Raw genomic sequence first — 223647 nt, 5'->3', positions numbered from 1 at the left:
ACTCGCTCATCCCGAAGGCCGAGTGGAGCAGGTAGTAGCCGGCCAGCGGGGCGGCGACGTCGACGGCGAGCGGGCGGAGCGCGGCCGCGACCGGGTTCGGGGTCTTCGCGGTGGCGGTGGCGGTGGTGGTGAGGGTCTGGCTCATGGTGGGTTCCTCCCCGGACTGGTGCTCGGCTCGCGGGCTGCCGCCCTGCGTCGTGCCTCCAGTCTCCGGGGCGGACCCTGCGTCAGATCAGTGCCGTCCGTTGCGGAATCCGCATGACGGTTGTCATGGTGTCCGCCGTGACAGTGGCTCCGACCTGCGCCTTCACCGGTCGAAGAGCCACAGCTCCCGGCCCAGCGTGTCCAGGCAGCGCACCGTGGCGAACCGCTCGTCCCCGGCCGACAGGAACCCGTCCGCGACACCCCGCAGCACGGCCCGGGCGGTGGCGTCCGTCCTGGTCCACGCTCCGGTCAGGACGAGCGCCTTGTCGGCCAGCTCGGCGCGCTGGATCCGGGCCACCGACGCGTCCAGCAGCACGCCGTTCACCTGGTCCAGCTCGGCGGGGGAGAGGTAGGTCTCGCCGGTGCCGCCGCGGTCCCGCTCGATCCGGTGCAGCAGTTCGGGCAGGCCGTAGTGGCGCACGGCGGCGACCGAGTCGTCCAGGGCGACCTGCCAGCGCGGGCCGGGCAGCACCTCCCACCAGACGTCCTCGCCGACCGGCAGCACCTCGCCGATCCGGGCCCGCCAGGCTTCCAGGCCGTAGACGGCGCGCGGGTCCGGGCGCAGGCCGGGAAAGGCGGCGGCGGCCCAGTCCGGCTTGCGGACCAGCCCGAGGTCGAAGGTGAAGCGCATCCGGTCGGCGGCCGGGCGCTCGACGACGCCGAGCAGCGCCCAGTGGGTCTCGTCGGGGAGGCTGAACGTGCGGCGCCACCCGGAGAAGCCCAGCGCGCGCAGGGCGGGCGCGAGGTGTTCGCGCAGGCCCTGCGCATAGAGCCGGTCGGCAGGCGTCATCGCGGTCATTCCTGGTGGGTCGTGACCCGGCGGGGCCGTCGGCGGCCGGGTGGGCGTGCGGGCGCGGCCGGGCCGGGGTGGCGGGCCGTGGCGGTGCTGAGGCCGGCCTCACAACGGGGCACGGCGGGGTGGCGGGGGTCGGCAGGGGAGTGGCCGACACTGCAACCGATACCTACAACGTAGGTGTAAGGCGCCATTTATTGCCGCAGGCGAAGGTGTATAGCTAAAAGGACCTTTGACCTGAAGGTTTGCGGGCCTTGGTCCGGGGTGCTCGGCAGTGCCCGGACGGGTCGGGCGACGGTGCCGCGCTGCCCGTGGGTCGGCGTCCGGGCGGGTCGGGCTCCCGGGCCGGATGCCTCATGATGTGGCGGGTGCAGAGTGCAGAGCGCCCCGGAGCGGGCACCGACAGCGGCGTCGGCCGGGCCGGACCAGACCCGGCCGCCGACCCGCCTCCATCCGTCCCGATCGACCTGACGTCGGCCGTCCGGGCCGCGCAGGACGGCGACGAGGAGTCGTTCCGACTGCTCTTCCGAAGCATCCAGCCGGGCCTGCTGCGCTACCTGCGGGTGCTGGTCGGCGGGCGCCCGGAGGACGCCCAGGACGCCGAGGACATCGCCTCCGAGGCCTGGCTGCAGATCGCCCGCGACCTGCACACCTTCTCCGGCGACGGGGACGGCTTCCGCGGCTGGGCGGCCACCATCGCCCGCAACCGCGCGCTGGACCACCTCCGGGCCAGACGTCGGCGCCCGGTCGCGGACCTGCCGGTCGAGTACCTGGCCGAGCTGGCCGCCGGGGACGACACCGCGGGCGCGGCGCTGGCGGCCGTCGGTACGGGGGACGCGCTGGCGCTGATCTCCCGGCTGCCGAGGGACCAGGCCGAGGCGGTACTGCTGCGGGTGGTGATGGAGCTGGACGCGGAGAGCGCGGCCCGGGTCCTCGGCAAACGGGCCGGCACGGTCCGGATGGCCGCGCACCGGGGGCTGCGCCGACTCGCCAAGCTGCTGGAGCAAGGCGCGGGGTTCCCCGCCCGCCCCGCCGCGCGACCGACCGGGCAGCCGGCCGCGCGGCACGGGGTGGACGCGGGCGCACCGGCGGGGCCGCCGAACGGCGGGCAACACGGCCGGAAAGAAATTCCTCCGCAAGGTGTGACAGAACGCCGGGCCGCGACGCTGAAGGACATGAGATGAGCACCAACCGATCCCGCCGGATCGACCCTGACACGGCCGAGCAGCTGCTCGGCGGTGCCGTGGGCGGACCGTCGGCCGGGCAGGACGCCTCCCTCACCGGATCGGACGGCACTGGGCGTACGGGGGTTGCCCGCGTGCTCGCCGCAGCCGCCGCTCCGGCGACGGCGGGCGAACTGGCCGGTGAGGAGGCGGCCCTGTCCGCGTTCCGGGAGGCCCGTCTCGCGTCCGACCGAGCAGTGTCCGCCGTACCCGCACCCGTCCGGAGACGATCGATGGCAACCGCCGCGCTGGCCAGGGCCTTCAGTACGAAGGCCGTTGCCGTCGTGCTCGGGGCCACTGCGCTCGGCGGCGTCGCGGTCGCCGCCGGTACGGGCAACCTGCCGTCGGCGCTGGGCGGAGGACCGGAGGACCCGGGCCGCCGGACGCTCGTCGCGCCGAGCACACCCGGCAGCTCCCGTCCCGCCGCCGTACCCGCACCCGAGCCGGGTACGGCGGGCACCTCGGCGGGTGCGGGTCCGTCGCGGCCGGGCGCCGCGCCGTCCACCGGCGGGGCGCCCACGGCCGGGCCGTCCGCCGGTGCGCCGCAGCCCGAGCCGTCGGGTGCCGTTCCGGTGCCGCCCTCGGCGCAGACCCGCGGCCTGCCGGCCCCGGTGGTGGTGGTCGCGCTCTGCCGCGGGTTCGTCGAACGGGCGGGCAAGGGCGAGCGCCCGCGCCTGCTGGTCGTGGAGCCGCTGTTCGGGCCGCTGGTCGCGGAGGCCGGTGGTCCGGACCGGGTGGACGACTACTGCAGGGCGGTGCTCCAGCGCGCGAGCGACGACGAGCGCCAGAGCGCCACCCCGCAGCCGCGCGACACCGGCGGCTCCGGCCGCACCGGGGACGGCAAGACCGGTGGCACCGGCGACGGGAAGACCGGCGGTAGCGGCGGTGGCAAGGACCCCGGCACCCCGACCGCCCCGGTCGTCGTCCCGCCCCTGCCGAGCGCGCCGGCCCCCACCGGTACCCGCACCAAACCGGACCGCACCGAGCGGCCCGACGAGGCCTCCCCCAAGAGGTAGCCCCCCGAACTCCGGACGGGCGGCGGGCGAATCCCCCCGGGCCCGTCGCCCGTCCGGACCGAACCACCCGCAGTACCCCGCAGTACCCGTAGGACCAGCAGGACCCACCCGAAGACTCCGGGTGGCCGGTCGGCCCCCCCGTGCCCGCCGTCCACCCGGACCCGGCTCCCCGGGTCGGATCGGCGGCGCAACTCCCCGGACGCGCCGCCGCTCCGACCCGGGGCCGGAACCTCGCTGGCCGACCGCCCCGCAGTGGTCGGCCCGCACCCCGCGCGGCCCGCCCCGCGCGGACAGATCGACCTGGACCGACCGTGACCGTTCCCCGGTACGACCACGAGCCGGCGGCCGGGGATCCGCTGCCCGGTTCCCCGGCCGTCTCCCCCTTCGGGACGGCCCCCGGCCCTCCCGAGCCGTCTGGCCCCGCCACCCCGGCCGCTATCGTGCACAGGTGCACGTGCCGGTCCGGGGCCCCGGGCAGGGCAGGCGAGGGGAGCGGTTCCAGGTGATCGGACGGGCGCTGAACGGGCGTTACGAACTCGTCGAGATACTCGGCGTCGGCGGGATGGCCACGGTCTGGCGCGGGGTGGACCACGTGCTGGGCCGCCAGGTGGCCGTCAAGGTCCTCAACGGGGGCCTCGCCGACGACCCGCGCTTCGCCGAGCGGTTCAGCCGCGAGGCGCAGCACGCGGCCATGCTGGTCCACCCGAGGATCGTCATGGTCTTCGACTCCGGCGTGGACCAGGGCTCGCCGTACATCGTCATGGAGCTCGTCCAGGGCCGTTCGCTCGCCGCGCTGCTGGCGCAGCAGCCCGGCCTCCCGGTGGAGCGCGCCGTCGGCATCGCGGCAGCGGTCTGCGAGGCGCTGGAGGTCGCGCACGGCGCGGGGCTGGTGCACCGGGACATCAAGCCCGGCAACATCATGATCACGAACGACGGGGGCGTGAAGGTCGTCGACTTCGGCATCGCCCGGGCCGGCGCCTCCAGCAACCTCACCCAGGCGGCCTCGGTGCTCGGCACCGCGGCGTACCTGTCCCCCGAGCAGGCCACGGCCTCCGACCTGGACGGCCGCACCGACCTGTACGCGGTGGGCTGCGTGCTCACCGAGATGCTCACCGGAGTCCCGCCGTTCGTCGCGGAGACCCCGGTGGCGATCGCCTACAAGCACGTCGGCGAGCAGCCGGCGCCGCCGTCGGCCCGCAGAGCCGGCCTGCCGCCCGCCCTGGACGCCGCCGTCCTGCGCCTGCTCGCCAAGGACCCGGCCGACCGGCCCGCCCACGCGGCCGCGGCCCGGTACGAGCTCCTCGCCACCATCCCGGGGCTGGCCGTCTCCGACCCGACCAGCGAACTGCTCGCCGCCGCCTCGGCCGGCCAGGCCACCCGGCTCCTGCCCCCCGTTCCGCTGCCCGCCCAGCCCGCCCAGCCGGCCACCTCCCTGATGGCGCCCGTCCCGGCCCAGCCGCCGCTCGGCCCGCCGGTCCGGGAGAGCGGCCGCAAGCCGCTGCTCCTCGGCGCCCTCGGCCTGGTCGGCATCGCCGGGGCGGCGGTCCTCGCCCTCACCGCCTTCGACGAGCCCGCCACCACCCCGGCCGCCGCCAAGCCCGCCCAGAGCGCTCCGGCCGTCCCGGCCGCCTCGGCGCCGGCCCCGTCGACCGCGGCCCCCACCCCCTCGGCCTCCCCCACGGCCCTCCCCACCCCGACCCCCGCGCCCAGCGCATCCCCGGTCCGCACCCAGGCGGCCGCCACCCAGATCAACGCCCTGCGCCAGAACGTCGCCCAGGCCCAGATGCCCAAGGAGCGCGAGCGCCAGCTCGACCTCCTGCGCACCCTCGACGACGCCACCGCCCGACTCAACGAGGGCCGGCCGGCCGACGCCGCCCAGGAGCTGAAGAACGCCCAGCGGACCGTCCGCGACCTCTCCAAGAAGCACGCCATCGACGGTCCCACGTACCAGAGCTGGAACTCCCGCCTCGGCACCCTGATCAACTCCCTGCACGCCTCCGCCGACGACAACGACTAGCCCCCGTCCGGGCCGCTCAGGCTGCGCCCGCCGCCTGGGCGGACCGCACCATCGCGAGCAGGCCGCTGAGGTCCCGGTCGACGGTGAACTCCCGCAGGAGCGTGGTCCAGCGGCCGTCCTCCTGCCGCCAGACGAAGTTGTAGAGCGCCGGAACGCCCCCCTCCTCCCGCCGCATGATGATCGATCCGACACCGCCGTACGCCGTGGTGGCCACGAAGGTGACGTCGTCGATCGACTCGCCGACCGTCACCCCCTGCTCCTTCATGGCCCGGAACCGCGCCATGAACCGGGCCTTGGTCAGCGTCACGCTCCGCCCGGCCCCGTCGACCCTGAGGTTCTCGAACTCCTCGTCGTAGAGGGCGTCGAGCGCCTCGACGTCCATCGCGAGTCCGGCGTCCAGGTACTCCCGCATCCGCTCCACGAGCTGCTGGTCCATGGTCGGTCCTCCCCCTGCTGTCGGTGATCCGGTCCCCAAGGTCCCACCCGGCACCGGCAGCACGCCCACAGCCCGCTGTCAGCCCGCCGTCGCCGAGCCGCCCGGCGGGAATGAACGGGGCGTGCCCCGGGCTGGGGGTGATGGGCCGCGCACGCCCGCCGCCCGGCTGCCCGGGGTCAGACGGGGCGGGCGCACGCGTGAAGGGTGGAGCACATGCTGAGCATCGGGTCCGTCGTCCTGGGCGTCGCGGACGTCCGCCACGCGGCCGCGTTCTGGACGCAGGCGCTGGGGTACGTGCCGCGCGAGGCGGTCGAGGACCGCTGGGTGGTCCTGGCGCCCGCCGAGGGCCCCGGCGTCCAGCTGGCGCTCGGCCGCAGCGAGTCACCCGTCCAGGAGCACCCGCGGGTCCACCTCGACCTGTACGCGGCGGACGCCGCCGACCAGGCGGCCGAGGTGGAGCGGCTGGTCGCACTCGGCGCCCGGCACGTCGACTGGGACCGCTACCCGGAGGATCCGGACTTCGTCGTGCTCGCCGACCCGGACGGCAACCGCTTCTGCGTCATCGACACCAGCCGCGGCCTGAGCGGCTAGGCCGCACAGGACCTACCCGCTGTCGGGGCGTCGCCGCACCCGGCTCTCCACCCCGCTGCGGATCGCCTGGGCCAGGGTCCCCGCCGCGGTGGCCAGGAAGACGAAGTTGTAGACGATCTGCAGGATCACCACCAGCCGCGGCCCCTGTCCGGAGGCGGTGATGTCGCCGTACCCGACGGTGGCCATGGTGACGATCGTGAAGTAGAGCGCGTCGAGCCGGGTGCTCAGCCCGATGAACTCGCCGGGTTTGGCGGCGAGGACGAAGTAGGTGCCGGCGAAGACCGTCAGCGACAGGCAGATCAGGAAGACCAGCCAGACGCCGGGCCGGCGGCCGGTCCCCCGCAGGATGTCGAGGATCCGGGCCAGCAGCAGGCCGGTCAGGCCGGTGAGCACGGCGGCGAACACCAGCCAGCTGAACACCGGGCGGTGGGCGCCGAGGGTGCGTAGCGGCAGGGTGAAGTACCCGATCATCAGCAGGACGAAGGAGCCCAGCAGCAGGCACCAGGCCCGCACGTCGATGCGGTCCCGGGTGGGCGGTGGCAGCTGGTTCTCGGACATCCCGCCCAGCCTGTGGGAGCGGGCCGGGATCCGCCTGCCGGAGTGCTCCGTCCGGGCGTCCCGCGGATCGGGCCGGGCCGGGCAAAGCCAGGCGGGAACGGGCCCGGGACGCGACAGAGCCCCCGCCGTCGCCGGCGGGGGCTCTGTCGGAGGATCAGGCCGTGGTGGAGCGGGGGGTCTCGGTGGCCTTGGTGATGTTGGTCGGGGCGACGGCGGCCGGGCGGGCCTGCGCGTCGGCCGGCTGCTGCGGGGCGGCGGTGCTCTGCGCCGTCCCCGGGGCGGCGGCAGCGTCGGCGGCCGGTGCGTCGTCCTCGCGCAGAGCCTTGGTCTCCGCCTTGAGGATGCGCATCGACTTGCCGAGGCCGCGGGCCATCTCCGGCAGCTTCTTCGATCCGAACAGCAGGATAACGACCGCCAGCACCACCAAGAGGTGCCAGGGCTCAAGACCGTTCCGCAGCATCCTGGCCACCGGTCCCTTCTTGTCTAGAGTCACGGGAGGGCAAAGCGCCCGACCTGGCCAGTATGCCTGGCCCCGGCGGCGAACGTATACACCGGCCGGGAAACGCTGGTCAAAAAGCAGGTGTTGCTCAAGCGAGCCCTGAGTAGTGGTCTAGACCATTTATGCCGGGGGGTCGTCAGTTCGTATATCCGATGAGCAGCCCGCAGAAGACCGCGGCCACCAGGGTCACCCCCACCGCCAGCGCCAGCATGTACGGGGAGTGCGGCAATGGTGCACCCGCCCGCATCGCCGCCTCGATCCTGGTCCACCGCCGGTACGCGGCGGCGCCGAGAACCGCCCCGCCGAGCGCGCAGACCACGGCCAGTGCGATCCGCAGCGGCGCCGGAGCGATGTCGGGTGTGAGCTGGTCCACTGCGATCCCGCCCGCGAGCAGGCCGAGCGCCGTCCGGATCCAGGCCAGGAAGGTCCGCTCGTTGGCGAGCGAGAAGCGGTAGTCCGGCTCCTCGCCGCCCGTTTCGCCGCCCTCCTGCTGGTCGGGCTCCGGCATCCCCACCGTCCTCCACCTCGGGCTTTTCCGTACCGACCCTAGGCTCCCCGGCGCCACCCCGCAGCTCGGCACCGCCCCGCAGCTCGGCACCGCCGCGGAGCCGGTCCGTGCGGCCCCGCCGCGAAACCGGGTGCGGGCGCCGCCCGTCCTGGGGCACACTGCGCCGATGAAGCCCGACCGCCTCCAGCCGTCCCAGCGGCAGGCCCTGCACCACGTCACGGCGCGGTCCACCGGCACGCCCGTCGATCCGGGGCTGCGCATCACGCTCAACTTCCACCCCGACCGCGAGGCCGGCGGCCGCTCGATCCTGGCGGGGCTGGCACAGGACGGTGTCTACCGCTCCCAGTTCGTCACCGGTACCGGCAACGGCGGCCTGACCGCCCACCCGGGCGGGGACCGCTGGAACTGGGAGAGCCGGATCTTCGGCGGCGCGTACGACGGGGCGCCGGCGCCGGAGCGCCCGGTCTACGGCGCGCTGGACTTCCGCCGCCGGCCGCTGGGGGCCGCCCCGCGCTTCGGCTCCGCCCACTTCAGGCTGACCGGACCGGCCCTCGCCCGGGCCACCTTCTGCTACCCCGACAGCTTCCTCGAACCCTCGGACTTCGGCGTCGCCGACCGGATGGACCTGATCGGCCTCGCCGAGGCCGACATCGACCGCGAGGACGACCTGGACGTCTACATCGAGGCCCAGGTGCACGGCCCGGTCCGCCTCGACCGGGACGTCGAGGCCCTCGTGCTCGACCCCTGCTACCGCGGGACCCCCGTCGAGGCCGAGGCCCGCCGGCTGCCCTGCCCCGTCGAGTGGCACCCGGGCCTGCGCCTGCACACCGACGTGCTCCGCCGCCACCCGGAGTTCCGGGGACCGGAGTACGTCGCCCTCGGCCTGGCGATAGCCGAGGACGGGCTGCTGGACCCGCGCATCATCGGCGACGCCGTCCGCGCGGGCCGGCACGATCCGCAGGACCTCAAGAAGGTCTGGCACCACCTGGCCCGCTTCGGCTCCCCGCTGCCGACCGGCCGGTAGTCCTGCTTCGGCCGGGCCTGGGCAGACACAGCCGGACAGGGCCTAGGGCCTCTCTTATGGATCAGGTCGGATCAGCGCGCGGCGTTGGAGTGCGTGCATCGCAAGGCGGAGGAGGGCGTCCATGCGGAGCATCGGCAACCGACGACAACGCAGCGAGGTGCGTGCTCCGGCGTCGTGCGCCCGGCATGATCCATAAGAGAGGCCCTAGTCGCGGCGGGCGAGCAGGTAGCCGCGGAGGGTCTCGGCCTCGTGCGGGTGGTTGGCGCGCTCCAGCCGGGCCTGCACGGTGAACCCGGCGTCCGTCAGCTGCCCGGCGACGGCCTCCAGCTCCAGGAAGCGGAAGTCCACCTCGACCTCGTGCCCCCACCACTCGTCGAGGTGCCGCACCTCCGTGCCGAGGTGGAACGCGAGCAGCAGGCAGCCGCCGGGCCGCAGGACCCGCCGCATCTGCGCGAAGGCGGGCCCGAGTTCGGCGGGTTCGAGGTGGATCACCGAGTAGAGCGCGACCGCCGCACCGAACTCGCCGTCCGCCGCCGGGAGTTCCAGCAGGTCCCCCTGTCGGAACTCCACCCCGGGGTGCTCCCGCCGGGCGATCTCCACCATCGCCGGGGACAGGTCGATGCCCACCACCTGCGCCCCGCGCTCCGCCAGCCACCCCGCCACGTGCCCCGGCCCGCAGCCGAGGTCCGCGACCGGGGCGCCGCTCCTGACGGCCTCCTCGGCCAGCATCCCCAGCAGTGCCCGGTCCAGCGGCTTGTCCGCCAGCTCGTCCCCGATCCGCTGCCGGTACTCCTCCGCGACGGTGTCGTAGCTCGCCTGGACCCGCCCGTGACCATCCGTTGTCGACATGGCCCCAGCCTGGCACGGCCGTTGTCCGGGCGCCCGGGCGGGGCGGGCAGCGCGAGAGCCCCCGCCCGGGTGGGCGGGGGCTCTCGATGACTCGCGTGAGTGGATCGGGTGGCGGTGCGTCAGATCGCGGCCGGCGCGGCTTCGGTGTCGGCCGCGGACCCGGCGTCGGTGTCGGCGTCGGCGGGGACGGCCGGAGCCTGGGCGGGGAGGTGCTTCATCAGGTGGTAGGCGAGGGCCGCGGCGCCGAGGGCGAAGACCAGGCCGACGACGGCGGCGACGTGCAGGCCGTCGGTGAAGGCGGCGCGGGCGGTCTCCAGCAGTTCGGCGCCGATCCGGTCGGGCAGGTGGGCGGCGACGGTGACGGCTCCACCGAGGGTGTCCTGCGCGGCCCGGGCGGCCTCGCCGTCCACCCCGGCGGGCAGGGCGCCGTCCAGCTGCGAGCGGTAGACGGCGGCGCCGGCGGCGCCGAGCAGGGCGATGCCGAGGGAGCTGCCGAGCTCGACGGCGGTCTCGGAGGTGGCGGAGGCGGCGCCGGCCCGCTCGATCGGGGCGGCGGAGACCACCATCTCGGCGGTGAGGGTCATGGTGCCGACGGTGCCGGCGGCCAGGACGCCCGCCGCCGTGAGGATGAGGGCGAGCGGGGAGTGCGCGCCGACCGTGGTCATCATCACGAAGCCGCCGGCGCCGATCAGGAAGCCGCCGGACATCAGGACCGCGGGGCGGACCTTCCCGGTGAGGGCGGCGCTCAGGCCGACCGCCGCACCGACGCCGACGCTCGGGACCAGCGCCCAGAGCGAGGCCTCCAGCGGGCTCATGCCCTTGACCAGCTGCAGGTACTGCGAGGTGAAGAGGGTGAAGCCCATCATCGCGAACATGGCGATGGTGTTGACGGTGATCGCGCCGCTGAAGGTGCGGATCCGGAACAGGCCGAGGTCGAGCAGCGGGGCGGCGGCGGTGCGCTGGCGCCACACGAAGGCGGCGGCGAACAGCAGCCCTGCCGGGACGGCCAGGGCGGGCAGCAGGCTCCAGCCGTCCACCGACAGGGTCTTGATGCCGTAGACGAGCGGCAGGATCGCGGCCAGCGACAGCACCGCGCCGGCCAGGTCGAAGCGGCCGGCCTGCGGCGAGCGGTACTCGGGCAGCAGCACGGGGGCGGCGAGCAGGACCAGCGCCATCACCGGCACGGCGATCAGGAAGACCGAGCCCCACCAGAAGTGGTCCAACAGCAGGCCGCCGGCCACCGGGCCGAGGGTGGCGCCGGCGGTGAGGATGCCGCCCCAGGCGCCGAGCGCGACCTGGCGCTGCTTGGGGTCGTGGAACATGTTGCGGATCAGCGCGAGGGTCGAGGGCATCACGGTGGCCCCGGCGGTGCCGAGCAGGGCGCGGGCGGCGATCAGCTCGCCGGCGCTGTCCGCGCCGGCGGCGAGCAGCGAGGCGCCGATGAACCCGGCGGCGCCGATCATCAGCAGCCGGCGGCGGCCGATCCGGTCGCCCAGCGAGCCCATCGTGATCAGCAGCCCGGCGAGCAGGAACGAGTACATGTCCATGATCCACAGCTGCTCGGTGCCGCTCGGCGCCAGCGTGGTGGAGATGAACGGGACGGCGAAGAAGAGCACGCCCATGTCCATGGTCAGGACGAGGGTCGGGAGGAGGAGGACGGCCAGGCCGATCCATTCGCGACGGCCTGCGCGGCCGGTGGTTGCGGTCATGAGGAAGACGGTACGGACGTGTCAGACGTTTGTCTAGTACGAGCGTCTAAATCATCCGTGCGAGACGAAAGTCCTAGACGTGCGTGCAAGACATTCGTCCAGATCTTCCGTAGCATCGGAGCCATGGGAAACCGCGAAGACCTGATGGCCGGCGCCAAGCGCTGCCTCTACGAAAAGGGATACGGGCGCACCACCGCCCGCGACATCGCCGCCGCCTCCGGCGTCAGCCTGGCGGCCATCGGCTACCACTTCGGCTCCAAGGAGGCGCTGCTCAACGCGGCGCTGATCGAAGCCACGGGGGAGTGGGGCGAGACGCTGGCCGCGGTGGTGGCGGATGCGGCCTCGGCCTCGGGTGACCCGGAGGAGCGCTTCGTCGCCGTCTGGGACGGGGTGAAGGGCACCTTCGTCGAGCACCGGGGGCTCTGGGCGGCCCAGTTCGAGGCGATCGCGCAGATCGCGCACGCGCCCGAGCTGGAGAAGGCGTTCAGCGAGTCGCAGCGGATGGCGCGGCTCGGACTGGCCGCGCTGTTCCAGGGGCTCCCCGAGGTGCCGGACACCGAGGAGGAGGTCGCCCGCGGCATGTTCTACCAGGCGCTGGTGGCCGGGATGGCGGCCCAGTGGATGGCGGCGCCCGAGCAGGCGCCGACCGGGCGGGACTTCCTGCGCGGACTGCGCCTGGTCGGCGCAAGCGTGCTGAACCCGGCCTCCTAGCTGCTTCCCGTCGTGGGCCGGCCCCGGGGGTCAGACGGTCACGGCGGTCAGCAGCACGACCGAGTCGACGTGGGCCAGCAGCCCGTGCCGCTCCTGCGGGACCGGCTCCAGCCCTCCCGCCGACAGCTCCTGCAGCCGACCGGCGATGGTCAGCGAGACCCGGCCTCGCAGCACCAGGATGCTGGCGGCGCTCGGCGCGCTGTGCTCGTCCAGCGCGGTGCCGGCGGTCAGTGCGATCACCGTCTGCCGCAGCACGCCGTCGTGGAGCACCAGGTGGGCGCTGCGTCCGTGCGGGCTGGCGGCGGCCTTGGCGGCGTGTTCGTCGGCGAGCTGTTCGAGATCGACCATCGCGCGTCCTCCCGGGGCGGGGGATTCTTCCCCGGCCCAGCGTCGCGGACGGGCGGGTGTCCCGCACCTGGAGGTACTCGGCGTGCGGCGGTCGCCGAGTGCCCCCATGGTGGAGGCATGGCGACCAACAACAGTGTTCTCAGTGGGTTTCAGGTCAACCGCCCGCTGCTGGCCGGCGGCGCGGTGCTCACCGGAGTGGGTGCGGTGCTCGGACTGGCCGGCGCGGCCATGGTGTGCGCGGCACTGGCCTCGGCCGGCCGCGGCTGGGTGCAGCAGCTGGACACCCCGCCCTCCGCGATGGCCCAGCGCGCGCTGCGCGAGGCGAAGGTGGCCTCGTCGGCGGGCTGGGACGCCTGGCGCGCCGAGCGCAGCTCGGCCAACTAGGCCCTGTCCGGGTCCTGTCCGGGCCTGGTCGGACACGCCTCCGGGCCCGGAGGCGTGTCCGTCGCGGCGGGCCGCCGTGGGGGTGCGGCCCGCCGCGATGTCGGCATCCCGGGCCCGGCTGTCACCCGGTCGGGCTAGCCCAGGGCCTAGAGCCCGAGCGACTTGGCGATGATGCTGCGCATGACCTCGCTCGTCCCGCCGTAGATCCGGAACACCCGGTTGTCGGTGTAGAGCCGGGCGATCGGGTATTCCAGGATGTACCCGTAACCGCCGTGCAGCTGAAGGCACTTGTCGATCAGCGTTGAGGCCGACTCGGTGCAGAACAGCTTCGCCGCCGCCGCGTCCGCGACCGTCAGCTCGCCGTGCTGGTACAGCTCCAGCGCGCGGTCCACCATCGACTGCTGGGCCATCACCTGGGCCTCGCAGTCGGCCAGCGTGAACTTGGTGTTCTGGAACTCCGCCACCGCCTTGCCGAAGACCTTGCGGTCCTTGACGTACTGGACGGCGAACCGCACCGCCGCCGCGGAGGCCGCGTAGGCGCCGACCGCGATCGCCAGCCGCTCCTGCACCAGGTTGTGGGTCAGGTACGAGAAGGCCCTGCCCTCCTCGCCGAGCAGGTTCTCCACCGGCACCTTGACGTCGCTGAAGGCCAGCTCCGCGGTGTCCGAGGTGCGCAGGCCGATCTTCTGCAGCTTGCGGCCGACCGTGTAGCCCTCGGACGCGGTGTCCACGCAGAGGATGGACAGGCCCGCCCGGCGGTTCTCCGGGTCGTACGGCGCGGTGCGGCAGACCACCAGGACGAGGTCGGCCAGCACGCCGCCGGTGATGAAGGTCTTCGCGCCGTTGAGGACGTAGTGGGTCCCGTCCTCGGAGAGCCGGGCGGTGGTGGTGATGCCGGCCAGGTCGGAGCCGGCGCCCGGCTCGGTCATCGCGATGGCGGTCATGATGTCGCCGGAGACGAAGCCCGGCAGCCAGCGCCGCTTCTGCTCCTCGTCGGCGTACTCCAGCAGGTACGGCAGCACCAGGCCGGTGTGGACGCCGGAGGATCCGAAGCTGACGCCCGCCCGGGCGACCTCCTCGGCGATGACCGCCTGGTACTTGAAGCCGCTCTCACCCGCGCCGCCGTACTCCTCCGGCACCTCGATGCCGTAGACGCCCAGGTCGCCGAGCTTGCGGTAGAAGTCGCGCGGCGGGTGGCCCTCGGCCTCCCAGCTCTCGTAGACGGGGACGACCTCGCGTGCGACGAAGTCCCGGATGGTCTCCCGGAAGGCCTCGTGGTCCTCGGTGAACACGGTGCGGCGCACGACGGCGCTCCCTTCGGTGGTGCCAGGTGATCGCCCCACAAGTTAATCTCCGGTAGCTTCGCCTGTCCAGGGTCGCCACCCGGGTTTCGACGGTTGCCGTGCCCGGGTCTCCAAGCAGCTGCGGCCGTTGCCCGGCCGAGCCCCCGGGCCCCTCAAGTGAATGCTTGCTAGCCTACGGGCGGTAGTGCTCGACAGGGTGGAGGAGGAGCGTCATGGTGGTCCGGCGACCGCCCGCATCCTCCCGGCGGGCGCAGATCCTCGCCGTCGCCGCCGACCGGTTCCACCGCAGCGGCTACCACCAGGTCTCCATGACCGAGGTCGCCGCCGGGGTCGGCATCACCGCGCCGGCCCTCTACCGGCACTTCCGGGGCAAGCCCGAACTGCTCGACCGCGCCGTCCGGGTGGGGCTGGACGCGCTAGGGGAGGGGCTGCGCGCGGCCGGGGACACCGCCGGGGCCTGCGCGGCGCTGGCCGCCGTCGCGGTCGGGCACCGGCCGCTCGGGACCCTGGTGCAGCGGGACGCCCGGCTGCTGCCGCCCGCCCGACGGGCCGCGCTGCGCCGTGAACTGCGGGCGGACGTCGCGCTGCTGGCCGCCCTGCTGCGCGCCGAGCGGCCCGCGCTGGCCGCCGCGGACGCCGAACTGCTGGGCTGGTCGGCGCTCTCGGTCTGTTCGGGGCTGTCCTACCAGTCGGCGCCGCCGCCGCCGCGCCGGGCCGAGCGCCTGCTGCGCGAGCTGGTGGGGGCGGTGTTCGCGGTGCCGCTCGACACCGCCGTGCCCGACCCCGCCGTGCCCGATCCCGTGGCCGATCCCGACCCCGGTTCTGGTCCGGTTGCGCCGCCCGCGGTGGAGCCGAGGCCGCAGCCGCGCCGGGAGGAACTGCTGGCGGCGGCCGTCCGGCTGTTCCACGAGCGCGGCTTCGACAACGTCAGCACCGACCGGCTCGGCGCCGCGGTCGGCATCTCCGGGCCCAGTGTGTACCGGCACTTCGACAGCAAGGCGCAACTGCTGGCCGCCTCGCTGGTCCGCAGCCGGGAGCGGCTCTGGCACGAGGTCGGGGGCGCCATCACCACCGCGGACGGGCCGCAGCGGGCGCTGGCGGCGGGCCTGGCCGCGTACGTCGGCTTCGCCCGGCGAAACAGCGACTACCTGGGCGCGATGCTCAGCGAGACCGAGCGGCTGGCCCCGCCGGACCGCCGGGCCGCGGTCGACTTCCGCCGGGACTTCCTGCGGACCTGGGTCGGGCTGCTCTGTGCCGTCCGCCCGGAGTACGACGGCGTGGAGGCCCGGATCCGGGTGCACGCGCTGTTCGCCCTGGTCAACGACGGGGTGCGGAACCGGCCCGGCAGTGAGCGGCCGGACCTCGGCGACTGCCTGCAGCGCCTGGGCCGGGCCGTCCTGGGACTGGACGGATAGCCGCGGCCGGGTGCCCGCCCCGCGCTGGTGGGGCGGGCACCCGGCCCTGGAACGGTCGCGCCGTGGGGAGCGCGGGCGCGGCCTGGACCGCGTCAGGCGAGGCCTAGTAGAGGACGTGCGGGTAGTACACCTTGGCCGCGAGGTTGCCGTTGCCCTGCAGGGCCCCGACGTTGCCGGAGTTCCCGGCGACGGCCACGCCGTTGTTCTGGTTGGAGGCGCCGGAGCCGGTCGCGGTCTGCTGGGTGTTGACCACGTTGCCGGTGACGTTGCCGATGATGTTGTTGGAGCCGGTGTTGCTCACCACGCTGCTGTTGGAGTGGTGGTCGGCGCCGGCGCCGTTGTCGGCGTGCGCGGTGGCGGCACCGACGCCGACGAGGAGGAACGCCCCGAGGGCGGTGACGGCGGCGGCTGCGCGAATACGGGACACGCTGGTCTCCCTGGTGGTGAAGTGCGAAAAGTGGCGCCTCCGGAGTGGCCGCCCCGAAGCGCCGTTGCCTGACGTCGCACGCCCAGCATTCACCAGCACCGTGGGCGAACTCCACCGAATGGGTGGCAATTCGCCCGATGGTGTCATCAAGAAGGCATTTCCGGAGAACGGTCGCACCCCGGATCGGGTTTCGGCATAGTGCCCAAGTTCCCTCGTATGGCGGCCTGTTCGGTCCGCCGAGCGGACCCCTCGACAAGGCCCCGCTGTCAACGCGGTGTTGACCGGTCCTCTGTGGTCAGAAAGAAATGGTCGCCGGATAGTCGCACTGGCACACTGGGGACCCATGTCTGAAGGCCTCCCGCTCGACCCCGTGCCCGCCGAGGATCTGCGTACGACCGAGGTCGATCTCGGCGGACTGGTGAACGTCCTCGCCACCCACCTCTACTCCACCCCGCTGGTCGCCCTGCGCGAACTCGTCCAGAACGCCCACGACTCGCACACCCGGCGGCTGCTGGAGGATCCGGACGGCGACCACCGGCCGCTGATCCGGGTCCGCGGCGACGCCGGCCGGCGCACCGTCGCCATCGAGGACACCGGCGCCGGTCTGACCGAGCCGGAGATCCACTCCTACCTGGCCACCGTCGGCACCGGCTACACCCGGATGCTGCGCGAACTCACCGGCAACCAGGAGCTGATCGGCGCCTTCGGGCTCGGCTTCCTCTCCGCCTTCTCGGTCGCCGATGAGGTCGTCGTCACCACCACCTCGCACCGCGAGCCGGCCCTCGGCCACCGCTACCGCAGCCGCGGCGGCGAGCAGTACAGCGTCGAACCGGTGCCCGCCCGGCCCGTCCCCGGCACCGTGGTCGAGCTGTCGCTGAAGGCCGAACACGCCCACCTCGCCGACGAGCACGCGCTGCGCGAGGTGCTCGGCCGGTACTGCGTGCTGCTTCCGATCCCGGTCTACGTCGGCGACGACGACCAGCCCGTCAACGCCGTCCCGGTGCCCTGGCGCCAGCAGACCGCGGGGGACCTGCACGCCGCCCGGATGCGGTTCGCCTCCGCCTTCGGCCGGCGCTTCGAACCGCTCACCGCCTTCCCGGTCGAGCCGGTCGAGGGCGGCACCGACGCGATCGGCCTGCTCTGGGTCCAGGACGGCGGCACCTACGGCAGCAGCGACAACCGCGACCTCGCCGTCTACCTGCGCGGCATGCTGCTCTCCGAGGACGGCCGCGACCTGCTGCCCAGCTGGGCCGGGTTCATCGGCGGCGTGGTCGAGTCCAGCCGGCTCACCCCCACCGCCAGCCGCGAGGACCTCCAGCGCGACGAGCACTACCGGGCCCTCCAGCAGACCCTCACCGACGCCATCGTCGAGGGCCTCTACGAGACCGCCCGGCTGCACCCCGCCGCCTGGCGCCGCATCCTCGCCCGGCACGGCCAGGACCTGCTCGGCGCCGCGCTCTGCGACGACCGGCTCTTCACCCTGCTCGCCGACGACGTCCCCGTCCCCACCTCCCAGGGCGACCTGACCGCCGGCGCGCTGCGGGCGGCCGGCGGGGGAGCGGTGCACGTCGCGCTCGGCAGCGGCGGCGGCTTCGAGGAGATGCTCTACCGGGCCATGCAGGTGCCGATCGCCCGCGGCGACCGCTACGCAGTCCTCCCGTTCCTGCGCCGCTACGCCGGCCTGCGCGACTGCCGGATCGTCGAACTCGGCAGTGAGAGCGGCAACCGCGAGCTGTTCCGCGACCCGGAGCGCCCGCTGCCCGCGGAGGAGGCCGGGTGGCTGGCCGGCGCCCTCGCCGAACCGGGCGAGCAGCTCGTCCCGGCCCGGTTCGACCCGCCCGGCCTGCCACTGGTGCTGGTGCCGGACCGCGAGGCCGAGCTCAAGGCCCGGATCGAGGACGACCAGGCGGACGCCCGGATCCCGTCCGCCGCGCTGCGCCTGGCCCGGGCGTTCACCGCCCGCACCGACGGCGAGGTGAAGGCCCGGCTGTACCTCAACCTCGCCTGCCCCGCCGTCCAGGACCTGCTGACCGCCTACCGCGCCGGGCACACCGGCAGCGCCACCGCCGCCGGGCTGCTCCGCTCGCTCAAGGTGATCATGGCGGCGGCCTCGGCCGGTTCGGCCGGCGGAGACCTCACGGCGGCCCTGGCCGGCATCGGCACGGCGGTCTCGGCGCTGACCGCGGCCGTCCCCGAGGGCCTGCCCGGCGTCCCGGACAGCCCGGACGGCCTGGGCGGTCCCGGTGGTCCCGGTGGTCCCGAGGATCGCTCCGACGGGCGCACCGGGGGGTTCTGAACCGTGCCCCCGCAGGCCGGGTCGCCGGCCGGGTCGCCAGGCGGACCGTCAGAGGCCGTCATCACACTGTCCATCAGCACGACGCACAACCCGCAGGGGGAGACGGAACCGGTATGAGCACCGACATCTGGGCCTGGGTGCACGACACCCACCAGCAGCTGGCCGAGGCCGGCCACCGGCGGCTGGCCGACGCCATCTACGAACTCCCCGGCCACGCCAACGAGGGGCGCAACGACCAGCTCGACGCCGTCTTCCCGGAGGCCGTCGCCGCCGCCCGGGCGCTCGGCCTGCCCTGGGTCGAGGTCTACCTGCGGCACTGGCGGATGCAGAACCTGCTGAACAAGCGCCACCAGGGCGAGCAGGCCCTGCCCGAGGCGGTCGACCTGCTGGAGTTCGCGCACCGCGAGGAGACCGCGGGCTGCCCGCAGTCCGTCTGCGTGGTGCAGGACTTCGCGATCTGCCACGCCCGGGTCGACGGCCCCGGCTACGTGGCCGAGCGGATCGCCGTGCTCAGCGAGACGCTGGACCGGATCGAGCCCGCCCGGGCCTGCTTCGACTGCCTCTCCCGGGAGTACTCCGACGCCCTGGAGGACGACGGCCGCCCGGCCGAGGCGCTCAGCCACCTCGACACCGCCGCCGCCCGGATCCAGGCGGCCGGCGAGCGGCTCTCGCTGCACTTCCACCACGCCCGGGCCGGCACCCTCCACCTGCTCGACCGGCACGAGGAGGTGCTGGCCCTGCTCGACACCGCCGAGCAGGCCGAGCGCGTCCGGGGCCGCGAGATCGACGAGAGCGACCGGCGCTGGGGCGCCCTGCTGCGGGCCCGCGCGCTCGCCTCGCTGGGCCGCACCGAGGAGGCCCTCGCCCTGCTGCCCCCGCTGGAGCAGGCCGAGCGCCACGCGGACCTGCGGGCGGGGTGGACGAAGACGGTCGAGCTGCTGGTCGCCGCGGGCGCCTGGGAGAACGACGCCGAGCTCGGGGCGGCCCTGGCCGGCTGGGTCGGCTACCTCGACGCCACCGGCTCGCACCGCCCCTGCGTCGACCTGCTGCTGGCCGCCGGGCGGCTGGCGCTGGCCCGCGGCGCCCGGACGGTCGCGCTCACCCTGGCCGCCACCGGCGAGCGCAAGCTCGGCCGGCTGCGGCGCACCGAGGGCGTCGCCGAGCAGGTCGCCGAGCTGCGGAAGGCCGCCGAGGCGCTCGCGGTGCCCGCGCTGCCGGTGCCACCCGCCGAGCTGGCGGCCCACCTCGCCGAGACGGACGCGCCCTACGAGAGCGCCGCCGACCTGCTCTCCGCCGCCCTGGAGCAGTACCGGGGCGAGCCCGCCGGCGCCACCGGGCTGGCGCTCAGCCTGGCCGCGGTGCTGGGCGGCCTCGGCCACGCCCGGGCCGCCGCCGACCTGCTCTGGGAGCGGCTCGACACCGATCCGGCGAGCGAGGAGCTGACCGGCATGCTCGGCGCGATGCTGATCGAGGCGAAGGACGACGAGGGCGTCCGCCGCCTCGCCGACCGGCTCGCCCTGACCAGCCCGGCGGACGGGCACTGGGTGCGGGCGCGCTGGGCCGCCGCCGAGGGCCGCTGGGCCGAGGCGGTGGAGCAGTGCGAGGCGATCCTGGCCGCGCACCCGGACCGGATCAACACCCGCCGGCTGGCCGCCACCGCGGCGACCGAGCTGGGCGACCACGTGACCGTGCAGCGGCTGTACCAGGAGATCCTGGAGCACGCGCTGCCCGCCGAGGGCACCCCGGAGCACGAGCGGCACCGCACCGTCCGGGAGCCGGACCTCTGGCACCTGATCACCGCGGCCACCGTCAACCGGGACTGGGCCGTGGTCCGCTCCACCGGCGCGCTGATCGGCATCGAGTTCGACGAGCCCGAGGGCCCGGTGGACGAGGAGTGGCAGCTGGTCACCGTCCGGGCCACCCGGACCAACGGCGCCACCGCGGACCTGCCGGCCGTCCGGACCGGTCCGGCGACCGCCCGGATCCTGCCGGTGCTCGGCGACGACCTGACGCTCAACCACGGCGACGTGGTGGTCTTCGGCCCGGCCCTGCTGGAGGAGCCGCCGCCCGAGGACGCCCCGGAGGAGGAGAAGCGGCGCTGGCGTCCGGTGTTCGGGCTGCTGACCCTGCTCGACCCGGCCGGCTGCACCACCTACTGGATCGACGGCGGCTGGCCGGGAGACCAGGCCTGGGGCGAGCTGCGCGAGGAACTGCAGCAGGCCGGCTACGCGGTGTGGGCGTACAGCGGGGAGCAGTACAGCATCACCGACCCGGCGGAGGAGGACGGCATGCTGCCCGGCATCTACGCCGCCCTCGCCGTGCCGCCCACCGCGCAGGCCGCCGAGGCGGACGCGCTGCTGCACCGGCTCACCGCGGCCTGGCCGCACCCGCTCGCCTGGCTCGACCTGGCCAGGGCCGCGGGCGCGGACACCGCCCGGCACGAGGGGATCATCGAGCGCTACGGCCTCTGAGCTCTCCGTACCGTCCACGGCCCCGGCGGGCCGGCCTCCCAGGCCCCCGCCGGGGCCGTGGTGCGCTCGGCCCCGCCCCGGTCCGCGCCGCTGCCGCCCCGCCGCCGTCCGGGTTCCCTCCGCCGGGCCGGGGCCGCTCCAGCCTCCTGCTTTAGATCCTCTTGGTGAATGCTTTACTGTTTCATTGCCAAGAGTCGACCCCCTCAGGAGCGTCCACCCCGTGACCAGCCTCGCCCTCGGCCCGTCCTGGCTCGATCCGACCCACCTGATCTCCACCTTCGGGCCGCTCGGCATCCTGGCCATCGTCTTCGCCGAGTCCGGCCTGTTGATCGGCTTCTTCCTGCCGGGGGACTCGCTGCTCTTCACCACCGGTCTCCTGGTGGCCGACGGCAGCTACCTCCACCAGCCGCTCTGGCTGATCTGCGCACTGATCGTGGCCGCCGCCGTGGCCGGGGACCAGGTCGGCTACCTCTTCGGCCGCAAGGTCGGACCAGGCCTGTTCCGCCGCCCCGACTCCCGGCTGTTCAAGCAGGAGAACGTGGAGAAGGCGGCCGCCTTCTTCGACCGGCACGGTCCGAAGGCCATCGTGCTGGCCCGCTTCGTGCCGATCGTGCGGACCTTCACACCGATCGTCGCAGGGGTGAGCGGGATGAACTACCGGACCTTCGTCCTCTTCAACCTCATCGGCGGGGTGCTCTGGGGCGCCGGCGTCACAGTGCTCGGCTACTTCCTGGGCCAGATCCCCTTCGTCCGTGACAACATCGAGGCGATCCTGGTCGGCATCGTGCTGGTCTCGGTGATCCCGGTGGCCGTCGAACTCCTCCGGGCCCGCCGGGCGGGCGCCTCCACCGCGCGCCACCGCGCCGGGTAGGCACCCACGGGCGCGGCCGCCCGCCGCCGCGTACATGTGCGTCCGGCTGTTCGATCAGGCAAGGTGTAACCGGAGATCGAACGGCGGCCCGGGAAGCCCGGTGCCACCAAGGGGCGGCGAGGAGCGGAAGTGCCTAAGCGGGGCCGACCGGGCGGGGGCAAGCGGGCCAGGGGCGGCAGAGCGGCCCGGCAGACCCGCCGCACCGGGCCGCAGACACCTCCGGCGCAGCCGGTCCACCCCTCCGCCGCGCCGCCCACCGAGGGGCTGCTCGGGCACTCGGCCCCGTTCGCCGAGCCCGCCACCGTGATCCCGCTCGTCCCGCCGGTCCCGCCGACCAAGGGCCTGCTGGCCCCCGAGCCCCCCTCACCCGTCGAGCCCACCGCGCCCCCTGCGCCCCCCACGCCCGTCGACTCCGTGCCGGGGCATGTGCCGGGGCCCGGCCCCGAGGCGCCCGCGCGCCGCCCGCGCTCGGTCGCCGAGGACACCCTCACCCCCGAGGAGTGGCGCGCCGCCGGCTACACCCCGCCCACCGGGATCGCCGTCCCCACCCTCCAGGTCGGCGCCCCCGGCGAGGCACCCTGGCCGGACCGGATGCGCACCCTGCTGCGCACCCCGATGTCCGAGCGCCCGGCCTTCGAGCGGACCGCCCGCGAGCTGCACCCCTCCGCCTCCGCCGCCCGCAACGTCCCGCGCATCCTCGACCTGACGCTGCGAATCGGCGAGCTGCTGCTCGCCAGCGGGGAGGCCGCCGAGGACGTCGAGGCGGCCATGCTCGGCATCGCGCACGCCTACCGGCTGGACCGCTGCGAGCCGCAGGTCACCTTCACCCTGATCGGCATCTCCCACCAGCCCTCGCTGGTCGAGCCGCCGATCACCGCGGACCGCGTGGTGCGCCGCCGCACCTCGGACTACACCCGCCTCACCGCCGTCTACGAGCTGGTCGCCGACATCACCGCGGAGCAGGTCACCGTCAACGACGCGTACCGCCGCCTCGCCGCGATCCGCCGCAACCGGCACCCCTACCCGGCCTGGGTGCTCTCGCTGAACACCGGACTGCTGGCCGGCGCGGCGACCTTCCTGGTCGGCGGGCGGATGGACGACAAGGCCTGGCTGGTCTTCGCCAGCGCCTTCACCGCCGCCGTCCTGGGCGACCGGCTGGCCTCGTCGATCGCCCGCCGCGGACTGCCGGAGTTCTACCAGTTCGTGCTCGCCGCGATGCCCGCGGCGGCCTCCGGCATCATCCTGTCCTTCAACGACTGGGGGCTGCGCGGCTCCGTCGTGATCACCGGCGGACTGTTCGCCCTGCTCCCCGGGCGCGCCCTGGTGGCCGCCGTCCAGGACGGCCTGACCGGCTTCTACATCACCGCCGCCGCCCGGCTGCTCGAAGTGATCTACCTGGTCGCGGGCATCGTGATCGGCGTGATGCTGATCCTCTACCTCGGCGTCGGCTTCGAGGCCAGGCTCAGACCGGACGAGAGCCTGGTCGGCGTCAACTACCCGCCGGTCCAGATGGTCGCCGCGCTGGTCCTGACCCTCGCCTTCGCGATGCTGCTGCAGACCGACCGCCGCGCACTCGCGATGGTCACCCTGAACAGCGGCATCGGCTGGTCCAGCTACGGCGTGCTGGTCTACAACGCGGGCGTCTCCCCGATCGTGGCGACCGGCGTCGCGGCCGGCCTGGTCGGCCTCTTCGGGCAGCTGATGGCCCGTTACCGCTACGCCTCGGCGCTGCCCTACGTGACGGCGGCGATCGGGCCGCTGATGCCGGGTTCGGCGCTCTACCTGGGGATGCTCTCCTTCGCCCAGGGCCACGCCAGCGGCGGCCTGGTCCAGATCAGCCGCGCGGCGGCGATCGCCATGGCGCTGGCGATCGGCGTCAACCTCGGTGGCGAGGTCGCCCGGCTCTTCATGAAGCTCCCCGGCGGCGGCGGCGAACGGCCGCTGCTCGCCCCGGCCGTCCCCAGACGGGCGGCCAAGCGCACCCGGGGCTTCTGACCGGGCGTTGGAACAGGCACGGAGCCACGCGGACCGGTGGTTGGGCGGCTGTTGTCCCCCGGTCCATGTCGCGGCAGGCAGCACGCAGTACCAGGAACGAAGGTAAGACCCATGACCACACTGCTGGACGGCTACCGCGAGCACATCCTCGCCTCGCACAAACAACCGCTGTTCCTGCTGCTGGTCGGCTTCATCACCTCCTTCGTGTTCATCCGGTTCAGCGTGCGGATGATCAGGGCCAAGGTGCGCTGGTGGCCCGGCAACGTCACCCCCGGCGGGCTGCACATCCACCACATGGTGTTCGGCCTGGGCTTCCTGCTGGTGGGCGGCATCGGGGTGTTCGCGACCTACGGCGGGCACCCGTGGATCGACCTCTTCGGGCTGCTCTTCGGCATCGGCTGCGGCCTGGTGCTGGACGAGTTCGCGCTGATCCTGCACCTGGACGACGTCTACTGGGGCGAGCAGGGCCGCAAGTCGGTGGACGCGGTGATCTTCGGCATCCTGTTCACCGCGCTGCTGCTCGTCGGGTACGTGCCGCTCGGCGCGGAGCCCAGCCAGGACACCAGGTGGGGGCTGGTCTCGGTGATCTCGGCGAACGCGCTGGCCATGGTCGTCACCCTGCTCAAGGGCAAGCTGTGGACCGGACTGCTCGGGATCATGGTCCCCGGCATCTCCTGGATCGGCGCGATCCGGCTCGCCCGCCCGAACAGCCCCTGGGCGCGCTGGCGGTATGCGACCCGCCCGCGCCGCCGGGCCCGGGCGCTCCGGCGCGAGCGCCGACTGCACCGGCGTGCGGACATCGCCCGTACCTGGCTTTTCGACCTGATCGCCGGCGCCCCCGACAAGGTCTCGGCCAACCACCCCGCCGCCCACCGGGTCGCCGAGCGGATGGCCGCCCGGGCCAGCGCCCACCTCGACGCGCACGCCGCCCGGGCGCTGGCCCGGCGCTCGGCCAGGCTCGCCGACCGCCGCTCGGCGGCCGCCTCGCCCGGCGGCGCGCCGACCGCCGGCGGGTACGCCCGGACGCCGTCCGGCTACGCACCCGCCGGGCACGAGCCGGGCCGCCGGCACGGGGCGCAGGAGCGCCGCCGGACGGTCCGGGCCGGCCGCAGCCGCACCTACGCGGTGCGCCCGACGGGCCTGGAGCGCCGGCCGGACCGGCACCCCCGGTTGCGGCCGCATACGCCCAGGATCCACCGGTAGTTCGTATACCCTGGCGGCCTGACCGGAAGTGAGATGCAGTCGGATCATCCGATGGATCACTCGGTCGGCCGTGCGGGGTTGGTGTGTGAAAAGCGCCGGGCTTGAGAATATTGCGGCGAGTGACTGAATTGTCACGTGATGCGATGTTTCCACCGGATCGTCAGGCCTGGCCGCCCCCACGGCGGTACGGTGCCGGGCGCATGAGAAGGGTGTCCCGTGGCGCGCAGGATCCTGCCGACCCTCCTGTTGTCCCTCGCCTTGTCCCTCACCGCCCTGCCCGGGCTGCTCCCAGCCGCCGCCTCCCCGGTCCTGCCGGTGTCCCTGGTCCTGCCGGTGGCCCCGGTGTCCCCGGTGTCCCCGGTCCTTCCGGCCTCCCCGGCGGACGTCCCGGCTCCGGGTGCACCGGGCGCCGAGGACGAGGCCTATCCCTCGACCGAGGACATCGACCGTTCCCGGACCGAGGCCGACCGGCGGGCCGTCGCGGTCACCGCCATCGAGGCCGGGCTCGCCGCCGCCAGGGCGGAACTCGACCGGGAGGGCCGGGCCGCCGAGCAGGCCGTCGAGGCGTACAACGGCGCCCGGATCGCGCTCGACCGGGCCCGCGGCGAGGAGTCCGCCGCCGCCACCCGCGCCGCCGCGGCCGAGACCGAGCGGGCCGAGGCCGCCGAGGGAGCCGCCCAACTGGCCGCCGAAACGTACCGTCAGGGCACCACCGCCGAACTCTCCGCCATCAACGCCCTGCTCGGCGCGCACGGTCCGCGCGAGGCCGGCGACCAGGCCACCGTGGTCGGCGTCGCCAGCGACCGGACCCGCCAGATCCTGGACGCGGCCACCTCCACGGCTGCCGCCGCCACCCGGGCCTCCGCCGCCGCCCGGCAGGCCGCCGAGACCGCCGCGCGGGCCGCCGCCGAGGTCGGCGCCGCCAGGCAGCGCGCCGAGCAGCGGCTCGCCGCCCAGCAGACCCAGGTCGTCACCGTCGGCCGGCGCCGCGAACAACTGCTCGTCGACCTCGCCGCGGCCCGCAACACCACCGTCGAGTTGGAGCGCCGCCGCCAGGACGCCTTGGAGGCGATCGCGGCCAGAGAGGCGGAGGAGGCCGCCCGGGCCGCCGCGGAGAAGGCCGCCGCCGAGCGGGAGGCTGCGGAGAAGGCCGCTGCGGAGGCCGCTGAGAAGGCTGCCGCGGAGGCCGCGGCGAGTGCCGCCGCTGCCGCCGTGGCCGCGGAGAAGTCGGCCAAGGGCGCGGCTGAGCCGCCGCCCGCCGCCCGCCCGTGGTCGGCGGAGGGCGCCGCAGCGGCCGTCGCCTTCGCCCGCTCCAGGATCAGCCTGCCCTACGTCTGGGGCGGCGAGGGCCCTGGCGGCTACGACTGCTCCGGGCTGACCATGATGGCCTGGCGGCAGGCCGGCCGGCAGCTCAACCACTTCGCCGCCGACCAGTACGCCCAGAGCACCCCGATCGGCTACCGCCAGCTCCGCCCCGGCGACCTGGTCTTCTGGTCCGGCACCGGCCGGGCCGCCGACATCCACCACGTCGGCCTCTACATCGGCGAGGACCAGATGATCGAGGCCCCCCGCCCCGGTATGCCCGTCAAGCAGGCCAGCCTCTGGATCATGGGCACCCCGGACTTCTACGCCCGCCCGTAGCCCGGGGCCCGCCCGTAGCCCGGGGCCCGCCCGTAGCCCGGGGCCCGCCTGTAGCCCGGGGCGCGCCCGTGGTCCTGACCGGCGGCGGTGCCGGAATAAATGGGATGCCGTCCCCGGGGCCCGGTCGTACGGTGGGCCGATGGGCAATGATGTACACGGCGTGACCCGTGATCCGGGGAGCGGCCGACCGGAAGAGGGCGCCGGCGGCGTCGAGATCCGCGCGATCGCCGAGGACGAGATCGTCGCGTGGGACAGGGCGCTGGCCCTCGGGTTCCTCCGCTCCCACGTGGACAGCGCCGCCGACTACCGGCGGCTCCAGTGGCAGCCCGGCCGCCTGCTCGCCGCGCTGGACGGCGGCCGCCACGTCGCCACCTACCGCAGCTTCGACACCGAGCTGACCGTCCCCGGAGGGGCCACCGTCCAGGCGGACGCCGTCACCTCCGTCACCGTCAGCGCCACCCACCGGCGGCGCGGCCTGCTCAGCCGGATGATCACCCGGGACCTCGCGGCCGCCCGCGAGCGCGGCCTGCCGGTCGCCATCCTGATCGCCGCCGAGTACAACATCTACGGCCGGTTCGGCTTCGGCCCGGCCACCCGCGGCCACGGGTGGAACGTCGACCTGCAGCGTGCCCGCGGCCTGCGCGCCGGCCTGCCCACCGTGCCCGGCGGGCGGGTCGACTTCGCCACCATGGAGGAGATGCGCAAGCTGGGCCCCGAGCTGCACGACCGCTGGCGGCTCACCCAGCCCGGCGCGATCGCCCGGGACGAGCTCTGGTGGAAGCGCCAGACCGGCGAGATCCAGGTGCCCGGCTTCGAGTTCAAGGAGCCGTTCGCGGTCGTCCACCGGGACGCCGAGGGCAACGTCACCGGCTACGCGGCCTACAAGGTGGACGACACCTGGGACGGCAGCTACCCCAACTGCACCCTGACCGTCGTCGACTTCCTCGCCCTCGACCGGGCCACCGCCGCCGAACTGTGGCGCTTCGTCCTCTCCGTCGACTGGGTGCGCAAGGTCGTCATCGAGAACATCGGCCCGGACGACCCGCTGCCGCTGCTGCTGGCCGACCCGCGCGCCGCCACCCCGTACGTGGAGAACGCCGACTTCATGTGGCTGCGGGTCCTCGACGTCGAGGCGGCCTTCGCCGCCCGGACGTACGGCGCCCCCGGCCGGATCGTGCTCGACGTCGCGGACCGCCACGGCTACGCCGCCGGCCGCTGGGCCATCGAGGCCGCCGCCGACGGCACCGGCCGGGCCACCCGCACCGCGGACGACGCCGACCTCGCCCTGGACGTCACCGCCCTCGGCTCGCTCTACCTGGGCGGCGAGACCGCGCCCAGGCTGGCCGCCGCCGGTCTGGTCACCGAGCTCCGCCCGGGCGCCGCCGCGGCCGCCGACCTGCTGCTGCGCACCCCGCTGCTCGCCTGGAACCCGGACAGCTTCTGACCGGCGCCCTACGGCGCAGGTCCCCGACGGCACCCGCCGCCGCCCCGACCGGGACGGTGGCGGGTGCCGTCGCGCCACTTGACGGCAGTCCTCCTACTTGACGGCGGTCTTCCCGATGGTGGGCAGGATGAAGTCCTGGATGAGTCCCTTGGCGTCCCGGACGATCGGCCGGAACACCCGGTAGCGGGAGAGGTTGATGACCCGGGCGACCATCGGGGTCGAGCGGTGGATGTACTCGCGGGTGCGCTCGGTGTCCGGGGTGCGGTCGAAGACCCAGTAGAGGACGACGACCATCAGGTTGAGCCAGAGCAGGTCGGGCAGCAGCTCGGCCAGTTCGGCGTCCAGCTTGGGGGCGAGGTCGGAGCCGGTCAGCACCTCGCGGAACAGCTCGACCGCGGTGGCCCGGGCCGGGTGGGACTCATTGGAGAACGGGCTCAGCGAGCTGGTCGGGTCGGCCGCGGTACGGAAGAACTGGGCGGCGAACTCGTGGTACGGCGCCGCGCAGTCGACCCAGGAGGCCACCGCGATCTCCAGGCGCTCGGTGAAGTCCTTGGTGCCGGCCATCCGGCGCCGGGCGTCGGCGGCGTGCTCGTAGGTCATCCGGTCGTAGAACCCCTGGATGAGGAATTCCTTCGACGAGAAGTAGTAGTAGGCGTTGCCGACCGAGACGCCCGCCTCGGCGGCGATGGCGCGCATGGTCGTCTTCTCGTAGCCGCGTTCCTGGAACAGCCGCATGGCCGTCTCCAGGATCAGCGCGCGGGTCTGCTCGCTCTTGTCGGTCTTCGGCTGGGCGCGGCTGCCGCGCGGCTCGGCGGGCGGTGCCGCCGTCGGCGTACCGTCCGCCCCCTCCGGGCTGTCCGTGCCGCCGGTGCCGTTCGTTCCGTTCGTCGCTGCCAGATCGTCCACGGCCACGAGCCTAGCCGGATCGCTCAGCTCCAACCGGTGTCGGTGCGAACGGCACCGGATGCCCCCTCCGCATCCGGTGCCGCCGCTCCGCCCCTCATTCTTTCGAACGCGTTCAAAAGCATGGGGATGACTCTAGGGGCAGGACTTGAACATGTTCAAGTCCGGGGTGTGGGAGGCTCGTCACATGAACGCCACCATTCGTCGGGGTACCGCGCAGGACGCCGCGGCCGTCGCCGAGCTGCACGCCCGCAGCTGGCGCACGGCCTACACCGGGATCGTCCCCGAGGCGGCGCTCGGCGACGGGCTCACCGGCGAGCGGTACGAGGTCTGGGCGCTGCGGCTCTCCGTCGACTACGGCGAGCCGGCCAACACCCCCGAACTCCTGATCGCCGAGGAGGCCGGGAGCGCCGTGGGCTTCGCGTACGTCGTCCCGCAGCCGGACGGGCGGGTCCTGCTCGACAACCTGCACATCCGGCCGGGCCGTACCGGTGGCGGCATCGGCCGCGCACTGCTGGCCGCGGCTCGTGAGCACGTCGCACGGCAGCACCCCGGGGCCGACCTCTATCTGGAGGTGCTGTGCGGGAACACCCGCGCCGTGGCCTTCTACGAGCGCGAGGGCGGGCGCCGCACCGCCGAGCAGGAGGGCGTCTTCCCGGGCGGGTACGTGCTGCCCGAGTACGAGTACACCTGGTCGGCCGAGGCGCTTCGCGCGGTGGCGGGTCAGTCGGTGTCGTAGACCGTCGCCGGCACCCCCCGGTCCACCAGGCGCGCCGTCACCAGCGGCTCGACAGTGTGCCCGCGGCCTTCGGACGTCCCGACCGGTCCCGCCGATCCCGTTGCCGCCGCGGTGCCGGCCGCGGTGCGGTCGCGCGGTCCCCGCAGGTGGCGGCGGCCGGCGAGGGCGATCAGCAGGGCGAGCGCGGCTGCGCCGGCCGGCAGCCAGTAGCCGGTGCCCGGGGCGCCGTGCTCGGCGACCGTCCCGCCCAGGGCCGCGCCGGCCGAGATGCCGACCACGATGCCGGCACCGCGACGGCCATCCCCTCGTTCAGCTGCCGCTGCGGCAGCAGCTCCTGCACCAGCGTCATCCCGGTGACCATGGTCGGCGCGGTGCCCGACCCGGCCACGAACAGCACCGCCCCGAGCACGCCGAGACCGGCACCGCCCAGCCCCGCCGCCAGCGGCAGGAGCAGCAGCCCGGCCATCGCCGCGACCCCCAGCAGGAAGCGGGTACCCGCCGCCCGGCGCGGCCGCAGCAGCCCGAAGACCAGCCCCGCCACACAGGATCCGCCCGCCACCAAGCCCAGCAGCACGCCCGCCAGCGGCTTCCGGCCGAGCGCGTCGGCGTACGCGAGGGTGGTGACCTCCAGCGAGCCGAAGAGCGCGCCGGTGGCCAGGAAGGTCAGCAGCATGACCCGCAGCCCGGGCACCCGCAGCGGCGAGCCGTGCCGCTCCCTGGCGGTGGCCGCGGTGAGCGGCGGCTCGGTCCGCCGCTGGGCGGCGAACAGCAGCGCGCCCGCGGTGCCGAGCACGCCCGCAGTGATCAGCCCGGCCTCCGGCGCCACCGTGGTGCAGAGCAGCAGCGCCAGCACCGGCCCGGCCATGAAGCACAGCTCGTCCAGTGCCTGTTCGAGGGAGTTGGCCAGGTGCCGGGCCGCCGGGTCCGCCCGGTACAGGTGCGCCCAGCGGGACCGGGCCATACCGCCCAGGTTCGGCGCGCCCGCGCTCGCCGCCCAGCACGCGTACAGCGTCCAGTCCGGCGCGCCGAACCGGACGCAGAGCAGCAGCCCGGTGAGCGGAACGGCGTTGTACAGCACGGCCGGTACGGTCACCCGTGCCTGCCCGTACCGGTCCACCAGCCGTCCGATCAGTGGCAGTCCGATCGCCCCGGTGGCCAGCCCGGCCGCCGCGACGGTGCCCGCCAGCGCGTACGAGCCGCGCCGCTCGCTGATCAGCACCACCAGGGCGACGCCGGTCATCGACAGCGGGAGGCGGCCGAGCAGCCCGGCCAGGGTGAAGGCGGCGGTGCCGGGCAGGGCGAACAGCCGGCGGTACGAGACGGGCATGGGACTCCGAAGGAGAAGGGGGTGGATGTCCCCAGCGTCGCGGAGCCGCTCGTCGGCGGTCCAACACCTGTTTCGCCGCATTCACAACATCATGTTGTTAATCTGCCGCCATGTCCCGTGACCTGCACCCCCGTCTGCTGCGCGGCTTCGTCGCGACCGCCGAGACCCTCCACTTCGGCCGGGCCGCCGAGCGCCTGCACATCGCCCAGCAGGCGCTCAGCCGGGACATCCGCTCACTGGAGGGCCTGTTCGGCGACGCGCTGTTCACCAGGAGCACCCGCAGCGTCGAACTCACCCCGGCCGGGCTGCGGTTGCTGCCCAAGGCCCGCAGGCTGCTGGACCTGCACGACGAACTGGTCACGGACGCGGCGCACCGCCCGCTGCTGCTCGACCTGAACAGCGACGTCACCGGACCGGATCTGACCTCCGCCCGGATCCTCGAACAGGCCCGCGCCGCCTGGCCGCAGGGCGAGATCCTGGCCCGGTTCCACGGTGGCCTCGCGGCGGCGGCCGGCGAGCTGCTGGCCCACCGGCTGGACGTCTCGTTCGGCCGATTCGCCGGGCTGGCTGCCGGGCAGCGCGCCCAACTCCACCAGACCCCGGTGCGGTTGGAGCGGATCTCGGTGATGATGGCGGTCGGCCACCCGCTCGCCGACCGGCCGGTGCTGCGCCTCGCGGAGCTGGCCGACCACCCGGTGGACGTCTGCGCCGGCAACCCGGCCACCACCGAGTGGGCCGAGCTGGGCGGCAGACTGCTGCGCGAGCACGGGCTGACCCCGGCCGCGCCGTACGTGCCGCCGGTCGGGGTCGACGAGACGGCCCGCTACCTCACCCGGCACGGCGATCCGATGCTGACCACCACCGGCGGACCGCTGATCCCCGGTGTGGTGAACGTGCCGCTGGTCGACCCGGTGCCGCTCAGCCTGGTCAGCCTGGTGTGCCGCCCGCAGCTGCGCCACCCGGGGCTGACGGCGCTGGCCGAGGCGGCGGCGGGGCTCGGCGCGCGCGAGGGCTGGCTGCGCCGCCCGGCGGGCAGCTGGCTGCCGGACGCGGACGCGGCGCTGCTGACGGTCTGACGATTTTCCCGCGGATTCGGGGATTGCCGGGCCCCCGGCGGTTGTTGTGGCCGGGGACGACCTCGCCCCTGCCGCTCGGGGGTCGGCAGGGGCGAGGCGTTCTCGGTGCGGCGGCGGAGGCCGGGTCAGGCGGCCTTGACGGCGGAGATGTCGAAGCTGAGCTTGACCTTCTCGCCGATCAGGACGCCCCCGGTCTCCAGGGCGGCGTTGTACGTCAGGCCCCAGTCGGTGCGGTCCAGGACGGCCGAGCCCTCGAAGCCGACCCGCTCGGCGCCGTACGCGTCGGTGGCGCTGCCGGTGTAGTCCAGGTCCAGGACGACCTGGCGGGTGGTGCCCTTGATGGTGAGGTCGCCGGTCATCCGGTACGAGTCGCCGCGCAGCCGCTCGGCGGAGGTGGAGCGGAAGCGGATCTCGGGGTGGGCCTCGGCGGCGAAGAAGTCGCCGGTGCGCAGGTGCTCGTCGCGCTGGGCCTGGTTGGTGTCGATGCTCGCGACCTTGATGACCAGCTCGGCGCTGGAGTCGGTCGGCGTCGTCCCGTTCAGGTGCAGCTTGCCGTCGTACTCGGTGAAGCGGCCCTTGACGTTCGTCACCATCGCGTGGCGCACCGAGAAGCCGACCTCGCTGTGGGTGGTGTCGATGGTCCAGTCGCCGGTGAGGTGGCCCAGCTCCGGCCCGGCGGGGGCCTCGGCGACGGCGACGGCGGTGGTGGTCTTGGTGCGGTTGAAGATGCCCATGGCTCCTCCTCGGGTCGGAAGCCGTTTGTTTAGGCTTCAACTTGTTGGCTCCACCATAGACCCGTTTCGTTCAAAGTTCAACCATGCGTGCCGAGGGTCCGCCGAACGGCCCCGGGAAGCACCCGGGCGGCCCTCGTCGGCGGGGCTCCCGCCGAGGGCTCTCCGCTTCGGGCTTCCCGCTTCGGTTGGGGCGAGGGCGGGGCGATTTCCTGTCCGCGTCGGCCCCGCCGCGGCCGGATACCCTTCGAAGGTCCGTACCGCGTGACCACCGGAGGCCCGTCGATGTTCGTCCTGCACGCGCTCTGGCGGGCGGACGGGCGGCTGGCGCTCTGGGCCGAGGATGCCCGGGCCTACGAATCCGGGCACGAGCCGGCCGACCGGCCCGCCCCCCGGGCCCACGGCTACGCCCTCCCTGCCGGTGACCTGGCCACCCTGATGGGCGGTATCGGCCCCGGCCTGGGCTGGTTGGCCGGGCAGGCCCCCGAGCGGTGGTCCACCCTGCTGCTGCCCACCGCCGGCGGGCGGCCCGCGCCCTCTCCCGACCTGCCGGTCACGCCCCTGCGCGGGGCCGCCACCCTGCAGCCGTGGCGGGTGCCCGCGCTGCTGTTCGACGCGGGTGCGGCGGCCCAGCTGCTCGGTGAGGTGTTCGACCCGCACTGGGCCGTCACCGGCGCCGAACTCCCCGGCACCGGCCGGGTCGAGGTCACCTACGGCCCTTCGCTGCGCTGGCTCACGGGCGTGCACGACCTCGCCTGGCGGACGGTCGGCCGGGGCCGGGTGCTACCGGTGGCGGTGCTGGAGGGCGGCGCCCCGCACGCCCGCTGGCAACCGGACCCGGGCCCGGCCGAGCGCCGTGAGGCCGCTGCCCTGGCGGCGGGCTGCCCGCCGGTCGGCCGGGGCGAGTGGCCGGTCGGCGGCGCGTCCGGCCGCGATCCGGAGGAACTGCTGGCGGCGGCCCTGACCGCCCTGGTGGACGCCGAGGCGCGGGCCGCCCTCGCCGACGCGCCCCCGGCGCCGCTGCGCCCGTCCGCCAGTGCCCGCCCGGGCGCCGCCGAACGCTGGCTCGCCGCCCTGTCCGCACCGGACGGCCGACTCGCCCCCGCACCGGAACCCGCGCCCGACCCCGCCCCGGAGCCCGGCCGATCCGGCACCCCCGGCGACGGCGCGGACGACTTCGCCGAGCTGCAGCGCCGGCTCGCCGCCTGGTACGCCGCCGCCGAGCCCGCAGAGCCCCGACTGCGGCTCTGCTTCCGACTGTTGGAGCCACTCGGTCCCGACCCGGACGACCCCGAGGGGAGCCCCTCCGACGACCACTGGCAGGTCGAGCTCCTGCTCCAGGCCGTCGACGAGCCCTCCCTGCTGGTCCGGGCCGCCGACCTGCACGAGGGCGGCTCGTCGCTGGCCGCCCTCGCCCGGACGGCGGAGGACCCGGCCGGCGTCCTGCTGTCCGAGCTGGCCAGGGCCGCCCACCGCTGGCCCGCCCTGGACGGGCTGCGCCACCGGGCCCGCCCGGCGGCGCTGACCATCGACCGGGCCGGTGCACTCGACTTCCTGCGCACCGCCGCCCCCGTCCTGGCCGAGTCCGGCTTCGGGGTACTGCTGCCCGCCTGGTGGCGCCGCCGCCCCCGGCTCGGGCTCGCCCTGCAGGCCACCACGCCCCCCGCCCCCGGCTCGCTCGCCGTCGCCGCCCAGGTGGACCGGGACGCGGTGGTCGCCTTCCGCTGGCAGGCCGCCCTCGGCGACGACGCCGACCCGCTCACCGAACAGGAGCTCGCCGACCTCGCCGCCGCCAAACAGGGCCTGGTCCGGGTGCGCGGCAGGTGGATCGAGGCCGACCCCGCGCAGATCGCCGCCGCGCTGGCCTTTCTCGCCCACCGCCGCGACGGAGTGGTGTCCACCACGAGCCTGCTGCGCACCGCCCTCGACCCCGAGGCCACCGTGGCGGGTCTGCCGGTCACCGCGGTCCGGGCGACCGGTCCGCTCGGCGACCTGCTCGCCGGGCGTACCGCCGCGGCCCCCGCGACCGTGCTCCCGGCCGACTTCGGCGCCACCCTCCGCCCTTACCAGGAGCGCGGGTTGGCCTGGCTGCGCGGACTCGCCGGACTCCGCCTCGGCGCCGTCCTGGCCGACGACATGGGCCTCGGCAAGACCGTCCAGACCCTGGCCCTGCTCGCCGTGGAACGGGCCGAGGGGGCCGCCGGGCCGACCCTGCTGGTCTGCCCGATGTCCCTGGTCGGCAACTGGCAGCGGGAGGCCGAGCGGTTCGCCCCCGGCCTGCGGCTGTACGTCCACCACGGCTCCGGCCGCCTCGCCGAGGACGAACTGCGCGCCGCCGCCGAGGGGGCGGACCTGGTCGTCACCACCTACGGCCTGGTCCAGCGCGACCTCGCGGCGCTGCGCGCGGTCCGCTGGCGCCGCGTGGTCGCGGACGAGGCGCAGCACATCAAGAACCTCGGCACCGCGCAGTCCCGGGCGATCCGCGCGCTGCCGGTCACCGTGCACCGGATCGCCCTGACCGGCACCCCGGTGGAGAACCGGCTGGCCGAGCTGCACGCCGTCCTGGACTTCGCCAACCCCGGCCTCTTCGGCTCGGCCGAGCGCTTCAAGGAGCGCTATGCGATCCCGGTCGAACTGCACCGCAACCCGGACCTCACGGCCGAACTCCAGCGTCGCACCGGCCCGTTCGTGCTGCGACGGCTCAAGTCCGATCCGGCGGTGGCGGTCGAGCTGCCCGCCAAGCAGGAGATGACCGTCTGGTGCAACCTCACCGCCGAACAGGCCGGCCTCTACCAGGCCGTGGTGGCCGACCTGTTGCAGCGGGTGCAGGGCATCAAGGGCGTGCAGCGGCGCGGCACCGTGCTGGCGGCCATCGGCAAGCTCAAGCAGGCCTGCAACCACCCGGCCCAACTGCTGCACGACGGTTCGGCGTTGGGTGATCGATCGGGCAAGGTGGCCCGACTGGAGGAGATCCTCGCGCAGGCCCTCGCCGACGGCGACCGCACGCTGGTCTTCACCCAGTACGCGGAGTTCGGCGCGATGCTCCAGCCGCACCTGGCCCGCCGGCTCGGGGAGGAGGTGCTCCACCTGCACGGCAGGGTGTCCCGGGCGCGCCGCCAGGAGCTCGTGGACCGCTTCCAGTCCCCGGACGGGCCACGGGTGTTCCTGCTCTCGCTGCGCGCGGGCGGTACCGGCCTCAACCTCACCGCCGCCAACCAGGTGGTGCACCTCGACCGCTGGTGGAACCCCGCGGTGGAGGAGCAGGCCACCGACCGGGCGTTCCGGATCGGGCAGCGCCGGGACGTCCAGGTCCGCCGGCTGGTCTGCGTCGGCACGATCGAGGAGCGGATCGACGAACTGCTGGCGGGCAAGCGCGCGTTGGCCGAGGCGGTGGTGGGGGAGGGGGAGCAGTGGCTGACCAGGCTCTCCGCCGAGGCGCTGCACGAACTGGTCGCCCTCTCCCGGGACGCGGTGGCCGAGGAGGAGGAGCTTTGACCGGGCAGCCGGAGCAGCCGGAGCAGCCGGCGTCGGACGACACCGCGGCCGAGACGGTGACGGTCGCCGACTACTGGCGCGGCGCTTTCACCCTGGGGGCCGCCGGGCCGGACGACCCGGAGGAGCCTTCGCTGCGACGCCTCGGCCCGTCCGGGATCACCGTGCGCGGCAGCGACCTCGCCGACCTGCTGGCCCCGGCCTACGTGCACTTCCGGGCCTGAGGCCGCAGGGGCGCTCCGGGTGGGCCGGTCGCACCTTCGGCCGGGCTGTCCCCGGATCCCGGTGCGGTAGCGTCGCCCGGGTGACGGACACCCCCGAGGCCCAGGTCCAGGCCGCGCTCACCCTCATCGCCGGGACGGGCGATGCCCCCGGCCGGGCTTGACCCTCGACCTGGTCGAGACCCGAGAGTCCCCGGTATGGAGAGCGATCTGCGCAGCATCGGCGAACTGGCCCGCGACAGCGGCCTCGGCGTCAGCGCGCTGCGCTTCTACGACGGCGCCGACGTGCTCACCCCCGCCTGGGTCGACCCGCAGAGCGGCTACCGCTGGTACGGGCCCCGGCAACTCGCCGACGCCCGGCTGCTCTGCCGGCTTCGGCGGGTGGGCCTGCCGCTCGCCGACATCCGGGCCGTGCTCGGTGCGGCCCCGGGCTCCGGGGCCGCCCACCGCGTGGTCGACGCGCATCTGCGCCGACTGGAGGACGGCCTCGCCGACGCCCGCCGTGAGCTCTCCCTGATCCGAGCACTGATCGACCAGAGGGAGAACCCCGTGACCGCCACCCCCACCGAACACCGCTTCACCGTCGCCGCCGAGGAGCTGGCGGCCGCCCTGGACGCCGTCCGCTTCGCCGTCGGCCACGATCCCGGGATGCCGGTCCTGGCCGGTGTGCTGTTCGACCTGGACGGCGGGGTGCTGCGCCTGGTCGCCACCGACCGCTACCGGCTGGCAACGGCCGAACTGCCGGTCCGCGGTGCCGCGTTCGAGCCCGGTGCGGCGAGCGTGATCGTCCCGGCGGCGCTGGCCGACGGCATCCGCGCCCTGCTCGGCGCGGGCGCCGAGGAGGCGGAGCTGACCCTCGGCACCGGCCTGGTCCGGGCCGAGACCGGCGGCCATCGGATCGAGGGCGCCACCCTGGACCACGACTACCCCGACTACCGCCCGCTGGTCCGCGTCGACCCGGGCCGCCGGATCGGCCTGTCCGCCCCCGAGCTGCGCCGCGCCGTCGAGTCCGGGGCCACCCGCAGCCTGCCCTCCGGTCCGCACGGCGCCGCCTGCGAGGTCACCGTGCTCGCCGTCGACCACGGCGGCCGCCTCACCGTCGCCCCGGCCGACGAGGGCGCCCCGACCGACGACGGCCTCCGGGTGGCCGTCAACCGCGACTTCCTGCTGGACGCCCTCCGGGCCGGGGCCCCCGAGCAGCTCGTGCTCGAACTCGGCGGCCCCATCGCACCGCTCGCCATCCGCACCCCCGGCCGGGACGGCACCTTCTCCCTGCTGATGCCGATCCGGATCCCCCAACCCGCCTGACCCCCGAGCCCGAAGCCGCCGCAGGCCGTGGCCGTGCTACTCCTCCGGCCTGCGGCGGGCGAGGTGCACGGTCAGGTCGGCGTCCAGCTCGACCGTGCCGGGAAGCACCTCCCGGATCCGGCGGAACACCTGCTCCCGGTCTGCGGCCGACAGGATCAGGTAGGCCGAGACGGTCGACAGGTGGTCCATGTACTCCTGGGCGGTCATCGTGAGCGGCCGTTGGATCTCCGCCTGCCGCACGTCGGTGAACCACTCGGACTGCTGGAGTTCGGTGCCCGGCCACTGCATGGCCTGCTCCGGCGGCGTGCCGTCAGGGGACGGGATCTCGTCGCTGTCCAGGAAGGGCGGTCGGGCCTGCTGGACGGCCCGTGCCAGCTCCAGGTCGGCCAGCCGGACCGGGCCGGCGAACGAGGCGAACACGCCGCCGGGCGCCAGCAGCGCCGCCATCCGCGGCCAGCGGCCCACCGGCGGCCGGGTTCGTCCAGTGCAGAGCCGACGCCGCGTAGACCAGCCCGTACCGCTCGCCCAAGGGAAGCTCCTCGAATGCGGCCCGCTCCGTCCTGACGTCGGCCGGCACATGCCTGCGCAACTCGGCGAGCATCGCCTCGTCGGGCTCGGTCGCGGTGACCGCGACCCCGCGCCCGGCGAACAGACGCGTCGCCTTGCCGGTTCCGGCGCCGATCTCCAGAGCGGTCCGCACCGGCCGACCCGCATATTCCAGCACCAGATCGAGGAGCTCGACCGGATACCCCGGGCGGACCCGGCGCGTTTGCTGCTGCTAGCACCGTGCTTGCATTTGCAAGCAGCGTCGGGCAGGGTGGTGGCATGGCCTCACTGAATGTCGGTTCGCTGGGCGAGTACATCCGCGAGCAGCGGAGGAACGCGCAGTACTCGCTGCGGCAGCTGGCGGAGGCCGCCGGCGTGTCCAACCCCTACCTCAGCCAGATCGAGCGAGGGTTGCGCAAGCCGAGCGCGGAGATCCTGCAGCAGATCGCGAAGGCGCTGCGGATCTCGGCGGAGACGCTGTACGTCCAGGCCGGGATCCTGGAGGAGCGGCGGGGCGAGGGCCTGGAGCTACGGGCCTCGATCCTGGCCGATCCGCTGATCAACGAGCAGCAGAAGCAGGCGCTGCTCGCGGTCTACGACGCCTTCCTCAAGGAGAACGCCGCTCACCAGGACGCGGCGTCCGACGGCCCCCAAGCCGACGGCCCGCAAGCCGATGGCCCAGAAACCTAGACACCGGGAGGACCGGCCATGCCGATCACGGACGAGATCAAGAAGACCCTGAGCGACCCGACCCCGCTCTACGCCCTCGCAGGTGCGGGCGACCTCGCGTACGAGAAGCTGCGCGAGGTGCCGGGCAAGGTCGAGGCGCTGGCGGCGGACCGCAAGGGCACCCAGGAGAAGGCCACCGCCGCGCTCCAGGAGGCCCAGGCCCGGCTGGTCGAGGCTCAGGCGAAGGTGACGGACGGCGTCACGACGCTGCCGACCGACCTCAAGGTGCTGCAGGAGAAGGCCCAGACCTTCGCCCTCCAGCAGGTGGGCCGGGCCGTCGAGCTCGCGGTGAAGGCCAAGGAGGCCTACGACGAGCTGGCCGAGCGCGGCAAGGGCGTCGTGGACCGGGGCCGACCGGGCGAGCTCGCAGAGCCGCAGCACGCCGACGCGAAGACCGGCTCGAAGACCGACGCGCAGGCCGACGCCAAGGCCGAGAAGGAGCCGATCGAGGCGGAGCTGGTCGAGGAGGACGCGGCCGAGGACGCGCCCGCGCCCGCGCCGAAGAAGGCCGCCCGCACGAAGAAGACCGCCGAGTAGCAGGCCGAGGCCGGTTGCGGCCCGGCCCGCCGGGGCACATCCGGTGAGCCCGGTACGTTGACCCCGTGCCGCCCGCAGCGCCGTGCCAGGATGGGCGGACGGGGTGCCGGCACAGAGACGAAGAGGAGGCCGTGATGGGCGGACTGGTCCAGTTGCTGGACTTGGACTACCTGAATCCGTTCTGGTGGTTGGCCATCGCCATCCTGGGCTTCAAGCTGTTCGCGCTTCTCGACGCCGCCACCCGTCCGGAGGACGGCTACCGGGCGGCCGACAAGAAGACCAAGGCGTTCTGGCTGGTCCTGCTGGGTATCGCGTTCGGGCTGGACCTGCTGTTCGGGGCGAACTTCCTGACCAGCTTCCTGACCCTCGGCGGCCTGGTCGCGGCGATCGTCTACATGGTCGACGTGCGTCCGGCGATCCGGGAGCTGACCAACCGGGGCGGCGGACGGGACGACCGGCGCAACATGGGGCCGTACGGGCCCTGGTAGACCGCCGGCCGTAAGGCAGGCAGCGGACAGACACAGGCATCGAGCCCCGGCGCGCGTGACGAACCGCGCGCCGGGGCTCGATGCCTGTCCGGTCCAGGTCAGCCCAGGATCAGCTGGACGGGGTTGCGCTCCAGCAGCAGCACCGCGACATCATCCGTCAGCGCGCCGCCGTTGAGCTCCTCGACCTCGGCGATGGCGCTGTCGACCAGTCGGCCCCTGGTCAGCCCGGCGGACTGGTGGTCGCCGATCAGATCGGCCAGTCCGTCCTGCCCGAGGCGGCGGGAGCCGGCGCCGACCCGGCCTTCGATCAGGCCGTCGGTGTAGAGCAACAGCCGCCAGCCGGGCGACAGTTCGATTCGCTGCGTGGGCCAGACGGCCTGGCCGTCGTCGCAGGGCAGCAGGCCGAGCGCGGGCCCGGCGAGATCGGCGGGGAGCATCACGGGCTTGCGGTCCCGGCTCAGCAGCAGCGGCGCGGGGTGGCCGGCCAGATAGAGCCGGGCGTACTCGGGGGCGCCGAGCGAGGTGAGTTCGCCGGGGCCCGCGCCGGGCTCGATGACCAGCATGCAGAGCGTCGCGAAGATCTCGTCGCTGCGCCGCTCGTGCTCCAGGACGTGCTGGAGGGTGGTCAGCAGGGCCTCGCCGGTGAGGCCGGCGAAGACGAGGGTGCGCCACGCTATCCGGAGCGCCACCCCGAGGGCGGCCTCGTCGGGGCCGTGGCCGCAGACATCGCCGATCACCACGTGGACGGTGCCGTCGTCGGTGCGGACGGCGTCGTAGAAGTCGCCGCCGAGCAGGGCACGGCGGCGGCCGGGGCGGTAGCGCCGGGTGAAGGAGAGGCCGGCGCCGTCCAGCAGCGGGGTGGGCAGCAGATGGCGCTGGAGCCGGGCGTTCTCCTGGCCGCGCAGCTCGGCCTCGACCAGACGGCGCTGCGACTCGTCGGCCCGTCGGCGCTCGACCGCGTAGCGCAGCGCCCGGGCCAGCAGCGGGCCGTCCGTCTCGTTCTTGATCAGGAAGTCCTGGGCGCCGGCCGCCACGGCGGCGGCGCCCAGCTCGGCTCCGGCGGCGTCGGTGAGCACCACGACCGCGGTGCGCGGGGCCCGGCGGAGCAGCTCGTGCAGGCCCTCCAGGCCGTCGGAGGCGTCCGAGGGGTGCGGCAGGTCGGCGGGGGCGGCGAGGTCGAGCAGGACGCAGCTGAAGTCGGTGCCGCGCGGGCGGCCGCGCCGGTTCCACGACGGGGCGGTGCCCAGCAGCTCGGTGGCCTGTTCCAGCCCGCGGGCCCAGTGGACCTCGATGGAGGTGCCGCTGTCGGCCACCGCGGCCTTGATCAGCTGGACGTCGGAGGCGTCGTCCTCGATCACCAGCAGCTTGAGCGGTGCGGCGGAGGGGGCGGGGCCCCTGGCCGGAGCGGAGGCGGGGGAGGGGAGGGCGCTGCCGGCGTTCGCCCGGGGGTGAGGTATCTGGGGGGTGACGGTGACGCGTCCCGTCGACTGCTCGGCGGGACCGGGCCGCTTGCGGGCATGGCCGGAGAGGGTGCCGTCGAGGGCGCCCGGCAGGTCTGCGGCACCAGGCACCCGCCCGTCTCCCGTTGCGGGCATCGGTTGATCCTCCCTTTCCCCGAGTGCGTAACGGTCGGAGTCCGTCCGCAGTGCCCGCCTGGCACCGTGCGTCGGGGAATGTCTCGCGACCATAACGTGATCTCCGGGGATTTCTCTGGCTGGCCGGCGCCGTTGTGGCTATTGCCACGCCGGTGGCGGTGTGATGGACGGACTGGGACAGCGGCCGAGCCCCGTACCGGCAGGCGCGGGGGCGGGCAGGAAAGGGCTGGATGATGGTGACGCGGATCACTCTGGTCAAGGGTGACATCACGGAACAGCAGGTGGACGTGGTGGTGAACGCCGCCAATTCCTCCCTGCTGGGCGGCGGCGGGGTGGACGGTGCGATCCACCGCAAGGGCGGACCGCTGATTCTGGAGGACTGCCGCCGGCTGCGCGCCTCGCACTGGGGCAAGGGCCTGCCCGCCGGGCAGGCCGTGGCGACGACGGCCGGGCTGCTTCCGGCCCGCTGGGTGGTGCACACGGTGGGGCCGGTCTATCGGGCGGAGGACTACGACGGCAGGGCCGAACTGTTGGCCTCCTGCTACCGCGAGTCGCTGCGGGCGGCGGTGCGGCTCGGCGCGAGCACGGTGGCCTTCCCGGCGGTGTCCGCCGGGGTGTACGGGTGGCCGCTGGAGGATGCGGCCCGGATCGCGCTCGGCACCGTCGCCGACCTGGTGCGGGGTCGACGGCCGGGGGCGGAGGCGGAGCTGGAAGAGGTGCGGTTCGTGCTGTTCGGGGCGGAGGCGTACGGGGCGTTCGAGGTGGAGCTGCGCAGGTTGAACGAGGTCGAGCGGGGCGGTCTGGACGGTTGAGCGGCCGGTGCCCCGGGCGGCCGTGGTGGTGCCGCTCGGGTGTCCCCATGGTGGCGTGAGGGGGCGTCAACACGCCAGAGGTATTCGATAACTCGTTCGAGTGAATCCCCGGGCTCGCTCATCAGCTCCCGGGCCGGTCGGCCGCCCGTGGAGCGGCCCCGCGTCGGACCCGGCCTACGGTGCGAGCGCCGTCCAGGGCACCGTGACCTCGCCCTGCCGCCAGCGCCCGCGCGCGTCCACCAGCGGCCAGCTGCCCGCCAGCGCCGTGCACGCGGCCACCCAGCGCTGTCGGGCGCCGAACGCCCCGTACGGTGCGGCCGCCGCCCAGGCCCGGTCGAAGTCGCCGAGGAAGGCGTGCACCGGGCGGCCCGGCACGTTGTGGTGGATCAGCGCCTTCGGCAGCCGTTCGGCCAGGTCGGACGGCTGCCCCAGTCCGCCGAGCCGGGCCGCGAAGGTGACCGTCCGGGGCCCCTCCGGGCCGAGCGCGACCCAGACGTGCCGCCGACCGATCTCGTCGCAGGTCCCCTCGACCAGCAGCCCGTCCGGGGCCAGCCGGGCGCAGAGCCGCTCCCAGACCCCGGCCACCGCGGCCTCGTCGTACTGCCGCAGCACGTTGGCGGCCCGGATCAGCCCGGCCGGAGCGCCGCCGTCCAGCGGGACCTCGAAGCCGCCGCGGCGGAAGGTCAGCAGCGGCGGCTCGGCGTACGGCAGCGCCGCCGCGACCCGCTCCGGCTCGATCTCGATCCCCACCACCCGGACGTCCGGGCGCACGGCCCGCAGCCGCCCGGACAGCTCGACCGCCGTCCACGGCGCGGCGCCGTACCCCAGGTCGACGGCCACCGGCGGGCGGTCGGCGGAGCGCAGCGCGGGGCCCAGCGTGTGGGCGATCCAGCGGTCCATCCGACGGAGCCGGTTGGTGTTGGTGGTCCCGCGGGTGACCGTCCCCACCGGCCGCCCCGGGCGCCCTCGGGCAGGCGCGGCGGCGGCGTCGAAGGAGGCGGGCATGCCCAGAAGGGTACGCGGAACCCCGCCCGCCGCCCTCCGCCGGCCACCTCATGACGGGCACGCCGGGCGCCCGTACCCGGGGTGCGCCGGGAGCGCCCGCGCGGCTCCGCCCGCCCCGGCTCACCGCCCGGACCGGGCCCCGCCGCCCGCCCGCGCCATCTCGTCGGCCGGGACGGGAATGCCGATCGGTGACCAGGTGGTTGGCACACTGGTGGTGATGTGTGCCCGGACGGGGCAGCATGCCGCCGCGCCGCACCCCCGGCGAGGCGGTGCGGCATGGGCGGACGCGCACAGACCGAGCAGCAGACAGCAGGCTGCAGTGACCGGGCAGTACAGAGGAGGCTTCAGCCAGGTGATCCAGCACCCCGTCCGTCCGGTACGCCGTGCCCAGCCGAGCTCGCCGGCCCGCGGCCGGATCCAGTCGCTCGTCACGGGCCGCCAGCGCCGCCCGCGCCGGATAGCGATGCTCAGCGTCCACACCTCGCCGCTCCACCAGCCCGGTACCGGTGACGCGGGCGGCATGAACGTCTACATCGTGGAGCTCGCCAAGCGGCTCGCCGACCTCGACATCGAGGTCGAGGTGTTCACCCGGTCGATCTGCTCGGACGACGCCCCCACCGTCGAGCTCGCCCCCGGTGTCCTGGTCCGGCACGTCACCGCCGGCCCCTACGAGGGCCTGGTCAAGGAGGACCTGCCGGCCCAGCTCTGCGCCTTCACCCACGGGGTGCTGCGCACCGAGGCCGGCCACCGCCCCGGCCACTACGACCTGGTGCACTCGCACTACTGGCTCTCCGGCCAGGTCGGCTGGCTGGCCGCCCAGCGCTGGGGAGTGCCGCTGGTGCACACCATGCACACCATGGCGAAGGTCAAGAACGCCGCGCTGGCCGAGGGCGACACCCCCGAGCCGGCCGCCCGCGTCATCGGCGAGACCCAGGTGGTGGAGGCCGCCGACCGGCTGATCGCCAACACCACCGAGGAGGCCGCCGAGCTGGCGCTGCACTACGCGGCCCGCCCGGACCAGCTCGCCGTCGTCCACCCCGGCGTCAACCTGGACGTCTTCCGCCCCGGCGGCCCAGGCGCCCGGAGCGCCGCGCGGGCCCGCCTCGGCCTGCCGCAGGACGCCGCCGTGCTGCTCTTCGCCGGCCGGATACAGCCGCTGAAGGCCCCGGACGTACTGCTGCGCGCCGTCGCCGCACTGCTGGAGCGCCGACCGGAGCTGCGCGAGCGGCTGGTGGTGCCGGTGGTCGGCGGCCCGTCCGGCACCGGGCTGGCCCGGCCGGAGAGCCTGCACAAGCTCGCCGCCCAGCTGGGCATCGGGGACGTGGTCCGGTTCCACCCGCCGGTCGGCCAGGCCCTGCTCGCCGAGTGGTACCGGGCCGCGACGGCGCTGGTGATGCCCTCGTACAGCGAGTCCTTCGGGCTGGTCGCCCTGGAGGCGCAGGCCTGCGGCACCCCGGTGGTGGCGGCCGCGGTCGGCGGCCTTCCGGTGGCCGTCCGGGACGGCCACACCGGGGCGCTGGTGCACGGCCACGACCCGCTGGCCTGGGCGCACGCGCTGGAGCCGTACGTCACCGAGCCGGCCCTGGTGGCCCGGCAGGGCGAGGCGGCGGCCCGGCACGCGGCCGGTTTCGGCTGGGACACCGCGGCCGCGACCACCGCCGAGGTGTACGCCGGCAGCCTGGCCCGCCCGGCGGGGAGGCTCACCGGGTCCCGCCTGTGGCTGGCGTGAGCGTCCGCCGCCGGCGGTGACGCCCGTCCGGCGGGCCCGGTCGCTGCTGCGCCCTCCGGTACCGCCGAGTAACGTCACCCTCATGGCAATCCGCACCAAGGGCGAGGCCCTGACCCTCCTGCGCACCGCCCTGGACGACACCGGGGCGGCCTGGGAGCCGGCCGCCGCCGACCCGTACACGCTGGTCGTGACCCTCCAGGGCACCCGGAAGCTGAGTACCGCCTGCGCCCTGCGGGTCGGCGACCACACCCTCTCGGTGAACGCCTTCGTGATCCGCCGCCCGGACGAGAACCACGAGGGCGTCTACCGCTGGCTGCTGGAGCGCAACACCAGGCTGTACGGGGTCGCCTACGCGATCGACCCGCTCGGCGACGTCTACCTGGCGGGCCGGCTGCCGCTGGAGGCGCTCAGCGCGGACACCGTGGACCGGCTGCTCGGCACGGTGCTGGAGAACGCAGACGAGCCGTTCAACACGCTGCTGGAGCTGGGCTTCGCCTCGGCGATCCGGCGTGAGTGGGAGTGGCGGACCAAGCGCGGGGAGTCCACCCGCAACCTGGCCGCCTTCGCCCACCTCGCGGCCCCGGCCGGGGACCGGACCCCGGACAAGGCCTAACAGGCCGGGGCGGGCTTCACCCCGACGTCCGCCCCATCGATCGCTTCGGCGCCCGCCGCGGCCTTAGCCTCGGCGCCCGCCTCGGCCTGCGCCGGCCGGCCGGCCGCCACCGCGGAGGCCGTCGCCGCCCCGGGCCGCCGCCCCAGCACGGCGTAGCCCACCGCCGCGAGCGTGCCGCACGCCGCACAGGCGCCCCACATCACCCCGCTGCCCGCGTGCTCCAGCAGCACCCCGCCGACCGCCGGGCCGAGGAACGACGCCAGCGACCAGGACAGCGAGTAGACGCCCTGGTAGCGGCCGCGGGCATGGGTCGGCGACAGCTCCGCGACCAGGCCCATCATGGTCGGCGCGTTCAGGATCTCGCCGATCGTCCAGACCGCGACGGTGAACGCGTAGAACCACGCCGAGGAGCCGGCCAGCGCGGTCAGCCCGAACCCCCAGCCCATGAACAGCGCGCTGGCGACCAGCAGCGCCGTGCGGTTGCGCCCCTCCATCCAGCGGGTGAGCGGGATCTGCAGCAGCACGATCAGCAGGCCGTTGAGGCCGATCACCAGGCCGTACTGGGTGGCCGAGATCCCGGCCCGGCCCATGTCCACGGCCAGGGTGGTGCTGCCCTGCTGGGCGACCAGCGCGAGCAGCAGGGTGAGCCCGACCACCGCCATGAAACGGGTGTCCCGGAAGACCGTGCCGAGGCCGACGGTCGGCCGGTCGGCGGGGCCGGCCGGGGTGTCCGGCCGGGTCTCGGGGATCCGGACGAAGATCACGACCGCGCAGACCAGGGTGGAGAGCGCGTCCAGCAGGAACAGCGTCAGATAGCCGTGGGTGGCGATCAGCCCGGCGGCGGCCGCCGAGATGCCGAAGCCGATGTTGATCGCCCAGTAGTTCAGCGCGTAGGCGCGGACCCGGTCCTGGGCGGGCACGATGTCCGCGATGATCGCCGAGGTGGCTGGCCGGGTCGCGTTGTTGCACAGACCGACCAGGAAGGCGACCACGGCGATGGCCACCTGGCCGTCCGTGAACCCGAGCACCGCGGTGAACAGCGCGGTGCCGAGCTGGGCGGCGACCAGCGTGGGGCGGCGCCCGATCCGGTCGGTCAGGACCCCGGCACCGATCGACGCGATCGCCGCGCCGAGGCCGAACAGCGAGGCGACCAGGCCCGCGTACGAGGCCGAGTAACCGCGGTCGGTAGTGAGGTACAACGCCAGGAACGTCACCACGAACGCGCCCAGCTTGTTGATCAGGGTCGACGTCCAGAGCCACCAGAACTGCCGCGGCAGACCGCCCATCGACTCGCGCGCGGCTCTTTGGACACGGGCGAGGACGGGCAGGTGGGACGGCATGTCGGGCTCCCGGCGGCAGACTTCCGCTGAGCGGTACCGGTGGTCCCGGACAGCGGTCGTGGTAAGTGTCACAAGTGCTTTGCACACATTACACAGAGGGGGTGGTCCCGACCAGGGGGTTTTCCCCGCCTCCACTAAGCTGGGCGCCATGGCTGACACGACGTACCGACTCATCCTCCTCCGCCACGGCGAGAGCCAGTGGAACCAGAAGAACCTGTTCACCGGTTGGGTCGACGTCGACCTCAACGAGAAGGGCGAGAAGGAGGCCGCACGCGGCGGCGAGCTGCTCGCCGCCGAGGGCTTCTTCCCCGATGTGGTGCACACCTCGCTGCTGCGCCGCGCCATCCGCACCTCGCAGATCGCCCTGGACAAGGCCGACCGGCACTGGATCCCGGTCAGCCGCAGCTGGCGTCTGAACGAGCGCCACTACGGTGCCCTCCAGGGCAAGGACAAGGCCCAGACCCTGGCCGAGTTCGGCGAGGAGCAGTTCCAGCTGTGGCGCCGCTCCTACGACACCCCGCCGCCGGTGCTGGCCGACGACGCCGAGTACTCGCAGGCCGGTGACGCCCGCTACGCCGACATCCCGAGCGAGCTGCGTCCGGCCACCGAGTGCCTGAAGGACGTCGTCGAGCGGATGCTCCCGTACTGGTACGACGCCATCGTCCCGGACCTGGCCGCCGGCAAGACCGTCCTGGTCACCGCCCACGGCAACAGCCTGCGCGCGCTGGTCAAGCACCTGGACGGCATCTCCGACGAGGACATCGCCGGCCTCAACATCCCGACCGGCATCCCGCTGGTGTACGAGCTGGACGCCGACTTCAAGCCCGTCGCCAAGGGCGGCCGCTACCTGGACGCGGACGCCGCCGCGGCCGCCATCGAGGCGGTCAAGAACCAGGGCAAGAAGTAAGGCCCGACACTGCTCAGGCCCCGCTCCCCGGATATCGGGGGGTGGGGTCTTTGTCGTTCAACTCCGCTGCGGGGGTGGGTTGTTGGCTGCTGCAAAAGTGGTTCAGACCATTGACGGCCCCGGTGGCGGCTCCTACCGTGTGAGCACCGACCTGGCGCAGGCATGCCAGAGGTCGTCCCCAAGACCCCTGGTCCGCCGCACCCCCACGCGCGCGTGACTGCGCCCGGCGCACTCTCCATCCACCCCCACGGAGGAGCACCATGCGCAAACGTCATATCGTCGGGGCGGCGCTGGCCGCGCTCGCGGTACCGCTCACGCTGGCCCTGCCGGCCCAGTCGCACGGCTACATCACGACCCCGCCCAGCCGGGCCGCGCTCTGCGCGGCCGGCACCGTCACCGGCTGCGGTGAGATCCAGTGGGAGCCGCAGAGCGTCGAGGGCCCGAAGGGCTTCCCGACCAGGGGTCCGGCCGACGGCGCCATCTGCGCCGGAGGCAACTCACGGTTCGCCGAGCTGGACGCCCCGCGCGGCGGCAACTGGCCCACCACCGCGGTCACGGCGGGGCAGCAGCTCACCTTCACCTGGAAGTTCACCGCGCGGCACGCCACCACGAACTTCAAGTACTACCTCACCAAGGCCGGCTACAACGCGGCCCAGCCGGTGACCCGTGCGAGCCTGGAGCTCACGCCGTTCCTCACCGTCCCCTACAACGGGACGCAGATCCCGAGCACGGTCAGCCACAAGGCCGTGCTCCCCGGCGGCCGGACCGGTCACCAGGTCGTGGTCGCGGTCTGGGAGATCGCCGACACCGGCAACGCCTTCTACTCCTGCACCGACGTGAGGTTCTGACCGGGCCGGATCGGAGCCCGGCCCCGCAGCCGGACGGGGGCCGGGCTCCGGGGTGCACGACCGTCTCCCACGGCGGCCGTGCACCACGGAGCCTGCCTGCGGTAACCGGCCGCCGGCGTCAGTGGCCGCAGCAGCCGCCCGTGGCGCCGCCGCACTGGCAGGGCGCGCCGGACTGGCAGCCGCAGCCGCAGCCCGGGCCGCAGCCGCAACCGGCCGCGAGGACCGGCAGCAGCTTCGGAGCGGGCGGCTCTACGGTGTCGTGTGCCGGTGTCGGTCGGGTCGGGTTTGCCTTCATCGCGCTGGACCCTCCTTGTGACGGGCACACTTCGGTGCCTACGGCATCGAGTGAAACCGCCGAGCGGACGGAGCGTCAACGGGCGCGCAGTGGTGGGGCACCCGAGATGCCGTGCGCCCTCACCACCCCCCGCCCGAGGTTTACCCGCGGCCGGGGGCGAGGCCCCCGCCCCGACGAACCCCGACGAACCCCACCGGGCCGCCCGCCCGCTCCCTACGGGCCCGCCGCGGCGTTCACTCCGCGGCGGCGGCCGCCTCCGAGGAGGCCACGAACTCGTCCACGTGCTCACCGGTCACCAGGTACACCACGCGCTTGGCGACCGACACCGCGTGGTCGGCGAAGCGCTCGTAGTAGCGGCCGACCAGGGTGACGTCCACCGCGGTCTCGATGCCGTGGTGCCAGCGGTCGTCGATCAGGTGCGCGAACAGTTCGCGGTGCAGCGCGTCGATCGCGTCGTCGTCCTGCTCCAGCTCCAGCGCCTTGTCGACGTCCTTGGTGGCGATCACCAGACCGGCCTTGGCCACCAGCCGCTGGGCGAGCTGGCCGAGCTCCAGGACGGTCGCGTGCAGGTCGCTCGGCACCGCCGACTCGGGGTAGCGCAGCCGCGCCACCTTGGCCACGTGCCGGGCGAGGTCGCCGCAGCGCTCCAGGTCGGCGCTCATCCGCAGCGAGGTGACGACGATGCGCAGGTCGGTGGCGACCGGCTGCTGGCGGGCCAGCAGGTCGATGGCCCGGTTCTCCAGCTCGTGGTGCAGGTCGTTGACCTTCTGGTCGGCGGCGATCACGCTCTCCGCCAGCTCCAGGTCCGCGTCGAGGAGTGCCGTGGTGGCCCGCCCCAGGGCCGAACCGACCAGCCGGGCCATCTCGACCAGGCTGTCGCCGATCGAGTCGAGTTCCTCGTGGTACGCGTCGCGCATTGCTCTCTCCTCAGTAGCTGTGTCGGTGGCGGTGCCGACCGGTCATCCCGGACGACCGTCGGTACGGCGTTCGAGTGACCGCTGCTGGTGGCGCGAATGCTACGCGCGCACCGGGGCGACGGACGGCTGTTCGGCCCGCCACCCTCTCCCACACGGGCTGCGTGGCCAACTCTGGGCCGTCCGGGCGACCACGCACGACCCGAGCGGTGAATCGGCAGCTACGTGGAGGTGAATTCTCGGCAACGTGCGGCCGATCCCTTGATCCGACCCAGGGGGAGCGCCCGCACTGTGCGCTTAGGCTGGCGGTATGGACGTGAACGTGGCCGCCGCCGCTGCCTGCGCCATAGCCGGGCTCGGCGTCGGCCTCACGGCCTCCATCGCATTCCGCTGGAGCGAGCGCGAACAGGCCCGGGGCAGGTACAGCGGCACCAGCGGCAAGAACAGCGGTCGGCAGCAGACTCTGGGCGCCGGCCCCCAGGAACCCCCCCTCCCGCCGGGGGTCGACACCGTACTCTCCGTGCTGCGCTCCTGCGCGATCGTGCTCGGCGAGGGCGACGAGGTGGTCAAGGCCAGCTCCGCGGCGTACGCCATGGGCCTGGTCCGCGGCGGCGCCGTCGCCGTCGACCAGATGCTCTCGCTGGCCCGCGCCACCCGCCGGGACGGCGAGATCCGCCAGGTCGAACTGGAGGTGCCCCGCCCCGGCGCGGCCCGCGCCGCCGAACCGCTCGCGGTGTCCGTCCGGGTCGCCCCGCTGGGCTCCCGGCTGGTCCTGGTCCTGGTCGAGGACCAGACCGACCGCCGCCGGGTCGAGGCGGTCCGCCGCGACTTCGTCGCCAACGTCAGCCACGAGCTCAAGACCCCGGTCGGCGCGCTGTCGCTGCTCTCCGAGGCGGTCGCCGACGCGTCCGACGACCCGGAGGCCGTCCAGCGCTTCGCCGGCCGGATGCAGATCGAGGCGACCAGGCTGGCCAGCCTGGTCCAGGAGATCATCGACCTCTCCCGGGTCCAGGACGACCGGCTGATGGTCGACCCGGAGCCGGTCGCGGTGGACGAGCTGATCGCGGAGGCGATCGACCGCTGCCGCCAGCAGGCCGCCGCCAAGCAGATCCTGATCGCGGCCGGCGGCATCGCCGGCCTCTACCTGCACGGCAACCGCGGCCAGCTGGCCGCGGCGCTCGGCAACCTGGTCGAGAACGCCGTCAACTACAGCCCGCCGCGGACCAGGGTCGCGATCGCCACCCGCCGGATCTCCAGCGCGGCCGCGCTCGGCGAGGCCGACGGCGAGCTGATCGAGATCTCGGTGACCGACCAGGGCATCGGCATCTCCGAGAAGGACCGCGAGCGGGTCTTCGAACGGTTCTACCGGGTCGACCCCGCCCGCTCCCGGCAGACCGGCGGCACCGGCCTCGGCCTCTCCATCGTCAAGCACGTGGCCGCCTCGCACGGCGGTACCGTCTCGGTGTGGAGCGTCGAAGGCCAGGGCTCCACCTTCACCGTGCGCCTGCCCGCCGGCCAGGCGCCCGACGCCGAGGCCGGGACCGCCGTGTCCGCCGCGTCCGCCACCGCCCCCAAGACCCTCACGGACCGGACGGCCACCACGGGCCGCCCGGACCGCCCGCTCCCCACCGGGGAGCCCGCAGCACCCCTGTCAGACACAACCCAGCAGCTTGCCCCGGAGGCCTGATCGTGACCCGAGTACTGGTGGTCGAGGACGAGGAGTCGTTCAGCGACGCCCTCTCGTACATGCTCCGCAAGGAAGGCTTCGAGGTGGCCATCGCCGCCACCGGCCCCGACGCCCTGGAGCAGTTCGAACGCAACGGCGCCGACCTCGTCCTGCTCGACCTGATGCTGCCGGGCCTGCCGGGTACCGAGGTCTGCCGCCAGCTGCGGGTGCGCTCCAACGTCCCGGTGATCATGGTGACCGCCAAGGACAGCGAGATCGACAAGGTCGTCGGGCTGGAGATAGGCGCAGACGACTACGTCACCAAGCCGTACTCCACCCGCGAGCTGGTCGCCCGGATCCGCGCGGTGCTGCGCCGGCGCGGCGAGGCCGACGGTGTCGGCGACAACGGCGGCGGCCCGGGCGCCCTGGAGGCGGGCCCGGTCCGGATGGACGTGGACCGCCACGTGGTGACGGTGGACGGCGCCAAGGTCGACCTGCCGCTCAAGGAGTTCGACCTGCTGGAGATGCTGCTGCGCAACGCGGGCCGGGTGCTCACCCGGATGCAGCTGATCGACCGGGTCTGGGGCGCGGACTACGTCGGCGACACCAAGACCCTGGACGTCCACGTCAAGCGCCTGCGGGCGAAGATCGAGCCGGACCCGGGCGCCCCGCGCTACCTGGTCACGGTGCGTGGCCTGGGCTACAAGTTCGAGCCGTAAACCGCCGCGGCCGACCGCGGCACACGGCGAAGGCCCCCCTCCGGTATCCGCCGGAGGGGGGCCTCCCCCGTGTGGTGCCCGGCCCCGAGGGGCCGCGCGTCAGTGCGTGGCGGCGGCCGTCGAGGCGCTGCCGGACGGCGTGGCCGCACCGGTGGAGGCGGTGGCCGGGGCGGCCGAGCCGGAGGCGGCGGGCGAGGCCGGCGCGGACTTGGACGGCGCGGCCGCCGGGGAGGCGGTCGGGCCGTAGCCCTTGTAGATGCCCTTGTTCGGGCTGACCGCGGCCTCGGCCGCGACCTTGTCGCCGCTCTTGAAGGCGAACGTGGTCGGCACGAAGCCGCCCACGCTCAGGGTGGCCGAGGCGACCTTGGCGGACGGGTTGCCGTCGCCGCCCAGCAGCACCGCGCCACCGGCCGGCACGACGATGCCGGTCAGCGGGGCGCCCTTCTCGTCGGCGAAGGCGGCGGTCGCGCCGGCGCCCACCGTGATGGACGCCAGCTCGACCGGCTCGGTGCCGCTGTTGCTGATGTTCACCGTCACGTTGGCGGGGCCGGTGTGCTCGCCCGAGGACTCGTCGCCGGTGACGACGACGATGTTGTTCAGTCGGAGGTTCGTACCGAGCGTCGCCGAGGCGTTGTCCGGCTTGATCTCCAGGGTCTCCGGCGAGTTGCCGGTCGCGCAGGAGGACAGCGAAACGATGGCCAGGGCGGCGAGGGCGGCGATGCTGCCGCGTCGAAGGCTGCGGCTCACGGCGGCGGCTTCTCCTAAAGGTAAAGGTCACGTGTCGGGTGGTCAGGTCTCAGATTATCGACCTCGCTTATGCGCTCTTCACGGGGTGGGTCCCCGTGTCGCGCTCCCGGCCCCTGCCCGGCGCCCGTACGGCCGCAGTTCCACGTGTTCAGGTCAAGCTTTGACCCGGGCGCGCCGACCGGCGGCACGGTCGGGTAATGCCCGCGGAACCGCTGCGGCGGCGCGCCCGGAGTCGACCAAGATCGGATCACGATCGGGAAACGGCCCGATAAACGGTGAAAACTCAAGATCCAATCACGGTTTCGGGAGTGTTGCCGCAGGTTTCGGCGGGCGCCGGAACCGCCTCCGACCTGCGGGAAGCCTGCGTCGAACACTGGTCGCAGCACGTCATGGGGGTCCTTGTCAAGCCCCGAGACCGGCCCTGACCTGCGAAAACGCCCTTCGGGTGCGCCGAAAAGCGTGTTATTCTGGAAAGCCACGGAAGGGGTCCTGTCACATGACGTTCAAGGTTGGCGACACGGTGGTCTACCCCCATCACGGGGCCGCGCTGATCGAGGCCATCGAAATTCGCCAGATCAAAGGTGTGGACAAGACCTACCTGGTGCTCAAGGTGCAGCAGGGAGACCTGACGCTCCGCGTGCCCGCCGAGAACGCGGAGTTCGTCGGCGTGCGCGATGTAGTCGGCCAGGAGGGTCTGGACCGGGTCTTCGAGGTGCTTCGCGCACCGTACACCGAAGAGCCGACCAACTGGTCCCGTCGCTACAAGGCAAACCTCGAGAAGCTCGCCTCGGGTGACGTTATCAAGGTCGCCGAGGTTGTGCGCGATCTTTGGCGTCGCGAGCGCGAGCGCGGTCTGTCGGCCGGCGAGAAGCGCATGCTCGCCAAGGCCCGCCAGATCCTCGTCAGCGAGCTCGCGCTGGCTGAGAACACCAACGAGGACAAGGCGGAGACGCTGCTCGACGAGGTCCTCGCCTCGTAGTGCGGTCGGGCTCGCGCCCTGCCCCGCTCAAGCGCCCGTTACGCTCACAGCGCCCGATGTCCGCGCGCCGCTCACAGGATGAACCGTCCTGGAGTGGTGCAGTGGCACCTCGGGCGCTGAGGCGTGCCCGGAAGGCGGCCGCACCCCGCGCCGGTGAACCGTTCCCCCGTTCACATGTGAAAGACCGTTTCTGCGGGCGGAGGACCGTACTGCTTCGGAAGGGGTCCGCGCCCGTCGTGCACGCCAAGGCCATACCCACTTCGCCGAAGGAGTGAAACCTGAACGCCACAGCAGCAGTCGCAGCAGCAGTGGTGCCCGCCGCCGGACGCGGCGAGCGACTGGGGCCCGGGGCCCCCAAGGCCCTGCGGGAACTGGGCGGGGTGCCGCTCCTGGTACACGCCGTCCGGGCGCTGGCCCGCAGCCGGGCGGTCGGCCTGGTGGTGGTCGCAGCCCCGGCGGACGGCGTCGCCGAGGTGGTCGCCCTGCTGGACAGCCACGGCCTGGACGGCAAGGACATCCGGGTGGTGGCCGGCGGCGCGACCCGGCAGGAGTCGGTGCGCCTCGGGCTGGCCGCGATCCCGGCCGAGGTGGAGATCGTCCTGGTGCACGACGCGGCCCGTCCGCTCGTGCCGGTCGAGGTGGTGGACGCGGTCGCCGCCGCCGTCCGCGCCGGAGCCGAGGCGGTCGTCCCCGCCGTACCGCTGGCCGACACCGTCAAGCGGGTCGAGCCCAACCCGGGCGGGACCGAGCCGGTGCTCGACACGCCCGACCGGGCCACCCTGCGCGCGGTGCAGACCCCGCAGGGCTTCCAGCGCGCCACGCTGGCCGAGGTGCACGCCAAGGCGCTCACCGAGGAGGCCGGGGGCGGTCTGCCGCCGGTCACCGACGACGCCGGCCTGGTCGAGCGCTTCGGCGGCCGGGTGGTCGTGGTGCCCGGCCACGAGGAGGCGTTCAAGGTGACCCGTCCGCTGGACCTCGTGCTCGCCGAGGCCGTACTCGCCCGCCGGAGGGCCTCCGATGGCTTCTGATTCCGCTGGCTCCATGCCGGTCGCCGCGCAGGCCGCCGCGCCGCCGGTCCTGCCCCGGGTGGGCGTCGGCACCGATGTGCACGCCTTCGAGGCCGGCCGCCCGCTCTGGGTGGCCGGACTGGAGTGGCCCGGTGCCGAGTACGGCCTGGCCGGGCACTCGGACGCCGACGTGGCCGCGCACGCGGCCTGCGACGCGCTGTTCTCGGCCGCCGGGATCGGCGACCTGGGCGCGCACTTCGGCACCGACCGGCCCGAGTGGTCCGGCGCCTCCGGGGCGACGCTGCTCGGCGAGGCGGCCCGGCTGGTCCGGGCGGCGGGTTTCGAGATCGGCAACGTCTCGGTCCAGGTGATCGGTGTCCGGCCGAAGATCGGCAAGCGCCGGGACGAGGCGCAGGCCGCACTCTCGGCCGCGGTCGGCGCGCCGGTCTCCGTCTCCGGCACGACCACGGACGGCCTCGGGCTGACCGGCCGGGCCGAGGGCCTGGCGGCGATCGCGACCGCTCTGGTCTACGAGCGCCGCTGACACCGGGCTGCCGTTGACGCCGGGCCTCCGGAGGTCCTGTTGGTCTCCGGGGGCTTCAGGGGATCCAGGGGCCTCGGAGGCTTCGGGGCCTCGGTCCGGGTGGTCGATCGGGAATACCCGGGTGTTGACGGGTGTTCAGGACACCGTGCCGGGTTGGAAGTCGCTACCGTTCGGTGCGGGCCACTCGGCAGGCCCTTTCCCGACGCCGCTTGACGAGACGAGGTCCCCCGATGGCCGCACACCTCTCCGACCGGGCCAAGGCCCTGATCGACGGCAAGAGCTTCGCCGTGGTCTCCACGATCCAGCCCGACGGCAGCCCCCAGTCCTCGGTGGTCTGGGTGAAGCGGGACGGCGACGACATCCTGTTCTCCACCGTCGAGGGCCGCCGCAAGCACCTCAACCTGGTGAAGGACCCGCGGATCTCGCTGGTGATCAACCCGCCGGAGAGCCCCTACACCTATGTGGAGCTGCGCGGCGAGGTGACCTTCACCCGGGAGGGCGGCCGGGAGCTGATCGACGAGCTGGCGCGCAAGTACCGCGGCGACGACTCCTACGGCTTCGACGGCCCGGACGACGTGCGGGTCGTGGTCCGGCTCAGCCCGCGCAAGGCGGTCGGCAACCTCTGATCCCGGGCGGGGCGGCGGAGGCGTCCCGGAGGGGGTGCCTCCGCAAAGTCACGTACGCGAAACGGCGCTGCCGCGGTATTGACATTTCAGAATGTCGCGGGGCACCCCCTGCTGCCCACTACGCTTGACGCTGTGAGCATTCGCCTGTACGACACCAGCACCCGCCAGGTACGCGACTTCGTCCCGCTTGTACCGGGTTGTGTCTCGATCTACCTGTGTGGCGCTACCGTCCAGTCGGCGCCTCATATCGGGCACATCCGGTCCGGGCTCAACTTCGACGTGATGCAGCGGTGGTTCGCCTACCGCGGCTACCAGGTGACCTTCGCCCGGAACGTCACCGACATCGACGACAAGGTCATCGCCAAGGAACGCGAGCTGGGCACGCCCTGGTGGCAGATCGCCTACGCCAACGAGCGGGCCTTCAACGACGGCTACGCGGCGCTCGGCTGCCTTCCGCCGACCGTCGAGCCGCGTGCGACCGGGCACATCCCCGAGATGATCGAGATGATGCAGGCGCTCATCGCCAAGGGGCACGCGTACGCCGCGGACGGCAACGTCTACTTCGACGTGAAGTCCTACCCCGGCTACCTCCAACTCTCCAACCAGAAGCTGGAGAACCTGCGCCAGCCCGAGGGCGAGGGCGAGACCGGCAAGCGGGACCCGCGCGACTTCGCGATGTGGAAGTCCGCCAAGCCGGGCGAGCCGAGCTGGAACACCCCGTGGGGCTGCGGCCGTCCCGGCTGGCACCTGGAGTGCTCGGCGATGGCGCACAAGTACCTGGGCCGGGCCTTCGACATCCACGGCGGCGGGATCGACCTGATCTTCCCGCACCACGAGAACGAGATCGCCCAGTCCAAGGCGTACGGCGACGATTTCGCCAACTTCTGGGTGCACAACGCCTGGGTCACCATGAGCGGCGAGAAGATGAGCAAGTCGCTCGGCAACTCGGTGCTGGTCTCCCAGATGGTGGAGCGCTGGCGTCCGATCGTCCTGCGCTACTACCTCGCCGCCCCGCACTACCGCTCGATGATCGAGTACAGCGAGGAGTCGCTGCGCGAGGCCGAGGCCGGTTTCGGCCGGATCGAGGGCTTCATCCAGCGCGTGGTCGAGCGCTGCGGCGCGGTCGACGCCGCGCCCGAGGTGCCGCCGGCCTTCGCCGAGGCGATGGACGACGACCTGGGCGTACCGCAGGCGCTGGCCATCGTGCACACCGCCGTCCGCCAGGGCAACAGCGCCCTCACCGCGGACGACAAGGAGAACGCGGTGGCGCGTCTGGCCGAGGTCCGTGCGATGCTCGGAGTGCTGGGTCTTGACCCGCTCGACCCGCAGTGGGCCGGGGCGGAGCGCGGTGAGGACCTGCACGGCGTGGTCGATTCGCTGGTTCGCCTGGTCCTGGACCAGCGACAGGCGGCCCGGGTGCGCAAGGACTTCGCCACCGCGGATGCCATCCGCGACCAGCTCGGCCTGGCCGGGCTGGCGATCGAGGACACCCCGTCCGGCCCGCGCTGGACGATCAACAACCAGTAACCCCATCTGACGACTGGGGTGAGGGTGGGCCGTACCGGACCGGTGCGGCCCTCCCGCATGACGTAGCGCATGCCGTCGGCCGCCACCGGGTTCACCGGTGCGGCCGGGCATGCCGGACAGACAGGAAGTACAGCCATGGCCGGCAACAGTGCACGCAGGAACCGCCGCAACCCCGGATCGAAGAAGGGCGCGAGTGTCGGTACCGGCGGCCACAGCCGGAAGGCACTCCAGGGCAAGGGCCCGACCCCGCCCGGCGCGGAGCGCAAGGGACACCCCAAGCAGCGCCAGGCGAACGCCGCGCTGAAGCGTGAGCGGGACGCCAAGGCCCGGGCCGGCATGCGCCGGGCCGGCGGCGGCGGCCGGGGCGGCCGCGGCGGCGCCGGTGCAGCCGAGCTGGTCGTGGGGCGCAACTCGGTGGTCGAGGCGCTGCAGGGCGGCGTGCCGGCCACCGCGCTGTACGTCATGCAGTTCATCGACACCGACGACCGGGTCCGCGACGCCTTCCAGGCGGCCAACGACCGGGGCATCCCGCTGATGGAGGCCCCGCGCCCGCAGCTGGACCAGATGACCGGCGGCCTCAACCACCAGGGCCTGGTGCTCCAGGTCCCGCCGTACGAGTACGCGCACCCGGAGGACCTGCTGGACGGGGCCTCGGAGGCCGGCGAGGACGCGCTGATCATGGCGCTGGACGGCGTCACCGACTCGCGCAACCTCGGCGCCGTGGTCCGTTCGGCCGCCGCCTTCGGTGCGCACGGCGTGGTCATCCCCGAGCGTCGCGCGGCCGGCATGACCGCCGGTGCCTGGAAGACCTCCTCCGGTGCGGCGGCGCGGCTGCCCGTGGCCCGTGCCACCAACCTGACCCGGGCCCTGGAGGCCTACCAGAAGGCCGGTCTGCTGGTGGTCGGCCTGGCCGCCGACGGCGAGGCCGAGATCGGCGACCTGGAGGCGCTGACCGGCCCGATCGTGATCGTGGCCGGCAGCGAGGGCAAGGGCCTGTCCCGGCTGGTCGCGGAGACCTGCGACATCCGGGTCCGGATCCCGATGCCGGGTGCCACCGAGTCGCTGAACGCCGGTGTCGCGGCCGGCATCGTCCTGTACGAGGCCGCGCGGATGCGCAGCAAGGTCGGCTGAGACCGGTACGGACGGGTCGGTCAAGGCCGATCACAGTCGAGGGCCGGCGCGCGGGGGATCTTCTGAATTCCCCGCAATCCGGATGGGAAGCGATCGGGCTCGACCGGGCCCGATCGCTTTTCTCATGATCATTTCAAGGGGGCGCCGGGAATCCACCCGGGAGAGTGTCCTAACCGGGTGTCACCCGGTTAGACGGGTGTGGACACCAGAACACCTCGGCGCCCCCTGCTGGGCGGCGGCAGTACCGGGATAGACGCGGGCCCCGGCCTCAACACCGTCAAGGTGATGTCCGACCCCGCTCGACTCAGCAGCACCCAGGCGAGCTTCCGGCTCCGGCTCGCGGCACCGGTGGCGCCACTGATCGACGCTCCGGCCGGACTGCTGTCCCCCGGCGCCGCGTTCGGCGACCCGTACAACACCCAGGGCCTGATCCGCCGTCCGCTGGTCACCCCGCAGGTGATCGTGCCCGCCTCCACCGTGCCCGCGCTCGGCGGGGCGGGTGCGCAGCGCCGCAAGGGCCGGGTCACCGCCGTCACCTGGACCGGTCAGGCGCCCCCCGGGGACCTGGCGGCCACCCAGCTGCTGGAGGCCGTCCGGCTGACCACCGTGCCGACCCCGGCCGGGGTGGGCGCGCGGGTCGGTGCGGGCGGCGTCCCGGCGGACGGCGACACCCAGCTGATCGCGCCGTACGCGGGTGCGCGGACCGTCCCCCGCCAGCCGCGCGAGGGCACCGGCAGTGCGACCGAGGCCGGCATCGGCCCGGTCGGCGCACCGCAGGGCTGGACCCCGAGCGGTGAGCTGCCCGAGGTCTCCGCCGCGGCGGGCGACGCCAAGCAGCCGTGGTACCCCGGTCGCCGGGTCGACCTCGGCCTGGTGCTGCTGCCGCTGCGGGTGGTGCTCGGCTCGCTGTCCGTCTACGCCGGGTTCAGCAAGCTCTGCGACCCGGTGTACTTCGACGGTGGCGAGCGCGGTTCGATGATGCGCTGGCTCTCCTCGCTGCACCCGTGGAAGGTCGCCGATCCGCTGCTGGCCTTCGCCATGGCGCACCCGGTCGGCTCCGGCCTGGTGGTGTCGTTCACCGAGATCGTGGTCGGCGTGCTGACCATCCTCGGTCTCTGGCAGCGGCTCGCGGCCGGGGCGGCGATGCTGCTCTCCGCCGCGCTGCTGTTCACCGTCAGCTGGCGGTCGGTGCCGGTCTACGACACCCCCGACCTGATCTTCCTGGCGGCGTGGAGCCCGCTGCTGATCGCCGGTGCGCCGTTCGCCTCGCTGGACGGGCGGCTCAACCTGGAGGCCTGGCGGCGGCACGGCTCCGGCGCTCCGGCGGCGCAGCGCCGCCGGGTGCTGCGCCGGGGGGCGGTGGTCACCTCGGTGGTGGTCGGTCTGACCCTGCTGCTCGGCTCGATGCTGGGTGCGGCGGTCCGGACCGGCAGTCGGCCGCACCCCGCGCCGACCAGGCCCGCCACCGACTACGGCACCCCGATCTGGCCGTCCGGCGGCCCGTCCGCCCCGGCCGGGGGCCAGGGCCCGTCCACCACCTCGCCCTCGCCCTCGCCGACGGCCTCGCGTCCGGCCTCGCCCGCGGCCAGTGCTCCGGCCGGGTCGGCGTCCACCGGGTCGGCCTCGCCGAAGGCGGTGACGCCCACCCCGAGCGGCAAGGCCCGCTCGACCAAGCCGGAGGCCGGGGCGAGCCCGGCTCCGGCGGCTCCGACGGCGGCGGCTCCGGCCGGGTCGGCGCCCGCGCAGCGCAGCACTCCGGCGCCGGGCGGCAGTTCGGGGACGGCGCCCAAGCCGAGCCCGAGCAGCGCGTCCGGCTCCGGATCCGGCCTGCTGGGCGGGGTGCTGGGCAGCGGACCGCTGGCCGAGCTGGGCGGCGGCCGGGCCTCGCGGCCGGGGGCGGCGACGTCCACCTGACCGTGGTGACCGCTCGGCGGTCCTGCGGTTCCACCGCCCGGCAGGGCGGACGAGTTGGCCGGGTGCTCCGTGGGGGAGCACCCGGCCAATAGTTTCTGCTGTGCCTGGTTGCCGGGTGGTTGCCGTCTGGCGCGGCTGTCATAGCGCTTGGTTCGCCCGGCCGGTGGTGCCGACCGCGCGGCTACTGCGGGGTGCGGCCGACCCCTGCGGCGAGCTCCTTGGCCGCCTCGGTGAGGTCCTTCGCGGTGTCGATGGCCCGCCAGTAGACGCCCTGCGGCAGCTGGTAGCCCGCCAGGCGCTTGCCGCGGGCCAACTGCGGGAAGGTGGTGCGCTCGTGGTCGCCGACGTCCGGCAGCAGCTCGGCGAACTCCGGGCTGAACACGTAGAGGCCGGCGTTGATCAGGAACGGCGAGGGCGGAGCCTCGATGAAGTCCAGCACATTGCCGAACTGGTCGGTCTCCACGGCCCCCCAGGGGATCCGCGGCCGGGCCAGCGCGAGCGTCGCGACGGCGTCCCGCTCGTGGTGGAAGGCGGCCATGTCGCGCAGGCTGAAGCGGGTCCAGATGTCGCCGTTGGTGGCGTACCAGGGCTCCTCGGGGCGGGGCAGCGCCTTGGCGGCGTACTTCAGCCCGCCGCCGCGCCCGAGCGGCTCGGCCTCCACGACGGTCCGCACGCTCAGCGGCAGGTCGGCCTTGTCGAGCCACTCCTCCAGCACCTCGGCCAGGTGTCCGCAGGAGATGACCACGTCGGTGACGCCCTCGGAGGCGAGCCAGGCCAGCTGGTGCCCGAGGATCGGCACGCCCGTCCCCGGGATCTCGACCAGGGCCTTCGGACGGTCGTCCGTGTAGGGCCGCAGCCGGGTGCCCTGGCCGCCGGCCAGGATCACCGCCTGGGTGACGACGGTCGGTTGGGGCCTCGGGGACTGCGGGGGCGTGCTCTCAGCGGTCATGCCTGAACAATAGGCGGGGCGCCCCCGTGGCGGCTGTCAGCCGGCGGTACCGGAGGCGAAGGAGCCGTCGCAGACCGGCCGGGCGAAGGTCCGGGCCCGCTGGACGTCACCCTGGTACTTGCGCACCGCAGCCTTGCCCAGCTCGGTCGCCAGCGAGGAGCAGTACGGGGTCAGTGCGGGCTGTTCGAGCATCGAGCGCTCCAACAGGTCCAGCGCGCTGCCGGGGTTGTGCGCGCGCAGCTCGTCGAGCAGGGCGACGCGCAGCGACTCCTGCGGGGCGAGCCCGTCCGGGGCCTTGCCCGCACCGGCCCGGCCGATCCCGGCGCCGTCCCCGCTGGACGCCGCCACCACCTGCTGATCGAGCCCGGTGGGCGGGGCCCACGGGACCCTGGTCACGGCGAGGGTGCCGGTGGTCACCAGGACCACGGGCAGGGTGAGGGCGATGGTTTGGCCGATGCGGCGAACAAGCTGCTTCACGCTCAGGAGAGTAGCGCTGGGTGGGCCCCGGATCGCCCTCCGTTACACCATCGAGTGACACCGTGTCCGGGTTCGCCCCTTCAGCGTGTTGACGCGGCGGAGCCCCGCCGGACCCTTGCCGGGTCCGACGGGGCTCCGTGGCGCGCTGCGGGTACTCGCTCAGCTGCTGAGGCGGGCGCCGGTGCTGGTGGAGAACACGTGGGTCTCGTCGGCGATCGGCACGACGTGGACCGTCTCGCCGCGGGCCGGGATCTGGCGGCCGTGCACGCGGACGACCAGGTCCTTGTCCTCGCCGCCGATCTTGGTGGTGCCGTAGACGAAGCCGTCCGAGCCGAGCTCCTCGACCACGTTCACCGTCACGGCGACACCCTCGATGCCGCCCTCGGAGACGACCTGGAAGTGCTCCGGGCGGATGCCGACGGTCACGGTCTTGTCGGTGCCGGCGCCGGCCAGGTCCTCGCGGGAGATGTTGATCACCGAGCCGCCGAACTTCACCCCGCCGTCGACCAGCGGCACCTCGACCAGGTTCATCGCGGGCGAGCCGATGAAGCCGGCCACGAAGAGGTTGGCGGGCCGGTCGTACATGTTGCGGGGGGTGTCGACCTGCTGCAGCACGCCGCCCTTGAGCACCGCGACCCGGTCGCCCATGGTGAGCGCCTCGGTCTGGTCGTGGGTGACGTACACGGTGGTGATGCCGAGGCGGCGCTGCAGCCCGGCGATCTGGGTACGGGTCGAGACGCGGAGCTTGGCGTCCAGGTTCGACAGCGGCTCGTCCATCAGGAAGACCTGCGGCTCGCGGACGATCGCGCGGCCCATCGCGACACGCTGGCGCTGGCCGCCGGAGAGCGCCTTCGGCTTGCGGTCCAGGTAGTCGGTGAGGTCGAGGATCCGGCCGGCCTCCTCGACCTTGGCGCGGATCTCGGTCTTGTTGACGCCCGCGATCTTCAGCGCGAAGCCCATGTTCTCGGCGACGGTCATGTGCGGGTACAGCGCGTAGTTCTGGAACACCATCGCGATGTCGCGGTCCTTCGGCGGAAGGTGCGTCACGTCGCGGTCGCCGATGCGGATCGCACCGCCGTTGACGTCCTCCAGACCGGCCAGCATGCGGAGGCTGGTGGACTTGCCACAGCCGGAGGGGCCGACCAGGACGAGGAACTCGCCGTCCTCGATGTGCAGGTCCAGCCCGTCCACGGAGGGCTTGTCGGCGCCGGGGTAGACACGGGTCGCCTTGTCGTACGTCACAGAAGCCATGGCTGTGCTCTCCTTCACCGGCAGGAACGTGCCGGACGATCCGAGTAAAGGGTGGATTGTCGTTCGCCGGACCCGTCCAGTGGTCTCAACCACCACCCGGCCCGACTCCCGGCGACGCTACCTGCGCTTCCGCCGCTTGTCAGCCCCCGGTCCACCTGATTTCGGCATCGGTTCCATCACGCCTGCCCGCCCGCCGACCCACCGGATATGCCACCACCGCCCCACCCCGGCCCGGTAGACTGCCCCCGGTGCCGCCGTGATCCATCGCGGACGGTCACCATGCCTCCTTAGCTCAGTTGGCCAGAGCACCGCTCTTGTAAAGCGGGGGTCGTCGGTTCGAACCCGACAGGGGGCTCAGCGCGCCACCCCGGATGAGCTGCAGCTTTGGCCTTCTGGGAGCTTGATCACCGGCCTCGGACTCCTGGTCCGAGGCCGTTCGCGTGGGGCCGGACCGCCGAAGCCTGCCGCGTGGCGCCGACCCGTAGGTTCGGCGCCACGCGGCGTCAGGCGTCACGCGCCGCACGCGGGAGCCGGACAGGCAGCGTCACCAACCCGGGCGTTTCGACGCCGCCACCGCACCGACCCGGCCACTGCCCGCACTGACCAGTGGGCCGGTGGCGCGCTTGGCCTCGGAGTCGGCGGGCTACCGGCGGGTCTCTGCCTGCGCGCGGAACTGGCGGGCGTGGTCCGCGGCCTTGGCGAGGTCGTGCCCGGTCGCGCTGTTGCCCTCGGTGACGGTCACGTAGGTGTTTCCGTCCAGCCATGCACAGTTGGTCGCGCTGAACAGGTCGTTGCCGAAGGCGTCCGGCGCGTCGGTCTTGGTGAAGGTCACCTTGCACTTCATGACGCCACCCAGCGGTCCCGGGTCCGCGTCCTTGACCTCGCCGTGGGTCACCTTCATGCCCGGGGTTTCCGCCGAGCCGTCGTTTATGCCGGTCAGCGCCTCCGCGCGGTCCTTCTCGGAGAACGGGACGTCGTTCTCGACCGCGACGACGAACGCGTTGTTCTCCCCGAACTGGCCGCTCTTGTACGAGGTCACGATGACGCGCTTGTGCGGGTCGTCCCGCACCATGGCCTCGGCCTGCTGCCGCATCGCCGCGGCCTCGGGGGCGTTGTCGTCGCGCTTCATCCCGAGGAAGGTGTCGGGCAGGTGGAGGCGACCCATCGTCTGGCTCGCCGTGCCCGGCGCCTGATTCCCCGAACCCGCCCCGGCGGCTGCCCCTGTGTCGCCAGACGCCGGTGCTGCCGCACCTCCGGCCGGAGCCGCCGCAGTACCCGCCGGGGCCGTGCCGGGTTGCGTGCCGTCCTCCGACCTCGTCACGGCGAACGCCGTGCCGGCCAGGACGATCGCGCCGACGACCCCCAGCGCGATCCACGGACCGGTGCGGGAGGGCCGGGCCGGTGCCGGCTGGTTCCATCCGGTCGGCGGCGGCCCGTACGCGGGTGGAGGCGGACCGTAGGCGGGCGGGGACGGGGGTGGAGGCGGACCGTAGGCGGGCGGGGACGGGGGTGGTGGCGGGACGCTCCTGTCCGACGGCTGTGCGGGTATCCCGGACGGCTTCTCGTGCATCTGCGAACTCCTGGAGGTCGAGTGACGATGCGGTGGAGGATCAGTGGACCTGGAAGGAATATGCCCCAGCCGTGGCTGCCCGCGCACAGCCCGGACGATCACTGTTTCCGATCTGTAGCACGCGCCGCCCAGGCGTTCCTGGCGATCGGTCAGTGGTCGTCGTCGCGGTGGCCTGCTCGGGCGCTCCGGTCACCGCCTCGGCGACGGGTGCTTTCGGGGGCGGTGGGGCGGAGTTGGCGGAGGGTCCAGGGGGTGGTGGGGGTGAGGGGGCGGGTGAGGGTGGTGAAGAGTTCGGCGGCGCGACGGTAGGAGAGGCGGGCGCGGCCGGTGTGCGGGCAGCGGTCGGCGGCGGGGGTGGTGGCCGGGGCGCGGCGGTCGGTGAGGAAGAGCGGGCCGGTGGTGCGGCCGGCGAGGAGGAGGGGAAGCAGGCGGGCCGTCCCGGTCTGCCACGTGAGGGGGGTGGCCGGGGGGCGGGTGCGGCGGCCGGGGAGGTCGAGGTTGTCGGCGTCGAGGGCGAGAACGGCCTCGATGGGGGCGCCGCTCTCGTGGAGCAGGTGCCAGAGGGCCTGTTCGCGCAGGGGTGCGCGCAGGGCGAAGAGGGTGTGCAGCTCGTCGGGGCCGAGCGCGGGCGGGCCGGCCGCGGGGAGCGGCTGTGGGCGCAGGGCGGCGGCGGGGTCGGTGTCGATCCAGCCCTGGGCGCGCCACCAGGTGACGGCGGCGCGCAGGGTGGACAGCTCGCGGTTGAGGGTGCGCGGGTCGGTTCCGGCGGAGCGGTGGGCGACGGCCGCGTGGAGGCGGGCGGCGGAGTCCGGGTGGTCGAGCAGCGCGAGCGGGAGGACGGGCGGCTTCGCGCGGCGGCGTTCGGGGCCGGCCGGGGCGGGGCGGTCGGCGAGGGCCCAGGCCCAGGTGTCGAGGGCGATCCGGTAGATGCGGCGGGAGCCGGCGCCGAGCCCGGAGGCGGCCAGGTAGCGATCGACGGCGACCGCGTACTCGACGGGTGGGAGCTGGGGCATCAGACGCTCGCTTTCCGCAGTAAATGTGGCCGGGTGGTGGTGTCGAACGACAGGAGGCTAGCGCAGTAAAGAGCAGGTGGCAGCAGGTTTTTGGGGAGTTTTACTGCGACAGTAAGGGGGGTGGGGAAAATTGATGGCATCAGGCTCAAGTTTTCCACCGGAAAGCCTTGTGCGGCCTCCCGACCGGAAGCAGACTTGCCGCCCATGGCAGTGGATGTGCAGATCCGCCGCACGGGCCGGCTGGCCGTGTTGGGCGAACGTGACTTCAGGTGGTTCTTCATTGGCTACGCGACCTCGCTGATCGGGTCCTCGATGGCGCCGGTGGCACTGGCCTTCGCGGTGCTCGACGACGCGGGCGGTACGGGCCGGGGCGGCGGGACGGAGCTGGGCTGGGTGATGGCGGCCCGGATCCTGCCGATCGTCCTGGTGATGGTGCTCGGCGGGGTGGTCGCCGACCGGTTGGGCAGCCGACGGGTGATGCTGGCCGCGGACGTGCTGCGCTGCGCCGTGCAGGCGGTGTTCGCCGGGGTGCTGCTGGCGGGGCGTCCGTCGATCTGGACGATGGTCGTGCTGGTCGCCGTCTGGGGCCTCGGCGAGGGGATGTTCCTGCCCGCGCTGGGGGCGCTGGTGCCCGGTCTGCTGCGGTGCGAGGAGCGTCTTTCGGACGCCAACACGCTGCTGGGGCTGGCCCGTTCGGTGTCCACGGTGGCCGGTCCGGCGGTGGCGGGGGTGGTGACGGCGGTGCACGGTCCGGCCGCGGTGCTGATGGTCGACGCCGTCACCTACGGGATCGGGGCGTTCGCCCTGGCCCGGCTCCCGGCGTCCGCGCCCGTCGTGGCGGAGCGGTCCGCCTCCTTGTCGGCGGATCTGCGGGAGGGTTGGTCGGAGTTCCGCTCGCGGTCCTGGCTCTGGATCACCACGCTGCACATGGGGCTGTTCAACCTGCTGGTGTGGGCGCCGTTCCTGGTGCTCGGCCCGCTCACCGCGCAGCGCGGGCTGGGCGGCGCGGGCGGCTGGGGGCTGGTGATGGCGGTGTACGGGGCCGGGGCGGTGGCGGGCGGCCTGCTGATGCTGGGGCGCAGGCCGGGGCGGCCGCTCGCGGTGGCGACGGTGGCGACGTTCGGCTGGGCGCTGCCCTCGGCGGCGCTCGCGGTCGGCGCCTCGTTGGCCTGGACGGCCGCGGCGGCACTGCTCGCGGGCGTCGGTTCGGCGGTCTGCGGGACGCTGTACGCGACCACGATGCAGAGCTGGGTGCCGGCCGAAGTCCTGGCCCGGATCAGTGCGTTCGGCGGGCTGGGGGCGTTCGTCCTCGGACCGGTCGGTCTGGCGGCGGCCGGTCCGCTGTCCGACCGGATCGGCACGCCCGCCGTGCTGTTGTCCGGAGCGCTCTGGCAACTGGCCGCCGGTGCGGTGGTGTTGGCGGTACCGGCGGTGAGCGCACGGCGGTGGGACGCCGGCCGGAAGGCCTCGCCCGGGCCGCACCCGGCGCCGGGGCGGTGACGGCCGCCCGGGGGATCTGCGGCTGCCGGGGCGGCCGACCGGACCGCGTCACCCCGACCGACCGCGTCACCCCGACCGACCGCGTCACCGGCTGTACCGGACCGCGTCACCCCCTGTGCGCCGCCGCGCTCCGCGTGCGGTCGGTCCGGATCGGTCACCGGAGACGGGGCGTGCGCCGGCCGTCGCCCCTCCCGGCCCGCCGGGGGAGGCACGGCGACCGCGGCGGTCGTACGGTGGAGGGAGTGCGGGGGCGAACGAAGGAGGTTGGCCATGCCCGGTTCTTCCACCATCAGCCATCACGAGGCGACGGTCGCCCTCGACCACATGGATGCCAAGCGGCTCGCGACCGTACTGGACGAGCTCGCCTACCTGCTGGAGATCCCGGGGCCGAACCGGATCAACGACGCGCAGCTGGCCGCGCTGTGCGAGGGCCGGGCGCCCGACCGGGCGGAGCTCTCCCGCTGGTCGCGGGCGCTCGCCGGGGAGCTGAAGGGACGGCTCTGACGGACTCCACGAGGCCCCTCCCGCCGTCGGCCCCACCGGACGGGCCGCCGGGCGGGCAGGTGCCGCCGTACGATGGCGCGCGGGGCGGGTGGTCCTCGCGCGCCCCGCGGGTGCCGCCGTGGGCGGCGGCGGCCGGTCCGGTGGAGGGTGGGGGCCCGAGCGTGCCGCAGTCCCGGTCGTTGTCCTGGTTGACCGTGCCGACCCCGCTGCCCAGCGGGCCGATGCATGTCGCGGTGACGCCGCTGGGTGTGGCGTCGGCGGGGTACCTGGAGCACCTCGACGAGCTCCCGCGCTGCACGGACGAGTCGAAGATCGCCGCGGTGACCGGGCGGATGGCCGACTATCTCGCGGGCCGCAGCCGCGAGTTGGGGCTGCCGATCGACTGGAGCATGAGCAGTGGGCCGCATCGGGCGGTCCTGCAGACGCTGTGGCGCGACGTGCCGTACGGGCGGACCATCACCTACGGTGAACTGGCCTCCCGTAGCGGGGTGTTCGAGGATGTCGCGGAGCCCGGGCTGGCGGCCCGGACGGTCGGGCAGATGATGGCCGCCAACCCCGTCGCACTACTGGTGCCGTGCCACCGGGTGGTGGCGGCGGACGGGATCGGCGGCTTCGGCGGCGGCCGGGTGGGGATCGAGGTGAAGCGCTGGCTGCTCACCCTGGAGGGCGTGCTGGAGCCGACGTTGGACTGGAGCGGCCCGCTCTAGGGGCCGGTGCGTCCGCGGGTCGAACCGGCCTGGTCAGTAGGCCAGTTCGGCCGTGACGAGATCGAACGGCGTCTGGCGTGGCAGGACGGGCTGGATGCCGGAGACCAGGGTGTACTCGACGCCCGCCAAGTCCCCGGCCGGGCCGGTGTCGGGCCGCTCCCCGAGTGCCAACTGCACGGCGTTCCACGGGAGGTTGAGGCCGCACAGGCTCAACTGGTGCAGGCCGCCGGAGGGTCGGGTGTTGACGTCGATGACCACGGGCTCCCCGGCCAGGTGGCGGAACTGCACGTTGGAGAGGAACGCCATGCCGGTGGCCTCGACCAGCCGCCGGGCGGGCTCCAGGTAGCGCGGCTCGGTGGTGAAGCTGCGGCGGCGCCGGTGCTTGTTGCGGCCGACGGCGGCGAGCAGGGTGCCGTCCCGGTCGGCCAGGCAGTCCACCGAGACCTCGGGACCGTCCAGGTAGGGCATCACCATCAGGTCTGCCGGGTCCTCGGAGGCCCGCAGCGCGGCGGCGACCTGGTCGACCTGGACGCGACTGTCCCAGCCGGCCAGTCGGTGCAGTCCGAACGGCTCGCGGGTGAGCACCCGGAAGCCCTCACCTCCGGCGCCGGAGGAGGGCTTGAGGCAGGCGGTGAGCCCGGCGGCCTCGATCCGCTCGACGGCGGCGAGCAGCTCGTCGGCGGTCCGGACCTGCCACCAGGGCGGGGTGGGCAACCCGGCGTCGGCGATGGCGGCGTAGCCGTCCGCCTTGCTGTCGAAGGCCGCGATCGCGGTGGCGGGCGGGCAGGCGAGGGCGGTGCCGATCGCCTCGAACTCCTGGTGGTGCAGGGATATCGCGAGCTGGTTGAGCCGGGGCACGAAGACGTCGATGGCGTGGCGGGCGCAGTAGTCGAGGGCGAAGGCGACATAGGCGTCCGGCGTGAGGTCGCCGGGTTCCAGGGCGCCGTGGTCGGCGGCGGCGAGGACGGGCGAGTCGAGGTCGACGTGGGTGGCGTGGACCTCGACCGGGCGCGGGGCGGCGTGGAGAAGCTCGATGAAGAAGACGTTCTCCGCGTAGGTGCGGTTGAGCCAGACACGTACGGGGGCGCTCATGACGGCCTCCCAGGGCAGGGGTGAACGAGGGGGGAGGGCATCCGGTCCGGCCACACTCGTCAACTGGCCCCGTGGCCCTTTGAGGTGGCACCTTAGCGGTCCGTTTCCCCGGAGTGAACGGCGGGTGGTCGGCTGCGTGAACCGCGCCGGGGACCGGTCGGGCGGCGTCCCGGGGGACACCCGTCGACAGTCCGGAGAGCCGCCCGTCGGGTGTCGTCGACCGGCCGTCGGGGCGGTGCCGGACCGGTGCCGAGCGGGCCTTGGCAGACCGGAATGCCCGGTTCCGATCCGTTCGAATATCGGCCGAACGCATATCGATCAGGTGATCTACTCGTCCTATTTGTTCGGTTATTCCGACCACTCGAAAGAGTGATTGCGGTCACCCCCTGAATGGGCGCACCATGATTGTTGCAAGGCGACACCTCATCGGGTATGCGAAAGGCTCCCTATGTCGACCGAAACCAACGTCGGTATTCCTGCGCCGGGCGGGCTGCCACAGTCCGGCCAGCAGCAGAGTCTCGGCACTGCGGGCGCGCGGAATCTCGCGACGACCACCAAGTCCGCGCCGCAGATGCAGGGGATCAGCCCGCGCTGGCTGCTCAGGATGCTGCCCTGGGTCGAGGTGTCCGGCGGTACGTACCGGGTGAACCGTCGCCTGCGCTACTCGGTCGGCCGCGGCCGGGTGAGCTGTGTCAAGACGGGCCCCGAGGTGCGGATCGTGCCGCCCACGCTGCGCGAGGTGCCGGTACTACGCGGTTTCGAGGACGACGCGGTCCTGGAGCAGCTCGCGGGCCGGTTCGTCCAGCGGGACTTCGCCGTGGGTGACGTACTGGTCGACTCGGGGGCGCCGATCGACGAGGTCTTCATCGTCGCGCACGGCAAGATCGACCGGATCGGCACCGGCAGGTACGGCGAGGAGACGGTGGTCGGCTCCCTCGCCGACGGCGACCACCTGGGCGACGAGGCCCTCCAGCAGGAGGACGGCACCTGGCCCTACACCGTGAAGGCCGCCACCGCGGGCACCGTGATGGTCCTGGAGCGGTCGGCCTTCCAGGAGCTGGCGGACCGCTCCGAGGCGCTGCAGCTGCAGATCATGGAGTACCTGGCCGGGTTCCAGCAGCCGCAGAACAAGCACGGCGAGGCGGCGATCGGGCTGTCGGCCGGCCACCACGGCGAGTACGAGCTGCCCGGCGCCTTCGTGGACTACGAGCTCAAGCCGCGCGAGTACGAGTTGAGCGTCGCGCAGACGGTGCTCAAGGTGCACAGCCGGGTCGCCGACCTCTACAACCAGCCGATGAACCAGACCGAGCACCAGCTCCGGCTGACCATCGAGGCGCTGCGCGAGCGCCAGGAGTTCGAGCTGATCAACAACCCGGAGTTCGGCCTGCTCGGCAACGCCGCGTACGACCAGCGGATCCAGACCCACTCCGGCCCGCCCACCCCGGACGACATGGACGAGCTGCTCAGCCGGCGCCGCAGCACCAAGATGTTCCTCGCCCACCCGAAGGCCATCGCCGCCTTCGGCCGGGAGTGCAACAGCCGGGGCCTCTACCCGGGCACCGTCGAGGTCCAGGGCAGGCACGTCTCGGCCTGGCGCGGGGTGCCGATCTTCCCGTGCAACAAGATCCCGATCGTCGGCGGGCACACCAGCTCGATCCTCGCGCTGCGGGTCGGTGAGGACAATCAGGGCGTCATCGGTCTGCACCAGACCGGAATTCCCGATGAATACCAGCCGGGCCTCTCGGTTCGTTTCATGGGGATCAGCGAGAAGGCCATCATTTCCTACCTCGTCAGCGCCTACTATTCCGCGGCCATTCTGGTGCCCGATGCCGTCGGCGTCCTCGAAAGCGTCGACATCGCACATCGCACTTCCTGACCGATTCGGTCGGAAGGGCGCCGCCAGGCCGGAAGTCCCATGTCCGGCCGGGCGGCACCACCGAACACAAGGGGGAGGACCATGGGAATCTTCACGCTTGAGCGGGACCATCGGGAGGGGCACGAGGCGGAGGACGTGCTTGCCCGGGCGCGCAGTCTGGTCGACCCGGTACTGCGGGCCGCCGTGGATTCGCTGCCCGGTGCGATGCGCAAGGTCGCCGGCTACCACCTCGGCTGGTGGGAGGCCGACGGGACACCATCCGGCGCGCCGTCCGGCAAGGCGATCAGGCCGGCCCTGGTCCTGGCCGCGACCCAGGCGCTCGGGGGCGTGCCGGCCTCGGCCACCGCGGCGGCGGCCGCCGCCGAGCTGGTCCACAACTTCACCCTGCTCCACGACGACGTCATCGACCGCGACGAGACCCGCCGCCACCGGCCGACCGCCTGGCGGGTGTTCGGCACCACCGAGGCCATCCTGGCGGGGGATGCCATGCACTCGCTGGCGCTGCGCATCCTCGCCGAGGACGCCCACCCGGCCGCCAGGCCCGCGGTGCGCCGGCTCGCCGACTGCGTGGTCGAGCTGTGCGAGGGCCAGCAGATCGACTGCGCCTTCGAGCAGCGCAGTGACGTTTCGCTGACCGAGTGCCTGGCGATGGCGGAGGCCAAGACGGGCGCCCTGCTCGGGGCCGCCTGCGCGATGGGCGCCCAGTACGCGGGTGCGGGGGAGGAGACCGTGCAGGCGATGGACGGCTTCGGCCGTGAGATCGGTCTGGCCTTCCAACTGATCGACGACCTGATCGGGATCTGGGGTGATCCCGCCGTCACCGGCAAGCCGGTCGGAGCGGACTTGGTCGCGCGCAAGAAGTCCCTGCCCGTGGTGGCGGCGCTGAGTTCCGGTACGGCGGAGGGCGCCGGGCTGGCGGAGCTGTACGCACTCGACCGGCAGCTGACCCCGGAGGAGCTGGCGCGGTGCGCGGCCGCTGTCGAGGGTGCCGGCGGTCGGGGCTGGGCCCAGGGTGAGTCCTGCGAGCGGATGGCCGCCGCGATGGCGCAGCTGGCCACCGCGGTTCCCGAGCCGTCCGCGGCCGATGAACTCCTCGCCCTGGCCGAGCTGGTCACCCGCCGGACGCACTGAGCCCGGGGGCGGGGCGTCGCACCTGCCGCCCCGCCCCCGCCCCTACCCCGGTCCCGCTGCCTCGGTCTCACTGCCCCGGTCCCGCTGCCCCGACCGACGGGCTTGGCCCGACTGCCCGGCCCGACTACCCCAGCGCTTCGAGTAGACGCTGCTCCTTCGCCGGGACGATGCCCTGTCGATGTGCGGCGCCCTTGCGGCCCTTGAGGCCGTCGGCGTCGGTGTCCTCGGCCGGCCCGCGCTGCTGAAGCCAGGCCCAGGTGTCGCGCGCGGTCTCGGCGAACGGTCGGCAGCGCAGCCCGGCCGCCTGGGCCCGGGTGGTGTCGGCGAGCCAGACCCCCGCCATTTCCGGTACGTCGGGTGCCCAGAGCGGGAGTTCCGTCCACGGCTGCACACTGTCCGGGCCTTCGGCGAGCAGCGGGCCGTCCTCGACCCAGACGAGCTCGACGGGCGGGCCGGCGGGGTGGCCGCCTGCAGCGTCCGCTCCCTCCCCGACCACATCCCCGACGACCTCGGCGCAGGTCCGCAGGAACTCCCCGAAGGTGGTTCGCCCGGCCGGGGCGGTGGTGATGTAGCGCCCGGTGTCGCCCGCCGTCAGCAGGTCGAGGCCGAGCACGGCGAAGTCCCGGACGTCGATGACCTGCATCGTCCGGTTCTGGTCCCCCGGCGCCAGGACCTTTCCGCCGCGGGCCATCCGCTCCAGCCACCAGGGCAGGCGGCCCCCGTTCTCGTACGGGCCGATCAGCAGTCCGCTGTTGAGGATCAGCGTGCGCTCCGCGCCGAAGTGCTCCTGCACCGCGCGTTCGCACCCCGCCTTGAGCGCATTGCCGGCCGGCTGGTCGGGCGGGGTGTCGGCGGGGCAGGGGTGCAGCGGGGAGGTCTCGTCGACCACCTGGGCGGGCCAGTCGGCGAAGGCGTGCACCGAGGAGACGAAGGTGTAGTGGTCGGCGTGGTCGCGCAGCAGCCGGGCGGAGAGTGCGGCCTGGGCGGGCTGCTGGGCGGAGGTGTCGACGACGGCGTCCCAGTGCCGCCCCTCGATCAGCGCGGCCAGGTCCTCGGCGCGGTCGCGTTCGCCGCGGACGGCCCGTACCCCGGTCAGGTCGGTACCGGAGAGGCCGCGGTTGAAGGTGGTGACCTCGTTGCCGCGGGCGAGGGCTTCGGAAGCGAAGGCCCGTCCCAGAAAGGACGAACCCCCGAGCAGGAGGATCTTCATACCGGCAGCTTCTCCCGGCCGGGTCGTTCGCGGGCCCTCGTTCGCGGTGGGCGGACGCGGCCAAGCAGGCAGCCGCTGAACCCGCACGCCGCACCCGCACGCCGCACCCGCACGCAGGCCGCCGCCGGTCGGCCGCCGCGCCCCACCGCCGAACCCGAGCCCACCGAACCCGAGCCCACCGAACCCGAGCCCACCGAACCCGAACACCGCCCACCCGCCGCCGAGGTGCCGACCGACTGGGTGACACCTAGGATCCCGTTTGTACCTAGATGTCCAGAATCAGGCATGCTCCGGCGCAGGGGAGATCGACAGCATGGGCAACCCGGCACTCGTGGATCCGGCCACCGTCCGCGCCACCGCCGCAGAGGCGTGGATCTGGGGGTACCCCCTCCTGGAGAACTACCGGACCCTCTACCCGCAGGCGGTCGACGACGCGGACCCGCGCCACGTCGGCGGCTTCGGGGTGTTCCGGCACTATCCGCAGCCCTCCACCCCGGCCAACACCGATGTCGTCACCCCCAACAACGACACCCCGTACTCCTGGGCCTGGCTCGATCTGCGCGCCGAGCCCTGGGTGGTCTCGGTGCCCGCCGAGGACCGCTACTACGTGCTCCCGCTGCACGAACTCGACACCGCCTACGCCGGCTTCATCGGCGCCCGGACCACCGGCCAGGAGGCCGGCGACTACCTGGTGGCAGGCCCCGGCTGGCAGGGCACGGCACCGGACGGCATCAGCGGCGTGATCCGCACCGCCACCGAGCTGATCGGAATCGTCGGACGGACCTACCTCGGCGCGTCCTCTCCCGAGGCGGTCGAGGAGCTGAAGGAGATCCAGCAGCAGTACCGGCTGCGCCCACTGCACACGTACACGGACACCCCGGCCCCGCCGCCCGCGCCCAACCCGGTCTGGCCGGTCTGGCGGGAGGAGGTGCTGGGCGGCATCGAGTTCTTCAGCTTCCTCGACTTCCTGCTGGGCTTCTTCCCCGCCCTGCCGGCCGACGCCGACCTGCGCGGCCGACTGACCGACCTGGGCATCGACGGCCGCGGCGAGTTCGAGCCCGCCGCCCTGCCGATCGGGACCCGCGCCGAGATCGAGCGCGGCATCGCCGACGCCCGCGCGGAGCTCGACCGGGCCGCCGAGGAGCTCACCTCCTCGGCCGGCGCCTTCGGCACCCGCGAGCAGCTCGGCACGAGGTACCTGACCAGGGCCGTCGCCGCGATGAAGGGCCTGTACGGGCTGCCGACCGAGGAGGCCTGGTACGGCGTGTGGGAGACCGACAGCGAGGGAAACCACCCGCCGAACGGGAGCGACCACGACTTCGTGCTGCGGTTCGGCCCCGGCGAGACGCCGCCCGTCCGGTTCTTCTGGTCCGCGACCCTGTACTCCCTCCCGGACCGCATGCTGGTCGACAACACCCTGGACCGCTACTCGATCGGCGACCGCACCCCCGGGCTGGTCCACGACCCGGACGGCGGCCTCACCCTCCACATCCGGCACAAGCGCCCCGCCGACGCCGAGCACTCGGCCAACTGGCTGCCCGCCCCCGACGGCCCGTTCACGGTGGTCCTCCGGCTCTACGGCCCGGCCGAGTCCGCCCTCGACGGCCGCTGGGGACTCCCGCCGCTGACCGTGCGCACCCCCGCCGGCGACCCCGCGTGAGCCACCCCACCGGACCGGACAAGGACTCCCGAATGACCCAGCCCGAGTTGGAGGCCCTGGCCGCCGACGCCTACGTCTACGGCTACCCGCTGGTGTCCTCCCTCACCATGGTCGAGCGCTTCACCCAGGGCGGCCTGGGCGTCCTGCCCGCGGCTCCGTTCAACGGGTTCAGCCACGCGACCCGACTGGCGCAGCCGGAGGACACCTTCGTCTCCGTCAACAACGACACCGTGTACTCGATCGCCCAGCTCGACCTCTCCGAAGGCCCGCAGGTGCTGCACGTCCCGGACACCGCCGGGGCCTACTACGTGCTGCAGTTCGTCGGTGCCTGGACCGACAACTTCGCCTACCTCGGCCGCCGCGCCACCGGCACCGGCGAGCGGACCTGGCTGATCGTCCCGCCCGGCTGGCACGGCACCCCCAGTGGAGGCCAAGAGGACGTCATCGTCTCCCCGACCGCGGTCGCGACCATCGTCGGCCGCTTCGCCTGCACCGGCCCCGACGACCTGCCACGGGTCCGGGCCCTCCAGGACGGGCTGACGCTCGCCCCGCTGGAGCCGGGCGGACTGGCCGCCGGGCTGCCCGAGCCGGACCCCGAGGTGCCCGAGCGGCTGGCCTTCTTCGAACGGCTGCGGGTCTGGATGGCGGCCTTCCCGCCCGCCGGGCCCGACATCGAGTACCAGCAGCGGTTCGCCCCGCTCGGCCTGCTCGACGCCGGCCCCTCGCCGTACCGCGCCGCCGCCCCGGAGTGGACGCTCGCCCTGCTCAAGGGCCTGGCGGCGGGCCGCGAACGGGTCGAGGACGCTACCCGGCCGCCGGAGGACCACCCGGCCGGCGAGTGGCGCTCGGCGCTGCACCTGTTCGACTACAACGTCGACTTCCTCGGCCCGGGCACCATCGACGACCCCGAGTGGCGCATCCCCGACCGGCGCGCCGCCTATCTGAGCCGGGCCGCCGCCGCCCGCGCCGGGCTCTGGGGCAACCACGCCTACGAGTCGGTGTACGCGATGACGTACGACGACGCCGACGGCCGCCCGCTCAGCGGCGCCCACGCCTACACCCTGCGCTTCGACGAGCCGCCGCCGGCCGGCGCCTTCTGGTCCGTCACCATGTACTCCCTGCCGGACTACTACCTGGTGGCGAACCCCCTCGGGCGCTACTCGGTCGGCGACCGCACGCCCGGCCTGGTGCACGGCGAGGACGGCTCGCTGACGCTGCTGCTCCAGCACGAGCGGCCCGCGGACCCGGCCGCGGCGGCGAACTGGCTGCCGACCCCGGAGGGCGGGTTCCGGCCGATCATCCGGATCTACCAGCCGACGCCGGCCGCGCTGGACGGTACGTACCGGGTGCCACCGATCCGGCGGATCTGAAACCGGCCGCGCCGAGCCCGCGGATCCGCTCCCGCGGACCCGACCGGCCGTACCGGCCGTACCGGCCGTACCGGCCGTACCGGCCGTACCGGCCGTACCGGCCGTACCGGCCGTACCGGCCGTACCGGCCGTACCGGCCGTACCGCCAGACCGGCAGGACCGGATCCGCGCAGTCGACTCGTGCGGAACCGCGCGACGAGGAAGGGACACAGGCATGGGTGACGCCGTCGGCCAGATGCTGGCCTCGGCCGTGGGCATCGCGATCAGCCCGATGCCGCTGGTCGCGGTGATCCTGATGCTCGCCACTCCGAAGGGCAGGTCCAACGGCCTGGCGTTCACGGCCGGCTGGGTGGTGGCACTGACGGCGCTGGTCACGGTGGTGGTGCTGGTCGGCTCGGGCCTGGACACCGGGACCGCCGAACCGACCTGGGGGTGGTGGCTGAAGCTGGCCTTCGGCACGCTGTTCGTGCTGCTCGGCCTCAAGCAGTGGCGGGGCCGCCCGCGCGCGGGCCGGGTGCAGCCCCCGCCGAAGTGGATGCAGGCCCTCGACCGCTTCACCCCGGCCAGGGCGGCCGGACTCGCCGCCGCCCTGGTGGCGGTCAACCCGAAGAACCTGGTGCTCGCGGTCGGCGGCGCCGTCTCGATCGCGACCAGCGACGCCTCCGGTGGCGGCAAGGCGGTGGCCGCGGCGCTGATGGTGCTGATCGGCTCGCTCTGCACCCTGCTGCCGCTGTCGGTCTACCTGTTCGGCGGGGACCGGTCGGTCAGGGTGCTGGGGGAGTGGAAGGCGTGGATGGCCACGCACAACGCGGCGATCATGATGGTGGTCCTGGTCGTCCTCGGGGCGAAGTACATCGGCGACGCGGTCTCCGGGCTGACCTCCTGAGGCCCTGGCCCGATCGGCTCAGTGCGGGGTGGCGGCGGCCGTCGGCGCCGGGGAGGCCGGGCCCGGACCGGCGGTGGCGGAGGAGGTCGGGGCGGGCGGCGAGGACGGGGAGGACGGCGCAGGCGTGGACGGCGGGGTGGACGGCGACGGCGAGGTCGTCGGCCCCGGCCCGGACGGGGTAGCGGTGGCCGACGGGGTGGCGGTCGCCGACGGCGTCCCGGGGGAGGGGTGCCCCGTCGCGGGAGCGGTCGGGGACTGCGTGGCCGCCGGGGTGCCGGTCGGAGTGCTGGTCGGGCCCCCGGTCGGGGCGTCGGTCGGATCCGCCGTCGACTCCGGCTCGCCCGGGACGGGGGTACTGCCGCCGCGGTTGTGCGGTCCGCCCTCCAGGGTGACCACCGCCTGCGAGGGCGGCAGCGCGATCCGGGCCGTCCAGTGGGTGCCCGGGGCGAGGTCCTCGTCCACCGAGACGATCACGGTGATCCGCTGGCCCGGGGCGAGCGTCCCGGAGTCCCGGCTGAGCCGGAGCCAGGCCGCGTCCACCACGGCGTGCCAGCGGATCTCGGTGCCGCCGGAGTTGGTCAGGGTGAGCACCGTCCGGTTGCCGTACCCGCCCGCCTCGACGGTGAGCAGTCCGACGGGGGCGGGCTGCTGGACCGTGCCAGGCCCGGCGGGCGGGGCCGGGGTGGCGATCAGGGTCGGACTGCCGAGCGGGGTCGCACCGTGGCTCGGTACCGGGACAGCAGGGCCCAGGAATCCAGGAAGCAACGTTTCTGCAGGTGCCGAGCCGGCCCCTGCCAGCTCCAGACCGGGCACGGCCGGGGCGCCCCCGCGGGCCTGCGCGGCCGGACCTTGCTGGACCAGCGCGGACCCGGTCACCGCGCCCGGCGGCCGCTGACCGGCGGTCCGTCCGTCGTCCTCGACCCGGACCGAGGAGACCGAGGCCGCCGCCGAGGCGCCGCCGCCACCCCGGTGACCGGCCCAGAGCGCCACCACCGGCGCGGCCAGCACGGCCGCCAGCACCCCGGTGGTCACCACCCGGCGGCGCACCGCCAGGCTCCGGCCCGCGTCCGGCAGCCGGTGCCGGGGGAACCCGCCCTGGTCGAACCGCAGGCCCGGCTCGGTCACCGGTACCGGCCCCGCCGCCCGCCGCCCGGGCGCACCCGCCGTGCCCGCGCCCGGCAGGAAGACCACCCCGCCCTCCCGCTCCGGCGCGGCCGCCGCCGGGGCCGACAGCACCGGCAGCCCGGACATCCCCGAGACCCCCTCGGACACCTCCCCGGCCACCCGCTCCGCCGTCCCCCGGCAGGTCGGGCAGTCCACCACGTGCTGCACCAGCTCCCGGCGCAGCGCCGGGCCGAGCACCCAGTCCCGCCAGCTCTCCGCCCCGGCCCCGCCGAGCCGGTCCAGCTCGGGGCAGCTTCCGACGCCGAGCACCAGCAGCGCCGCCCTGGTCCGGCCGACCTCCGCCTCCGCCGAGGCCAGCAGCGCGCGGGCGGTGTCGAGCGGGACGCCGAGGACGGCCGCCACCTCGATCGGGCTCAGCCGGTGGCGGACCGACAGCTCCAGCGCCTCCCGCTGTTCGGGATCGGTGCCCGCGGCCTCGGGCCAGGCGAGCGAGGCCAGCTCGCGCCGCCGCCGGGTCGCCTCGGCGGCCGAGGGGCTCGGGCCGGCCGCCGGTCCGGGGCCGGCCTCCAGCCGGCGCAGGCAGCAGTACCGCGCCAGCGAGTACAGCCAGGGCCGCACCAGTCCGGGCTCGGCCAGCCGCACGCCGTGCCGCAGCGCCAGCTCGCGCACCTCCCGGAGGGCGGCGGCGGCCGCGTCGTGCTCGCACAGCACCGAGAGGCAGTAGGTGAACAGGGCGTCCACCTGCCGGTCGTAGGCCGCGAGCACGGCGCCGGTGGACCTGTCAGTACTCGTCGTCACCCGACCGACGGTAGAGAGGCGAGGGCCCGCGCCCGGGCGTTTCCCTCCTGTTGTACTTCTTTCGGGTAACAACATCGCCCATTCGTGGACCCGGCGCGAGCCTCCGAGCCCCGGACCGCGCCCCGTCCCACGCCCCCGCGCCCCGGCCTGAGCCCCCCGCCCGCGGCCCGTTGTCGGACCCAGCCGCTACGGTGGCCGCATGGCTGCCCGCACCAAGACCACCGCCAAGCCGCGCCCGGCGTACCGCTGCACCGAGTGCGGCAACCAGCTGCCCAAGTGGGTCGGCCGGTGCCCGGAGTGCAACGCCTGGGGCACGGTCGAGGAGTACGGCGCGGTACCGATCAGGACGACGGCGGCCGGACCGGTCAGCGCGCCCGCCCGGCCGATCGCCCAGGTCGACGGGCAGGTCGCCACCGCCCGCTCGACCGGTGTGCCCGAGCTGGACCGGGTGCTCGGCGGCGGCATCGTCCCCGGCGCCGTGGTGCTGCTGGCCGGCGAGCCCGGCGTCGGCAAGTCCACCCTGCTGCTGGACGTCGCGGCCAAGGCCGCCAGCGCGCAGCACCGCACGCTCTACGTCACCGGCGAGGAGTCGGCCGGCCAGGTCCGGCTGCGGGCGGACCGGATCAACGCGCTCTCCGACCACCTCTACCTCGCCGCCGAGTCCGATCTCGGCGCCGTCCTCGGACACATCGACGCGGTGAACCCGGGCCTGCTGATCCTGGACTCGGTGCAGACCATCGCCTCCGCCGAGCTGGACGGTGCGCCCGGCGGGCCGGCCCAGGTCCGCGAGGTGGCCGGTGCGCTGATCCGGGCCTCCAAGGACCGAGGCATGGCCACCCTGCTGGTCGGCCATGTCACCAAGGACGGCCAGATCGCCGGCCCCCGCCTGCTGGAGCACCTGGTGGACGTGGTGCTGAGCTTCGAGGGGGACCGCCACGCCCGGCTGCGCATCATCCGCGGGATCAAGAATCGGTACGGCGCCACCGACGAGGTCGGCTGCTTCGAGCTGCACGACGAGGGCATCGTGGGTCTGGCCGACCCGTCCGGGCTCTTCCTGACCAGGCGTGACAAGCCCGTTCCCGGCACCTGCCTGACCGTCACCCTGGAGGGCCGCCGCCCGCTGGTGGCGGAGGTGCAGGCGCTGATGGTGGATTCGCAGATCCCCTCCCCGCGCCGGACGACCTCCGGTCTGGAGTCGCCCCGGATCGCGATGATCCTGGCCGTGGTCGAGCGGCACGGCGGGGTCAAGCTCGGCAAGCAGGACATCTACACGGCGACGGTCGGCGGGGTGAAGCTGAGCGAGCCGTCGGCGGACCTCGCGATCGCCCTCGCCGTGGCCAGCTCCTCCTCGGACACCCCGCTCCCGAGCAACCTGGTGGCGATCGGCGAGGTCGGTCTGGCGGGCGAGGTGCGGCGGGTGACGGGTGTGCAGCGGCGCCTGGCCGAGGCGCACCGTCTGGGCTTCACGCACGCGCTGGTCCCGCCGGATCCGGGCAAGGTGCCGGCGGGCATGAAGGTGGTGGAGGTGGCCGACATCGGCGAGGCGCTGCGGGCCGTTCCCGGCCGCCGCCGCGCTGCCGCCAAGCCGCGGGGTGAGGCGTCGTCGGCGCCCCGCGAGGGGTCCGCCGCACCGCGCGAGACCCCGCCCGCCCCCCGCGGGGCCCGCCGCGAAGCCCCCGTCGCCGCCTACCCGGAGGAGCTCATGGAGGGGTGGGAACCGCTGGACTGAGACGAACCGCGCTGACCCAGGCTCTGTTATTGCCGCACCCAGTTAGACTTTCCCCTGTCTAATTGCCGATAAGGCAGTAATAAGCGACAGAGCAACAGACCGTAGGCCGGCGCACGGCGCGAGGCGCGCGGTACGGGGTCGACCGGAGGAGTCACGTGGCAGCCAGCGACCGGGCGGACAAGTCCTCCCGTGAGGAGGCCCTGCTACGGGCCTCCCTCAGCGCCATCGCGCCCGGCACGGGGCTGCGTGACGGCCTGGAGCGGGTGCTGCGGGCGAACACCGGCGGGTTGATCGTGCTCGGCTTCGACAAGACGGTCGAGTCGATCTGTACCGGCGGGTTCGTCCTGGACGTCGAGTTCACCGCCACGCGGCTGCGCGAGCTGTGCAAGCTCGACGGCGCGGTGGTGCTGGACAAGGACATCACCAAGATCGTCCGGGCCGGGGTGCACCTGATGCCGGACTCCACCATCCCCACCGACGAGACGGGTACCCGCCACCGCACCGCGGAGCGGGTCAACCGGCAGACCGGGTTCCCGGTGGTCGCGGTCTCGCACTCGATGCGGCTGATCGCGATGTACGTCAACGGCACCCGCCGGGTGCTGGAGGACTCCACGACCGTCCTCTCCCGGGCCAACCAGGCGCTGGCCACCCTGGAGCGGTACAAGCTCCGGCTGGACGAGGTGGCCGGCACGCTCTCCGCCCTGGAGATCGAGGACCTGGTGACGGTCCGGGATGTCACCGCCGTCGCCCAGCGGCTGGAGATGGTCCGGCTGATCGCCACCGAGATCGCCGGCTACGTGCTGGAGCTCGGGACGGACGGCCGGCTGCTCTCGCTCCAGCTGGACGAGCTGATCGCGGGCGTGGAGCCGGAGCGCGAGCTGGTCGCCCGCGACTACTTCCCGGAGCGGGCCGCGAAGAAGGGCCGGACGGTCACCGAGGTGCTGGCCGACCTGGAGGCGCTGACCCACGCCGAGCTGCTCGACCTGCAGACCGTCGCCAAGGCGCTCGGCTACTCGGGCTCGCCGGAGTCCCTGGACTCGGCGGTCTCGCCGCGCGGCTACCGGCTGCTGGCCAAGATCCCGCGGCTGCCGAACACGGTGATAGAGCGGCTGGTCGAGCACTTCGGCGGTCTGCAGAAGCTGCTCGCGGCCAGCATCGACGATCTGCAGACGGTCGAGGGCGTCGGCGAGACCCGCGCCCGCTCGGTGCGCGAGGGCCTGTCGCGACTTGCCGAATCGTCCATCCTGGAGCGCTACGTCTGATCAGGCCCCTGGGCCTGCCCGCCCCCGGGCCGGGTCTGGCACGGACCGGCCCCGGGGCTCAGGGCCAAAGCCCGGCGAGCAGCCCCTGAACACGGCGAAGCCCCGGCCCTCGGGCCGGGGCTTCCGTGCTGAACCAGGGGACTGAGTGCGGGTCAGCTCTCCAGGCGGATCGAGGAGCGCGCCGACACCTGACCACCGGACAGGCCGGTGAGGTCGGCGACCACCAGGTAGTTGCCGGCCGGTGCGGGCGCCGCGTCGGCGGTGGCGCACTGGGGCTTGCTGCGGCTGCGGTCCCAGGTGAAGGTCTCGGTCAGGCCGTTGTTCGCCGGGATCTGCACCCAGGTGGCGCCGCGGTCCGAGGGACAGTCGCCGGAGGACCAGATCCGCTCGCTGCTGCTGGCCGTCACCGTGATCGCGGAGGCCGTCCGGCCCAGGTCCACCCGGCAGTTGGTGCCGGAGGCGTTGTGGACGGTCAGCGCCAGGCGCGGCTTGTCCTTGGGCTGGTAGGAGTTCTGGGCGCTGGACAGCTCCAGCGTCACCGCGGAGGAGGCGCAGACCGGCAGCGCCATGACCTCGGCGGTGTTCACCGCGGGTGCGCCGGTACCGCCGGATGCTCCGCCTCCGGTGCCGCCCGCCGCTGCGCCGGCCCCGCCCGCCGCCGTGCCGCCCGCTGCCGTGCCGCCCGCCGCGGTTCCGCCCGCGCCGCCGGTGGCCGGAGCCGGGTTGGGTGCGCTGCCGCCCCCGCCCGTGCCGAGGCTGACATCGCCGCCACCGGAGCCGGACACCGCACCGCCGCCGGTGCTGCCACCGGGGCTCCCGCTGCCGCCCCCGCTGGTGCCGCCCCCGCCGGGGCGCAGGGTGTTGGCGGGGCCGCTCGGGGAGGCGCCGGGCGTGATCGCCTGGGCGGGGGTCTGGGACTGGGACGGCACGGCTTGCGCGGCCTTGCCCTGTCCACCGCCGTCGCCCTGATCGGACATCAGCCAGAGAATCAGGGCGACGACCGCGGCGAGGGCGGCGAGCATGACGACGCGCCGACGCCAGTAGATCGAAGCCGGAAGCGGTCCCACGGGTTGACGCAGAGAAGGCACGCCCAAACTCTACGAGACAGTGTGTGCCCTGTGACTCACCAACACCGCACTGTCGCCCCTTCCTTCACATGATCCGCCATTTGCGCCGTTCGGGGGAGTACGGGAGGACCTCTTTCGAGGGAATTCGGAATTCACGACTCCGCTTCGGTCGGGGCCGTGGGCGTGGGAGGATCGAAGGGCCATGGCTGCCATCACCGTCACCCCCGCCCCCGGTCCCGCCGCCCTCCCGCTGCCGGTACTGCACTCGACCGTCCTCGGCTGGTACGAGGCCAACGCGCGCGATCTGCCCTGGCGGACCCCGGAGGCCTCGCCCTGGGCGGTGATGGTGAGCGAGTTCATGCTCCAGCAGACCCCGGTGAAGCGGGTGCTGCCCGCCTACGAGGCGTGGCTGGAGCGCTGGCCGACCCCCGCCGACCTGGCGGCCGACGCCCCCGGCGAGGCCGTCCGGATGTGGGGCCGGCTGGGCTACCCGCGGCGGGCCCTGCGGTTGCACGCGGCCGCGGTGGCGATCACCGAGGAGCACGGCGGCCAGGTGCCGGACGACCACGCGACGCTGCTCGGGCTGCCCGGGGTGGGGGAGTACACGGCGGCGGCGGTGGCCTCGTTCGCCTTCCGCCAGCGGCACGTGGTGCTGGACACCAATGTGCGCCGGGTGTTCGCCCGCGCGGTGACGGGCGTGGAGTACCCGGCGCAGGCCACCACGGCGGCCGAGCGCCGGACGGCGACGGCGCTGCTGCCGGAGCCGGCGGAGACCGCGGCGACCTGGGCGGTCGGCGTGATGGAGCTCGGCGCGCTGGTCTGCACCGCGCGCAGCCCGGAGTGCGGCGGCTGCCCGCTGTTCACCCACTGCGCCTGGCAGCGGGCCGGCTGCCCGCCGTACGAGGGCCCGGCCCGGCGCGGCCAGACCTACGAGGGGACGGACCGCCAGGTGCGCGGCAAGCTGCTGGCGGTACTGCGCGACGCGTACGGCACGGTGGAGCAGGCCCGGCTGGACGCCGTCTGGCCGGACGCGGTGCAGCGGGCCAGGGCACTGGACGGACTGGTCGCCGACGGCCTGGTCGAGCCGGTCGAGCAGGGCGTCTACCGACTGCCGCAGTAACGCGAACCGCCGCAGCAACGCGAAATCCCCCCACCCCGGCCGGGGAGGGGGGACTTCCGGGCGTCAGATCGCGACGGCCTCGACGTTGGGCTCGGTGGCCTTGCCCTTGTCGTCCGCCGCCGGGGCGCCGGAACCCCGCAGCGGGACCTCGCGCATGAAGACCGCCGCGGCGATCGCGATCACGGCGACCGCCGCACCCCAGAGGAAGACGGTGTGCATCCCGTTGGCCACGGCGTGGTGGTACGCGTCCTGGACCGGAGCGGGCAGCGCCTTGAGCGCGGCCGGGCTCATCTGGCCCGGGTCGCCCTGCACGCCGCCGGTGGCGGCCTCGCCGAGCCGGTCCTTCATGGTCTCGGTGACGCGGCTGTTGAACAGCGCGCCGAACAGCGCCACACCGAAGGAGCCGCCGATGGTGCGGAACAGGGTGGCGGTGGAGCTGGCCACGCCCATGTCCTTGAGCTCGACGCTGTTCTGCGCGACCAGCATGGTGATCTGCATCAGGAAGCCCATGCCGGCGCCGAGCACCACCATGAAGCAGGCCGAGGTGAGCGTGCTGGTGTCGGTGGACAGCGTGGACAGCAGCAGTGAGCCGCCGGCCATCACGACCGTACCGATGATCGGGAAGATCCGGTACTTGCCGGTCTTGGTCACCGCCTGGCCGACGGCCAGCGAGACGACCAGCATGCCGAACATCATCGGCATCAGCAGCAGGCCGGAGTTGGTGGCCGAGGCGCCCTGGACGGTCTGCTGGTAGAGCGGCAGGAAGACGGTCGAGCCGAACATCACGAAGCCGACGACGAAGCCGATCAGCGAGACCAGGGTGAAGTTCAGGTTCTTGAACAGGTCGAGCGGGAGCATCGGCTCCTCGACCCGCTGCTCGACGTAGCAGAACGCGATCAGCGAGGCGGCGGCCAGCGCGGCCAGGCCGAGGATCTGCTTGGAGCCCCAGGCGTACTCCTGGCCGCCCCAGGTGGTGATCAGGGTCAGCGCGGTGATGCCGGTGGTGAGCAGCAGGGCGCCGAGGTAGTCGATCCGGGCGGTCGAGCGGACCTTCGGCAGCTTCAGGGTGACCATGACGACGGCGAGGGCGACCACGCCGAGCGGCAGGTTGATGTAGAAGGTCCAGTGCCAGTTGAGGTGATCGGTGATGAAGCCGCCGATCAGCGGGCCGCCGATGGTCGCGAGCGCCATCACCGCGGCGAACATGCCCTGGTACTTGCCGCGGTCGCGCGGCGGGATGAGCGCGCCCATGATCGACATCACGCCGACCATCAGGCCGCCGGCGCCCAGGCCCTGGAGGGCGCGGAAGCCGATCAGCTCGTTCATGTTCTGCGAGAGGCCGGAGAGCGCCGAGCCCGCCAGGAAGATCACGATGGCGGTGAGGAAGGTGCCCTTGCGGCCGTAGAGGTCGCCGAGCTTGCCCCAGATCGGGGTGGAGGCGGCGGTGGCCAGGGTGTACGCGGTGACGACCCAGGACAGGTGCTCGGCGCCGCCGAGGTCGCCGACGATCGTCGGCATCGCGGTGCCGATGATCAGGTTGTCGAGCATGGCCAGCAGCATGGTGACGACCAGGCCGGTCATCACCAGGCGGATCTCGCGCGGCGACCGGGGAGCCTCCTCCTCGGCCGTCTTCTGTTCCGGCGCCGGGGCGTCGGCCTGCGGTTGTGACATGGGGTGGTGTCTCCCGGACTGGATGTGGGACGACCGTCAGGCCTTCGGTGGCTTACTTACTTGTCGCCCGGCTAGTTTCTTGGACCGTGGGCACGGTAAGTTAGCCACTAGTCGGGCGTCAAGCCAGTTTTCCCGCCGACTCCCTGGGCAGGGAGAATGGGCCCACGGCGAGCGTCCGAGGGCGCCCACCGAGCGCAGCAGCAGTCACCGACGCAGTCATGAGGCAGGCCATGGGTACGACGCACAGCCCCCGTAGCGACACCCGGGCCCGGATTGTCGCGGTCGCGCTGGAGCTCTTCGCCGAGCAGGGGTACGAGCAGACCTCGCTGCGGGAGATCGCCGACCGGCTCGGTGTCACCAAGGCGGCGCTCTACTACCACTTCAAGACCAAGGACGACATCGTCCACGGCATCGTGCAGGGCATGGCCGCGCCGATCGACGAGACCATCGCCTGGGGCCGGGACCAGGAGTGGAGCCCGGAGCTGCGGGACGAGCTGATCCGGCGGTTCGCGGCGGGCATGTCCGAGCGGGCGCCGCTGCTGCGGTTCTTCCACGAGAACCAGCCCGCGCTGCGCGAGTCGCCGGCCGGGCTGGAGTTCAAGGACCGCATGCTCGCGATGATCCGGCTGGTGCACGGTCCCGACGCGGACTTCGAGGACCGGCTGCGGGCGACGATGGCGCTGTTCACCATCAACTCGGCACTGTTCATGCTCAAGCACGACGTCTCGGAGCCGAGCGACGCCGGGGAGCACTGCGCGGTCGACGCGCGGGTGGCCACCCTGGAGGAGGCCATGTCGGCCGCCCAGCGGGTGGCGCTGGAGATCGGCGGCCTGATCCGCCGGCCCCAGGCACACGTCTGACCGGCGGCCTGATCCGCCGGCCCCCGGCGCGCGCCCGACCGGCGGCGGAACGCGGGGAGGCGGACGGCCCGGCCGTCCGCCTCCGTCATCCCAGGGGGATCAGAACCCGGTGACGCCGTGCCCGGAGAGGTACGCGATCGGGTTGATCACGGCGCCGTAGTGGTTGCTGGAGCGGATCTCGAAGTGCAGGTGGGGACCGGTCGAGTTGCCGGTGTTCCCGGAGCGGCCGATCTGCTCGCCGGCCGACACCCGCTCGCCCGCGGAGACCGCGAGCGCCGACATGTGCGCGTACTGCGCGTAGCGCCCGTCCGCCAGTCGCAGGACGACCTCCTTGCCGTAGGCGCCGTCCCAGCCGGCCGACACCACGGTGGCGTTGCCGACCGCGAGGAGCGGGGTGCCCGGGGCGACCGCGAAGTCCACGCCGGTGTGGTACCCGGCCGCGTACTCGGGGTTGGCCACGCCGTACGGGTTGCTGGTCGGCGCACCCGGTACCGGCGCGGACCACTCCGGCGCGGGCGCCGGTGCCGGGGCCGGGGCGGGCTCGGGCGCGGGTGCCGGAGCGGGCTCGGGAGCCGGCTCGGCGGCCGGGGCCTGGTCCGAGGAGGGCGCGGGCGCCGGGGCCGGCTCGGGAGCCTGCAGGTTCGCCGCGACCGCCACGTACTCCTGCGCCGAGCCGTGCTCGTGCGGCAGCTGGTAGGTGCTCGGGCCGGCCACCTGGACCAGGCCGGCCGTGGGGGCCGCGCTCTGCGGGGCGGTGAACGCCGAGCTGCCGGGGGTGGTGGGGGCGACCGTCTGCGCCGAGGCGCTGCCCGGCGCGGCGACCAGCAGGGCGCCGGACAGTATGACCGCGGCCGCGCCGGCCGCGGTGGCGGTGCGGTGCCGGTCGGCCCAGACCCGGGTGCCGGGCAGGGTGTGCCGCGGCGCGGTGAGCGTGCGCAGCGGTGTGGCGTGGGTGCGGATGGCGTGGCCGAGTCGGGGCTGCCAGTCCGCCGCGTGGGTTGCCGCGCGGGCGGCGAGGCGGCGGAGGGCCGGCCCCATGGGCGGGACGGAGGACATCGGGAAGCTCAACCTCACGGACGTACGGGGCAGCACGGAGCCCGTTCGGGCGTGCTGAGTGGGGACCACTCAGGTGTAACCGTCACCGAGCGGAGTCCCAAACGGTGTGACGTACTACGGCGTGTAGTCAGCGTTGCGCCGGAGATTCAAGCTGACGGAGTAACGATCATGAGATCGGATTGTCCTGTTATGGGATCTGAGCTTCCGGAGCCCCTCCGGGCGGTCTACTACCGCCGGTCGTACCGGTGTCGACCCCTGTGACCAGAGCCACCCGCCGCCCGGGTTTGGCAGCCGTCCAGCCGCGTTCCCGGGCCCGCCCCGCCGGACGCCCGCCGCACCCCTGCTGCAGCTCCACCGCACTCCCGCCCCACTTCTGCTCGACTCCCGCCCGCCCGGGGTATTCACGGCGTCCGCGCCGCTGACCGGACGGCCGCGCTGCGGGACCATCGACGTATGTATGCCATCAGGAGCGAAGACACCGACGGCACCGCGGACAGCGGCGGCCGGAGCAGTCAGGACCGCCGCTTCGCCGCCCTGCGCGGCTGCGAGCGGCTGCTCTCGGGCACCCGGCCGCAGAGCCTGCGCGAACGGATCGCCGCACTCACGGAGGAGGGCGCGGACGCGTACGACCTGGACGGACGGCCGGACATGTACGGCGACGGAGTGGTCCGCACCCTGGAACACCGGGTCGCCGGGCTGCTCGGCACCGAGGACGCGGCCTTCTTCCCCACCGGCACGATGGCCCAGCAGGTCGCGCTGCGGATCCACGCCGAGGCGGCCGGCCTGCGCACCGTCGCGACGCACCCGCTCGGCCACACCGAGCTGTTCGAGCGGCAGGCCCTCACCGTCCTCGGCGGCCTGCGCAGCGTCTGGCCGACCACCGCGCCGCGCATCCCGACCGTGGCCGAGCTGCGTGCCTTCGACGAGCCGTACGCGGCCCTGCTCCTGGAGCTGCCGCTGCGCGAGGCCGGGTTCGTCCTGCCGCAGTGGGCGGAGCTGGCCGCCGTCGCCGCCGTGGTCCGGGAGGAGCACGGCGCCGCCCTGCACCTGGACGGCGCCCGGATCTGGGAGTCGACCTTCCACCTCGGCCGCCCGCTGCCGGAGATCACCGAGCTCGCCGACTCGGTCTACGTCTCCTTCTACAAGACCCTCGGCGGGATCAGCGGCGCCGCGCTGGCAGGCCCGGCGCCCTTCGTCCGCGCGGCCAAGGCATGGCGCCACCGCTACGGCGGCCAGCTCTTCCAGCAGTGGCCGGCCGCCCTCGCCGCCCTGGCCGGGCTGGACCGCGAACTGCCCCGGTTGGAGGCCAGGGTGGCGCACGCGAGAACCGTGGCGGCGGCCCTCGCCGAGGCCTTCGCGGCCGTGCCCGCCGCCCGGGTGTACCCCGACCCGCCGCACACCCACCAGTTCCAGCTCTGGTTGCCCTACCCGGCCGCCCGTCTGGAGGAGGCCGGGCTGCTGCTCGCCGAGCGGTCCGGTACGGCGCTGTTCGGCGGCTGGCGCGAGCCCCGGCTCCCCGGCCTGGCGATGACCGAGGTCACCGTCGCCGCCGAGGCCCTGGAGTGGACGGCCAAGGACATCGCCGAGGCGGTCGACGCCTTCCTTGCCCTGCTGTCCTGACCGCCTTCGGCCGGACAGGGGCTAAACGCCCCGGGCCGGAAAAGCATCCGGCCCGCCCCCGCGCAGTGCGGGGACGGGCCGGACGGGGTGTATCAGTGCTGCCTGGTCACAGGCTGATCGTCACTGCTCAGTTCGATCAGTTGTCGACCGGGCGAACGCGGATCCAGGTCTCGAGGTAGTTCGAGGACTCGTTCTCGACCTCGATGCTGGTGCCGGTCTTCGGGACGATGACGCTGCTGTACGGGTTGTCCTTCGACCAGTACGACTTGAGGTCGCTGAACTCGTCGACGCCCTTGGCCTTCGGGATGACCGTCGCGACGTCCGCCTTGTGCAGGGTCAGACCGTCGGTCTTGCGCGAGCCGAAGGTGGAGTCGTAGCCCTGGATGCGCGGACGCAGCAGGCTGCCGTCGGCCCACTTCAGCGGCGTCGGGTGCGAGTCGATCGGGAGGACCAGACCCGAACCCGGGTGGTTGGTGACGTTGTTGTCACTCTGGGAGGTGTCCCACAGCCAGATCAGCAGACCGGCCTGGTAGGGGTAGTGCTCCACCCAGCCCGGCTTGCTGGCGAAGCCGAAGTTGTACGGGCCGGTCTTCAGGGTCCGGTCGTACGAGATGTACTGGCGGTTCTCGGCGATGTAGTACTGGGCGTAGTCGTTCGAGAACGAGCCCGTGATCCGCGAGAAGCCCTTGGGGGTCCAGCCGTTGTCGCCGTTCTCGGCGCCGTCGGTGAAGACGGTGGAGCCGTTCGCGGTGATGGCGATGTCGTCCAGGGCCAGGCCCTTGAGGTGCAGACCGCCGTCGGTGGTGTAGTGGAAGCGGACCTTGACGGCCTTACCCGCGTAGGCGTCCAGCGGGAACGACAGGTCGCCCCACTTGTTGCCCGAGTTGCCGGTCAGGCCGGCCTTGTCGGCGGCGTTCTTCGGGATCGCGACCCCGTTGAAGGTGCCGTTCAGGGCGGTCCAGTTGGCGCCACCGTCGGTGGAGACCTCGGCGTAGCCGTAGTCGAAGTCCTGCTCGATGTCGTACCAGGCCTTGGCCGTCAGCGCACCGGAGGTCTTGCCGGTCAGGTCGACGTCACGGGTCAGCGAGACGTTCAGGTCGTCCGCGCTGCCGCTCCACCACTCGTTGGCACCCGCGAACGGGGTGTTGATCGTGGTGGTGACGGTCTTCTTCGGCAGGTCGACGACGAGCGCCTGCTTCAGCTTGGTGTTGAACTCGACCGGGCCGATGTGGTGGGTCGACTCGGTGCCGGCCTTGGCCTTGTCGTAGTTCAGCCAGCCGAGCTGCAGCTTGCTCCAGGCGTCGAGGTCGTTCGGCATGTCGCCGATCGAGTTCTTGCCCTCGCCGAGCCAGGAACCGGAGGACATCAGCGACCAGAAGCCGACCGAGTTGTCGATCCCGCTGCCCGAGGTGTCGTAGAGGTCCGGCAGACCGAGGTCGTGGCCGTACTCGTGGGCGAAGACACCGAGGCCGCCGTTCTCGGGCTGCATGGTGTAGTCGCCGATCCAGACACCGGTCGAGCCGACCGGGGTGCCGCCGAGCAGGTTGTTGGCGGGGCCGGTGGAGCCGGCCTGGGTGCCGTAGGCGTACGAGCGGTGGGCCCAGAGCGCGTCGGTGCCCTGCTTGCCGCCGCCCGCGGACTGGTCCTCGCCGGAGTGCACGATCTGGAAGTGGTCGATGTAACCGTCGGGCTCGTTGAAGTTGCCGTCGTGGTCGAAGTCGTACCGGTCCCACTGGTCGTACTGCGAGATGACGGCCTGGATCTGAGCGTCCGTCTGGCCCTTGGCCTTCTGGTCGGCGACCCAGGCGTTGATGCCATCGCGGATCAGGTCCTGCGCGTTGTTGCAGACGTGCTGGCCGCAGTAGTCCGAGCCGTAACGGGCCTCGTTCCACGGGACCTTCACCCAGTCGGTGACCTGACCGTCGACCGAGTAGCGGCCCGAGGACTGCTTCTCGTAGAAGGTCTTCAGCGAGTCCTGGGTCTTGCTGAAGTACATGTCCTGGTAGTGCTGCTGGTTGTAGTCAGCCTGCCAGAGCGTGGAGTTGTTGGTCGCAGCGTCGGGCTTCTCGATCTGGTTGTGCTGCGGACCGGGGGTGCCGCCGTACTTGATCTTGCCGTCCGGCGTCTTCGTGGTGTTGTCCACCTGGTCGCTGAAGTCGACCAGGATGGTGAAGATCTTGTCCGTGCGCTCACGGGCCAGCTCGACGTACTTGTCCTTGCCCAGCTTGATGCTGGAGCTGCCGCCGTGCTGCTCGATCGTCGCGGTGCCGGCGAGCAGCTGCTCGGTGGCGGCCTTCTGCTCGGCGTCGACCTTCTCGGTCAGCGGGCCCGGCAGGTTGTGATCGGTCTTGACCGACTGGACGGCGTCAGCCGGGTCGTTCGGCACGGGCGCCGAGCCGGCCGCGAGGGCCACGCTCGGGAACAGCCCCGCGCCGAGCGCGGCTATGACAGCCCCGGCCGTGGCGGCCGCAGCGGCTTTCCTGGTCATCTTCAACGTTGTGACGTCCTCCCCAAACCGGTCTGGCTCTTGGCCTCCCGGTAAACCAATGAAAGACAGGTGGACGTCATTTGATCCAAGCGTGGACCGAAAAGATAGACCTTGACCGTTACATGGCTACAGCGCTATGCTCCGCAACTTCCTATCAGCTGACGGTCCGTCAACAGTATTGGTAATAAAAGCGGGAGGCTGACTCGATCGCACCCGCACAGCCCCCCGATCAGGCCTCCGAGCTGCGGATTCGTGGGCTTGATCACAGCTTCTGTGACGCCGTGTAAAACGGTCTGGGCCCCCGGCGTGAACGCCGGGGGCCCAGACGGTGTGCTGTTATCTGTTAACTGTTTCTACTTCGTCAGGTCGGGACCCGAGGAAGCGACAGCCGCCGGAGTGTCCGCAACTGCAGACTTCTCCTCGCCGCGGAAGGTGAACTTCGCTTCCTTGCCCTCGCCCTCGACGCCGACGACCACGATGTGGCCGGCCCGCAGCTCGCCGAAGAGGATCTTCTCGGAGAGGTGGTCCTCGATCTCGCGCTGGATGGTGCGGCGCAGCGGACGGGCACCGAGCAGCGGGTCGTAGCCGCGCTTGGCGAGCAGCTTCTTCGCCTCGATGCTGAGCTCCAGACCCATGTCGCGGTCCCGCAGCCGGCCGTCCACCTTGTCGATCATGAGGTCGACGATCTGGATGATGTCTTCCTCGGACAGCTGGTGGAACACCACGATGTCGTCGACGCGGTTCAGGAACTCGGGGCGGAAGTGCTGCTTGAGCTCCTCGCCGACCTTCGCCTTCATCCGCTCGTACCCGGTGGTGGAGTCACCCGTGGCCGCGAAGCCCAGGTTGAACCCCTTGGAGATGTCCCGGGTGCCGAGGTTGGTCGTCATGATGATGACGGTGTTCTTGAAGTCGACCACGCGGCCCTGGGAGTCGGTCAGGCGACCGTCCTCCAGGATCTGCAGCAGCGAGTTGAAGATGTCCGGGTGGGCCTTCTCGACCTCGTCGAAGAGGACGACGGAGAACGGCTTGCGGCGGACCTTCTCGGTCAGCTGGCCGCCCTCCTCGTAGCCCACGTAGCCGGGAGGCGAACCGAAGAGCCGGGAGACGGTGTGCTTCTCCGAGAACTCCGACATGTCGAGCGAGATCAGCGCGTCCTCGTCGCCGAACAGGAACTCGGCGAGCGTCTTGGAGAGCTCGGTCTTACCGACACCGGACGGGCCGGCGAAGATGAACGAGCCGCCGGGGCGCTTCGGGTCCTTGAGACCCGCACGGGTGCGCCGGATGGCCTGGGAGAGCGCCTTGATGGCGTCCTTCTGGCCGATGACGCGCTTGTGCAGCTCGTCCTCCATGCGCAGCAGCCGGGAGGACTCCTCCTCGGTGAGCTTGAAGACCGGGATGCCGGTGGCGGTGGCCAGGACCTCGGCGATGAGCTCCTCGTCCACCTCCGCGACGACGTCCATGTCGCCGGCCTTCCACTCCTTCTCGCGCTTGGCCTTGGCCTGCAGGAGCTGCTTCTCGTCGTCGCGCAGGGACGCGGCCTTCTCGAAGTCCTGCGCGTCGATCGCGCTCTCCTTCTCGCGGCGGACGTCGGCGATCTTCTCGTCGAACTCGCGCAGGTCCGGCGGCGCGGTCATCCGGCGGATGCGCATTCGCGAGCCGGCCTCGTCGATCAGGTCGATGGCCTTGTCCGGCAGGAAGCGGTCCGAGATGTACCGGTCGGCCAGGGTGGCGGCGGCGACCAGGGCGGCATCCGTGATCGAGACCCGGTGGTGGGCCTCGTAGCGGTCGCGCAGGCCCTTGAGGATCTCGATGGTGTGCGGCAGCGACGGCTCGGCGACCTGGATCGGCTGGAAGCGGCGCTCCAGCGCGGCGTCCTTCTCCAGGTGCTTGCGGTACTCGTCCAGCGTGGTGGCACCGATGGTCTGCAGCTCGCCGCGGGCCAGCATCGGCTTGAGGATGCTGGCGGCGTCGATGGCGCCCTCGGCGGCGCCCGCGCCGACCAGGGTGTGCAGCTCGTCGATGAACAGGATGATGTCGCCGCGGGTGCGGATCTCCTTGAGCACCTTCTTCAGGCGCTCCTCGAAGTCACCGCGGTAGCGCGAGCCGGCCACCAGGGCGCCGAGGTCCAGCGTGTAGAGCTGCTTGTCCTTCAGCGTCTCCGGGACCTCGCCCTTGACGATCGCCTGGGCCAGGCCCTCGACCACGGCGGTCTTGCCGACGCCGGGCTCACCGATCAGCACGGGGTTGTTCTTGGTGCGGCGGGACAGCACCTGCATGACCCGCTCGATCTCCTTCTCGCGCCCGATCACCGGGTCGAGCTTGGCCTCGCGGGCGGCCTGGGTGAGGTTGCGGCCGAACTGGTCCAGGACCAGCGACGTCGACGGGGTGCCCTCGGCGGGCCCGCCGGCCGTGGCCGACTCCTTGCTGCCGGTCTGGTAGCCGGAGAGCAGCTGGATGACCTGCTGGCGCACCCGGTTCAGGTCGGCGCCCAGCTTCACCAGGACCTGGGCGGCGACGCCCTCGCCCTCGCGGATCAGGCCGAGCAGGATGTGCTCGGTGCCGATGTAGTTGTGGCCGAGCTGCAGGGCCTCCCGCAGCGACAGCTCCAGGACCTTCTTCGCCCGGGGGGTGAAGGGAATGTGACCGGACGGGGCCTGCTGGCCCTGGCCGATGATCTCCTCGACCTGCTGGCGAACGGCCTCTAGAGAAATCCCGAGGCTCTCCAGGGCCTTAGCGGCGACACCCTCACCCTCGTGGATCAGACCCAGGAGGATGTGCTCGGTGCCGATGTAGTTGTGGTTGAGCATCCGGGCTTCTTCCTGAGCCAGGACGACAACCCGCCGCGCGCGGTCGGTGAACCTCTCGAACATCGTTTATCGCTCCTCAGAGCGGTCGGGCAGTTCGGGGTCGGTCCCCGCCCTGTCCTTCCGCATGCTAGTCCCGCTCAGCGGCGCGGCCCACGGATTCACTCCCCGGTATCGGGAGCGAGATGCTGCGCGACCAGCCGACACCAATCCCAACCTGATGCTGGGAGACGGTGTTCCCACAGGTGGGCCCGATGCACCAGATACCGCTACGCCATCGGCGAACAACAGCCGCCTCGGCGGAGCGGGATGGCCTCCGGCCGGTCGTGCATACTGCCCCGGTCGGGGTCTGGGACCCCGTCCACCTGCATTCATACCCGGTTACGGGGAGCTTCTCGCGCAGTTTCCGCGGTGGCGGTGTTCGCCTGGCGAGAAGTCGGCCGGCGGTGACGGTGTCTCAGCGGCGGATGCCTCGGTCTGTAGGCCGTCCCGGTGGTACCGGCGTTACCGCTTCGCCACTACAGCGTTGCACAGCCCGTGAATGTTCCGCCGCCCGAGCCCGCGTCGTCGGAGCCCCCGTCGGGGCCCGGGATGCCCGTGTGTGCACCGCGGGGCGCGGAGGGGATCCCTCCGCGCCCCGCGCGTGTGCCACGGACGCCGCGGGCGGCCGCCGGGGCCCCGCACCCGCTCCGGCGGTCCGGCGCAGCCGGGCTCTGCAGTCTCTCCGGCGCAGCCGGGCCCTGCAGTCTCTCCGGCGCAGCCGGAATCAGGCCGCGTTGGCCTTCTCGTACGCCTCGCGCACGTTGCTCGGCACCCGGCCGCGGTCGTTGACCTCCAGGCCCTGCTCCTTGGCCCACGCGCGGATCTTGGCGGTGTCCGGGGCGCTTCCGGACGGACGCGGGGCGGTGCCCCGGCCCGGGCGTCGGGCGCCGACCAGCCGGCCGCTCTGCTTGCGGCCCTTGTCCACGTACGGCGCCAGCAGACCGCGGAGCTTGTCCGCGTTGGCGCTCTTCAGATCGATCTCGTAGGCAACGCCGTCGAGCGCGAACGTCACCGTCTCGTCCGCCGAACCGCCGTCGAGATCGTCTTCAAGAATGACCTGCACCCTCTGTGCCACGGGCTTCCCTTTCCGCTAAACGACCCATTGCCTAAGGAAAGGAAAGCGCCTTTCACCGGAAAACACAAACCCCTGCCCCGGTCGGGAGCGCCTCACAGGTGCAGCAGCATGCGCGAGTTGCCCAGCGTGTTGGGCTTCACCCGCTCCAGGTCCAGGAACTCCGCGACACCTTCATCGTACGAGCGGAGAAGTTCTTCATAGACATCCGTAGCGATCGCCGCCGGGTCTGTCGTACCATCATCGGTTTCCTGCAGCTCGCCGATCTCGACGAAACCGTGTTTCGCGAAGAAGGCGACCTCGAACGTCAAGCAGAAAATCCGACGGACGCCGAGCCAACGCGCGGTCTGCAGCAGCTTGTCCAGCAGTACGTGTCCGACGCCGTGTCCGCGGCAGGACGGATCGACCGCGAGCGTGCGGACCTCGGCCAGGTCTTCCCACATCACGTGCAGTGCGCCGCACGCCACCACCGCGCCGTTGTCGTCGCGTTCCGCGACCCAGAACTCCTGCACGGATTCGAACAGGGTGACGGTGGGCTTGTCGAGCAGAATGCCGTCGCGCGAGTAGGCGTCGATGAGCCCGCGTACCGCCCGCACGTCCGTGGTCCGCGCCCGGCGGATGGTGACCTCCATGGCGGGACGTTATCGTGTCGGACCCGGTGGGGTCTCCCCGGTATCGGGCCCGTTGCCCTCGGAATCAGGGTTGGCCGGATCGGACGGGAACAGAGCGGCGACCCGCAGTGCATCGCGCAGTGCCTCGCGCTGCTCGGGCGACATCAGGCCGAAGAAGTGCACCAGGGCGGCCGCGGGATTGTCACTGGTGGCCCACGCGTCGTTCATCAGTGCCGCCGTGTACGCCTCGCGGGACGAGACCGGTTCATATCGATAGGCCCGCCCGGCCCGGTCCCGACGCAACCAGCCCTTTCTGTGGAGCTTGTCCAGGACGGTCATCACCGTGGTGTACGCGATTTCGCGTTCCGACTGCAGATCCAGGAGAACCTCGCGAACCGTGACCGGTCGGTTCCACTGCCACACCCGGGTCATGATGGCGTTCTCAAGTTCGCCGAGTTGCCGGACCATAGTGCGGCCAGGATAGGGAGTGAATGGGGCAAATCTTGTGAAGTGCCGCCAAACCGGCGCGCCGCCACCCCCGGGAATCGGGAATGGCGGCGCGCGGTGGACGGGCGGCCGACGGGGTCAGTCGACCGCGTCCTCCTTGGCCTTCTGGGCCCCGCCCTGGCTGCGGATGATGGCCCGCACCAGGAATCCGAAGCCGATCGCCATGACCAGCGGCGGGACGATCGCGCTGACGTAGTCCATCAGGTCACTCCTCCTCGGTCTTCTCCGCCGCCGGTGCGGCGGACGCCTTGGGCTCGGGCTTCACCAGCGGGAAGAGCACCGTCTCGCGGATGTTCTTGCCGGTGAGCAGCATGATCAGGCGGTCCACCCCGAGGCCGAGCCCGCCGGTGGGCGGCATCGCGTACTCCAGGGCCCGCAGGAAGTCCTCGTCCACCTGCATCGCCTCGACGTCGCCGCCGGCCGCCAGCAGGGACTGCGCGGTCAGCCGGGCGCGCTGCTCGACCGGGTCGACCAGCTCGGAGTAGGCGGTGCCGATCTCGGTCCCGAAGATCACCAGGTCCCACTTCTCCGCCACGCCGGCGACCGAGCGGTGCTGGCGGGTGAGCGGGGAGACCTCGGTCGGGTAGTCCTTGATGAAGGTCGGCGCGATCGCGTTCTCCTCCAGCAGGCGCTCGACCATCTCCAGCACGATCTGACCGTGGCCCCAGTCCTTCTCGAACGGGATGCCGTGCTCGGTGGCGAGCCTGCGCAGCTCCTCCACGCCCGTCTCCGGGGTCACCTCGGTGCCCAGGTGCTCGGAGATGCCCGGGTAGACGCCGACCTCCGCCCACGGCTCGGCCAGGTCGATCTCGTGCTCCACGCCGTGCGGGTCCAGGCCCCGGATCACCGTGGTGCCCAGTGCGTCGCGGGCGGCGTTGATGATCGTCGCCCGGATCAGCTCGGCCTGGGTGTCGTAGTCGCCGTAGGCCTCGTACGACTCCAGCGAGGTGAACTCGGGGTTGTGGGTGGAGTCCGCGCCCTCGTTGCGGAAGTTGCGGTTGATCTCGAAGACCTTCTCCGCGCCGCCGACCACCAGCCGCTTGAGGTACAGCTCGGGGGCGATGCGCATGAACAGGTCGATGTCGTACGCGTTGATGTGCGTCTTGAACGGACGCGCGTTGGCGCCGCCGTGCACCGGCTGCAGCATCGGGGTCTCGACCTCGATGTAGCCGCGGTCCTCGTAGGTGCGGCGGATCGAGCGGACCACCTTGCTGCGCAGGTGCAGGATCTCGCGGGCCTCGGGGTTGACGATCAGGTCGACGTACCGCTGGCGGACCCGGGCCTCCGGGTCGGTCAGGCCCTTGTGCTTGTCCGGCAGCGGGCGCAGGCACTTGGCGGTCAGCGCCCAGCTGTCCACCATCACCGACAGCTCGCCGCGCCGGGAGGTGATCACCTCGCCCTCGACGCCGACCTGGTCGCCGAGGTCGATGTCGGCCTTCCAGGCAGCCAGCCGCTCCTCGCCGAGCTTGTCCAGCGACAGCATCACCTGGAGGTCGCCGCTGCCGTCGCGCAGGGTGGCGAAGCAGAGCTTGCCGCCGGTCCGGGAGAGGATCACCCGGCCGGTGATGCCGGCCCGCTCACCGGTGGCGGTGTCCGGCGCCAGGTCCGGGTGCTTGGCGCGCAGGTCCGCGATGGTGCTGGTGCGGGGGAAGCCGACCGGGTACGGGTCGACGCCGGCCGCCCGGAGCCGGTCCAGCTTCTCGCGCCGGACGCGCATCTGCTCGGGAAGGTCGTCGGTCGCGGTGATGGGGCTCTGATCGCTCACCCCACAAGGGTAGCCAGCCACACACCGTGCTCCGCCACGGGATATCCCCGCCGCACGGGCCGTATGGCGGAAGGGGGAGGACGCCAGGGCGTCCTCCCCCTTCCGGGCCGGTCGGGTCAGCGCGAGATCACGTAGAAGTACGCGCTTGTCCGGGAGGTCCGGGTGCCGTCGGCACTGACGGCCTCGACGTAGAGCGTGTGGGTGCCCCACTGGTACATCGGGAGGTTGAGCGTCGCGGTGCCGCCGGTGGCGGCGATGCTGGAGCCCAGGGAGGAGTTGTCGTCCAGGCCGTAGCGGAACGTCGCGGCCTGGAAACCGGGCTCGATCTCGTCGGTGGTGGCGGAGAGGGTGAACCGGGCGGTCTGTCCGGAGTAGAGCGTCCCGGGGTCGGAGATCGTCACCCGGAAGCCGGGGTCGTACCCGTAGCGGAAGCTGCACGGCCGGCTGGCCGCGGTGGTGTGGACGCCGTCGGTGCCGTAGGCGTACCAGCTGTAGGCGCTGCCGGTCTTGAGGTCCGCCAGGGGGACGCCGAAGGTGGACTTGGTGCCGGGGGCGGCCTGGGGGCCCGCGTAGCTCCTCGTGCCGTCCGGGCCGGTGATGACGTACTGCGTCCAGACCGGGCCGGTGGCGCCGGGCACCGGGCTGCCGACGGCGCTGAAGCCGGTCGAGTACATGCCCGGGTGGAGCCAGCGGCCGGGGCTGGGGACGTCGCAGGCGACCGGGTACTCCCAGTCCATCGACAGACCGGTCGGGCCGCCCTGGGGGGCGGTGAAGTAGCCGAAGAGGTCGACCACCACGTCGACCGAGCCGGCGTTGTTGTAGAAGTTCACGTTCCCGGAGGCGTCCACCGGGACGATCACCGTGTTGGCCACGGTCTGGTCCGCGGTGTAGTTGAGGTTCGAGCTGCTCGGGCGGGGGCTGCCGCCCGGGTAGACGTCGAGGTGGCCGGTGGCGGTCGGACCGGTCGCGGTCACGTTGAGCACGACGGCGCTCGGCCTGGCGTCGCCGAGCCCGGAGCCCTCGCCGACGTTCCAGCCGAGCACGCCGCCCGGGCCGACCTTCTGGCGGCCCGGGTCCCGGGTGTCCAGGACCCGGGTCGGACCGGTGGCGGTGAAGCCGGAGCCGCTCGGGGCGCCGGTGTAGAAGCCGAACACGTCCACGACCAGGTCGGCCGTGCCGATGTGGTTGTAGAGGTCGATGCTGCCGTCGGCGCCCAGCGGGACGGTGACGAGGTTGGGCACCGTCTGGTCGGCCTCGAAGTTGAGGTTCGACGTCGAGGGCCGGGCGGTGCCGTGCGGGTAGACCGTGACGAAGCTGGAGTCCGCGGTGTCGGTCGCGGTCACGTTGAGCACCACGGCGGTCGCCCCGGCGGCCGGGACGCGGTTCCTCCCGGCGAGCTTGAGGTTGACGGTGCCGTCGGTGCCGACGTGCTGGGCGCTGCCGCCGGGCCCGCTGCTCCGGGTGTCCAGGGCCCTGGACGGGGTGACCGGCTGGAAGGTGGACGCGGTCGCCGCCGCGTCGTCGGTGTAGTAGCCGAAGACGTCGGCCACCAGGTCGACCGAGCCGAGGTGGTTGTAGATGTCGATGTAGCCGTTGGTCACCGGCACGGTGACCAGGTTGGCGACGGTCTGGCCGGGGGTGAAGTTGAGGTTGGAGGTGCGGGGCCGCGGCCTACCGTCGGGGTGGACGGTGACGTAGCTCTCCTCGGTGGTGTCCGTCGCGGTGACGTTCAGGACCACCGCCGTGGCGCCGGGGGCGAGTTGGCCGACGGCGAAGCGCAGCGTGGCGTCGCCGCCGAGCGGGCTCCTGGTCGGGACGCCGATGGCGTTGCGGGTGTCCAGCAGCCGGGTGAGGTCGGTCTGGACGAACCGGCCGGGCTGGACGGCGGCCGGCGGGACCGGGTCGCCGGCGGCGGCCGGTGCGGCCGAGGCCGGTACGGCGGCCGTCGCCAGGGCGAGAGCGGTGCCCGCGACCGCGAGGCGCAGCAGTGCGCGCGGCGGTGACCAGGCCCGGGGCCGCGGCGGGTGGGGGGCGGACGAAGCCATCCTTGCTCCAGGGATCGTGGGTCGGCAGATCGGGGGGAGCGCACGATGGACGGCCGCCCGCGGTGCGGCCGCGCGGATCGCGGCCGGTGCGGTGTCCGGCGAAAAGGAATGAGGATGCCCCTGCAAAGCCCGCCCCCGCCGGAGGGGCGCTCCGGCACCCCACAGTCATACCAGCGCGGTGATCATTCCTGCTGCCCCCCGATGATCACCGTTCGGCAAAACCTCGGAGGGGCGGCGGGCCCGATGGCCCGCCGCCCCTCCGATGCTCCGACGCTCCGGGGTCAGCCGGTGCCGGTGGCGAGTTCCAGCTCCTCCGGGTCCGTGGTGGGCGGGGCCGGGTGGACGGCGGGCTTGGGGCGGCGGCCGAAGAGCTCGGCGGGGGTGGGCATCCGGTGCGGCCGGGGCTGGCCCTTGGGAGCGGCGGGCTTCTCGGCGGGGGAGTCGGTGCTGCTCATCGGGATCCGTCCTCCAACAGGGGTGGGGAGACTGCGCGGGGGTGCGGCAGGACTCGGTACGGCCATGAGGTGGCGCTGTCCGGTGGTGAGGGCGAGCCGTTCGCGGACGGCGGCCTCGGCCAGCGCGTGGCAGCGGCCGGCCAGCCGGGAGCGGCGGGCGCGTTCGCTCTGGCCGCACGGCTGGCGGGTCAGCCCGCGCAGCGCGGTGAGGTCCTCGGGGCCGGGCAGGTAGCCGTCGGTCACGGCCTCCTCCAGACGTTCCAGGTAGCCGCTCGCGCTGCCGGGCAGGGCCGCCCGGTAGCGGGCGAGGTCGGCGAGCAGGAAGGCGCGCAGCCGGCCGCCCTCCTGGACGGCCTCGTCGATCGCCTCGGTCAGACGCAGGGCGTCCTGGACGTCCTCCGCCCACAGTTCGGCGCCGACGCCGGCGAACGGCAGGCGGTCGGAGATCTGGAGGTGGACGGGTACGGCGGGGTGCAGGGCTTGGGCGAGGGCGCGGCGCAGCACGCGGACTTCGTCGGCGCTGAAGGCCATGCCGCCGCGCGATCCGTGTGGCGTAGGCATGGGTTGACACTACGTGAGGAATATCCGATTTGTCGGTAACGTCGCGCCGACGCCCCACGTTCGGCCGGACACGAACTCGCCCCGGAAGAGTTTTCGCCGCCGCTGTAACATCCCCGCCGCGACCCGGGTCATCCATATGTAAGGGAAATCAATCCGGGGGAGCCCAGGCAGAGATGGCGCGAAACAGTGAGGCCGGCCCGGGGGGACGCGGCGCGCGGGACGAGGCGTTCAAGGCCTTCGCGGTGGCCCGGACGGGACACCTGTACCGGACGGCGTGCCTGCTCACCGGCGGCGACACCCACCTCGCGGAGGACCTCGTCCAGGAGGCGCTCGGGCGGATCTACGCCCAGTGGCACCGCACCTCGTGGTTCACGCCGCGGGCCCGGATCGAGAACCCGGCCGGCTACGCGCACACGGTGCTGGTCCGGGTGTTCCTCTCGCACCGCGGCCGGCGCAGCTCCACCGAGCAGCCCGTGGACGAGGTCCCGGACGGCGCCGCCCGCGAGGGCGACGCCACGCTGCGGCTGACCCTGGTCGACGCACTCGGCCGGCTGTCGCCCCAGGACCGGGCGGTCCTGGTCCTGCGCTACTGGGAGGACCGCAGCGTCGGGGAGACCGCCGACATCCTGCGCAGCACCTCCGGGGCGGTCCGCACCCGGACGGTGCGCGCGCTCGGCCGGATCCGGTCGCTGCTCGGCGACAGCCTCGGCGAGCTCGCGGAGCGCTGACCGCGCCGCGCCGCCCGCCCTCGATCACCACCTTCACCCGCACTCCAGGCCCGACAGGGAGATCCGTCATGCCCGCAGACCCGACCCCGATCGACGAGCAGTACACGCAAGACTTCGCCCGGGAGCTCGCCCGGGCCGGCGAGACCTTCCACACCGAGCCCACCGCGCTGATCGACTCCGCCTGGGTGGTGGGCCGCCGGCTGCGCCGCCGCCGGCGGGCGTCGATGGCGGCCGGCGCCGCCGCCCTGGCGCTGATCGGGGTCGGCGGGGTGGCCCTGGGCTCCGGAGCCGGCTCCCCGTCCGTGGTCGGCGCGGCGTCGGAGGGCGGCACCGCAGCACCGAAGCTCTCCGGCGAGCAGGTCCTCGCCCTGCTGACCGAGCTGCTGCCGGCCGGGACGACGGAGGTCGGCGAGGCCCGCGGGACGGAGACCGACACCACCCAGATCCGGATGGTCCACGACGACGGCAACGGCGCGGGCCAGCTGCTGTTCTGGATCACCCCGACTGCGGTGGGCCCCGACCACACCTGCCCGAATCCGCCGATCGCCGGGGACGCCTGCACCGCGACGACCCTGCCGGACGGCTCCGACCTGGTGGTCTACCAAGCCGGGACCCGGGCGGGCGAGCCGGCCGGTTCCAAGACCTGGGCCGCGTCGCTGTACAGCGCGAACGGCTACACGCTGATGATCCAGGAGTGGAACCGCAAGCCGCTGGAGCGGGGCACCCCGATCACCCGTACCGACCCGCTGCTGAACACCGGGCAGCTCGCCGCGGTGGCCACCGACGCGCGCTGGCGGCAGGTCGCCGCATCCCTGGCGCCGGCCGGACCGAAGCCCAGCGCTCCCCCCGCCAGCCCCGGCGGACAGGCTCCGTCCGCGCCTTCGGAGGTGGTGGCCTCCGCGTTGGCCTCCCTGGCGGCCGGGCAGGGAGAGGCGACCTTCGCGGACGGCTACACGAAGGTGGTCGTCGGGCGTTCCCCGGGGCCGCTCCCCTCGCCGACCGCGGAGGCGGGCCGCTGATCCGCCCACCCGCCCACGTGCCGATGGCGCGTCCGCAGGACGGACGCGCCATCGGCACGTGGCGGGCGGGTGGTGCCGGGGCCTGCTCAGGCGGCCGCAGGCCGGTTGCGCTCGTACACCAGGCGCAGGCCGATCAGCGTCAGCCAGGGCTCGTGCACGTCGATGGTGGTGGCCTCGCCGAGGACGAGCGGGGCGAGACCGCCGGTCGCGATGACCTGGACGTCGTCCGGGTCCTTGGCGAGCTCGCGGGCCATCCGGTCGACCAGGCCGTCGACCTGGCCGGCGAAGCCGTAGAGGATGCCGGACTGCATGCCCTCCACGGTGTTCTTGCCGATCACGTTCCGCGGGCGGGCCAGCTCGATCTTGCGCAGCTGGGCGCCGCGCACCCCGAGCGCCTCCACCGAGATCTCGATCCCGGGCGCGATCGCCCCGCCGACGTAGTCGCCGCGGGCGTTGATCGCGTCGAAGGTGGTGGCGGTACCGAAGTCGACCACGATGCACGGGCCGCCGTAGAGGTGGCTGGCGGCCAGCGCGTTGACGATCCGGTCGGCGCCGACCTCCTTGGGGTGGTCCATGAGGACGTGCACGCCCGTCTTCACCCCCGGCTCCACGATCACCGCGGGGACGTCGCCGTAGTAGCGGCGGGCGACCTCGCGGAGCTCGTGGAGCACGGCGGGGACGGAGGAGCAGATCGCCAGGCCGTCCACCGCGGCCTCGGCGACCGCGGTGTGCGAGCCCATCAGGCCCTGCAGCAGCACCGCCAGTTCGTCGGCCGTGCGGCGCGGATCGGTGGAGATCCGCCAGTGCTCGGCCACTTCCTCGCCGTCGAACAGGCCGAGCGTGGTCTGGGTGTTTCCGACGTCGATGGTGAGGAGCATGGGGCGCTTTCTGCGTGAGGGGAGGTGAGGTCCGATCAGGCGCGCAGGTCGAGGCCGATGTCCAGGATCGGCGAGGAGTGCGTGAGCGCACCCACGGCCAGGTAGTCGACACCAGTCTGGGCGACCTCGGCCGCGGTGGCCAGGGTGAGTCCGCCGGAGGCCTCCAGCCGGGCCCGGCCGGCCACCAGCTCGACGGCCTGCTTCAGCTGCGGGACGGTGAAGTTGTCCAGCAGGATCAGGTCGGCCCCGGCCTCCAGCACCGGCGGGATCTGCTCCAGGGTGTCCACCTCGACCTCGACCGGCAGGTCGGGGTAGGCGGCCTTGACGGCCCGGAACGCCTCGGCGACGCCGCCGGCCGCGACCACGTGGTTGTCCTTGACCAGGGCCGCGTCGGAGAGCGCCATCCGGTGGTTGGCGCCGCCGCCGCAGCGCACCGCGAACTTCTGCAGCGCCCGCAGGCCCGGGGTGGTCTTGCGGGTGTCGCGGACCACCGCGCCGGTGCCCTCCAGGGCGTCCGCCCAGGCCCGGGTGGCGGTCGCGATGCCGGAGAGGTGGCAGAGCAGGTTCAGCGCGCTGCGCTCGGCGGTCAGCAGGTCGCGGGTGCGGCTGCGCACCGAGAGCAGCACCTGGCCGGCCTCGACCCGGTCGCCGTCCTCGACGTGCCGCTCGACCTCGAACTCCTCCTCGCAGACCAGCGAGACGACGGCCTCGGCGATCCGCAGGCCGGCCACCACACCCGCCTCGCGGGCGGTGAAGTCGGCGGTGGCGACGGCGTCGGCCGGCACGGTGGCCACCGAGGTGACGTCCTCGCCACCGGCCAGGTCCTCGGCCAGTGCCAGGGTGGCGATGTCCTCGACCTCGACCGGGTCCAGCCCGGCCGCCTCCAGCAGCTCGGCGAGCTGCGGGTCCAGGCCGGTCTCGTAGCCCTCGGCGTCCCCGCATGCGCAGCCGTCGCCGCAGCCGTCGGCCATCGGGAGTTCCTCGTGCGAGTGGGTCATGGTTCTACTGCTCCTCAGGAGTGCTGACAAGATCGCCGGACGCGGTGAGGGTGGTGATCAGGTGGCGCTGCCAACGGTCGTCGTCCCGCTCGGGGAAGTCCTCGCGCCAGTGGCCGCCGCGGGTCTCCTCGCGCTGGGAGGCGGCCTCGACCAGGGCGGTGGCGACCAGCAGCAGGTTGGCGGCCTCCCAGGTCTCCACCCGGGGGTCGGCCGGCTTCTCCTCGGCGATGTGCGCGTGGGCCTGCTCGGAGAGCAGCGCCAGCCCGGCGGCCGCGTCGGCCAGCGAGGCGGCCGAGCGCAGCACGCCCGCACCGCGGGACATCAGCCGCTGGATCTCGGCGCGGGCCTCGGGCGCGGGCAGCGGCACCGGGTACGCCGCGCGGGCGGCGACGTCCGCCGAGCGCTCGGGCAGGTCGTCCGCCCGATGGCGGGCGACCAGGTCGGCCGCGATCCGCTCGGCGAAGACCAGGCCCTCCAACAGGGAGTTGGACGCCAGCCGGTTGGCGCCGTGCACACCGGTGCAGGCCACCTCGCCGCAGGCGTACAGGCCGGGGACGGTGGTGCGGCCGGACAGGTCGGTCCGTACGCCGCCGGAGGCGTGGTGCGCGGCCGGGGCGATCGGGATCGGCTCGGTGACCGGGTCGATGCCGTGCGAGCGGCAGGAGGCGAGGATGGTGGGGAAGCGCTGCTCCCACATCTCGGCGCCGAAGTGCCGCCCGTCCAGGTACATGTGCTCGGCGCCCTTGAGCTGCATCTGCCGGGTGATCGCCTTGGCGACGATGTCGCGCGGGGCGAGCTCGGCCAGCTCGTGCCGCCCGACCATGAAGCGGGTGCCCTCGGCGTCCACCAGGTGGGCGCCCTCGCCGCGGACGGCCTCGGAGATCAGCGGCTGCTGGCCCGCGGCCTCCGGGCCGAGCCAGAGCACGGTCGGGTGGAACTGCACGAACTCCAGGTCGGCGGCCTCGGCGCCGGCCCGCAGCGCGAGCGCCACGCCGTCGCCGGTGGAGACCGCGGGGTTGGTGCCGGCGGAGAAGATCTGGCCCATCCCGCCGGTGGCGAGCACCACCGCGCGGGCCCGGATCGCGCCGACGCCGTCGCGCTGGCCCTCGCCCATCACGTGCAGGGTGAGGCCGGCGGTGTGTCCGTCGGCGTCGGTGAGCAGGTCGAGCACGAGGGCGTGCTCGATCAGCTCCAGGCCCGGGTCGGACCGGACGGCGGAGACCAGGGCGCGGGATATCTCGGCGCCGGTGGCGTCCCCGCCGGCGTGCGCGATCCGGCGGCGGTGGTGGCCGCCCTCGCGGGTGAGCAGGATCTCGCCGTCCTCGCCGCGGTCGAAGGCGGCGCCGGTCGCGATCAGGTGGCGGACGGCCTCCGGGCCCTCGGTCACCAGGGTCCGGACGGCCTCCTCGTCGCAGAGCCCGGCGCCGGCCACCAGGGTGTCGGCCAGGTGCTGCTCGGGGGTGTCGCCCTCGCCCAGGGCGGCGGCGATGCCGCCCTGGGCCCAGCGGGTGGAGCCGTCGTCGAGCATCGCCTTGGTGACCACCACGGCCCGCAGGCCGGCCTTGCGGACGTTGAGGGCGACGGTGAGGCCGGCCACCCCGGAGCCGACCACGACGACGTCGGTGGTGGCCGTCCAGCCGGGGGCGGGGGCGGTGAGGCGGTGCGTGGTGGGCATGGCGTTCAGTGGCTCCTTCAGCGCGCGGCGGTTGCGGCCGCGCCGTCCGGGCTACCGTACGCTTCGTCGCCGCGGATCAGTCCGGTGCCCTCCCCGGCCTCGGCGGGGTCGCCGCCCATGCCGGTGATCCGGTTCTCCGCGTCCACGAAGACCACCTTCGGGACGTAGCCCTTGGCCTCCGCGGTCTCCATCTGCCCGTAGGCGATGAGTATGACCAGATCGCCGGGGTGGACCAGGCGGGCGGCGGCGCCGTTGATGCCGATCACGCCGGTGCCGCGCGGGCCGGCGATGGTGTACGTCTCCAGCCGGGCGCCGTTGTTGATGTCGACGATGTGGACCAGCTCGCCGGGGAGCAGGTCGGCCGCGTCGAGCAGGTCCTCGTCCACCGTGACCGAGCCGACGTAGTGCAGGTCGGCCTGGGTCACGGTGGCCCGGTGGATCTTGGACTTGAGCATGGTGCGGAGCATGGGGTCACGCCTCCTGTGAGTGCATGCCTGAGGGTGCTTCGGTTACCGAACGGTTCAGTGTGGTGCTCGTCCGCGCGGTGGCGGATTCCGTGCGTGGTGCCCATCCGCCGCCTAGCGGCAGATGAGGCGGACGTTGTCGATCAGGCGGGTGGAGCCCACCGTCGCGGCGACGGCCAGCACGGCCTCGCCCTGGAAGTCGTCCGCGGCTTCGACGAAGTCGTGGGGATCGATCAGGGCGAGGTAGTCAAGGGTGACACCTTCGGCGGTGTCGAGGACGGCCGCGGCGGCCTCGCGGACGGCCTTGGGGCCCTGCGCGGCCGCGTCGCGGCCGGCGAACAGGGCCTTGGAGAGGGCGAGCGCGTGCGCGCGGTCCTCCTCCGAGAGGTAGCGGTTGCGCGAGGACAGCGCCAGCCCGTCCTCCTCGCGGATGGTCGGCACGCCGATGATCTCGACGTCGAAGTCCAGGTCGGCGGTCATCCGCTGGACGATCGCCAGCTGCTGGGCGTCCTTCTCGCCGAAGAAGGCGAAGTCCGGGTCGGTGATGTGCAGCAGCTTGGCGACGACGGTCAGCACCCCGTCGAAGTGGCCGGGCCGGGTGGCGCCCTCGAAGCGCTCGCCCATCGGGCCGGCGGCCAGGCGCACCTGCGGCTCGCCGTTGGGGTAGACCTCGTCCGCGGTCGGGGCGAAGACCACGTCGGCGCCGGCCTCCTCGGCCAGCTGGACGTCCTCGTCCAGGCTGCGCGGGTAGCGCTCCAGGTCCTCGCCCGCGCCGAACTGCAGCGGGTTGACGAAGACCGTGACGGCCACCCGGCCCTCGGGGCCGACCTGCTTGCGGGCGGCCCGGATCAGGGCGGCGTGGCCCGCGTGCAGCGCGCCCATGGTCATCACGACCGCGTTGTCCACCGGCTGCTCGTCCGGCCAGAAGGCGGACTCGAAGTCGGCGACGGTGTACGTCACAACGGCCCGGCGGACCTTGGGTGCCCGGTGCGCCTTGGCCGGCTGCTTGCCGCGTGCCATCAGTTGCTCTCCTCGTTCAGTACGTCCAGCAGCGCCGCCGCCGACGCTTCGTCGATGGTTCCGTTGGCGAGTGCCCGCTGCGCGGTGGCCCTGGCCATCGCCCGGTAGGCCGCGGGGATGTCCGGGGACACCGTACTGAGCTGCGCCAGGTGGCGCCGCACGGTGCCGGCGTCGCCCCGGGCGACCGGGCCGGTGAGGGCCGCGTCGCCGGAGCGCAGGCTGTTGTCCAGGGCGGCGCCGAGCAGCGGGCCGAGCAGTCGGCCGGGCTCGGCGACACCGGCGGTGCGCAGCAGCTCCAGCGCCTGCGCGACCAGGGTGACCAGGTGGTTGGCGCCGTGCGCGAGGGCCGTGTGGTAGAGCGGGCGGACGCCCTCCGGCACCCACTCGGGCTCCCCGCCCATCTCGACCACCAGGGCCTCGGCGACCGGGCGGAGCTCCTCGGGGGCGGTCACCCCGAACGGGCAGCCGGCCAGCCGGGCCAGGTCGACGGAGGTGCCGGTGAAGGTCATCGCGGGGTGCAGCGCGAGCGGCAGCGCCCCGGCCCGGGTGGCGGGCTCCAGGACGGCGACGCCGTGCGCGCCGGAGGTGTGCACGACCAGCTGGCCGGGGCGGACGGCGCCGGTCGCCGCGAGCCCGGCGACCAGATCGGCCAGGGCGTCGTCGGGGACGGTCAGCAGCACCAGGTCGGCGGCGGCGAGGACCTGCGGCGGGGTGACGATCCGCACCCCGGGCAGCAGCGCGTCGGCCCGGCGGCGGGAGGCGGTGGAGACCCCGGAGGCGGCGACCACGCGGTGTCCGGCGAGCTGCAGGGCGGCGCCGAGCGCGGGGCCCACCCGGCCGGTGCCGACCACGCCGACGGCCAGCCGGGCCGGGCGGTTGCCGGGGTCGGCCGGGTCGGCGAAGCCGTCGCCCAGCGGGGCGAACCCGTCGGACCCGGTGAAGTCGGCGCTGTCGGACGTGCTCACGGCTCGACCCTCGTCCTCACTCTCCGTTCCGGTCCTCTTCGGGTACCGGACGTACCGGCCCATTCTACGGGCCGGACGCCGGGGTGCATCCATCCGCCGGGTGGCCGGTCGAACCGCCGCCGGGCCCAAACCGGGGCCCGGGTTCGGGCCGTGGCGACGGCTCAGTCCGCGGCGCCGGCCCGGATCAGGCCCGCCTCGTAGGCGAGCACCACGGCCTGGACCCGGTCGCGCAGGCCGAGCTTGGCCAGGATCCGGCCGACGTGGGTCTTCACGGTGGCCTCGGACAGCACCAGCCGGGCGGCGATCTCGCCGTTCGACAGTCCCTGGGCGACCAGCAGGAACACCTCCCGCTCGCGCTCGGTGAGCGGGGCGAGGGTGTCCGGTCCGGCCGCGCTCGCCGGGGTGGGGAGCACCTCGGCGAAGCGGTCGATCATGCGGCGGGTGGTGGTCGGGGCGACCACCGCGTCCCCGCCGTGCACCGCGTGGATCGCGGCCACCAGCTCGGTCGGCGGCACGTCCTTGAGCAGGAAGCCGCTGGCGCCCGCCTTGAGCGCGGCGAAGGCGTACTCGTCCAGGTCGAAGGTGGTGAGGATGAGGACGTGCGGGGCGTCCGGCAGCGGGCTGCCGTCCTCGGCCAGGCAGATCCGGCGGGTGGTCTGCACACCGTCCAGGCGGGGCATCCGGACGTCCATCAGGATCACGTCCACCGACGTGTGCCTGAGCCGCTCCAGGGCCTGCGCGCCGTCACCGGCCTCGGCGGCGATCTCGATGTCGCCCTGTGACTGCAGGATCATCCGGAACCCGGTGCGCAGCAGCTCCTGGTCGTCGACGAGCATCACGCGGATGGTCAAGGTGGCTCCTATTTCGAGGGCTGCGCAGGGGTGCGGCGGCGCGGTTCAGTGGGCGGTCTTGAGCGGCAGGACTGCTCGGATCCGGAAGCCCCCGCCGGGCCGCGGGCCCACGTCGAGGCTGCCGCTGACCATGCCGACCCGCTCACGCATGCCGATCAGACCATGGCCCTGGCCGTCCGCGCCGCCGGAGGCCAGCTGCTCGTCGGTGGTGCCGCGGCCGTCGTCCTCGATCAGCACGGCCAGCTCGCGCTCGCCGAAGTCCACCGCGACCCGGGCGTGGACATCGGGGCCGCCGTGCTTGCGGACGTTGGTCAGCGCCTCCTGGACGATCCGGTAGACGGTCAGCTCGACACCGCGGGGCAGCTCGCGAGGGTCCCCGGAGGTGGCGAACTCGACCTGCAGACCGGCCGTGCGGACCTGCTCCAGCAGCTCGGGCAGCTCCTCGACGCCCGGCTGCGGCACGTACTCCTCGGCGGTGTCGGCGGTGCGCAGCACGCCCAGCAGGCGGCGCATCTCGACCAGGGCCTGGCGGCCGGTGGAGGCGATGGTGCTCAGCGCCTCCTTGGCCTGCTGGGGCGAGTTGTCCAGCACGTAGGCGGCGCCGTCGGCCTGGACGATCATGACCGAGACGTTGTGCGCGACCACGTCGTGCAGCTCGCGGGCGATCCGGGCGCGCTCGGCGGCGACCGCCACCTTGGCCTGGGCGTCGCGCTCGCGCTCCAGCCGGGCGGCGCGGTCCTCCAGCTCGACCAGGTACGCCCGGCGGACCCGGGTGAGCCTGCCCCACGCCCAGCAGAGGATGAACGGGGTGCTCATCAGCGCGGTGATCAGGACGGACTCGCCCAGCTGGTACGGGCGCTGCAGGATGTCGCCGTCCTCGTCGCGCAGCACCTTGGTGGGGTGGATCTGCCAGAAGGTCAGCGGTCCGGCCGCCAGCCCGGCGGTCAGGGCCAGCCGGGACGTCCAGCGGGAGCCGAAGGCGGCACCGGTGTAGGCGAAGACCAGGTACCCGATGCTGGAGGCGGCGGGCAGGACGCCCAGCACGATCTGGCCGACGCCGAGCGCGGTGGCGGCGGCCACCGTGGCGTCGGGGTAGCGGCGCCGAAACACCATCAGCAGCGGGATGATCAGGGCGACGGCGAACTGGACGCCCGCCCGCCAGCCCGTGTTGGCGCCGCCGCCGTCCGGGAGGACGCCGAGGAAGAGCACGATCGCCGCCCATGCGGAGTCGACCACCATGGGGTGTCGGCGGATCCAGGCATTGAGTCGTTGCACGCTGTTAAGCCTAGGCAGTCGCGAAGCGTGTCCAGGTCCGCCGGGAGGGCGATCCCTCCTACTCCCTAGGTCGGAGAAGCCCCGGCTTCGGTTGGGAGGGTCGACCGGTCTGCCGGTAGCGTCCGGCGGCATGAGCTGGATGCGGTGGCGGCCCGCCATGGAACAGGCCCTCTACGCCCCGGACGGCGGCTTCTACCGCAGGCCGGAGGGCCCGGCCGGGCACTTCCGCACCTCGGTGCACGCCTCCCCGCTGTTCGCCCGGGCGGTGGCCCGGCTGCTGGTGGAGGTGGACCGGGCCCTCGGCCGTCCGGAGGAGCTGGCCTTCGTGGACGTCGGTGCGGGCCGCGGCGAGCTGCTGTCCGGGGTCCTCGCCGAGCTGCCGGACGCGGTGCGGGCCAGACTCCGGCCGTACGGGGTGGAGATCGCCGCCCGCCCGCCGGGCCTGCCGTCCACAGCCCTGTGGGCGGACGCGCCCCCGCCGGGCGTCACCGGGCTGCTGTTCGCGAACGAGTGGCTCGACAACGTGCCGCTGGACTTCGCCGAGGTCGACGAGGACGGCGTGCTGCGCTACGCCGAGGTGGACCGCGCGACCGGCGCGGAGCGGCTCGGCGAGCCGGTGGCGGCGGCCGACGCCGCCTGGGCCGGGCGCTGGTGGCCGGCCCGGGAGCCGGGGGACCTCGTCGAGCTGGGCGCCCCGCGCGACGCCGCCTGGGCCGCGGCGGTCGGCACGCTGGAGCGCGGCCTGGCGGTGGCCGTGGACTACGGGCACACCCTCGCCACCCGCCCGCCGTTCACCACCCGGACCGGCTTCCGGGCCGGTCGTGAGGTCCCGCCGGTGCCGGACGGCTCCTGCGACATCACCGCGCACGTGGCGCTGGACGCGGTGGCCGCCCCCGCCCTCCACAGCCTGTGGACAACGCAGCGCGACGCCCTGCGGGCCCTCGGGGTGAGCGGGGCCCGCCCGGCACTGGCCCTGGCGTCCACCGATCCGGTGGCCTACCTGCGGGCGCTCGGCGGCGCGGGGGAGGGCGCCGAGCTGACCGATCCGGCCGGGCTGGGCGGCTTCGGCTGGCTGGCGCAGACCGTCCGCATGCCGGTACCGGAGAGCCTCGCCGGCCTGGAGGGATGGCAGACTCTCCAGTCATGAGGGAGACCACGGTCGGCATCGGGGCGGGAGCCGAGAACTTCACGGGCGAGGCGGGCACCACCGACATGGTGCTCAACATCGGCCCGCAGCACCCCGCGACCCACGGCGTGCTGCGCCTGAAGCTGGTGCTGGACGGCGAGCGGATCGTGTCCGCCGAGCCGGTGATCGGCTATATGCACCGCGGCGCGGAGAAGCTCTTCGAGGCCCGGGACTACCGGCAGATCATCATGCTGGCCAACCGGCACGACTGGCTCTCGGCCTTCGCCAACGAGCTCGGCGTGGTGCTGGGCGTCGAGCGGATGCTCGGCATGGAGGTCCCCGAGCGGGCGGTGTGGATCCGCACCCTGCTCGCCGAGCTGAACCGGGTGCTCAACCACCTGATGTTCCTCGGCTCCTACCCGCTGGAGCTGGGCGGGATCACCCCGATCTTCCACGCCTTCTCCGGTCGCGAGGACCTCCAGCACGTGCTGGAGGAGGCCTCGGGCGGCCGGATGCACTACATGTTCAACCGGGTCGGCGGCCTCAAGGAGGACCTGCCGGCCGGCTGGCTCGGCCGGGTCCGGGCGGCCGTCGGCGTCGTCCGCTCCCAGCTGCCGGTCTTCGAGGAGCTGGTGCTCGGCAACGAGATCTTCCGTGCCCGGACGGCCGGCGTCGGGGTGCTCAGCCGGGCGCACGCCGAGGCGTACGGGGTCAGCGGCCCGATCGCGCGCGCCAGCGGCCTGGACTTCGACCTGCGCCGCGACGAGCCGTACCTGGCGTACGGCTCCGAGGAGCTGCGGCAGGTGCTGACCGTGGTCACCCGCGAGGAGGGCGACTGCCTGGCCCGCTTCGAGTGCCTGCTGGAGCAGACGGTCAACTCGCTGGACCTCGCGGACGCCTGCCTGGACAAGCTGGCCACGCTCGCGCCCGGCCCGGTCAACCTGCGGCTGCCCAAGGTGCTCAAGGCGCCCGAGGGCAGCACCTACGCCTGGACCGAGAACCCGCTCGGGGTCAACGGCTACTACCTGGTCTCGCGCGGCGACAAGACGCCGTGGCGGCTCAAGCTCCGCTCGGCGTCCTTCAACAACATCCAGGCGCTCACCGAGCTGCTGCCCGGCACCCTGGTCGCCGACATGGTGGCGATCCTGGGCTCGATGTTCTTCGTCGTCGGGGACATCGACAAGTAGCGGCCGCTTCCCGGCCTGCTTCTACTTCCTGGGCTTCTTCACCGGGTCGGCCGGGTGCGGGGCGACCTTGCGGTCGCCCTTGGTGGCGATCCGCTGCTCGCACAGGCCGGCCAGCACCCCGTACCCGGCCGGACCCATCAGCTCGGTGAGCTCGGGGCGGTAGCTGATGTACACCGGGTCCGGGCCGTCGTGCGCCTCCGGGCTGCCGGTGCACCACCAGTGCAGGTCGTGGCCGCCGGGGCCCCAGCCGCGGCGGTCGTACTCGCCGATGGTGACCTGGAGGTAGCGGGTGTCGTCCGGGCGGTCGATCCAGTCGTAGGTGCGGCGCACCGGCAGCTGCCAGCAGACGTCCGGCTTGGTCTCCAGCGGCTCCCGGCCCTCCTTGAGGGCGAGGGTGTGCAGCGCGCAGCCGGCGCCGCCGGGGAAGCCGGGGCTGTTCAGGAAGAGGCAGGCGCCGTTGATCCGGCGGGTCTGGCGGTCGCCGTCCTCGTCGAACATGGTGATGCCGCCGTCGAGCCTGATCCGGCCCCTGTCGTCGGTGCCGTGCTCGAAGTTCTCCCAGATCTCGGGCGTCAGCCGGGCCGCGTGGCCGGACACGCGCTTCTCGTCGTCCTCGTCCGAGTAGTGCGCGCCGAGCGTGCAGCAGCCGTCCGACTCGCCGCGGCCCTCGCGGATGCCGTGGCAGCCCCGGCCGAAGATGCAGGTCCAGCGGGAGGTCAGCCAGGTGAGGTCGCAGCGGAACACCTGCTCCTCGTCGTCCGGGTCGGCGAACTCGACCCAGGCGCGGGGGAAGTCGAGTGCGACCTCGGGGACCCCGGGGCCCAGGGTGGGCATGGCGAGATCGACCGGGGTCGAGCCGGCCTTGGACTTCTTCTTGGACGTGTCTGCTGCCACCCGGCAAGGGTAGAGCCTCCACGGGGGTGCGAACCGCCCGCGGCCGGGGCATTTGCGGTGATTTCGCCGACCGGACGGCCCCGGCGGCCCGGGCGGTGGTGGTGAAGGCGGGGTGAAGAGGTCGCCTCTGGCCTGCGGGCCGCACCGGCCGCACCCCTAGGATGGCGGCCGGTCCGCTACGGGGAGGTACGGGGATGGCCAGCGGCAGCAGTACCGGCACGTCCGGGGGTGGGAAGCTCGTCATCAAGCCGTGGGAACTGCACGGCGAGGGGCGGGAGTTCGAGAAGATCTCGCAGGACTTCGGGAAGGCCGCGGCGGCTCTGGAACAGAGCCTCACCGCGCTCGGCAGCCCCTGGGGCCTCGACAGGCCGGGCAGCGGATTCGCCGCCGCCTACCAGGAGGCGCACGGCCCGCTGCTCGGCGGGCTGCGCGGGCTGGCCGGGCGACTCGGCCAGGTCGGGACCGGTCTGCACACCATGGCCGAGCGCACCGCCGACGCCGACGGCACGGCCGCGGCCGCCTTCGGCCCGGGCCCCGCCGCAGGACCGGCGGCAACCCCGCACGCGCCCGGGACCGTCCCCAAGGACAGGTCGGCCTGACGCCCGAACCGTCCGCGGCGCCGGCACGACGGCCGCGGACCGCAGAGATCCGCTGAAGTGCGTACGTCGAAGGGGGAGATGCACGTGTCCCGGAAGCTGCCCGATGAACTGGTACCCGTACTGGCCAGGACCGGCCACCAGTGGCCGCAGGCCGACGAGGACGGGCTGCGCAAGGCGGCCGGGCACTGGCGGGAGTTCGCCACGGAGTCCGAACGCCTCGCCAAGCGCGGCGGGGACTCCGCCAAGCGCGTCACCGGGGAGAACTCCGGCCTCGCGGTGGAGGCCTTCGGCGAGTACTGGCAGGCGTTCACCGGCGGCGGCAAGGGCCACCTCGACGACGCGCACTCCGCGGCCGGGCTGGTCGCCGGGGCCTTCGACACGGCCGCCCGGGCCGTCGACGGCTGCAAGGCCGACATCGTCGCCACCCTCAACGAGCTGGCCGCCGAGCTGAAGAAGGCCGAGGAGCAGGCGGCCCAGGCCAAGGAGGCCGCCGCCAAGATCGCCGCGGCCGCGCAGAACGGCGGCGGGGACGCGCCCGGCGGGGTGTTCGGCGGGCTGCGCCAGAGCGTCGGCGCGATCGCCTCCGGGGTGCGGAACACGGCCACCGAGAAGGTCGCCGAGACGATGGCGGCGGTCGCCGTCGAGACCGCCAAGCTGAAGATCGGCGGGCTGCTGGACGAGCTCGGCCGGGCCATGAAGGACGGCCTCACCGGCACGCTCAAGGAGCCGGCCGTGGTCGCGCTGCTGCGTCTGGGGACCGGCCCCGGCGGCTCCGCCGCGGTGCGTACGACCTCGGTGACCGGGCCGGGCGGCGTCTTCGACCCGGCGGCGGCCGGACTGCCCGCCGTGCTCGCCGAGCCCGGGGTGCTGGGCGCCGACGGCGCGGGCCTGGCGGTGGTGGTCGGCCAGGACGGCAAGCCGGTGGTCGGCGTGCCCGGCCTGACCGTCAAGCTCGACGCGGCGGGCAAGCCGGTGCTGGACGAGGAGGGCAACCCGGTCATCGTCCGGGCGGACGGCACCGCGGTCGCGGACGCCGACGGGCTGCTGGTGGTCCAGGGCGCGGACGGCAAGCCGGTGGTCGGGGTGGAGAACCTGGCCGTGCAGGTGGACGAGCACGGGCGGCCGGTGCTCGGCAAGGACGGCCGACCGGTGCTGACCGACCAGGACGGCCGGCAGGTGCTCGGTGTGCCGCTGGCCGACCCCGGGCAGACGCACGGCAAGCCGGGGCGCGAGACGGCGCTGGACGGTGCCCCGGGCGGGCCCGGCGGCGCCCAGGCCGGCCCGGGCGGTCCGGGCGGTCCGGGCTCGGTGCTGCCGGGCGCGAACGGGGTGGTGCTGACGGCGTCCGGTGCGGACGGCGTGGTCCTGGCGGCGGGCCCGGAGGCGTCCGTCCGCGTGGGCGGTGCGCACGGCGGTTCCAACGGTTCCAACGGCGGTTCCAACGGCGGCGGTGGCGACGACGGACCGGTGCAGGTCCGGACCGGGCCGGTCAGCGCGGGCGGCGGTGGCGGCGGCGACTGGTCCCCGCCGGTGCGGCCCGCCGCCCCGGCCCACCAGGGCGGCGGCTCGGCGCCCTCCGGCGGCGGGGGCGGCGACGCGCCCTCCGCGGGCCAGCCGTCGGCGCCCTCGCACGGCAACGGCAACGGCAACGGAGGCGGTGGTGGCGGCGTCGGCGCGCCCGTCACCGTGCGGACCGACTCGGTGCTCGCACCGCCCGCACCCCCCTCGTACAGCCCCGGCTCCGCCCCGGGCCCGGAGGCCCACCACGCGACGGCCGCGGGCTCGGGCGGCAGCACGTACAGCACCCCGTTCGGCGGACCGGTGAGCGCCGGGCCGGTCAGCCTCGGACCGGTGGGCGCCGGACCGGTCGGCCCCGGCCCGTACGCGGGCGGCGGCCCGGCACCGGGCTCCGGTGCGATCGGGCACGGCCCGGCGCCGTTCGGCGGCGGCACCGGCCCGGCCACCCCGTCCGGCGCCGCCGGCGCGGTCCACGGCACACCGGCGGGCCCCGCCGGCCCGGCCGGCCTGGTCGCCCTCCCGGGGGCGGCCGCCCCCGGCTCCGGCACGCCCGGCGCGAGCACGCCCGGTACGGCCGGCCCAGGCCAGCACGCCCCCGCCGAGGCCCGGCCGGGCGCCGCCGTGGGCGCGCCGCGGGCGGCCACCGGCACCCCGCACCCCGTCACCGCCCCCGGCCCGCTGCCCGTGCCGCCGCCCTCGGCCGCCCCGCCGGTCATCGGCCCCGGCGCCGGCCGCCCCGAGTTCCACTCCGGTGACACCCGCCGCCGCCCGGACGGCTCGCCGGCCGAGGGCCAGACCGGCCTCGGCTGGGCCGTCCTCCCCGTCGCCACCGCCCACGCGATGGCCCTCCAGCTGGCCATGCGCGCCCTGCGCAAGGACGGCGGCGCCGAGGACGCCCTGGCGGTCCGGCTGCGCACCATCGCCGACAGCCGCCCGTACGGGCTCCCGGGCGGGCTCGGCCCGGTCGACCCGGAGCACCAGCGCGAGGTGGAGCGCCGGGCACCCCGGGACGGCGACGGCGTGCCGGTACGCCACCCCGACCCGGCGGCCGGCGGCTGGGCCGAGGTGGTCAACGACGGCGGGTACGGCGAGCCGGGCCGCGCCAACAACAGCCTGGAGATCGCCCTCTCCGCCGTCGACACCTTCACCGGCCGACCCACCTGCGCGGCCCCGCGGATCCCCACCGAGGGCGACGCGGGCGAGCGCGGCGGCCGCGACCGCGCCGAGCGCGAGCTCGGCGCGCCCTTCCGCGACCTCGGCGACGGCGACCCGGCCTTCGGCCGGCTGGCCGGCGAGCTGCGCCGGGCCGGCCACGGCTCCCAGGCCGTCCTGCTCACCCTGGACGGCTTCGGCCGCCCGCACGCCTGGAACGCGGTCAACCACCAGGACACCGTGACGTACCTGGACCACCAGGTCGGCCGCCGCGGCGCGGCCCCGCTGCACGACGGCGGCCACGGCCTGTGGGCGATCGCCCTGGACCCGGAGGGCCGCCCGCTGGACCTCGCCGCCACCGGCGCCGCCCATGCGGTGGGCGCCGCCTCGTGACCGCCCGCCGCACCGCGCGGGCCGCCACCCGTCCGGGCGGACCGCCCGCCCCCCACCGCGCCGATGCAAGGAGCACCACCCCGTGACCACCCGCGCGCAGGCGATCGAGGCCGCGCATCGCTGGATCAACGGCGACCTGCCCAGGGCCTCGGCCGACGGGGCGACCGGCAGCCGTCCGGTGCACTCGCACGAGTTCGACCTCGGCTGGGTGGTCTGGGCCGAGCCCCCGCCGGTCCGGATCGACCCGCTGACCGGCGAGCGGCGGGCCCCCGAGGAGATCGGCGCGGCCTGCGCGGTGGTGGACCGGGCGACCGGCCGGTTCACCGTCTGGCCGTCCGTACCGGTGGACCAGGTGGTCACGCTCTACCGGGACTTCCTCGGCGCCGGGAGCCACGACCCGGCCCTGCCGCCGGTCACCGGCCGGGGCGCCAGGGCCGAGCTGAGCTACCTGGACCCCCAGGGCGAGCCCTGCTCGCTCGTCCTGCGCTCGGAGCCCGGACGGCCGCACCCCGCGCTGCGCGCCTGGTGGCGGCTGCGCGAGCAGGGCCTGCGGCCCGAGGACGTCCTCGCCGTCCACACCGACCTGCGGATGGGCGCCCTGCCCGGCGGCTACTGGGCGCACGCCCTGGCCGCCGAGCTGCCCGCCGCCCGGGTCGGCTCCGAGCTGCCGTACGGGCCGCGCTTCGACCACCGGGCGGCCGCCGTCCGAGCCCTGCCGCCCGAGCCCGGCGAGCCGCGCCGCAACCGGGTGCCGTTCCCGCGGGCCGTCCCGCCGCTGCCCGCCGAGCCGGACCGGCTGCTCGCCGCCCGGCTCGCCGAGCGGTTCGGCCCCGGCGGCGTCCAGCGCTTCGACCCGCAGGACGTCACCCGGGCCGACCTGCCGGAGGACACCGCCCGGTTCCTGCTGACGGTCGGTGTGCCGGTCGCCGTCGAGGGCTTCTTCGCGCTGCACCACCCCAGGCCGGACGCCATCGCGGACGGCACCCGGCCCGGCCCGGTGCTCCCCCCGATCGCCGCCCACCTGGCGGAGGCCGGTCGCGGCACCCGGGCGGCCGAGCGCGAACTCCGGGCGCTCGCGCCGCAGCTGCTGCTCGGCACCGACGGCTGGGCGCTGGTCACCCTGGACACCGCCTGCGGCGCCGTCCGCGCGGTCGACCCCGACTACGCCACCGCCCGGCACTGCAACGCCGGCCCGGCGGCCTTCGTCCGCTGCCTGGCGATGTTCGCCGAGCAGCTGCCCGGCCTGCGCGGACTGCACCCGCACGCCGCCGGGCCCGCCGTCGCCGCCCTGCAGTGGGGCCTCGCCGCGATCGACCCGACGGTCTTCGACGACCCCGAGAACTGGTGGGCCGTCATCGTCGAGCAGCTCTGGGACGGCCTGCTGTGAGGACGGTCGGCGGGCCCGGCAGCGGGCGTCCGGGTGAACCGCGGTGCGGCGCGGCCCGGATGCCCCGTACCGCGGGCGCAGGCTGAAGGGAACCGGCAGCGCTGTCGGGTTGTCAGATCGATTTGATGATCCTCCACCGATCCGTCGAGGATTCCCCTCACGCCCGCACCCGGCGTCCGAACCAGAGCTGGAGCCCGAGCCGTGACCGCCTCGACCCGCGCCGCCCACACCGCCGTCCTGGCCGCCCTCGCGGTCCTGGCCGCCGGCTGCGCCGGTGCACCCGGCCTGCGGGCCAGGACCGCCGCCGCCCCGCCGGACTGCGGCGCACCGGCGGTGATCGGCCACCGGGGCTCACCGCTCAGCGCCCCCGAGAACACCATGGCCTCCTTCGAGACCGCCCTCACCCAGGGCGCCGACTGGCTGGAGACCGACGTCCAGACCACCCGGGACGGCGTGCCGGTGCTGATGCACGACGCCACCGTGGACCGCACCACCAACGGCCGGGGCGCCGTCTCCGACCTGACGGCCGCCCAGATCGCCGACCTCAGGGTGACCGTCGGACCGGGCCCGGCCGAACCCGTCGCCACCCTCGACCAGCTGCTCCGGCGGCTGGCCGGCAGCAGCGTCACGCTGCTCATGGAGCTCAAGTGGCAGCGTGCCGAGGACGTGCAGCGGATCGCCCGGATCGCGGCCGGAAGCGGCGCCCGGGTCTTCCTCTACTCGTTCTCCGCCGAACACCTGCGGCAGGCCCGCGCCGTCGCGCCCGCCCTGCCGGTCGTCCTCATCCAGGGCGGCGCGATCACCGAGGACCCGGGCGACCTGCCCCTGCACGGCATCGCCCTGGACGCCACCCTCGCCACCGCCTCCCGGATCGCCGCCGAGCGCAAGGCCGGCCGCGAGGTCTACGTCTGGACCCTGGACGACGAGGACTCCTGGCAGCTGATGACCGAACGCGGGGCGGACGGCCTGATCACCGACACCCCCGGCCGGGCCCGGCACTGGGCCGACGCCAACTGCCGCGGCGCGGACCGGGTCGCGTCGCGCGGCAGCCGCCCGCACTGACCGGACGGCCGTACGCACCGACCGCGCACCCGTACCCGCACCGCACCCGGTTCGCACTGGTTCGTACCAACCGCCCGGACCAGCACGGATACCGCCGCCCCGGGCCTCCCGCGGGGCCGGATCGCGTAGCGTGGAGAGTTATGCGACTCGGTGTGCTCGACGTAGGTTCCAACACGGTCCACTTCCTTGTGGTGGACGCCCATCCCGGTGCCGCCCCGCTGCCCGCCTACTCCCACAAGGCCGAGCTGCGGCTCGCCGAACTCCTCGACGAGCAGGGGGCGATAAGCGCGGCCGGGGTGGACCGGCTGGTCGGCATGATCGCCTCGTCGATCCGGGTCGCCGAGGACAAGGGCGTCGTCGACATCCTGCCGTTCGCCACCTCCGCCGTCCGGGAGGCCGCCAACGGTGAGGAGGTGCTGCGCCGGGTCGCCGAGGAGACCGGCGTCGAGCTGCAGGTGCTCTCCGGTCAGGACGAGGCGCGGCTCACCTTCCTGGCCGTGCGCCGCTGGTTCGGCTGGTCCTCCGGGCGGCTGCTCAACCTCGACATCGGCGGCGGCTCGCTGGAGATCGCCTGCGGCCTGGACGAGCAGCCCGACGTCGCCTGCTCGCTGCCGCTCGGGGCCGGCCGGCTCACCGCCCGCTGGCTGCCCGGCGACATCGCCGACCCGGACGGACTGCGCGAGCTCAGACGCCACATCCGGGCCGAGATCGCCACCGTGGTCGGCGAGATCTCCCGGCTCGGCGCCCCCGACCACGCCGTCGCCACCTCCAAGACCTTCAAGCAGCTCGCCCGGATGACCGGCGCCGCCCCCGCCGACGCCGGCCCGTACACCGACCGCCGGCTCACCCGCAGCGGGCTCGCCGCCTGGGTGCCCCGGCTGTCCGCGATGACCGTCGCCGAGCGGGCGCAGATCCCCGGCGTCTCCGAGGGCCGGGCCAAGCAGCTGCTGGCCGGCGCCCTGGTCGCCGACGCGGCGATGGACCTGTTCGGCCTGGACGAGCTCGACGTCTGCCCCTGGGCGCTGCGGGAGGGCATCATCCTGCGCCGCCTGGACGCCATAAACAGCCCCGCCGACCGCAGCCCGGCCCTGACGCCCTGAGGGCGCCGCCGACACGCCCGGCCGGGCGCCGATCCGACGACATCCGCGCAGCCGGTCCCGGGGGGCCGGTCCCGTTCCGGGCGCGGTCCGCTTACGCTGTCTCCCGTGGCGCAACCAGCGGACGAGGACGGGACGCGGGAGGGCCGCGCGCCCGGGGACGGGCAGCCGCGGTCGGACGCCCCGCGCCGTCGGCGGCCCGCCGGCGGCGGCGAGGGCGACGAACCGGGCGCCCCCGGGCGGGCCCGCAAGCTCGGCAAGGCCGTGAAGGGCGCCAAGGCGGCGAAGACCGCGCAGCCGACTGAGACGGCGAAGACGGCCGAGACCGCCGAGACGGCGAAGAAGGCGGTGAAGAAGGCCGCCAAGAAGAGCGCCAAGAAGACCCCCGCGGCCAAGCCGCCCACCGCCAAGTCCGCCAGGACCCCTGCCGCCAAGACTCCTCGCGAGACCAGGACGGCCCGCGAGACCAGGGCCCCGCGCGAGACCAGGACCGCCCGCGCCGCCGGCGCCGCCAAGGCCGCCGTCCAGTCGGTGAAGTCCGTCAAGGCCGCCCGCCAGGCCGCCGCCCGCACCGCCCCCCTGCTGCGCACCACCGACCGCCTGGTGCTGCCCCCGCACCCCGCCCTGCACATCCCCGACACCAAGGTCGCCCTCTCCACCGCCTCGGTGTACCCGGCCAACACCGCCATCGCCTTCGAACTCGCCGCCAGGCTCGGCTACGACGGCGTCGAGGTGATGGTCTGGAACGACCCGGTCAGCCAGGACATCGAGGCCCTGCGCCGCCTCTCCGACACCCACCGGATGCCGATCCTGGCCGTGCACGCGCCCTGTCTGCTGATCACCCAGCGGGTCTGGACCACCGACCCGTGGACCAAGCTCGTCCGGGCCCGGGCCGCCGCCGAGAAGCTCGGCGCCGACGCCGTCGTCGTCCACCCGCCGTTCCGCTGGCAGCGCCAGTACGCCCGCGAGTTCGTCGAGGGCGTGAACCGGATGGCGGGCGAGACCGACGTCCGCTTCGCCGTCGAGAACATGTACCCCTGGCGCTACCGCGACCGCGAGATGCTGGCCTACGCCCCCGGCTGGGACGTCACCGAGGAGGAGTACCGGCACTTCACCATCGACCTCTCGCACGCCGCCACCTCCCGGATCGACGCCCTCGCCATGGTCGACCGGATGGGCGACCGGCTCGCCCACATCCACCTCGCCGACGGCAGCGGCTCGGGCAAGGACGAGCACCTGATCCCCGGCCGCGGCAAGCAGCCCTGCGCCGAGCTGCTGGAACACCTGGCCCGGACCGGCTTCGACGGCCACGTGGTGCTGGAGGTCAACACCCGGCGCGCGATCTCCCCCGCCGAACGCGAGGCCGACCTCGCCGAGGCGCTCGCCTTCACCCGGCTGCACCTGGCGACCCCCGCGCGCGTACGCTGATCAACGAACTGCCGTACCGAGGGGGAGACATGACGGAGAACAGGGACTACCGCGAGCTCGCCGCGTCCTTCGGCGGGGTGGCCGCCGAGTACGACCGGGGGCGCCCCTCCTACCCCGACGAGCTGTTCGACGAGCTGGAGCGCCTGGCCGGCCGGACCCTCAAGGGCGCCCGGGTGCTGGACGTCGGCGCCGGCACCGGCATCGCCACCCGGCTGCTGGCCGCCCGGGGGGCCGAGGTCATCGGCGTCGAGCCCAGCCCCGGCATGGGCGCCCAGTACCTGGCCTCCTCACCGGGCCTGCCGCTGGTCAAGGGCACCGGCGACGAGCTGCCGTTCCACGACCACAGCGCCGACCTCGTCACCTACGCCCAGGCCTTCCACTGGACCCGCGCCGAGAGGTCCGTCCCCGAGGCGATCCGGGTGCTGCGGCCCGGCGGCGCCCTGGCCACCTGGTGGAACGTGAAGGACGCCGGTGTCGGGTGGGTCCGGGCGATGGGCGAGCGGCTCTCCACCGCGCTGTCCGGCATCTACCACGGCTACGGCGCGGTGAACGAGATCGTCGGCCACCTCGCCCCCTACGACCTGCGGATCGAGACCGCAGTGCTGCGCTGGGAGCGCCGGGTCACCGTCGACCACGTGATCACCGACCTCACCTCGCGCTCCTACCTCGCCTCCCTCGCCCCCGAGGAGCGCGCGCCGCTGCTCGCCGTCGAACGCGAGGCCCTGCTGGCCGAGTTCCCGGACGGCTGGGTGATCGAGCCCTACATCCTGGACCTCACCGTCGCCCGGACCCAGGGCGGCGCGGCCTGACCGCATGGCGGACGCGGTGTCCGCCCGCCGGACGGCGGGCGTAGGCTCGAAAGACACAGCGGCCGCGCACCCTCCCTTCCGGCGGGGCCGCCAGCAGCCTCCGAAGGAGTGGAGCACAGTGCCCGAGCTGAAGTCCCGTACGGTCACCCACGGTCGCAACATGGCAGGCGCCCGGGCGCTTCTCCGGGCCGCCGGCGTAGCCCGCGAGGACTTCGGCAAGCCGATCATCGCGGTGGCCAACTCCTTCACCGAGTTCGTCCCGGGCCACACGCACCTCCAGCCGGTCGGCCGGATCGTCTCCGAGGCGATCAAGCAGGCGGGCGGCATCCCGCGCGAGTTCAACACCATCGCGGTCGACGACGGCATCGCGATGGGCCACGGCGGCATGCTCTACTCGCTGCCCTCGCGCGACCTGATCGCCGACTCCGTGGAGTACATGGTCAACGCGCACTGCGCGGACGCCCTGATCTGCATCTCCAACTGCGACAAGATCACCCCGGGCATGCTGATGGCCGCGCTGCGCCTCGACATCCCGACCGTCTTCGTCTCCGGCGGCCCGATGGAGGCCGGCAAGGCCACCCTGGTCGACGGCACCGTGCGCAAGCTCGACCTGGTCGACGCGATCTCCCAGGCGGTCAACGAGAACGTCTCCGACGAGGACATCGCGATCATCGAGGAGAACGCCTGCCCGACCTGCGGGTCCTGCTCGGGCATGTTCACCGCCAACTCGATGAACTGCCTCACCGAGGCGATCGGCCTCTCGCTGCCCGGCAACGGCTCGGTGCTCGCCACCCACACCGCCCGCAAGGCCCTCTACGAGGCCGCCGGCCGCACCATCGTCGACATCACCAACCGGCACTACCAGCAGGACGACTACTCGCTCCTGCCGCGCGCCATCGCCACCCGCGCCGCCTTCGAGAACGCGATGGCCCTGGACATCGCCATGGGCGGCTCCACCAACACGATCCTGCACCTGCTCGCCGCCGCCCAGGAGGCCGAGCTGGACTTCGACATGCGGGCCATCGACGCGATCTCCCGCAAGGTGCCCTGCCTCTCCAAGGTCGCCCCCAACGGCAGCTACTACATGGAGGACGTCCACCGGGCCGGCGGCATCCCCGCCATCCTCGGCGAGCTCTACCGCGGCGGTCTGCTCAACGAGGACGTGCACACCGTGCACTCCGACTCCCTCGACGAGTGGCTGAAGACCTGGGACGTCCGCGGCGGATCCCCGTCCGCCGAGGCCGTCGAGCTCTGGCACGCCGCCCCCGGCTGCGTCCGCTCCTCCGAGGCCTTCTCGCAGTCCGAGCGCTGGGAGTCGCTGGACACCGACGCCGCCGGCGGCTGCATCCGCAGCGTCGAGCACGCCTACTCCGTCGAGGGCGGCCTCGCCGTGCTGTACGGCAACCTCGCCGAGGACGGCTGCATCGTGAAGACCGCGGGCGTCGACGAGTCGATCTGGACCTTCAGCGGCCCGGCCGTCGTGGTCGAGTCCCAGGAGGCCGCCGTCGACGCGATCCTCACCAAGCGGATCAAGGAGGGCGACGTCGTCGTCATCCGCTACGAGGGCCCCAAGGGCGGCCCCGGCATGCAGGAGATGCTCTACCCGACCTCCTTCCTCAAGGGCCGCGGCCTCGGCAAGGCCTGCGCCCTGATCACCGACGGCCGCTTCTCCGGCGGCACCTCGGGCCTGTCCATCGGCCACGCCTCCCCGGAGGCCGCCTCCGGCGGCACCATCGCCCTGGTCGAGGACGGCGACATCATCGCCATCGACATCCCCGGCCGGACGGTCTCCCTGGAGGTCTCCTTCGAGGAGCTGCACGAGCGCCGGCTGAAGCTGGAGGCCGAGGGCGGCTACCGGCCGAAGAACCGCGAGCGCCAGGTCAGCCAGGCGCTGCGGGCCTACGCCGCGATGGCCACCTCCGCCGACAAGGGCGCCGTCCGCGACGTCACCAAGCTCGGCTGACACCGCGCCCCACCGTGAGGGGCCGTCCCGACTGCCGGGACGGCTCCTCCGCCGTTTCCGGGCGCCGGGTGATAATCGGCCGTGTGACCGAGGACCTCACCCCCGCCCCCAAGACCGCCGGCGTCCCCGAGCCGGAACCGATCCGCTGGTTCGGCACCAGCTGGGTCGGCCGCGGCAGCGACTACCGGCTGCGCCGCGTCGTCGTACCGCTCGGCGCGCTGCTGGCGGTCGTCGCCGGGGCCGTCGTCCTGCGCTTCGCCGTCGAGGGGGTCCAGCTCTCCGACAACGGCGGCTTCGTCGACACCCTGCTGATCGGCGCCATCGGGATCTGCTCCTTCCTGGCCGCGCTGCGCACCTGGAAGCTGCTCAGCGAGGGCAGGGACGAGCTGACCGGCTGGATGGCCGAGGACAAGTCGCTCGGCGTGGTCTGGATCATCGGCGGGGTCGGCGCGCTGGCCGCCTACTTCGCCCGCAGCCTGGTCGAGGCGCCCGGTGAGGCCGTGAAGCGGGCCCATTACGAGCGGGCCCTCGCCCAGCACGGGCGCCGCCAGGCCGGCCGCAGCGGCCGGCCCGGCACCAGGGCGCCGGGCCGGGCCAAGCGCAGGCGCTGAGTCGGCGCGGCCGGTCAGCTGCGGCTGACCGTGCCGCAGGCCTCGTCCTCGGGCAGCTGCTTGCCGAGGTCGTACGGATCCCGTGTCGGCCCGGACTGCTCGGGGTTCGGCTGCTTGGCGAACTGCTTGAAGTTCGGGTGGAGGAAACCGTCGAAGGTGCCGCACTCGGTGTTGCCGAAGTAGGACAGCGACTTGTCGATGAAGATCTTCTTCGGGTCGAGCGCGTACCTCGCCGGATCGTGGAAGCGGAAGGTCTCCACCCGCCGCACGACGGTCCGGGCGGTCCAGGTGTCCCCGGCCGCGTCGGCGGCCGGCACCAACAGGCCGACCGGCCGCGCCGTGCCGCCGCCGGCCGGCTCGGTCCGGGCCGGCGCCGTGGGGGCGGCCGGCCTGGTCGGGGCGGGGCGCCTGGCGGCCTCCGGGCCCGGGCGCAGCGCGTACACGTAGGTGAAGTCGGTGTGCACCAGCACACCGCGCTCCCCGTCGCCCTCGACGCTCATGGTGCCCTTCACCTTGACGGTGTCGGTCACCGGGATCGCGTCGTGCGCGTCGAAGCGGCTGAACCAGGTGGTCGGGTCGGTCTGGTCCGAGGGCTTGGCGAGCGCCGCCGCGGCCTTGTCCCGCCCCGCACGGTCCAGCAGGGCGAGCGCGGCCTCCGGCCGCCCGCCCGCGGTCACCTTCGGGTCCAGGTTGGTCGCCGTCAGGTAGTCCTTCACCAGGGCGAGTTGCGCGGCGACCTGGTCGGCGCCGAACGCGCCGGTGGCCTGGGCCTGCGGCAGGACGAACGCCTCCGTCCCGGTCGGCCAGCCCTCGGCGGGCGAGCCGGCCCAGGGGTGGTCGACGGTCGGCTGCTTGGCGTCGGCCTTCGGCGGGGCGGCCGTCGCTCCGGCCGTCCCCGGGGCCGCGGTGGGCACCGAGGTCACGTCGGCGTGGCCGAAGTGCGTCGAGTACCAGGACCGCAGCCCGTCGAGGTTCAGCACGGCGAGCAGCAGGGCGATGGTCAGCACCACGTACAGCGGTGTCCGCCACTCCAGCCGGCGGCGCGGGCGGGCGGTGCCCCAGGGGTCGGTCGGCTTCGGCCGGCGGCCGAACCGCCGGGCCTTCGCCGGGCCGTCGTTGACCGAGCGCCGACCGCCCGGGTCGACCGGAGGGGTGTGCTTCCACTGGGCGGCGAGCATCCGGGTGCGGCCCGACTGCTCCTTCACGGCCGCACCCTTGACGAACTCCTCGTCGAGGACGAGGTCTGCGAACGGGTCCTTCCCGCCCGCCCCGGCGGGGTCGGACCCCGCCGGCTGCCGGCCCTCGGAGGGGCGCGGTTCTGGATCTTCGGCTATCGGCATCGCGCCAGTATGCCGACGGGGGGTGACGGTCGGCCGATCGGGGGCACACCAACGGGTGAACGCCCGCGCGGTCCGCGGGGATCACCCTGGTTTGTCCGGGCCGGGCGGCGGCGTGTCACCGCGTCAGTCCTTCCCGCGGGCCTGCTTCACCGAGCCCACCACCCCCGCGACCGCCAGCAGCAGGCCGGCCGGCAGCAGCGAGAGGAAGAACGCGCCGAACAGGCTGGCGTCGCCGAGGAAGGCCTGCGCCAGGGTGTTCAGTACGAGCAGTCCGCCCGCCGCCGGCAGCGCCGCCTGCCAGGGGTGCTCGGCCGCCCACCGGCGCAGCCGCCGGTCGCCGGTGTCGCGCCGCAGTTGGCCGCCCACCGTGCCGACCAGGAAGAAGAAGAACAGCGCCCAGCCGGCCGGGCCGGCCAGCATGCTCAGCGACCAGTCCCCGGTGATCAGATCGATCCCCAGGGCCGTCGCCCCCACCACCGCACCGACTCCCGCGGCCGTCCGCCAGGGGCCCACCGTCGCGGAGGCGACGGCCAGTTGCCGGTTCTCACGTCGGGACATGTCTCCGTGTGCCATACCTCCACGGTGCGCCCGCCGGCTGCCCGGGGCCATAGGGGAGAACCCCGAGTTTCTCCCTAGGGCCTGACTTGCCGGTCCAGGGGCTTCCCGCAGGGTGGACGCTCCCGCCGGGGGCGCGGGTGCGGTGCGAGGATGGGCCGCAGCACCGGACGTAGGGAGCGGCCATGAGCGGCAGCGCAGCAAACGGACAGAAGATCGCCTTCCTGGGCACCGGCAAGATCGGCGAGGCCCTGCTCTCCGGTCTGCTGCGGGCCGGCAAGGACCCGGCGGACGTCCTGGTGACCGCCCGCCGCCCGGAGCGCGCCGCCGAGCTGGCCGCGAAGTACGGCGTGGCGACCGCCACCAACGCCGAGGCCGCCAAGCTCGCCGACACCCTGATCCTGGCGGTGAAGCCGCAGGACATGGGCACCCTGCTGGAGGAGCTGGCGCCGCACGTCAGCCCCGACCGGCTGGTGATCTCGGCGGCGGCCGGCGTGCCGACCGCGTGGTTCGAGGACCGGCTGGCGGCCGGCACCCCGGTGGTCCGGGTGATGCCCAACACGCCCGTCCTGGTCGACGAGGGGATGAGCGTGATCTCCGGCGGCTCGCACGCCACCGAGGCGCACCTGGAGCGGGCGGAGGAGATCTTCCGCTCGGTCGGCAAGGCGCTGCGGCTGCCCGAGTCCCAGCAGGACGCGGCGACCGCGCTCTCCGGCTCCGGCCCGGCGTACTTCTACTTCCTGGTCGAGGCGATGACGGACGCGGGGATCCTGCTCGGCCTGCCCCGGCAGGTGGCGCACGACCTGATCGTGCAGTCGGCGATCGGCGCCTCGGTGATGCTGCGGGACTCCGGCGAGCACCCGGTGAAGCTGCGCGAGGCCGTCACCTCGCCGGCCGGCACCACCATCTCGGCCATCCGCGAGCTGGAGAACCACGGGGTGCGGGCGGCCCTGTTGAGCGCCCTGGAGGCGGCCCGGGACCGCTCGCGGGAGCTGGCGTCCGGCGGTAAGTAGGCCAGTAGGCTCGGACGTATGTCCTATGACTTGGTGATCTTCGACAACGACGGTGTCCTGGTGGACAGCGAGCCGCTCTCCAACCGGCTGCTGGCCGAGTACCTGACCGAGCTGGGCTACCCCACCACCATCGAGGACTCGTACCGGGACTTCATGGGCACCGCCGCGCACCGGGTCCACGACGTGATCGCCGAGCGGTACGACGGCGCCAGGCTGCCGGAGGGCTTCGACGAGCTGTTCCACGCCCGGGTGTTCGCCGCGTTCGACACCGAGCTGACCGCCGTGCAGGGCGCGGAGGCGCTGCTGAAGGAGCTCCGGCAGCGCTCCGTGCCCTACTGCCTGGCCTCCTCGGCGCACCACGCGTGGATCCGCACCGCGCTCGACGTCACCGGTCTGCGCGGCCACTTCGCCGAGGAGCGGATCTTCAGCGCCCAGGACGTCGGGGTCGGCAAGCCGGCGCCGGACCTGTTCCTGCACGCCGCCCGGACGCTCGGCGTCGACCCGGCCCGCTGCCTGGTGCTGGAGGACAGCGTGAACGGCGTGCTGGCCGCCCGGGCCGCCGGCATGGACGTGTACGGCCACACCGCGCTCACCGAGCCGGCGGGGCTCACCGCGGCCGGGGCCACCGGTCTGATCGGCGGGCTGGCGGAGGTCGGCGCCCTGCTCGGCTGATCGCACGCGGCCGATCGTGCGCGGCCGATCGCGCGCACCCCCTCCCCAAAAGCCGCGGCACCCCCTACGCTCTCGCCAACATCGTCGTACCGGCCAGTAGCGAGGTGTGCGTGAGTATCGGGATACCGCCGCGGCTGCGGGCGGGCAGGGCCGCGCTCGCCGCGTCCTTCCTGCTCCAGGGCGTCACCTTCGCCCTGCTGGTCACCTGCATCCCCGAGCTCCAGGACCGGTACGGGCTGAGCGACGCGCTGCTGCCGGTCTTCCTGGCCGCGGTGCCGATCCTCGCCGGGGCGGGGTCGATCGCCTCCGAGCGCCTGGTGCAGCGGACCGGCGCCCGGGCGGTGCTGCGGGTCGTCCAGCCCGCCGTCTGCCTCAGCCTGGCGGCCGCCGGGCTCGGCGACACGCTCTGGCAGCTCGGGCTCGCCCTGGGCGCCTTCGGGCTGCTGGTCGGGGCGCTGGACGCGAGTATGAACATGCTCGGGGTGGGCCTCCAGCACCGCTACGGGCGCTCGATCATGCTCGGCTTCCACGCCGCGTTCAGCCTCGGCGGGATCCTCGGCGCCGCCGTCGCGGGCCTCGGCTCGCACTACGACCTGGGCCTGCCCCTGCTGTTCGGCGCGGCGGCCGCGGTGATCGCGCCGCTGGCCCTGCTGGCCGGGACTCGGTTCGCCGGGCCCGCCGAGCTCGGCGACGCCGTCCGGGAGGCCGCGGAGGCCGCCGCCCGGTCCATCCCCTGGCGTCCGCTGCTGCCGCTCTGCCTGGCGATGGCCTTCGCGTACATCGCGGACGCCTCGGTCTCCAACTACAGCGTCAAGTACCTGACCGACGGCCTCGGCAGCCCGGAGGACCTCGCCAAGCTGTCCTACCTCGGCTACATGGTCGCGATGCTGCTCGGCCGGGCGCTGGGGGACCGCGCGGTGCAGAGCTGGGGCGCCGTCCCGGTGGTCCGGGTCGGCGCCGCGCTGGCGGCCCTGGGCTTCGCGCTGGCCGCCGCCGCGCCCGGCACCTGGGCGGGCATCGCCGCGTTCACCGTGCTCGGCTTCGGGATCTGCGCGATCATCCCGCAGGTCTTCGCGGCCGGCGGGCGGCTCTTCCCGGCCGACTCGGACGCCGCGGTCGCCCGGCTCAACCTGTTCAACTACGTGGGCTTCCTGATCGGTTCGCCGCTGGTCGGCGCGATCGCGGACGCGAGCTCGTACCGCTGGGCGCTGCTCGCCCCGATGGTGCTGGTGCTCGCCGTGCTCCCGCTCGCCGACCGCTTCGCCCCGGCGCCCGCGCTCGAACCGGCGGCGGCCGTCTGACCCTGCGGACCCCGACTGACCCCGACCGACCCGGCCGGGCCCGCCGGCCCTCAGGGCTCGCGGATCTCGTCCAGCGACTCCTGGAGGAGGCCCTTCGCCCGGGTGAACCAGTCGGCGAGCACGGCGACCTCGTCGGGGGAGTAGTCGGCGAACAGGGCGCCGATGCGCTCGTAGAACGGACCGTAGACCTGCAGGATGCGCTCCTGCGCGGTCTCCTCCATCACCACCCGGACCCGGCGGCGGTCGCCGGGGTCGGCCTCGCGGCGGGCGTACCCGGCCTTCTCCAGCCGGTTGAGCACGCCGGTCACCGCTCCGGTGGTCAGGTGCGCCCGCTCGGCCAGGTCGCCGGCGGCGAGCGGCTTGCCGGCCATCGCCGCCTCGATGACGAAGCCGAGGCAGGTCAGATCCGTGACGTTGAGGCCGAGCCGCGTCGCGATGTCCTGCTGGCCGAACTGCGCGAGCGCGATCATCCGGTCCATCGCGTACTGCGCCTGCTCGGCCGTCGCCCGGGGGCGCGGCTTGCCCTCCACAGGGAATCTCCTTAGCATCTAAGTTACTTAGCTCGTGAGATAAATCTTCTCCGCGCGGCTCGGAGCCGATCCGTCCGCGACCCACCCATCAGACCAAATGAGGAGACATGGGCGCACACGGCGATCACGACATGGGCCACACCGTCGCGGGCTGGACGGGGGTCGCGCTGGCGGTCCTGGGGTCCGCCGTGGCGGGCGCGGCGTTCATCGCGGGCTCGGCCGCCGGGCTCTGGCTCGGCGCCGCCCTCGTCCTCCTCGGCGCGCTCGCCGCCTGGCTGCTGCACCTGGCCGGCTGGGGCAAGGCCACCGGACCGCGCCCGCCCGGCCGCCGGCACTGGCGCGCCCGCGACGCCGCCGCCCCGGGCGGCCACCCCGACTGCCTCGGCTGCCGACTGGCGGGCCGCACGGGCCCGGTGGCCGCTCCCGCGCAGGTCGCGGCAGACCGGCTCCCGGTCTAGCCGCCCGGCCGCGACCGGGGGCCGCCGGGGCGCGCCCTGGCGGCCGTCGCGCCCCGCCGACGCACTACCGTGGAGGCCATGCCCGAAGCCGAGCGTGACACCCCCTGCGGCCTGCACCTCTTCTGGGACGAGGCCGTCACGACCTACGACTTCGGCCCCGGCCACCCGATGGACCCGACGCGGCTGGCGCTCACCATGCGCCTGGTGGAGTCCCTCGGGCTGAGCTCCGGGCCCGGAGTGACGGTCAGGTCCGCGCCCCCCGCCGGGGAGTCCACGCTGCGCCTGGTGCACACCAGCGAGTACGTGGCGGCCGTCAAGCACGCCGCCGCCCACCCCGACCAGCAGGACCACCGGCACGGGCTCGGCACCGACGACAACTGGGCCTTCCCGGCCCTGCATTCGGCCTCCGCGCTGATCGCGGGGCAGTCCGTCGCCGCCGCCGAGGCGGTCTGGCGCGGCGAGACCCCGCACGCCGTGAACTTCGCCGGCGGCCTGCACCACGCGATGCCCGGCAAGGCGTCCGGCTTCTGCATCTACAACGACCCCGCGCTCGCCATCGCCCGGCTGCTCGAACTCGGCGCCGAGCGGGTCGCCTACGTCGACGTGGACGTCCACCACGGCGACGGCGTCCAGCAGGCGTTCTGGAACGACCCGCGGGTGCTCACCATCTCCCTGCACGAGCACCCCGCGACGCTCTTCCCGCAGACCGGCTGGCCCACCGAGACCGGCGGCCCCGACGCCCCCGGCTCCGCCGCCAACCTGGCGCTGCCCGCCGGCACCGGCGACTCCGGCTGGCTGCGCGCCTTCCACGCCTTCGTCCCCGACCTGCTGGCGGCCTTCCGCCCCCAGGTCCTGGTCACCCAGCACGGCGCGGACACCCACCTGGAGGACCCGCTCGCCCACCTCGCCGTCACCGTGGACGCCCAGCGGCTGATCGCCGAGGAGCTGCACGCCCAGGCCCACCGCCTCGCCGACGGCCGCTGGATCGCCCTCGGCGGGGGCGGCTACGCCGTCGTGGACGTCGTCCCCCGGAGCTGGACCCACCTGGTCGCCACCGCCGCCGGGCGCCCGGTCGATCCGGCCACCGAGACCCCGGAGGAATGGCGCGCCGAGGTGTACCGGCGCTCCCGCCGCCCGGCGCCGCTGCGGATGACCGACGGCGCCCGCCCGTCCTGGCGCGACTTCGAGGAGGGGTACGATCCGGCCGACCGGCTGGATCAGGCGATCCTCTCCGCCCGCCGGGCCGCCTTCCCCCACCACGGGCTGCTGGCCTGAACCCGGGCCCCCGGTTGTGGAGGAGCCGGGAAGTGCGCACGTCCCCTGCGACAGACCGTTGAGCGGCTACGTACTGCAACAGGACTATCTCTCACCGTACGAGGACTGCGCTTCTCCCTCTTCCCACTGGTACCACCCATAACTACTCTGGGGATACACGTGTGCCGGTGGAGTCACCGGAGGGGAAGCCGGTGCCTTGCACACGGGTAAGGGTCGGGTGATGGTCATGAGTTCCGGCGAACGCCCTCTGCAGGAAGTCGTCTTCCTGACCGTGGCGGAGGTGGCCGCGGTCATGCGGGTGTCGAAGATGACGGTGTACCGCCTGGTGCACAGCGGAGAGCTGCCGGCCATCCGGGTCGGACGGTCCTTCCGGGTGCCCCAGCAGGCGGTTCACGAGTACCTCAAGGAGTCCTACGTGCGGCTCGAGAGCGCGTAGGGCGCGGTCGGCGGGGCGGGGCTCACAGCCGGTGGGCCCCGCACCCGTTTGCCGTGGATTTCCCGCGAGTTTCCCGGTCAAAGGGACCACGATTACGGCCCTGGCCGAGTGGACGGTAGGCTAGGCCCTCCGTCAGTCGTATGGACTCCGTCTCTCACGGACGAGAGTCTCAGTGAGCGAGGGTTGTTCCGTGGGCTCTGTCATCAAGAAGCGTCGCAAGCGTATGGCCAAGAAGAAGCACCGCAAGCTTCTGAAGAGGACTCGCGTTCAGCGTCGCAACAAGAAGTAAGCGTCCCCGGCCGCGCCTCGCGCGCCACGCGCTTCCACCGCCCGCCCAGGCCCTCGTGGCCTGGGCGGGCGGTGTCGTTTCACGGCCGAACAGGGCGGCGCGGTACGGTGCACGCAGGCCGCCGAGGCCGAGGAATGGGGTGCAGCACCGTGGGCATGGTCGTGCTCGTCACCGGCGTGGCCCGTCGGCTCGGGGCCCGCTTCGCCGACGAGATCCGCCGCCGCCCCGGCGTGGACCTGGTGGTCGGCGTCGATGTGCAGCCGCCGCGGCAGCCGCTCGCGGAGCCGGACGGGCCGGCCGCCGAGTACCGCTTCCACCAGCTCGACCTGCGCCGCCCGGCGGTGGCCCGGGTGATCGCCGAGTACCAGGTCGACACCGTCGTCCACCTCAGCGTCAGCGCCACCGGCCTGGGCTCCACCAACCGCTCGTCGGTCAAGGAGTCCAACGTCATCGGCACCATGCAGCTGCTCGGCGCCTGCCAGAAGGCGCCCGGCGTGGGCCGGCTGGTGGTGAAGTCGACCACCGGCGTGTACGGCTCGGCCCCGCGCGACCCGGCGGTGTTCTCCGAGCGGACGCAGCCCAAGAACCTCCCCGGCGGGGGCTTCGCCAAGGACGCGGTCGAGGTCGAGGGCTACGTCCGGGGCTTCGCCCGCCGCCGCCCCGACGTCGCGGTGAGCGTGCTGCGGTTCGCCAACATCGTCGGACCGGGCGCGGACACCCCGCTCGGCGAGTACTTCGCGCTGCCGGTGCTGCCCACCGTCCTCGGCTACGACCCCCGGCTGCAGTTCGTCCACGAGGACGACGCGGTCGAGGTGCTCTGCCGCGCGGCCGTCGCCGCCCGGCCCGGCACGGTGAACACCGGCACCGTCAACGTGGCGGGGGAGGGCGTGCTGCTGCTCTCGCAGTGCGCCCGCCGGCTCGGCCGGCCGACCCTGCCGCTGCTGCTGCCGGCGATCAGCTGGATGGCGTCGGTGGCCCGGCAGACCAGGATGGTCGACTTCTCGCCCGAACAGCTGCGGCTGCTCACCCACGGCCGGGTGGTGGACACCACGCTGCTGCGCGAGACCTTCGGCTACCAGCCGCGGTTCACCACCCCGGAGGCCTTCGCCGACTTCGCCGCCGCGCAGTCCGCCGGCCTGCTGCCGCCGGAGCGGCTCACCGCCGTCACCGACCGGCTGGCCGCGCTGCTCGGCCCCGAGCACGCCCGGCACTCCGGGCACCCGGGACCCGTCGGGCCCCCCGCGCCGCCCACCCGTCCGAACCGACCCAGGAGCTGAACCCGCGATGAGTGCCGCAGCAGTGAACGCGACGGGCGAGGCCAAGGTCATCCCGATCGAGTCCGCGCCCAGCTGGAGCGAGCCGGACCGGCCCGCCGGCCTGGCCGACCAGCTGGCCGACGCCGTCGGCGGGGCGCTGGCCGGCCGGCTCGGCCCGGCCGCCACCCGGCTGCTCGGCAAGGGCTGGGAGGGCCGGGCCGCCGACGGGCTGGCCTTCCTGCGCCGCCGGATCACCGGCGACTACGAGGTGGACGAGTTCGGCTTCGACCGGGAGCTCACCGAGGAGGTGCTGCTCTCGCTGCTGCGCCCGCTCGCCGACAAGTACTTCCGGGTCGAGGTGCGCGGGATCGAGAACATCCCGTCCGAGGGCGGTGCGCTGATCGTCGCCAACCACTCCGGGACGGTCCCGCTGGACGCCCTGATGACGCAGGTCGCGATCCACGACCACCACCCGGAGCACCGGCACCTGCGGATGCTCGCCGCCGACCTGGTGTTCGTGCTGCCCGGCATCAACGAGCTGGCCCGCAAGGCCGGTCACACCCTGGCCTGCAACGAGGACGCGCAGGCGCTGCTGGAGCGCGGCGAGGTGGTCGGGGTCTGGCCGGAGGGCTTCAAGGGCATCGGCAAGCCGTTCTCCGAGCGGTACAAGCTCCAGCGGTTCGGGCGGGGCGGGTTCGTCGCCTCGGCCCTGCGGGCCGGGGTGCCGATCGTGCCCTGCTCGATCGTCGGGGCGGAGGAGACCTACCCGATGATCGGCAACTTCAAGACGCTGGCCCGGCTGCTGGGCCTGCCGTACGTGCCGATCACGCCGACCTTCCCGTGGCTGGGCCCGCTCGGTGCGGTGCCGCTGCCGACCAAGTGGACGATCCAGTTCGGCGAGCCGATCCCGACCGACCGCCACCCGGCGGAGGCGGCGGACGACCCGATGCTGGTCTTCGAGCTGACCGACCAGGTGCGGGAGACCATCCAGCACACCCTCTACAAGCTGCTGGTGCAGCGGCGCTCGGTGTTCTTCTGACGGGCTCCGCGGCCTTCTGAGCCTGCGGTCTTCTGAGCCCTGCGGTACCGCGACGGCGAACGGCCCGGGGGCCGGCGTACTCACGCCGGCCCCCGGGCCGCTGTCCGTCGACCGCTGCCGGTCAGCCTCCCAGGATCCGCAGTCCGGGCAGCAGACCCGGGATCAGCGGTGGCACGTCCACGCCCGGCGGGGCCCCCGTGGCGGCGCTGGGCGAGACCGACGGCTGCGGAGCCTGCTCCGGGGCCGGATCGGCGCTCGGCGACGGCTTGGCGCCGGTCAGCCCGCTGGTGAGGTTGTCGACCAGCCCGCCGACCGGGTCCGCCGGGTTGCTCGGCGCGCTGCTGGGCGCCGGTCCGCCGCTCCCGCCGCCGGTGGGCGTGCTCGCCCCGGCGCTCGGCGCCCGGTCGGCGGTGCCGGCCTTGCCGCCGCCGACCGCCGCTCCCGGTCCGCCCTGGGCCGGTCCGGCACCGGGCGCGACGCTGCCGCCACCGGCCGGGGTGTCCGCCCGGCCGCCGGACACGGGGTTGTCGCCGCCGCCCGACCCGACGCTCGGACCGCTGCCCTTGGCGGGCGGCTGGACCAGGCGCAGGGGCGCGACGTCCTCGCTTATGTCGTCGAAGAGCTGGTCCACCAGGTGGGCCTGCGGAATCAGCTGGACGGGCAGCTTGCTCTGCAGATCGGTCCAGCGCCCGTCCTCGTCGTGGGCGAACCCGGCCAGCGTGCGCATCGGGTCGAGCGAGCCGTTGCTGCGGTAGACCGAACGCAGCAGCTCCCGGCCCTTGATGGCGTCGGCGTGCATGTCGTCGAGCGCGCGGCGGACCTGGTCGACCGTGCCCGGACTGAGCGAGGTACCGGTGTCCACCCGCCCGATCAGGCTGTTGGCCTCGTCGAGCCGGGTGGAGGCGTGGTCGAGCAGCAGCTCGCCGCGCTCGCTGTCGGAGTCCGCGAGGTCCAGCCGGAGCCCTTCGAGACCGCGCTTCATGCCGTACAGCGTGTCCCCGGGGAGGGCGTTGGTACTGGCGGCGGCAGCGCCCGCGAGGCTGCCCACGGCGAGCCCGGCGACCAGCCCGCCGATCGCGAACCGGCGGCTCCAGCGGCCGCGGGGCGCCATCCGGACCGCCCGGTGGCGGCGCTGCCGGGGCACGACCGCGCCCGTCCCCCCGGCGAAGGCCTGCTCGAAAGCGGCCATCAGCTGGGCTCGTTGGACCGTCCGGACCTCCGGGTCCAGCTCCGGACCGGGCAGCGCACCGAGTGCGCCGGCCATGCCGATCAGCTCCGCCATGGCGGCCGAACCTGCGCCGGTGGAAGCGGTGTTGGCCGATTCGGCGTTGGCGGGGCCGCGTTGCTCTGTCTGGTGGGCCTCCAGCGCCTCGGCGAAGGCCTTCGCGCGCCGGTGCTCCAGCACGTTTGCCGTCACGGGCCACACCTCCCTTCGTCGTTGTCGACACCCCGGCCTGCCGGACGGTTGCCTCGGCGGGCCAAAGCCACTCCATCGGGTGAGAGGTCGCAATTCGACTTGACCGTACGCCTGGTGGAGGCTTGCACGCTGGCCAACGAGCGGTGCGGGCGGTCGGTTACGCACGGCTGATCATCGGACCGACCGTTCACCCGGACGTGTCGGACCGGCACCGACGGTGACGGTCCGGCGGGTATCTCCCCGCCGGAGCCACCGCTTGGTGCGCCGCTCACCGGGCGTCGGGCGGCAGCAGCCGGGCCAGCGTCCGGACGGCGCGGTACTGGAGGGTCTTGATGGCGCCCTCGTTCTTGCCCATGATCCGGGCCGTCTCCGCGACCGAGAGCCCCTGCAGGAAGCGGAGCGTGACGCACTCCTGCTGCTGCGGGTTGAGCCGGCGCACCGCGTCCAGCAGGGCGGCGTTGGAGAGCGACTCCAGGACGGAGTCCTCCGGGCTGCGCTCGCACTCGTTGGAGTCCAGCATCTCGCCGGTGGTGACCTCCAGCCGGAACCGGCTGGACTTGAAGTGGTCGGCCACCAGGTTGCGGGCGATGGTGACCAGCCAGGCGCCGAAGTCCCGGCCCTGCCAGGTGAAGGTGCCGATCCGGCGCAGCGCGCGCAGGAACGTCTCGCTGGTGAGGTCCTCGGCGGTGGCCCGGCTGCCGACCCGGTAGTAGATGTAGCGGTAGACGGTGTCGGAGTAGTGGTCGTAGAGACGGCCGAAGGCCTCGCTCTCGCCGGCCTGGGCCCGTTCGACCAGCTCCATGATCGGGTTGTGCTCGGTCTCGTAGCCGGGACTCGGGGTCGTCCTCGCCCGGCTGCGGCCGGTGGTGCCGGCCCGGCCGCGGGAGCCGGTGCCGGTGGAGCCGGCCGCGGTGGTGCGCAGCGCGAGGCCGCCGGGGTGGGCGTGGGCCTGGCCGAAGGAGGCGCCGGCGGGCACGAGTTGGGGCGAGGTGGCGAGCTGGCTGAGGAGCATGCTGCGCAACAGGTCGAGGCCGGTGGAGATCTGCCGGGCGGAGGCCGGGCGGCCGCGGAGGCTGGTGCGGGAGCGCAGGGGCGCGGGCGACGGGCGGGAGGGTGCAGGCGCGTCGTTCCGGACGGGTGGGTACACGGGACTCCCAGAGGCAGAACTGTGGACGGATCACCTCCGCCTGCGCGGAGAGCACGGCCCCGCAGCCCGTCCGATAGGGGCGCGTGGGTGACGTGCATCCAGGAGAGAATAACGCTTTGTGCAATGACAGCTACACCGTGTGGTCGAAGTGGTCGTTTGGGATCCACATGGCGTGCATATTCGGCTGACACTGACCGAACGTGTCATCGTTCATCCGGCTCAACGTGATCGAACGGGTGCGCCGGGTGACATATTTGGCGGTCCGGCGGACGGTTTCCCTGTCTCAGGCCCCGGCAACCCCTGACTTTCCCGGCCTGGCGAACGATCAGAACCGGTCACTGGCTGGCAGGTTCGCAAGACGGGCGCGGACCGGCCTGCGGCGCGCGGGAGTTCGCCCGTACGAGCGGCCTGGTCAGCGCGTGGATTGACGGGTGGTCACCCGCGCAGGGGAGCCCGGTCCGGGTGCGATCCCGGGCGCGGCGCGCGGCGGTTCGGGGCGGCCGGGGGCGGCGCGGACCGACGGCGGGGCCGGATGGCCCCGGGGGTCAGGCGCGGTGGCGGCGGTGCAGGGCCACCCCGGCGGCGGCCGCGCCCGCGAGGACGCCGAGCCCGGCGGCGGCCGGGAGGCCCACCCGGGCGGCCTTGCGCCCGGTCCGGAAGTCCCGGACCCGCCAGCCCTGGGTGCGGGCGTGTCGGCGCAGCGCGCCGTCCGGGTTCACCACGTACGGGTGGCCGACCAGCGAGAGCATCGGGATGTCGTTGGCCGAGTCGCTGTACGCGGCGCAGCGGTCCAGGTCGAGCCGCTCCCGGCGGGCCAGCGCGCCGACCGCGGCGGCCTTGGCCGGGCCGTGCAGCAGCTCGCCGACCAGGCGGCCGGTGTACAGGCCGCCCTGGGCCTCGGCGACGGTGCCGAGCGCACCGGTCATGCCGAGCCGGCGGGCGATCACCCGGGCCACCTCCAGTGGGGCGGCGGTGACCAGCCAGACCCGCTGCCCGGCGTCCAGGTGCATCTGGACCAGGGCGCGGGTGCCGGGCCAGATCTTGTCGGTGACGACCTCCTCGAAGACCTCCTCGCAGAGGGCTTCGAGATCGGCGGTGCGCTTGCCGGCGACCAGGCCGAGCGCGGTGTGCTGGGCGTCGGCCATGTGGTCCGGGTCCTCGGCGCCGTGCAGCCGGAACCAGGCCTGCTGCCAGGCGAACCGGGCGATGTCGCGGCGGGTGAGGAAGCCGCGCCGGTAGAGGCCGACCCCGAGGTAGAAGATCGCGGCGCCGCGCAGGATGGTGTTGTCGCAGTCGAAGAAGGCGGCGGCGCGCGGGTCGTCCGGCTCGGGGGTGTGGTTCCCGGCGGGCGCCTTGGGGGCCTTGCCGGGCCTGGGCTGCTCGGGCTGGGACTCCGAGGGGGGCTCCGGGCGGGCCGGGGCGGGGTGCGGCTCGGCGCGCAGGGCGGCCTCGGCGGCCGCGGCCGCGGCCTCGCCGGCCAGGGCGGTCCGCTCGGTGGTGGGACGCCTTGTCTGGGTGAGCCTTCGGAGCACGGCCATGGCACCGAGCATAGCCAGCCGGGCCGGGAGCGGCCGTGACGGCGGCGTGCCCCGGCGGTTAACAGCGCGTAGCCGACGGGCTGCCGGTCCGGTGGTCCGGCGGGGGGCGGGTCGGGCGCACAATGGCCGGGTGAGTCCACTGCTGCGACGTGACAAGAGCAAGAGCCCGAAGCCGGCCGACCGTACGGTGACCATGATCGGCAAGCCGGGCTGCCACCTCTGCGACGACGCCCGGGAGGTGCTCCTGCGGGTGACGGCCGAGCTGGGCGCGGCGTTCGAGGAGAAGGACATCACACAGGACGAGGCGCTGTACCGCGAGTACGCGGAGCAGATCCCGGTGACGCTGATCGACGGCCGCCAGCACGACTTCTGGCGGGTCGACGAGCGCCGCCTGCGCGCGGCCCTCGGGGCCTAGAACGCGCCTTGAAGCCCCCGCCAGCCCCCGCCGACCGGCGGGGGCGGTTCGCCGAATCGTTGTGAAGAATCCCGGTATCGGCCTGGGAGCGGCCGTGTTCGTCGGCTTACGATCGAACTCGTCTGCGCCCATGGGGGGCTGAGCACGCGAGGAGTGCCGCCATGCTTCCCGTCCCGACCCCGGGGATGCCCGCCGCCGCGGCGGCCGGGGGTTTCGCGGTGGTGGACGTGGAGGCGACCGGCCGCAGCCCGTGGCGGCACCGGGTGGTCGAGGTGGCCGTGGTGCTGCTCGACGAGCGGCTGGACCCGCAGAACGAGTTCTCCACGCTGCTCGACCCGCTGGGCCCGGTCGGCCCGACCCATGTGCACCGGATAGCGCAGGAGGACGTCGAGGGCGCCCCCCGCTTCCGCGAGATCGCACCGCGGCTGCTTGAGCTGCTGGCCGGCCGGGTGCTGGTCGGCCACCACGTCACCTGTGACCACGCCTTCCTGGATCGCGAGTTCGCCCGGATCGGCGTGCCGCTGCCGCCCGTCCCGCTGCTCTGCACCATGCGCCTGGCCCGTACGCACCTGCCGCAGGCCCGCGGCTTCGGCCTGGCGGCCAGCGCGGAGGCGGCCGGCCTCGGCTGGTACCCGGCGCACACCGCGCTGGGCGACGCCCGGGTCACCGCCGAGCTGCTGCGGTACTGCGTGCGGGCGGCGTCCGGCCCGCCGGACGACTGGGCGGGCCCGCTGCGCGAGGCCGCCCGGGTGCCGTGGCCGAGGCTGGGTCCGGCCCGGTCGCGGCCGTCCGGGGCACCTGTCCCGCTGCTTCGCCGGGAGGCGCTGTACGGCCCCTGGCCACGTGGCGCACAGCCCCCGGCGGTGGTGCTGACAGAGACCGGTGCTATGGGGTCCTCGGCGTGATGCGCATCACTGTGCATGGACAAATCGGACACCATCTTTGTGCACACGTTCACAAACGCATAGCCTGGCTGCCAAAGCCCAGCTTCACCCACAGGAGCACCGTGGCAATCGGCCGATCACCACAGAGCAGTTCGCAGACGCCCGACCAGGGCGCCGCGCGCCGACCCTCGCGTGCCCGGGGAATCCCGGAGGCGACCGTCGCCCGCCTTCCCCTCTACCTGAGGGCCCTCACCGCGCTCTCCGAGCGCTCGGTGCCGACCGTCTCCTCGGAGGAGCTGGCGGCCGCCGCCGGCGTGAACTCCGCGAAGCTGCGCAAGGACTTCTCCTACCTCGGCTCGTACGGCACCCGCGGGGTGGGCTACGACGTCGAGTACCTCGTCTACCAGATCTCCCGCGAGCTGGGCCTGACCCAGGACTGGCCGGTCGTCATCGTCGGCATCGGGAACCTCGGGCACGCCCTCGCCAACTACGGCGGCTTCGCCTCCCGCGGGTTCCGGGTCGCCGCCCTGCTGGACGCCGACCCGGCCGTGGTCGGCAGCAGCGCGGCCGGCCTGCCGGTGCGCCACATGGACGAACTGGAGTCCATCGTGGAGAGCCAGCACGTCTCGATCGGGGTCATCACCACCCCGCCCGGTGCCGCCCAGCAGGTCTGCGACCGCCTGGTCGAGGCCGGCGTGACCAGCATCCTCAACTTCGCCCCGACCGTGCTGACCGTCCCGGACGGCGTGGACGTGCGCAAGGTGGACCTCTCCATCGAGCTGCAGATCCTGGCCTTCCACGAGCAGCGCAAGGCCGGCGAGGAGCCGGACCGCGCCGAGTCGGTGCTGGACCGCGCCCCCGGTCCGGTCCGGGCGGCCGCCGCCAAGCTGCGCCGCGCCGCCGGCGGCAGCGGCAAGGGCCGCTCGGCCGCCGAGCAGGCCAAGGACGCGGCCGAGCCGGCCAAGGGCAACCCCGGCGAGGGCGAGCGCTCCGCGGTGATGCCGGCATGAGAACCGAGAACCGTGGCACCAGGGGGCGGGCATGAGTCTTCTCGTCGTAGGGCTGAGCCACCGCACCGCCCCGGTCGGCGTGCTGGAGCGCGCCGCGCTGACCGGCGACGTCCCGACCCGGCTGCTGCACGACGCGGCCGCCACGGCGACCGTCGGCGAGGCCGCGCTGCTGAACACCTGCAACCGGATCGAGCTGTACGCGGACGTGGACAAGTTCCACGCCGGCGTCGCCGAGCTGTCGCTGCTGCTCGCCCACCACAGCGGGGTGGACCTGGAGGAGCTGACCTCCCACCTCTACGTCCACTACGAGGACCGCGCCGTCCACCACCTCTTCTCGGTGGCCTGCGGCCTGGACTCGATGGTGGTCGGCGAGGGCCAGATCCTCGGCCAGCTGCGGGACGCGCTGGCCAAGGCCCAGGAGGAGCACACCGCCGGGCGCGGCCTGAACGAGCTGTTCCAGCAGGCCCTGCGGGTCGGCAAGCGCGCACACAGCGAGACCGGCATCGACAAGGCCGGCCAGTCGCTGGTCACCTTCGGCCTGGAGCAGGTCGCGGCCGGTGCGGGCGAGATCGCTGGCAAGCGGGCCCTGGTGGTCGGCGCCGGCTCGATGAGCTCGCTGGCCGCCGCCACGCTGGTCCGCTCCGGCGTCGGCAGCCTGCTGATCGCCAACCGCACGCCCGAGCGCGCCGAGCGGCTGGTCGAGATCCTCGGCCCCGGCGCGGCCCGGACGGTCGAGCTGGCCAAGGTCCCCGAGGCGCTGGCCGAGGTCGACCTGGTGATCTCCTGCACCGGCGCGGCCGGCGTGGTGATCAGGGCCGAGGACGTCGCCGCCGCCGTCGCGGCCCGCGGCTCCCGGACGCCGCTGGCCTTCCTCGACCTGGCCATGCCGCGCGACGTCGACCACGCCGTGCACGAGCTGCCCGGCGCGCTGCTGGTCGACCTGGAGAGCCTCTCGCACGCCCACGCCGCCACCCCCGGCGCCGGGGACGTGGACGCAGTCTCCGGCATCGTGGCCGAGGAGGTCACCGCCTTCGGCGCCGCCCAGCGCGCCGCCCGTATCGCGCCGACCGTGGTCGCGCTGCGGGCGATGGCCTCCGACGTGGTCTCCGCCGAACTGGGCCGCCTCGACTCCCGGCTGCCCGGGTTGGACGAGCGCTCCCGTGCCGAGATCACCCAGACCGTCCGCCGCGTCGTCGACAAGCTGCTGCACGCCCCCACCGTGCGGGTCAAGCAGCTTGCCGCCGAGCCCGGCGGAGCCTCCTACGCGGACGCGCTGCGGGAGCTGTTCGACCTCGACCCGGCGGCCGTGCACGCGGTCTCCGGCACCCCGGTCGGCGCTCAGCAGCCCGCCGGCGGACCCCACGCCGTCGGAGGGGTCCGATGAACCGTCAGCCATCCCACGAGTACCACCGGGACGATCACCTCATGAATGGTCAACCACTCTCCGACCAGGCCCCGGCCGCCACCGCGCCACTGCGGCTCGGCACCCGGCGCAGCGCGCTCGCCATGGCCCAGTCGGGCATGGTCGCCCGCGAGGTGACCCGCCTCACCGGGCGCCCCGTCGAGCTGGTGGAGATCACCACCTACGGCGACACCTCCCGGGAGGCGCTGGCCCAGATCGGCGGCACCGGCGTGTTCGTCTCCGCCCTGCGGGACGCCCTGCTGGAAGGCCGGATCGACTTCGCCGTGCACTCGCTGAAGGACCTGCCCACCGCGGCCCCCGAGGGCCTGGTGCTGGCGGCCGTCCCGCAGCGCGAGGACTCCCGCGACGCCCTGGTGGCGCGCGAGGGCCTGACCCTGGACGAACTGGTCGAGAAGCTGGCCGGCGCCGGGCGCACCGCCCGGATCGGCACCGGCTCGCCGCGCCGGACGGCCCAGCTGAACGCCTGGGCCGCGGCCCGCGGCGGCGCGCTGGAGACCGTCGCGATACGCGGCAACGTGGACACCCGGATCGGCTTCGTCGCCTCCGGTGAGCTGGACGCGGTGGTCCTCGCCGCGGCCGGTCTGAACCGGCTCGGCCGCGGCGCGGAGATCACCCAGCACCTCGACCCGGAGCTGATGACCCCGGCCCCCGGCCAGGGTGCGCTCGCCATCGAGTGCACCGCCGCCGACACCGCACTGGCCGCCGAGCTGGCCGCCCTCGACCACGCCCCCACCCGGGTCGCGGTGGCGGCCGAGCGCGCCCTGCTGGCCGCCCTGGAGGCCGGCTGCTCCGCACCGGTCGCCGCCCTGGCCACTTGGGGCCACGAGTACGAACTGCGGCTGGAGGGCGTGGTCGGCACCGTCGACGGCGCCACCCTGCTGAAGATGTCCGCCGACGGTCCGATCGTCCTCGACGAGACCGCCGAGCAGCAGGCGACGGCCCTCGGCCTCGCCCTCGCCGCCCGGCTGCTCGACGCGGGCGCGGCCGCCCTCATGGGGGAGCGAGCCCGATGAGCCCCACCGCTGCCACCGACCTTCCGTTCCCGGCCGACAGCCCCTTCCCGGGCGACGGCTCCTTGCGGGGTGGGGCCGCCCCCGGCCGGTGCACCTTCCTGGGCGCGGGCCCCGGGGACCCGGGCCTGCTGACCCTGCGTGCGGTCGAGGTGCTGTCCTCGGCCGACATCCTGGTCGCGGACCCGCTCACCGCGGCCGCCGTGCGCAGCCACTGCCCGGTCGGCGTGCAGGTGCACACCCCCGGCGCCGAGGCCGCCGAGTTCGACCTGGCCGCGCTGGTCGCCGAGGCCGTCCGGTCCGGCAAGCACGTGGTGCGGACCGTCGACGGCGACCCCGGCCTGGACGGCTGCGCGGCCGAGGAGATGCTCAGCTGCGCGGGCGGCGGCATCCCGTTCGAGGTGATCCCGGGCGTCGCCCAGTCGGTCGGCGTGCCCGCCTACGCGGGTGTGCCACTGCGCGGCGGCAACGGCACCGACGTCCGGTTCGTGGACGGCGCCGCGCTGCTCGCGGGCAGTCCGGTGGACCTGGGCGCGCCGGAGACCACCCTGGTGGTGCGCACCACCCTGGGCCAGCTGCCGGCCACCGCCAACGCGCTGGTGTCCAACGGCCGCAAGCCCGAGTCCGCGCTGAGCGCGACCCTGTCGGGCACCACGACCCGTCAGCGCACCTTCACCGCCACGCTGGCCACCATCGCGGCCGACCTGAAGACGGCCAGGGTGCTGCCCTCGCCGGTCTCCGCTCCGGTGGACCCGGCGACCTCGGTGATAGCCGTGGTCGGGGAGCAGGTCGCACACCGCTCCTCGCACTCCTGGTTCGAGACCAAGCCGCTGTTCGGCTGGAACGTGCTGGTGCCGCGCACCAAGGAGCAGGCCACCGGCCTCTCCGAGCAGCTGCGCTCGTACGGCGCGGTGCCGCAGGAGGTGCCGACCATCGCGGTCGAGCCGCCGCGCACCCCGCAGCAGATGGAGCGGGCCATCAAGGGCCTGGTCACCGGCCGCTACGAGTGGATCGCCTTCACCTCGGTGAACGCGGTGCGCGCGGTACGGGAGAAGTTCGAGGAGTACGGCCTGGACGCCCGGGCGTTCGCCGGGATCAAGGTCGCGGCGGTCGGCGAGACCACCGCGCAGGCCCTGGTGGACTTCGGCGTGAAGCCGGACCTGGTGCCCTCCGGTGAGCAGTCCGCGGCCGGGCTGCTGGAGGACTGGCCGCCCTACGACCCGGTGTTCGACCCGATCGACCGGGTGCTGCTGCCGCGGGCCGACATCGCCACCGAGACCCTGGTGGCCGGCCTGGTCGAGCTCGGCTGGGAGGTCGACGACGTGACGGCGTACCGGACGGTGCGCGCGTCCCCGCCGCCGGCCGAGACCCGCGAGGCGATCAAGGGCGGCGGCTTCGACGCGGTGCTCTTCACCTCGTCCTCGACCGTGCGCAACCTGGTCGGCATCGCCGGCAAGCCGCACAACGTGACCGTGATTGCCTGTATCGGCCCGGCCACCGCCAAGACCGCCGAGGAGCACGGCCTGCGGGTCGACGTGATGGCCCCGGCGCCGTCGGCGGCCGCGCTGGCCCAGGCCCTGGCAGACTTCGGGGCCAAGCGCCGCGATGCCGCGACCGCCGCGGGTGAGCCGGTCTACCGGCCCAGCGAGCGCCGGCCCGGTTCGCGCCGCAAGGCCCGCTGAGGCCCTGCCGTTTCGAGAAGTCTGCGGCCGGGGGCGGCCACCCGTCGCCCCCGGCCCCGCACAACCGTTCGGAGAGAGAAGCCGTGTCCGCTGAATTCCCGTTCGTACGCCCCCGCCGACTGCGTTCGACGCCGGCGATGCGCCGCCTGGTCGCCGAGACCCGGCTGCACCCGGCGGAGCTGATCCTGCCGCTGTTCGTCCGCGAGGGCGTCAGCGAGCCGGTCCCGGTGAGCTCGATGCCGGGCGTGGTCCAGCACACCCGCGACACCCTGCGCAAGGCCGCGGTCGAGGCCGCCGAGGCGGGCCTGGGCGGCCTGATGCTGTTCGGCGTCCCCGAGGTGCAGGACGCGGTCGGCAGCGAGGGCACCAACCCGGACGGCATCCTGCAGCAGGCGATCCGCGACGTGGTCTCCGAGGTCGGCGACGCCCTGGTGGTGATGTCCGACCTCTGCCTGGACGAGTACACCGACCACGGCCACTGCGGCGTGCTGGCGGCCGACGGCAGCGTCGACAACGACGCGACGCTGGAGCGCTACGCCGAGATGGCCCGGGTGCAGGCCGACGCGGGCGTCCACCTGGTGGGCCCCTCGGGGATGATGGACGGTCAGATCGCGGTGGTCCGCCGGGCCCTCGACGAGGCCGGGCACCAGGACACCGGCATCCTCGCCTACACCGCCAAGTACGCCTCGGCCTTCTACGGCCCGTTCCGGGAGGCGGTCGGCTCCTCGCTGAAGGGCGACCGCAAGAGCTACCAGCAGGACCCGGCGAACGCCCGGGAGTCGCTGCGCGAGCTGGAGCAGGACCTCGCCGAGGGCGCGGACCTGGTGATGGTGAAGCCGGCGATGGCCTACCTGGACATCCTGCGGCAGGTCGCCGACGCCTCGCCGGTCCCGGTGGCGGCGTACCAGGTGTCCGGCGAGTACGCGATGGTCGAGGCCGCCGCGGCCAACGGCTGGATCGACCGCGAGCGCATGATCATGGAGACGCTGACCTCGATCCGCCGGGCCGGCGCCGAGCAGATCCTCACCTACTGGGCGCTGGAGGCGGCCGCGATGCTCAAGTAGCGTCCGGCGCACCGCACGACGAAGGCCGGTCCCCCCGCGCGGGGGACCGGCCTTCGCGGCTGTCCGGGGGGTCAGCCGACGTGGGCGAAGCCCTCCTCGCCGCCGAGCGCGTCGGTGGAGGTGGCGGCACCCCAGCCGTGGGCGCCGGCGTGGATGTGGGACGTGTGCGCGAGGCCCCACCACTCGCCGGCCGCGAACACCGGGTGCGCCGAGGCGACGAACTCGCCGCCGCCGGCCAGGCCGACGTGGGCGAACGCCGGCGTGGCGACGCCCGCCAGCGCCAGCGCGCCGAAGGCGGTGAGCGCGGCCTTGCCCAGCTTGCTCTTCATGGAACTTCCTCTCCTGAGGGGGGTTCGGTCATTACACGTGATCACACGCGACCGTCCTCGGCGCTCCCGCACGCGCCGCAGTGACGGCATGTCACCCGGACGGACCGTCCGGTCGATTGATCGCACAAGCCCGGAGGGCCCGGGGAAACCTCCCCGGGCCCTCCGTCCGTGCCGTGACCCCTGATCAGCCGATCAGGTGCGAGACACCCGCGTCGCCCGAGGACTGGGTGTTCTGGCCGACGTTGCAGATCTGCTTCGGGGTGCTGTTCAGGATCGGCACCTCGACCGGCACCGCGACACCGACGACGGCGACCGCGATGTTGTGGACCTCCGGCAGGCAGACGTTGGCGTTGTCCAGGGTGTGGAAGTTCGGGCTGCCGTTGCCGTGGGTGCCGGTCTGGTTGGTGCCGCCGTTGCCCTGGGCCGAGACGGCGGAGCCGTCCGAGTCGGCGATGGCGGAGGCGGAGCCCGCGGACATCGCGAGGGCGGCGACGGCCAGGCCGGCGGCGGCGAAGGACTTCTTGATCATTTCCGGTTTTCCTCTCGGGGTGAATCGGGGAGCGATTCGAAGGGTGGTTCAGGAGGGTGGAGCGGTGGAGCGGTGGGACGCGAGGGTCAGCCGACCAGGTGGGAGACGCCCGCGTCGCCCTTGCTCTGGGTGCCCTGGCCCTGGGTGCAGTACTGCTTGCCACCGCTGTTGGCGATCGGGACCTCGACCGGGACGGCCACACCGAGCACACCCACGGCGATGTTGTGGATCTCGGGGAGGCAGACGTTCGCGTTGTCCAGGAAGTGGAAGTTCGGGCTGTTGTCGCCGACCGTGCCGGTGAAGTTGGTGCCGCCGTTGCCCTGGAGGGAGGCGGCGGCACCATCCGAGTCGCCGATGGCCGAGGCGGGGGCCGCAGCCATGGCCAGCGCGGCCGAGACGAGGCCGGCAGCGGCGAAGGACTTCTGGATCATGGGGAGATCCCTCTCTGAAATGCTTTTGGTTTCCGTGCGGACAACGCGTTCAACGCATCAGACCCGGTCTGCGTCACTGACATTCAGATCAAAGAACGACGGCACGGAAGGTTACGGGGATTTTTGAAAAGAGTCCGGGAGGCTCGTCGGCGAAACGCTTCCCGGTCGGATTATTAGGCCGAACCGGTTAACCGCCGCAATCCGGGCTCCCGGTCGCTCGTTGAGGCAGATTGCTTTCGGCTGCTCCCGGCAGCCGTCCGCTTTCGGCTGCTCCCCCGCAGCCGTCTCAGAGGTCTCCAGACGGACAGGCAGAACGGTGAAGAGCATGAAGTTCTCCAAGCGGGCCGGCGCGATGCTGCTGGCGGTCGGTGCGGGCGTACTCGCCTCCCAGGGAGCGGCGTCGGCCGCCTCGGTGGGCCCCGAGCAGGTCGGGGCCGTGGAGGACGCGCTGGCCACCCAGCAGGTGCCGGCCGACGTGCCGCTCTCCCCGCTGGGCAGCCGGGTCACCGCCGGCATCCCGACCTCGCTGGTGATGCCCGCCGTCCCCGGCCGCACCACCGGCGGCGAGCTGATCCCCGACCGGATCGTCCCGGCGCTCGGCATCGGCAAGGTCGGCCCGACCGCCAAGGCCGAGCTGCCGCTGCCGCTGGTCGACCAGGGCGCGGACCTCGGCGAGGTGCTGTTGGAGGCCCCCAACACGCCGCTGCACGCCGACACCCCCGGGATCGGGGTCGGCAAGCCGCTGGCGCTGGCCCAGGACGGCACCGGCCAGCTGGCCGACGGCCGGCTGAAGGTCGACGAGCTCGACCCGCGGTTGATCACCGGGGCCGTCCAGGTGGTCCCCGGGGCCACCGCCAGCCTGGGCAAGGAGGACGACCGGATCTCGGTCACCGACTCGGTGGACAACCTGGCGACCACCACGACCGCCACCACCACCGGCGTCCTCCAGCAGGCCGCGCTCACCGGGCTCGGCCAGCTCTGACCGGGCCCGGCGCCGCGGCTGAACGCCGCGGCTGAGCGTCGGCTCCGGCCGTCGGTTCCGGCACGCGTGAGCCCCGGTGTCCCCTCCGGACGGGACACCGGGGCTCACGCGTGCCGTTGGGCGTGCGGGCGACCGGGCTCAGCCCGGCAGCACCCCCAGCAGCGGTCCGACGGCCGGCAGGTCGCGCGGGCCGCCGCCGGCGCTCAGCGGACCGGTCAGCGTGCCGGTGCCGATCGGGGCCAGACCGGAGTTGTCGGGCTGGACGGTCGCGCCGTTGTTCAGCACGTCGGCGGAGGAGTTGGCCCACGGGTCCAGGCGCAGGTCCTTGAGCGGTGCGACGCCGTAGCCGAGGCCGGCGGTCGTGCCGCCGAGCGCCTGGCCGACGTCGGTGCGCTGGAGGTTGGTACCGCTCTGGTTCGGCGCCGCCTGCGCCGAGCCCGCGCCGAGCAGCATCGCGGCGCCCAGGGCGGCGGCGAGGCCGGCCCCGCTCATCTTCGAAGCCATGCGGAATCACCCTTCGGGGGATGGGGTCCGGGCGGTCGGTGTGCGCCCGGGATGCCGAACGGCCCCTCGGCCGGAGGGCCGAGGGGCGGTCAGGTCTGGGCTCGTGCCGATCAGGAGATCAGCAGTCGTCCGCGTGGTGCGGGTGCGCTTCCACGTTGGCGCAGCTGTTGCCGAACGCCGGGTTGAGCAGGCCGATCACGTTCACGGAGTTGCCGCACAGGTTGATCGGCACGTGCACCGGCACCTGGACCTGGTTGCCGGAGGCGACACCGGGGGAGCCGGCGGCGACGCCCTCGGCGCCGGAGCTGGCGGCGGCGGAGCCGGCACCGGCCAGCACCACGCCGGCCGCGGCAGCGGTGAGGACAGCGGCCTTCTTCACGTTCTGCATGGGGGTTGATCTCCTAGATCACACACGGGTGGAGCGCGCCGCACCCCGCCGGGAGGCGAAGTGCGGCACGGGCTCGGTGAATCAGCAGTCGCCCACTGGGCGACCGCGGGTTCAGCCGATGTTGGCGCAGTGGTTGCCGAACGCCGGGTTGAGGATGCTGACGACGCCGATCGAGTTGCCGCAGACGTTGACCGGGATGTGCACCGGGATCTGGATCTGGTTGCCGGAGAGCACACCCGGGGAGCCGGCGGCGACGCCCTCGGCACCGGAGCTGGCGAACGCGCCGCCGGCCGCGCCGACGACCAGGCCGGCAGCGGCGAGGGACAGGGCGGCGGCCTTCTTGAAGTTACGCATGTTCTTCCTCCGTTTTCTGCCCGACGGATTGGAAATGTCGGGGGCCGGGCGAAAGGGAATCATCGCCCGTTGGCTTCTGGAATGCCGTGCATTGTCACTCCGGCGGCCCAAATGGCGTGTTTCGTCCGTGGCTTGGACGATGTACGGCCGCCTCGTTCCCGCACCTCGCGAACAATTCCCGCACGGCGGGGGACGATTCGTGCAAAGGCGCGACCAGGAGGGCCCCCGTACCGGTCCGCGGCCCGTGCGGAACGCGGACCGGTACGGGGATCTCCCGGGAGTCACTGAGCCGCCCGGCGGTCACGGCCGGGCGGTCGTCGGGGGGATCCGTCAGGCGTTGGCGCAGCTGTTGCCGAACGCCGGGTTGAGCAGGCCGATCACGTTCACGGAGTTGCCGCACAGGTTGACCGGCACGTGCACCGGCACCTGGACCTGGTTGCCGGACGCCACGCCGGGCGAGTTCGCCGCGACACCCTCGGCGCTGGCGCCGTGGGCGTGGTGGGCGGCGGCGGCGCCGGCACCTGCGACCAGCAGGGCGGCGGTGGCCGCGGTGCCGAAGGCGGCGTGGGCGAGCTTGCGCATGGTGCGGTACTCGATTCGTGAGAGGGCCTGGGTGGAGCGGGTTCCGCCAGGGAGAACGAGGCAGGGCCCGGGGGGAAACGGTCGGACTGCCTGATCACCCGAATGCCGGGGAGCCCGCCGCCGTTGGGCCGGTCGGGTGACAGTGGGCCCGGTCTCGCAACCGCCCCCGGGAGGGCTCGTTGGAGATGTCGCACTCCCCGTGCATCTCTGTCGATAGTCAGGAGGCTCATATGAGCATCAAGAAGACGGCCGCCGTCGGCGCCGCCGTGGTGGGCATCGTTGCGGCCGGTGCCGGTTCCGCGATGGCCAGCTCGGGCGCGGAGGGCGTTGCCGCCGGTTCGCCCGGTGTCATCTCCGGCAACCAGGTCCAGGTCCCGGTGCACGTTCCGGTCAACCTGTGCGGCAACACCATCGACATCATCGGTCTGCTGAACCCGGCGTTCGGCAACCACTGCGTCAACGCGGGCTGACACACGCCCGGTTCGGCCGGCGTGAGCCGCCGTCCTTCGCCTCCCTCCTGGGGCGCGGGGCGGCGGCTCGCCGCGTTTGCGGCCCTGGTCCGCCGCCGCCCGCGGGCGGCAACTGCCGGTGCTGTCACAAGCCTTGTTGCGTTACTTGTCAGTACCTAGAATATGAGACCTGCTCACCTTTCTTGCTCCGCGCCCCTGCCCGGCGCCCGCGCCCGGCAGTTCCGCTCCGAGCCGTCCGGCACCCCAGGCCGGGCGGTCCCCTCCTCGCAAGGAGTCGTGTGTGATCAGGTCACGATTGTCGGGTGCGCGGCGAAGCCGGTCGGCGGCGCGCCGCTCCCCGTACGGCGCACTGCTCGCGGCGGGCGCCCTCATCGCCACCCTCGGCCTGGCCGGCGCCCCCGCCGCCCTCGCGGACACCGCCCCGGCCGCCGCCGGCAGCGCCCGTCCGGCCGCGATCGTCGCCCTCGGCGACAGCGCCATCTCCGGGGAGGGGGCCGGAACCGACACCGGCGACGGCTACTTCCCCGAGACCGACAGCCCCACCAACTACTGCCACCGGCACCCCAAGTCGGAGATCTTCGTCACCGGCATCCCCGGCGTCACCCCGGTCGACCTCGCCTGCTCCGGCGCCCAGACCGGCGACCTGGTCAGCGACCCCGAGCTGGCCAAGATCACCGGACCGGGCAGCGGGGACTTCGGCGAGCGCAAGCAGGACGTCCAACTCGCCGAGGCGGCCGGCAAGTACGACGTCAAGATGGTCGTCGTCACGATCGGCGCCAACGACGACTTCGACTTCAGCGGCATCATGATGCACTGCCTCGCGCAGTACTTCCCGATCCCCAAGGACCAGGGCTGCCGCGACACCATCGGCAGCGAGGACATCGCCCAGCGGGCCAAGCGGGTCCAGCCCAAGGTCGTCGCCGCGCTGCAGAGCATCCGTCAGACCATGCGCGGGGCCGGCTACGCCGACTCCTCCTACCAGCTGGTCTACCAGTCGTATTTCAACCCGATCACCCCGGACATCCGGCGCAACGACTACATCGGCAAGGTCGCCGACGGCTGCCCGGCCTTCCCCGAGGACCTCGCCTGGGGCCACAACTGGGTGGTGCCGGTCTTCAGCGACACCCTGCGCGCCGCCGCCGAACAGGTGCCCGGCGTGCGGTACCTGGACCAGCGGCGGGTCGCCTTCGGCCACGAGGTCTGCGCCGAGTGGACCAGCTCGCCCTACGAGTACAGCAACGGGGACGTCATCAACCTCTCCGAGTGGGTGCGCAACGGCTGCGACCAGCAGATCGGGATCCCCGGCCTGTGCATGAACATGGTCCGCCAGTCGTACCACCTGCGGGTGGCCGGCTACCGGGGCGAGGGCGTCTGCCTCGGCCAGTTCTACGCCCGGCCCGACCAGCAGCAGGCGTACTGCACCCTCAACCAGCAGAACACCACGTCCATCGAACCGCTCACGCCCGGCCGGCCCTTCGCCGACGCGCCCGAGGACGGCGCCTGGTACCAGCTCGCCAACGCGGCCGACGGCAAGGTCCTCGACCTCACGGGCGGCGGCACCTACGGCGACTCCACCAACGGCCGCGGCGCCATCACCTACCCCGCCACCGGCGGGCTCAACCAGTCCTTCGTGCTGGAGGCGAAGCAGGGCGGCGGCTTCGAGCTCGACTTCAGCGGCAACCGCGACATGTGCCTGGACGCCAACGCCGCCTCCACCGCCCCCGGCACCCGGGTCCAGCAGTGGCGCTGCAACGGCGGCGGCAACCAGCACTGGGTCTTCAAGCCGGCCGGCGACGGCCGCTACAAGCTGGCCGACTCGCAGGACCAGAGCAAGGTCGTCACCGCGAGCGGCACCCTCGACGCCAAGGGCAACCGCCTGGTCCAGCTCGCCGTCGACACCGGCGCCCCCGAGCAGCTCTGGCAGCTCACCAAGCTCGGCATCGTCTACCTCCACGGCTGACCGGTCCCACCCCGTCACCGCCCCGTCTGCCGGATCCGGCAGACGGGGCGGCGACGTCCCCGATCCTCGGGCGCCACGTACGGAAGGTTGGCTCGGGCCGTCGAACCCCTGTGCCGTAGGCTCGCTCGACGGCGTCGCGATCGCGGCCGCGCCGATCACGAGCGGGGGCGGAGTCCAGAGCTGATGAGCACGGCATCGAGCACACCGAGGACGTCGGGTACCGAACCGGCGAGCGCGGAGCCGTCCGGCGTCGGGACGGAGCCCGCGGACACGCGCGGCCAGGGCCGGTTCGCGGCCGCGGTCGACCGCTTCGCGCCCGCGCTCGGCGCGTACGCGGTGGTCAAGGCCACCGGCCTGACCGTCTTCATGCTGCTGCTCTCCCACACCGGGGACTTCCTCAAGAAGGACCCGGGCCGCGGCGGCGGCGCCCGGCCCTGGGACGTCCTCGGCACCTGGGACGGCATCTGGTACCAGCGGATCGCCGAGTCCGGCTACGACCCGCAGCTGATCCCGCTGCACGGCTACCCGCTGGCCTCGTACTACGAGAACTCGGCCGCGTTCTTCCCGCTCTACCCCTGGCTGATGCGGCTGGTCTCGGCCGTCACCGGCCTCGGCCCGTATGGTGCGGGCATCGTGGTCTCGGTGCTGGCCTCCTTCGTCGCGGCGGCCGGCATCTTCGCCGTGGCGGACCGGCTCGGCGGCTTCAAGGCGGGCGTGATCGCGGCGATGATCTGGGGGCTCTTCCCCGGTTCGGGCGTGGAGTGGGCGGTCTACTCGGACTCGCTCTTCGTCGCCCTCTCCGCCTGGGCCTGCTACTGCGTGATGACGCACCGCTGGCCGGCGGCCGGCGTGCTCGCCTTGGCGGCCGGCCTCAACCGGCCGACGGCCGCGGTGCTGATCGCGGCGGTCTCGATCGCCGCGCTGGTGGCACTGATCCGGCGTACGGACGGCATCGCGCGCCCCCTCTTCGCCATGCTGATCACCCCGTGGGGCCTGCTCTGGTACGTCGCCTGGGTCGGCTACCGGATGGGCGACTGGGGCGGCTACTTCAAGCTGCAGCGCGGGGCCTGGAACCGCTACTTCGACTGGGGCGCCTCCACCTCGCAGAGCTTCCTGGACGTGATCACCGGGCACTGGAGCTTCTGGCAGTCCAACCCCGTCCCGGACCTCATCGCGGTGGCCCTGCTGATCGCCCTGCCGGGCCTGCTGGTGCTGCTGCTGCGGGTCCGGCCGCCGCTGGTCCTGATCGTCTACACGCTGCTGACCGTCTTCACCGCGCTGAGCAGCAACCAGATCTTCGGCAACATCTCGCGCTACCTGCTGCCGGCCTTCCCGCTGTTCATCGGGCTGGCGATCGCGCTGCGCCGGCTGCGGCTGCCGACCCTGGTCGGCCTGTTCGCGCTGCCGGCCGTCGCCTCCGGCTGGTACGCGGGCTACGCGCTGTTCGAGCTGGGCATTCCGTAGACCGCGCGGCCCGGCGGCCCGGCGGCCCCAGGGAGGACCGGGCCGTCGAGAGGGCCGTCGAGGGGCCCGGCAGGTGGTTGGTCAACGGGATCATCCGCGAGCAGACGGCGTTGCTAACCTCGGAAGCATGACGACGAGCCTTCCCGTGCGCCAGATCCGCGACCTCTCCGGCCTGCTGGACCATGCCAGCCACGTCCTGGCGACCAGGATGGCGGCCGCCTTCACCGAGCTCGGGATCACCCCGCGCGCCTACTGCGTGCTGTTCCACGCCCAGGAGGCCGAGCGCACCCAGATCCAGCTGGCCGAGCTCTCCGACCTGGACAAGACCACCATGGTCGTCACCGTCGACGAGCTGGAGAAGGCCGGCCTGGCCGAGCGCCGCCCCTCGGCCACCGACCGGCGGGCCCGGATCATCTCGGTCACCGAGGCGGGGGCCCGAGCCGTCGAGCAGGGCACCGCGATCGCCGACCGGGTGCACCGGGAGGTGCTGGAGTCGCTGCCCGAGCCCGAGCGGGGGGTCTTCGTCTCGGCGCTCTCCCGGCTGGTGGACGGGCATCTGGCGGAGCCGGTGGAGAGCGAGCGCCCGGTGCGGCGGGCCCGTCGAGCCCGGGGTTGAGCCGGTCGGGGCTGAGGCGGTCCGGAGCAGGGGAGCGCGCGCGGCATCTGCTCCCGAGAAAGATAGTCCCGAACAAAACCATCTGCTAATGTTTCACCCGGTACTCGACGAACCGGGAGACCCACCATGACCACGCACGCCCCGACCAAGCCCGCCCCGGGCCGAGCGGCCGCGAACGCAGCGGCTCCGAGCCCGTCGGCCCCCGTCCGCTCCCGCCTGCTCGCCCTGGCGGTGCTCTGCGCGGGCATGCTGATGATCATCCTGGACGGCAGCATCGTCACTGTGGCCCTCCCGGCCATCCAGGACGACCTGCACTTCTCGCCCGCCGACCTCACCTGGACGGTCAACGCCTACCTGATCGCCTTCGCCGGACTGCTCCTGCTGGCCGGTCGGCTCGGCGACCTGATCGGGCGCAAGAAGGTCTTCGTCGCGGGCATCGCCCTCTTCACCGCCGCCTCCCTGCTCTGCGCGGTCGCCACCGGCCAGGGCGTGCTGATCGCCGCCCGCTTCCTCCAGGGCGTCGGCGGCGCGATGGCCTCCGCGGTCAGCCTCGGCATGATCGTCACGCTCTTCCCCGAGCCGCGTGAGCGCGGCCGGGCGATCGGCGCCTTCAGCTTCGTCGGCGCGGCCGGCGCCTCGATCGGCCAGGTCCTCGGCGGCGTCCTCACCGAGGCGCTCAACTGGCACTGGATCTTCCTGATCAACCTGCCGCTCGGCCTCACCGCCGCCCTGCTCGCCGTCCGGGTGCTCGACTCCGACCGCGGCCCCGGCCTGCGGGCCGGCGCCGACACCCTCGGCGCCGCACTGATCACCGCGGCCCTGATGCTCGGCATCTACACGATCGTCGGCACCGGCACCCACGGCTGGACCTCCGCCCGGACGCTCGGCCTCGGCGCGCTCGCGCTCCTGCTGCTGGCCGGCTTCCTGTTCCGCCAGGCCCGCGCCGCCCACCCGCTGCTGCCGCTGCGGATGTTCCGCTCGCGCAACGTCTCCGGTGCCAACGCGGTGCAGGTCCTGGCCATCTCCGGGATGTTCGGCTTCCAGATCCTGGTCGCGCTCTACCTGCAGAACGTGCTCGGCTACGGCGCCGCGGCCACCGGTCTCGCGCTGCTCCCGGCGGCGGTCGCGATCGGCGCCGTCTCGCTCCTGCTCTCCGCCCGGCTGAACGCCCGCTTCGGGGAGCGCAACGTGCTGCTGGCCGGGCTGGCCCTGCTGGTCGCCGCACTCGGCCTGCTGGCCCGGCTGCCGGCCGACGCCGACTACGTCGTCCACCTGCTGCCGACCATGCTGCTCATCGGCGGCGGGGGCCTGGTGCTCTCCGGACTCACCTCCCTCGGGATGTCCGGCGCCGACGCGGCCGACGCGGGTACCGCCTCGGGCCTGTTCAACACCACCCAGCAGGTCGGCGCGGCCCTGGGCGTCGCGGTCCTCACCACCCTGGCCGGGGCCCGCACCGCGAGCCTGACGGCCGCCGGGCACTCCAGCGCCGAGGCCCTCACCGGCGGGTTCCGGCTCGCCTTCGCGGTGGCCGCCGCCCTGCTCGCCCTGGCCCTGGTGCTCGCCGCCGTCGTCCTCAAGCCCGCCGCCGCCGCGGCGGCGGCCGGGGACGGCACCCCGCCGCTGCTCTGACACGCGACGGGCCTGACACACGACGGGCCTGACACACCAGGAGCTGATCGCCGTTCAGAAGCGGGCCGCCGGGTCAATCCCGGCGGCCCGCAGACGTGTTGCGAAGGGTCGGGCTACGGCCAGACCAGGCAGTACAGCTGGTGGCCCGCGTCGTGCAGGCGGTTCGCGAAGTCCTGCCACTCGTGCAGCATGCTGTAGATCACGAAGGCGTCCCGCGGGCCGCGGCGGTCGGGGACGGTGGACCAGATGAAGGCGGCGGCGCCGAGCTCGGTCTCGTCGGCCTTGCGCAGCGGTTCGACGACGTTCTGCGGGAGCTGGACGACGGCGTAGTCGGGGTGCAGCACGACCAGTTCCAGCGGCGGGACCTGGTGCAGCGGCACGCCCTGGATGCCGGTGAGGACCATGGCGCTCATGGTCTCCGGCTTGATCTTGGTGGAGAGGTGCCCGTTGGGCGAGCCGCTCGTCTCCATCAGGTCGCCGAGCCGCCCCAGCGAGCCGAGCTCGCCGGCGTCCAGCCCGAGCCCGCCCGGACCGAGCGCGGTCGGGACTCTGGCGGCGGTGGCGCGGTCGGGTGCGCCGAAATACTTGTAGGTCACCCCCACGCGTCCCTCACCCCGCCTCTCGCCACCTCGACCGCCACGACCCGTACCCGCTCCCGTACCCCCGCGTCCGGCCCCGGTGGGCCTGCGGGTGCCACCCGCGGCCTCGTCGTAGCCGTCCTGCGCCTCGGACACTCGGACCATCCTCACCGGAATTCGCCGGAATCGACAGACCCCCGCACGCCCGGCGTCCCCCGGACGTGCTCCTTACCCGTCATGTCGCCGCCGTACCCAATCGAGGCACGCGGCAGTCCTGCACCCACCCTGCACATCCGGAATGTCTGCACACCCTGAGGTGCACAGTCTGACTGGTCCGTGCAGCGGAAGCAGCCAGGGGCCCCGTTGTACGGATAACCGTACAGACTCCGGCACCCGGATCATCGTTCCAGATGATCGGGTCCGACATGCAGAGGTCAAGGACACGATTTGAGACCATGTCTCCCGTGAGCTACCCCTACGAAGCACCCCAGTCCCAGTCGCTCTTCGACCGCGCCTCGGTTGTGACGCCCGGCGGCGTCAACTCCCCGGTGCGCGCCTTCCGCGCGGTGGGCGGCACGCCGCGCTTCATGGTGTCCGGCACCGGCCCCTATCTCACCGATGCCGACGGTCGCGAGTACGTCGACCTGGTGTGCTCGTGGGGCCCGATGATCCTCGGCCACGCGTACCCGCCGGTGATCGAGGCCGTCCAGCAGGCGGTCTCGCGCGGCACCTCCTTCGGCACGCCCGGGCAGGGCGAGGTCGAACTGGCCGAGGAGATCGTCGCCCGGGTCGCCCCGGTCGAGCAGGTCCGCCTGGTCTCCTCCGGCACCGAGGCCACCATGTCGGCGATCCGGCTGGCCCGCGGCTTCACCGGGCGGGCGAAGATCGTCAAGTTCGCCGGCTGCTACCACGGTCATGTGGACGCGCTGCTGGCCGCCGCCGGTTCCGGCGTGGCGACCTTCGGGCTGCCGGACACCCCGGGCGTCACCGGCGCCCAGGCCGGCGACACCATCGTGGTGCCGTACAACGACCTCGCCGCCGTCGAGCAGGCGTTCCGGGCGCACCCGGGCGAGATCGCCTGTGTGATCACCGAGGCCTCGCCCGGCAACATGGGCGTCGTCCCGCCGCTGCCCGGCTTCAACGGCGGCCTGGCCCGGCTCTGCCGGGAGAACGGCGCGCTGTTCATCTCCGACGAGGTGATGACCGGCTTCCGCGTCTCCAAGGCCGGCTGGTACGGCCTGGAGGCGGCGCACGAGGGCTGGGCGCCGGACCTGCTGACCTTCGGCAAGGTCATGGGCGGCGGCTTCCCCGCGGCGGCCTTCGGCGGCCGCGCCGACGTGATGGCCCACCTGGCCCCGGCCGGCCCGGTCTACCAGGCGGGCACGCTCTCCGGGAACCCGGTCGCCACCGCCGCCGGCCTGGCGCAGCTGCGCGGCTGCACCGACGAGGTGTACGCGACGGTCGACAAGGTCGCCGCCGAGGTCTCCGCCCTGGTGTCGGACGCGCTCGCCAAGGAGGGGGTGGTGCACCGGCTGCAGACCGCCGGGAACATGTTCTCGGTGTTCTTCACCGAGGCCGCCGTCACCAACTACGACGAGGCGAAGACCCAGCAGGCGTACCGTTTCACCGCCTTCTTCCACGCGATGCTCGCCCAGGGCGTCTACCTCCCGCCGTCCGCCTTCGAGTCCTGGTTCGTCTCGGCGTCCCACGACGAGCGGGCGATCGAGCGGATCGCCGCCGCCCTGCCGGCCGCCGCCCGTGCGGCCGCCGAGGCCCGGCCCGCGTAACCCTCCCAGCCAACCCCAGGAGAACCGAGAAGTGAGCGCCAAAGACATCACCGTCGTCCACCTGATGCGACACGGCGAGGTGCACAACCCGGAGGGCATCCTGTACGGCCGCCTGCCGGGCTACCGGCTGTCCGAGCTGGGCCGGCAGATGGCCGACCGGGTCGCCGAGGACCTGGCCGACCGGGACATCACGCACGTGGTGGCCTCCCCGCTGGAGCGGGCGCAGGAGACCGCCGAGCCGGTCGCCAAGTCGCACGGCCTGGAGCTCGCGGTGGACGACCGGCTGATCGAGGCGGACAACATCTTCCAGGGCAAGACCTTCGGGGTCGGCGACGGGTCGCTGCGCAACCCTGGCTACTGGAAGTACCTCACCAACCCGTTCCGGCCGTCCTGGGGCGAGCCGTACCTGGAGCAGGCCGTCCGGATGATGGGCGCGCTGGCCGCCGCCCGGGACGCGGCGCGCGGGCACGAGGCGGTCTGCGTCAGCCACCAGCTGCCGATCTGGACCGTCCGCTCCTTCGTGGAGCACCGCCGGCTCTGGCACGACCCGCGCCGCCGGCAGTGCTCGCTGGCCTCGCTGACCAGCTTCACCTACGAGGGCGACCGGATCGTCTCGGTCGGCTACCGCGAACCGGCCCGCGACCTGCTGCCGGCGCACCTGGTGGGCAAGGGCGGCAAGGGCAAGCCGGTGGGCAAGAGCTTCGGGGCCTGACCGGGCGGCCGGGGGTGATGTAAGGCCGATCTAAATATGGTCTTCATCACCCCCGGCGCGGCCGATTGGTCTGATCCAGCCGCAGGTCAGAGGGGGTTCGACACGTAAGGTCGGACCCCCCCGAACCCGGTCGTCGGAGCATGCGAAACTTTTCACATGTCTGGCACGACGCGCCCCCGTCCCCGTCTCGCCGCAGCGACCGCCGCCACCGCTGCCGCCGCCGCGCTCGCCCTCTCCGGGTGCTCCTCGTCCGGCTCGTCCGGCAGCGCCGACGGGCAGGTCGGATTCGTCACGAGCAAGGGCACCAACATCTCCCGGGCCGAGGTCGGCCACCGCCAGGACGCGCCGGACATCGGCGGCAACACCCTGGAGGGCACCCCGGTCAAGCTCTCGGACTACCGGGGCAAGGTCGTCGTCCTCAACGTCTGGGGCTCCTGGTGCGGGCCGTGCCGGAGCGAGGCGGACGACCTCCAGCGGGTCTGGGACAAGTACAAGGACCAGGGCGTCCAGTTCCTCGGGATCAACACCCGGGACCAGGAGATCAAGAACGCCGTCCGCTTCGAGCAGGAGAAGGGCATCACCTACCCCAGCCTGTTCGACCCGGCCGGCACCGAGCTGCTGAAGTTCCCCAAGGGCAGCCTCAACTCCCAGTCCATCCCGACCACCATCGTGGTGGACCGGGAGGGCAAGCTCGCCGCCCGGGCCGTCGGCGGCCAGGTCGACGAAGCCCTGGAGTCGATGCTTCAGCCGGTGCTGGCGGAGCCCAAGTCGTGAGCGCTGCCGTCCACCTCGCCGACAACATCGGAACCATCCAGAGCGGGGCGCTGCTGGTCGCGGCGCCGATCGCACTGGTGGCGGGCCTCGTCTCGTTCTTCTCGCCCTGCGTGCTGCCGCTCGTCCCCGGCTACCTCTCCTACGTGACGGGCTTCTCCGCCGCCGACCTCGCGGACGCCCGCGGCACCAGGCGCGGCCGGATGCTGCTCGGCGCGGTGCTGTTCATCCTGGGCTTCACCGCCGTCTTCGTCTCCGGCGGGGCGCTGTTCGGCCAGTTCGGCGACACGCTCAGGGAGCACCAGCAGGTCATCAGCAAGGTCCTGGGTGTGGTCACCATCGTCATGGGGCTCGCCTTCATGGGGTTCGTGCCCGGCCTGAGCATGCGCGAGGTGCGCTCGCACCGCCGCCCGGTGATCGGACTGCTCGGGGCGCCGCTGCTCGGCGTGGTCTTCGGCGTCGGGTGGACCCCGTGCATGGGGCCGACCCTGGGAGCGGTCACGAACCTGGCGCTCAACCAGGCCGACGCCCAGCGCGGCGCACTGCTGATGTTCTTCTACTGCATGGGCCTGGGCGTACCGTTCGTCGTGGCCGCGGTGGCCTTCCGCCGGGCGCTGGGCGCCTTCGGCTGGGTGAAGCGGCACTACCCGCTCGTCATGCGGATCGGCGGCGGCATGCTCGTCGCGGTCGGTCTCCTGCTCGTCACCGGGGTCTGGGACTCCATGGTGAACGACCTGCAGAACCAGTTCGCCGACTTCCAGATCGGAATCTGACCGTGAGCAAGACCACGACCGATACCGAGCTGCCCCCGGCGGCCGGGGCCGAGGCCGCGGCCGAGCGGCTGACCACCGCACCGGTCGAGTCGGACGGCCCCGTCGGCATAGGGGTGCTCGGCTGGCTGCGCTGGATGTGGCGCCAGCTGACGTCGATGCGGGTCGCGCTGATCCTGCTCTTCCTGCTCTCGCTGGCGGCGATCCCGGGTTCGCTGATCCCGCAGAACGGCCAGAACCAGTTCAAGGTCGAGGCCTGGAAGGCGCAGCACACCACGGTCGCGCCGGTCTACGAGAAGCTCCAGCTGTTCGACGTCTACAGCTCGGTGTGGTTCTCGGCGATCTACATCCTGCTGTTCGTCTCGCTGGCCGGCTGCATCGTCCCGCGCACCTGGCAGTTCGTCGGCGTGCTGCGGGCCCAGCCGCCGGCCGCGCCGCGCAACCTCACCCGGATGCCGGTCTACGCGGCCTGGCGCACCGACGCGGACGCCGACGCGGTGAACGCGGCGGCCCACCGGCTGCTGCGCAGGCGCCGGTTCCGGGTCGACCTGGCCGGCGGCGCGGTGGCGGCGGAGAAGGGCTACCTGCGGGAGGTCGGCAACCTGGTCTTCCACCTGTCGCTGTTCGCGCTGCTCGGCGGGTTCGCCTGGGCGAGCCTGGCCAGCGGCACCGGCGGCAAGCTGATGGTGGGTGGCGAGGGCTACTCCAACACCATCACGCAGCTGGACGACTTCACCGGCTCGCGGTTCTACGACACCGAGGACCTCGACCCCTTCTACCTGAAGCTGGACAGCTTCAAGTCGAGCTTCCAGACCAAGGGCGACCAGATCGGCGCCGCCCGCGAGTTCACCGCGAACGTCGAGTACTACGCGGGCAGCGACGCCTCGAAGCTCACCAAGGGCTCGATCGAGGTCAACCACCCGCTGGAGATCGGCAGCAGCAAGGTCTACCTGATCGGCCACGGCTACGCCCCGGTGATCACGGTGCGCAACGCCAAGGGCGAGACCGTCTACACGGGTGCGACGCCGTTCCTGCCGCAGGACGGCAACCTGACCTCCACCGGCGTCGTCAAGGTCTCGGACTACGGCGACAAGGACGGCAGGAAGACGCAGCTGGGCTTCTCCGGCTTCTTCCTGCCGACCGCCCCGCTCAGCTTCGAGGGCACCGGCCCGATCTCGCTGTTCCCGGGTGACGCCGCCCCGGAGCTGGTGCTGAACGCCTTCGCGGGCGACCTCGGAACCGACTCCGGCCTGCCCCAGAACGTGTACCAGCTCAACCAGAAGAACCTGACCCAGCTCCAGGATGGCGGCAACCCGGCCAAGGCGCGGCTGAAGCCGGGCCAGGCCTGGGAGCTGCCGGACGGCTACGGCACGGTCACCTTCGAGGGCTACAAGCAGTGGGCGAGCTTCAACATCTCGCACCGGCCGGGTAACGAGATCGCCCTGGCCGGCGGGGTGCTGGCGATCCTCGGCCTGATCGGCTCGCTGTTCGTGCAGCGCCGCCGGATCTGGGTGCGCGCCGTGGCGCTGCCCGGCGGCGGCACCCTGGTCGAGCTGGCCGGGCTGGCCCGCAGCGAGTCGGCGAAGATCGCCGAGGAGCTGGCGGAGCTCGCGGTCGACCTCCAGGACGACGCCCCCGCGGTCGAGGACGAGCCCGACGCCGACGCCGAGCCCGACGCCGACACCTCCGCCGACACTGGCGACGCCCCGGCGACCGGTGGTCCCGGCGACCGGGACAACCCCGCAGACCCCGCAGACCCCGAGGCCGACGCGGCCTCAGCGCCCGCAGACCCCGCAGTCCCTGCCGACCAGAACTCCAAGGAGTAGACGGTGCATCTCGCCTCGGCGGTCGACCCAAGCCTGGCCGACCTCTCCAACAAGCTGATCTATTCGGCCATGGTTGTCTACACCATCGCCATGCTCGCCCACATGTTCGAGTGGACCTTCGGCAGCAAGGGCGCCGTCGCCGTCCGCTCCTCGGAGCAGGCGGGCGGGCTGGCCGAGACGGTCGCCGCCGCCGACGCCAAGGGCGCCAAGGGCGCGAAGAAGGTCACCGTCACGGTCGCCTCGGCCGGCGGCGGAACCACCACGCTCACCCGCACCGCCCTCGCGGGCGAGGGCGCGACGGTGGTCACCAGCGGTCGCGGCGGGGACGAGGAGGACGGCCCGGGCGCGGCCGGCACCAGCGGGAAGGCCGACCTGGCCGGCCGGATCGCGGTCTCGCTCACCGTGCTGGCGGCCGCGCTGCACGCGGGCGGGGTGCTCGCCCGCGGGCTCTCGGTCTCCCGCTGGCCGTGGGGCAACATGTACGAGTTCTCCTGCGCCTTCGCGCTCGCCATGACGCTCGCCTACCTCGGGCTGCTGGCCGCGCGCAAGCCGGTCCGCTGGCTCGGCCTGCCGGTCACCCTGGCGGCGCTGCTCACCCTGGGCGTCGCGGTCTCCGTGCTCTACACCGAATCCGAGCAGCTCGTCCCGGCGCTGCACTCGTACTGGCTGGCGATCCACGTCTCCACCGCGATCATCTGCGGCGGCGCCTTCTACGCGGGCTTCATCGCGACCCTGCTGTACGTGGGCAAGGACTCCTTCGACAAGCGGATGGCGGCCGGCCTGACCAGCGGGCCGCTCGGCACCGCGCCGTCGATCTGGCGCCGGCTGCCCGCCGCGTCCACGCTCGACAAGCTGTCGTACCGGATCAACGCGCTGGTCTTCCCGCTCTGGACCTTCACCATCATCGCGGGCGCGATCTGGGCCGAGCACGCCTGGGGCAAGTACTGGGAGTGGGACCCGAAGGAGACCTGGTCGTTCATCACCTGGGTCGCCTACGCCTGCTACCTGCACGCCCGCGCGACCGCCGGCTGGAAGGGCCGCAAGGCCGCCTACCTGGCCCTGGCGGCTTTCGCCTGCTGGCTGTTCAACTACTACGGCGTGAACATCTTCGTCACCGGAAAGCACTCGTACGCGGGTATCTGACCGGGAGGGACCACCCACCGGCCCGGCGATCCGCAGAGGAAGCCGGGCCGAGGTGTGACAGGGGTAGTTCGTGCCGGCCGCCGGTGCCGGCACGGGGAGCAACGAGGAGGAAATCGCGCAATGGAGTGCGACGAGGTCATGCTGACCGTCCGAATCACCGCCGCCGAGCGCACGCTGCTGCGCCGGCTCGCTCAGGGACACCGCAGCGACGTGTCCGAGGTCGTGGCCGACGGGCTGTTGGACATCATCCCCACCTTCAGCTCGCGGAAGGACGCCTATCGCCTGCTGGGCGCCCTCACGGCCCCCGCGCCGTGCGCCCTGACGGTCTGGCTGCCGACCCCGCTGGCCGACCTGCTGGTGCCCGGGGCGGCCCGGATCGCCCAGGTGACCGAGGTCCGGATCGGCTCGGCCAGCGCCATGCTGGGGGCCGCCCTGCGGCTCTGGCTGGCCCAGGACCCGGTCCGGCTGGCCGCCAACCTCAGCGTGATGCACGCCGGGCGGCCCGCGGCCCTGGTCGCGGCCTGACGGTCCGGTCCCGGCCCGGTCGGCCCGGCCCGCCGCTGTGTCAGCTGGCGAGCGGCAGGCCGGGCCCGGCGGGGCAGTCCCCGAAGGCCGCCTCCCGCCGGGCCTGGCCCAGCCGGCCGGTGGCCGACTCGCTCACGGGCCCGGCCACCGGCCCGGTCAGCAGCCGGCACTCGGCCGCCGTCCGGCCGTCCTGCACCAGCAGCACCCGGACGGCCGCCGGGCGGTGCGCCGACCCGCCGCCGTCCGGTCCGGGCCGCCTGACCCCGCCCGGCCCGCCGCCCTCGGGCCCGCCGCCGTCCTGGCCGTCCTCGGGGACGGCCCGTACCAGGCAGGGCCGGTCCAGCTCGATGTAGCTGCTGAAGGACGAGACCAGTTCGACCGGCACCACCGGTTCGGGGTGCCGCAGCCGCTGGGCGGCCTGGCGGGCGGCCTCCAGCACCAGCATCCCGGGCACGTGGTCCAGCGCCCGGTCGAACAGCACCGGGTGCCCCGGGTCGGTCCGCAGCAGCCAGCTGCCCGGCAGCAGGGACGGGCTCAGCACCACGTCCGCGGCCAGCTCCCGCCCGACCAGCTCGGGGGCGGTCGGCGCGCCGGGCGGCCCGGGTACGGCGGCCCGCCGGCCGGCGTCGCGCAGCCGCGCGTACGAGGTCGGGGAGATCACCCGCAGCTGCGCGGAGCCGCGGCCGACCGGGCAGCCGGCCCGCTCGACCTCGACGTGCACCCGCAGCGAGCCCAGCCGCCCGTGCGGCATCCGGACGTCCTCGCAGGAGACCCGGAGCATCAGCGAGGTGGGCTCGCCCGCGACGGCCAGCCCGTCGAGGCCGGCCGGGCCCAGCGCGTACGAGAGGTCGTCCATCGCGAAGTGGTGGCCGCGCGGGACGCCGAAGCCGATGTGCCCGATCAGCAGCCCGGCCTGCCGGATGGTCTCGGCCAGCAGCAGCGGATCGTGGTGCCGGTCGCCGGGCAGCCGGTAGAAGCCGTGCAGCCGGGGCCACTGGGCGCCGAGCAGGAAGTCGTACAGGCCGGTGGCCTGCCACCCGGTGATGAGCACCTCGGAGACCGACGCCCGGTGCACCAGGTGCCGGGAGACGGTCCGCTCGTGGAAGTCGTAGCCGGGAGCGGGGTGGGGATACGGGCCGAACACATCCGGATCTACGATCATTGGCATGACGGGCCCCACTCCCGGGTGTCGAACGATCGACCGCAACAGCGGCCACAGTAAAACATACAGACCACCCGGTTTGCCTCCTCCGTTCGGGGTAGGACTTACCCGAGAGCCCGACGTGGTCAGCTGACCGGGGCCGCTGGGCTGCGGTGATGCCTGGGCGGGCAAGCTCCGGACGAGTGGCGGGGGTGCATCCCCGCTGGACGGCGGGGTTCGACGTGGCGCTAGATTAGATACCAACCATGCGGTTTAGGCCGGTGCCGTCCGCATGCGAGGCGTCGCCCCACGGGCGGCGGCGCACCGACAGCAGCCGGGTGGGCCGGGACCTCGCCCGGGCCGAAGCCGGAGGGACCGAGTGGTCAAGCAGGAACGTGCGGGGCGGACCAGGCAGGCCGTTCTGCTCGCCGCGGCGGACACGTTCGCGGACGCGGGGTTCGAATCGGCCAGCCTGGTCGACATCAGCCGGCGGGCCGGAGTGAGCAAGGGCGCGCTCTACTTCCACTTCGTCTCCAAGCAGGCGCTGGCCGACGGCGTGCGCGCCGCGGCCGGGCGCGAGATCGGCTCCGCCGCGCTGCGCGCGCTGCGCAGCGCCGGCCCGGCCCTGCAGGGCCTGATCGACTTCTCGTACGAGCTGGCCCGGCTGCTGCGCGAGGACGTGGTCGTCCGGGCCGGTGTCCAGCTCGGCCAGGGGACCCGCCAGGAGGGCGGGCCCGCGATCGCCCCCGCCGACACCTGGCGCAGCCTGACCGCGGTGGTCCGCCGTCTGCTGGACCGCGCCGGGGCGGCCGGCGAGCTGCGTCCCGGGGTGGACCACCGGCAGGCCGCCGAGCTGCTCACCACCCTCGCGGCCGGCCTGGTGCTGCTGGCCGCCGAGGACGCCGACCGGCTGCGGCCGGAGGCCGTGCGCGGCCTCTGGGCGGCCGCACTGCCGGCCCTGGTGTCCGGGGAGTGCTGCGCGGCCTATCGCGTCTGACCCCTGCTCAGTGCCCGTCCAGGGCTCGCTCAGGGCCCGTCTCGGGCCTGTAACGGGCCGCCCGCGCTCCCGGGCCCGGCTCAGGCGTGCTGCGCCTGCTGGGTGCGCTCCGCGACGGTCAGCCGGGCGAGCGCGTGCGGCTGGACCAGGCCGGGCAGGATCAGCGTCCACATGTCGGTCATCCGCTGGAGCAGGTCCCGCCGGTCGGTCAGCACCTGCGAGCTGAGCTGTATGCCGGTGACCGCGCCGGTGATCACCCCGGCCGCGGCGGCGGGATCCAGCCCGGGGTGCAGGTCGCCGGCGTCCCGGGCGCGCTCCAGCAGTCCGCGGGCCACGTCCGACCAGCCCTGGTAGGCCTCGATCTGCGGATGGGTGAAGCTGCCGTGCTCGATGGTCAGCCGGATCGAGCCGCGCAGCAGCGGGTCCTCCTGCAGTGCGCGCGCGAAGGCGTAGCCGAGGTCGATCAGGGTCTGGACGGGGCTGTCGGAGGTCGGCCGCCAGGTGGCGAGCCAGGCGCCCTGGCCCTCGATGACGGCGAGCGCCAGGTCCTCCTTGGAGTGGAAGTGGAAGTACAGCGCGCCCTTGGTGACGCCGGCCCGGTCCAGGATCTCGGCCATCGTGGCGGCGGCGTAGCCGCGCTCGTCGAACACCTCGGCGGCCGCGAGGAGTACCGCCTGGCGGGTTGCCAGCGCGCGGGCCTGTCTGGCCATCGCAGCCTCCCTGCATGGGTTCCGGTACTCGGCAGCGGCCGGTCCTGTGGGGGCCGACGGGCGGCGGGCCGCATACCGTCCAGTAGGTATTCTACCGAGCCGCGCGTGCCCGGGGCGGGCCGATCAGACGGTACGAATACGAATGAACCCGGCAGGGGAAGGCCGGCGAACGCCCGGCGGCCGGTCACCCGAGTGGGTGACCGGCCGCCGGTACGGAAGGCTGGTGGATCAGGCGGCCTGCTGCCAGCTGACCGGCGAGTAGTACGCCGGGCGGCGCTCCAGGCGCTGCCAGTTGGCGATCGGCTCGATCTGCGCGGCGGCGGCCGCGGCCTGCTGGGCGGCCGCGGCGCGGACCATCAGCACGGCGGTCAGGGCGGCGAGCTCCTCGTCGCTGAGCGAGCCGCGGACGATGTGGATGAGAGGTTCGGCAGAAGCGGTCATGTCCGGTGTCTCCCCGGCGGATGCGGTGTGTGGTCGGTGGCCGACTGCGGTGCACGGATCAGTGGTGCGCGTCCTGTGGTGCACTGAACTGCGGTGCACTGAACGGTGGTGCTACATCGGCGGGTTGCCGTGCTTGCGGCTCGGCAGGTCGGCGTGCTTGGTGCGCAGCATGGCCAGCGAGGAGGCCAGGACCTGGCGGGTCTCGGCCGGGTCGATGACGTCGTCCACGAGGCCGCGCTCGGCCGCGTAGTACGGGTGCATCAGCTCGTTCTTGTATTCCTTGATCTTCTGCGCCCGCATCGCCTCGGGGTCCTCGGCGCCGTTGATGTCGCGTCGGAAGATCACGTTGGCGGCGCCCTCGGCGCCCATGACCGCGATCTCGTTGGTCGGCCAGGCGAAGGAGAGGTCCGCGCCGATCGAGCGGGAGTCCATCACGATGTACGCGCCGCCGTAGGCCTTGCGCAGGATCAGCTGGATGCGCGGCACGGTGGCGTTGCAGTAGGCGTAGAGCAGCTTGGCGCCGTGGCGGATGATGCCGTCGTGCTCCTGGTCGACACCGGGCAGGAAGCCGGGGACGTCCAGCATGGTGACCAGCGGGATGTTGAAGGCGTCGCACATCTGGACGAAGCGCGCGGCCTTCTCGCTCGCGTTGATGTCGAGCACGCCGGCCAGCGACTGCGGCTGGTTGGCGATGATGCCGGTGACGTGGCCGTCGATCCGGGCGAGCACGCACAGCACGTTGGTGGCCCAGCGCTCGTGGACCTCCAGGTACTCGCCGTGGTCGACGATCTCCTCGATCACCTTGCGCATGTCGTACGGGCGGTTGCCGTCGGCGGGCACCAGGTCGAGCAGGACCTCGTTGCGGCGGTCCACCGGGTCGTCGGTGACGACGGACGGCGGCATCTCGCGGTTGTTCTGCGGCAGCAGCGAGAGGAGGTAGCGGACCTCCTCGATGCAGGACTGCTCGTCGTCGTACGCGAAGTGCGAGACGCCGGAGACCCCGGAGTGGACGTCGGCGCCGCCGAGCCCGTTCTGGGTGATCTTCTCGCCGGTGACGGCCTGCACCACGTCCGGGCCGGTGATGAACATCTGCGAGGTCTCGCGGACCATGAAGATGAAGTCGGTGAGGGCCGGGGAGTAGGCCGCGCCTCCGGCGCACGGGCCGAGCATCACCGAGATCTGCGGGATGACGCCGGAGGCCCGGGTGTTGCGCTGGAAGATGCCGCCGTAGCCGGCCAGGGCGGTCACGCCCTCCTGGATGCGGGCGCCGGCGCCGTCGTTCAGCGAGACCAGCGGCGCACCGGCCGCGATGGCCATGTCCATGATCTTGTGGATCTTCTGCGCGTGGGCCTCGCCCAGCGCGCCGCCGAAGATCCGGAAGTCGTGTGCGTAGGTGAACACGGTCCGGCCGTGCACGGTGCCCCAGCCGACGATGACGCCGTCGGTGTGCGGCTTCTTGGCCTCCAGGCCGAAGCCGGTGGCGCGGTGCCGGCGCAGCGGCTCCACCTCGCGGAAGGAGCCCTCGTCGAGCAGCAGGTCGATGCGCTCGCGGGCGGTCAGCTTGCCCTTGGCGTGCTGGGCCTCGGTGGCCTTCTCGCTCGGGCCGCGACGGACCTGCTCGCGCAGTTCGTGCAGCTCGGCGACCCGCCCGTGGGCGTCGGCCGGGATCTCGGGGATCTCGTCGCCGACCGGCGCCTCATGCACAACCGTCATCTCGAACCACTCCAAGGGTGAGGGAACTGTCCGACAGCCAACGTCTGCATTGCCCCCGGCTGCGAATCACTTCTTCACTTATGACTGTACGAGGGGCCGCGTCCTGGTTTCGGCGTTGATTCCGTACAAGGTCGCGTCCGTTTACATGTCAGGGCTGCACAGAAACCGGGCCTTGCCACCCAGTGCGCACCGTGTCCGTTCGAACACGTGGGGTTGCGGCTTGGGTGATTGTCGGATGATCTGAGCGGGAGGAAAGGTGCAGGTCAGGGCCGTCACTCAGCACTGTATCCGGGTCCGCTGAAGGATCGCTCAAGGCTTGCTTGAGCCGATCGGGCGAGCCGGTCCGTGCGCTCCCGGGGCTTCCCCAGTCGTAGGGATGCACCAAAAACGCCACAGCCCGCCCGGAGGGTTCCGAGTGGGCTGTTCGAGGGAGGCGCGTCAGCTCTTGCGGCCGTCCTCCGGCTCGTCCCGGCCGCGCAGCTCCTCCTCGCGGCGGCGAAGATCGGCCTCCCACTGCTTGAGCATGTCCTCGTGCTGCTTGTCGTCCTTCTTCAACGAGGCCAGGAACTCGGGGTCGTCGTCCGGCGCGAGCGGCCGGCCGTCGCGCGGGCGGGCGCCCTCCACCTGGTCCGCCGTCCGGGCCTGTGCGAACCCGCGCCGCTTGCCGGCCACCAGCCAGGCGATCGGGCCGAGCGGCGGGAACAGCAGCACGATGATCACCCAGACCACCTTGGGCAGGTGCTTCACCTCGTCCTCGGGGGTGGTCAGGCAGTCGATGAAGGCCCACACCCACAGGGCGAGCGGGAGCACGACGGTCAGAATCCTCAGCACGGCGGTGATCTCCCCCGGCGACGGCGGTTGCGGCGGCGGTTTCCCCGGGGTCCTCGACTCCATGGGGGCCCTTGACCGAGCCAGGCTATCGGGTGGCGGATACTGACTGGCATGGCATACGACGATCTCCGCTCGTTTCTGCGGGCACTCGACCGTGAAGGCGACCTCAAGCGCATCAAGGCCGAGGTGGACCCCCACCTGGAGATCGGCGAGATCGTCGACCGGGTGCAGAAGGCCAAGGGTCCGGCGCTGTTGTTCGAAAACGTCAAGGGCTCCTCGATGCCCCTGGCGATGAACGTCTTCGGCACCGAGCGCCGGCTCGCCAAGTCGCTCGGCCTCAAGGGGCCGGAGGACATCTCCGAGAAGATCGCCGGCCTGCTGAAGCCGGAGCTGCCGCAGGGCTTCACAGGCTTCCGGGACGCCTTCGGCAAGCTCGCCTCGATGGCCCACGTGCCGCCGCGGAACGTGAAGTCCGGCGACGCGCCCGTGCACGAGGTCGTGCTCACCGGCGACGACGTCAACCTGGACGAGCTGCCCGCGCTGTTCACCTGGCCGCTGGACGGTGGGTCCTTCTTCAACCTGGGCCTGACCCACACCAAGGACCCGGACAGCGGCATCCGCAACCTCGGCCTCTACCGGCTGCAGCGGCACGACCGGCGCACCATCGGGATGCACTGGCAGATCCACAAGGACAGCCGCAACCACTACGCGGTGGCGGCGAAGCGCGGCGAGCGGCTGCCGGTCGCGATCGCCTTCGGCTGCCCGCCGGCCGTCACCTACGCGGCCACCGCGCCGCTGCCCGGCGACATCGACGAGTACCTGTTCGCGGGCTTCATCGCCGGGGAGCGGGTGAAGATGGTCGACTGCAAGACCGTCCCGCTGCAGGTCCCGGCCGACGCGGAGGTCGTGCTGGAGGGCTGGCTGGAGCCCGGCGAGATGCTCCCCGAGGGCCCGTTCGGCGACCACACCGGCTTCTACACCCCGCAGGAGCCGTTCCCGGCCCTGACGATCGACTGCGTGACGATGCGTCGGCGCCCGATCCTGCAGTCCATCGTGGTCGGCCGCCCGCCCACCGAGGACGGGCCGCTGGGCAAGTTCACCGAGCGGTTCTTCCTGCCGCTGCTGAAGATCATCATCCCGGACATCGTCGACTACGACCTGCCCGAGGCCGGCGGCTTCCACAACTGCGTGATCGTCTCGATCGACAAGAAGTACCCCAAGCACGCCCAGAAGACCATGCACGCCATCTGGGGCGCCCACATGATGTCGCTGACCAAGCTGATCATCGTGGTGGACTCCGACTGCGACGTGCACGACTACCAGGAGGTCGCCTGGCGGGCCTTCGGCAACGTCGACTACAGCCGCGACCTCACCGTGGTGGAGGGCCCGGTCGACCACCTCGACCACGCCTCCTACCAGCAGTTCTGGGGCGGCAAGGCGGGCATCGACGCGACCCGCAAGCTGCCCGAGGAGGGCTACACCCGGGACGGCGGCTGGCCGGAGATGGTCTCCTCCGACCCGGCCACGGCCGAACTGGTCGACCGCCGCTGGAAGGAGTACGGGCTGTGAGCACCGCCGCCGCCCTCCCCGAGGTCCCGCCGGGGAAGGTCAGGTCCTTCCTGCGCCTGGTGATGATCGAGCACTCGGTCTTCGCCCTGCCCTTCGCCTACATCGCCGCCCTCACCGCGATGTTCCTCGCCGACGAGCGGGTGCACTGGGGCGAGCTGTTCATCGTCACGGTGTGCATGGTCGGCCTGCGGACCTTCGCGATGGCCGCCAACCGGATCATCGACCGGGAGATCGACGCCCGGAACCCGCGCACGGCCGGGCGCGAACTGGTCACCGGCGCGGTCGCGCTGAGGACGGCGTACATCGGCTCGGCGATCGCGCTGGTGGTGTTCCTGGGCGCGGCCGCGCTGCTCAACCCGCTCTGCCTGGCGCTCGCCCCGGTCGCCGTCGTGCCGATGGTGGTCTACCCGTACGGCAAGCGGTTCACCGACTTCCCGCAGGCGATCCTGGGTCTCGCCCAGGCCATGGGCCCGATCGGCGCCTGGCTCGCCGTCACGGGCTCGTGGTCCTGGGACGCCGTGGTGCTCGGCCTCGCGGTGGGCATCTGGATCGGCGGGTTCGACCTGATCTACGCCTGCCAGGACGTCGCCTCCGACCGGGACGGCGGCGTGCGCTCCGTCCCGGCCCGCTTCGGCATCCCGGCGGCGGTGTGGGGGGCCCGGGTCTGCCACGTCCTGACGACGCTGCTGCTCGGCTGGTACGCCGTCCTGACGGATGCCGGGCCGGCCTTCTGGGTCGGACTGCTGGTGGTCGCCGGGGCGTTCGTCTACGAGCACACCATCGTGAAGCCGGGCGACCTGTCGAGGCTGAACCGGGCGTTCTTCCAGACCAACGGGTTCGTCGGGATCTCGCTGTTCTTCTTCGCCCTGGTGGACCTGGTGATGCGCGGCCTCGGGATCTGAGGTCAGCTCTGCCCGCCCTCGTCGAGCGTGTGCTTGACGAGGGCGTTGGCGTGCCCGTGGCCGAGGCCGTGCTCGCTCTTGAGCCAGGCCACCAGCTCCATGTGCCTGGTCAGCGGGGAGGAGCGGATCAGCTCCTTCCAGTGCGAGATCGGCTGCCCGTGCTTCTTCTCGATCGACGGGAAGTAGCTGGCGGGGTTGCCCTTGGGGGTGTCGGTGCTCATGGTCGGTTCTCCTCGGGTAGTTGTGGATCTTGTTCTGGAGACTGTCGCACGGTCGGCCCGGCCGCGGCGGAACGCGACTCCTGCTCTTAGGACCTGGGGTGCGGGCGGAACTCATCGGTGGGGCCGGTGTGACCCGGGTCACGCGGCCTTCGGAGTGCCGTCGGCTCCGGGATCGACGCGGCGGTCGGCAGTGCCGGGCCCTCCGGGCCACCCGATCCCGTGAACTTCGCCGCCGGGCGGGTCGACATCCGTCAACCCGTCACTACGCTGCGAAACATGGACATCGTGATCCCGCTCTTCGACCGGTTCGAGCCGCTCGACGCGATCGGCCCGTACGAGATCCTCGGGTACGTCCCCGGGGCCCGGGTGCGGTTCGTCGCGATCGAACCAGGCCGGGTCACCGACACGTTGGGCGCGCTGGTGGTCGATGTCCCCACCCGGTACTCGGAGGTCGACTCCTGCGACGTGCTGCTCGTCCCCGGCGGCGGCGGGACGCGGCCGCTGGCCGAGGACGCCGGGTTCCTCGCCTGGATCCGCCGGATGCACGAAACCACCCGCTTCACCACCTCGGTCTGTACCGGCTCGCTGGTGCTCGGTGCGGCCGGGCTGCTCAAGGGCCTGGCCGCGACCTCCCACTGGGGGGTGGTCGCCGACCTGGAGGCCTACGGCGCCCGCTACACCGCCGAGCGGGTCGTCCGGCAGGACCGGATCGTCACCTCGGCCGGCGTCTCCTCCGGCATCGACATGGCCATCGGGCTCGCCGCCCTGCTCACCGACGACCTCACCGCCCAGGCCATCCAGCTGGTCACCGAGTACGACCCCCAACCCCCCTTCGACACCGGCTCCGTGGCGAAGGCCCCGGCCGAGGTCCTGGAGCGCGTCCGCACCCTGGGCTGAGCCTCGGGGCGCCCGGGCGCTCCCGGGTACTCCCTAGACTGCTCGTCAGGGCCCGTCCGGGCCGGTTGGAGGCGAGGGGGAGCCGGTGGGCGCTACCAGGATCGCGGTCGTGACGAGCGCCGTCGGCGTGGAGTACGACGCCGACCTCCCGCGGATCGTGGACGCGCTGCGGGCCGGGGGCCTGGCGGCCGAGGCGGTGGCCTGGGACGCGCACTCCCCGGGGTGGGACGGGTTCGACCTGGCGGTCATCCGTTCCACCTGGGACTACTCGGAGCGGCTCGAGGAGTTCCTGGACTGGGCCGACCGGACGGCTCGCGCCACCCGGCTGGGGCTGGGCAACCCGGCGCCGGTGGTGCGCTGGAACAGCGACAAGCGCTATCTGCTGGAGCTCGCCGAGCAGGGTGTCCCGGTGGTGCCGACGCGGTTCGTCGAACCGGGCGGCCGGTGCGAGGAGGAGGACGTCGACCAGGCCGGGGGAGTGGTGGTGAAGCCGGCCGTCTCCGCGGGCGCCCGCGACACCGCGCGCTACGAGCCAGGCCGGTCCGCGGACGCCGTGCGCCACGCCCGGATGCTGCTGGAGCAGGGGCGCACCGTGATGGTGCAGCCCTACCTGCGCCGGGTGGAGGAGGGGGAGCGTGCGCTGGTGTTCCTCGCCGGGGCCTTCAGCCACGCCATCCGCAAGGGCCCGGTGCTGACCGAGCCCGGGGTGGTCGACAACGACCGGGTGGCGCACCCGGGTGTCACCCCGTACCGGCCGACCGCGGCGGAGCTCGGCGTCGCCCGGGCCGCGCTGGCGGCCGTCCCGGAGCCCGGCCCGCTGCTGTTCGCCCGGGTGGACCTGGCGCTGGACGACGCCGGGGAGCCCGTGGTCATGGAGCTGGAGCTGATCGAGCCCAACCTCTTCCTGCAGAGCGACCCGCAGGCCCTCGGCCGCCTCGTCGAGGCCGTGGCGGGCGCGGCGGCGGCCGAGAACCGGCGGGTCTAGCGACCCCGGGCGGCCGCTACTCGGACTCCGCCTTGATGTAGTCCTCGTACTGTGCGGCGGTGAGCAGGTCCTTCAGCTCGGCGGCGTTGGACAGGGTGATCTCGAACATCCAGCCGCCGTCGTACGGATCGCTGTTGACGTCCTCGGGCGAGTCGTTCAGCTCCTCGTTCACGGCGGCGACCGCACCCGAGACCGGAAGGAAGATGTCACTCACCGACTTGACGGACTCCACGCTGCCGATCGCTTCGCCGGCTTCGAACTTGTTCCCCACCGCGGGGAGTTCCACGAAGACGATGTCCCCGAGCTGCTTCTGGGCGTAGTCCGTGATCCCCACGCGCACCCGGTCCTTCCCGGTGGACTCCACCCACTCGTGCTCCTTGGTGTACGCGCGATCCTGCGGGACGTTCGGCATGAGGGCCTCCATCGGCCGCCGCTGAGGGCTGCTATGTGCTGACGTGACGTCAGATCGATGGAGAGCCTGCTACAGATCCCCTGGTTCGGCCGGGATGTTCATCCGAAGGAGTGAGTCCGGCGGCCCCGGCGCCCAGGCGGGGCGCCTACCATCGGGCCATGATCGGGAAGCTGCAGTGCCTCGTGTTCGACTGTCCCGACCCGGCCGCCCTGGCCCGCTTCTACGCGGAGCTGCTCGGCGGGGAGGTGGACCGGCCCGACCGGCGGTGGTCGCTGGGCGCGTCGTGGTCCACGCTGCACACCGAGGGCGGGGCGGTGCTCTGCTTCCAGCGGGTCGAGGGCTACCGGGCGCCGCGGTGGCCGGACCAGGAGCACCCGCAGCAGGCGCACCTGGACATCGACGTCGACGACCTGGACGAGGCCGGCCGCCAGGTGGTCGCGCTCGGCGCGGCGCCGCTGGACGACGCGGGCGGCTGGCGGGTCTACGCCGACCCGGCGGGCCATCCGTTCTGCCTGATCAGGGGGTAGTGGGCACTGCGGGCGGCCCCTGGCCGGACGGTCGGTGGCCGCCCCGCGCCTGTGCACCCCCGTGCCGCAGGCGCGGGGCGCCTTTTCGGAGTCGCCTCCGGTGGGGGACGATCGGCCCGGACCTATGGGGAGATCCGGGCCGATGGTGAACCCCGGTGGGAGGGCGCCGGGTTGGCGGCGCCTGCGCACCGGTGGATCCGCTGTGCCACGTTAGCCGGGTCGAGCCGGGGGGAGTTGGCAGGACGCGCAGGGTTCCTTGCGGATCCGCGCAGGACGGCCCGCGCAGGGCGTTCTGGCGGTACTCCCGGGGGCTGCTGCCGTACTCCTGGCGGAACGCGCGGCTGAAGGCGGCGGCACTGGTGAAGCCCCAACGGGCGGCGACGGCGTGGATCGGGTCGCGGGCCCGGTCCGGCCGGGCCAGGTCCGCCCGGCCCCCGTTCGAGCCGGCGGCGGCGGATGAGCGCCCCCACGCCCTCCTCCTGCCCCTGGAAGAGCAGTTGCAGGGAGCGCAGCGAGACGTGGTGGCGGTCGGCGACGGCCTGCGGGGTGAGCCGGCGGTCGCCGAGGTTGTACATGCCGGCCGTGGACATGGTCGACCACATCGGAAGCCCCGTTCCCTCCCGGCCACGTCCCCCGCGGCCGGGACGACGCTACAACGCGCCTGGCGCCCGGACCGGCGAGGGGGATTGAGGCGCGCGCCGCGAGGTGTCGGCGGTGCGGGGAACGCCCAGGTCAGGGGCGGGGTCGGTGGGGTCGGCGGGGTGTTCGCGGAGTGCGGGTCTCAGGCCAGTGACAGGGTGTCGCCGACGGCCAGCCGGCCGGGCACGGCGATCTCGGCGAGGGCGTCCAGGCGGCCGTCGTGGGCCTGGGCGATGGCCTTGAGGATCTCGGGGGCGTGCGGCAGGCCGGGCTGGGCGGCGGTGGTCATCGCGCAGCGCTCGCTGGCGCGGACGAAGGTCAGCCGGGCGCCGGAGCGGGCGCTGCCGCGGGCCTCGCGGCCGAACCAGCCGTCCTCCACGAAGGGCGGGGTGTCGGGCGGGGTGCGCAGCAGGATGTTGGGCCGGAACCGGCGCTCGTCGACGACGGCCGAGGGGGCCGCCCGGCGCACCCAGTCCAGGGTGGCGGTGGTGAGCACGCTGACCGGGAGCTGGTCGAAGTGCGAGACGGCGTCCTCGCGGGCGAGCGCGACGTCCGGGCGCTGCAGGTAGGCGCGCAGGAAGGCGTCCGGGTCGGCGACGGGCCGGCCGAGCGGGTCGAACAGCTCGGGGCCGTCGAGGCGGTGGCCGAGCCGGGAGGAGAGGCGGAGCAGGCCGTCCATCCGGCGAAAGCGCCGGGTGTTCTTGCCGGAGCCGAACTTGCCGGACCCGTCGCGCACGGCGTAGAGGCGGTCGCCGGCCAGGCCGCGCTCGTCCACCTCGACGGAGTCGAGCCGCTCGCCGCCGGTGGACTTCACGGGGTAGCGCCAGAGCTGCTCGATCACTCCGATGATCTCTGCCATGGCGGGAAAGCGTAGCGGCGCCTGCGGGGGATGGTCTAGACCAAGGTGTGGAGGTGCTGGGCAGGCTCAGCCCAGTCGGGCCACCGCCCGCACGGGCGCCCCGTCGGCGGCCACCAGCCGCAGCGGGAACAGCGAGACCTCCACCGGCCGCCCGGCCTCCTGGGCGTCGAGCAGGAGCCGCAGGTCGGTGAGGTTCTCGGCGATCACCCCGCCGCCGGGCGCCCCGAGCAGCACCCGGTGGGCGGCGAGGGTGGGCTCCGCGGCGGCCGAGTGGTCGTGCTCGTCGGTGAGGTCGGCCAGCAGCGCGGCCACCGCCGGATCGCCCGGCCCCGGGTCGGGCGTCGGGTCGACGCTCAGCGCGTCCACGCCGACCGTCCGGACCCCGGCGGCGACGATCGCCTCGGCGGCGTCCGGGGTCAGGCTGGGGTGGGCCAGGTAGGTGTCGGTGCCCCAGTGCCGGGCCCAGCCGGTGGCCAGCAGCAGCACGGTGCCCTCCCCGGCGCGCTCCAGCGCCGGGGCGAGCAGCTCGGGCGTCACCGCCGAGCGGGGCTCCAGACCGCGCAGGTCGGCGATCACGGCCGGTCCGGTGAACCGCTCCAAGGGCAGCCCGTCCAGGGTCGGCCAGGTGACGTCCACGTGGTACGGCGCGTCCACATGGGTGCCGGACTGCGAGCCGAGGTGCAGGGCCAGCACGTTCACCCCGGCCGTGGCGGTGGTGAGCGCGGGCTCCAGGACGACCGCCGGATCGCCGGGGTAGACCGGCATCGCGGTGGTCACCTGGTGGGTGAGGTCGACGAGGGTCGGTGCCATGGCGCCCATCCTCGCAGGCCGGGCCGTCCGGTAAATGCGTATAGAAATAAGCCCTATGGGAACAGCGAAGCAGCAGTCGGTACGCCAGCCGTGGGTGGTCGGGGTCTCGGGTGCCTCCGGGACGCCGTACGCCGCCTCCGTCATCCGGGCGCTGCTCGCCGCCGGGGAGGCGGTCGACCTGGTGGTCAGCCGGGCGGCGCGGCTGACCATCCTGGACGAGACCGGCATCTCCTTCCGGGACGCGCACTGGCGCGAGGACCTGGCCGCCTGGCTGGGCACCGGCCCCGAGGGGCTCGACGACGTCCGCTACTGGCCGGCCGGGGACTTCGCGGCCGGTCCGTCCAGCGGCTCCTACCCGGCGAAGGGCATGCTGGTCGTCCCCGCGACCACCGGCGCGGTGGCCGGCATCGCGCTCGGCCTGAGCAAGGACCTGCTGCAGCGGGTCGCCAGCGTCACCCTCAAGGAGCGCCGCCCGCTGGTGGTGTGCGTCCGGGAGGCACCACTCAACGGGGTGACGCTGAAGCACCTGGTGGAGCTGGACGCACAGGGCGCCGTCGTACTGCCCGCCTCGCCCGGCTTCTACGCGGGCGGCTCCACCGTGCGGGAGCTGGTCGACTTCGTCGCCGGACGGGTGCTGGACGCGGTCGGCGTGCCGCACTCGCTGTACCTGCGCTGGGAGGGCGAGTTGGGCGCGGCGGCCCGCCGACCCGACCGGGGGGAGTGAGCGACCCGCGACCGGGAGAGTATGTTCTCTGCGATATCCGGGTTGGTGCGCGCATGCCGCCTTTGAATCCGGATAATGATCTGTGGGTCTGGTGAGGTTCGGAAGGACGCGGACGGTATATGGACACGGTGGACAGACAGCTCATCCAGGCGCTCCGGGAGAACGGCCGTGCGTCCTACGCCGAGCTGGGCCGACTGGTCGGCCTCTCCGGCCCGAGCGTCACGGACCGGATCAACCGCCTGGAGCAGGCCGGGGTCATCACCGGCTACCGCGCGACGGTCAACCCGGCCTCGCTCGGCTTCGGAGTGACGGCCCTGATCGGCCTTCAGCTCACCGACGCCGCCGACCACGAGGACGTCGCGCACCGGCTGAAGGACCTCGGCGAGGTCGAGGACTGCTGGTTCATCGCCGGTGACGACTCGTACATGCTCAAGGTGCGGGTCTCCGACGTGGAGGGCCTGGAGTCGGTGGTCAAGCGCATCTCCGGCACGAAAGGCGTGGCCCGCACCCGCACCACGGTCGTACTCTCCACCAAGTGGGAGAACCGGGTGAGCGATCTCCCCCTGGTCGAAGGAGAGTAATGGCGACGGCACTGGTCGGCCTGGAGGACCTGCACGCGGCCCGGGAGCGGATCGCGGGGGTCGCGGTGCGCACCCCGCTCGTCCCCGCGCCCTGGGCGAACGACGGCGAGCGCCGGCTCTGGCTCAAGCCGGAGAACCTCCAGCCGACCGGAGCCTTCAAGCTGCGCGGCGCCTACAACCGGCTCGCGGCGCTCGGCGACGAGGAGCGCGCCCGCGGCGTGGTCGCCCAGTCCAGCGGCAACCACGCCCAGGCGGTGGCCTACGCGGCGCAGCTGCTCGGCATCAAGGCCGTCATCGTGATGCCGGACACCTCGCCGGCCGTCAAGGTCGAGGGGACCCGCTCGTTCGGCGCCGAGGTGCTCCTGGTGTCCCCGCAGGAGCGGGACACCGTGCCCGGCGAGCTGGCCGAGCGGCACGGCTACGTCTGGGTGCCGCCCTACGACGACCCGTTCGTCATCGCGGGCCAGGGCACGGTCGGACTGGAGATCGCCGAGGACGCCCCGGCCGGGCTGGACACCGTCCTGGTGCCGGTCAGCGGCGGCGGGCTGATCTCCGGTACGGCGGCCGCGCTCAAGCTGACCCGCCCGGACGTGCGGATCATCGGAGTCGAGCCGGAGCTGGCCGCCGACGCCCAGGCCAGCCTGCGGGCCGGCGAGCGGCTCGCCTGGCCGGTCGCGGACACCTACCGGACCATCGCGGACGGGCTGCGCACCCCCTCGGTCGGGGTCGTGCCGTTCGCCCACCTCACCGCCTACGTGGACGACATCGTCACCGTCACCGAGGACGAGATCCGGGCCACCGTCGCCCTGCTGGCGCGCCGCGGCCGCCTGGTCGCCGAGCCCTCCGGTGCGGTCGCCCCGGCCGCGTACTTCCACCGCGCCGCCGAGATCGGCGCCGGGATCACGGCCGCCGTGGTCAGCGGTGGGAACATCGAACCGGCGTTGCTCGCGGAGCTGCTCGCAGCGTGAGCGCGGTAGGGGCGTACGCTCGTTCCGGCAACGAATCGAAGTCGGAGGAGGCGGGTCACCGCATGGACGCAGGGCTCAAGCGCGAGCTGGAGGCGAAGGTCTACGCGGGTGAGCGGTTGACCCGCGAGGACGGGATCGCGCTCTACGAGAGCGACGACCTGGCCTGGCTGGGCGGGCTGGCCCACCACGTGCGGACGCGGAAGAACGGCGATGTCGTCCACTTCAACGTCAACCGCCACCTCAACATGACCAACGTGTGCAGCGCGTCCTGCGCCTACTGCTCGTTCCAGCGCAAGCCGGGCGAGAAGGACGCGTACACGATGCGCATCGAGGAGGCCGTGCGCCTCGCCAAGGCGATGGAGGTGGACTCCCTCACCGAGCTGCACATCGTGAACGGGCTGCACCCGACGCTGCCCTGGCGCTACTACCCGCGCTCGCTGCGGGAGCTGAAGGCGGCTCTGCCGAACGTCTCGCTGAAGGCCTTCACCGCCACCGAGATCCACTGGTTCGAGAAGATCAGCGGCCTGTCGGCGGACGAGATCCTGGACGAGCTGATCGACGCCGGCCTGGAGTCGCTGACCGGCGGCGGCGCGGAGATCTTCGACTGGGAGGTCCGCCAGCACATCGTCGACCACGACACCCACTGGGAGGACTGGTCGCGGATCCACCGGCTCGCCCACGGCAAGGGCCTCAAGACGCCGTCGACGATGCTCTACGGCCACATCGAGGAGCCCCGCCACCGGGTCGACCACGTGCTGCGGCTGCGCGAGCTGCAGGACGAGACCGGCGGCTTCCAGGTCTTCATCCCGCTGCGCTACCAGCACGACTTCCACGACTCCAAGGACGGCGTCGTGCGCAACAGGCTGATGGCCCGTACCGAGATGGCCACCGGGGCCGAGGCGCTGAAGACCTTCGCGGTCTCCCGGCTGCTCTTCGACAACGTGCCGCACGTCAAGGTCTTCTGGGTGATGCACGGCGTCACCACCGCGCAGCTGGCGCTCAGCCACGGCGCGGACGACATGGACGGTTCGGTGGTCGAGTACAAGATCACCCATGACGCGGACAACTTCGGCACCCCGAACAAGCTGGGCCGCGACGACCTGCTCGGCCTGATCCGGGACGCCGGCTTCCGCCCGGTGGAGCGCAACACCCGCTACGAGGTCATCCGCGAGTACGACGGACCGGACCTGACGCGTCGCGAGACGCCGCAGGCGATGCGTCTCTGACCAGCCGTTTCACCGCCCCCCGCGCCGTCCGTCGGTGCGGGGGGCGGTTTTCTTCACCGGGCCCGCACAGGGGTCCGGGTTTCCCAACGGGCTGTTGGTTTGGCAGGATCGGCGACATGTCCGGTTCTCATCGCTCCACCCCGTACCCGTCGTACGAGCCGGCCCACCAGCCGGGGTACGAGGTGCAGCAGCAGCCGTACGGGGTGTACGAGCAGCCGTCGTACCAGGAGTGGGGCACGCCCCAGCCGGTCGAGGGCTACCCGAGCCAGCCGGTCCACCAGGGCCGGCACGGCTACCAGAACCAGGCCGTCTACGCGGACCAGCCCGTCTACGCGGACCAGGGCGGTTACGCCTACGAGGGCTACGACGCCTACGACCAGCCCTTCCAGCCGTACGCCGTCGAGCCGGACCCGTACCCCGCGCAGCCCCAGCCGGAGCCCGAGCTGTCGGCCGTGGTCGAACCGCCGTTCGTGCCCGCCCCCGCCGCCGCCCCCGGTGCGGCGGCCGTGGCCGGATCGCGCGCGGCGGCCCGCGGCCACCGGCGCAAGGCCAAGAAGAAGCGCCACGGCAAGGCCGTGACCGCCGGCACCGTGCTGCTGATCGCGGCCGTCGCCGGCTGGTACACCGTCGGCCAGGACTCGGCCAACCCCGGGGTGACCGCCGCCGACGGCCCCGGCCCGGAGGGCCTGGCCGCCCCCGACCAGCCCTCCCCGCCGGCCGCCGCCCCCCAGGCGGCCGCCGACCGGCACACCGAGGCGCCCGCGGCCAGCCGCAGCGAGGCCCGGCCGGACGGCTCGGTGGCCGCGATACCCGGTCTGGGCGCCGCCTTCACCGCCCGGATACCGGCCGAGACCACCCAGGTGGTGCTCGCCTCGGGCCAGGACAAGAACGCCAACAAGACCACCGTCACCCTCTGGACCCGCACCGCCGAGGGCCGCTGGCGGGCCGGCGAGGCCTGGCAGGGCCACAACGCCAACCGGGGCTGGACCACCGACCACAACGAGGGCGACCTGCGCAGCCCGATCGGCGTCTTCTCGCTCACCGACGCCGGCGGCCGCAAGGCCGACCCCGGCAGCAAGCTCCCGTACGACAAGGACCCCTCCTTCGTGGTCTCCGGGACGGGCTTCGCGGGCGAGCCGCTGGCCGGCTCCTTCGACTACGTCGTGGCGATCGACTACAACCGGGTGCCGGGCAACTCGCCGCTCGACCCGCGCCGCCCCAACGGCTCGAGCAAGGGCGGCGGGATCTGGATCCACGTCGACCACGGCGGGCCGACGCACGGCTGCGTGTCCGTCCCCGAGGACAAGATGGCCGAACTGATCCGCACCCTGGACCCCGCCGCACACCCGGTCATCGTGATGGGCGATGCGGCCTCGCTGGCCGCCTGACCTGCTGTTCACGTCCCCCTGACCCCAGGCGCCACAACGGCTCTTGTCGGTCTCCTACAGCTTCCGGGGACGGATCCTGTAGCCGGTGCGCCCCGCTGACCAGTGGGTAACCCGGTTGAGTGGCAGCATGAGCGGTTCGCGCATTGTGGCACTCGGTCACTACCAGCCCCCCAAGGTCCTCACCAACGGCGACCTGGCGGTGCTGGTCGACACCGACGACGAGTGGATCCGCAGCCGGGTGGGGATCCGGACCAGGCACATCGCCGAGGGGGAGACCCTGGTCGACCTGGCCACCGAGGCGGCGCAGAAGGCGCTCGCCAACAGCGGCCGCTCGGCCGCCGACATCGACCTGGTGGTGGTGGCCACCTGCACGGCGGTGGAGCGCAGCCCCAACACCGCCGCCGCCGTCGCGGCCCGGCTCGGGGTGCGGGCGCCGGCCGCCTACGACATCAACACGGTCTGCTCGGGCTTCTCGTACGCGCTGGCCACCGCCGACCACGCGATCCGCGCGGGCGCCGCGAGCCGGGCGCTGGTGATCGGCGCCGAGCGGATGTCCGACACCATCGACTGGACCGACCGGACCACCTGCGTGATCTTCGGTGACGGCGCCGGCGCGGCGGTCGTGGAGGCGCAGCCCGAGGGGGCCGAGCCCGGGATCGGGCCGGTGGTCTGGGGCACCGAGCCCGAGAAGGGCGACGCCGTGGTGATCACCGGCTGGGATCCGGTGATCAGCCAGCAGGGCCAGTCGGTGTTCCGCTGGGCCACCACGCAGATCGCCCCGCTGGCCCGGCAGACCTGCGAGAAGGCCGGGATCGACCCGTCCGAGCTCAAGGGCTTCGTGCCGCACCAGGCGAACCTGCGGATCATCGACGCGATCGCGGCCAAGCTGGGCGCCCCCGACGCGGTGATCGCCCGGGACGTGGTGGTCTCCGGCAACACCTCGGCGGCCTCCATCCCGCTGGCCTTCTCCAAGCTGGTCGAGCGCGGCGAGCTGTCGCCCGGCGACCCGGTGCTGCTGTTCGGCTTCGGCGGCGGCCTGGCGTACGCGGGCCAGGTCGTGCGCTGCCCCTGAGTCGTGCGCTGCCCCTGAGCGGGCCTCCACGGGCCCGAGCGGGCCCGGGCACCCCTGACGGCCCCGAAGCCGGCCTGGGGGCCCTACGGCGCCCCGGCGGCGCCCTTGAACGCGCACATGCCGGTGGGCGGGCACCCTTGCGGGGGTGCCCGCCCACCGGCATGTCTGGCGCGCTGCGGCACGTCGGCGGACCTCCCCCGAGGACACGGCCGCCGTCCGTCGTTCCCCGGACAGGAGGCCGGGGTTGCGCGCGGAGCGGATGGGTGGAGTAGGGGGACCGGTCTACTTGGGCGGCTTCTTGCCGGTGACACCCAGGTACACCAGGGGAGCGAGGTTGGGCTTGAGGTCCTTGACCTTGACGCCCCAGGAGGTGAAGGCCTTCTGGTGCTCGGCCGCCGAGGCGAGCAGCGAGACCAGAGACCCTGCGACGGCGGCCGCGTCGAGCGATTTGTCGGCCTGACCCTTCGCCTGGAGTTCCCTGACGGCATCCGTGAGCGGCTTGGCGACCGCGTTGAGGACGGTCATGCGGATCTTGAAGAACCGCTTGTCCCCTTCGGCGGCACCGAGCGTGACCACTCGGAGAATGGCGTCGTTCTTGCGCCAGAAGGCGAGGAATCCGTCGACCAGTTCTTCCGAAGTGGCCGAGCCGGACTTCCCTGCCCAGGACTTTCCGGCCACCAGCTCTTTGAGGGTGTCGGCGTCCTTGGCCATTTCCTCGGCGATTTCGAGGACAGCGCCCTCGACATCCGGGAAGTACTGGTAGAAGGTCGCGGGGGAGGTACCCGCCATACGGGCGACGTCGATGACCTTGACGTCCCGATAGGGCGACGTGCTGAGCATCTCGCGGAGGCAGTCGAGCAGCTTCTGCCGCGTCTCCTGTCCGCGTCGCCCGGCGACGCGACCGTCGACGGTGCGAACTTGTCCTGTCATGCCGTCAGCTTACCGTGGCACGATCTTGGCGCGATTCGGTGATGCGACTATTACTCCGCACGGGGGTTGGTATAGGGGCTTGAACGAGTTCGGCCGGATATTCACAGGGGCCCGGAGAGCCGGTTTTGAAGCCCCCCCGTGTGCTTATGACCCCACAGCGTGACGACCCCTCCGCTGAGGGGTTATCGGGTGACGGAGCGTAACGATCGAAGGAATTCTTGTGGACGTCCGGCGGGCGGCCCCCGGACGGGTCGGGCGCAAGCCGCGTCCGGAGCGGGCGTCAGGATCCGGCCGTTCCGTGGGCACTGGCCGGACGGGGTCCGGCGGGCGCCGTAGGCCGACTCGGGGCGGGGGAGGTTGGAGTTGAACCGGGCGGCATTGGAGAATCGGCTCCGGCACCCCGCGGCGGGTGCGGAACACGGGGAGGTGGCAGCGGAGTGGACCAGCTGACGGCGCACGATCCGAGGCGGATCGGGCCCTTCGAGGTGCTGGGGCGGCTCGGCGCGGGCGGGATGGGCCTGGTCTACCTGGCGCGCTCCGCATCCGGCCGGCGGGTTGCCATCAAGACCGTCCGGGGGGAGCTGGCCGAGGACGAGCTGTTCCGGGTCCGTTTCGCCCGGGAGATCGCGGCCGCCAAGACGGTGGGCGGCTTCTACACCGCGGCGGTGGTCGACGCGGACGCCGACGCCCGGGTGCCCTGGCTGGCCACCGCGTACGTCCCGGCGCCGTCCCTGGAGGACCTGGTCAGCGAGTGCGGGCCGCTGCCGGTGGGGGCGGTGCGCTGGCTGGTCGCGGGCATCGCCGAGGCGCTGCAGTCCATCCACGCGGCCGGGCTGGTGCACCGTGACCTCAAGCCCTCCAACGTGCTGGTAGTCGAGGACGGCCCGCGGGTGATCGACTTCGGCATCGCGGCGGGCGTCTCGCACACCCGGCTCACCATGACCAACGTCGCGGTCGGAACCCCGGCGTACATGTCGCCCGAGCAGGCCCGCGACAGCCGCAGCGTCACCGGCGCCAGCGACGTCTTCTCGCTCGGCTCGCTGCTGGTGTTCTGCGCCACCGGGCACCCGCCCTACCGGGGCGCCAACCCGGTGGAGACGGTGTTCCAGCTGCTGCGCGACCAGCCCGACCTCTCCGGGCTGCCGCCCGAGCTGGTGGACCTGGTGCGCGCCTGCATGCGCCCGTCCCCCGAGCACCGGCCGAGCCCGGCGCAGATCCAGACCGAGCTGGCCCCGCACCTGTTCTCCCGGGACGACGCCTCGGGCGAGGCCGGTGACTGGCTGCCGGCCAACGCGCTGGAGCTGATCGAGCGCAAGCGCAGCCGCCGGCAGACCGCGCCGCCCGCCCGGCCGCCCGTCCAGGGCACCGCGCCGATCGGCCAGGCCGGGCCGCCGCAGGGCGGGCCCCCGCAGGCGCCGGTGCCGCCCCAGCGGCCCGTACAGGCCGATCCGCGCACCCAGCACCCCGGCGGGCCGCACGCCCCGCCCGGGACCGGCCCGGTGCACGCCGCACCGCCCGTCCAGGGGCAGGACGGCGAGGCCGCCACCGAGAAGATCTCCGCGCGCCGCCGCCACGGCGGACCGGGGGCCGGGGACGCCGCCGGGGTGCAGCTGGCCGGCGCCTCGGTGCGGATAGGCCCGGGGCCGCGCGCCGAGCAGGCCGGCCCGGGCACCGCGCCCGCCGAGACGGACTGGGTCCGCCGGGTCGCCCCGGCGCCCGTCCCGGCCGCCCGCTGGCGCCCCTGGCGGTTCCGGATGTCCAACGACGTCTGGGGCACGCCGGTGGTGGCCGACGGCACGCTGTTCGTCTCCAGCTTCGAGGTGCACGCCCTGGACATCGCCTCCGGGCAGCGCCGCTACAAGACCCGGGACGTCGCCTGGGCGCTCGCGGTGGACTCCGGCCGGGTGCACGCCGCCGACGGCCCGCACCTGTACACGGTGGACGTCGCGGACGGCACCGAGCGCTGGCGCCACTCGCTGGACGGCTGGGTGTACTCGCTGGCCGCCGCCGACGGCGTGCTCTGCTGCGGGATCCGGGGCGGCGGCGTGCAGCTGCGCTCCGCGGCCACCGGCGCCGAGCTCTGGCGGGCCGACGACGCCCAGCAGGACTACGAGAACCCGCAGTCCGGCCCGGCCCTGGTGGCGGGCGCCGCGTACTACTACGGCGGCGGGCGACTGCGCTGCGTCGACCCGCGCGGTGCCGGCCTGCGCTGGTCCTTCCGGGTCGGCGAGGACGTGCCCTCGCACCCGGCCGAGCGGGGCGGGGTGCTGTACGTGACGGCCGGCACCCGGGTGTACGCGCTGGACGCGGCCAGCGGCGCCGAGCGCTGGCGGTTCGAGGCCCCCGTGGTGCTGTTCACCCCGCCCGCGCTGGACACCGACGCGGTGTACGTCGCGGACTACCTCGGCACCGTGTACGCCCTGGACGCGGCCAGCGGCCGGGAGCGCTGGCGCGGGGCCACCGGCAGCCGCCAGGGCGCCGAGCCGGTGGTGGTCGGGGAGGGCATGGTGCTGGTCGGCAGCGGGGAGGTGCTGTACGCCTTCGAGGCGGCCTCCGGCCGGGAGCGCTGGCGCTACACCACGCGGGGCGAGATCGTCGGCTCCCCGGCGGTGGCCGACGGGCTGGTCCACCTGGGCAGCCGGGACCACTCGCTGCACACCCTGGACCTGGCGAGCGGTCAGCTGCGCTGGGAGCTCGGGACCAAGGGCGAGCTGACCGGCTCACCGGTGGCGATCGGCGGGCGGGTGTTCGTCGGCAGCAAGGACCGCTGCGTCTACGCGCTGGACGCCTTCTACGGCACCGCGGTGCCCTCGCACTGACGCCGGTGCGGACGGCGGGGGCCGCGCCCCCGCCGTCCGGCCCGGCTACTTCTTCCGAGCCTCCGGGTGGCGGCTGCACCAGCCCTCCCACGCCGAGGCCACCATCTCCTCGACGCCGTACCGGGCGGTCCAGTCCAGCTCGCGGCGGATCAGCTCGGCGGAGGCGACCACCCGGGCCGGGTCGCCGGCGCGGCGCGGGGTGACCTCGCCGGTGGCGTCGTAGCCGGTGACCTTGCCGATCACGTCCAGCATCTCCTTGACGCTGACGCCCTCGCCGCGGCCGATGTTCAGGATCAGCGCGGTCTCGCCGGCCGGGTCGGCGGCCAGCCGCCGGGCGGCCGCGACGTGGGCGGAGGCGATGTCCGAGACGTGGATGAAGTCGCGCACGCAGGTGCCGTCGGGGGTCGGGTAGTCGGCGCCGAAGATCCGCGGGGCGGTGCCGGCGGTGAGCCGCTCGAAGACCATCGGGATCAGGTTGAACACGCCCGCGTCGGAGAGCTCCGGCGAGGCCGCGCCGGCCACGTTGAAGTAGCGCAGCGAGACGGTGGACATGCCGTAGGCCTTGCCGACGGCCGACACCAGCCACTCGCCGGCCAGCTTGGTCTCGCCGTAGGGGCTCATCGGGTCGCACGGGGTGGACTCGGTGACCAGGTCCACGTCGGGCATGCCGTAGACGGCGGCGGAGGAGGAGAAGAGGAAGCGCTTCACCCCGCCCTCGGCGGCCGCCTCCAGGACGGTCTGCAGGCCGATCATGTTCTCCCGGTAGTAGAAGAACGGCTGCTCGACCGACTCGCCGACCTGCTTCTTCGCCGCGAAGTGCAGGATCCCCTGCACGCCGTGCTCGCGGATCGCCGCGTCCAGCACGGTCCGGTCCAGGGTGGAGCCCTCGACCAGGGCGACCCCCTGCGGCAGCCGGGTGCGGTCGCCGGTGCTGAAGTCGTCCAGGACGGCCACGCGCTCGCCCGCGTCGAGGAGCTGCTGCACCACGTGCCCGCCGATGTATCCGGCACCGCCGGTGATCAACCAAGTCATGGCCCGCATCCTAGGCGTTCCGGGTTTCCGCCCGGTGCCGGGCGAGTCGGCGCGAGGATTCGGACATATCGGTGAAATGCTCGCAAAGAGCTCTGTGATCTCTCGATGATCCCCGGCAGCGAGCCCTCCGGCCGCCCTTCGGCCGTTCCGCGGGGCGGCTCCGGGCGGTCTGCGGGTGGTCCCCGCGCGATCCCCGCGTGTGGCGATGGAATCGGAGGCAGCCCAGGTGAACCGCAAGAAGGAACCCACCCGCCCGCTCCCGGCCGGGCCCCGGCCCACCGGGCCCAAGGCCTTCGGCGCCCGCCTGCTCGCCCCCGGGGCGGTCGCCGCGCTGACCGCCCTGGCACTGGCCGGCTGCAGCAGCGGCTCCTCCCAGAGCTCCTCCTCCTCGGTCGCCGCCGGCGCCTCCTCCCCGTCCTCCCCGACGGCCGGCGGCAACCAGCTGGAGGACGCCTACCAGCGGGTGATCGCCGACGTGCTGCCCTCGGTGGTGCAGATCACCACCGACAGCGGCCTGGGCTCCGGCATCGTCTACGACAACAAGGGCGACATCGTCACCAACGCCCACGTGGTCGGCTCCGCCACCACCTTCGGCGTCACCCTGGCCAACGGCACCAAGCCGCTGGACGCCACGCTGGTCGCCAGCTACCCGGAGTCCGACCTCGCGGTGATCAGGCTGACCAGCCCGCCGAGCGGCCTCAGGCCGGCCGTCTTCGGGGACTCCGCCAAGGTCGAGCTGGGCCAGATCACGCTGGCCATGGGCAGTCCGCTGGGGCTGTCGAGCAGCGTCACCCAGGGCATCGTCTCGGCCACCGGCCGGACCGTCTCCGAGCCGCAGGGCGGCGGCTCGCCGGGCGCCACCATCGGCAACATGGTGCAGACCTCGGCGGCGATCAACCCGGGCAACAGCGGCGGCGCACTGGTCAACCTGGAGGGCCGGGTGATCGGCATCAACACGCTGGCCGCCACCGAGCCGGAGACCAACGGCGCCGCCGCCCCCGGCATCGGCTTCGCCATCCCGGCCGCCACCATCACCAGCATCGCCGACCAGCTGATCAAGGACGGCAAGGTCACCAACTCCGGCCGCGCGGCGCTCGGCATCACCGCCCGGACGTACTTCGACCAGAACTTCCGGCCGGCGGGGGCCACCATCGTGGCCGTCGCCGCGGGCGGACCGGCCGCCTCGGCGGGCCTCCAGGTCGGCGACGTGATCACCAGGATCGGCGACACCCCGGTCGAGTCGCTGAACTCGCTGACCACCGCGCTGGCCTCGCTCACCCCGGGCACCAAGACCACCGTCACCTACACCCGCGACGGGCAGTCCAAGACCGCCGACGTCACCCTCGGGACCCTGCAGACACCCTGAACCCCTGTCGGCGCCCCGCCCGCCCGCCGCGCAAGGGTCCGCGGGCGCGGCGCCGTACGGGAACGGCCGGGACCTCGTCACCGCCTCGACGAGGTCCCGGCCCTTTTGCCGTCCTGCTGCCGTCCGCCGGGCCCCCGTGTCAGCGGCGGGCGGTGCGGGTGCGCCAGGGGAGTTCGATGGTGACCGTGGTCGGCCCGCCGTGCGGGCTCTCCACCAGGAACACCCCGTCCACCGCCCGGATCCGGTCGGCCAGCCCGGCCAGGCCGCTGCCCGGGTAGGGGGCCGCGCCGCCCTTGCCGTCGTCCTGGACCAGCAGCATCAGCTGGTCGCCGGCCCGCCAGACGTCCACCGTGGCGGTCCGGGCGCCGGCGTGCTTGGAGACGTTGGTCAGCAGCTCGCTGACGGTGAAGTACGCGATGCCCTCCACCGCGGAGTCCGGGCGTTCCACCTCGCCGCGGTCGTTCTTCAGCTCGACGTGCACCTTGACGCCGCCGGGCACCGTGCAGCGGGCGGCCACCGCGGAGAGCGCCGCGTCCAGGCCCCGGTCGGTGAGCACCGCCGGGTGGATGCCGCGGGCCAGGTCGCGCAGCTCCTGGAGGGCGAGCTTCACCTCGCCGTGCGCGTTGTCCACCATCTTCGCGGCGGCGACCGGGTCCTCCTCCAGCTTCTCCTTGGCCAGGCCGAGGTCCATCGCCAGCGCCACCAGCCGGGCCTGGGCGCCGTCGTGCAGGTCGCGCTCGATCCGGCGCAGGTCGGCGGCGGCGGTGTCGACCACGGTGCCCCGGTCGTCCTCCAGCTCGCGGACCCGCTCGGACAGCGCGCCCGGGTAGAGCAGGGTCTCCACCAGCATCCGGTCCACGGCGCCCTCGAAGCGGACCACCCAGGGCAGCACCGGCCAGCCGACGATCACACAGACCAGCGTCACGGCGAAGCTGAGCACGCCCCAGGGCAGCAGCAGCACGTTGTACAGCGCGGACCGCCAGCTCAGCGCGTCGGTGAGGTGGGCGATCGCGTACCCGGTGGCACCCGGGCGGGACCGGTGCACCGGCTCCGGCTCGTGCACCTCGGAGCCGTGCACCGCGCGGGCCCGGCGGCGGGCGACCGAACCCAGGCCCCGGCAGCCGGCCAGACCGGCCGCCAGCAGCGGCAGGCCGACCACGGTGATCGACAGCGCCAGGCCGATCGACAGCAGCGCGATCGTGAAGACGAACCCCGCGATGCCGATCGGCAGGTTGAGCATCAGCTGCCCGACCTGCTTCCACATCCGCGCGCCGTACAGCGGGTCGCGCTCACTGCGCGCGTCCTGCTCCTGGTTGGCACTCGCGGCGCGGTGCAGAGGCTTCATCTGGATCTACCGTCCCTCTCGTCGAGCTGGTGATCCAAGCTTCCCTGGTGGGCCCCGGCCGGTGCCATGGGGGTGATACGTCTTCCCGGGCGGGGGTTATCCCCACCCGGGCGGCCCCCACCGGGTGCCGCCCGGAAGGCCGCCGACCGGCGCCCGGGTGTCCACCGGTTGTCCACGGGCCGTCTTGCGGACCGGGCGGGGGGTGGGGGCAGCCGAGCCGTGCACTTAGACTCACGCATTGGCGATGGTTATGACCGTGTAAAGAAACGTCGTAGAACTGCCCTCAAAGCGGTTTTCACGGCCGATGTGGAGGCGAGGGGCATGGAGGCGCAGCACGCGGCTGCCGACCCGGCGGCCGGCAGCGGCTACTTCGACGCGTATGCCGCGATGGGCCTGCTCGCCGTCGTCGGCGTGCTCTTCGTCGCCGTGGCGTTCACCGCCAACCGGCTGCTGCGGCCGGTGGTGTACTCGCCGGAGAAGCTCCTCGCCTACGAGTGCGGCGTGGACCCGGTGGGGGAGGACTGGGCGCACACCCAGATCCGCTACTACGTCTACGCCTTCCTGTACGTGATCTTCGCGGTCGACGCGATCTACCTGTTCCCGTGGGCGACCGTCTTCGCCACCGCCGGATACGGCGCCGGGACGCTGATCGAGATGTTCGTCTTCATCGGCTTCCTCGCGGTCGGGCTGCTCTACGCCTGGAAGAAGGGCGTTCTGGAATGGACGTGACGCACAACCACCCGCACGCGCAGGGCGCCTCCGGTGGACCCGTCCCGCTGGGCCTCCCGGACCCGGCGCGCCCCGGTGCCGCGATGGAGCGGCCCGCCCTCGGCCCGCTCGCCCGGCTCGCGCCGGACCCGGTCAAGGTCGTCCTGAACTGGGGCCGCCGCTACAGCCTCTGGTGCTTCAACTTCGGTCTGGCCTGCTGTGCGATCGAGTTCATCGCCGCGTCCATGGCCAAGCACGACTTCATCCGGATGGGTGTCATCCCGTTCGCGCCGGGCCCCCGACAGGCCGACCTGATGATCGTCTCGGGGACGGTGACCGACAAGATGGCGCCCGCCGTGAAGCGCCTCTACGAGCAGATGCCCGAGCCGAAGTACGTCATCTCCTTCGGCGCCTGCTCCAACTCCGGCGGGCCCTACTGGGACTCCTACTCCGTCACCAAGGGCGTCGACCAGATCATCCCGGTGGACGTCTACGTGCCCGGCTGCCCGCCGCGGCCCGAGGCGCTGCTCCAGGGCATCCTCAAGCTCCAGGAGAAGATCGCCGCCGAGTCGCTGCCCCAGCGGTACGCCGCGCCCGCCGCCGCGCTGCGCCGTCCGCTGGTCGCGGGGCCGGCCTCCGGCGGCGCCGCGGGCCAGGATGCGGGCCCGGCCGTGGAAGGGCGAGCCTCATGAGCAGCGCCGAGCAGTACGCGGCGTCGGTCGGCGAGTGGGCCACCGGCGCCGAGGCATACGGGCTGATCACCGTCGACGTGCCCGCCGAGCACTGGATCGAGGCGCTGACCGCCGCCCGGGACACGCTCGGTCTGAGCTTCTTCGACTGGCTGAGCGCCGTCGACGAGCTGGCCGAGGGCTTCTCGGTGGTCGCGCACCTGGCCGCCCCGCAGGTGCACGGCGTCCGCCACCTGGTGCTGCGCACCAGGGTGCCCCGGGACGGCGCCGCCCTGCCGACCGCCGTGGCGGTGTACGCCGGTGCCGCCTGGCACGAGCGCGAGACGCACGAGATGTTCGGCATCGACTTCCCCGGGCACCCCCACCTGGCCACCCTGCTGCTGCCGGACGGCTTCGAGGGGTACCCGCTGCGCAAGGAGTTCGTGCTCGCGGCCCGGGTCGCCAAGGCCTGGCCGGGGGCCAAGGAGCCGGGCGAGTCCGACCACGGCGACGGCCCGGCGCGGCGCAAGATGCAGCCGGCCGGTGTGCCGGACCCGAACGAGTGGGGCCCGCTCAAGGGCACCCTGCCGCCGGTCGCCGAGCGGCCGGCGCGTGGTGCGCGGGCGGCCGGAGCGGCGCGTACGCCGCGGGCGGCCGGGGCTGCGGCCGGAGCAGGTGCGGCCGAGGGTGCTGTCGCGGTGCGGGCGGACCGGCCCCGGCGGACGCGGTCCGTCGACGCGGGCTCGGTGAGCCAGGCGGCCGAGGGTGCGGCCCAGGCCTCCGGGGGCGCCGCCGCCGAGGGCGGGGCGCCGCTGCGCGCCGACCGGCCGCGGCGGACCAGGTCGGTGTCGGAGGGCTCGGCGAGCCAGCCGGCTCCCGCCGCCGATGACGCCGCCGCGGAGGCCGCGGCCGTGGCGCCCGCCGAGGGTGCCCCGGTGAAGCCCGAGCGGGCGGTACCGGCCCGGACGCAGTCCTCGGACGCGCCCTGGCACACGCCGTCGCCGGCGCACGAGCCGGCCGGGCCCGCGAAGCCCGCGGAGCCTTCGACGGCCAAGGAGCCGGAGAAGGCCGACGAGCCGGCCCCCGGTGCCGATGCCCCCGCCGAGGCCCCTGCCGAAGCCCCTGCCGATCAGGCCCCCGACCAGGACGGAGACAGTGCGTGAACCTGCTCGACACGTTGCTCCGCTGCGTCGCCACGCTCGTCGTCTTCCTCACCTTCCCCCTGATCATCGGCCAGACCGAGCACAAGGTGATGGCGCACATGCAGGGCCGGCTCGGCCCGATGTACGCCGGCGGCTTCCACGGGTGGGCGCAGCTGGTCGCCGACGGTGTGAAGTTCGCGCAGAAGGAGGACATCGTCCCGGCCGGGGCGGACCGCCGGATCTTCCAGCTGGCCCCCGCCGTCTCGCTGCTGCCGTACCTGTTCGTGCTGCTGGCCATCCCGGTCGGCCCGGACGGCTTCGTCGGCCAGGCCGTGGACGCCGGACTGTTCTTCGTCCTGGCCGTGATGGGCGTCGGGGTGATCGGCAAGCTGATGGCCGGCTGGGCCTCGGCGAACAAGTTCTCGCTGCTCGGCGGCCTGCGGACGGCCGCCCAGCTGATGTCCTACGAGCTGCCGATGGTGCTCGCGGCCGCCTCCGTCGCCATGGCGGCCGGGACGCTGTCGCTGCCCGCGATCGTGGACGCCTGGCAGTGGTACTGGATCCCGTGGCAGATCATCGGCGCGTTCGTGTTCTTCACGGCTGGTCTGGCCGAGCTGCAGCGCCCGCCGTTCGACATGCCGATCGCCGACTCGGAGATCATCTTCGGCGCGTACACCGAGTACACCGGTCTGCGCTTCGCGCTGTTCCTGCTCTCCGAGTACGTGGGCATCCTGGTGGTCTCCGGGCTGACCGCGGTGCTCTTCCTGGGCGGCTGGCACGGCCCGCTGCCGGACGAGCTCGGCTGGCTCTGGACGATCCTGAAGACCTTCGCGCTGGCCTTCGTGGTGATCTGGCTGCGGGTCACCTACCCGCGGCTGCGGGAGGACCAGCTGATGCGCTTCGCGTGGACCGTGCTGATCCCGCTCGCCCTCGTCCAGCTCGCCCTCACCGGCATCATCAAGGTGGCGATCTCATGAGCTTCCCCGGCTCCGGCCTGGCCAAGGGCCTGGCCGTCACCCTGCGGACGATGACGAAGAAGAGCATCACCGCGCAGTACCCCGACGTCCAGCCGGTGCTGCCGCCGCGTTCGCGCGGCGTGATCGCGCTGCTGGAGGAGAACTGCACGGTCTGCATGCTCTGCGCCCGTGAGTGCCCGGACTGGTGCATCTACATCGACTCCCACAAGGAGACGCTGCCGGCCGCCGACCCCAACGCCCGGGCCCGCACCCGCAACGTGCTGGACCGCTTCGCGATCGACTTCTCGCTCTGCATGTACTGCGGGATCTGCATCGAGGTCTGCCCGTTCGACGCGCTGTTCTGGTCGCCGGAGTTCGAGTACGCCGAGACGGACATCCTGGAGCTGACCCACGAGCGGGACAGGCTCCGCGAGTGGATGTGGACCGTCCCGGCGCCGCCGGCGCTGGACCCGGCGGCCGAGGAGCCCAAGGAGATCGCCACCGCACGCAAGGCGGCGGACAAGCTGGCTGCTGCCGCCGCCGCTGCCGCTGCCGCTGCCGCCGCCGTCTCGGACGAGGGGGGTGAGGGGCAGTGAGCGCCGTCGCCCTGCTCGCCGCGACCGGCCCGCTGGACCCGGCCGCCCGTTCCTTCCTCTCCCCGACCGGGGTGGAGATCGTCTTCCTGCTGGTCGGCATCGCCGTGCTCGGCTCGGCCCTGGTCGCCGTCACCACCAGGCAGCTGGTGCACGCCGCGCTCTGGCTGGTGGTCGCCCTCGGCGGGCTGGCGGTGGAGTTCCTGCTGCTCACGGCCGAGTTCATCGCCTGGGTGCAGGTACTGATCTACCTCGGCTCGGTGGTCGTCCTGGTGCTGTTCGGCCTGATGCTCACCAAGGCGCCGATCGGCCGCTCGCCGGACGCCGACTCGGGCAACCGCTGGGTGGCCCTGGTGGTCGCGCTGGCCTCGGCCGGGACGCTGGTGACGCTGGTCGTGGACGCCTTCCGGACCTCCTGGATCGACCTGGGCGGGGGCGGCGGCTCGGCCGCGGCGACGGGTGCCAGCCTGTTCCGGACGTGGGTGCTGCCCTTCGAGGCGCTCTCCGTACTGCTGCTGGCCGCGCTGGTCGGGGCGATCGTGCTGTCGCGCGGCGCCCGGCGGCGGGTGCCGGCGCCCCGGGCCGGGAGGCTGCGGGCCGGTCGGCCGGTGGGCTCGAACGGGACCGTCGCCGCGACGGCGCCCGTCTCGGAGCCGTCCGCGCCGCCCGCTCCGGCTGCCGACGCCGCCGCCCCGGCTTCGACGACTCCGCCTCAGGAGGGCTGACCGCCGATGCACCTCGCCTATCCCGTCGTCCTCGCCGCGCTGCTGTTCAGCACCGGCGTGTACGGCGTGCTCGCCCGGCGCAACGTCGTCCTGGTGCTGATGTCCGTCGAGCTGATGCTCAACGCCGTCAACCTCAACCTCGTCGCCTTCGACGCCTGGCTGCGCGACTCGCTGCACGCCGGCCAGGCGCTCACCCTGTTCACCATCACCATCGCCGCCGCCGAGATCGGCCTCGGGCTCGCCATCGTCCTGCTGCTCTTCCGGGCGCGGGGCACCGCGGACATCGACAGGGCCACCGCACTCGGGGACCCGTCCGAGGACGCGCCCGAGGCAGCGGAGGCCGAGAGCGGACTGAAGGGCCAGGCCGTCGCATGAACCTCGCCCTGCCCGTCCTCGTCCCCGCCCTGCCCGCGCTCGGCGCCGCCGCCACCCTGGCCGTCGGCCGGCGGGCCCCCGGCCTGGCCCGGCCGCTGGCGATCGTGCCGGTCGCCGTCTCGGCCGTGCTCGCGCTGGTCGTCGCGATCCAACTGGGCAGCGGCCAGGCGCTGGACGCCGCCACCCGGCTCACCCCGACCGGCGGCCCCGACCTCGCGCTCGCGATCCACCTGGACGGGTTCAGCTCGCTGATCTCCGTCCTGGTCGGCCTGGTCGCCACCTGTGTGCAGGTCTACTCGACCGCGTACCTCAAGGAGGACCCGCGCTACCCCTCCTACGCGGCGCTGGTCTCGCTGTTCACGGCGGCGATGTTCCTGGTCGTCTACTCGGGCGACCTGATCGTGCTGCTGGTCGGCTGGGAGGTCATGGGCATCTGCTCGTACTTCCTGATCGGCCACCACTGGGAGACCGCCGACGCCCGCTCGGCCTCGCTGAAGGCCTTCCTGGTCACCAAGCTCGGCGACGTGCCGTTCCTGTTCGGCCTCTTCCTGCTCGGCGCGGACGCCGGGAGCTTCCGGATCGAGGACGTCCTGGCGGCGGCCGCCGACGGACGGCTCGGCCACCCGACCCTGACCGCGCTGCTGCTGCTGTGCGGCGTGGCCGGCAAGAGCGCGCAGTTCCCGCTGCACACCTGGCTCCCGGGCGCGATGGCCGGCCCGACGCCGGTCTCCGCGCTGATCCACGCCGCCACCATGGTCGCGGCCGGCATCTACCTGGTCGCCCGGCTGATGCCGGTCTTCCTGCTGTCGGGCGCGGCGCTGGTCGTGCTCGCGGTGATGGCCGCCGTGACGATGATCGGATCGGCACTCTGTGCGCTCGCCCAGGACGACCTGAAGCGGGTGCTCGCGTACTCGACCGTCGGCCAGCTCGGCTACATGGCCGGCGCGCTGGCCAGCGGCGACCGCGAGGCCTCGGTGTTCCACCTGATCAGCCACGGTGTCTTCAAGGCGCTGCTGTTCCTGGCCGCCGGTGTGGTGATCCACGCCGCGCACACCAACTCCATCTCGGCGATGTCCCGGATGCCCGGGCTGCGCCGACGCGTCCCGGACGCCTACTGGACGATGGGCATCGCCCTGGCCGCCCTGGTCGGCCTCCCGCCGTTCGTCGGCTTCTTCAGCAAGGAGGCGGTGCTGACCGCCGCCGAGCACGCCGCCAACGGCGAGGCGCTGACCAACGGACTCGGCCCCGCCTCCGCCGTCCCGGAGGCGGCCGGGTGGATCGTGCTGATCTCGGCCGGACTCACCGCGCTGCTCACCGCCGCGTACGCGACCCGGCTGTTCCTGGTGGCGTTCCACGGTCCGGACGGCGCCCGCGCCGCCACCGCGGCCGCCGCCGTACCGGCCGGACCCGAGGCGGACGCGCCGTACTCGCCCGAGGTGGACGAGGCCGACCCGGCCACCGCCGAACCTCCCGCGATGCGCTGGCCGCTCTGGGTGCTGGCCGTTCCGACCATGGGCCTCGGCGTGGCCGCCCTGCGCTCGGACTGGCTGCCCGCCCTGCTGGACGGCGGCTCGCTACGGCCCTCGCCCGTCACCGCGGTGATCGGTACCGGACTCGCCGTGGCGGGCATCCTGGTGGCGTACGCGGCCTGGCGCTCCGTCACCGCACGGCTCACCGCCGGCCGGCCCGCCCCGGCGGCCGAGGGCCGGGTGCCCGAGCAGGCCGGAGCCCCGGCCGCCGAGGTGATCGTCGCCGACCCCGGGCGCGCCCTGCTCGGCCCGCTGTTCGGTCCGGCCCGGCACGGCTTCGGCGTGGACCGCCTCTACAGCGCGCTGTTCGTCCGCCCGGTGGCCGCCGCCGCCCGGCTGGTCCGCTTCCTCGACCGCGAGGTCGTCGAGACGTACGTGCGCGGCAGCGGGGTCGGCGCCAACCTGCTCGGCCGGGCCGTCCGGCTCGCGCAGACCGGCAACGCGCAGACCTACCTCAGCGCACTGCTGGCCGGCGTCGTGCTGCTGGCCGTCCTGGTGGCGGTGTAGCGCATGCCCGACCGCAGCACCTCGAACCGGCCGACCGCCGCCCCGACCGCAGCAGCAGCTTGGAGCACCCGATGAACGCAGTCCTCATCGCCCTCCTGGTGCTGCCGGTGCTCGGCGCCGCCGTCACCCTGGCGCCGGTGTTCGGCACCGACGGACCCGCCGCCGACCGGCGGGCCCTGCGGCTGAACAGCGTCGTCACGGGTGCGGTACTCCTGCTCACCGTCGTCCTCGCGGCCGGCTTCGACCACGACGAGCCCGCCCGGATGCAGGCCACCACCGACGTGGCCTGGATCCCGGCCATCGGCGTGCGCCTCCACCTCGGCGTGGACGGCGTCTCACTGCCCCTGATCGTCCTGACCGCGCTGCTCACCTTCCTCTGCGCGGTCTACTCGGAGCGGCGCCTGCCCTCGGGGGAGGGCGTGCCCACGGCCCGGTCCTTCGTCGGGCTGTTCCTCCTCCTCGAAGTCGGCATGCTCGCCACCTTCGCGGTGCTGGACCTGGTGCTCTTCTTCCTGGCCTTCGAGGTCGTACTGATCCCGATGTACTTCCTGATCGCCCGCTGGGGGAGCGGGGCGAAGGTGCCGGCCGCCAACCGGTTCATCCTGTACACGCTGCTCGGCTCGGCCGTGATGCTGCTCGGCTTCCTGCTGGTGGGCAGCAAGGCGGGCACCTTCGACATGCAGGCGCTGGCCGCCGCGCACGGCAGCGGCCTGAGCCACACCACCCAGGTGGTCGCCGCACTGGCGATCATGATCGGGCTGGCGGTCAAGGCCCCCGCCTGGCCGCTGCACAGCTGGCTGCCGGACGCGCACACCGCGGCGCCCACCGTCGGCTCGGTGCTGCTCGCCGGCGTGCTGCTGAAGATGGGCACCTACGGCCTGGTCCGGGTGCTCCTCCCGATCGTGCCCGACGGCACCGCGACGCTCGCCCCCTACCTGGGCGCGTTCGCCGCCGTCGGCATCGTCTACGGCTCGCTGGCCTGTCTGGCGCTGGCCCGCCCCGGCGCCAAGGGCGACCTCAAGCGCCTGATCGCCTACTCCTCGGTGGGCCACATGGGCTTCGTCCTGCTGGGCATCGCCTCCCTCACCCCGGTGGGGGTCAACGGCGCGCTGTTCGCCAACATCGCCCACGGACTCGTCACCGGCCTGCTGTTCTTCATCGTGGGCGCGCTCAAGGACCGCTACGGCACCGCGGACCTCGACACCCTCGCCGGTGCCACCGGCGGTGCCCTCTACGGACGGGCGCCGCGGATCGGCGCGCTGCTCGCCTTCGCCGCCGTGGCCAGCCTCGGCCTGCCCGGGCTGGCCGGCTTCTGGGGCGAGCTGCTCGCGATGTTCGGCGCGTTCGACCCGGCCGCGGGCCTGTCCCGCCCCGCGTTCGTCACCTACATGGTGCTGGCCGGACTCGGCACCCTGCTTACCGCCGGGTACCTCCTGATCGTGGTCAAGCGGGTCTGCATGGGCGACCCGAAACAGCCCGCCCCGGTGGCGGAGCTCGCCGACCTGCGCCCGTACGAGGCCGTCAGCTGGACGCCGCTGGCCGCCCTCACCCTGCTCGCGGGCCTGTGGCCCGCGCTCCTGCTCGGCCTGTCCGACCCCGCCGTCAAGCACCTCCTCGGGGGTGGCTGATCATGATCGGCACCCTGTTCGGCGCCCAGTCCGCACTCGGATCCCACTCCACGGGGCAGCCCACTGTGACCTCCCTCGCCGTAGCCGACCCGGGCGCACTGATCCAGTCCGTGGACTGGGTGGCGATCGCGCCCCCGCTGATCGCCGCCGTGGCCGCCCTGGCGGTGCTGCTCACCGACCTCTTCCTGCCCGAGCGCCGCAAGAAGCTGCTCGGCTGGTTCTCCGTGGCCGGGCTCGCCCTCGCACTGCTCGCCCTCCTCCCGCTCACCGGGGGCCCGGCACGGGCCACCTTCTGCGCGAAGGGCGTCACCGGGCTCACCGGCACCACCGGCTGCTCCTACGTGGCCGACCATTTCGCGCTGGCCTTCCAGCTGATCGCGCTCGGCGGCGCGCTGATCGCGGCGCTGCTGTCGGTGCACACCGTCGAGGAGGAGCGGCTGCCCGGCGGGGAGTACTGGTTCCTGCTGCTCTCCAGCGCCGCCGGCGCCGCCCTGCTGCCGGCCTCCCGCGACCTCGCCACCCTGGTGATCGCGCTGGAGGTGGCCTCGCTGCCCGCCTTCGCCCTGGTCGCGCTGCGCCGCGACGGCCGCGGCGCGGAGGCCGCGCTGAAGTTCTTCCTCTCCTCCGTCACCGCCACCGCCGTGATGCTGCTCGGCGTCGGCTTCGTTTACGCCGCCAGCGGCAGCCTGTACCTGGGCGCGGTCGCCGAGGGCCTGGAGCACGCCCCCGCCCAGCTGAGGCCGCTGGCCGAGGCCGGTGCGGTGCTCACCCTGGTCGGCTTCGCCTTCAAGGTCGCCGCCGTCCCGTTCCACTTCTGGGTGCCCGACACCTACACCGGGGCACCGCTGCCGGTGGCCGGCTACCTCTCGGTGGTCGGAAAGGCGGCCGGCCTCTCCGGTCTGGCGCTGGCCACCACCGTGGCCTTCCGCCCGTACGCGCACACCTGGGGGCTGGTGCTGGCGGTGCTGGCCGCCGTCACCATGACGGTGGGCAACGTGGGTGCGCTGCGCCAGCGCTTCGACACCCGGTACAGCGCGGTGCGGCTGCTGGCCTGGTCCTCGGTCGGCCAGGCCGGCTACCTGCTGGTGCCGCTGGCCGCGGCCGGCTACGCGCCGACCGGGACGGACCCGCTGGGTGCGACCGCCGCGTACGCGCTGATCTACGGCGTGGTGAACCTGGGCGCCTTCGGCGTGGTCGCCGCGGTCGGCCGCCACGCCGGGACCAGGGTGGACGACTTCCGCGGCCTGTTCGCGCGCCGCCGCTGGACGGCCCTGGCGCTGGCCTTCTTCCTGCTCTGCCTGGCCGGGCTGCCGCCGGGCGTGATCGGCCTGTTCGGCAAGGTGGTGGTGTTCCGCGCCGCCGTCGACGCCGGACTGGGCTGGCTCGCCGTGGTGATGGCCGTCAACGTGGTCATCGCGCTGTACTACTACCTGCTCTGGACGGCGCGGCTGTTCGCGCCGGACGCCGCCGACGCGGCGCAGCGGCCGACCGAGCACCGGCTGCCCGTCCCGCTGGCGGCCACCCTCGGGCTGACCGCCTCGGTGGCGGTGGTGCTCTCGGTGGCCCCGCAGCTGGTGCTCCAGGTCGCGGGCGGCACGCTCTTCTAGGCCCTGTCCGGTGCCGCTTGGGCCACGGCCCGGCGGGCCCGGTCGGGCGACAAGGTGCGCACAAGGGAACAAGGCCGACGGCCCCGCCCGTTGTCGGGGCAGAGGGACGAGGCAGAAGGGGCTTCCCCACCGCACCATTGGAGGGCCTGCCGTGCACCGCCGGCACAACGGACTGAGGACCGCAGCTCTGCTGGGCGGCCTCTCGGCGCTGATCCTGGTGATCGGCTCCTTCTTCGGCCGCACGGGCTTCGTGATCGCCCTGCTGGTCGCCCTCGGCACCAACGCCTACGCCTACTGGAACAGCGACAAGCTCGCCCTGCGGGCGATGCGGGCCCGCCCGGTGAGCGAGATCGAGGCGCCGCGGCTGTACCGGATCGTCCGTGAGCTCTCCACCTCGGCGCGCCAGCCGATGCCGCGGCTCTACATCTCCCCGACCCCCGCGCCGAACGCCTTCGCGACCGGGCGCAACCCGCGCAACGCGGCGGTCTGCTGCACGGACGGCATCCTGCGGCTGCTGGACGAGCGGGAGCTGCGGGGCGTGCTCGGGCACGAGCTGAGCCACGTCTACAACCGGGACATCCTGATCTCCTCGGTCGCCGGGGCGCTCGCCTCGGTGGTGATGTTCCTGGTGAACTTCGCCTGGCTGATCCCGTTCGGCCGCAGTGACGACGACGACGGCCCGGGGCTGTTCGGCATGCTCGCGATCATGATCCTGGGGCCGCTGGCGGCCTCGCTGATCCAACTGGCCGTCAGCCGCTCCCGGGAGTACCAGGCCGACGCCGACGGCGCCCGGATCACCGGGGACCCGCTCGCCCTGGCGAGCGCCCTGCGCAAGCTGGAGGCGGGCACCCGGCAGCTGCCGCTGCCGCCGGAGCCGCAGCTCCAGACGGCCAGCCACATGATGATCGCCAGTCCGTTCCGGCCGGGCGAGGCGGGCGCCAGGATGTTCTCCACCCACCCGCCGATGGCGGAGCGGATCGCCCGGCTGGAGCGGATGGCGGGCTACCGGGGGTGACGGGCTTCCGGGGGTGACGGGCTTCCGGGGGTGACGGGCCCGCCGACGGGCCCCGCTCAGCCGGCCACCTCCTCGTAGGCGCGGCGCAGCTGGTGGACGCCCTCGGCGATCCGGGTGGCGCTGTCGACGGCGGCGTAGCTGAGGCGCAGGTGCGGGGCCGGGGGCTCGGCGGCGTAGTAGGGGCGGCCGGGCGTGACCAGGGTGCCGGCGCGCAGCGCGGCCGCGGTGAGGGCGCCCTCGTCGACGCCGTCCGGCAGCCGCAGCCAGAGGTGGTATCCCCCGGTCCGGTGGGGGCCGAGCAGACCGGGCAGCTCCCGGCGGAGCGCGGCCACCGCGGCCACCCGCCGGTCGCGCAGCTCCGCGCCGAGGGTGCGCAGATGGCGGGCCCAGCCCGGGTCGGCGACCAGTTCGAGCGTCGCCTCCTGGAGCGGCCGGGGGACGAAGAAGCTGTCCACCACCTGGGCGGCCCGCAGCCGCTCCAGGGCCGGGCCGCGCGCGGTCAGCGCGCCGACCCGCAGATTGGGCGAGGTGGCCTTGGTCAGCGAGTTCAGGTGCACCACCACGCCGTCCGGGTCGTCGGCGGCGAGCGGGCGCGGCAGCGCGGGCGAGTCGGTGTGCACCAGGCGTCGGGCGAAGTCGTCCTCGATGACGAACGCCCCGGCGGCCCGGGCGATCCGCAGCACCTCGGTGCGCCGCGCGGGGGACAGCACCGCCCCGGTGGGGTTCTGGAACAGCGGCTGGCAGACGAAGGCCCGCGCCCGGGTGGCGTCGAAGGCCGCCGCCAGCAGGTCGGTCCGCACGCCGTCCGCGTCCACCGGGACGGGGACCGGCCGCAGCCCCGCGGACCGGGCGACCGCGAGGATCCCCGGGTAGGTCGGCGACTCCACCAGGACGGGCGCGCCCGGGGCGATCAGCGAGCGCATGGCGACCGTCAGCGCGCTCTGGCCGCCGGAGGTGACCAGGACGTCACCCGCGCCGAGCAGCCCGCCGCTGCCGCCGATGTCCCGGGCGAACCAGGCGCGCAGTTCGGTCAGCCCCGCCGCCGGCGGCCGCTCCCAGGCGCCCGGCCGCCGCCCGGCTCGCGCCAGCGCGGCGGCCAGCAGGCGCTCCGGCTGGAGCGAGGCGTGCGGGTATCCGCCGTTCAGGTCGATCACCTCGGGCGAGGGCACCGCGAGGGTCGCGAACAGCGGGCCCGCACCGAGGTCGCGCGGCCCGGCGTCGGCGCTGAGCGCCACCTCCTGCCAGGAGAGGTCGCCGGGGCGGATCGCGCCCACCGCCGCCGGGGAACCGGAGCCGCGGAAGGCGGCGGCCCGGAACACCCCGGCGCCCGGCCGGGAGAGCACCAGCCCCTCGGCGGCCAGGACGGCGATCGCCCGCGACACCGTCACCGGACTCACCTGGTAGCGCTCCATCAGGGCCCGGCTGGGCGGCAGCTTCCCGCCCTCCGGGTAGCGCTCCACCTCCCGCCGCAGCCTGTCGGCGAGATCGGTCACGCTGCTACGCTCGTTCATGACGGCACAAGATAGCGCTATCCGGCATTCGGCAGTAGCAGGCCCGCAGGAACGGTCCGGTACGGCCCTCGCCGCGCTCGCGGTCCTCTCCTTCTCCTTCAGCTTCCCCGCGACCACCTGGACGCTGGCCGACTTCGGCCCCTGGACGTCCGCCGGACTGCGCTGCGCGCTGGCCGGACTGCTCGCCGCGATCTGCCTGGCGGCCGCCCGCGTCCCCCTCCCCGAACGGCGGCACTGGCCGGGGCTGCTGGTGGTCTCGGCGGGCTGCGTGCTCGGCTTCCCGCTGCTGACCACGCTGGCCCTGCGGACCTCCTCGACCGCGCACTCGGCGGTCGTCATCGGGGTGCTGCCGCTGGCCACCGCCGTGGCCGCGGTGCTGCGCACCGGCGGCCGGCCGTCGCGCCGGTTCTGGTGCGCCGCGCTCGCCGGGGCGGCGGCGGTACTGGCCTTCACCCTGCTGCAGAGCCACGGGCGGCCGACCGTCGCCGACCTCTACCTGTTCGCCGCGCTGCTGGTCTGCGCGGCCGGGTACGCGGAGGGCGGGCGGATCTCCCGGGAGCTGCCGGGCTGGCAGGTGATCGCCTGGGCGGTGGTGGTGGCGCTGCCGGTGACGGTCCTGACCGCCGGGATCGCGCTGAGCGCCGAGCCGGTCCGGCTGGGCGCGAAGGCGGTGGCCGGGCTGGCCTACACGGCGGCGGTCTCGCAGTTCGGCGGGTTCGTGCTCTGGTACCGGGGGATGGCGCAGATCGGGGTGCCGAGGGCCAGTCAGCTGCAGCTCGCCCAGCCGCTGCTGACGCTGGGCTGGTCGGTACTGCTGCTGGGCGAGGGACTCCCCGTGGCGGCGCTGGTCACCGCGCTGGTGGTACTGGTCTGCATCGCCGTCACCCAGCGGGCCCGGGCCTGATCCGGGCGGCCGTGCGCCCGCGCCCTGGACGGGCGCGGGCGCGGGGTCGGGCGGGCCGTCAGAACGCGACCTCGTCCGGTCGGTAGACGCACAGGGCCCAGATGATGAAGACGTCCAGCGCGATCACGATGAACGACCAGAACGGGTAGTACGGCACGGCGAGGAAGCTGTCCAGGGCGCTCACGACGGTGAGGACGATACCGGCGTACCGGGCCCAGGAGGCGCCCTTGAGCAGGAAGGCGCCGACCACCGCGACCAGCGCTCCGATGATCACGTGGATCCAGCCCCACCCGGTGAGGTCGAAGCGGAACACGTACCGCTGGGTGGTCAGGAAGACGTCGTCGTCGGCGATCGCCATGATGCCGCGCAGGGCCTCCATGAAGCCGTTCAGCAGCATCAGGACACCCGCGAAGATCACCAGGCCGGGTGCCCAGTCGCTGAACTTGTTCGTCCCCGGCGGAGGCGGCGCGTTGGAGCCCGCGCGCCAGGGCGGGGGTTGGTCGGGGGCGGACTGGCTGCTCATGGACTCCTCCTAGACCGAACAGTCGTACGGACTTCGACGGTCCGCCCGGCCCGGGCGCCGGGCAACCGGGCCGCACCTGTTCGGGTGACGCGCCCGCGTGCCCCCGGTCGGCGCGGCCGACGACTGGTAGTGGTTGTCCGACGACCGTCCGGTGCCGTGGGGAGGCGGCCGCCGGCCCCCGAGCACGGAAGGCGCGGTGCATGACGCTTCTGCCGCAGGAAGCCCCGGAGCAGACCCCGCGCCCCTCGCGCACCCCCCGGCTGGACCGCTGGCTGGCGGGTGCCCGGCGCCGCCGCGGCCGGGCCCTGGTCGGCTGGCTGACCACCACCGACCACAAGCGCATCGGCACCCTCTACATGACCACGGCGTTCGCGTTCTTCCTGGCGGGCGGCCTGATGGCGATGCTGATGCGGATCGAGCTGGCCCGGCCCGGCCTCCAGCTGCTGTCCAACGAGCAGTTCAACCAGCTGTTCACCATGCACGGCACGATCATGCTGCTGATGTTCGCGACCCCGCTGTTCGCCGGGTTCGCCAACTGGATCATGCCGCTGCAGATCGGCGCGCCCGACGTGGCCTTCCCCCGGCTGAACGCGCTGGCCTACTGGTTCTACCTGTTCGGCTCGCTGATCGTGATGGGCGGCCTGCTGACCCCGGACGGCGCGGCCGACTTCGGCTGGTTCGCCTACGCGCCGCTGAACAGCCTCCAGCACAGCCCCGGCATCGGCGCGGACCTCTGGATCATGGGCCTGGCGCTGTCCGGGTTCGGGACCATCCTCGGCGCGGTCAACTTCATCACCACGATCGTCTGCTTCCGGGCGCCGGGCATGACGCTCTTCCGGATGCCGATCTTCGTCTGGAACATCCTGCTGACCGCCGTGCTGGTGCTGTTCGCCTTCCCCGTGCTGGCGGCGGCGCTGCTCTGCCTGGAGTCGGACCGCAAGTTCGGCTCGCACGTCTTCGACCCGGCCAACGGCGGGGCGCTGCTGTGGCAGCACCTGTTCTGGTTCTTCGGCCACCCCGAGGTGTACATCATCGCGCTGCCGTTCTTCGGCATCATCACCGAGGTGATCCCGGTGTTCAGCCGCAAGCCGGTGTTCGGCTACAGCGGCCTGGTCGCGGCCACCCTCGCCATCACCGGCCTGTCGATCACGGTGTGGGCGCACCACATGTTCGTCACCGGGCAGGTGCTGCTGCCGTTCTTCGCGATCATGACGATGCTGATCGCGGTGCCGACCGGGGTGAAGTTCTTCAACTGGATCGGCACCATGTGGCTGGGCTCGCTGAGCTTCGAGGCGCCGATGCTCTGGACCGTCGGCTTCCTGGTCACCTTCCTGTTCGGCGGCCTGACCGGGGTGCTGCTGGCCGCGCCGCCGATCGACTTCCAGGTCTCCGACTCGTACTTCGTCGTCGCCCACTTCCACTACGTGGTGTTCGGGACGGTCGTCTTCGCGATGTTCGCCGGGTTCCACTTCTGGTGGCCCAAGTTCACCGGGCGGATGCTGGACGAGCGGCTCGGGCGGATCCACTTCTGGACGCTCTTCGTCGGATTCCACGCCACCTTTCTGGTGCAGCACTGGCTGGGCGCCGAGGGGATGCCCCGCCGCTACGCGGACTACCTGGCCTCGGACGGCTTCACCACGCTCAACACCGTCTCCAGCATCGGCTCGTTCCTGCTCGGCCTCTCCACGCTGCCGTTCCTCTACAACGTCTGGCACACCGCGCGGTACGGCGAGCGGGTCACCACGGACGACCCGTGGGGGTACGGGCGCTCGCTGGAGTGGGCCACCTCCTGCCCGCCGCCGCGGCACAACTTCACCACGCTGCCCAGGATCCGCTCCGAGTCCCCGGCCTTCGACCTGCACCACCCGGACATCGCGGAGCTGGACCGCCGGCAGAACGCCGGGCTGCCGCTGCGCTGAGGCCGTTGCGCTGGGGCCGTTGCGCCGGCTGGGGCCGGTGCCGCCGGGCCCGCCGGCCGGGCCGGGAACGGGCCGTGGACCGGCCGCTCGTTAGGATGACAGCGTGTCCCGCCGGTGGCGGGGCGCGGCATCCGGAGGGAGCGGCCGTCATGGCTGAGGAGAGGCACGCCCCGGCGGCCGGGGATCCGCGGGCCAGACGGCGCGGTCAGGGCGAGTTGGAGGCCCAGGTGCTCGCGGTGCTCCAGCGGGCGCCCGGCCCGGCCACGGCGGGGTGGGTGCAGGAACGGCTGGACGGCGGCCTCGCCTACACCACCGTGATGACCATCCTGTCCCGGCTGCACGCCAAGAAGGCCGTCTCCCGGACCCGTTCGGGCCGCTCCTACCTGTGGCAGGCCTCCTCCGACGCGGCCGGCCTGGCCGCCCTGCGGATGCGCCGGATGCTCGACGGCGAACCGGACCGGGACGCGGTACTCGCCAGCTTCGTCACCGCCCTGCTGCCGCACGACGAGGAACTGCTGCGGACCCTGCTGGACAGTGCGTCCGCCGATCCGGCCGCGGCCGACCGCGAGAACTGAACAGAGCCGAACCGTGGGCGTCTTCGTCTTCCTCCCGCTCGTCCTTCCGCTGACGGCCGTGCCGATCGCCCGGCTCGCCGGGCAGCACCTGCACCCGCGCGGGGTGGCCCGGCTGCTCACCGCGATCAGTGCGGTGATGGCGCTGTGCAGCGCGCTCTGCCTCGGTCTGATCGGCGTGGTGGGCACCGCGCAGATCCCGGGCAACCCGCTGCCGGACAGCTGGTCCGACCCGGAGGTGCGGGCGGCGCTGCAGTACCACGAGACGATCGGGACGGCGGCGATCTGCGTGCTCCTGGTGGTGGCCGCGGCCACCACCAGGACGGTCGTGCGGCACCTGCGGGTCCGCGGCCGGGCCCGGCGGGCGCTGGAGGGGCTGCCGCCCGGCGCCCCGGCCGACGGCGCCCCGGCGGGCGGCCCCGGCCTGTTCGGCGATGTCGCCGTGCTGCCGGACGGGGCCGCGTACGCGTACGCGCTGCCCGGCAAGCCCGGGCGGGTGGTGGTGTCCACCGGCATGCTGGCCGGGCTGGCCGCGGACGAGCGGGAGGCGCTGCTCGCCCATGAGCGGGCGCACCTCGTCCACCGGCACCACCGCCATCTGCTGACCACCCAGCTGGCCGGGTGCGTCAACCCGTTCCTGCGGCCGCTGCAGCAGGCGGTGGCGTACAGCGCCGAGCGCTGGGCGGACGAGGAGTCCGCGCAGGCGGTGGGCGACCGCCGGATCACGGCCCGCGCGGTGGCCCGGGCCGCCCTGGTCTCGCGCCGGGCGCCCGTGCCCGGCTTCGCGGCCTTCGCCGCGCCGGGCCCGGCGCCCGGCCCCGTCCCGCGCCGGGTGGCCGCACTGCTCGGCCCGGTGCCGTCCTCGCGGAACTGGCCGCCCGCGCACAGCCGGGCGGGCCTGGCCGCGATGGTCGCTGCGGTGGGGGCGGCGGCCTCCGCGCTCTGCGCGCTCAACGCGGCGGTGGCGCTGCTGCTGGTGCTGAAGGCCGTCACGCCGCTGTAGGGCCGCTCTTTCGGAGCGTGCCGGGTCGAACGCCCGTTCCGTCCTGTTCTGCCGGACGGGCTGGTGCGTATCCGAAGCCCCCTAGGGGCGTCCTCTGGCGGGAGAGGGCGCGCGCGGCGTGTCGCGCGCCGGTCGGCGCCTACTGAAGAAACGGTTCTTCCCCTGCCGGGCCTATGCCGAAGGCATGATCATCGCTCGCTCACGCCGTGGCGGAATGGTGAATAAACCGGCCGCCCGACCGATGGATGGTCATATTTTCTTAACTATCGAATTGTGATCTGAATCCCTCCACCCCAGGGGTGAGAACGCTGGACAGGCCGCTGGTCGGTCGGGAGTCTTGACGCGAAGTAAGGCCCAATCGCGTACGCCGATATGACCGCCGAGCGGTCGGCGAAATTCTTGGGAGACATCCCGTGGCGGAAACCCGATCAGAATCGGCCCCCGTTTTCCAGCAACGCGACGGAAGGCAGCCCTCGCGTGCCTCCCCGCTCGCGGCGTCGACCCTCTGGGCCGGCACCCTTTCCGAGGTGTTCGACGCCAGGCTTTTCCGGGAGAGCGCGGAATCGGTGACGGCCCAGCTGGAACACCAGTTGGCCGACGCCTCGATCCGCGGACTCGAACTCATCGACCCCGACATCCTGGACCGGGCGGCCCGCGGGCTGATGACCCCGGAACGGGACCGGATCGCGGCGTTCGACGAGAAGCGGCTGGCGGCGATCGTCGACCTCTATGTGCGCACCGGAATCCAGGTGCATTCGCCCGGATATCTGGGGCGGCAGTTCTCGGGGGTGGTCCCGCTCGCCGGGATCGTCGACTTCGTGGGCTCGGTGGTCAACCAGCCGTCCTCGTTCTACGAGGCCGGCCAGTTGCCCAACGTGGCGGAACGCATCATGGCGGAGGAGCTCAACCGGTTCATCGGGTGGGAACCGGAGAGCTTCGCCATGGTGACCACCTCGGGCGGCTCGCTGGCCAACCTGACCGCGCTGCTGGCGGCCCGCAACAAGCGGTTCCCGGACTACTGGTCGCAGGGCGGCGGCGCGCTCGCCGGCCGCCCCCGGCCCGCCATCGCGGTCGGCGCGGACGTGCACTACAGCGTCTCCCGCGCCGCCGGTGTGATGGGCGTCGGCGACGAGCAGCTCGTCCGCCTGCCGCTCGACCGGGAGCAGCGGATCTGCCTGGACCAGGCCCGGGGGGCCCTGGAGGACGCCGAGCGGCGGGGGCTGGAGGTGTTCTGCCTGGTCGCCTCGGCCGGCACCACCTCGGTCGGCGCCTTCGACCCGATCGACGGGCTCGCCGACCTCGCCCGGGAGAAGGGCCTCTGGCTGCACGTCGACGGCGCGCACGGCGCCAGCCTGCTGGTCTCCGACGAGCTCCGCGGGAAACTCGCGGGAATCGCGAAGGCGGATTCGCTGACCTGGGACGCGCACAAGATGATGTTCGTCCCCGCGCCCTGCACCCTGCTGTTCTACCGGGACCGGCGGGACGCCCCCGGGGCCTTCCGGCAGCAGGCCAGCTACGTCTTCGACGACAAACCGGACGCCTATACCGCGCTGGACAGCGGGGACAAGAACTTCGAGTGCACCAAGCGCCCGATGATCATGCCGCTGTGGGCGCTCTGGAGCATTCACGGCCGGGCGCTCTTCGCCGAGAAGATCGAATACCTCTGCCGGCTGACCGCGGACATCCACACCATTCTGCTGGACGAGCCGGACTTCGAACCGCTGCACCGGCCCGAGGCGAACATCCTCTGTTTCCGGCACCTCCCCGCCGGGCTCACGGAATCCGATGTGCACCGCCTCCAGCTGGATATCCGGAACCGGCTCAAGCTCCAGGGGAATTTCTTCATCTCCAAGGTCGACATCGACGGGGTCGCCGCCCTGCGGGTGGTCCTGATGAACCACCGGATCACCACCGAGCACTTCCGGATGCTGCTCGGCGAGATCAGGCGGGCCGGCTACGACCTGCGCCACCGTGCCAACGGCCGGGAGACCGGCAGCGACAGTGAATAGGAATCCACGATGAGCCCAGTGACCGTTTCGCCGACGGCCGTACCGCAGGCCCGGACGGCACCGGTCGGTGCCGCCGAGGCCGCCGCACTGGCGGACCGGCTGATCCCCGACGCGGAGCTCAGGCCCGAGTCGGTCGACGCCGTCGGGAAGCTGCCCTCCTTCCTCAGCCGGATGCGCGAGGCCGAGCGGGCCTGCCAGGCCCCCTACAGCGAGCTGCCGCACGAGGTCCAGGACGCCCTGGTGCTGCGCCGGCTCCAGCAGATGGTCAACACCGCGCTGCTCAACCCGCTCTGGCGGGAGCGGCTGGCCGGCGCCGGGGTGGGCGGCGCCCCGGCGACCTACCAGGACTGGCAGGCCGTCCCGCTGTCCGACAAGGACGTCCAGCGCGACTTCTTCATGGACGACCGGCCCGGCATGGTGGTGCCGATCGCGGCCGGCGGCTTCGAGATCGTGGCCAGCGGCGGCACCAGCAGCGGACGTCCGCTGGAGACCGTCTACTCGCTGCGGGAGCTGCGCGACACCTACGAGGTGGCCGGCCACTTCATGGGCGCGTACCAGCTCGACCGGTACCTCGGCGGCGGCACCGACCCCAGGTGGCTCTACACCACGCTGGCCGACTACCAGATGTGGAGCAGCGGCACCATGGTCGGCGGGGTGCTGGCCCAGGTGCCCGGGATCAACTACATCGGGGCCGGCCCGGTGACCGCGCCCGTGCTGGAGCACATGTTCTCCTACCCGGGGCCCAAGGCGCTGATGGGCATCACCGCGGGCATCGCGATCCTGGGCGAGCTCGGCGCCGGGATGAGCCGGGAGGCCAAGGAGAGCTTCCGGGTCGCGCTGTACGGCAGCGGGGTGCTGCCGCAGCGCAAGCGGGCCGAGCTCCAGGCGGTGTACCCCAACCTGACGATCCTCAGCTACTTCGCCGCGACCCAGGCCGAGACCATCGGCCTCCAGCTGCGCGAGGAGTCGCCCGTGCTGGCGGCGGTGCCCGGACTGCACCTGGTGGAGATCGTCGACGAGCAGGGCCGCTGGGTCGGCGAGGGCGAGGAGGGCGAGCTGGTCGTCACCCGCCTGCACGCGCACGAGGCGCCGCTGCTGCGGCTCAAGCTGGGCGACCGGATGGTCCGGCGGCCGCGGCTGGACGGGCCGGGGCTGCGGACCGGGCAGTTCGAGTTCGCCGGCCGCACCGGCGACATCCTGCACCTGAACGACAGCCAGTACTCCGCCTCGCGGGCCTACGACGCGCTGCGCGAGGAGCTGCGGGCGGTCGGCGTGGTGGACCTGGACGAGGCGGCGCACGAGATCCAGTTCGTCAACCACCGCGAGAGCCGGACCATCACGCTGCTCGCCTCGGTCGACGACGTGCCGGGGCTGACCTACCGGACGGACGCCGCGCTCGGCCCCTACGGGCTGCAGCGGGTGTTCGTCCACGCGATGCCGCGCTCGCTGTCGCTGTTCAACCAGGGCGAGGCGAACCCGGTGTCGGTGGAGAAGACCGGCTACCGCTTCCTGCTCAAGTTCGTCCACCGGTCCTCGAACGAGATCGAGCGGACGAGTGTCGGCAAGGTCCCGCTGGTCCGCGACCGCGGGTAGGGCCTCTTCCCGCACACCGAACACCCACAGAGGACAGGAGTGTCAATGAAACCGCAGGTCAACATCGCCGTGGTGGTGGACGTCATCGGGGCGCTCTCGGCCGGCACGCTGCTCGACGGGAACCTCTCCCTGGTGGACGACGGGTCGTTCCAGAGCACCGGCCAGGGCACGCCCGAGCTGTGCACCGTGGTCGCCCCCGGCCAGGTGGTCCAGTGGTCCGCCCTGGCGGTGGACCTCCAGACGCCGGTCGAGATCAGGAGGATCACCTTCCTCGGCGCGGGCCACGGGGGAGCGCCGGAGCCGGTGGAGTCCACCGAGCAGGGCGAGAAGCTCGACCTCGACGTCTGGACGGGCGTGGTGCCGCCGTACCTGACGCCCGGGGTGCCCTACCGGTACCGCCTGGAACTGCAGATGTACGAGGGCCCGTACAGCGTGCTGCACATCGACTCGCCCGCGCTGATGTGCGTCTAGGCCTCCCGGGCCCAGGACGGTCCGGCCGTGCCGCCGGACAGGGCCCAGCACGGCCGGACCGAACCCCCCGAACCACAACGAGAGAGGCGGGCTCATGCCCCAACAGCTAGCGGTCATCGTGCTGGTGGACGTCGGCAACGCGCTGGCCAGCCGGACGCTGCGGGACAACACCTACCTGTTCGACAACATGAAGCTGCACGGCTCCGAGGGCCAGGGCACCGGAGACCTGGTGACCATCGTCAACGGGTCCTACTGGCAGGACGGCTCGCAGGCGAGCGAGCAGGTGCTCAACTGGCTTCCGTACAGCCTCGGTTCCATTCCGCCGACCGTCCCGCGTGGCTACCAGGCGGACCGGGCGCGGCAGGCCGACCAACAGGCGCTGACCGAGCTGGCCGCCCTCGCCGACGGCCCCGGCACGATCAGCGCCGCCGAGGTCACCCGGATCCGGCGCACCGCCGGGCGGCGGGTGGGCACCACGGCGGGCACCCGCGGTCTGGCCGGCCAGAAGATGCTGGACGTCACCGGCCGGCTGGTCGCCGACGGCGGCGCGGCCGCGCACAGCTACCCGGCCCCGGTGATCACCGACATCACCGGGGAGGCGGTCGACGAGAAGATCATCTACCCGGCCGAGTACGGCTCCCCGGACCTGGTCACCGACGGCTGGTACTGGTCCGCGACGATCGCCACCGCCCGCCCGGGCGAGTACCGCTACACGATGAAGATCCAGCTGCACGACCTGGTGCAGAAGGGCGAGGAGTGGTCCTGGGAGCCGGTGAACCTCACCTGCGAGTCCCGGCTGAGGATCGTCACCGAGCCCAAGCGCAACGCCTTCACCGGATCGGGCATGGGCTACCTCCCCGTCCCGCCGGGCGCGCCCGCCTGACCGCCCTGACCCACCCTGATCCATCGAGGACTGAGGACCGAGGAGGAGCGGATGACCACCGCGAGCAGTACCAGCACCAAGGCCAGGGCGCAGTCGCGCAAGGCGGCTTCGCAGCGGCCGATCTCGATCACCGCCGTCGTGGATGCGGTGGGCGCCCTGGCGTCCCGCAGCACCGCCGGCCACCTCTACCTGTACGACACCAACAGGGCCGGCGGCTCCACCGGCCTGGGCACCGAGGAGCTCCGCACCAAGGTCCGGGCCGGCGACCAACTCCTGTGGAACTGCCTGGCCCTGGAGTGCGAGGCGTATGTCGCGATCGACGACGTCGAGATCGATCCGGAGGTCTGCGAGCCGGAGCGCAGGGTGTACCCCGGCACCGATGTCGCGTACTGGACCGCGACGGTGAAGAAGGACGTCACCGAACCCGTCCCGTACCGGCTGAAGTTCCGGCTGGGCACCCGGGACGAGCCGATCGCCGCCGCCCTGTCGCCGTCCCTGGTCGGTTAGGCCCTGTCCGGCCTGGGGCCCGTCCTGGGCCCTGCCTTGGGTCCCGTCCGGCGATCAGGCCGGAACCACCATTCCCACTGAGGAGGAACGTTGACGAGCGGCACGCTCAACAGCGCTGCGGAGAAGCAGAATCCGGGCCAGCTGAACTCGGTCCAGCTCAATGTCGTCACCCTGGTGAACATGGAGCGGGCGACCGCCGACGGCGCGCTCACCGACGCGATGTACATGATGGACAACAGTGTGGGCGGCACCGGCCAGGGCACGTCCCACCTGGAGACGGTCTGCAAGCAGGGCCAGGTCCTGAACTGGATCATCCGCCCGATCGACATGGAGAAGCGGCTCGACGGCACCTGGCCGCCGATGCCGAAGATCAACAACATCGTCTTCCTGGACACCGAGGCGGGTGACGAGGAGGACGTCGCCGAACGGAAGATCTTCACCGAGCTGAAGATCTACGGCATGCCCGACCGGATGCGCTCCCCGTTCACCCCGGTCTACTACTACTGGGCGGGAACGGTGCTCAGCACAGCCAAGCCGGGGCTCTACCGGTACCGGCTCGTGGTCGAGCTGGAGCAGGAGCACTCCAAGGAGAAGCTCTACCTGAACACCGTCGACCACCCGGCCCTGCGGGTGCTCGCGGTCTGACCGCCGCCCCGCCGCCCGCCGCCGCGCCCCACCGGTCCCACCGGTGGGGCGCGGCGCTGCTCCCGGACGTGCCGAACTCGGTTGCGGGGGACGGGTGGAGCAGTTGCGCAAGGCCCTGCTCACCGGGGCGGCGAGGTGCCACACTGGTGCTTCGTGCCCGGGAGGACGGCTCAGCGGAAGGGGGGCTTCATGGCCGAGACGGATCCGGTGGAGACGGCCTGGAAGATCCACGCCTCGTTGCAGGACTGGACCGGGAAGGTGGACGCCAAGGCGGCCTTCGCGCTCACCCTCGAATCGGCCGCGATCGGCGCCCTGACCGCCTTCTTCGGCACCGGCAACCAGCCGGAGCGGCTGACCGGGGTGTTCCCCAAGACCGTGTTCTGGCTGGGCATCGCGCTGCTCGCGCTCTCCGCGCTGGCCGCGGTGTCCGTGGTGAGCCCCCGGCTGCGGAGCAAGGGCGGCGGTGACGACTGGCGGGAGCACTTCGTCTACTTCGGGCACCTGCGGCACTGGGAGCCGGCGCGGCTGGCCGAGAAGCTCTCCGCCACCCCGCCACTGGAGACGCTGAGCCGGCAGCTGGTGGTGATGAGCGAGATCGCCTGGAAGAAGCACCGGCGGGTCCAGCAGTCCCTGCAGTTCGCGGTCGCGGGGGTCGCGGCGGTCGGCCTGGCCTGGATCGTCGGTTAGCGCGGTGGGCGTCGGTCCGACGGGCGGGCCCGTCACCTTCTGGTCGGCGCTGGACGCCGCCGACCGCGAGGCGCTGCTCGGCCTGGGCACCCGCGTCGTCCTGGCGGCGGACACCCAGCTCTTCGCCCAGGGCGACGCCTCCGACTACGTGGTCGTCGTCCTGGGCGGCTGGATCAAGGTGGTCTCGTACTCCTCGGCCGGGTACCGCGCCCTGCTCGCCCTGCGCGGCCCCGGGGACCTCCTGGGGGAGCAGGCCGTCCTGGAGGGCCGCCCGCGCTCGGCCTCGCTGCTGGCCGCTACCGGGGTCGAGGTCCTGCAGCTGACCGCGGCGCGGTTCCGGGCCTTCGCGCAGTCCCGCCAGGGCACCGCCGCCGCCCTGGAGCAGACCCTCTCCCGGCGGCTGCGCGAGGCGGACGAGCACCGGACCAACGTCACCGAGCCGGTCGCCGTCCGGCTCGCCGCGCTCCTGCTGGACCTCGGCGAGCGCTGCGGTGAGCCGGTGCCGCACACCGGCGGGGTCAGGATCGGGCTCAACCTCTCCCAGGACGACCTGGCCGGCCTGGTGCTGAGCTCGCGCCGGACGGTCAGCCGGGTGCTGGAGCAGTGGCGGGGCCAGGGGCTGATCGCCACCGGCCGGCAGTCGCTGCGGATCACCTCGGTGGACGGGCTCAAGCTGGCCGCCTTCGGAGGGTGAGGCGGCCGGCTCAGCATCCGTGGAAGCTCACGCCGGAGCCGGGGGCGCTGACGATGCGGTAACCGCCGCCGGAGCGCGAGAGGTTGTAGGTGAGCTGCCAGTCCGTGCAGGTCTGGTCCTCGTGGCCCTGGGGGCCGAAGCCGGCGGCCTGTCGGCTGCGGAACCGGACGGTCGCGCGGGTGGAGGAGCCGGCGCCGGTGATGGCGGCGATGGCGACGTTCGAGTCCTGGGTGGTGCTCATGATGCGCCGCCATTCGGCGCGCGCCTGCTCGGAGTCGAGGTCGATCGCGGTGTTGTCGGGGTCGTAGTAGCCGAGTGCGGTGTCGTACTGGCGGGTGTTCACCGCGGTGAAGAAGCGGCTGAACAGGGTGGCCACGCCCGCGGCTTCGGGGTGGCCGGCGACCTGGCCGGTGTCCACCGGGACGGTGTGGTCGGTGGTCGGTGCGGCGGGGGCGGGCGGCTTCGTGGTGGGGACGGCCGGCCGGCCGGTGGTGGCCGCGGTGGTCCCGGTCGAGCCGGTGGACGCGGTGGACCCGGTGGACGCGGTCGTGGAGGAGTTCGCCGAGGAGGCCCGGTAGTACTCGACCAGCCGGTCACCGCCCACCAGCAGGGCGGCCGTGACCAGCAGGCCGACGAGCACCCGGGCGCCCCGGCGGGGCGCCCGGGTGATGGCGGGTGGCGGGACCAGCGGAGGCATCCCCGGCGGTGGCGGTGGTGGCGGCGGCTGTGGTGGCGGCGTCGCCGGGCCGAGGGTGCGGACGGTGTGCAGGGCCTGGTCCAGCGGGCCGATCCAGGCGGCCGCCGGCGGTCGGGCGGTCGGGTCGGCGTGCCGGCTCCTCCCGGCCAGCCGGGCCAGCTCCTCGGAGAGGGCGCGCAGCCGGGTGTCGTCCAGACTGTGCTGGTCGCCGTTGAACAGGCGCAGGACGAACCGCCCGAGCTTGGCGGCGTCCGATGCCGGGGTGGCCTTGGCGGCCTCCGGCACCTCCCAGTCCGGCGTCTCCACCTGCTCGACGGCGGAGCGCCCGTACAGGCTCATCGAGTCGCAGTCGATGAGCAGGCAGCGGGGTGCGCCGGCCAGCGTGAACAGCACGTTGTTCGGGGAGAGGTCGCCCACCGCCACCCCGTGGCCGTGCAGTCGGGCGAGCAGCGTCGCCAAGTCCCGCAGCAGGAGGAGCCGTTGCTCGTCGTCGAGGTGCAGGCCGATCCGCTGCAGGAAGGCGGCGTCGTTCAGCAGGAACTGGAACCCCTGGGGCTTGGCGTCGCCCGCCAGGTCGATGAAGAACTCCGGCGGGACCCTGCGCATCGCGAACCCGGCGATCTGCGAGCCGCGTTCGGCCAGGGCGAGCGGCCAGGCGAGCCGGTCCAGCAGGAAGGCGCGGTCGGCCGGGCCGAGGGTGTCCGGGAACCCGGCCATCGCCTCCAGGACGCCCGGGTTCAGCAGCATGCCGGCGCGGTACTCCTTGTAGACCAGCGGGCCGGTCAGGCCGGGCGGCGGTACCGGGACCTCGTAGACGAACCCCTGGCCGCCCTGCCCCAGCCCGTACTGCGTGTAGTCGCCCAGCTGGTCGGGCCGGAACCGGATCACGCTCACCGCGGCCTCCCGTGCGCCGGGAGCTCGCGCGGCCAGAGCGCGATCAGGGTGCGGTCGTCGTCGAAGGTCTCGCGGGAGAAGTCCAGCAGATGGGCGAAGCCGAGCGGCGGTACGGGCCGGCGCAGGCCCTGGACGAACAGCCGGGCGACCTCGCCGCGGCCGTTGCCCACCGGGTCGCCGAAGCCGTCCGTGCCGATCAGCACGACCGAGCCCGGGTCCAGGTAGAACTCCATCGGGCGGATCCTGGTCGGCACGCCCGGCAGGGGCTCCACCGAGGAGGAGACCAGTCCGTCCGGGCCGGCCGACTTGCCGCCGAGCAACTGGTAGATCCGGTCGTACTTGATCTGCCACACGCCGGAGTCGCCCACCGACACCACCTCGATGGCCACCCCGCCCCCGGTCGGGGTGGCGGTGCCGGCCACCAGGGTGGTGGCGAGCAGCTGCGCGGTGGCCTCGATGCCGGCGCCCGGCTGCTTGAGGATGCGCCGGGCCTGCTCGATCAGCTGCCACTGGACGGTGCCGAGCAGCTTCTCCCAGTCGCCGACCCGGCCGTCGCCCGCCCTGACCTGGGCCAGCAGCTCGTCCACCGCGCTGCGGCAGGCCAGTTGGGAGCCGATGTGCGGCTGCCTGGCGCTGGAGACGCCGTCGGCGACGGCGAAGACCACGGTGCCGGTGGTGCGGTCCCAGGCGCAGGCGGCGTCGTCCTCCCGGGGCCGGCCGTCGTAGCGGTGCTGGTAGCCGCGGACGGAGGCCAGCCGCAGGTCGAGCTCGGGGGTGGACCAGCCGTCGCAGACGGTGTCCGGGCGGTAGGACAGGCCGGTGGGCGGGCGGGGGTCGAAGACCGCCACCGGGTCGCCGACCACCACGGGCTGCCAGAGCTCGGGCATGGCGGGGACGGACGGCGGTGCGGCCGGGGCCGCAGGGCCGACGGTGGGCGGGAGGGCCGGCCGCGGAGGCTGGGCGTGCGGGTGTTCGTGCGGGTGTGCGTGGCGCTGGGACTGCGGGTGCGGATGGTGGTGGGGGTGGCCCGCCGGCGTCGGCGGCGCCGTCGGTGCCGGGCCCCGGGTCGGGGCCGGCAGCCACTCGCGCGGCGATCGGGAGAGCCGGGACGGCGGGGCCGTCGGCGGGGGCACCGCGGGCTGGGGCAGGTCCTCGTCGTCGTCCCCGCGGTTGAACAGGGGTGCCACGGTCAGATCACATCGATTGCGACGGTGAAGCCTTCCGGCCGGTCCACGACCAGCTGCGGCTCGGCCGAGCTGAGTGAACGGCCCGAGGCGATCACGCTCTTGGTGAGCGAGGTGCAGAACTTGGCGATGGCCTGCCCGACGTCGACACCCTTGTTGGCGACGAAGCCGAACTCCTGGCTGGTGGCCACCTTGGCGATCACCGCGGCGTCGGCGTTTCCGATCCCGCAGGCGATGATGTTCGGGGCGGCCGGGGTGATGCTCCGGTCGGTGAGCCGGCCGTGGGCGCCCTGCCAGTCCTCGCCGTGGTTCGGCACCCCGTCGCTGAGGAAGAACACCGCGGGCCGGTGCACCTGGTAGCCCTCGCCCTTGAGCCCGGCCACG

General features: G+C 73.4%; 210 protein-coding genes, 1 tRNA gene and 1 pseudogene (2 of these 212 only partly in view). 130 read left to right on the top strand and 82 right to left on the bottom strand.

Going from position 1 to position 223647, the window contains the following annotated elements:
* Both ACIGZJ_RS12195 and ACIGZJ_RS12190 read right to left on the bottom strand, forming a co-directional pair.
* Positions 1 to 145: the 5' portion of a VC0807 family protein gene (locus ACIGZJ_RS12195; RefSeq protein ID WP_396457084.1), read on the bottom strand. Its footprint begins 557 nt before the window's first position; only the first 145 of its 702 coding nucleotides appear in the window; it begins with the start codon at positions 143 to 145; its stop codon lies off the left edge, out of view.
* Between the two features lie 162 nt (positions 146 to 307).
* Positions 308 to 994: a hypothetical protein gene (locus ACIGZJ_RS12190; RefSeq protein ID WP_396457083.1), complete on the bottom strand. Its 687-nt coding sequence runs from the start codon at positions 992 to 994 to the stop codon at positions 308 to 310.
* Positions 995 to 1356: 362 nt separating this feature from the next.
* On the opposite strand from ACIGZJ_RS12190, the gene ACIGZJ_RS12185 reads away from it, so the two are divergent.
* From ACIGZJ_RS12185 to ACIGZJ_RS12175, 3 genes are all read left to right on the top strand, one after another.
* On the top strand, positions 1357 to 2181 hold the full coding sequence (locus ACIGZJ_RS12185; RefSeq protein ID WP_396457122.1) for an RNA polymerase sigma factor: 825 nt from the start codon (positions 1357 to 1359) through the stop codon (positions 2179 to 2181).
* Complete coding sequence (locus tag ACIGZJ_RS12180; RefSeq protein WP_396457082.1) at positions 2178 to 3236, top strand: hypothetical protein; 1059 nt, start codon at positions 2178 to 2180, stop codon at positions 3234 to 3236. Before ACIGZJ_RS12185 ends, ACIGZJ_RS12180 begins: the two co-directional genes overlap by 4 nt.
* Before the next feature lie 448 nt (positions 3237 to 3684).
* Complete coding sequence (locus tag ACIGZJ_RS12175) at positions 3685 to 5253, top strand: protein kinase (RefSeq protein ID WP_396457081.1); 1569 nt, start codon at positions 3685 to 3687, stop codon at positions 5251 to 5253.
* Positions 5254 to 5269: 16 nt separating this feature from the next.
* Here the strand turns inward: ACIGZJ_RS12175 and ACIGZJ_RS12170 are convergent, their stop codons facing one another.
* Complete coding sequence (locus ACIGZJ_RS12170; RefSeq protein WP_396457080.1) at positions 5270 to 5689, bottom strand: nuclear transport factor 2 family protein; 420 nt, start codon at positions 5687 to 5689, stop codon at positions 5270 to 5272.
* Positions 5690 to 5902: 213 nt separating this feature from the next.
* Between ACIGZJ_RS12170 and ACIGZJ_RS12165 the strand changes: the two genes are divergently transcribed.
* Positions 5903 to 6280, top strand: a complete 378-nt coding sequence (locus ACIGZJ_RS12165; RefSeq protein ID WP_396457079.1) for a VOC family protein — start codon at positions 5903 to 5905, stop codon at positions 6278 to 6280.
* A 12-nt stretch (positions 6281 to 6292) separates the two neighbouring features.
* On the opposite strand, the gene ACIGZJ_RS12160 is transcribed toward ACIGZJ_RS12165, so the two are convergent.
* From ACIGZJ_RS12160 to ACIGZJ_RS12150, 3 genes are all read right to left on the bottom strand, one after another.
* Positions 6293 to 6838 (bottom strand): potassium channel family protein, encoded by a 546-nt coding sequence (locus tag ACIGZJ_RS12160; protein WP_396457078.1) that lies wholly within the window; start codon positions 6836 to 6838, stop codon positions 6293 to 6295.
* Positions 6839 to 6992: 154 nt separating this feature from the next.
* Positions 6993 to 7298, bottom strand: a complete 306-nt coding sequence (gene tatA, locus ACIGZJ_RS12155; protein ID WP_396457121.1) for a Sec-independent protein translocase subunit TatA — start codon at positions 7296 to 7298, stop codon at positions 6993 to 6995.
* A gap of 175 nt (positions 7299 to 7473) precedes the next feature.
* Complete coding sequence (locus ACIGZJ_RS12150; RefSeq protein ID WP_396457077.1) at positions 7474 to 7845, bottom strand: YidH family protein; 372 nt, start codon at positions 7843 to 7845, stop codon at positions 7474 to 7476.
* 166 nt (positions 7846 to 8011) lie between these two features.
* Here ACIGZJ_RS12150 and ACIGZJ_RS12145 point away from each other — a divergent pair, with 166 nt between their 5' ends.
* The gene (locus ACIGZJ_RS12145; RefSeq protein WP_396457076.1) at positions 8012 to 8869 is read left to right on the top strand and encodes a DUF3626 domain-containing protein; all 858 of its coding nucleotides are present in this window, start codon (positions 8012 to 8014) and stop codon (positions 8867 to 8869) included.
* Between the two features lie 204 nt (positions 8870 to 9073).
* Here ACIGZJ_RS12145 and ACIGZJ_RS12140 read toward each other — a convergent pair whose 3' ends face one another.
* Complete coding sequence (locus ACIGZJ_RS12140; protein WP_396457075.1) at positions 9074 to 9718, bottom strand: class I SAM-dependent methyltransferase; 645 nt, start codon at positions 9716 to 9718, stop codon at positions 9074 to 9076.
* A gap of 119 nt (positions 9719 to 9837) precedes the next feature.
* On the bottom strand, positions 9838 to 11427 hold the full coding sequence (locus ACIGZJ_RS12135; protein ID WP_396457074.1) for an MFS transporter: 1590 nt from the start codon (positions 11425 to 11427) through the stop codon (positions 9838 to 9840).
* 123 nt (positions 11428 to 11550) lie between these two features.
* On the opposite strand from ACIGZJ_RS12135, the gene ACIGZJ_RS12130 reads away from it, so the two are divergent.
* Entirely contained in the window at positions 11551 to 12138 is a 588-nt protein-coding gene (locus tag ACIGZJ_RS12130) for a TetR/AcrR family transcriptional regulator (protein WP_396457073.1), read from the top strand.
* 30 nt (positions 12139 to 12168) lie between these two features.
* Here ACIGZJ_RS12130 and ACIGZJ_RS12125 read toward each other — a convergent pair whose 3' ends face one another.
* Positions 12169 to 12486, bottom strand: coding sequence for a cupin (locus ACIGZJ_RS12125; protein ID WP_396457072.1), 318 nt, complete (start codon positions 12484 to 12486; stop codon positions 12169 to 12171).
* Between the two features lie 117 nt (positions 12487 to 12603).
* Here ACIGZJ_RS12125 and ACIGZJ_RS12120 point away from each other — a divergent pair, with 117 nt between their 5' ends.
* The gene (locus tag ACIGZJ_RS12120) at positions 12604 to 12870 is read left to right on the top strand and encodes a hypothetical protein (RefSeq protein ID WP_396457071.1); all 267 of its coding nucleotides are present in this window, start codon (positions 12604 to 12606) and stop codon (positions 12868 to 12870) included.
* 146 nt (positions 12871 to 13016) lie between these two features.
* On the opposite strand, the gene ACIGZJ_RS12115 is transcribed toward ACIGZJ_RS12120, so the two are convergent.
* Positions 13017 to 14174, bottom strand: a complete 1158-nt coding sequence (locus ACIGZJ_RS12115; RefSeq protein ID WP_396457070.1) for an acyl-CoA dehydrogenase family protein — start codon at positions 14172 to 14174, stop codon at positions 13017 to 13019.
* A gap of 212 nt (positions 14175 to 14386) precedes the next feature.
* Between ACIGZJ_RS12115 and ACIGZJ_RS12110 the strand changes: the two genes are divergently transcribed.
* Positions 14387 to 15589, top strand: a complete 1203-nt coding sequence (locus tag ACIGZJ_RS12110) for a TetR family transcriptional regulator (RefSeq protein WP_396457069.1) — start codon at positions 14387 to 14389, stop codon at positions 15587 to 15589.
* A 103-nt stretch (positions 15590 to 15692) separates the two neighbouring features.
* On the opposite strand, the gene ACIGZJ_RS12105 is transcribed toward ACIGZJ_RS12110, so the two are convergent.
* Positions 15693 to 16016, bottom strand: a complete 324-nt coding sequence (locus ACIGZJ_RS12105; protein ID WP_392937129.1) for a hypothetical protein — start codon at positions 16014 to 16016, stop codon at positions 15693 to 15695.
* A gap of 343 nt (positions 16017 to 16359) precedes the next feature.
* Between ACIGZJ_RS12105 and ACIGZJ_RS12100 the strand changes: the two genes are divergently transcribed.
* The 7 genes from ACIGZJ_RS12100 to ACIGZJ_RS12070 all read left to right on the top strand — a co-directional run bounded on the left by ACIGZJ_RS12100 (position 16360) and on the right by ACIGZJ_RS12070 (position 27937).
* Entirely contained in the window at positions 16360 to 18312 is a 1953-nt protein-coding gene (locus ACIGZJ_RS12100; protein WP_396457068.1) for an ATP-binding protein, read from the top strand.
* Positions 18313 to 18425: 113 nt separating this feature from the next.
* Positions 18426 to 20783, top strand: coding sequence for a hypothetical protein (locus ACIGZJ_RS12095; protein WP_396457067.1), 2358 nt, complete (start codon positions 18426 to 18428; stop codon positions 20781 to 20783).
* A 220-nt stretch (positions 20784 to 21003) separates the two neighbouring features.
* Positions 21004 to 21654 carry a DedA family protein gene (locus tag ACIGZJ_RS12090; RefSeq protein WP_396457066.1) on the top strand — a complete coding sequence of 217 codons (651 nt, stop codon included), beginning with the start codon at positions 21004 to 21006 and terminating at the stop codon, positions 21652 to 21654.
* 129 nt (positions 21655 to 21783) lie between these two features.
* Positions 21784 to 23649 carry a threonine/serine exporter ThrE family protein gene (locus tag ACIGZJ_RS12085; protein ID WP_396457065.1) on the top strand — a complete coding sequence of 622 codons (1866 nt, stop codon included), beginning with the start codon at positions 21784 to 21786 and terminating at the stop codon, positions 23647 to 23649.
* Between the two features lie 111 nt (positions 23650 to 23760).
* Positions 23761 to 24852, top strand: coding sequence for a hypothetical protein (locus ACIGZJ_RS12080; RefSeq protein WP_396457064.1), 1092 nt, complete (start codon positions 23761 to 23763; stop codon positions 24850 to 24852).
* 216 nt (positions 24853 to 25068) lie between these two features.
* On the top strand, positions 25069 to 26493 hold the full coding sequence (locus ACIGZJ_RS12075; RefSeq protein ID WP_396457063.1) for a C40 family peptidase: 1425 nt from the start codon (positions 25069 to 25071) through the stop codon (positions 26491 to 26493).
* Between the two features lie 139 nt (positions 26494 to 26632).
* Positions 26633 to 27937 (top strand): GNAT family N-acetyltransferase, encoded by a 1305-nt coding sequence (locus tag ACIGZJ_RS12070; RefSeq protein ID WP_396457062.1) that lies wholly within the window; start codon positions 26633 to 26635, stop codon positions 27935 to 27937.
* A 93-nt stretch (positions 27938 to 28030) separates the two neighbouring features.
* Here the strand turns inward: ACIGZJ_RS12070 and ACIGZJ_RS12065 are convergent, their stop codons facing one another.
* Complete coding sequence (locus tag ACIGZJ_RS12065; RefSeq protein ID WP_396457120.1) at positions 28031 to 28834, bottom strand: TetR family transcriptional regulator; 804 nt, start codon at positions 28832 to 28834, stop codon at positions 28031 to 28033.
* Between the two features lie 193 nt (positions 28835 to 29027).
* On the opposite strand from ACIGZJ_RS12065, the gene ACIGZJ_RS12060 reads away from it, so the two are divergent.
* A complete protein-coding gene (locus ACIGZJ_RS12060) occupies positions 29028 to 29579 on the top strand; it encodes a GNAT family N-acetyltransferase (protein ID WP_396457061.1) in 552 nt (183 codons plus the stop codon).
* A 169-nt stretch (positions 29580 to 29748) separates the two neighbouring features.
* On the opposite strand, the gene ACIGZJ_RS12055 is transcribed toward ACIGZJ_RS12060, so the two are convergent.
* The gene (locus ACIGZJ_RS12055) at positions 29749 to 30906 is read right to left on the bottom strand and encodes an MFS transporter (RefSeq protein WP_396457060.1); all 1158 of its coding nucleotides are present in this window, start codon (positions 30904 to 30906) and stop codon (positions 29749 to 29751) included.
* A 110-nt stretch (positions 30907 to 31016) separates the two neighbouring features.
* Here ACIGZJ_RS12055 and ACIGZJ_RS12050 point away from each other — a divergent pair, with 110 nt between their 5' ends.
* The gene (locus tag ACIGZJ_RS12050) at positions 31017 to 31982 is read left to right on the top strand and encodes a LysR family transcriptional regulator (protein ID WP_396457058.1); all 966 of its coding nucleotides are present in this window, start codon (positions 31017 to 31019) and stop codon (positions 31980 to 31982) included.
* Between the two features lie 125 nt (positions 31983 to 32107).
* Here ACIGZJ_RS12050 and ACIGZJ_RS12045 read toward each other — a convergent pair whose 3' ends face one another.
* On the bottom strand, positions 32108 to 32716 hold the full coding sequence (locus ACIGZJ_RS12045; RefSeq protein ID WP_396457057.1) for a YceI family protein: 609 nt from the start codon (positions 32714 to 32716) through the stop codon (positions 32108 to 32110).
* Between the two features lie 261 nt (positions 32717 to 32977).
* Between ACIGZJ_RS12045 and ACIGZJ_RS12040 the strand changes: the two genes are divergently transcribed.
* From ACIGZJ_RS12040 to ACIGZJ_RS12030, 3 genes are all read left to right on the top strand, one after another.
* Positions 32978 to 36208 carry a DEAD/DEAH box helicase gene (locus tag ACIGZJ_RS12040; protein WP_396457056.1) on the top strand — a complete coding sequence of 1077 codons (3231 nt, stop codon included), beginning with the start codon at positions 32978 to 32980 and terminating at the stop codon, positions 36206 to 36208.
* Positions 36205 to 36429, top strand: coding sequence for a hypothetical protein (locus tag ACIGZJ_RS12035; protein WP_396457055.1), 225 nt, complete (start codon positions 36205 to 36207; stop codon positions 36427 to 36429). The genes ACIGZJ_RS12040 and ACIGZJ_RS12035 overlap by 4 nt, the downstream gene beginning before the upstream one ends.
* A gap of 195 nt (positions 36430 to 36624) precedes the next feature.
* Entirely contained in the window at positions 36625 to 37734 is a 1110-nt protein-coding gene (locus ACIGZJ_RS12030; RefSeq protein WP_396457054.1) for a MerR family transcriptional regulator, read from the top strand.
* A gap of 36 nt (positions 37735 to 37770) precedes the next feature.
* Here ACIGZJ_RS12030 and ACIGZJ_RS12025 read toward each other — a convergent pair whose 3' ends face one another.
* Both ACIGZJ_RS12025 and ACIGZJ_RS12020 read right to left on the bottom strand, forming a co-directional pair.
* Positions 37771 to 38199: a hypothetical protein gene (locus ACIGZJ_RS12025; protein WP_396457053.1), complete on the bottom strand. Its 429-nt coding sequence runs from the start codon at positions 38197 to 38199 to the stop codon at positions 37771 to 37773.
* Positions 38200 to 38266: 67 nt separating this feature from the next.
* Positions 38267 to 38434: pseudogene (locus ACIGZJ_RS12020) on the bottom strand (class I SAM-dependent methyltransferase); the annotation flags it as partial.
* Between the two features lie 125 nt (positions 38435 to 38559).
* Here ACIGZJ_RS12020 and ACIGZJ_RS12015 point away from each other — a divergent pair.
* The 3 genes from ACIGZJ_RS12015 (at position 38560) to ACIGZJ_RS12005 (ending at position 40034) form a co-directional block, all read left to right on the top strand.
* Positions 38560 to 38970, top strand: coding sequence for a helix-turn-helix domain-containing protein (locus tag ACIGZJ_RS12015; RefSeq protein WP_392937173.1), 411 nt, complete (start codon positions 38560 to 38562; stop codon positions 38968 to 38970).
* Between the two features lie 18 nt (positions 38971 to 38988).
* Complete coding sequence (locus ACIGZJ_RS12010; RefSeq protein ID WP_396457052.1) at positions 38989 to 39546, top strand: hypothetical protein; 558 nt, start codon at positions 38989 to 38991, stop codon at positions 39544 to 39546.
* Positions 39547 to 39680: 134 nt separating this feature from the next.
* Positions 39681 to 40034 (top strand): DUF2516 family protein, encoded by a 354-nt coding sequence (locus ACIGZJ_RS12005; RefSeq protein WP_392937178.1) that lies wholly within the window; start codon positions 39681 to 39683, stop codon positions 40032 to 40034.
* Between the two features lie 98 nt (positions 40035 to 40132).
* Here the strand turns inward: ACIGZJ_RS12005 and ACIGZJ_RS12000 are convergent, their stop codons facing one another.
* Positions 40133 to 41629 (bottom strand): SpoIIE family protein phosphatase, encoded by a 1497-nt coding sequence (locus ACIGZJ_RS12000; RefSeq protein WP_396457051.1) that lies wholly within the window; start codon positions 41627 to 41629, stop codon positions 40133 to 40135.
* Between the two features lie 233 nt (positions 41630 to 41862).
* Here ACIGZJ_RS12000 and ACIGZJ_RS11995 point away from each other — a divergent pair, with 233 nt between their 5' ends.
* Complete coding sequence (locus tag ACIGZJ_RS11995; protein ID WP_396457119.1) at positions 41863 to 42441, top strand: O-acetyl-ADP-ribose deacetylase; 579 nt, start codon at positions 41863 to 41865, stop codon at positions 42439 to 42441.
* Between the two features lie 174 nt (positions 42442 to 42615).
* Here the strand turns inward: ACIGZJ_RS11995 and ACIGZJ_RS11990 are convergent, their stop codons facing one another.
* A complete protein-coding gene (locus ACIGZJ_RS11990) occupies positions 42616 to 43446 on the bottom strand; it encodes a class I SAM-dependent methyltransferase (protein ID WP_392937183.1) in 831 nt (276 codons plus the stop codon).
* Between the two features lie 415 nt (positions 43447 to 43861).
* On the opposite strand from ACIGZJ_RS11990, the gene mshA reads away from it, so the two are divergent.
* Entirely contained in the window at positions 43862 to 45175 is a 1314-nt protein-coding gene (mshA, locus tag ACIGZJ_RS11985; RefSeq protein WP_396457118.1) for a D-inositol-3-phosphate glycosyltransferase, read from the top strand.
* Positions 45176 to 45257: 82 nt separating this feature from the next.
* Entirely contained in the window at positions 45258 to 45788 is a 531-nt protein-coding gene (locus tag ACIGZJ_RS11980; RefSeq protein ID WP_396457050.1) for a YbjN domain-containing protein, read from the top strand.
* On the opposite strand, the gene ACIGZJ_RS11975 is transcribed toward ACIGZJ_RS11980, so the two are convergent.
* Entirely contained in the window at positions 45785 to 47074 is a 1290-nt protein-coding gene (locus tag ACIGZJ_RS11975) for an MDR family MFS transporter (RefSeq protein WP_396457049.1), read from the bottom strand. The two genes, ACIGZJ_RS11980 and ACIGZJ_RS11975, sit on opposite strands and share 4 nt — an antisense overlap.
* A 202-nt stretch (positions 47075 to 47276) precedes the next feature.
* On the opposite strand from ACIGZJ_RS11975, the gene ACIGZJ_RS11970 reads away from it, so the two are divergent.
* Together ACIGZJ_RS11970 and ACIGZJ_RS11965 are read left to right on the top strand one after the other, a co-directional pair.
* Positions 47277 to 48035 (top strand): phosphoglyceromutase, encoded by a 759-nt coding sequence (locus tag ACIGZJ_RS11970; RefSeq protein ID WP_392937191.1) that lies wholly within the window; start codon positions 47277 to 47279, stop codon positions 48033 to 48035.
* A gap of 260 nt (positions 48036 to 48295) precedes the next feature.
* Entirely contained in the window at positions 48296 to 48883 is a 588-nt protein-coding gene (locus ACIGZJ_RS11965) for a lytic polysaccharide monooxygenase (RefSeq protein WP_396457048.1), read from the top strand.
* Between the two features lie 528 nt (positions 48884 to 49411).
* Here ACIGZJ_RS11965 and phoU read toward each other — a convergent pair.
* The gene (gene phoU / locus ACIGZJ_RS11960; RefSeq protein ID WP_392937196.1) at positions 49412 to 50095 is read right to left on the bottom strand and encodes a phosphate signaling complex protein PhoU; all 684 of its coding nucleotides are present in this window, start codon (positions 50093 to 50095) and stop codon (positions 49412 to 49414) included.
* Positions 50096 to 50402: 307 nt separating this feature from the next.
* Between phoU and ACIGZJ_RS11955 the strand changes: the two genes are divergently transcribed.
* A complete protein-coding gene (locus tag ACIGZJ_RS11955; protein WP_396457047.1) occupies positions 50403 to 51779 on the top strand; it encodes a sensor histidine kinase in 1377 nt (458 codons plus the stop codon).
* A gap of 2 nt (positions 51780 to 51781) precedes the next feature.
* Positions 51782 to 52477, top strand: a complete 696-nt coding sequence (locus ACIGZJ_RS11950; protein ID WP_392937202.1) for a response regulator — start codon at positions 51782 to 51784, stop codon at positions 52475 to 52477.
* Positions 52478 to 52576: 99 nt separating this feature from the next.
* Here ACIGZJ_RS11950 and ACIGZJ_RS11945 read toward each other — a convergent pair whose 3' ends face one another.
* Positions 52577 to 53224 (bottom strand): DUF461 domain-containing protein, encoded by a 648-nt coding sequence (locus ACIGZJ_RS11945; protein ID WP_396457046.1) that lies wholly within the window; start codon positions 53222 to 53224, stop codon positions 52577 to 52579.
* 496 nt (positions 53225 to 53720) lie between these two features.
* Between ACIGZJ_RS11945 and ACIGZJ_RS11940 the strand changes: the two genes are divergently transcribed.
* The 7 genes from ACIGZJ_RS11940 to ACIGZJ_RS11910 all read left to right on the top strand — a co-directional run bounded on the left by ACIGZJ_RS11940 (position 53721) and on the right by ACIGZJ_RS11910 (position 60952).
* Positions 53721 to 54203 carry a CarD family transcriptional regulator gene (locus tag ACIGZJ_RS11940; RefSeq protein WP_030244332.1) on the top strand — a complete coding sequence of 161 codons (483 nt, stop codon included), beginning with the start codon at positions 53721 to 53723 and terminating at the stop codon, positions 54201 to 54203.
* A gap of 278 nt (positions 54204 to 54481) precedes the next feature.
* Positions 54482 to 55231 (top strand): 2-C-methyl-D-erythritol 4-phosphate cytidylyltransferase, encoded by a 750-nt coding sequence (gene ispD / locus ACIGZJ_RS11935; protein WP_392937629.1) that lies wholly within the window; start codon positions 54482 to 54484, stop codon positions 55229 to 55231.
* A 13-nt stretch (positions 55232 to 55244) separates the two neighbouring features.
* Positions 55245 to 55754, top strand: a complete 510-nt coding sequence (gene ispF, locus ACIGZJ_RS11930; RefSeq protein ID WP_396457045.1) for a 2-C-methyl-D-erythritol 2,4-cyclodiphosphate synthase — start codon at positions 55245 to 55247, stop codon at positions 55752 to 55754.
* A 230-nt stretch (positions 55755 to 55984) separates the two neighbouring features.
* A complete protein-coding gene (locus ACIGZJ_RS11925) occupies positions 55985 to 56380 on the top strand; it encodes a PPOX class F420-dependent oxidoreductase (protein WP_392937209.1) in 396 nt (131 codons plus the stop codon).
* 132 nt (positions 56381 to 56512) lie between these two features.
* Positions 56513 to 57907: a cysteine--tRNA ligase gene (gene cysS / locus ACIGZJ_RS11920; protein WP_392937211.1), complete on the top strand. Its 1395-nt coding sequence runs from the start codon at positions 56513 to 56515 to the stop codon at positions 57905 to 57907.
* A 135-nt stretch (positions 57908 to 58042) separates the two neighbouring features.
* Positions 58043 to 59038, top strand: a complete 996-nt coding sequence (gene rlmB, locus ACIGZJ_RS11915; protein ID WP_396457044.1) for a 23S rRNA (guanosine(2251)-2'-O)-methyltransferase RlmB — start codon at positions 58043 to 58045, stop codon at positions 59036 to 59038.
* A 285-nt stretch (positions 59039 to 59323) separates the two neighbouring features.
* Entirely contained in the window at positions 59324 to 60952 is a 1629-nt protein-coding gene (locus ACIGZJ_RS11910; RefSeq protein ID WP_396457043.1) for a DoxX family membrane protein, read from the top strand.
* A 181-nt stretch (positions 60953 to 61133) separates the two neighbouring features.
* On the opposite strand, the gene ACIGZJ_RS11905 is transcribed toward ACIGZJ_RS11910, so the two are convergent.
* From ACIGZJ_RS11905 to ACIGZJ_RS11895, 3 genes are all read right to left on the bottom strand, one after another.
* Positions 61134 to 61901, bottom strand: coding sequence for an NDP-sugar synthase (locus ACIGZJ_RS11905; RefSeq protein WP_396457042.1), 768 nt, complete (start codon positions 61899 to 61901; stop codon positions 61134 to 61136).
* A gap of 36 nt (positions 61902 to 61937) precedes the next feature.
* A complete protein-coding gene (locus tag ACIGZJ_RS11900) occupies positions 61938 to 62378 on the bottom strand; it encodes a hypothetical protein (protein WP_392937220.1) in 441 nt (146 codons plus the stop codon).
* Between the two features lie 159 nt (positions 62379 to 62537).
* Positions 62538 to 63629, bottom strand: a complete 1092-nt coding sequence (locus ACIGZJ_RS11895; RefSeq protein ID WP_392937222.1) for an ABC transporter ATP-binding protein — start codon at positions 63627 to 63629, stop codon at positions 62538 to 62540.
* 281 nt (positions 63630 to 63910) lie between these two features.
* On the opposite strand from ACIGZJ_RS11895, the gene ACIGZJ_RS11890 reads away from it, so the two are divergent.
* Positions 63911 to 63984, top strand: a tRNA-Thr gene (locus ACIGZJ_RS11890).
* 288 nt (positions 63985 to 64272) lie between these two features.
* Here the strand turns inward: ACIGZJ_RS11890 and ACIGZJ_RS11885 are convergent.
* Both ACIGZJ_RS11885 and ACIGZJ_RS11880 read right to left on the bottom strand, forming a co-directional pair.
* On the bottom strand, positions 64273 to 64794 hold the full coding sequence (locus ACIGZJ_RS11885) for a hypothetical protein (protein ID WP_396457041.1): 522 nt from the start codon (positions 64792 to 64794) through the stop codon (positions 64273 to 64275).
* Between the two features lie 554 nt (positions 64795 to 65348).
* On the bottom strand, positions 65349 to 66212 hold the full coding sequence (locus ACIGZJ_RS11880; protein WP_396457040.1) for a hypothetical protein: 864 nt from the start codon (positions 66210 to 66212) through the stop codon (positions 65349 to 65351).
* 204 nt (positions 66213 to 66416) lie between these two features.
* Between ACIGZJ_RS11880 and ACIGZJ_RS11875 the strand changes: the two genes are divergently transcribed.
* The 3 genes from ACIGZJ_RS11875 to ACIGZJ_RS11865 all read left to right on the top strand — a co-directional run bounded on the left by ACIGZJ_RS11875 (position 66417) and on the right by ACIGZJ_RS11865 (position 68923).
* Entirely contained in the window at positions 66417 to 67712 is a 1296-nt protein-coding gene (locus ACIGZJ_RS11875) for an MFS transporter (protein ID WP_396457039.1), read from the top strand.
* Between the two features lie 270 nt (positions 67713 to 67982).
* Positions 67983 to 68216 (top strand): hypothetical protein, encoded by a 234-nt coding sequence (locus ACIGZJ_RS11870; protein ID WP_396457038.1) that lies wholly within the window; start codon positions 67983 to 67985, stop codon positions 68214 to 68216.
* Between the two features lie 161 nt (positions 68217 to 68377).
* On the top strand, positions 68378 to 68923 hold the full coding sequence (locus tag ACIGZJ_RS11865) for a methylated-DNA--[protein]-cysteine S-methyltransferase (RefSeq protein ID WP_396457037.1): 546 nt from the start codon (positions 68378 to 68380) through the stop codon (positions 68921 to 68923).
* A gap of 33 nt (positions 68924 to 68956) precedes the next feature.
* Here ACIGZJ_RS11865 and ACIGZJ_RS11860 read toward each other — a convergent pair whose 3' ends face one another.
* Positions 68957 to 70015, bottom strand: coding sequence for an ATP-grasp domain-containing protein (locus ACIGZJ_RS11860; RefSeq protein WP_396457036.1), 1059 nt, complete (start codon positions 70013 to 70015; stop codon positions 68957 to 68959).
* Positions 70016 to 70463: 448 nt separating this feature from the next.
* Here ACIGZJ_RS11860 and ACIGZJ_RS11855 point away from each other — a divergent pair, with 448 nt between their 5' ends.
* Together ACIGZJ_RS11855 and ACIGZJ_RS11850 are read left to right on the top strand one after the other, a co-directional pair.
* Entirely contained in the window at positions 70464 to 71891 is a 1428-nt protein-coding gene (locus ACIGZJ_RS11855; protein WP_396457035.1) for a family 2B encapsulin nanocompartment shell protein, read from the top strand.
* Between the two features lie 81 nt (positions 71892 to 71972).
* A complete protein-coding gene (locus tag ACIGZJ_RS11850; protein ID WP_396457034.1) occupies positions 71973 to 73022 on the top strand; it encodes a family 2 encapsulin nanocompartment cargo protein polyprenyl transferase in 1050 nt (349 codons plus the stop codon).
* A gap of 124 nt (positions 73023 to 73146) precedes the next feature.
* On the opposite strand, the gene ACIGZJ_RS11845 is transcribed toward ACIGZJ_RS11850, so the two are convergent.
* A complete protein-coding gene (locus ACIGZJ_RS11845; RefSeq protein ID WP_396457033.1) occupies positions 73147 to 74232 on the bottom strand; it encodes an NAD-dependent epimerase/dehydratase family protein in 1086 nt (361 codons plus the stop codon).
* Between the two features lie 313 nt (positions 74233 to 74545).
* Here ACIGZJ_RS11845 and ACIGZJ_RS11840 point away from each other — a divergent pair, with 313 nt between their 5' ends.
* The 3 genes from ACIGZJ_RS11840 to ACIGZJ_RS11830 all read left to right on the top strand — a co-directional run bounded on the left by ACIGZJ_RS11840 (position 74546) and on the right by ACIGZJ_RS11830 (position 78148).
* Positions 74546 to 75892: a DUF1254 domain-containing protein gene (locus ACIGZJ_RS11840; RefSeq protein ID WP_396457032.1), complete on the top strand. Its 1347-nt coding sequence runs from the start codon at positions 74546 to 74548 to the stop codon at positions 75890 to 75892.
* A 32-nt stretch (positions 75893 to 75924) separates the two neighbouring features.
* Positions 75925 to 77262, top strand: coding sequence for a DUF1254 domain-containing protein (locus ACIGZJ_RS11835; protein WP_396457031.1), 1338 nt, complete (start codon positions 75925 to 75927; stop codon positions 77260 to 77262).
* A 214-nt stretch (positions 77263 to 77476) separates the two neighbouring features.
* Positions 77477 to 78148, top strand: coding sequence for a GAP family protein (locus ACIGZJ_RS11830; RefSeq protein ID WP_396457030.1), 672 nt, complete (start codon positions 77477 to 77479; stop codon positions 78146 to 78148).
* An 18-nt stretch (positions 78149 to 78166) separates the two neighbouring features.
* On the opposite strand, the gene ACIGZJ_RS11825 is transcribed toward ACIGZJ_RS11830, so the two are convergent.
* Entirely contained in the window at positions 78167 to 80071 is a 1905-nt protein-coding gene (locus ACIGZJ_RS11825) for a sigma-70 family RNA polymerase sigma factor (RefSeq protein ID WP_396457029.1), read from the bottom strand.
* A 199-nt stretch (positions 80072 to 80270) separates the two neighbouring features.
* Between ACIGZJ_RS11825 and radA the strand changes: the two genes are divergently transcribed.
* A complete protein-coding gene (radA, locus tag ACIGZJ_RS11820; protein ID WP_396457028.1) occupies positions 80271 to 81800 on the top strand; it encodes a DNA repair protein RadA in 1530 nt (509 codons plus the stop codon).
* A gap of 155 nt (positions 81801 to 81955) precedes the next feature.
* A complete protein-coding gene (disA, locus tag ACIGZJ_RS11815) occupies positions 81956 to 83062 on the top strand; it encodes a DNA integrity scanning diadenylate cyclase DisA (protein ID WP_387946773.1) in 1107 nt (368 codons plus the stop codon).
* A gap of 152 nt (positions 83063 to 83214) precedes the next feature.
* On the opposite strand, the gene ACIGZJ_RS11810 is transcribed toward disA, so the two are convergent.
* Complete coding sequence (locus tag ACIGZJ_RS11810; RefSeq protein WP_396457027.1) at positions 83215 to 84150, bottom strand: hypothetical protein; 936 nt, start codon at positions 84148 to 84150, stop codon at positions 83215 to 83217.
* A gap of 181 nt (positions 84151 to 84331) precedes the next feature.
* On the opposite strand from ACIGZJ_RS11810, the gene ACIGZJ_RS11805 reads away from it, so the two are divergent.
* Complete coding sequence (locus tag ACIGZJ_RS11805) at positions 84332 to 85249, top strand: A/G-specific adenine glycosylase (protein WP_396457026.1); 918 nt, start codon at positions 84332 to 84334, stop codon at positions 85247 to 85249.
* Between the two features lie 63 nt (positions 85250 to 85312).
* Here ACIGZJ_RS11805 and ACIGZJ_RS11800 read toward each other — a convergent pair whose 3' ends face one another.
* The gene (locus ACIGZJ_RS11800) at positions 85313 to 86920 is read right to left on the bottom strand and encodes an MDR family MFS transporter (RefSeq protein ID WP_396457025.1); all 1608 of its coding nucleotides are present in this window, start codon (positions 86918 to 86920) and stop codon (positions 85313 to 85315) included.
* A gap of 230 nt (positions 86921 to 87150) precedes the next feature.
* Here ACIGZJ_RS11800 and ACIGZJ_RS11795 point away from each other — a divergent pair, with 230 nt between their 5' ends.
* Complete coding sequence (locus tag ACIGZJ_RS11795; RefSeq protein ID WP_396457024.1) at positions 87151 to 87780, top strand: TetR/AcrR family transcriptional regulator; 630 nt, start codon at positions 87151 to 87153, stop codon at positions 87778 to 87780.
* 99 nt (positions 87781 to 87879) lie between these two features.
* Here the strand turns inward: ACIGZJ_RS11795 and ACIGZJ_RS11790 are convergent, their stop codons facing one another.
* The gene (locus ACIGZJ_RS11790) at positions 87880 to 88836 is read right to left on the bottom strand and encodes a M23 family metallopeptidase (protein WP_396457023.1); all 957 of its coding nucleotides are present in this window, start codon (positions 88834 to 88836) and stop codon (positions 87880 to 87882) included.
* Between the two features lie 453 nt (positions 88837 to 89289).
* Between ACIGZJ_RS11790 and ACIGZJ_RS11785 the strand changes: the two genes are divergently transcribed.
* Entirely contained in the window at positions 89290 to 90456 is a 1167-nt protein-coding gene (locus ACIGZJ_RS11785) for a threonine aldolase family protein (RefSeq protein WP_396457022.1), read from the top strand.
* 136 nt (positions 90457 to 90592) lie between these two features.
* On the opposite strand, the gene ACIGZJ_RS11780 is transcribed toward ACIGZJ_RS11785, so the two are convergent.
* The 9 genes from ACIGZJ_RS11780 to ACIGZJ_RS11740 form a co-directional block, all read right to left on the bottom strand.
* Complete coding sequence (locus ACIGZJ_RS11780) at positions 90593 to 92944, bottom strand: immune inhibitor A domain-containing protein (RefSeq protein ID WP_396457021.1); 2352 nt, start codon at positions 92942 to 92944, stop codon at positions 90593 to 90595.
* Between the two features lie 353 nt (positions 92945 to 93297).
* Positions 93298 to 95814, bottom strand: a complete 2517-nt coding sequence (locus ACIGZJ_RS11775) for an ATP-dependent Clp protease ATP-binding subunit (protein WP_392937278.1) — start codon at positions 95812 to 95814, stop codon at positions 93298 to 93300.
* A gap of 700 nt (positions 95815 to 96514) precedes the next feature.
* The gene (locus ACIGZJ_RS11770; RefSeq protein ID WP_387946791.1) at positions 96515 to 96865 is read right to left on the bottom strand and encodes an Lsr2 family protein; all 351 of its coding nucleotides are present in this window, start codon (positions 96863 to 96865) and stop codon (positions 96515 to 96517) included.
* A 92-nt stretch (positions 96866 to 96957) separates the two neighbouring features.
* Complete coding sequence (locus ACIGZJ_RS11765; protein ID WP_387946793.1) at positions 96958 to 97494, bottom strand: amino-acid N-acetyltransferase; 537 nt, start codon at positions 97492 to 97494, stop codon at positions 96958 to 96960.
* A 9-nt stretch (positions 97495 to 97503) separates the two neighbouring features.
* The gene (locus ACIGZJ_RS11760; protein ID WP_392937281.1) at positions 97504 to 97941 is read right to left on the bottom strand and encodes a BlaI/MecI/CopY family transcriptional regulator; all 438 of its coding nucleotides are present in this window, start codon (positions 97939 to 97941) and stop codon (positions 97504 to 97506) included.
* A 117-nt stretch (positions 97942 to 98058) separates the two neighbouring features.
* The gene (locus ACIGZJ_RS11755) at positions 98059 to 98181 is read right to left on the bottom strand and encodes a hypothetical protein (protein ID WP_329488349.1); all 123 of its coding nucleotides are present in this window, start codon (positions 98179 to 98181) and stop codon (positions 98059 to 98061) included.
* Between the two features lie 4 nt (positions 98182 to 98185).
* On the bottom strand, positions 98186 to 99745 hold the full coding sequence (gene lysX, locus ACIGZJ_RS11750; protein WP_396457020.1) for a bifunctional lysylphosphatidylglycerol synthetase/lysine--tRNA ligase LysX: 1560 nt from the start codon (positions 99743 to 99745) through the stop codon (positions 98186 to 98188).
* Between the two features lie 116 nt (positions 99746 to 99861).
* Complete coding sequence (locus tag ACIGZJ_RS11745) at positions 99862 to 101790, bottom strand: hypothetical protein (RefSeq protein ID WP_396457019.1); 1929 nt, start codon at positions 101788 to 101790, stop codon at positions 99862 to 99864.
* A 281-nt stretch (positions 101791 to 102071) separates the two neighbouring features.
* Positions 102072 to 102806, bottom strand: coding sequence for a hypothetical protein (locus ACIGZJ_RS11740; RefSeq protein WP_396457018.1), 735 nt, complete (start codon positions 102804 to 102806; stop codon positions 102072 to 102074).
* Positions 102807 to 102979: 173 nt separating this feature from the next.
* Here ACIGZJ_RS11740 and ACIGZJ_RS11735 point away from each other — a divergent pair, with 173 nt between their 5' ends.
* Together ACIGZJ_RS11735 and ACIGZJ_RS11730 are read left to right on the top strand one after the other, a co-directional pair.
* The gene (locus tag ACIGZJ_RS11735) at positions 102980 to 103534 is read left to right on the top strand and encodes a SigE family RNA polymerase sigma factor (protein ID WP_396457017.1); all 555 of its coding nucleotides are present in this window, start codon (positions 102980 to 102982) and stop codon (positions 103532 to 103534) included.
* Positions 103535 to 103602: 68 nt separating this feature from the next.
* The gene (locus ACIGZJ_RS11730; RefSeq protein WP_396457016.1) at positions 103603 to 104553 is read left to right on the top strand and encodes a hypothetical protein; all 951 of its coding nucleotides are present in this window, start codon (positions 103603 to 103605) and stop codon (positions 104551 to 104553) included.
* Between the two features lie 86 nt (positions 104554 to 104639).
* Here ACIGZJ_RS11730 and ACIGZJ_RS11725 read toward each other — a convergent pair whose 3' ends face one another.
* The 8 genes from ACIGZJ_RS11725 to ACIGZJ_RS11690 form a co-directional block, all read right to left on the bottom strand.
* Positions 104640 to 105431 carry a type III pantothenate kinase gene (locus ACIGZJ_RS11725; RefSeq protein WP_387946808.1) on the bottom strand — a complete coding sequence of 264 codons (792 nt, stop codon included), beginning with the start codon at positions 105429 to 105431 and terminating at the stop codon, positions 104640 to 104642.
* Positions 105432 to 105466: 35 nt separating this feature from the next.
* The gene (gene nadC, locus ACIGZJ_RS11720; protein WP_396457015.1) at positions 105467 to 106429 is read right to left on the bottom strand and encodes a carboxylating nicotinate-nucleotide diphosphorylase; all 963 of its coding nucleotides are present in this window, start codon (positions 106427 to 106429) and stop codon (positions 105467 to 105469) included.
* A 4-nt stretch (positions 106430 to 106433) separates the two neighbouring features.
* On the bottom strand, positions 106434 to 108104 hold the full coding sequence (locus ACIGZJ_RS11715; protein ID WP_396457014.1) for an L-aspartate oxidase: 1671 nt from the start codon (positions 108102 to 108104) through the stop codon (positions 106434 to 106436).
* Positions 108105 to 108121: 17 nt separating this feature from the next.
* A complete protein-coding gene (panD, locus tag ACIGZJ_RS11710; RefSeq protein ID WP_396457013.1) occupies positions 108122 to 108571 on the bottom strand; it encodes an aspartate 1-decarboxylase in 450 nt (149 codons plus the stop codon).
* A 111-nt stretch (positions 108572 to 108682) separates the two neighbouring features.
* A complete protein-coding gene (panC, locus tag ACIGZJ_RS11705; RefSeq protein ID WP_396457012.1) occupies positions 108683 to 109588 on the bottom strand; it encodes a pantoate--beta-alanine ligase in 906 nt (301 codons plus the stop codon).
* On the bottom strand, positions 109588 to 110502 hold the full coding sequence (locus tag ACIGZJ_RS11700) for a Rossmann-like and DUF2520 domain-containing protein (protein WP_396457117.1): 915 nt from the start codon (positions 110500 to 110502) through the stop codon (positions 109588 to 109590). Before ACIGZJ_RS11700 ends, panC begins: the two co-directional genes overlap by 1 nt.
* 212 nt (positions 110503 to 110714) lie before the next feature.
* Positions 110715 to 111404, bottom strand: coding sequence for a response regulator (locus tag ACIGZJ_RS11695; RefSeq protein ID WP_396457011.1), 690 nt, complete (start codon positions 111402 to 111404; stop codon positions 110715 to 110717).
* A 45-nt stretch (positions 111405 to 111449) separates the two neighbouring features.
* Positions 111450 to 112643: a sensor histidine kinase gene (locus ACIGZJ_RS11690; protein ID WP_396457116.1), complete on the bottom strand. Its 1194-nt coding sequence runs from the start codon at positions 112641 to 112643 to the stop codon at positions 111450 to 111452.
* Between the two features lie 166 nt (positions 112644 to 112809).
* Here ACIGZJ_RS11690 and ACIGZJ_RS11685 point away from each other — a divergent pair, with 166 nt between their 5' ends.
* Together ACIGZJ_RS11685 and ACIGZJ_RS11680 are read left to right on the top strand one after the other, a co-directional pair.
* Complete coding sequence (locus tag ACIGZJ_RS11685) at positions 112810 to 113826, top strand: SAM-dependent methyltransferase (RefSeq protein ID WP_396457010.1); 1017 nt, start codon at positions 112810 to 112812, stop codon at positions 113824 to 113826.
* Entirely contained in the window at positions 113823 to 114992 is a 1170-nt protein-coding gene (locus ACIGZJ_RS11680) for an NADH-quinone oxidoreductase subunit D (protein WP_396457009.1), read from the top strand. The genes ACIGZJ_RS11685 and ACIGZJ_RS11680 overlap by 4 nt, the downstream gene beginning before the upstream one ends.
* A 21-nt stretch (positions 114993 to 115013) precedes the next feature.
* Here ACIGZJ_RS11680 and ACIGZJ_RS11675 read toward each other — a convergent pair whose 3' ends face one another.
* A complete protein-coding gene (locus ACIGZJ_RS11675) occupies positions 115014 to 115826 on the bottom strand; it encodes a hypothetical protein (protein ID WP_396457115.1) in 813 nt (270 codons plus the stop codon).
* Between the two features lie 254 nt (positions 115827 to 116080).
* Between ACIGZJ_RS11675 and ACIGZJ_RS11670 the strand changes: the two genes are divergently transcribed.
* The 9 genes from ACIGZJ_RS11670 (at position 116081) to ACIGZJ_RS11630 (ending at position 127905) form a co-directional block, all read left to right on the top strand.
* Positions 116081 to 116485, top strand: a complete 405-nt coding sequence (locus tag ACIGZJ_RS11670; protein ID WP_396457008.1) for a hypothetical protein — start codon at positions 116081 to 116083, stop codon at positions 116483 to 116485.
* A gap of 84 nt (positions 116486 to 116569) precedes the next feature.
* Positions 116570 to 119548: a toxin glutamine deamidase domain-containing protein gene (locus ACIGZJ_RS11665; protein WP_396457007.1), complete on the top strand. Its 2979-nt coding sequence runs from the start codon at positions 116570 to 116572 to the stop codon at positions 119546 to 119548.
* An 82-nt stretch (positions 119549 to 119630) separates the two neighbouring features.
* A complete protein-coding gene (locus tag ACIGZJ_RS11660) occupies positions 119631 to 120935 on the top strand; it encodes an SUKH-4 family immunity protein (RefSeq protein WP_396457006.1) in 1305 nt (434 codons plus the stop codon).
* A 201-nt stretch (positions 120936 to 121136) separates the two neighbouring features.
* Positions 121137 to 121997, top strand: coding sequence for a glycerophosphodiester phosphodiesterase (locus ACIGZJ_RS11655; RefSeq protein WP_396457005.1), 861 nt, complete (start codon positions 121137 to 121139; stop codon positions 121995 to 121997).
* A gap of 140 nt (positions 121998 to 122137) precedes the next feature.
* Entirely contained in the window at positions 122138 to 123097 is a 960-nt protein-coding gene (locus ACIGZJ_RS11650) for a Ppx/GppA family phosphatase (RefSeq protein ID WP_396457004.1), read from the top strand.
* Between the two features lie 597 nt (positions 123098 to 123694).
* Complete coding sequence (locus ACIGZJ_RS11645; protein WP_392937634.1) at positions 123695 to 124522, top strand: sugar phosphate isomerase/epimerase family protein; 828 nt, start codon at positions 123695 to 123697, stop codon at positions 124520 to 124522.
* A gap of 29 nt (positions 124523 to 124551) precedes the next feature.
* Positions 124552 to 125331 (top strand): class I SAM-dependent methyltransferase, encoded by a 780-nt coding sequence (locus ACIGZJ_RS11640; protein WP_396457003.1) that lies wholly within the window; start codon positions 124552 to 124554, stop codon positions 125329 to 125331.
* Positions 125332 to 125449: 118 nt separating this feature from the next.
* Positions 125450 to 127294, top strand: coding sequence for a dihydroxy-acid dehydratase (ilvD, locus tag ACIGZJ_RS11635; RefSeq protein ID WP_392937336.1), 1845 nt, complete (start codon positions 125450 to 125452; stop codon positions 127292 to 127294).
* 83 nt (positions 127295 to 127377) lie between these two features.
* A complete protein-coding gene (locus ACIGZJ_RS11630; protein ID WP_396457002.1) occupies positions 127378 to 127905 on the top strand; it encodes a hypothetical protein in 528 nt (175 codons plus the stop codon).
* A 14-nt stretch (positions 127906 to 127919) separates the two neighbouring features.
* Here ACIGZJ_RS11630 and ACIGZJ_RS11625 read toward each other — a convergent pair whose 3' ends face one another.
* Entirely contained in the window at positions 127920 to 129245 is a 1326-nt protein-coding gene (locus tag ACIGZJ_RS11625; protein ID WP_396457001.1) for a hypothetical protein, read from the bottom strand.
* 123 nt (positions 129246 to 129368) lie between these two features.
* A complete protein-coding gene (locus tag ACIGZJ_RS11620) occupies positions 129369 to 129803 on the bottom strand; it encodes a hypothetical protein (RefSeq protein ID WP_392937343.1) in 435 nt (144 codons plus the stop codon).
* Between the two features lie 182 nt (positions 129804 to 129985).
* Between ACIGZJ_RS11620 and proC the strand changes: the two genes are divergently transcribed.
* The 3 genes from proC (at position 129986) to ACIGZJ_RS11605 (ending at position 132786) form a co-directional block, all read left to right on the top strand.
* Positions 129986 to 130813 carry a pyrroline-5-carboxylate reductase gene (proC, locus tag ACIGZJ_RS11615; protein WP_396457000.1) on the top strand — a complete coding sequence of 276 codons (828 nt, stop codon included), beginning with the start codon at positions 129986 to 129988 and terminating at the stop codon, positions 130811 to 130813.
* A gap of 18 nt (positions 130814 to 130831) precedes the next feature.
* Entirely contained in the window at positions 130832 to 131485 is a 654-nt protein-coding gene (locus ACIGZJ_RS11610) for an HAD family hydrolase (RefSeq protein ID WP_396456999.1), read from the top strand.
* A 110-nt stretch (positions 131486 to 131595) separates the two neighbouring features.
* A complete protein-coding gene (locus ACIGZJ_RS11605) occupies positions 131596 to 132786 on the top strand; it encodes an MFS transporter (RefSeq protein WP_396456998.1) in 1191 nt (396 codons plus the stop codon).
* A gap of 50 nt (positions 132787 to 132836) precedes the next feature.
* Here ACIGZJ_RS11605 and ACIGZJ_RS11600 read toward each other — a convergent pair whose 3' ends face one another.
* Complete coding sequence (locus ACIGZJ_RS11600) at positions 132837 to 133316, bottom strand: MarR family transcriptional regulator (protein WP_396456997.1); 480 nt, start codon at positions 133314 to 133316, stop codon at positions 132837 to 132839.
* A 107-nt stretch (positions 133317 to 133423) separates the two neighbouring features.
* Between ACIGZJ_RS11600 and ACIGZJ_RS11595 the strand changes: the two genes are divergently transcribed.
* The 6 genes from ACIGZJ_RS11595 (at position 133424) to ACIGZJ_RS11570 (ending at position 138069) form a co-directional block, all read left to right on the top strand.
* Positions 133424 to 133774 (top strand): HGxxPAAW family protein, encoded by a 351-nt coding sequence (locus tag ACIGZJ_RS11595; RefSeq protein ID WP_396456996.1) that lies wholly within the window; start codon positions 133424 to 133426, stop codon positions 133772 to 133774.
* A gap of 78 nt (positions 133775 to 133852) precedes the next feature.
* On the top strand, positions 133853 to 135049 hold the full coding sequence (locus ACIGZJ_RS11590; RefSeq protein ID WP_396456995.1) for an acetoin utilization protein AcuC: 1197 nt from the start codon (positions 133853 to 133855) through the stop codon (positions 135047 to 135049).
* Positions 135050 to 135275: 226 nt separating this feature from the next.
* On the top strand, positions 135276 to 135485 hold the full coding sequence (locus tag ACIGZJ_RS11585; RefSeq protein WP_148644250.1) for a helix-turn-helix domain-containing protein: 210 nt from the start codon (positions 135276 to 135278) through the stop codon (positions 135483 to 135485).
* A 190-nt stretch (positions 135486 to 135675) separates the two neighbouring features.
* Entirely contained in the window at positions 135676 to 135774 is a 99-nt protein-coding gene (locus ACIGZJ_RS11580) for a 30S ribosomal protein bS22 (protein ID WP_003948845.1), read from the top strand.
* A 149-nt stretch (positions 135775 to 135923) separates the two neighbouring features.
* On the top strand, positions 135924 to 137051 hold the full coding sequence (locus tag ACIGZJ_RS11575; protein ID WP_396456994.1) for an NAD-dependent epimerase/dehydratase family protein: 1128 nt from the start codon (positions 135924 to 135926) through the stop codon (positions 137049 to 137051).
* Positions 137052 to 137058: 7 nt separating this feature from the next.
* Entirely contained in the window at positions 137059 to 138069 is a 1011-nt protein-coding gene (locus tag ACIGZJ_RS11570; RefSeq protein ID WP_396456993.1) for a lysophospholipid acyltransferase family protein, read from the top strand.
* Positions 138070 to 138190: 121 nt separating this feature from the next.
* Here the strand turns inward: ACIGZJ_RS11570 and ACIGZJ_RS11565 are convergent, their stop codons facing one another.
* The 3 genes from ACIGZJ_RS11565 to ACIGZJ_RS11555 all read right to left on the bottom strand — a co-directional run bounded on the left by ACIGZJ_RS11565 (position 138191) and on the right by ACIGZJ_RS11555 (position 142171).
* Positions 138191 to 139486 carry a DUF5667 domain-containing protein gene (locus tag ACIGZJ_RS11565; protein ID WP_396456992.1) on the bottom strand — a complete coding sequence of 432 codons (1296 nt, stop codon included), beginning with the start codon at positions 139484 to 139486 and terminating at the stop codon, positions 138191 to 138193.
* Positions 139487 to 139754: 268 nt separating this feature from the next.
* On the bottom strand, positions 139755 to 140498 hold the full coding sequence (locus tag ACIGZJ_RS11560; protein ID WP_396457114.1) for an ECF subfamily RNA polymerase sigma factor, BldN family: 744 nt from the start codon (positions 140496 to 140498) through the stop codon (positions 139755 to 139757).
* Between the two features lie 680 nt (positions 140499 to 141178).
* Positions 141179 to 142171 (bottom strand): HAD-IB family hydrolase, encoded by a 993-nt coding sequence (locus tag ACIGZJ_RS11555; protein ID WP_396456991.1) that lies wholly within the window; start codon positions 142169 to 142171, stop codon positions 141179 to 141181.
* 130 nt (positions 142172 to 142301) lie between these two features.
* On the opposite strand from ACIGZJ_RS11555, the gene ACIGZJ_RS11550 reads away from it, so the two are divergent.
* The 7 genes from ACIGZJ_RS11550 (at position 142302) to hemB (ending at position 149659) form a co-directional block, all read left to right on the top strand.
* Positions 142302 to 142586: a glutaredoxin family protein gene (locus ACIGZJ_RS11550; protein ID WP_392937371.1), complete on the top strand. Its 285-nt coding sequence runs from the start codon at positions 142302 to 142304 to the stop codon at positions 142584 to 142586.
* Positions 142587 to 142747: 161 nt separating this feature from the next.
* The gene (locus ACIGZJ_RS11545) at positions 142748 to 143491 is read left to right on the top strand and encodes an exonuclease domain-containing protein (RefSeq protein ID WP_396456990.1); all 744 of its coding nucleotides are present in this window, start codon (positions 142748 to 142750) and stop codon (positions 143489 to 143491) included.
* Positions 143492 to 143592: 101 nt separating this feature from the next.
* Positions 143593 to 144480 carry a redox-sensing transcriptional repressor Rex gene (locus ACIGZJ_RS11540; protein WP_392937376.1) on the top strand — a complete coding sequence of 296 codons (888 nt, stop codon included), beginning with the start codon at positions 143593 to 143595 and terminating at the stop codon, positions 144478 to 144480.
* Positions 144481 to 144511: 31 nt separating this feature from the next.
* Complete coding sequence (locus tag ACIGZJ_RS11535) at positions 144512 to 145864, top strand: glutamyl-tRNA reductase (protein WP_396456989.1); 1353 nt, start codon at positions 144512 to 144514, stop codon at positions 145862 to 145864.
* A gap of 41 nt (positions 145865 to 145905) precedes the next feature.
* Positions 145906 to 146916, top strand: a complete 1011-nt coding sequence (hemC, locus tag ACIGZJ_RS11530; RefSeq protein WP_396456988.1) for a hydroxymethylbilane synthase — start codon at positions 145906 to 145908, stop codon at positions 146914 to 146916.
* Entirely contained in the window at positions 146913 to 148595 is a 1683-nt protein-coding gene (locus ACIGZJ_RS11525; protein ID WP_396456987.1) for a uroporphyrinogen-III synthase, read from the top strand. Before hemC ends, ACIGZJ_RS11525 begins: the two co-directional genes overlap by 4 nt.
* Positions 148596 to 148678: 83 nt before the next feature.
* Positions 148679 to 149659 (top strand): porphobilinogen synthase, encoded by a 981-nt coding sequence (gene hemB / locus ACIGZJ_RS11520; protein WP_396456986.1) that lies wholly within the window; start codon positions 148679 to 148681, stop codon positions 149657 to 149659.
* Positions 149660 to 149730: 71 nt separating this feature from the next.
* Here hemB and ACIGZJ_RS11515 read toward each other — a convergent pair whose 3' ends face one another.
* From ACIGZJ_RS11515 to ACIGZJ_RS11505, 3 genes are all read right to left on the bottom strand, one after another.
* Complete coding sequence (locus ACIGZJ_RS11515) at positions 149731 to 149988, bottom strand: hypothetical protein (RefSeq protein ID WP_392937387.1); 258 nt, start codon at positions 149986 to 149988, stop codon at positions 149731 to 149733.
* Between the two features lie 184 nt (positions 149989 to 150172).
* Positions 150173 to 150517 carry a rodlet layer protein gene (locus ACIGZJ_RS11510; RefSeq protein WP_387946878.1) on the bottom strand — a complete coding sequence of 115 codons (345 nt, stop codon included), beginning with the start codon at positions 150515 to 150517 and terminating at the stop codon, positions 150173 to 150175.
* Between the two features lie 86 nt (positions 150518 to 150603).
* Positions 150604 to 150948, bottom strand: a complete 345-nt coding sequence (locus tag ACIGZJ_RS11505; RefSeq protein WP_387946880.1) for a rodlet layer protein — start codon at positions 150946 to 150948, stop codon at positions 150604 to 150606.
* Positions 150949 to 151273: 325 nt separating this feature from the next.
* On the opposite strand from ACIGZJ_RS11505, the gene ACIGZJ_RS11500 reads away from it, so the two are divergent.
* A complete protein-coding gene (locus ACIGZJ_RS11500) occupies positions 151274 to 151930 on the top strand; it encodes a hypothetical protein (RefSeq protein WP_392937390.1) in 657 nt (218 codons plus the stop codon).
* 138 nt (positions 151931 to 152068) lie between these two features.
* Here ACIGZJ_RS11500 and ACIGZJ_RS11495 read toward each other — a convergent pair whose 3' ends face one another.
* From ACIGZJ_RS11495 to ACIGZJ_RS11480, 4 genes are all read right to left on the bottom strand, one after another.
* Positions 152069 to 152434 (bottom strand): hypothetical protein, encoded by a 366-nt coding sequence (locus ACIGZJ_RS11495; RefSeq protein ID WP_396456985.1) that lies wholly within the window; start codon positions 152432 to 152434, stop codon positions 152069 to 152071.
* A gap of 118 nt (positions 152435 to 152552) precedes the next feature.
* A complete protein-coding gene (locus ACIGZJ_RS11490; RefSeq protein ID WP_396456984.1) occupies positions 152553 to 152822 on the bottom strand; it encodes a chaplin in 270 nt (89 codons plus the stop codon).
* Between the two features lie 111 nt (positions 152823 to 152933).
* Positions 152934 to 153176 carry a chaplin gene (locus ACIGZJ_RS11485; RefSeq protein WP_392937398.1) on the bottom strand — a complete coding sequence of 81 codons (243 nt, stop codon included), beginning with the start codon at positions 153174 to 153176 and terminating at the stop codon, positions 152934 to 152936.
* A 330-nt stretch (positions 153177 to 153506) separates the two neighbouring features.
* The gene (locus tag ACIGZJ_RS11480) at positions 153507 to 153758 is read right to left on the bottom strand and encodes a chaplin (RefSeq protein ID WP_396456983.1); all 252 of its coding nucleotides are present in this window, start codon (positions 153756 to 153758) and stop codon (positions 153507 to 153509) included.
* 230 nt (positions 153759 to 153988) lie between these two features.
* On the opposite strand from ACIGZJ_RS11480, the gene ACIGZJ_RS11475 reads away from it, so the two are divergent.
* The 5 genes from ACIGZJ_RS11475 (at position 153989) to ACIGZJ_RS11455 (ending at position 159897) form a co-directional block, all read left to right on the top strand.
* The gene (locus tag ACIGZJ_RS11475) at positions 153989 to 154228 is read left to right on the top strand and encodes a chaplin (RefSeq protein WP_392937400.1); all 240 of its coding nucleotides are present in this window, start codon (positions 153989 to 153991) and stop codon (positions 154226 to 154228) included.
* A gap of 280 nt (positions 154229 to 154508) precedes the next feature.
* The gene (locus ACIGZJ_RS11470; RefSeq protein WP_396456982.1) at positions 154509 to 156188 is read left to right on the top strand and encodes an RICIN domain-containing protein; all 1680 of its coding nucleotides are present in this window, start codon (positions 154509 to 154511) and stop codon (positions 156186 to 156188) included.
* A 183-nt stretch (positions 156189 to 156371) separates the two neighbouring features.
* On the top strand, positions 156372 to 157652 hold the full coding sequence (locus ACIGZJ_RS11465; RefSeq protein WP_396456981.1) for a hypothetical protein: 1281 nt from the start codon (positions 156372 to 156374) through the stop codon (positions 157650 to 157652).
* Positions 157653 to 157779: 127 nt separating this feature from the next.
* Positions 157780 to 158268 (top strand): MarR family winged helix-turn-helix transcriptional regulator, encoded by a 489-nt coding sequence (locus ACIGZJ_RS11460; protein ID WP_392937408.1) that lies wholly within the window; start codon positions 157780 to 157782, stop codon positions 158266 to 158268.
* A gap of 126 nt (positions 158269 to 158394) precedes the next feature.
* Positions 158395 to 159897 (top strand): DHA2 family efflux MFS transporter permease subunit, encoded by a 1503-nt coding sequence (locus ACIGZJ_RS11455; protein ID WP_396456980.1) that lies wholly within the window; start codon positions 158395 to 158397, stop codon positions 159895 to 159897.
* A gap of 113 nt (positions 159898 to 160010) precedes the next feature.
* On the opposite strand, the gene ACIGZJ_RS11450 is transcribed toward ACIGZJ_RS11455, so the two are convergent.
* Entirely contained in the window at positions 160011 to 160493 is a 483-nt protein-coding gene (locus tag ACIGZJ_RS11450) for a hypothetical protein (protein ID WP_327678121.1), read from the bottom strand.
* 437 nt (positions 160494 to 160930) lie between these two features.
* Between ACIGZJ_RS11450 and hemL the strand changes: the two genes are divergently transcribed.
* The 7 genes from hemL to ACIGZJ_RS11415 all read left to right on the top strand — a co-directional run bounded on the left by hemL (position 160931) and on the right by ACIGZJ_RS11415 (position 168009).
* Positions 160931 to 162262 (top strand): glutamate-1-semialdehyde 2,1-aminomutase, encoded by a 1332-nt coding sequence (gene hemL, locus ACIGZJ_RS11445; protein WP_396456979.1) that lies wholly within the window; start codon positions 160931 to 160933, stop codon positions 162260 to 162262.
* A gap of 64 nt (positions 162263 to 162326) precedes the next feature.
* Positions 162327 to 162974 (top strand): histidine phosphatase family protein, encoded by a 648-nt coding sequence (locus ACIGZJ_RS11440; protein ID WP_396457113.1) that lies wholly within the window; start codon positions 162327 to 162329, stop codon positions 162972 to 162974.
* A gap of 156 nt (positions 162975 to 163130) precedes the next feature.
* Positions 163131 to 163748 (top strand): TlpA family protein disulfide reductase, encoded by a 618-nt coding sequence (locus tag ACIGZJ_RS11435; RefSeq protein ID WP_396456978.1) that lies wholly within the window; start codon positions 163131 to 163133, stop codon positions 163746 to 163748.
* Positions 163745 to 164518 carry a cytochrome c biogenesis CcdA family protein gene (locus ACIGZJ_RS11430; protein ID WP_396456977.1) on the top strand — a complete coding sequence of 258 codons (774 nt, stop codon included), beginning with the start codon at positions 163745 to 163747 and terminating at the stop codon, positions 164516 to 164518. Before ACIGZJ_RS11435 ends, ACIGZJ_RS11430 begins: the two co-directional genes overlap by 4 nt.
* Positions 164519 to 164520: 2 nt before the next feature.
* Positions 164521 to 166341, top strand: a complete 1821-nt coding sequence (locus tag ACIGZJ_RS11425) for a cytochrome c biogenesis protein ResB (protein WP_396456976.1) — start codon at positions 164521 to 164523, stop codon at positions 166339 to 166341.
* 3 nt (positions 166342 to 166344) lie between these two features.
* The gene (gene ccsB, locus ACIGZJ_RS11420) at positions 166345 to 167484 is read left to right on the top strand and encodes a c-type cytochrome biogenesis protein CcsB (protein ID WP_396456975.1); all 1140 of its coding nucleotides are present in this window, start codon (positions 166345 to 166347) and stop codon (positions 167482 to 167484) included.
* A 120-nt stretch (positions 167485 to 167604) separates the two neighbouring features.
* Entirely contained in the window at positions 167605 to 168009 is a 405-nt protein-coding gene (locus tag ACIGZJ_RS11415; RefSeq protein ID WP_392937427.1) for a hypothetical protein, read from the top strand.
* Positions 168010 to 168049: 40 nt separating this feature from the next.
* On the opposite strand, the gene ACIGZJ_RS11410 is transcribed toward ACIGZJ_RS11415, so the two are convergent.
* Positions 168050 to 169177 (bottom strand): ScbA/BarX family gamma-butyrolactone biosynthesis protein, encoded by a 1128-nt coding sequence (locus ACIGZJ_RS11410; protein WP_396456974.1) that lies wholly within the window; start codon positions 169175 to 169177, stop codon positions 168050 to 168052.
* 352 nt (positions 169178 to 169529) lie between these two features.
* On the opposite strand from ACIGZJ_RS11410, the gene ACIGZJ_RS11405 reads away from it, so the two are divergent.
* Entirely contained in the window at positions 169530 to 170147 is a 618-nt protein-coding gene (locus ACIGZJ_RS11405) for a ScbR family autoregulator-binding transcription factor (protein ID WP_396456973.1), read from the top strand.
* Between the two features lie 80 nt (positions 170148 to 170227).
* Here ACIGZJ_RS11405 and ACIGZJ_RS11400 read toward each other — a convergent pair whose 3' ends face one another.
* The 4 genes from ACIGZJ_RS11400 to ACIGZJ_RS11385 all read right to left on the bottom strand — a co-directional run bounded on the left by ACIGZJ_RS11400 (position 170228) and on the right by ACIGZJ_RS11385 (position 173842).
* Entirely contained in the window at positions 170228 to 170857 is a 630-nt protein-coding gene (locus ACIGZJ_RS11400) for a ScbR family autoregulator-binding transcription factor (protein ID WP_396456972.1), read from the bottom strand.
* 228 nt (positions 170858 to 171085) lie between these two features.
* Positions 171086 to 171298 (bottom strand): acyl-CoA carboxylase subunit epsilon, encoded by a 213-nt coding sequence (locus ACIGZJ_RS11395; RefSeq protein WP_396456971.1) that lies wholly within the window; start codon positions 171296 to 171298, stop codon positions 171086 to 171088.
* A gap of 111 nt (positions 171299 to 171409) precedes the next feature.
* Positions 171410 to 173011, bottom strand: coding sequence for an acyl-CoA carboxylase subunit beta (locus ACIGZJ_RS11390; RefSeq protein WP_392937439.1), 1602 nt, complete (start codon positions 173009 to 173011; stop codon positions 171410 to 171412).
* A gap of 438 nt (positions 173012 to 173449) precedes the next feature.
* Positions 173450 to 173842 carry a PLD nuclease N-terminal domain-containing protein gene (locus tag ACIGZJ_RS11385; protein ID WP_396456970.1) on the bottom strand — a complete coding sequence of 131 codons (393 nt, stop codon included), beginning with the start codon at positions 173840 to 173842 and terminating at the stop codon, positions 173450 to 173452.
* A gap of 111 nt (positions 173843 to 173953) precedes the next feature.
* Between ACIGZJ_RS11385 and ACIGZJ_RS11380 the strand changes: the two genes are divergently transcribed.
* Complete coding sequence (locus ACIGZJ_RS11380; protein WP_396456969.1) at positions 173954 to 175411, top strand: menaquinone biosynthesis decarboxylase; 1458 nt, start codon at positions 173954 to 173956, stop codon at positions 175409 to 175411.
* Positions 175408 to 176313, top strand: coding sequence for a menaquinone biosynthesis prenyltransferase MqnP (mqnP, locus tag ACIGZJ_RS11375; RefSeq protein ID WP_396456968.1), 906 nt, complete (start codon positions 175408 to 175410; stop codon positions 176311 to 176313). The genes ACIGZJ_RS11380 and mqnP overlap by 4 nt, the downstream gene beginning before the upstream one ends.
* A gap of 2 nt (positions 176314 to 176315) precedes the next feature.
* Here the strand turns inward: mqnP and ACIGZJ_RS11370 are convergent, their stop codons facing one another.
* A complete protein-coding gene (locus ACIGZJ_RS11370) occupies positions 176316 to 176534 on the bottom strand; it encodes a DUF4287 domain-containing protein (protein WP_396456967.1) in 219 nt (72 codons plus the stop codon).
* 276 nt (positions 176535 to 176810) lie between these two features.
* On the opposite strand from ACIGZJ_RS11370, the gene ACIGZJ_RS11365 reads away from it, so the two are divergent.
* Both ACIGZJ_RS11365 and ACIGZJ_RS11360 read left to right on the top strand, forming a co-directional pair.
* Entirely contained in the window at positions 176811 to 177431 is a 621-nt protein-coding gene (locus ACIGZJ_RS11365) for a DJ-1/PfpI family protein (RefSeq protein WP_396456966.1), read from the top strand.
* A gap of 109 nt (positions 177432 to 177540) precedes the next feature.
* Positions 177541 to 178416 (top strand): RimK family alpha-L-glutamate ligase, encoded by an 876-nt coding sequence (locus tag ACIGZJ_RS11360; protein ID WP_396456965.1) that lies wholly within the window; start codon positions 177541 to 177543, stop codon positions 178414 to 178416.
* Positions 178417 to 178432: 16 nt separating this feature from the next.
* Here the strand turns inward: ACIGZJ_RS11360 and gcvH are convergent, their stop codons facing one another.
* Positions 178433 to 178828, bottom strand: coding sequence for a glycine cleavage system protein GcvH (gene gcvH, locus ACIGZJ_RS11355; RefSeq protein WP_396456964.1), 396 nt, complete (start codon positions 178826 to 178828; stop codon positions 178433 to 178435).
* Between the two features lie 158 nt (positions 178829 to 178986).
* On the opposite strand from gcvH, the gene ACIGZJ_RS11350 reads away from it, so the two are divergent.
* Positions 178987 to 179355 carry a VOC family protein gene (locus ACIGZJ_RS11350; protein WP_396456963.1) on the top strand — a complete coding sequence of 123 codons (369 nt, stop codon included), beginning with the start codon at positions 178987 to 178989 and terminating at the stop codon, positions 179353 to 179355.
* Here ACIGZJ_RS11350 and ACIGZJ_RS11345 read toward each other — a convergent pair.
* The 3 genes from ACIGZJ_RS11345 to ACIGZJ_RS11335 all read right to left on the bottom strand — a co-directional run bounded on the left by ACIGZJ_RS11345 (position 179345) and on the right by ACIGZJ_RS11335 (position 181663).
* Positions 179345 to 179983: a helix-turn-helix domain-containing protein gene (locus tag ACIGZJ_RS11345; RefSeq protein ID WP_396456962.1), complete on the bottom strand. Its 639-nt coding sequence runs from the start codon at positions 179981 to 179983 to the stop codon at positions 179345 to 179347. The genes ACIGZJ_RS11350 and ACIGZJ_RS11345 overlap by 11 nt on opposite strands.
* A 153-nt stretch (positions 179984 to 180136) precedes the next feature.
* A complete protein-coding gene (locus ACIGZJ_RS11340) occupies positions 180137 to 180853 on the bottom strand; it encodes an MOSC domain-containing protein (protein WP_396456961.1) in 717 nt (238 codons plus the stop codon).
* 66 nt (positions 180854 to 180919) lie between these two features.
* Positions 180920 to 181663: a cyclase family protein gene (locus tag ACIGZJ_RS11335; RefSeq protein WP_396456960.1), complete on the bottom strand. Its 744-nt coding sequence runs from the start codon at positions 181661 to 181663 to the stop codon at positions 180920 to 180922.
* Positions 181664 to 181718: 55 nt separating this feature from the next.
* Between ACIGZJ_RS11335 and ACIGZJ_RS11330 the strand changes: the two genes are divergently transcribed.
* The 6 genes from ACIGZJ_RS11330 (at position 181719) to ACIGZJ_RS11305 (ending at position 187622) form a co-directional block, all read left to right on the top strand.
* Positions 181719 to 182387, top strand: coding sequence for a UbiX family flavin prenyltransferase (locus ACIGZJ_RS11330; protein ID WP_392937474.1), 669 nt, complete (start codon positions 181719 to 181721; stop codon positions 182385 to 182387).
* Positions 182388 to 182506: 119 nt separating this feature from the next.
* Positions 182507 to 182968, top strand: a complete 462-nt coding sequence (locus ACIGZJ_RS11325) for an Lrp/AsnC family transcriptional regulator (RefSeq protein WP_387948988.1) — start codon at positions 182507 to 182509, stop codon at positions 182966 to 182968.
* Positions 182968 to 183936: a threonine/serine dehydratase gene (locus ACIGZJ_RS11320; protein WP_396456959.1), complete on the top strand. Its 969-nt coding sequence runs from the start codon at positions 182968 to 182970 to the stop codon at positions 183934 to 183936. Before ACIGZJ_RS11325 ends, ACIGZJ_RS11320 begins: the two co-directional genes overlap by 1 nt.
* A 62-nt stretch (positions 183937 to 183998) precedes the next feature.
* Positions 183999 to 185162: an aminofutalosine synthase MqnE gene (gene mqnE, locus ACIGZJ_RS11315; RefSeq protein WP_396456958.1), complete on the top strand. Its 1164-nt coding sequence runs from the start codon at positions 183999 to 184001 to the stop codon at positions 185160 to 185162.
* A 116-nt stretch (positions 185163 to 185278) separates the two neighbouring features.
* On the top strand, positions 185279 to 186550 hold the full coding sequence (locus ACIGZJ_RS11310; protein WP_396456957.1) for a L,D-transpeptidase family protein: 1272 nt from the start codon (positions 185279 to 185281) through the stop codon (positions 186548 to 186550).
* Between the two features lie 127 nt (positions 186551 to 186677).
* The gene (locus tag ACIGZJ_RS11305; RefSeq protein ID WP_396456956.1) at positions 186678 to 187622 is read left to right on the top strand and encodes a beta-ketoacyl-ACP synthase III; all 945 of its coding nucleotides are present in this window, start codon (positions 186678 to 186680) and stop codon (positions 187620 to 187622) included.
* A 282-nt stretch (positions 187623 to 187904) separates the two neighbouring features.
* On the opposite strand, the gene ACIGZJ_RS11300 is transcribed toward ACIGZJ_RS11305, so the two are convergent.
* Positions 187905 to 188552, bottom strand: coding sequence for a TetR family transcriptional regulator (locus tag ACIGZJ_RS11300; RefSeq protein ID WP_387948993.1), 648 nt, complete (start codon positions 188550 to 188552; stop codon positions 187905 to 187907).
* A 437-nt stretch (positions 188553 to 188989) separates the two neighbouring features.
* Here ACIGZJ_RS11300 and ACIGZJ_RS11295 point away from each other — a divergent pair, with 437 nt between their 5' ends.
* Complete coding sequence (locus tag ACIGZJ_RS11295) at positions 188990 to 191371, top strand: PQQ-binding-like beta-propeller repeat protein (protein ID WP_396456955.1); 2382 nt, start codon at positions 188990 to 188992, stop codon at positions 191369 to 191371.
* 45 nt (positions 191372 to 191416) lie between these two features.
* Here ACIGZJ_RS11295 and galE read toward each other — a convergent pair whose 3' ends face one another.
* Positions 191417 to 192403 (bottom strand): UDP-glucose 4-epimerase GalE, encoded by a 987-nt coding sequence (gene galE / locus ACIGZJ_RS11290; protein ID WP_396456954.1) that lies wholly within the window; start codon positions 192401 to 192403, stop codon positions 191417 to 191419.
* 226 nt (positions 192404 to 192629) lie between these two features.
* Between galE and ACIGZJ_RS11285 the strand changes: the two genes are divergently transcribed.
* Complete coding sequence (locus ACIGZJ_RS11285; protein WP_396456953.1) at positions 192630 to 193769, top strand: S1C family serine protease; 1140 nt, start codon at positions 192630 to 192632, stop codon at positions 193767 to 193769.
* 139 nt (positions 193770 to 193908) lie between these two features.
* Here the strand turns inward: ACIGZJ_RS11285 and ACIGZJ_RS11280 are convergent, their stop codons facing one another.
* Positions 193909 to 195033: a sensor histidine kinase gene (locus ACIGZJ_RS11280; protein ID WP_396457112.1), complete on the bottom strand. Its 1125-nt coding sequence runs from the start codon at positions 195031 to 195033 to the stop codon at positions 193909 to 193911.
* Between the two features lie 402 nt (positions 195034 to 195435).
* On the opposite strand from ACIGZJ_RS11280, the gene ndhC reads away from it, so the two are divergent.
* The 11 genes from ndhC to htpX all read left to right on the top strand — a co-directional run bounded on the left by ndhC (position 195436) and on the right by htpX (position 206567).
* Positions 195436 to 195843, top strand: coding sequence for an NADH-quinone oxidoreductase subunit A (gene ndhC / locus ACIGZJ_RS11275; RefSeq protein ID WP_387948997.1), 408 nt, complete (start codon positions 195436 to 195438; stop codon positions 195841 to 195843).
* A complete protein-coding gene (locus ACIGZJ_RS11270; protein ID WP_396456952.1) occupies positions 195834 to 196514 on the top strand; it encodes an NADH-quinone oxidoreductase subunit B in 681 nt (226 codons plus the stop codon). The genes ndhC and ACIGZJ_RS11270 overlap by 10 nt, the downstream gene beginning before the upstream one ends.
* Complete coding sequence (locus tag ACIGZJ_RS11265) at positions 196511 to 197653, top strand: NADH-quinone oxidoreductase subunit C (protein WP_396456951.1); 1143 nt, start codon at positions 196511 to 196513, stop codon at positions 197651 to 197653. The genes ACIGZJ_RS11270 and ACIGZJ_RS11265 overlap by 4 nt, the downstream gene beginning before the upstream one ends.
* Positions 197654 to 197655: 2 nt before the next feature.
* Entirely contained in the window at positions 197656 to 198609 is a 954-nt protein-coding gene (gene nuoH / locus ACIGZJ_RS11260; RefSeq protein ID WP_392937640.1) for an NADH-quinone oxidoreductase subunit NuoH, read from the top strand.
* A complete protein-coding gene (locus tag ACIGZJ_RS11255; protein ID WP_396456950.1) occupies positions 198606 to 199184 on the top strand; it encodes a NuoI/complex I 23 kDa subunit family protein in 579 nt (192 codons plus the stop codon). The genes nuoH and ACIGZJ_RS11255 overlap by 4 nt, the downstream gene beginning before the upstream one ends.
* The gene (locus tag ACIGZJ_RS11250; RefSeq protein ID WP_396456949.1) at positions 199181 to 199906 is read left to right on the top strand and encodes an NADH-quinone oxidoreductase subunit J; all 726 of its coding nucleotides are present in this window, start codon (positions 199181 to 199183) and stop codon (positions 199904 to 199906) included. The genes ACIGZJ_RS11255 and ACIGZJ_RS11250 overlap by 4 nt, the downstream gene beginning before the upstream one ends.
* Positions 199907 to 199912: 6 nt before the next feature.
* Complete coding sequence (gene nuoK, locus ACIGZJ_RS11245) at positions 199913 to 200281, top strand: NADH-quinone oxidoreductase subunit NuoK (protein ID WP_396456948.1); 369 nt, start codon at positions 199913 to 199915, stop codon at positions 200279 to 200281.
* Positions 200278 to 202317: an NADH-quinone oxidoreductase subunit L gene (locus tag ACIGZJ_RS11240; RefSeq protein WP_396456947.1), complete on the top strand. Its 2040-nt coding sequence runs from the start codon at positions 200278 to 200280 to the stop codon at positions 202315 to 202317. The genes nuoK and ACIGZJ_RS11240 overlap by 4 nt, the downstream gene beginning before the upstream one ends.
* 71 nt (positions 202318 to 202388) lie before the next feature.
* Positions 202389 to 203945, top strand: a complete 1557-nt coding sequence (locus tag ACIGZJ_RS11235) for a NuoM family protein (protein WP_396456946.1) — start codon at positions 202389 to 202391, stop codon at positions 203943 to 203945.
* Positions 203946 to 203947: 2 nt separating this feature from the next.
* Positions 203948 to 205552 (top strand): NADH-quinone oxidoreductase subunit N, encoded by a 1605-nt coding sequence (locus ACIGZJ_RS11230; RefSeq protein ID WP_396456945.1) that lies wholly within the window; start codon positions 203948 to 203950, stop codon positions 205550 to 205552.
* Positions 205553 to 205703: 151 nt separating this feature from the next.
* Positions 205704 to 206567: a zinc metalloprotease HtpX gene (gene htpX, locus ACIGZJ_RS11225; protein WP_396456944.1), complete on the top strand. Its 864-nt coding sequence runs from the start codon at positions 205704 to 205706 to the stop codon at positions 206565 to 206567.
* Positions 206568 to 206623: 56 nt separating this feature from the next.
* On the opposite strand, the gene ACIGZJ_RS11220 is transcribed toward htpX, so the two are convergent.
* Positions 206624 to 208078, bottom strand: coding sequence for a PLP-dependent aminotransferase family protein (locus tag ACIGZJ_RS11220; RefSeq protein WP_396456943.1), 1455 nt, complete (start codon positions 208076 to 208078; stop codon positions 206624 to 206626).
* On the opposite strand from ACIGZJ_RS11220, the gene ACIGZJ_RS11215 reads away from it, so the two are divergent.
* On the top strand, positions 208077 to 208982 hold the full coding sequence (locus ACIGZJ_RS11215) for a DMT family transporter (RefSeq protein ID WP_396456942.1): 906 nt from the start codon (positions 208077 to 208079) through the stop codon (positions 208980 to 208982). The two genes, ACIGZJ_RS11220 and ACIGZJ_RS11215, sit on opposite strands and share 2 nt — an antisense overlap.
* 58 nt (positions 208983 to 209040) lie before the next feature.
* On the opposite strand, the gene ACIGZJ_RS11210 is transcribed toward ACIGZJ_RS11215, so the two are convergent.
* On the bottom strand, positions 209041 to 209505 hold the full coding sequence (locus ACIGZJ_RS11210) for a hypothetical protein (RefSeq protein ID WP_392937526.1): 465 nt from the start codon (positions 209503 to 209505) through the stop codon (positions 209041 to 209043).
* Positions 209506 to 209705: 200 nt separating this feature from the next.
* Here ACIGZJ_RS11210 and ctaD point away from each other — a divergent pair, with 200 nt between their 5' ends.
* From ctaD to ACIGZJ_RS11155, 11 genes are all read left to right on the top strand, one after another.
* A complete protein-coding gene (gene ctaD, locus ACIGZJ_RS11205) occupies positions 209706 to 211424 on the top strand; it encodes a cytochrome c oxidase subunit I (protein ID WP_396456941.1) in 1719 nt (572 codons plus the stop codon).
* 149 nt (positions 211425 to 211573) lie between these two features.
* Positions 211574 to 211999 carry a BlaI/MecI/CopY family transcriptional regulator gene (locus ACIGZJ_RS11200; protein WP_392937531.1) on the top strand — a complete coding sequence of 142 codons (426 nt, stop codon included), beginning with the start codon at positions 211574 to 211576 and terminating at the stop codon, positions 211997 to 211999.
* Positions 212000 to 212012: 13 nt separating this feature from the next.
* Complete coding sequence (locus ACIGZJ_RS11195; RefSeq protein ID WP_396456940.1) at positions 212013 to 212999, top strand: M48 family metalloprotease; 987 nt, start codon at positions 212013 to 212015, stop codon at positions 212997 to 212999.
* Positions 213000 to 213526: 527 nt separating this feature from the next.
* On the top strand, positions 213527 to 215008 hold the full coding sequence (locus tag ACIGZJ_RS11190; protein WP_396456939.1) for a pyridoxal phosphate-dependent decarboxylase family protein: 1482 nt from the start codon (positions 213527 to 213529) through the stop codon (positions 215006 to 215008).
* Positions 215009 to 215017: 9 nt separating this feature from the next.
* Positions 215018 to 216601, top strand: a complete 1584-nt coding sequence (locus ACIGZJ_RS11185) for a hypothetical protein (RefSeq protein WP_396456938.1) — start codon at positions 215018 to 215020, stop codon at positions 216599 to 216601.
* Between the two features lie 45 nt (positions 216602 to 216646).
* Positions 216647 to 217072, top strand: coding sequence for a hypothetical protein (locus ACIGZJ_RS11180; RefSeq protein ID WP_396456937.1), 426 nt, complete (start codon positions 216647 to 216649; stop codon positions 217070 to 217072).
* A 94-nt stretch (positions 217073 to 217166) separates the two neighbouring features.
* Positions 217167 to 217955, top strand: coding sequence for a hypothetical protein (locus ACIGZJ_RS11175; RefSeq protein ID WP_396456936.1), 789 nt, complete (start codon positions 217167 to 217169; stop codon positions 217953 to 217955).
* Positions 217956 to 218006: 51 nt separating this feature from the next.
* Complete coding sequence (locus ACIGZJ_RS11170; protein WP_396456935.1) at positions 218007 to 218462, top strand: hypothetical protein; 456 nt, start codon at positions 218007 to 218009, stop codon at positions 218460 to 218462.
* Between the two features lie 90 nt (positions 218463 to 218552).
* Positions 218553 to 219107, top strand: a complete 555-nt coding sequence (locus ACIGZJ_RS11165) for a hypothetical protein (protein WP_392937549.1) — start codon at positions 218553 to 218555, stop codon at positions 219105 to 219107.
* Positions 219108 to 219296: 189 nt separating this feature from the next.
* Positions 219297 to 219794 carry a Pycsar system effector family protein gene (locus ACIGZJ_RS11160; protein ID WP_396456934.1) on the top strand — a complete coding sequence of 166 codons (498 nt, stop codon included), beginning with the start codon at positions 219297 to 219299 and terminating at the stop codon, positions 219792 to 219794.
* Positions 219795 to 219798: 4 nt separating this feature from the next.
* Positions 219799 to 220488, top strand: coding sequence for a Crp/Fnr family transcriptional regulator (locus ACIGZJ_RS11155; RefSeq protein ID WP_396456933.1), 690 nt, complete (start codon positions 219799 to 219801; stop codon positions 220486 to 220488).
* A 10-nt stretch (positions 220489 to 220498) separates the two neighbouring features.
* On the opposite strand, the gene ACIGZJ_RS11150 is transcribed toward ACIGZJ_RS11155, so the two are convergent.
* The 3 genes in view from ACIGZJ_RS11150 to ACIGZJ_RS11140 are tightly spaced (at most 2 nt apart) and all read right to left on the bottom strand, a layout consistent with a single transcriptional unit that may run on beyond the window.
* Entirely contained in the window at positions 220499 to 222079 is a 1581-nt protein-coding gene (locus ACIGZJ_RS11150; protein ID WP_396456932.1) for a hypothetical protein, read from the bottom strand.
* Positions 222076 to 223266 carry a protein phosphatase 2C domain-containing protein gene (locus ACIGZJ_RS11145; RefSeq protein ID WP_396456931.1) on the bottom strand — a complete coding sequence of 397 codons (1191 nt, stop codon included), beginning with the start codon at positions 223264 to 223266 and terminating at the stop codon, positions 222076 to 222078. The genes ACIGZJ_RS11150 and ACIGZJ_RS11145 overlap by 4 nt, the downstream gene beginning before the upstream one ends.
* Before the next feature lie 2 nt (positions 223267 to 223268).
* Positions 223269 to 223647: the 3' portion of a hypothetical protein gene (locus ACIGZJ_RS11140; protein ID WP_396456930.1), read on the bottom strand. It continues 299 nt past the right edge of the window; only the last 379 of its 678 coding nucleotides appear in the window; the start codon falls outside the window, past its right edge; it ends in the stop codon at positions 223269 to 223271.

Source organism: Kitasatospora sp. NPDC052868 (genome assembly GCF_044547105.1).
Taxonomy (GTDB): Bacteria; Actinomycetota; Actinomycetes; order Streptomycetales; family Streptomycetaceae; genus Kitasatospora.
Note: the sequence above shows the minus strand (reverse complement) of the source record. Positions and strands in the feature narration are given on the sequence as shown.

Coding starts and splice junctions, on each gene's coding strand:
- ACIGZJ_RS12190 (WP_396457083.1), bottom strand. CDS start 994: ATGACGCCTGCCGACCGGCTCTATGCGCAGGGCCTGCGCGAACACCTC.
- ACIGZJ_RS12185 (WP_396457122.1), top strand. CDS start 1,357: ATGTGGCGGGTGCAGAGTGCAGAGCGCCCCGGAGCGGGCACCGACAGC.
- ACIGZJ_RS12180 (WP_396457082.1), top strand. CDS start 2,178: ATGAGCACCAACCGATCCCGCCGGATCGACCCTGACACGGCCGAGCAG.
- ACIGZJ_RS12170 (WP_396457080.1), bottom strand. CDS start 5,689: ATGGACCAGCAGCTCGTGGAGCGGATGCGGGAGTACCTGGACGCCGGA.
- ACIGZJ_RS12165 (WP_396457079.1), top strand. CDS start 5,903: ATGCTGAGCATCGGGTCCGTCGTCCTGGGCGTCGCGGACGTCCGCCAC.
- ACIGZJ_RS12160 (WP_396457078.1), bottom strand. CDS start 6,838: ATGTCCGAGAACCAGCTGCCACCGCCCACCCGGGACCGCATCGACGTG.
- tatA (WP_396457121.1), bottom strand. CDS start 7,298: ATGCTGCGGAACGGTCTTGAGCCCTGGCACCTCTTGGTGGTGCTGGCG.
- ACIGZJ_RS12150 (WP_396457077.1), bottom strand. CDS start 7,845: ATGCCGGAGCCCGACCAGCAGGAGGGCGGCGAAACGGGCGGCGAGGAG.
- ACIGZJ_RS12145 (WP_396457076.1), top strand. CDS start 8,012: ATGAAGCCCGACCGCCTCCAGCCGTCCCAGCGGCAGGCCCTGCACCAC.
- ACIGZJ_RS12140 (WP_396457075.1), bottom strand. CDS start 9,718: ATGTCGACAACGGATGGTCACGGGCGGGTCCAGGCGAGCTACGACACC.
- ACIGZJ_RS12135 (WP_396457074.1), bottom strand. CDS start 11,427: ATGACCGCAACCACCGGCCGCGCAGGCCGTCGCGAATGGATCGGCCTG.
- ACIGZJ_RS12130 (WP_396457073.1), top strand. CDS start 11,551: ATGGGAAACCGCGAAGACCTGATGGCCGGCGCCAAGCGCTGCCTCTAC.
- ACIGZJ_RS12125 (WP_396457072.1), bottom strand. CDS start 12,486: ATGGTCGATCTCGAACAGCTCGCCGACGAACACGCCGCCAAGGCCGCC.
- ACIGZJ_RS12120 (WP_396457071.1), top strand. CDS start 12,604: ATGGCGACCAACAACAGTGTTCTCAGTGGGTTTCAGGTCAACCGCCCG.
- ACIGZJ_RS12110 (WP_396457069.1), top strand. CDS start 14,387: ATGGTGGTCCGGCGACCGCCCGCATCCTCCCGGCGGGCGCAGATCCTC.
- ACIGZJ_RS12100 (WP_396457068.1), top strand. CDS start 16,360: ATGTCTGAAGGCCTCCCGCTCGACCCCGTGCCCGCCGAGGATCTGCGT.
- ACIGZJ_RS12095 (WP_396457067.1), top strand. CDS start 18,426: ATGAGCACCGACATCTGGGCCTGGGTGCACGACACCCACCAGCAGCTG.
- ACIGZJ_RS12080 (WP_396457064.1), top strand. CDS start 23,761: ATGACCACACTGCTGGACGGCTACCGCGAGCACATCCTCGCCTCGCAC.
- ACIGZJ_RS12070 (WP_396457062.1), top strand. CDS start 26,633: ATGGGCAATGATGTACACGGCGTGACCCGTGATCCGGGGAGCGGCCGA.
- ACIGZJ_RS12060 (WP_396457061.1), top strand. CDS start 29,028: ATGAACGCCACCATTCGTCGGGGTACCGCGCAGGACGCCGCGGCCGTC.
- ACIGZJ_RS12055 (WP_396457060.1), bottom strand. CDS start 30,906: ATGCCCGTCTCGTACCGCCGGCTGTTCGCCCTGCCCGGCACCGCCGCC.
- ACIGZJ_RS12050 (WP_396457058.1), top strand. CDS start 31,017: ATGTCCCGTGACCTGCACCCCCGTCTGCTGCGCGGCTTCGTCGCGACC.
- ACIGZJ_RS12045 (WP_396457057.1), bottom strand. CDS start 32,716: ATGGGCATCTTCAACCGCACCAAGACCACCACCGCCGTCGCCGTCGCC.
- ACIGZJ_RS12030 (WP_396457054.1), top strand. CDS start 36,625: ATGGAGAGCGATCTGCGCAGCATCGGCGAACTGGCCCGCGACAGCGGC.
- ACIGZJ_RS12015 (WP_392937173.1), top strand. CDS start 38,560: ATGGCCTCACTGAATGTCGGTTCGCTGGGCGAGTACATCCGCGAGCAG.
- ACIGZJ_RS12010 (WP_396457052.1), top strand. CDS start 38,989: ATGCCGATCACGGACGAGATCAAGAAGACCCTGAGCGACCCGACCCCG.
- ACIGZJ_RS12005 (WP_392937178.1), top strand. CDS start 39,681: ATGGGCGGACTGGTCCAGTTGCTGGACTTGGACTACCTGAATCCGTTC.
- ACIGZJ_RS12000 (WP_396457051.1), bottom strand. CDS start 41,629: ATGCCCGCAACGGGAGACGGGCGGGTGCCTGGTGCCGCAGACCTGCCG.
- ACIGZJ_RS11995 (WP_396457119.1), top strand. CDS start 41,863: ATGGTGACGCGGATCACTCTGGTCAAGGGTGACATCACGGAACAGCAG.
- ACIGZJ_RS11990 (WP_392937183.1), bottom strand. CDS start 43,446: ATGCCCGCCTCCTTCGACGCCGCCGCCGCGCCTGCCCGAGGGCGCCCG.
- ACIGZJ_RS11980 (WP_396457050.1), top strand. CDS start 45,258: ATGGCAATCCGCACCAAGGGCGAGGCCCTGACCCTCCTGCGCACCGCC.
- ACIGZJ_RS11975 (WP_396457049.1), bottom strand. CDS start 47,074: ATGGGCGGTCTGCCGCGGCAGTTCTGGTGGCTCTGGACGTCGACCCTG.
- ACIGZJ_RS11970 (WP_392937191.1), top strand. CDS start 47,277: ATGGCTGACACGACGTACCGACTCATCCTCCTCCGCCACGGCGAGAGC.
- ACIGZJ_RS11965 (WP_396457048.1), top strand. CDS start 48,296: ATGCGCAAACGTCATATCGTCGGGGCGGCGCTGGCCGCGCTCGCGGTA.
- phoU (WP_392937196.1), bottom strand. CDS start 50,095: ATGCGCGACGCGTACCACGAGGAACTCGACTCGATCGGCGACAGCCTG.
- ACIGZJ_RS11955 (WP_396457047.1), top strand. CDS start 50,403: ATGGACGTGAACGTGGCCGCCGCCGCTGCCTGCGCCATAGCCGGGCTC.
- ACIGZJ_RS11940 (WP_030244332.1), top strand. CDS start 53,721: ATGACGTTCAAGGTTGGCGACACGGTGGTCTACCCCCATCACGGGGCC.
- ispF (WP_396457045.1), top strand. CDS start 55,245: ATGCCGGTCGCCGCGCAGGCCGCCGCGCCGCCGGTCCTGCCCCGGGTG.
- ACIGZJ_RS11925 (WP_392937209.1), top strand. CDS start 55,985: ATGGCCGCACACCTCTCCGACCGGGCCAAGGCCCTGATCGACGGCAAG.
- rlmB (WP_396457044.1), top strand. CDS start 58,043: ATGGCCGGCAACAGTGCACGCAGGAACCGCCGCAACCCCGGATCGAAG.
- ACIGZJ_RS11910 (WP_396457043.1), top strand. CDS start 59,324: ATGTCCGACCCCGCTCGACTCAGCAGCACCCAGGCGAGCTTCCGGCTC.
- ACIGZJ_RS11905 (WP_396457042.1), bottom strand. CDS start 61,901: ATGACCGCTGAGAGCACGCCCCCGCAGTCCCCGAGGCCCCAACCGACC.
- ACIGZJ_RS11895 (WP_392937222.1), bottom strand. CDS start 63,629: ATGGCTTCTGTGACGTACGACAAGGCGACCCGTGTCTACCCCGGCGCC.
- ACIGZJ_RS11885 (WP_396457041.1), bottom strand. CDS start 64,794: ATGGGTCGCCTCCACCTGCCCGACACCTTCCTCGGGATGAAGCGCGAC.
- ACIGZJ_RS11880 (WP_396457040.1), bottom strand. CDS start 66,212: ATGCCCCAGCTCCCACCCGTCGAGTACGCGGTCGCCGTCGATCGCTAC.
- ACIGZJ_RS11875 (WP_396457039.1), top strand. CDS start 66,417: ATGGCAGTGGATGTGCAGATCCGCCGCACGGGCCGGCTGGCCGTGTTG.
- ACIGZJ_RS11870 (WP_396457038.1), top strand. CDS start 67,983: ATGCCCGGTTCTTCCACCATCAGCCATCACGAGGCGACGGTCGCCCTC.
- ACIGZJ_RS11860 (WP_396457036.1), bottom strand. CDS start 70,015: ATGAGCGCCCCCGTACGTGTCTGGCTCAACCGCACCTACGCGGAGAAC.
- ACIGZJ_RS11855 (WP_396457035.1), top strand. CDS start 70,464: ATGTCGACCGAAACCAACGTCGGTATTCCTGCGCCGGGCGGGCTGCCA.
- ACIGZJ_RS11850 (WP_396457034.1), top strand. CDS start 71,973: ATGGGAATCTTCACGCTTGAGCGGGACCATCGGGAGGGGCACGAGGCG.
- ACIGZJ_RS11845 (WP_396457033.1), bottom strand. CDS start 74,232: ATGAAGATCCTCCTGCTCGGGGGTTCGTCCTTTCTGGGACGGGCCTTC.
- ACIGZJ_RS11840 (WP_396457032.1), top strand. CDS start 74,546: ATGGGCAACCCGGCACTCGTGGATCCGGCCACCGTCCGCGCCACCGCC.
- ACIGZJ_RS11835 (WP_396457031.1), top strand. CDS start 75,925: ATGACCCAGCCCGAGTTGGAGGCCCTGGCCGCCGACGCCTACGTCTAC.
- ACIGZJ_RS11830 (WP_396457030.1), top strand. CDS start 77,477: ATGGGTGACGCCGTCGGCCAGATGCTGGCCTCGGCCGTGGGCATCGCG.
- radA (WP_396457028.1), top strand. CDS start 80,271: ATGGCTGCCCGCACCAAGACCACCGCCAAGCCGCGCCCGGCGTACCGC.
- ACIGZJ_RS11805 (WP_396457026.1), top strand. CDS start 84,332: ATGGCTGCCATCACCGTCACCCCCGCCCCCGGTCCCGCCGCCCTCCCG.
- ACIGZJ_RS11800 (WP_396457025.1), bottom strand. CDS start 86,920: ATGTCACAACCGCAGGCCGACGCCCCGGCGCCGGAACAGAAGACGGCC.
- ACIGZJ_RS11795 (WP_396457024.1), top strand. CDS start 87,151: ATGGGTACGACGCACAGCCCCCGTAGCGACACCCGGGCCCGGATTGTC.
- ACIGZJ_RS11790 (WP_396457023.1), bottom strand. CDS start 88,836: ATGTCCTCCGTCCCGCCCATGGGGCCGGCCCTCCGCCGCCTCGCCGCC.
- ACIGZJ_RS11785 (WP_396457022.1), top strand. CDS start 89,290: ATGTATGCCATCAGGAGCGAAGACACCGACGGCACCGCGGACAGCGGC.
- ACIGZJ_RS11780 (WP_396457021.1), bottom strand. CDS start 92,944: ATGACCAGGAAAGCCGCTGCGGCCGCCACGGCCGGGGCTGTCATAGCC.
- ACIGZJ_RS11775 (WP_392937278.1), bottom strand. CDS start 95,814: ATGTTCGAGAGGTTCACCGACCGCGCGCGGCGGGTTGTCGTCCTGGCT.
- ACIGZJ_RS11765 (WP_387946793.1), bottom strand. CDS start 97,494: ATGGAGGTCACCATCCGCCGGGCGCGGACCACGGACGTGCGGGCGGTA.
- ACIGZJ_RS11760 (WP_392937281.1), bottom strand. CDS start 97,941: ATGGTCCGGCAACTCGGCGAACTTGAGAACGCCATCATGACCCGGGTG.
- ACIGZJ_RS11755 (WP_329488349.1), bottom strand. CDS start 98,181: ATGGACTACGTCAGCGCGATCGTCCCGCCGCTGGTCATGGCGATCGGC.
- ACIGZJ_RS11745 (WP_396457019.1), bottom strand. CDS start 101,790: ATGGCTTCGTCCGCCCCCCACCCGCCGCGGCCCCGGGCCTGGTCACCG.
- ACIGZJ_RS11740 (WP_396457018.1), bottom strand. CDS start 102,806: ATGCCTACGCCACACGGATCGCGCGGCGGCATGGCCTTCAGCGCCGAC.
- ACIGZJ_RS11735 (WP_396457017.1), top strand. CDS start 102,980: ATGGCGCGAAACAGTGAGGCCGGCCCGGGGGGACGCGGCGCGCGGGAC.
- ACIGZJ_RS11730 (WP_396457016.1), top strand. CDS start 103,603: ATGCCCGCAGACCCGACCCCGATCGACGAGCAGTACACGCAAGACTTC.
- ACIGZJ_RS11725 (WP_387946808.1), bottom strand. CDS start 105,431: ATGCTCCTCACCATCGACGTCGGAAACACCCAGACCACGCTCGGCCTG.
- nadC (WP_396457015.1), bottom strand. CDS start 106,429: ATGACCCACTCGCACGAGGAACTCCCGATGGCCGACGGCTGCGGCGAC.
- ACIGZJ_RS11715 (WP_396457014.1), bottom strand. CDS start 108,104: ATGCCCACCACGCACCGCCTCACCGCCCCCGCCCCCGGCTGGACGGCC.
- panD (WP_396457013.1), bottom strand. CDS start 108,571: ATGCTCCGCACCATGCTCAAGTCCAAGATCCACCGGGCCACCGTGACC.
- panC (WP_396457012.1), bottom strand. CDS start 109,588: ATGGCACGCGGCAAGCAGCCGGCCAAGGCGCACCGGGCACCCAAGGTC.
- ACIGZJ_RS11690 (WP_396457116.1), bottom strand. CDS start 112,643: ATGGTGGTCGACTCCGCATGGGCGGCGATCGTGCTCTTCCTCGGCGTC.
- ACIGZJ_RS11685 (WP_396457010.1), top strand. CDS start 112,810: ATGAGCTGGATGCGGTGGCGGCCCGCCATGGAACAGGCCCTCTACGCC.
- ACIGZJ_RS11680 (WP_396457009.1), top strand. CDS start 113,823: ATGAGGGAGACCACGGTCGGCATCGGGGCGGGAGCCGAGAACTTCACG.
- ACIGZJ_RS11675 (WP_396457115.1), bottom strand. CDS start 115,826: ATGCCCACCCTGGGCCCCGGGGTCCCCGAGGTCGCACTCGACTTCCCC.
- ACIGZJ_RS11670 (WP_396457008.1), top strand. CDS start 116,081: ATGGCCAGCGGCAGCAGTACCGGCACGTCCGGGGGTGGGAAGCTCGTC.
- ACIGZJ_RS11650 (WP_396457004.1), top strand. CDS start 122,138: ATGCGACTCGGTGTGCTCGACGTAGGTTCCAACACGGTCCACTTCCTT.
- ACIGZJ_RS11640 (WP_396457003.1), top strand. CDS start 124,552: ATGACGGAGAACAGGGACTACCGCGAGCTCGCCGCGTCCTTCGGCGGG.
- ACIGZJ_RS11625 (WP_396457001.1), bottom strand. CDS start 129,245: ATGCCGATAGCCGAAGATCCAGAACCGCGCCCCTCCGAGGGCCGGCAG.
- ACIGZJ_RS11620 (WP_392937343.1), bottom strand. CDS start 129,803: ATGTCCCGACGTGAGAACCGGCAACTGGCCGTCGCCTCCGCGACGGTG.
- proC (WP_396457000.1), top strand. CDS start 129,986: ATGAGCGGCAGCGCAGCAAACGGACAGAAGATCGCCTTCCTGGGCACC.
- ACIGZJ_RS11610 (WP_396456999.1), top strand. CDS start 130,832: ATGTCCTATGACTTGGTGATCTTCGACAACGACGGTGTCCTGGTGGAC.
- ACIGZJ_RS11595 (WP_396456996.1), top strand. CDS start 133,424: ATGGGCGCACACGGCGATCACGACATGGGCCACACCGTCGCGGGCTGG.
- ACIGZJ_RS11590 (WP_396456995.1), top strand. CDS start 133,853: ATGCCCGAAGCCGAGCGTGACACCCCCTGCGGCCTGCACCTCTTCTGG.
- ACIGZJ_RS11585 (WP_148644250.1), top strand. CDS start 135,276: ATGAGTTCCGGCGAACGCCCTCTGCAGGAAGTCGTCTTCCTGACCGTG.
- ACIGZJ_RS11570 (WP_396456993.1), top strand. CDS start 137,059: ATGAGTGCCGCAGCAGTGAACGCGACGGGCGAGGCCAAGGTCATCCCG.
- ACIGZJ_RS11560 (WP_396457114.1), bottom strand. CDS start 140,498: ATGCTCCTCAGCCAGCTCGCCACCTCGCCCCAACTCGTGCCCGCCGGC.
- ACIGZJ_RS11555 (WP_396456991.1), bottom strand. CDS start 142,171: ATGGCCGTGCTCCGAAGGCTCACCCAGACAAGGCGTCCCACCACCGAG.
- ACIGZJ_RS11545 (WP_396456990.1), top strand. CDS start 142,748: ATGCTTCCCGTCCCGACCCCGGGGATGCCCGCCGCCGCGGCGGCCGGG.
- ACIGZJ_RS11535 (WP_396456989.1), top strand. CDS start 144,512: ATGAGTCTTCTCGTCGTAGGGCTGAGCCACCGCACCGCCCCGGTCGGC.
- hemC (WP_396456988.1), top strand. CDS start 145,906: ATGAATGGTCAACCACTCTCCGACCAGGCCCCGGCCGCCACCGCGCCA.
- ACIGZJ_RS11525 (WP_396456987.1), top strand. CDS start 146,913: ATGAGCCCCACCGCTGCCACCGACCTTCCGTTCCCGGCCGACAGCCCC.
- ACIGZJ_RS11515 (WP_392937387.1), bottom strand. CDS start 149,988: ATGAAGAGCAAGCTGGGCAAGGCCGCGCTCACCGCCTTCGGCGCGCTG.
- ACIGZJ_RS11510 (WP_387946878.1), bottom strand. CDS start 150,517: ATGATCAAGAAGTCCTTCGCCGCCGCCGGCCTGGCCGTCGCCGCCCTC.
- ACIGZJ_RS11505 (WP_387946880.1), bottom strand. CDS start 150,948: ATGATCCAGAAGTCCTTCGCCGCTGCCGGCCTCGTCTCGGCCGCGCTG.
- ACIGZJ_RS11500 (WP_392937390.1), top strand. CDS start 151,274: ATGAAGTTCTCCAAGCGGGCCGGCGCGATGCTGCTGGCGGTCGGTGCG.
- ACIGZJ_RS11495 (WP_396456985.1), bottom strand. CDS start 152,434: ATGGCTTCGAAGATGAGCGGGGCCGGCCTCGCCGCCGCCCTGGGCGCC.
- ACIGZJ_RS11490 (WP_396456984.1), bottom strand. CDS start 152,822: ATGCAGAACGTGAAGAAGGCCGCTGTCCTCACCGCTGCCGCGGCCGGC.
- ACIGZJ_RS11485 (WP_392937398.1), bottom strand. CDS start 153,176: ATGCGTAACTTCAAGAAGGCCGCCGCCCTGTCCCTCGCCGCTGCCGGC.
- ACIGZJ_RS11480 (WP_396456983.1), bottom strand. CDS start 153,758: ATGCGCAAGCTCGCCCACGCCGCCTTCGGCACCGCGGCCACCGCCGCC.
- ACIGZJ_RS11475 (WP_392937400.1), top strand. CDS start 153,989: ATGAGCATCAAGAAGACGGCCGCCGTCGGCGCCGCCGTGGTGGGCATC.
- ACIGZJ_RS11465 (WP_396456981.1), top strand. CDS start 156,372: ATGAGCACGGCATCGAGCACACCGAGGACGTCGGGTACCGAACCGGCG.
- ACIGZJ_RS11460 (WP_392937408.1), top strand. CDS start 157,780: ATGACGACGAGCCTTCCCGTGCGCCAGATCCGCGACCTCTCCGGCCTG.
- ACIGZJ_RS11455 (WP_396456980.1), top strand. CDS start 158,395: ATGACCACGCACGCCCCGACCAAGCCCGCCCCGGGCCGAGCGGCCGCG.
- hemL (WP_396456979.1), top strand. CDS start 160,931: ATGTCTCCCGTGAGCTACCCCTACGAAGCACCCCAGTCCCAGTCGCTC.
- ACIGZJ_RS11440 (WP_396457113.1), top strand. CDS start 162,327: ATGCGACACGGCGAGGTGCACAACCCGGAGGGCATCCTGTACGGCCGC.
- ACIGZJ_RS11435 (WP_396456978.1), top strand. CDS start 163,131: ATGTCTGGCACGACGCGCCCCCGTCCCCGTCTCGCCGCAGCGACCGCC.
- ACIGZJ_RS11415 (WP_392937427.1), top strand. CDS start 167,605: ATGGAGTGCGACGAGGTCATGCTGACCGTCCGAATCACCGCCGCCGAG.
- ACIGZJ_RS11410 (WP_396456974.1), bottom strand. CDS start 169,177: ATGCCAATGATCGTAGATCCGGATGTGTTCGGCCCGTATCCCCACCCC.
- ACIGZJ_RS11400 (WP_396456972.1), bottom strand. CDS start 170,857: ATGGCCAGACAGGCCCGCGCGCTGGCAACCCGCCAGGCGGTACTCCTC.
- ACIGZJ_RS11395 (WP_396456971.1), bottom strand. CDS start 171,298: ATGACCGCTTCTGCCGAACCTCTCATCCACATCGTCCGCGGCTCGCTC.
- ACIGZJ_RS11390 (WP_392937439.1), bottom strand. CDS start 173,011: ATGACGGTTGTGCATGAGGCGCCGGTCGGCGACGAGATCCCCGAGATC.
- ACIGZJ_RS11380 (WP_396456969.1), top strand. CDS start 173,954: ATGGCATACGACGATCTCCGCTCGTTTCTGCGGGCACTCGACCGTGAA.
- ACIGZJ_RS11370 (WP_396456967.1), bottom strand. CDS start 176,534: ATGAGCACCGACACCCCCAAGGGCAACCCCGCCAGCTACTTCCCGTCG.
- ACIGZJ_RS11365 (WP_396456966.1), top strand. CDS start 176,811: ATGGACATCGTGATCCCGCTCTTCGACCGGTTCGAGCCGCTCGACGCG.
- gcvH (WP_396456964.1), bottom strand. CDS start 178,828: ATGCCGAACGTCCCGCAGGATCGCGCGTACACCAAGGAGCACGAGTGG.
- ACIGZJ_RS11350 (WP_396456963.1), top strand. CDS start 178,987: ATGATCGGGAAGCTGCAGTGCCTCGTGTTCGACTGTCCCGACCCGGCC.
- ACIGZJ_RS11340 (WP_396456961.1), bottom strand. CDS start 180,853: ATGGCAGAGATCATCGGAGTGATCGAGCAGCTCTGGCGCTACCCCGTG.
- ACIGZJ_RS11335 (WP_396456960.1), bottom strand. CDS start 181,663: ATGGCACCGACCCTCGTCGACCTCACCCACCAGGTGACCACCGCGATG.
- ACIGZJ_RS11330 (WP_392937474.1), top strand. CDS start 181,719: ATGGGAACAGCGAAGCAGCAGTCGGTACGCCAGCCGTGGGTGGTCGGG.
- ACIGZJ_RS11325 (WP_387948988.1), top strand. CDS start 182,507: ATGGACACGGTGGACAGACAGCTCATCCAGGCGCTCCGGGAGAACGGC.
- ACIGZJ_RS11320 (WP_396456959.1), top strand. CDS start 182,968: ATGGCGACGGCACTGGTCGGCCTGGAGGACCTGCACGCGGCCCGGGAG.
- mqnE (WP_396456958.1), top strand. CDS start 183,999: ATGGACGCAGGGCTCAAGCGCGAGCTGGAGGCGAAGGTCTACGCGGGT.
- ACIGZJ_RS11310 (WP_396456957.1), top strand. CDS start 185,279: ATGTCCGGTTCTCATCGCTCCACCCCGTACCCGTCGTACGAGCCGGCC.
- ACIGZJ_RS11305 (WP_396456956.1), top strand. CDS start 186,678: ATGAGCGGTTCGCGCATTGTGGCACTCGGTCACTACCAGCCCCCCAAG.
- ACIGZJ_RS11300 (WP_387948993.1), bottom strand. CDS start 188,552: ATGACAGGACAAGTTCGCACCGTCGACGGTCGCGTCGCCGGGCGACGC.
- galE (WP_396456954.1), bottom strand. CDS start 192,403: ATGACTTGGTTGATCACCGGCGGTGCCGGATACATCGGCGGGCACGTG.
- ACIGZJ_RS11280 (WP_396457112.1), bottom strand. CDS start 195,033: ATGTGGAAGCAGGTCGGGCAGCTGATGCTCAACCTGCCGATCGGCATC.
- ndhC (WP_387948997.1), top strand. CDS start 195,436: ATGGAGGCGCAGCACGCGGCTGCCGACCCGGCGGCCGGCAGCGGCTAC.
- ACIGZJ_RS11270 (WP_396456952.1), top strand. CDS start 195,834: ATGGACGTGACGCACAACCACCCGCACGCGCAGGGCGCCTCCGGTGGA.
- ACIGZJ_RS11265 (WP_396456951.1), top strand. CDS start 196,511: ATGAGCAGCGCCGAGCAGTACGCGGCGTCGGTCGGCGAGTGGGCCACC.
- ACIGZJ_RS11255 (WP_396456950.1), top strand. CDS start 198,606: ATGAGCTTCCCCGGCTCCGGCCTGGCCAAGGGCCTGGCCGTCACCCTG.
- nuoK (WP_396456948.1), top strand. CDS start 199,913: ATGCACCTCGCCTATCCCGTCGTCCTCGCCGCGCTGCTGTTCAGCACC.
- ACIGZJ_RS11240 (WP_396456947.1), top strand. CDS start 200,278: ATGAACCTCGCCCTGCCCGTCCTCGTCCCCGCCCTGCCCGCGCTCGGC.
- ACIGZJ_RS11235 (WP_396456946.1), top strand. CDS start 202,389: ATGAACGCAGTCCTCATCGCCCTCCTGGTGCTGCCGGTGCTCGGCGCC.
- ACIGZJ_RS11230 (WP_396456945.1), top strand. CDS start 203,948: ATGATCGGCACCCTGTTCGGCGCCCAGTCCGCACTCGGATCCCACTCC.
- ACIGZJ_RS11215 (WP_396456942.1), top strand. CDS start 208,077: ATGACGGCACAAGATAGCGCTATCCGGCATTCGGCAGTAGCAGGCCCG.
- ACIGZJ_RS11220 (WP_396456943.1), bottom strand. CDS start 208,078: ATGAACGAGCGTAGCAGCGTGACCGATCTCGCCGACAGGCTGCGGCGG.
- ACIGZJ_RS11210 (WP_392937526.1), bottom strand. CDS start 209,505: ATGAGCAGCCAGTCCGCCCCCGACCAACCCCCGCCCTGGCGCGCGGGC.
- ctaD (WP_396456941.1), top strand. CDS start 209,706: ATGACGCTTCTGCCGCAGGAAGCCCCGGAGCAGACCCCGCGCCCCTCG.
- ACIGZJ_RS11200 (WP_392937531.1), top strand. CDS start 211,574: ATGGCTGAGGAGAGGCACGCCCCGGCGGCCGGGGATCCGCGGGCCAGA.
- ACIGZJ_RS11185 (WP_396456938.1), top strand. CDS start 215,018: ATGAGCCCAGTGACCGTTTCGCCGACGGCCGTACCGCAGGCCCGGACG.
- ACIGZJ_RS11180 (WP_396456937.1), top strand. CDS start 216,647: ATGAAACCGCAGGTCAACATCGCCGTGGTGGTGGACGTCATCGGGGCG.
- ACIGZJ_RS11175 (WP_396456936.1), top strand. CDS start 217,167: ATGCCCCAACAGCTAGCGGTCATCGTGCTGGTGGACGTCGGCAACGCG.
- ACIGZJ_RS11170 (WP_396456935.1), top strand. CDS start 218,007: ATGACCACCGCGAGCAGTACCAGCACCAAGGCCAGGGCGCAGTCGCGC.
- ACIGZJ_RS11160 (WP_396456934.1), top strand. CDS start 219,297: ATGGCCGAGACGGATCCGGTGGAGACGGCCTGGAAGATCCACGCCTCG.